We start from the raw sequence: 207,410 nt of genomic DNA, 5'->3' as shown, positions 1-207,410 counted from the left end.
GGCAGTCACAGCCATAGGTCTGGGCCTGGCCGCCTGGACCGCGCCGGCCACGGCGCAGGCCGAATGGCCCGAGCGTCCCGTCGAAGTCATCGTCCCCTGGGCGGCGGGCGGTGGCTCGGACGCGCTGGCGAGGATCATCTTTGAACCGCTGGCCGCCCGGCTGGGTCAGCCTTTCCCGCTCGACTTCCGCCCCGGCGCGGTGGGGACGGTGGGGACGGCGGTCGTGGCGCTGAACGCTGCCCCGGATGGCCATACCCTGCTGTTCACCTCGGGCTCGCCGATCATCACCGCCAACTTCATGCAGGACATCCCCTACAAGCCGCAGGAGGACCTGATCCCGATCATCGAAACCCTCTACGGGCCGACGATGATGGTGGCGCATATCGATACCCCGTACAATACGTTCCAGGAATTCGTCGACTACGCCAAGGCGAACCCCGGAAAGGTCAATGTCGCCTTCAACGGGGTGGGCAGCAACACACATTCCATGGCTTCGGCCATTCAGTTCAAGACCGGCGCCGAGCTGAACCTCGTGCCTTATAGCGGGGTCTCGACCCAGTTGGCGGATCTGCTGAGCGGCACGGTCGATGTCGGCTTCGGCTACAGCGCCGGCTTCGTTCCGGGCGTCGAGTCGGGCCGTCTGAAGTTCATCGCCGCCATGTCGCCCGATCGCAATCCGGCCCTGCCGGATGTCGGAGCCTCGGAAGAGAGCGAGTACAAGGGCCTCTACCGGATCAACTGGTACGGCATTTTCGCGCGCAAGGGCACTCCGCCGGAGGTGATCACGAAGATCAATGCCGAGGTCCAGAAAACTCTGCGCGATCCGGCGGTTCGGGCGGCTATCGAGGCGCAGGGCTTCTTCGTCGTCGAGGATGGCACGCCCGAGCAGTTTGCGGCTACGATCGCGGAAGGCGTCGATCAGACCCGTGAACTGATCGAGAGCGGGTCGTTCCAGATCGGTGAATAAGAGCCAGGGACAATATTACCCACGAAACGAAGCGTGGCGGCCAAGCCACGCCGACCACTGTCTGGGGAAGGGAAGCCGTTACACTCTGGCAGAAACAGGAGGAAGGTATATGAAATCTCGGGACTACCAAGGGATTGTCGGGGGCGGAGTGCTGATGGCGCTGGGGTTGTTCGTCATCGCCTATTCGCTGTCGACATTGCGGCTCGGGACATTGCAGCGGCTGGGATCGGGAGGCTTTCCGACCGCTCTGGGTGTGATTTTGATCGTGTTCGGCATCATCATCCTGATCCCTGCCCTGCGCACGCCGGGGACGACGACACAGATCGCTCTCTTTCCCTTTCTCACGATCACCGCTTCGTTGCTGGTTTTCGCCGCCGTGCTGCGGAGCCTCGGACTGGTTCCCTCGGTGATCCTGATGACGGTGATCGCCGGCCTCCCCGACAAAAACCTGACCTTGGTGAAGTCGCTGATCCTGGGAATCTTCTTGGCTTCGGCCGCGGCGCTGATTTTCCCGATCGGGCTGGGTATCCGGATGCCGATCTTCGCTTGGAACTGGTGAGATCATGACCCCCTTGCTCGACAATATCGCGATTGGCATCAGCACCGCCTTTGCGCTGGAGAACATCCTCTACTGCCTGGTGGGAGTCACGCTCGGCACACTGGTCGGCGTCCTGCCGGGGATAGGCGCGGTGGCGACGATTTCGATGCTGTATCCTCTCACCTACCATATGGAGCCGGTCGGCGCGCTGGTGATGATCGCCGGGATCTACTACGGCGGCTCCTATGGCGGCTCCACCGCCTCGATCCTGCTCAATCTGCCCGGCGCGGCTTCGAGTGCCGTCACCTGTCTCGACGGCTATCCGATGGCCAAGCAGGGGCGCGCCGGCGTGGCGCTTTCCACGAGCGCCATCGCCTCGTTCATCGCCGGGTCGATCGGCATCGTCATCATGATGCTGTTTTCGCCCATCGTGGTAGAATTGGCGTTGAGCTTCAGCTCGGCCGAATATTTCGCAGTGATCCTGATGGGGATGGTCGCCGCGTCGATCATATCGGACAATTCGCCGGCGCGGTCGATGGCGATGATTGTTGTGGGCATCCTCACCGGGATGGTCGGCCTCGATCTCTATACCGGCTCGCCGCGCTTCACCTTCCAGTCCATCGAACTGATGGACGGCATCGGCTTGGGCGTGCTGGCGATGGGCCTGTTCGGCATCAGCGAGGTGATATCGAGCATGGGCAGCGAGGAAACGACGGCCAAGATCAACAAGGTCGGATTGCGGGCGATGGTGCCGACGCGCGACGACTTCCGCAGGTCCTGGCCGGCGGCGCTTCGCGGCACGGGTATCGGGTCGTTCATGGGCATTCTGCCGGGGGCGGGTGCGACGGTTGCCTCCTTCATGGCCTACGCAGTTGAAAAACGTGTGGCGAAGGAACCGTCCCGCTTCGGTAAGGGCGCGATCGAGGGCGTGGCCTCGCCCGAGGCGGCGAACAATGCCTGCGATCAGACCGCCTTCATCCCGACGATGACCTTGGGGATTCCGGGCAGTGCCACGATGGCGCTGATCCTGGGCGTGCTGATGATTCACAACATCACGCCAGGTCCGACCCTGATGACCCAGCGACCGGAGGTATTCTGGGGCCTGGTCATGAGTTTCTGGCTAGGCAACATCCTGCTGGTGATTCTGAATCTTCCGCTGATCGGCGTTTGGGTCCGCATCCTGTCGATACCCTACCATCTGCTCTATCCTGCGATCCTGATGTTCGTCGCCATCGGTGTGTTCTCGATCCATAACAACGTCTACGACATTGTTGCGGTCGCCGCGTTTGGTGCGATCGGTTATGGGATGCGGCTGCTCGACTTTCCCGCCGCGCCCTATCTGCTGGGCTTCGTGCTGGGGCCGATGATGGAGGAGCATTTCCGCCGAGCGATGATCCTGTCGAAAGGCAGCTTCGACATCTTCGTTACCCGCCCGATCAGCCTGGGATTCCTGATCGCCTCCCTGGCGCTGCTGGGCTGGAGCCTGTGGAGCGGCTGGAAAACATTGCGCCGCCAGCGTCAGGAGGCAGCCGAACCAGTCTGACATACTGACTCTTCTTTCACTGTTTCTGCGGGTGTGAAGAACGCGCCCAGTGCCACCCACGATCACCTTGCCAGTGATCGTGGGTGCGCTCTTATGCGCGGCGAGCACGTTGACCGCTCTTGGACCGCGAATGGAATCGTCAGGCCCTCCGGCTCCTCTTTGCCCTTGCTCTGGGTGACGGTTATCCGGGCATCAAGAGCAACCCGGCGCGAGACATGAAATACTTACGTCAGGAAGGCGATGGTCATCCCGCATGGACGATCGAGGAGGTATGGCGGTTTGAGGAACGCCACCCGATCGGGACAAGAGCCCGACTTGGGCTGGCGATCCTGCTGTACACGGGCCAGCGCCGGTCAGGGGGGTGTGACGTTCGGCCCCGCCATGGTCCATGATGGCTGGCTTTGCTTCACCTAATTCAAGAATCGCAACAAAACCCGGTCACGCTATCGCTGCCAGTGATTTCAGAACTGCAGCGAATCATCGATGCGCCCCCTGGAACAGGCGAGACATGGCTGACGCCCCAATTGGGGATGCCGTTCACGTCGAACGGATTCGGAAATTGGTTTCATGATCGATGCGTAGAGGCGAAGGTCCCCGGGCCGGACGTGCGGACTGCGCAAGGCAGCGGCATCCCGCCTCGCCGAACCGGGCTGCGCGGACCGGGAGATCATGGCGATTACCGATCACGGAACGACGCAAAAACAAAGCGCCCGCTGGACTTCAGGGGCGCTTCTGGACATCCTCGAACGTCTGCGAATATTAAAATGGTGCCCAGAAGAGGACTCGAACCTCCACGACTTGCGTCACTGGTACCTGAAACCAGCGCGTCTACCAATTCCGCCATCTGGGCTCGCCTGCGAGCGAGGCCGTCTGTTTACGAGGCCCCCGCGGCGCTGTCAATGGGGTTGAAGCAACCTTTTGGCAAGCGCCCGACGGTTGTGGATAAAGGTGCCGGAATCGTTGCCCCGCAACGGCTCGGGCTCAAGGCCCGTCAGCCGTCGACGACGGCGGCCAGCGCGTCCCGCGCATCGACCTTGATTCGGTTCACCATGGACCGCAGCCCGTTGGAGCGCTGGGGCGTCAGATGCGCCGCGAGGCCGAGCCGGTCGAATATCGGCAGGGCGTCGGTATCCAGGATCTCGGCCGCAGGCCGGCCGGAAAAGATCGCCAGGGCCAGCGCGATCAGGCCGCGCACGATATGGGCGTCGCTGTCGCCGTGGAACACCAGCACCGGAGCGTCCGGCGAATCGGCGACGACCGTCACGTCGAGCCACACCTGGCTCGCGCAGCCGCGCACCTTGTTGGCGTCGGTGCGCGCCTCCTCCGGCAGCGGTTCGAGCGTGCGCCCCAGCTCGATCAGGTAACGATACCTGTCGTCCCAATCGTCGAGGAAGGCGAAATTGTCGAGAATCTCCTCAAGAGTCGGTTGCATGAACTGAGCTCACCTTCCGGTATTATGATACGCCAATATTGCACACGGACATCGTCTGCCGCCTCAATATGGTGGCATTGCGGGCGGAGCGCAAACGCGTCCGCCCAAACGCGTCCGCCTTGGACGTTCATCGTGTTCACGCGCCGGATGTGGGCACTATAGCGCACATTACGTCAGGGCCGATGCGCTTTCCCGCACCTGCCGCCCCGCGCGATGGTGCGATCAGGCCGGCGCGAGCTAGAGCGGGTTGCATAGCAACCCGCTCCAATTTCTGTCGTTTTCCGCAGTTTGCGTTTAATTTGAGCATCAAATTAAACGCAAACTGCTTTGGCACGCTGCTCGTCGTATTCCCTTCTCAGGCGCTCCACCAGCCCCGCCACCGTGGGAATGTCCCTGATCGCGCCGATCCCCTGCCCGGCGCCCCAGATATCGCGCCACGCCCGCGGGCCGTCCTTCGCGGTCACGAGGTCGAGCGACTGTTTCGCCATCTGCGACAAGCCCTCCGGGTCGATGCCGGCGGCCGCGAGCGAGGGCTTGAGGTAGTTGCCCCACACGCCGGTGAACACATCCGTGTAGATGATGTCGGACGCGCCGCTCGCCACGATCATGTCCTTGTAGGCCTGCGACACCTGCGCCTCGCGCGTGGCGATGAAGGCGGAGCCGATATAGGCGAAGTCCGCGCCCATCGCCTCGGCCGCGAGCACGCCGCGCCCGGTCGCGATCGCCCCTGACAGGGCGAGCGGGCCATCCCACCAGGCGCGGATCTCCTCGACGAGCGCGAAGGGCGACCACGTGCCGGCATGGCCGCCCGCCCCGGCCGAAACCGCGATCAGGCCGTCCGCGCCCTTCTCGATCGCCTTGCGGGCGAACGTCGTGTGGATGACGTCGTGCAGCACCTTGCCGCCGTAGCCGTGGATGGCGGCGTTCACGTCCTCACGCGCGCCGAGCGAGGTGATCACCAGCGGCACGCGATGCCTGACGACGAGCGCCAGATCCTCCTCCAGCCGCGTGTTCGAACGGTGCACGATGAGATTGACGGCGAACGGCGCGGCGGGGCTTTCCGGGTGGGCGCGATCGTGCGCCCGTAGCGCGTCCGCGATCTCTCTCAGCCACGCGTCGAGCTGCTCGATCGGCCGGGCGTTCAGCGACGGAAAGCTCCCCACGACGCCGGATTTGCACTGGGCGATGACCAGCTCCGGACCCGACACCAGAAACATCGGCGCCGCGATCACCGGCAGCGCCAGCCGCCTCGAAACGAGAGACGATATGCTCATTTGACCGTTCCACTCCCCTGATATGCCGTTTTCCCACGGGCCGTCCGCCGGCCCACGTCCTGCACCGGCGAAGCATACCCCGAACACCCCGCCGTCGCCCTTGTTGACGCATCCGTGACTGATTGGTATTGCATGTGACGTATACGTCAAGTATGCCTTGTATAAGGAAAGCGTCAGCCACGAGGCCGTCAACGGCCCGGGCGGATCGGTGGCAAGGCCCGGTTCGCCTTTTCGGCGCAGGGGAGGAGAGGAACGATGAACGACCGGATTCGATATCATGAACTTTGCGGATGCCGCGTCGATCGCGCGAATCGAGGATGTGTCGGTGCCCGGGCAGACTGATCGGCTCTATTCGGTGACAGAGCTCGGCCAGGAGCTCGGCGTGACCCCGAGGACCCTGCGTTTCTACGAGGACCAGGGGCTCATCGCCCCGCGCCGGGCGGGCAACAACCGCATCTACACCCATCGCGATCGTGCGCGGATGATCCTGATCCTGCGCGGCAAGCGGCTTGGCTTTTCGCTGCGTGACATCAAGGAATATCTCGATCTCTACGACGCCGACCGCACCCAGCGCGAGCAGTTGCGCATGTTGCTGGAGCGGGTGAACACCCGCCGCCAGCAGCTCGAGGAGCAGCGTATCGCCCTGGACGAGGCGCTGGCCGAACTCGACGTGATCGAGCATCAGGCGCTTGAAGCTCTGGCGGTCGCGGAACAGCGCGACCGCATGGCCGGCTGAGCCGGCCGGCACGGCCGTCAACAGATAATCACAGATCGGCGGAGCATTCAGCCAGATGGTCCGCCCGTATTTCGGGAGAGTAACGTCAATGAAGAACGTCGTCATCACAGGCTTCGTCCGTTCGCCGTTCGGGCTTGCCCGCAAGGGGGATCTGGTGCGCGTGCGCCCCGACGACCTCGCGGCGCAGGTCGTGCGCGCGCTTGTCGAGCGCACGGGGGTCAAGACTTCCGACGTCGAGGATCTGATCATGGGCTGCGCCTTCCCCGAAGGCGAACAGGGGTTCAACATCGGGCGCGTGGTGGGGCTTCTCGCCGGCCTGCCGCTGTCGGTGGCGGGCATGACGGTGAACCGCTACTGCGGCTCCTCCATGCAGTCGATCCACATCGCCGCCGGCCAGATCCAGCTCGGCGCCGGCGAGGCGTTCATCGCGGCAGGGGTCGAGAGCATGTCGCGGGTGCCGATGATGGGCTTCAACCCGCTGCCCAACCCGGCCTTCAAGGAGACCTATCCGGGCGCTCTGCTCGGCATGGGCGACACGGCCGAGAACGTGGCGAAGCGTTGGGACATCACGCGCGAGGCGCAGGAGGCCTTCGCGCTGCGCAGCCAGCGTCTCACGGCCGCCGCCGTCGCCGGGGGGCGCTTCAAGGATGAGATCGTCGCCATCGAAACGGCCAAGGGCAAGGTGGCGCTCGACGGCTGCCCGCGTCCCGACACCACGGCCGAAGGGCTCGCCGGCCTCAAGCCCGCCTTCGACCAGAACGGCACGGTGACCGCCGGCACTTCCTCGCCGCTCACGGATGGCGCCGCCGCCGTGCTCGTCACCAGCGAGGAATATGCCAACCGCAACGGCCTCAAGCCGCTCGCCTATGTGCGCGCGGTGGCGGTGGCGGGCTGCGAGCCCGAGATCATGGGCATCGGCCCGGTCGCGGCGAGCCGCAAGGCGCTCCAGCGCGCCGGGCTCTCCATCAACGACATCGACATCGTGGAGCTGAACGAGGCCTTCGCGTCCCAGGCGCTCGCCTGCGTGCGGGAGCTCGGCATCCGCGAGGACACGCTCAACATCGACGGCGGCGCGATCGCGCTTGGCCATCCGCTCGGCGCCACGGGCGCGCGCATCACCGGCAAGGCCGCGAGCCTGCTCGTGCGCGAGGGCAAGCGCTATGCGCTCGCCACCCAGTGCATCGGCGGCGGCCAGGGCATCGCCACGGTTCTGGAGCGCGTGTGATGACGAACGGCAAAATCGACAAAGTCGCCGTCATCGGCGCGGGCGTCATGGGCGCCGGCATCGCTGCCCAGATCGCCAACGCGGGCGTGCCCGTGCTGCTGCTCGACATCGTGCCGCCGAATCTCGAACCGGGCGGCGACCGCAGCGCCATCGCCCGCGGTGCCATCGAGCGCCTGAAGAAGACCGATCCCGCCCCGCTCATGTCCGAGAGGGCAGCGAAGCTGATCGAGCCCGGCAACATCGACGACGATCTGCAGAAGATCGCCGATTGCGACTGGGTGATCGAGGCGGTCATCGAACGCCTCGACATCAAGCAGGCGCTCTATAAAAAAATCGACGCCGTGCGCCGGCCCGGCACCGCCGTGTCCTCCAACACCTCGACCATTCCGCTGGATCACCTTGTGGAGGGCGCGTCGGAAGCGTTCCGCAAAAACTTCCTGATCACGCACTTCTTCAACCCGCCGCGCTACATGCGGCTGCTGGAGGTGGTTGCGGGGAAGGAGACGGATGCGGCGCAGGTGGCGCGGGTGTCGCGCTTCGCCGACGAGAAGCTCGGCAAGAGCATCGTCGACTGCAAGGACAGCCCCGGCTTCATCGCCAACCGCCTCGGCGTCTACTGGATCCAGGCCGGCGTCGTCGAGGCCATCGACCTCGACCTCGCCATCGAGGACGCCGACGCCATCATGGGCCGGCCGTTCGGCATTCCGAAGACCGGCATCTTCGGGCTCGCGGATCTCGTCGGCATCGATCTCATGCCGCACATCAACGCGAGCCTCGCCGGGAGCCTGCCGAAGGACGACGCGTTCCACGCCCTCAACCGCGACCTGCCGCTGATCCGGCGCATGATCGAGGACGGCTACACCGGCCGCAAGGGCAAGGGCGGCTTCTACCGCCTCAACAAGACCGATGGCGGCCGCATCAAGGAGACGCTCGATCTGGCCTCGGGCGAGTACCGCACCTCGCGCAAGGCCGACACCGAGGCGCTGAAGGAAGCGGGACGCGACCTGCGGGCGCTGTTCGACACCCCCGGCCCCGTCGGCGAGTACGCATGGCGGGTGATGGGGCGCACGCTGGCCTATGCGGCGCGTCTGGTGCCGGAAGCGGCGGACGACATCGTCGCCATCGATGACGCCATGCGTCTCGGCTACAACTGGAAGGAAGGGCCGTTCGCGCTCATCGACAAGGTCGGCGCGGCGTGGCTCGTCGAGCGGCTGAAGGCGGAGGGCGCGAGCATCCCGCCGATCCTCGACAAGATCGGCGACCGGAAGTTCTACCGCGTCGAGAACGGCCGATTGCAGTTCTTCGGCCTCGACGGCGCCTATCACGACGTGGTGCGTCCCGAGGGCGTGATCCTGCTTGAGGACATCAAGCGCCGCTCGCAGCCGGTGCTCAGGACCTCTGCCGCGAGCCTGTGGGACATCGGCGACGGCGTGGTGTGCTTCGAGCTCACCACCAAGGGCAACTCGCTCGACGATCAGGTTCTCGACGCCCTCGACCGCACCATCAAGCTCGTCGCGAAGAGCTACAAGGCGCTCGTCGTCTACAACGAGGGCCGGCACTTCTCGGTCGGCGCCAACCTGGGGCTTGCGCTGTTCGCGGCCAATATCGCGGCGTGGGGCGAGATCGAGAAGCTCGTCGCCAACGGCCAGAAGGTGTTCGGTGCGTTGAAGCACGCGCCCTTCCCCGTGGTCAGTGCGCCGTCCGGCATGGCGCTCGGCGGCGGCTGCGAGCTGCTGCTGCATTCGGACGCCGTGCAGGCGCACGCCGAGACCTATGCCGGCCTCGTCGAATGCGGCGTCGGCCTCGTGCCGGCCTGGGGCGGCTGCAAGGAGATGCTGGCGCGCTGGTCGACCATCGGCAAGCTGCCGCACGGCCCCATGCCCGCGCCCGCCAAGGTGTTCGAGATGGTCTCGACCGCGACGGTCTCCAAGTCGGCCGCGCAGGCGCGCGACATGCTGATCCTGCGCGAGGGCGACCGCATCACCATGAACCGCGACCGGCTGCTCGCCGACGCCAAGGCGCGGGCGCTGGAACTCGTGGAAGGCTACGCGCCGCCCGAGCGCATCGACCTCACCCTCCCCGGCCCCTCGGGCAGGACGGCAATGGTCATGGCGGCGGAGAGCTTCCACAAGCGCGGCATCGCCACCGATCACGACCTCGTCGTGTCCTCGGGGCTGGCGGAAGTGCTGTCCGGCGGTGACGCCGACCCGACCGCGCCCTCGCCCGAGAAGGACGTGCTCAGGCAGGAGCGCGAGGTGTTCATGCGCCTTGCCCGCACGCCGGGCACGCTGGCGCGCATCGAGCACATGCTGCTGACCGGCAAGCCGCTCAGGAACTGATCGAACATCGGGAATAAGTAAAAGGCCTGCTGCCGCCACGGCGGCAGGCGCTTCATCCGGGAGGAGAAGATGCAGGTTTACAAGGCCCCCCTGCGGGACATGCGGTTCGTGCTCCACGAACTCCACGGCAGCCAGGAACTGGCCGCGCTCAAGGGTCAGGAGGAACTGTCCACCGACCTCATCGACGACGTGCTGGAGCAGGCGGCGAGCTTCACCGAAAGCGTGCTCGCGCCCCTCAACGCCAGCGGCGATCTTGAGGGCTGCCACTACGAGAACGGCGTCGTGCGCACGCCGGCGGGCTTCAAGGACGCCTATAACGCGTTCCGGGACAACGGCTGGGTGTCGGCGGCGAGCGATCCGGCCTACGGCGGCATGGGACTGCCGGCGAGCGTCTACAAGCTCGTCGAGGAGATGATCTGCTCGTCGAACCTGTCGTTCGGCCTCTATCCGGGCCTCACCCACGGCGCCTATCTGGCGATCAAGTCCCATGGTTCCGAGGCTCTGAAGGACACCTATCTGCCCAAGATGGTGAGCGGCGAGTGGAGCGGCACGATGTGCCTCACCGAGCCCCATTGCGGCACGGACCTCGGCCTTTTGCGCACCCGCGCCGTCCCGCAGGAGGACGGCAGCTACAGGCTCACCGGTTCGAAGATCTTCATCTCGGCCGGCGAGCATGATCTCACCGACAACATCATCCACCTCGTGCTGGCGAAGCTTCCCGATGCGCCCAGGGGCGTGAAGGGCATCAGCCTGTTCCTGGTGCCGAAATTCCTGCCGGACGGCAGCGGCAACCCCGGCCGGCGCAACGGCGTCTCCTGCGCCGGCATCGAGCACAAGATGGGCATCAAGGCTTCCTCCACCTGCCAGATCAACTTCGACGACGCCGTCGGCTGGCTCGTGGGCGAGCCGCACAAGGGCATGCGCGCCATGTTCACCATGATGAACAGCGAGCGCGTCTCGGTCGGCACCCAGGGGCTCGGCATCGCCGAGGCCGCCTATCAGGCTGCAGTCGCCTACGCCAGGGAGCGCCTGCAGGGCCGCTCGCTCGCCGGCACGAAGTACCCGGACAAGGCCGCCGATCCGATCATCGTCCATCCCGACGTGCGGCGCATGCTGATGACGGCGCGCGCCTACACCGAAGGCTGCCGGGCGCTGTGCGGCTGGGTGGCCCGCGCGCTCGACGAGCAGGACCTGTCGCCGGACGCGGACGCGCGCACCGCGGCGGAGGACCGCGTGGCGCTGATGACGCCGATCGTCAAGGCGCTGTTCACGGATCTCGGCTTCGAGGTCGCGAATCTCGCGGTGCAGGCCTACGGCGGCCACGGCTATATCCGCGAGCACGGCGTCGAGCAATATGTCCGCGACGCCCGCATCGCCCAGATCTACGAGGGCACCAACGGCATCCAGGCGCTCGATCTCGTCGGCCGCAAGATGGGGTCGAACATGGGCCGGCCGCTGCGCAGCTTCTTCCATCCCGTGCTCGCCTTCATCGACGCGCACATGGAGGACGAGGCGCTCGCCGACTACATCGGCCCGCTGGCCAAGTCCTTCGGCGTGCTGCAGCAGGCCACCGCCCATGTCGCGGCGAACGGCATGCGCGATCCGGAGGAGGCCGGGGCCGCCGCCACCGATTACCTGCGCCTCTTCGGCCTCGTCGCGCTCGGCTTCATGTGGGCCAGGATGGCGAAGATCGCGCTCGACAAGCGTGAAACCGCGGGCGGCGATGCCGCGTTCTATGAGGCCAAGCTCGTGACGGCCCGCTTCTTCATGGAGCGCCTGCTGCCCCAGACCGGCGCGCTGTGGGCCGCGATTCGCAGCGGCAAGGGCTCGACCATGGCGCTTGGCGAGGACCTGTTCTGAGAGACCGAAGGAGAACGGCATGGTGGCGACAGAAGACCTCATCGACGCGATTCGCGCGCGCGTCGGCAGCGTGGAGCGGATCGGCTACCGCATCGTGGTGGCGCTGACCGACAACGACGAAACCATCACCATCGCCGACGGCGATGGCGGCATCAGCGTCGAGGAGGGCGGGGAGGCAAGTGACGAGGACGCCGACACCACCGTCAGGCTCACCTCCGACAACCTGCAGAAGCTCATCGACGGCAAGCTCAACCCGCTGATCGCCTATTCCACCGGCCGCCTCAAGGTGGAGGGGTCGCAGGGGGTGGCCCTGAAGCTCGCTAGTCTCCTGCAGGGGCAGGAAGACTGAACGGTAAATAATTGAGAGAACAACATATTTTGTGACATATGTTGCCGTTTTTGCGCCGCATATGTCGTCAAGAAGAATGCGAAACGCCTGTGAGGCGTCGCGATAAATCGTACCGGGAGGATCCTATGACTATCCCCGTGCGGCTGGCAGGTGTGCTGGCCGCTACCCTTTCGTTTGCCTCAATGTCGTCCGTGGCCCACGCGGGATCCTTCGCGTTGCGCGAGCAGAGCGCGCGTGGCCTCGGCCTGTCGTTCGCAGGGGCGGCGGCAGGCTCCGCCGGCCTGTCGTCCGTCTTCTGGAACCCGGCGACGATCACGATGAACCCGGGTCTGACCTTCGAGAGCAGCCTGACGCTCGTCGTGCCGCAGTCGAAGCTCAAGCCCGACCTCGTCACGCTGCGCACCGTGGCAGGGGCCGGCGGCGTGCCGATCGGCTCCGGCAACATCAGCCAGGCGGGCGTCCTGCCGGCGAGTTCCGCCGCGTTGCAGATCAACGACCGCCTCTGGCTCGGCCTCACCACCAACACGCCCTACGGCTTCGTCACCAAGCCCAGCCAGAACTGGGCCGGGCAGATCTACGGCCGCACGTCGAAGGTGTTCTCCATCAACGCCACGCCCATGGTCGGCTACCGGGTGAACGACTGGCTGTCGCTGGGTGCGGGTCTGCAGGTGCAGTATCTCGACGTCACGCTGCGGCAGGCGTCGGGTGTCGCCTTCGGTGCTCCCAACGTCTCCCTGGAGGGCGACAACACCGGCGTGGGCTACACGCTCGGCGCCACGATCACCCCCTTCGAGGGCACCGAGATCGGCCTCGGCTTCCGGTCCTCCATCCATCACGAGCTCGACGGCTCGCTGCTGCCGCGCCCGGGCGTCTCGATCCCGGTGCGTGCCAAGGTGAACCTGCCGGAGGTGGTCACGCTCGGCGTCTCCCAGCGGATAGACGAACGCTGGAAGGTGCTGGCCGGCGTCGAGTGGACGAACTGGAGCCGCCTCAACCGCATCGCGGTCGTCAACCAGCTGACCGGCACGCCCGCGACCGCCCTCAAGTTCCAGTACGACGACGGCTGGTTCTTCACCCTCGGCGCGGAATACGCGGTCAACGAGCGGCTGACGCTGCGCGGCGGCCTCGGCTACGAGCTGTCGCCGATCTCGAACGCGGTGCGCAACGTGCGCATTCCCGATGCCGACCGCTTGTGGACGACCGTCGGCGCCTCCTATAAGTGGAATGACCGGCTCACCTTCGATGTCTCCTATGCCCATCTGTTCGTGAAGTCGGCGCCGGTGCGCATCGTCCCGGGCCACATCGACTACGTCGGCCTGCCGTTCGTGGCCGATCTCAAGCCCTCCGCCGACATCGTGTCGGTGGGCGTGCGCTACGCGTGGGACGATCCGAAGAAGCCCATCTCGATCTTCAAGTAGTCCCGCTCGAAGCAGTCCACCTGCCGGCGGCCCCGTCCGCCGGAACCCGTTCAGGAACAACGCCCGGCGGCGGCCGTCCCGCCGGGCCGTCTCGTCGCACAGATGCGGGAGAAGGCACGCAGGCAATCGTGCCCCCCGCCCTTCTTGGGGAAACGCCATGGGAAACGTGATGCAACCGATCTGGCAGGAGCACTATCCGTTCGGCACGCCGAGGACCATCGATCCGGACGTCTTCCCCTCCATACCGGCGATGTTCGCCGCCGCCGCCGACCGCAACCGCGACAGGAAGGCGCTGTCGAGCTTCGGAGCCTCGATGACGTTCGGGGAGCTCGACCGCCTGTCGCGGGATTTCGCCAGCTACCTGCAGAACGTGCTCAAGCTGCGCCCCGGCGTGCGGGTGGCGCTGATGATGCCCAATCTGCTGCAATATCCGGTGGCGCTGCTCGGCGTGCTGCGGGCGGGGCTCGTCGTCACCAACGTCAACCCGCTCTATACGGCGCGGGAGCTGAAATCCCAGCTCGTCGACAGCGGCGCGGAAGTCATCGTCGTCAGCAGCCTCGCGGCCGCGACGCTCGAGGAGGCGTTGCCGCAGACGCTCGTCAAGACCGTCATCGTCACCGATGTCGGCGACCTGCTGCCGCTGGCGAAGCGCTGGCTGATCGGCCTGGTGCTGAAGTTCCGCAAGGCCGTCCCGGCCTACAGCCTGCCCGCCGCCACGCCGTTCCGCGCAGCGCTCACCGAGGGCGCGCGCCATGCGTTCAGGCCCGTTGACGTGCTTGGCGAGGATCTGGCGTTCCTGCAATACACCGGCGGCACCACCGGGCGGGCGAAGGGCGCGATGCTGACCCACCGCAACCTCGTCGCCAATGTCGAGCAGGTGCGCGCGCTGGCCTGCCTCAGCGACGGCGGCACCGTCATCGTGCCGCTGCCGCTGTATCATATCTTCGCGCTGAACATGATCCTGCTGTTCATGTCCTATGGCATGACGTCGGTGCTGATCGCCAATCCGCGCGATATCAAGGGTTTCATCAAGACCATCGCCCGGCTGAAGTTCAAGGCGATCATGGGCATCAACACGCTCTACAACGCGATGCTGAGCCATCCGGATTTCGACAGGATCGACTTCAGCGAGATGAAATACGCCATCGCCGGCGGCGCCGCCATGCAGGAGGCGGTGGCGATCCGCTGGCAGGAGCGCACCGGCGTCCCCATCATCGAGGGATACGGCCTGACCGAAACCTCGCCCGTGGTGACGTTCAGCCCGCTTCTCGCCAGCCACCGTTTCGACGGCACCGTCGGCCTGCCCGTGCCGTCCGTGGAAATCAGCCTGCGCGACGACCTCGGCGAGGAGGTCGCCCCGGGCGAGCCGGGCGAGCTCTGGGTGCGCGGCCCCAATGTCATGCGCGGCTACTGGAACGCGCCCGAGGAAACCGACCGGGCGCTGACCCCGGACGGCTGGCTGAAGACCGGCGACGTGGCGCGGCTCACGCCCGAAGGGCGCGTCCAGCTCGTCGACCGCAAGAAGGACGTGATCCTCGTCTCCGGCTTCAACGTCTACCCGACGGAGATCGAGGAGGTCATCGCCTCGCATCCCGGCGTCTCCGAGGTCGCTGTGGTCGGCGTGCCGAGCCAGTCGAGCGGCGAGGCCGTGAAGGCCTTCATCGTGCGCAAGGACCCCGACGTCACGGAAGACGACATTGTGGGATATTGCCGGCAGCTGCTGACCGCCTACAAGACCCCGCGCATCATCGTCTTCCGCGACAGCCTGCCCAAGACGCCGGTCGGCAAGATCCTGCGCCGCGAGCTGCGGGCGGAAGGCTGAGCCGAAAGTGGCAGGTTTCGAGAACCGGAACGGAGTGGACGTCATGTCCATGAGACTCGATGTCCACGAGACTCGATGTCCATGAGACTCGGCAAGCGCAGAAGCCGGCCGTTTGCAGGCCCGCCTCACCCGGATATCGACATGCTCTAACGCGCCGCTTCCCTGCGGCCCGCGAGCCACAGCAACGCGCTCGCTCCGTATGAGAGCGCCAGCAGCCCGCCGAACAGCCATTGCAGCGGTCCGGGCGTGCTCGCGGCGGTCGCGATGGCCGAGACGAGGCCCGCGGTCGCGGCGGCGGCTTCGCCGGTGAAAAGCGTCTGCGGCAGCGGCGAGGCCGACACCGGCGCCGAGGCGACGAACGCGCCCGACGCCCACAGGCCCGCCTCGGCCGCGCGGCGGTTGACGAGCCCCTGCAGGCGCCGGCCCCCCGCGTGGACCCATCGCGCCAGTTGTTCCGGCACGGCGTCGTAGTCGCCGCCGTTGAGCCTCGCCGCGAGCGTCGAGCGCGCGAAAGCCGCCTCCCCCACGTTGAACGCGAACGACACCAGCGCGCCGAACTGGTTGTCGCTCAGCGGCACGGCGATGACGCGCTCGACCGCCTGCTCGAAGACCGCGAGGTCCTGGCGCAGCAGGCTCTCGGCCCGCGCCGCGGTGATCGTGTGGCCGGCGCGCGCGTCGGCGCCGGTGTGGCCGTAGCCGATGGTCCACGCCCCGGTGGCGTCCCGATAGGCGGCGAGCCGCAGGCCCTCCCACCGTTTGATGCGTTCGACGACATCGTCCGTCACCTTGCGAGTCATGATGTTCTCCGATCTGGACATAAAAAACGCCCTGGCGGGCGGCGGTTGCGGCTGGTTTGTGCGGGCTGTCAGGGCTGCGGCCAGTCGGGCGCCACGGCCCGCGCTGCCGCCTCGTTCCCGGCGGCCTCCACGGCCGCCTTGGCCGCGAGCCGCGCCGCCTCGATCCGGCTGCCGATGGCGAGCCACTGCGCGTGCGCACCGCTCACGACTGCGGCGACGTCCGCGAGCGTCGCGCCGGTGATGCCGACCTCCGCCGACAGCAGCGGATACGCGCCCGCGCCCGCGCTCTCGGCGTAGCGCAGCGCCTCAGCCGCCTTCGCCTGATAGGTCATCGCCTGTCCGGCGCCCGGCGTGATGTAGCGGGTGCGCTCCGCCTCGGCCGCCGCGTCGATCTGCGCTTTCAGCGCGCTCTTCAGCGCGGCGAGGTCGATCGGCTCGCTGGTGTAGATCCGCGTCACCGTCTCGCCGTCCCAGGCAAGGCTCCAGCCGGTGGCGCGATGCCCCGCCGGCACGGTCGTTTCCGCGATCGCATGCACGCCGATTGCCGCCAGCCGCTCGGCCGGCCACAGCCGCAGCACCGAGGCCGGATGCTGCACCCCGGCCGCGTCGGTGAACGCCCCGAACAGCTCGACAGGCTCGCCGTCCCGCATGATTGCATAAGCCATCTGTCCCATTCCTCCCTGCGCGATCTTCCAGACTGCCTATCCCGCGAAGCTGATGACGTCGTATATGTAGTTGCCCGCTCCCGATTCCCTCGCCGTCCATGTCACCCCGTCGGGACTGGTGTGGAGCGCGCCGGTCTGGCCGGAAGCGATGTACAGGCTGCCCGCAAGGTTGATGTTATGGATGTGGGTGCTCCATCCCGATGCCCGGGTGGTCCATGTCACACCGTCGGGACTGGTGAGGATCGTGCCGTAGTTGCCCCAGACGATGAACTGACTGCCGTCGAACATGACACCCCGGAAATTCAGGCCCGCCTCCATGGCTTGCGGGGTCCACGTCACACCGTCGGGGCTCGTGAGGATCGTGGAGCTGGAACCGGCCGCGACGAACAGTCCGTTGCCGAACGCGACACCATGCAGGGCCGCGAGCACCCCCGATGTCCGGATGGTCCACGTCACCCCGTCGGGACTGGTGAGGATCGTGCCGGTATCGCCGGTCACGATGAACTGGCCGGCGGCAAAGATGACACTCCGGAGAATACGGGTCGTCCCGACCCCGGAAGTGCGCGGGGTCCAGGTCTCGCTGTCGGGACTGGTGTGGATCGTGGCGGCGCCGCCCACGCCGACGAACAGTCCCTGGCCTTCGGCGAAGGCGTAAACATCACTGCCCCCCGCCGTGGCGTGCCGGGTCCAGGTCACGCCGTCGGGGCTGATGTAGACGGCGCCGGCCCGTCCGGCGCCGAGGAACGGGCCGCGTGCCGCGGGCGCTCTGCCCGCGAACCACAAAGGCCCGATGCCGATGAGGCCCATGGTCACGCTCCCTTCAGGAACGAGGCGCGGACGGTTCCCGCCGCCTCGACGTACCAGGCGACGATGTCGACGGCGTCCGCGGCCGTGGACAGCTCCGGCACGCCGCCCTGGAACTGCCAGTCGGTCGCGAACGACAGGGTGCGCGCGCCCGTGCCGTCCTGCTTGACGATGACGAGGCCGCTTCTGCCGGCGATCTGGTTCGCCGGCGCGGCGAGCGTGCGGTTGCCGCCGAGCGTGACGGCGAAGACGATGCCGAGCGCCATGTCGACGGCGATGGCGGGAGCATCGTCGAGCGCCACCGGCGCATGGGCGTCGAGGGTGTTCCTGACGCCGAGCACCTCCTCGGCGTCCGCCCCCGCCCGCACCGTGGCGACGGACGCGATATCGGGAACGGCGGGGATGTCGCCGGCGTCGGCCTTGCCGTCGAGCGCCTCGCCGAGCCCGTCGACCTCCGCGATTTCATGACTGTGCGCCGCCGGCGGGAAGGTCTCGGGCACGTTGTCGATATCGTCCCAGTCGACCGTTCCGCCACCGGGAATGGCGTCGACGGCCGCCTTGACGAAGGCCGTGGTGGCGATCTGGTCCGTATCCGTATCCGGATCGGCCGTGGGCGCGGTCGGCGCGCCGGTCAAGGCCGGCGAGGCGAGCGGCGCCTTGGCGTCGAGCGCCTCGTCGAGGCCGTCCACGTCCGCGATGGCATGCTCGTGCGCCGCCGGCGGAAAGGTCTCGGGCTTGCCGGTGACGCCGTTCCAGTCCGTCTCGATGGCGGCGATGGCATCGGCCACGAAGGCCGTGGTGGCGATCTGGTCCGTATCCGTATCCGGATCGGCCGTGGGCGCGGTCGGCGTACCGGTCAAGGCCGGCGAATCGAGCGGCGCCTTGGCGTCGAGCGCCTCGTCGAGGCCGTCGACGTCGGCAACGGCGTGTTCGTGCGCCGTCGGCGGGAAGGTCTCGGGCTTGTCCGTGACGCCTGTCCACGCCACCGCGTCCGCGACCCCGGCCGCATCGACCTTGCCGTCGTCGTCCGTATCGTAGACGGCCTTCGTCATGTCGCCGTCGGCCGCAAGCGGGCGGTTCTCCCACGCCTCGCCGTCGAAGACGATGATGTGGCCTGCCTCGACATCCTCGATGGCGACGGAATAGCCGCCGATGCCGCTGTTGCCGGTGCCGCCCGGTCCCTGCGGGCCGGGGATCAGCACTTCGACGATCGTGGCGCAGCCGTCGGAACCCGTGTCAGTCATCGCTGTGACCTCCTTCTTCGCTGATGAGGCCGATGCCGACGAGGAAGCCCGCCACGAGCGTGCGCCGCTCGCCGTCCTCCACCTCGCGCACGAGCCGATACGTGGCGATGCGCCCGTCCGGAATGCGCATCGTTTCCTCCGGCGTGGGCTGCCAGGTCACGGTCCCGGCGAGGCCCTCGACGGCGAGCCCGCCGTCGTCGGACCGGCGCATCAGCCCGCCGCCGGGCCAGTCGATGTCGAGCGTGACGGCGCTTTCCGACAGGTCGAGAATGCGCGTCACCCCGGTCTGCGACAGGGTGCGGAAGCGCAGGATGACGGCGGCGCTGTCGCCGCGCCGGATGGCAAGGTCGTGGCGCGGCGTGCGCCCGGCAGCACAGTTCATGGCGGTCCCTCTCAGTACCAGGCGTAGAAGACCTTGTCGGCGGCCGCGTCGTAGACGCAGTCGAACGTGTTCGCCGCGCCCGAGGCCGTGCGGAACGCCGGCGCGGCTCCGGACAGCGGCGCGAAGGCCGCGTTGAGCGTCAGCGTGATGGCGCCGGTGTTGACGATGCGCAGCAGGAAGCGCGCGCCGTCCGTGAGATTGGCCGGCCTGGCCACGGTCCGCGCGCCGCTCGACGACACGCGGAACTTGTCGCCCGCGACCGCGTCGATGCTGATCGTGGCCGCGTCCGTCAGCGTCACCCACGGGCGCGGCGCGACGCCCTGCGCGAACGTCACCCGCCCCGTGGCGCGCGCGATGCGCAGCGCCTCGCGCCACGTCGATCCGTTGGACGATACCTTGATCTGGAAATCGTCGTCGCCGACGAGGCCGGCTTCCGCGCGCCCCGACCAGCCGGTCTGGAACAGCAGGGAGAGCACGTTCGCCGCGCCCTCCTTGTTGAAGGTGTAGCGCAGGTCGCCGGTGCCGCCCTGCGCCGCCTCCTGGGCCGCCCACAGCGCCTTGCCGATCTTGGCCGAGAACGGATTGTCCGCATCCGCTTCCGTGCCGAGGCCGAACAGCGTGACGTTCTGCAACGTCCCGCCGCCGCCACCGCCGGCCGCGACCCAGCCGCCGGCCGCCTTCACGTAGAGCGCCGCCTCGTCGCGCACGTAGGCGCGCCAGCCGATCTGCGGCTCGAAGAACCGCCACACGCCGTCCTGCCACGCCGCGACGTGTCCGTCCTCGCCTGCCCAGTCGCCGGTCGCGCCGCTCGCCACGATGTAGCGGTCGCCATCGAGGGGGCCCGACGGCGGCGCGGCGAGATCCCGGTCGAGCACCTCGAGGTGCAGCAGGGCGTCGAGCCGCTGCAGCGCCTCGTTATGGGTGACGTGTTTCTGCGCCTGCGCCGCCGCCAGCAGCGGCAGCCGCAGTTTCGTCGTCTCGCTCATGATGATGTCCTTTCATGCCGGCGCCGAAGCGCCGCGCGGGGTCAACGAACCTTCAGGGTCGCCGTCGCCGGAAAGCCCCTGCCCACGATGGCGCTCATCTGGAACACGGACACCGTCAGCGACGTCCGCGCCGCGCCGAAGTCGGCGAGTTCCTGCGCCGTCGCGTAGAGCACTTCGGGTGTGGCGCTCGTGAGCGTGCGCTTCACCGTCCCGCCGTCGAGAACGTCGATCTCGTAGGCTTCGCGTTCCTCCGACAGCGGCACGTCCGCCAGCTCCCAGTTGTCGCCGCCCGTGCGGGTGCGGCGGATGAAGGAGAGCGTCACCCCCTCCGCCGCCCGCCGCGCCCGCAGGTGCACCGGCGCGAACGGCTTCAGCGCCTCGGCCGTCGCGGTAGCGGCGCGTTCCACGACCATCGGCCCGGCGTGGTCGCCCGATGCCGGGCCGATCCGGTAGGTCCACGGCCGGCCGATGTCGGCGACATCCGTCGTCAGCGGCACGAGCGCGCCGTCGAGCACCACGACCCTCGCCCCCGCCGCCACGGAACGCGCCGCCTCCGGCTCCGAGCCGCCGAGGCCGCGCAGCAGGTGCGACAGCCGCACGACCCCCTCCGCCACGAGGTCCGCCCGTCCCGCCGCCAGCATCTCCCAGCGCCCGTCCGCCCCCTCGACGGCGACGGCGTTGCCGCCGGCGAGGAGCGCCGCGTCGTCGATGCTGGTCAGGAGGCCGCCGCGCAGCCGCACGTCGACGCTGTTGCCCTCGTCGAAGCGCCAGATGGGCCCCGGCCCCAGATCGGTGAGCGTCACGCCGACGACGGCACGCAGGTCCGCGACCGCATGCAGCGGGAAGCTCGCGCCGGCGTCCGACCGCCACACCGCCTCGCGCATCGGCCACGGATCGGCGAACACCGCCATGGCCTGCAATACCGGCGGCGAGCCGGCGGCGATCGGCAGATCGAGCACCGTCACCATCGGCGGTCCGGGCAGCGCCGGCACGCTCGCCGGCGGGCGTGGCAGGCTCGGCACCGCATCCCGCTGCAGCGAGGGCGCGACGGCGAAGGCCTCCACCTGCCGCACCGCGCCGTCGGTGATGCGCGAGACCCGGAACGGCCGCGTCCCGCCATCGACCGGCAGCGCGATGACGTCGCCGGGTTCGAGCCCCGCATGGCGCGGCGACAGCGCGAAACTGGCGCTCTCGCGGCCCACCCACACGGCCTGCAGGCCGATCTCGGCGAGGTGCTGCGCCAGCCCCGGCCGCAGCACGGCGGCGAGGTCGCGCCCTTCCGAACGCCTGCTCCCGACAGCGAGCCGGCGCGACAGCGCCGCCGAGCGGCGATAGTCGCGGTCGCCGTCGGTGTAGCCGAGCCTCAGCTCGGACGGCAGGTCGGTCTCCTGCGCCCGGCGCAGGGTGATGCCGGCGCCGTCCCGGTCGGGCACGATCTCGTCCGCCGTCACCGCGATCACCGCCGGTCCGGCGTTGTGACGCAAGCGCGCGAGGCCGCCGCTCGCCACCGCATGAAAGGCGAACGCGTCCGCCAGCGGCTCCAGCACCGCACGCGCCGACATCGGCCGGTCGACGACATAGCCGTCGAGCTCGCCGTCGAGCGCGACATCCGCGCCGGGAAGCCCCCAGTCGGCGATCACCGCCTCCACGAGCGCCTGCAAGGTCAGCCCGTCGAGGCGGCCGGTGAGCCAATGCCCGGTCTCCCAGTTGCCGCCGTCGCGCCACACGTCGGTGAGCGCCGGGAACGCCGGATAGGGCCGCGCGTCCCATGTCCAGACATAGAGCCTGTCCGCGTCCACCATCGGCAGCCCGTCGAAGGGCGAGGCCGGATTGGCCGCCGTCACGCCCGACCCATAGGCGTTGATGAGCGCCTGCAGGCCCCGGTTCTGGATGAGGTCGTCGCGCGTGCCGCGCGAGAACGGCGGATAGGCCGATTCCGATGATTTCGGATCGGGAAACACGTTCGGCCCGTTCGTGCCGCGATCGACCGCCGGAATGCCGATCTCGGTCAGCCAGACGTGTTTCCCGCCCGGCACCCAGTCCGTCGCGCCCACCTCGACGCCGCCCATGCGCTCGACATGGGCGTTGCCCCACCAGCCGGCGAGGTCCTTCTGGCGGAACATCCACGGCTTGCCATAGGCCCCGTCGGTGATCGGCGCGCGCGCCTGCGCCATGCGCGCCGCCATGTCCGGGTAGTGCCAGTCGAAGCCCTCGCCCGCCGTCACCCGCCGCGTCAGGTAATCGAGGTCGTGCACGGAGCCCGCCTCCTGCGCGTCGACATGACTGTCGCCGTCGCGCCAGTCGGACAGCGGCGCGTAGAAGTCGATGCCGACCGCATCGATAGCCGCATCCGCCCATAGCGGATCGAGCGGGAAGCGCACCTCCGCCCCGCCGTCGAGCACATGCGCGCCGTATTCCGTCCAGTCGGCCGCGTAGGTGATACGCGTATCGCCGCCGACGATGCCGCGCACCTCTCCCGCCAGCGCGCGGAACTCCGCGACCGCCGGATAGGCCCCCGGCGCGGAGCGCACGCGCGTCAGCCCGACCATCTCGGAACCGATGACGAACGCGTCCACCCCGCCCGCTGCAACGGCGAGCTGCGCATAGTGGCGCACCAGCCGGCGCAGCCCCCATCCGTCCGCGGTTCCGAACAGGCCCGCCACCTGCGCCGCCGCCACCGTCGTTCCGTCGACGGTATCCGGCCGGCCGGGCGCGGGATCGCAGGTGATGCGCCCGCGCCAGGGATAGGGCGGCTGCCCGGCCTCGCCCGTGCGCGGATCGGGCAGCGTATTGCCGGCCGGCACGTCCATCATCACGAAGGGGTAGAGCATCACCTGCCAGCCGCGCCGCTTCGCCTCGCCGATCAGCGCCACCACCGACGCGTCGGAGGGCGTGCCGCCATAGGCGGGCGCGCCGTCGACGCGGCTCACCTCCCGCGCCTCGGCGCGCGACAATCCGGCCGCCGACCAGATGCCGCCCGTCGTCTCCTTGACATTGTATTCGACGCGCGGCGCGATGGTGCACCGGCCGGCGCGCAGGTCGTCGCCGAACCAGCTCGCGACGATCGACACCCGTTCCAGGTTGGGGCAGACGGCCGCGAGCGCGTCGAGCGAGGCGAGCACGTCCGAGGCCGCCCCCTGCTGGTGGACGTTCTCCATCACCGACACGCCGGGCCCCACCACCCGCACCACGGGCGCGGTGTCGTAGGCGAATTCCGACGCGCCGGGGATAATCTGCATCGCCCGGATGCGGCTGCCTAGCCCGTTCAGCGGCCGCACCGCCTCGAAGGAGAACTGCGGCACCCGGTTGCCGAATTCGGCGAGCGGCAGGCGCTCGAACACCACATAGGCGATGCCGCGATAGGCGGGCGCGTAGTCCGCGCCTTCCTTGGCGATGATCAGCGGGTCCGGCGACTGGTCCTCGCCGCCGGTATGGACGCGGTACGCGATGGCGGGATCGAGCTCCTTGCCATCGGCCCAGATGCGGCGCACCTGTCCGATCGGCCCCTCGCACAGGCCGACTGCGAGATTGGCGTAATAGCTGTACGTGGTGGTGACTGTCGTCTGTGTGCGGCCGCCGCCCTTGCCGCCGCGCGCGGGCGTGCGGGTGGTGTCGTGCTCCACCACCTCCTCGAAGCGCGTCGCCCAGATGAGCTGGCCGCCGATGCGCGCCCGGCCGTAGACGCGCGGCACCGGCGCGCCTTCCGTCGAGGCAAGCCCGTCCATGTCGGCGAGCCTCGGCCCCTCGCGATATTGCGTCCCGCCGCCCGAAGCGAACAGCGTACTGTCGATCATCGCGCCCGCGAGCCCGCCGATGGCGCGCCCGGCGATGGCGCCGACAGGCCCGCCGATCAGCCCGCCCACGGCGGCGCCCGCCACCTGAAGCACCAGAGTAGCCATCGGGCATCATCCTCTCAATTGTCGACAACACCGGGAAACGAGAACGCGTAGGCCAGATGGCGCCGCCACCATGCCGACAGCGGCACCTCGCACACGCATCCGCCGTCGTGCGCATGCACCATCGAGCAAACATCGCCATCCGCCGCCCCCTCGCCCGCGGCGATGGCGACATGCTTCGCCGGCACATGCGCCCGCCAGCGGAACAGCAGCATGTCGCCGGCCCGGATCGCCTCGATCGTGACGGGCGCGAGATGGCGCAGCGCCGCGTCCCGCAGCGCCTCGACGCCGCCCGCCTCCGCCCAGTCGGGGCTGTAGGGCGGCGGCATCTCGGGCGGCAGGCCGTAGAGCGCGCGCCACACGCCGCGCACCAGCCCGAGGCAGTCGCAGCCAACCCCCTTCAGCATCGCCTGATGGATGTAGGGCGTGCCGATCCAGCCGCGCGCTTCCGCAACGATCCGCGCGCGGGTGAGACTTTCCTTTGGGGTGATCATCTGAACAGGCTCCCGCCGTCGAGCCCCGGCTCGCCTTGCAACGGATAGCGGATGACGAAGTCGTTGCCCGGCATGTGCGGAAAGCCGCGGAAATTCACCACGTTGGCGAACTTCTCCCGGCAGGTGGCGACGCTCTTGTCGCACCCGGCCGTGACGCTGAACCCATCGCCCACGGCGATGGGCCGCGCCGCCGGCACCCACAGTTGCAGCGCCGCTCCCGCGTGCGCCTTCACCTCGATGGTCGTCCCCGCGTTCCCGCCGCTCGTGAAGCGCAGCCCGCCGCCCGTGAACCACCCCTCGGCGAAGCCCGCGAGCACGGCGCTGGCGAACCCGAGCCGCCCGTCCGTCGTCTCCACCGCGCCCTCGGCGTGAAGGTGCGGCGCGTCGAGCGCCACCTTGCAACGGCTGTCGCCGAGGGTCGCCGAGCAATCCGCCCGGTAGACCTGCCCGCGTTCCTCGTCGTAGCGGTGCATCAGCCCGCGCAGCTCCGCCGTGAAGGCATGCTCGGTGCGCCGGATCTCGCCGATCGACGCCACGTCGAGCAGCACCCGCTCCGCGACGTCGCCCCAGTTGACGAGCCACGTCTCGACGGTGGCATCGTCGTATTTCCCGGCGGCGAGGTCCGCTTCCGTAATGCTGGCGGCGGCAAGCACGCCCGCCACGTCCCCGCCGCCCACCGCGAATCCGAGTTCGGCCGCGGCCTCCGCCGCCTCCAGCCCCGAGCGGGCGCGGAAGGTGACGCCGGCGAAGGCGAGGTCAATATCATGATCGGTGAAGCCGGCGACGGTGCCGTCGCGGCGCAGCAGCTTCCAGCAGCGGGCGAGCGTCGTGACGCCCTCGGCCAGATGGCCGGCGAGATTTTGCGGCAGAGCGCGCATGAAAAATCTCCTCAATTGATGATTTCGACGAGCGGAACGGTCGGGATCGCGCCGGCGGCGAAGGCGGCGAGATCGATGTCGAGCGCGTCGGTATCGAAGCGCACCGGCACGTCGAACAGGAAGCCGGCGCTCACGTCCGCCCCCGGCGCCGGCGCGTCCGCGAGCGTCACGCGCCCGGTGCCGGCATCGACGCTCACCGCCTCGGGCGGCAGCAGCGTGCCGGCGACGGCCACCAGCAGCGATCCCGCCACCGGCTTGACGATCCTGCGCTCATAGGGCGAGAAGCCGTCGCCGTAGCGCTTGACGAGCTGGAACGTGCGCGCCGCGCCGTCGCCCGCCCCGAGCCACTGGTCGCCGGCGGCGGGCGCCTGCTGCGGCGCGCACGAGCGCCCGTCGAGCCGGTCGTGCCAGCGGAAGCCGTGGAGCCTCCCCCGCCGCTCCTCGAAGAACGCCAGCACGGCGTGCAGCGCATCGAGCGTCTTGATGCCGTATCCGGCGTTGTAGCGCCGCCGCGACCGCGACCAGCGCGCGTTGCGGTGTTCCGCGCCGGAGCCGAGCGTCACGACATCCGTGCGCCATTCCGGCCCGCCCGTGGCGCCGAGCGCGACATCGAGCGGAAAGCGCACCTCATGGAAACCTGCGGGCATGGTCCGCCTCATTCATCAGCTTGAAAATCATCGGGAAAGGCGCGCATCAGCGCCGCGAGCCCTTGCGCGCCGAGCGCCTCCTGGGGTGCGCCGTAGACGGCGAGCGCGGCGGCCGCGAGTTCGCGCGCCGTCATGGCCCAGAACTGGCGCGACGACAGCCGTAGAACGCCGAAGCCGAGCCGCATCGCCTCATCCCACGGGAAGGGCCGCGCCGTCGCCTCCGCGCGCGTGGCGTCTACGGCAAGAGAGGGTCCGCCAGAGGATCGGCAACGGGCTCCGCCTCGCCGAAGGTCGCCGCGAGCAGTTCCGCGACCGCCCGCGCGTATTCCGACAGCGCCGCCGCCACGGGCAGTCCCGCGACGTCGACACTCTCGCCCGCGCCGCCGAGCCCCGCCTCCAGGATGCGCACGATATCGCGCGCCGAGAGCCGGCCCGTTGCGAGCCGCTCGCCGAGCGCCGCGAGGTCGGCGACGCCGAAGGCGTCCTCGAGCTCCGCCAGCGCGCCGAGCGTCAGCACCAGCCTGTACGTCTTCCCGTCGAGCGTTGCGGCGATCTCGCCGCGTCTGCGGTTGACCATGGTGCGCCTCACAATGCGGTGAACGTCAATTGGCCGGCCGATTCCAGCGCCAGGTCGAAGCTGACCTCGCCGGCGTGGTCGCCGCGGTATTCAAGGCTCGTCACCTGGAACGGCCCCTCGATCTGCCCGAATTCAGGCACGATCACCTGCCAGGTGAGGATCGTGCCGTCGAAAAAGCTCTGGCGCACCAGCTCGTCCGACGTCTCGTCCTTGAACACGCCGGAGCCGGTGACGCCCGCGCGCCGCACGCCCGCGCCGGCGAGCAGCTCCCGCCACCGTCCGGCCGATTCCGCGTGCGTCACGTCGACGGTCTCGGCGTTGAACGCGATCTGACGTGCGCGCAGGCCCGCGACAGTCACGAACGCGCCCCCGCCCTGCCGCACCTTGAGCAGCAGGTCCTTGCCTTTCTGGGCACCCATTGCGGTTCTCCGTTGCTTGCATCAAACCAAAAAAGGACACCGTTTTTTGGATAATTTGATGCGAAAACAAATAATTAGAGCGTGTCGGCGTTTCCGTGAAACGGTGACACGCTCTAGTTGTCTGAAACGACTTCCGTGACCGCCCGCAGCCGCAGCACGATGCGCGAGCGGTTGGCGCGCGCGTCGCGGCGGGTATCGGAGCCCGTGACGCGCAGGTTCACCAGCCGGTGGCCGTCGAGCGCGAGCGCCGCCTCGTGCAGCAGCGCCTCGATGCGCGCCGCGGCCTTCAGGGCCGAGCGCGCCCCGCCCGCGCTGGCCCACACGGTGACGGAAAAGTCCTGTTCATGGCCCCGGTCCGATCCGGTCGACCAGTCGCGCAGCCGCGTGTCCGACAGCACCGCATAGACGCCCGCGATGCCGCGCGGCGGCTCGTCGTGAATCCTGGCGCCGCCGAGCATCTCATTGAGCGTGGCATCGCCCGTGAGCCGCGCCACCACCGCCTCGCGCAGGGCGAGCACCGGCCCTTTTTTCTCAACGAAGCTCATGGCGTCACCTCCTGCGCCACGACGACGAGCTCGCGCCGGCGCCCGTCGGGATCGGTTGCCGAGAGCACGGCGAACACGCGCCCGCCGAGCCGCAAGCGGCTCGTGCCGTCGAGCCCCGCGCGCCAGCGCATGACGATCCGGTAGCGCTGGGCGAGTTCCGGCCGTTCCTGCACGTCCCGCGCCGCCGACGCGGTCCCGATCGCCGCGATCGAGCCCCACACCCAGGCCATGCAGGCGAAGCGGCGGATCACGCCGCCCGCGCCGTCCTTTTCCTCGATGGGCCGTTCGAGCGCGAAGCGCTGCCGCCGCGCGGCGATATTGGCGTGTCTCGTCATGTCACAGCCTCGCGCGTCTGAAGGGGGCGATGAGCGCCTGCGCCTCGCGCGGGATGGCGGGCACGTGTTCCGTGTCGTCGCCGCGCAGCTCGAACCAGCGCGCGACGATGGCGCGCACTGCGTGGCGCAGCGGCTGCGGCACGTCGGCCACGCCCTCGCCGTAGCCCGCGCGCACGTCGATCTCGATGCCGCTGAGCGCCCGCCCCGGCTGCGGCACCGGCCCGGCGACGACGATGCGCGCCGGGTCGGCGAGCGCGTCGAGCCGCAGGGACGCCGGCGCCACGTCGGTGGCGGCGCCGTCGCCGCCGAACACCCGCGCGCCGGCGGTGGCCGCCACCGGCGACAGCGGCAGCCGGAAGGTCCCGCCAAGTGGCCAGCGGTCGAGCACCAGCCGCCATGTCTGGCCGATGAGGCAGCGGCCGCTTTCGGCCTCGACCATCAGCCGCGCGGCTGTGATAAGAGAGTGGATGAGCCTGTCCTCGCCGTTGCCGTCGAGGCGCAGATAACCCTTGATATCGGCGAGCGTCACCGGCTCGACCAGCGGGCCGGTCAGGAGAATGGGTGTCATGATGGTCCTTCGCAATCTGTGGAGAAGCCGCGTATCGGCGTTCCTGCCGGCGTTCCTCGCCGCGTCGGCTGCGGCGCTTCTGGCGGCTTCGCCCGCCGCCGCCATCGTCCGTGGGCGCGAGGACGGCGGGCCGCTGAAGACGCGCACGCTGATGGTGCTTGCCGCCGGCGGCGGGGTCTGCTCAGGCGTCGTGGTGGCCCCGAACGTGGTGCTCACCGCCGGTCACTGCGTGGCGGGCGGGCGCGACATCCGGGTGCATTTTCGCGATCGCGCCGGCCAGCCGGTGCTGCTGGAGCCGGCCGAGATCGCGACCCACACCGGCTACAACGCCCGCGCCATCGAGGCGCGCCAGCGCTCCATCGATCTGGCGCTGATCCGCCTCGCGGCCCCCCTGCCCGCCCCCTTCGCGCCGGCGACGCTCTCGACGGGCGGCCTGCCGCGCGCCGGCTCGCCCGTCGCCGCCTTCGGCTGGGGGCTGGCACAGGAGGACGCGCCGCAGACCATGGGCACCTTCCGGCGCGCCGATCTCGTCACCGTCGAGCCCTACGGTCCCGGCAAGATCCTCCTGTGGGCGGCGGATCCGGTCGGCCTCGGCAAGCGCCCGGGCACGGGCGTCTGCCACGGCGATTCCGGCGGTCCGATCACCCGGGCGGAAGGCACGGTGATCGCCGTCTCCACCTGGGCGAAGGGCGCCAGTAACAGCCTGTGCGGCCTCTACACGCAGGGCGTGCTCGTCGCGCCACAGCGCGGGTTCATCGACGGCACGCTCAAGCGCTGGGGCCGCGCGGCCGACTGGCGCTGAACGGTTACTTAAGGCTCGGGCTCCGGCTCGGCCGGCGCGGCCGAGGTGCCGAACTTCAAGAGCTTGATGGCGTCGAAGTCCTGCACCCCGCCGCCGACGCGCTTCGTGGTGTAGAACAGCACGTAGGGCTTGGCGGAATAGGGGTCGCGCAGCACGCGCACGCCTGCCCGGTCGACGATGAGATACCCGCGCCGGAAGTCGCCGAAGGCGATGGACAGGCTGTCGGCGCCGATGTCGGGCATGTCCTCCGATTCCGCCACCGGGAACGAGAACAGCGATGCCGGCTGGTCGAGGCTCGCGGGCGGCTGCCACACGTAGTGGCCGTCCGTGTCCTTCAGCTTGCGCACGGTGCTCTGCACCTTGCGGTTCATCAGGAACGTGCCGTTCTGGCGGTAGCTCGCCTTGAGGCTGTAGATGAGGTCGATCAGGATGTCGGCCGGGTCGCTCGCCGGGAACGCCCCCGAAACGCCGGTGACGGTCGTCCCGAGCTTGCCCCATTCCCACGACCCCTGCGCCACGGTCGGATAATTCAGGATGCCCGTCGGCTGCCCGTCGCCCGTGCCCACGACGAAGGCCTTGCTTTCCTGTTCGGCGAACGCGGTCTCGATCTCGGAGACGAGCCATTCCTCGATGTTGACCACCGCGTCGTCGAGCAGGGTCTGCGTCGCGGCCGGCAGGGCGTAGAGTTCGAGCGCCGGGAAGTCGAGTTCCTCCAGCACCGGCGAGCTGGTCTGCGAGCGGCTCGCCGTCTCGCCCACCCAGCCGGTGACGGGCGCCGTCTTGGTGATCGCGCCCTTGTAGGACGCGCCCGAGATCAGCCGCACCGAGGCGAGCGCGCGCAGCGGCGAGATGTTGCCGAGCCGCGCCAGCACCTCGCGCTCGACGGAACCGGGCGTGAGATACCCGCCGTCCGGCCCCGATCCCGCCGAGAGCGCTTTCGCCTCCAGCGCCTTCAGCCCGGAGGTCTCGCCGCCGCGCACATAGGCGCTGAAGGCGCTCCTGTGCTCCTCGACGAGCGGATCGGCCGCGGCACTGCTGCCCGCGAGCGCCGGCCTGCGGCCGTCGAGCACCAGCCGGTCGAGGCGGCTTTTCGCCTCGTCGATGGCGCGGTCGATGCGCGCCACCTTCTCCTCGATGACGGGATCGCCGGCAAGCCGCGTCTCCAGCGCGCCGAGGCGCGCGTCGTTGGCCTCGCGGAAGGCGGCGAAGGCGCGCGACAGGTCGGCGAAGGCCGAGGCCACCTCGGCGTGAGACACGCCGCCTTGCGACACGCCGCCTTGGGAAACGCCACTTTGGGAAACGCCGCCCGCCACCTTGGTTTCGGGTGCGCCGCAGCCGGCGGCGCTGGTGGCGGAAGCTTCGTATTCAACGGTCATGAAGGTCTCTCCAGTCAGAGCGCTTTCCGATCAAATGGAATCGTTTGATCGACAAAAGTTCGTTCAGAATCAAAAAATTAGATCATGTCAGCGTTTCAGTGAAACGCTGACATGATCTAGGGGTGAAGCTGCGCCGCGGCCCGCCGGATGGCTTCTGCCAACGGTGTGTTGGTCAGCGGCGTGCGCGCGACGTCCTTGGTGGCGGGCAATGTCGTGAGAACCCGCGCGCCCGGCGCCATGGGGAAGGTCACCACCGACACCTCCCACAGATCGAGCCGGAAGATCCTGCGCAGTCCGGTCGCTTCCCGGCGCGCGCGTTCGGTGCGGAAGCCGATGGACAGCCCGTCCACCGCCCCGGTCCTGATGAGCGCGTGCACGTCGCGCGCGCGGCGGGCGTCGAGGCTGAGCCGGCCGCGCACCCGCAATCCGTGCTCGTCCTCCTTGAGCGACAGCCACGCGCCGATCGGCTCGCCCGGATCGTGCTGCCACAGCAGCCGCACGCCCGCGGCACCGCGGCGCGCCAGCGTCTCGCGAAACGCGCCCGGCGCGATGATGTCGCCGCCGAGATCCGGCACGCCGAAGAGGCTGGCGTAGCCCTCGAACACGCCCTCGTCGTCGGCAGGGCCCACGACGCCGCTCAACAGCTTGCATTCCGGCAGATGCAATCCGCCCGCCATCATTTGCCCTCCGGCGCGCGGAACTTCCCCTCGGGAGCTCTTGGGGCCGCCTTGTTCTGCGTCGGCCCCGCGGCGGGGCGCGATGCGGCGGCGTCGAGCTTTTCGAGCGTGCGGATGAAGCCGGCGATGGCTTCCTGCGCGCCGCGCGCCCGCCCCGGCGTCGCGGCGTGTCCCGGGTTCGCGCCTGCCGGTCCGTTTTTTCCCGCCCGTGCACGGGCCGGGGAGCGGGACATTGTCGAACGAGCCATGGGCTCCTCCTCTAGGATGATGCGTCGTCGTGACGGGTGTTGAAGCGGGCGAGTTCGCGCACGAAATCGTCGAACCGCCGGTTGGCGCCGGCGAGCTCACGCAGGGTCGCGGCCAGCAGCAGCGACGCGCCGAGCGCCCACAGGAGCAGCGCCAGATGCGCGAGATCGCCGCGCGCGACGAAGCTCGCCGTCACCTGTTCGATGACGGAGAGCCCGCCCGCATCGCTGCCGCTCATGGCCGTTCCCCCGCCCGCGAGGACGCCGTCCGGCGGCCGTAGCCCACCGCCTCGCGCTTTTCGTCGTCGGTGAGGAAATCCGCCGCCGACACGCGCCGCCACAGCGCCTCGCGCTCCGTCCCGAGCGCCTCGATGCAGTCGAGGTCGGGCGCGAGCACCGGCGCTGCTTCGAACCCCTGGTCAAAGGCGGGCGACAGCCAGTGCGCCAGCGCCTGCGCGGTGCGGCGCACCAGCGGGATGATGGTCTGGCGCCAGAACGCCCGGTTCGCTTCGGCATAGTTCGCATAGGTGGCGTCGCCCGGCAGGCCGAGCATCAGCGGCGGCACGCCGAAGGCGAGCGCGATCTCGCGCACCGCCGCCTGGCGCGTTTCCATGAAGTCCATCTCGGCCGGCGTCAGCGACAATTGCCGCCAGTCGAGCCCGCCTTCGAGCAGCAGCGGCCGCCCGGCGTTCGCCGCGCCCTGGAACTGCGCCTCGAGTTCGGCCTTCAGCCGCTCGAACTGCGCATCGGTGAGGTTCGCTCCGTCCGGTCCCGCATAGACCAGCGCGCCCGAGGGCCGGGCGGCGTTGTCGAGCAGCGCCTTGTTCCAGCCCGCCGAGGCGTTGTGGATGTCGAGCGCCGTCGCCGCCGCCTCCATGGGCGACAGGCCGTAGTGGTCGTCGGCGGGATGGAACAGCCGCAGATGCAGGATCGGCGGCACGTCGCCCGCAGATCCCGCATCCTGCCGGAAGCGCACGGTCTGCGTCCCGGCGCGATAGTCGTAGGCCGCCGGCCAGCCATCGGGTCCCGGCACCACCTGCATGCGGTCGGGGCGCAGCGCATAGAGCTCGCGCACCGTCCCGTCGAGCAGCACCGCCTCGACATAGGCGTTGCCGGCGATCAGCAGATGCCCGTAGACCGCCTCCAGCAGCGCCGCTCCGGCCTCGCGCGGGTTCGGGCGCGCCAGCAGGCCGAGCAGCGGATGGGCGTCGTATTCCCGCCTGCCGTCCCTGAGCAGCAGCGGCACCGAGGCGGCCGATTCCGCGATGAGCCGCACGCAGCGGTGCACGACGGCGTTGCGCTGGAAGCCCTCGCGCGCCAGCGCCGTGTAGTCGTGCGGCGTCCACACCGGCCGCCCGGGCCCGGATACCGCGAACAGCGCCGCGCGCGAGGCCTTGCGCTCCGCGACGGCCGGTTGCGGCGACACCGTTTGCGCGACCGTTTTCTCCGGCGCGCGCGAGCGCCCGCCCCCGCCGAACAGGCGGTCGATGAATGAAGCCATGAGGATGTCCTGTCAGTTGGCGTGGTGCGCCCCGCCCCGGCGAAGCCGCAAGCGCGCACGCGCGCCCGGGCCGATGCGTGGCACTCTCCAGATCAAAGCCCCCGCCTGCCGCGTGCGACGGCCCGTGCCAGCGATGCGGCGACCTGCGCCTCCGAGCGGCGGAAGCTCTCGACGTCCTGCGCGTTGATGGTGACGCTGACGGTCGCGCCCGTCCCGCCTGCGGCCTGCACGCCGAGCCTGCCGTCGGGTCCGCGCGCCAGCGGCATGATGGCTTCCGCGCCTTTTTCGCCCATGAGGCCGGTTCCGCGCCCCAGCGGAAAATAGGTCGGCGCGGCGATGACGCCGCCGCTGGCGAAGGGCCGCACCGCGCCGCCCGCGATCACGTTGCCGGCGGCGCTCGCCGACAGCAGGTTGCCGGTGAGCGACGACGTAAGCGAGCCGATGCCCCTGTCGAGCAATCCGCCGAGGCTCGACGTCACCGCCGATTCGAGCGGCTTCAGCGCCGCCTGCAGGGCGAGCTGCGTCAGCCGCGTGCCGAGCGAGCGGATGACGTCGTCGAACTGCCTGCCGTTGACGACCGCGCGCGAAAACACGCCGGTGACGGTGTGGCCGAAGCGCTCGGCGACGTTTTCGAGATCGAGCATCGCCTCGCGCGTCGCCTCGATGCTGGCGGTCATGTTTTCCGAGAACACGCCGCCCGATCCGGGTCCGGTATCGCTCATCCCACCCTCCATTCAGATCTGCCACCCGAAAAAACCATCCAGGGCACATCCGCCCCCGCGCGGAGCGCGGCAAGCGCGACCGCGCGCCCGAGCTGATGCCGAGGCACTCTTCAAAAGAGAGCGCGAAGCATGGAGAGCGCCCCGCTCCAGAAAAATCACAGCGCCCGCACCCGAGGCTCTCCGCCCTTCGCGCCCATCAGCGCCGTGATGGCCCATACCAGGGCATCGAGGCGATCGGGCGAGCGGCCGTTCGAGAGGCCGCCGGGGCCGAAGTCGGCCATTTCGTCCTCGAGCTGCGGGAAGGCGGCCGCGTGGCGCACCTTTCCCTGCTCGTACAGCGCCGCGACCGGCTCGGCCCGCAGGTATTTGCCGCGCGTGGCGCGCACCGGCGTCACCGGCACGGCGGCATCGATCTCGTTCAGCACGGCGGCGGCCATCTCGCCGCCCTGGTTGACCTCGACGACAAGCGCGTCGGCTTCGAGGCAATGGTAGAGCGCGACCGCCCGCGCCGCCCATTCGGCCGGGCGCGCCCGTTCCATGGTGGCGTCGTCGAGCACCCAATAGGCGCCAGCCGCGTCCACCCCGGCGGCGACGAGGCCGCAGGCGTCGGCCCGCCGGCCCGATGTCGCCGGCGGGTCGACCGCCACCACGATGCGCTTCAGCGCCGGCACGGTGTCGGCACTGGCCTCACCCCTGGCGGCGTCGATCACGGCGCGCGTCCACAGGGCGTCGGCCCGTTCCTCGATGAGTTCGCCGTCGAGTTCCTGCCGCCCCAGCCGCGTGCCGGCATATTTGCCGACCACGGTATCGAGGAACGCCGGCGCGAGGTTCCACGCGTTGGCACGCGTCGCCGCCCGCGTGACCGCCGCGCGCGGATCGGCCAGAAGCGTCCTGAACAGCGGCACCGGGCGGGGCGTGGTGGTCACCAGCTCGCGCGGATGCGCACCGAGCCGCAGGCCGAACTGCAGCATGTCCCACGTGGCGTCCGCATGGCGCCATTTGCACAGCTCGTCGCACCAGGCGGCCTCGAACTGCGGGCCGCGCAGCGCCTCCGGGTCCTCGGCCGAGAACACCTGCGCCACCGCGCCGTTGGGCCATTGCAGCCGGCGGCGCGTCGGTATCCATGCCGGGCGCTCGTGGCGCGGGTGGACGGCGAGGATCCCCGACACCCCCTCGACCATCACCTCGCGCACGTCCGCGATGGTCTCGCCGACGAGCGCGATCCGGCCCACGGGTTTTTGCGCGAAAGGCGCCGTTCCGGCCGCCAGTCCCCGCACCCATTCGGCGCCGGTGCGGGTCTTGCCCGCGCCGCGTCCGCCGACGACGAGCCACACCGTCCAGTCGCCGCCGCCCTGGGCGGCGCTGGGCGGCAACTGGTCGTCGCGCGCCCAGACCTCGCTCCAGGCGTGCGCCAGATAGGTCAGCGCTGCCGCGTCGCACCCGGCCAGGAACTCATCGAGCCTTCCGGCGTCGAGACAACTGCGCAAGGCGTCGCGCAAGCGTTTCGCGGAGCGCGTCGGCATCGCGCGGGAAATCGTCATCGTCGTCCTCCCCGGCTGGGGCCGCGTCCGGCCGCTGCCCGCCCCGCGCCGGCGTCTGGGCCTGGTCGATGGCGGCGAGTTCCCGCAGCGTGCGCGCCAGCGTCGCCAGCGCCTTGGCGTGGCGTTCGTGGTCGATGCCCTGCGTGTCCTTCTGTCCGCCGCCGCCGGCGTATTTCCTGAGCCGCGCGTCGATGGCGGCGATTTCACGCGCCACCGTCCGCTCCAGCTTGCGGACCAGCTCCTGCCTGCCGACGGCAGGTGCGCTGCGTGCCGCGGCTGCCGCTGCGACGGCGGCTTCCGGTCGGCGCGGCCATCCGTGGCGCCGCCAGCCGCGCCGCCACGCGATCCGGTAGAGCGTCCGCATTGTCCCCGCGCCGACGAGCGCCGCGATCTCCCGCGCGGGGGTGTCCGTCTCTTCATAGAGACGCCGCGCTTCGGCCCATACGGCCGCCGCGCCGCCATCCCCACGGATGGCACGATCTGCTAGAGGCATGTTTCCTCCCTACAATGGTCGTGCAAGGTCGTATCGAACAGCGCCGCCGGCGGATTGCCGCCCCGATTTCCGCCCCTGCTCCAAAAACAAACCCGCCGGTCGGCAGCGACGGCGGGTCTCGGATACACTTCTGGAGCGTGACCGAACCATAGCAAACCAGCGTCACGCTGTCAAGGACTATTTTCCTATCCGGCGGCATGAGTCGGGTCATGAGTCGGGTGATGGGCCGGGTTCCGAGTCGGGTTCCGCGATCACGCGCAATTGAAGCGAACCGACTGATTTTCGTGCCTAAAATACCACACATTAACGTATTTCAGTTCAACTGCGGCGTGCCGGGGGACGCTTGCTCCGGGGCGTCATGAAATTGCCTTCACTTCGCGCGAGGCCGGAACCAAACAGGACGCGCTCCGGTTGTATGGCTCGACCCAGCACTGGCGCGCTTTGAAGACACAGGGGGCAGTCTACCCGCCGGGTGAGCTGTTCTTTTCAAACCTTGAGGATATGATGTTCGCGATCAGCAGACGTTTGTTCGTAGTCGGCGCTCCCCTATCGCTTGCGGCCTGCGTGACCACGCCGCCGCGGGTGGCGGAGCCTGTCGTGCCGGGCATCGATCCGAGTTTCGTGCACATGTACGCGGAGCTGCCCGCCGAGCGTTTCCCGATTCCGGCGGTCGAGCTGGCGGAGATCGATCCTGAGCTGCTGCGGCGCGAGGTGGCCTACCCGACGTCCGAGGAGCCGGGCACCCTCGTGGTCGATCCGGGCAACCACTTCCTCTATCTCGTCCGGCCCGGGGGGCGGGCGATCCGCTACGGCGTGGGCGTGGGCCGCGACGGGTTCGACTGGAACGGCCGCGCCACCATCCGCCGCAAGACCGAATGGCCGGTATGGACCCCGCCGGCGGAGATGATCAAGCGCCAGCCCGAGCTCGAGGAATACCGCTACGGCATGCCGCCGGGCCTCGACAACCCGCTCGGCGCGCGGGCGCTCTACCTCTATCAGGGCGACCGCGACACGCTCTATCGCATTCACGGCACCAACGATCCATCGTCGATCGGCCAGTCGATGTCGAGCGGCTGCATCCGCCTGCTCAACCAGGACATCATCGATCTCTACAACCGCGTGCCGCTCGGCACCAAGGTCGTGGTGCTGCAGGCCGACATGCCGCCCGAACTCATCGCCGGGCTCTGAGCGCGTTCCGATCGGACGGAATCGTCTGATCGACAGGAATTCGCTCAAAATCAGAAACCTGGAGCACGTCATCCGGCAAGGAACGAACGGGAGGGGCCGGCCCTTCCCGCATCGCCCGGCGGCCCGGTCAGGCCGTTTCGGCAGCGTCTGCGGCGGCATGCACGACGAGCCGAAGCTCCTCTTCGGCGGGCGGCCGCGAGGTGGCTTTGCTGACAAGATCCTTTGCCCGCGCGACCCGCCGTTCCAGCTCGTCCGCCATCTCATGCGGCGTGCCCATCAGTCCGACAAGCGGGCCATGCCTCACGACGCCGTATGTCTGGTCCGGCCTGCCGAGCAGGATGTCGGCCAGGGCGTCGCGCGTAGCCTGCGGGGCAATCAGGTTGCCGTTGATGATCCTCACGAGCGATTTCTCATATCGGATATCCCAGCATGTGTATTGCCTGCGCATCTCGTCGATGGATGAGAGGCTGACGACAATTCTCTTCGCGCTGGCGACCAATAGTGCCTCGTCCGAAACCGTCTGCTTGTGTTCGCGCACCGTATCCGGGAACAGCCATTTGATCGGCGCCGACGAGCAAAGCTTGTTCCAGAGCCAGATATGGGCGTGTTCCCACGTGAATGTCTTGCGCGCCTCGATATTCTCCTGCGCCTGCATTGCCACCGTGAATACGCCCGCCATGCTGCGAAACGGGGCAATGCCGGGCGAGAAGCTTTTGAGCTTCTCGGACAGCGCATTTTCAGGCAGCGGCGTCGAGGGAAAGGCCCACCCCAGATTCTTCTCGGTCGTGCTCCACCGCGCCCAGCGAATCGACATGCCGTCCCAGATCGCGCGGGACGTCTCGGCCGCACCCCCGGAGTGGATCGGCACCGCCACATGGCCGCTGTCGTGAACAGGAAAAGAATTCGTCACGATACTCATATCGCAATTCCCGTAATCAATCAGAAAAACATGAATTATTCACGCAATGACAAACAAACAGATACCTGATACCAGAAAAATAAAAGCCTCAGACATGCAATATAGACAAGATAAAAAACCGGCGCTCCGGCAAGGGAATGCCCGGATAGTCTGACTATAGACAAGACAGGGAGAAACGACAAGGCCGGTTCGTTGCCGATCGCACGCCTGCGTCCCCGCGCTGTCAGTCGTATATGTAGTAACCTCCGGGTGCTCCATACACAGGCCGGGCGCGATACACACGGCGCTCATAGTAGACTGGCACCCTGCCGTAAGAAGGCCGCGCTTCGAGGTGGCCGTAAGGCCCCTCGTACATCGATGCCCCGCCTGCACCGGGATAGTCATCCCCGTAGTAGTCTGACGAAACACAGCCTGACAAAAGCGCGCCGGCGACGATGGCGGCGGACGCGGTGAGAACGCGGTACGTCTGCATTGTTCCCTCCCTCCCCGTCACGCCCGACGGGCCATACACTGGTTTGAGGGGAACGCGCCGCACGATCACATGTTCCTGACGTCCGGCAGGACTGCAAGGCCGCTTGAGCGGGCTTTTGTGGGGCAAGACAAGGGAAACCCGCCCGGGCTTGCGCCGGGCGGGGCCCAATCCATGCCGCAAGTCCGGCTTACCGGATCTGCGAAAGGGCCATGATCAGGCCGGTGGCAGCGCTTATAAGGGCATAGTTGTTGTCGACCCGAACCCATTGCTGACCGCGCGGCGGCGGCCGCAGGCCATAGCGGCGATAGTCGACGTGCTGCTTGCGGTATTGCGGGGGCAGCCGTTCGCCCCTGCGCCAGGCATGCTGTTGCTGCTGATGCTTCTGGGGCTTGGCAACGTGGTGGTTGCGCGTATAGGGGCGCGGATCGTGCCGGCTCTCCACCCGGCGACCATTGTCCGGCCCGCCGCGGTGGGGAGATTGAGCCAGCGCCATGCCGGGGGCTATCAGCGAGAACGCCACTATGGCGATGATTGAACGCTTCACCTGTCATCTCCTGTGCTCGTTTCACGCTACGATCCTGGCATGCCGGAGGTTATGCGAAGGTGAAGGCCGAATTGATAATTGGTAATGTCCGTGCCGTCAGCGATGATGCCCGCCGTGAACGCCGGCATAGGCGCCATGGTGGATTGCCTCCGTGCCGGATCCGGAAGAGGCGCAGCCCGATACCAGCAAGCTCATCGCCAGGAGGGCCGCACCAAGCAGCGCGCACGAAGCCTTCATTCCTGTTCCGTCCCTTTCCTGTTCCGTCCCTTGCGTATTCCTGCCGCCCGGAATGCTGTCATTCGCATTTCCGAGATACGTCGGGTTGATACGTTATCTTGTCCGGACCCGCCGTGGGGCAGTGGTTCGCCTTCCCTCAAAGCGGGGCGGTCGAAGGTATTCGGAGCCTATCGGAGATCCTGGGCGAACAATGGGCAGTGGCGCATGCCAGGACAAATGTCCTCGCCGGGCGGATTGTGGCCGGACGAGGAGAAAGACAAGCGCACGATGGCCCCTCACCAAAAGGTGGACACGCGGGCGGACAGGAAGCCGGCCCCCAACATCTGAGCATCTGATTTCTCATCAGAAACTTCAAGGAATTGGTGCGGCCAAGAGGACTCGAACCTCCACCGGTTGCCCGACTAGCACCTCAAGCTAGCGCGTCTACCAATTCCGCCATGGCCGCAGCGTGTTCAGAAGAAGCACGTCCTTCCGAAGTGGGTCGGATGTAGCAGAACGCCTGCGCTTCCACAAGTGTCTCGTGCGATCCGATGGGCTTTGGTCCCGCCGGTCTGTGGGAAACGCCGCAACCTGCTGTTTTCACTGGATTATCGGAATGCGTGCGCGCCCGCCGGCGCACGCGCCCGGTCCCGGCGGCGGGCCTGCGCGCCGTTCGGGCCGCATCGGCCGGGAGAATCATCCGCCGATCGCCGGCGCGGACGGCATTGACAGATCGTTGCGGATGGGCAGACTCGCGCCTTCGTTTCCCGATTACCCAACAAGCCGGACCGTCCATGACACACGACTACCTTGCCCCGATCATCGACAATGCCTGGGAACGCCGCGCCGAGGTTTCGCCGGCCACCACCGGGGAGATCCGCGACGGCGTCGAGGAGGCGCTGCGCCTGCTCGACGGCGGCCATGCGCGGGTGGCGGAGAAGGTCGACGGCGAATGGCGCGTCAACCAGTGGTTGAAGAAGGCGGTGCTGCTGTCCTTCCGCCTCAACGACATGGGGATCATCGACGGCGGGCCCGGCGGGGCGGTGTGGTGGGACAAGGTGCCCTCCAAGTTCGCCGGCTGGGACGCAGCCGCCTTCCGCGAGGCGGGCTTCCGCGCCGTTCCCAACACCACGGTGCGCCGCGGCGCCTATGTCGCCCCGGGCGTGGTGCTGATGCCGTCCTTCGTCAATCTCGGCGCCTACGTCGGCGAGGGCACCATGGTGGACACGTGGGCGACCGTCGGCTCCTGCGCCCAGATCGGCCGGAACGTGCATCTCTCCGGCGGCGTTGGCATCGGCGGCGTGCTGGAGCCGCTGCAGGCGGGTCCCGTCATCATCGAGGACGAGTGCTTCATCGGCGCGCGCTCGGAGGTGGTCGAGGGCGTGATCGTGCGCGAGGGCTCGGTGCTGTCCATGGGCGTGTTCATCGGCGCATCGACGAAAATCATCGACCGCGAGACCGGCGACGTGTACCGCGGCGAGGTGCCGCCCTATTCGGTGGTGGTGCCCGGCAGCCTGCCCGGCAAGCCGCTGCCGGACGGTTCGCCCGGCCCCTCGCTCTATGCTGCCGTCATCGTCAAGCGCGTTGACGCGCAGACCCGCGCCAAGACCAGCATCAACGACCTGCTGCGCGACTGAGGCGTCATGACCGCGAACGCTCATCCGGCCGTCGAACTGGCGCAGGCGCTGATCCGCTGCCCCTCCGTCACGCCCGCTGACGCCGGCGCGCAGGCGCTGCTGGCGGAGCGGCTGGCGCGGGCGGGCTTCGCGGTGGAGCGCCTCACCTTCAGCGCGCCGGACACGCCGGACGTCGACAATCTCTACGCCCGCTACGGCACGGCGGAGCCCGTGTTCGTCTTCGCCGGCCACACCGACGTCGTGCCCCCCGGCGACGGGGCGCAATGGCGGCACGATCCCTTCGCCGCCGTCATCGAGGACGGCAGGCTCTTTGGGCGCGGCGCCTGCGACATGAAGGGCGCCGTCGCGGCCATGGTCACGGCGGCCATCGCCTTCGTCGAGACGCATCCGCGCTTCGCCGGCTCCATCGCCTTCCTGCTGACCGGCGACGAGGAGGGGCCGGCCGTCAACGGCACGGTGAAGCTGCTGGAATGGGCCAGGGCGCGCGGCGAGACGTTCTCGCACTGCCTGCTCGGCGAGCCGACTAATCCGGAAACCCTCGGCGACATGATCAAGATCGGCCGGCGCGGCTCGCTCACCGGGCGGCTCACCGTGCACGGCAAGCAGGGCCATGTCGGCTATCCGCACCTCGCCGACAATCCGGTGCCGGCGCTGCTGCGCATCCTCTCCGCGCTCATCGCGCCGGCGCTCGACGGCGGCTCGGCCCATTTCGACGCCTCGAACCTCGAGGTGACGACGATCGACATCGGCAACCCGGCGACCAACGTCATTCCGGGCGAGGCGCGGGCCACCTTCAACATCCGCTTCAACGATCTGTGGACGCCGGAAACGCTGCGGGGCGAGATCGAAGGCCGGGCCGACCGGGCGGCGGAAGGGGCGCGCCATACGCTCACCTTCGACCCGACCAACGCCATTTCCTTCCTCACCGAGCCGGGGCCGTTCGTGGACCTCGTCTCCGGCGTCGTCGAGCGCGAGACCGGGCGCGCGCCGCGCCTCTCCACCACCGGCGGCACTTCGGACGCGCGCTTCATCCAGGCCTATTGCCCGGTGGTGGAGTTCGGGCCGGTCGGCGCCACGATGCATCAGGCCGACGAATACGTGGCCACCGCCGATCTCGTCAGGCTCGCGGCCATCTACGAGACGATTCTGGAAGCCTACTTTTCACAGGGCAACCGGTGACGCCCCGACACCGGGCGATGGCGCCGGGGACCGCTCCGGCCAGCGGGAATGCGGCTTTGACGATGGTGCGGCGTTGATCTATCATTCGGCTTGAGTATTCAGGGAAATCTGCGCCCTTTCCGACGCGGGTGGTTTTTTGCCTTGACGACGCAGCCACGCGACACGCCGCAGTTCTATCTCACAGCGCCCGCGCCCTGCCCCTATCTGCCCGGGCGGCAGGAGCGCAAGGTGTTCACGCATCTCGTCGGCCGCCGGGCCGAGGAGGTCAATGACGCCCTGACCCAGGGCGGCTTTCGCCGCTCGCAGACCATCGCCTATCGCCCCGCGTGCGAGAGCTGCCGCGGCTGCGTGTCCGTGCGCGTCGTGGCCTCGGATTTCCGCCCCTCGCGCGGATTCCGGCGGGTCATCAGCCAGAATGCCGACCTCAACGGCGTGATGGTGCTGCCGCAATCGACGACGGAGCAGTACGGGCTGTTCCGCGCCTATCTCGACGCCCGCCACGCCGATGGCGGCATGGCCGACATGAGCGTGCTCGACTATGCGGTCATGGTCGAGGACACCCACGTGACCACCCGGCTCATCGAATACCGCGACGAGCGCGGCGAGCTGATGGCGGTCGCGCTCACCGACGTGCTCAGCGACGGCCTGTCGATGGTGTATTCGTTCTACAATCCCGACCTGCCGCACCGCAGCCTGGGCAGCTTCCTGATCCTCGACCACATCGCCCGCGCCCAGATGCTGGGGCTGCCCTTCGTCTATCTCGGCTACTGGGTCGAGGGCTCGCGGCGCATGGGCTACAAGAGCCGCTTCCATCCCCAGGAGCGGCTCCTGCCCGAAGGCTGGGTGCGCTTCGATGCGCCGTGACCGCCGCCACGTGACTGCGGCCAGGGCTTATCCCAACAAGGCTTGCCGCGCTTGATTTCGGGGCTCCGTGCACCATCTCTGTGATGCGCAGACACTGGAGACCCCAATGACCAACCGGGACAATCGCTCTTCCTTCAACCACTGGCGGCCGACGGAGCTCGCGGCGCTCATCATCGGCCTGATCATCTTCTGGCCGCTGGGGCTTGCCGTGCTGGTGTGGAAATACTGGAACGACCGTTCGTCCTCGCCGCGCAATCTCGATGAGGCCGTGGGCGAGGGGCTGCGCAACCTGCGCGCGGGCCTCGCGAGCATTTTCGGCTCCGACAGGCAGCCGGCCGCCGCCCCGGCACAGGAATTCGCCGACGATCTCGCGCCGACCGGCAACATCGCCTTCGACACCCATGTGCGGGACGAGCTGCAGCGGATCGACGCGCAGCGGCGGCGGCTCGCCGACGAAGTGCGGGCGTTCCGCGCCTTCCTCGACGAGGAGCGCACCGGCGGCCCGGAAGTGTACGAACGCTTCCGCCGCCGGTACGAAGCCGGAAACAGGCAGGCGCCCTGAACGCCGATACGGCCATGAAGAGGTGAAACGGCCCCGCCGCGCTACAGCATCAAACCAAAAAGTCTGTGCACTTTCTGGAAAGATTTGATGCCTCATCCCCCGCCGATGAAGGAGATGGCGATCCTGTCGCCGACCTTGGCGCCGATGCGGGCGGCTGTCCCGGCGTTCAGCTCCACCACCGCCCGCACGGGCGCGCCCGACGGGATGAAACGGCGCGACAGCGGCTCGGCCCGCTCGGCGATGCGGACGATCTTGCCCTCGGCGTCGACGAACAGCATGTCGAGCGAAATGAAGGTGTTCTCCATCCACATCGACACCGGCCGCACGTCCGGATAATCGAAGATCATGCCGCGGTCGGCGGGCAGGTAGCGCCGGCCCATCAGTCCGCGCGCCTGCTCTTCGTCGGTGCGGGCGATCTCGACCTCGAACCGGTGCGGTCCCGAGGCCGTGGTGATCGTCAACGTCTCGGTCGCCATGATCGATTGGGCGCGCGCCGCCCACAGCGCCGGCAACGCCATCGGCGCCGACAGCAGGAACGCGCCGAAGCGCCGTCTGCTCATGCTCATTCCACAACCCTGTTCATCGCGCCCGCTGGAGCAGTGCGCTGGTCCGCGCGAGCGCCGGATGGCTCCATGCGGCCGGTCAGTCATATCAGATTGGTGGCTTCCGGTCAGTGCGAAACCGGCGCGTGGCTGATGTCGGGCAGGCGCACTTCGGCCACCATCCTGCCCTTGGGGCCGTCGCCGTAGCGCACGAGCACCGCCTGTCCGGGCGACAGCTCCACCAGCCCGTAGCGGCGCATGGTTTCCATGTGGATGAAGATATCCGGCGTGCCCTGGCCGCAGGTGACGAACCCGAAGCCGCGCTGGCGGTTGAACCATTTCACCACGGCGAGCTCGAAGCCGCCCCTGGGCACGACCGACACATGGGTGCGCACCGGCAGCTCGGACGGATGGGGGGCGGTGGACACGTCGACCGAGATGACCCGGAACACCTGCAGCCCGCGCTCGCGGCGGATCGCCTCACAAACGATGGTCGCGCCTTCGGCAACGGCATCATAACCGTCACGCTTCAGGCAGGTGATATGCAGCAGAACGTCCGGCAAGCCGTTGTCGGGCACAATAAATCCGAAGCCGCGCGAGGTATCGAACCACTTGATGCGTCCCCGGATCTGGATGAGATTCTGGGATACATCGCCAACGCTCTCGTGAGCGTCTGCCAAATGCTTACCTGACTGCGCCTCATCCGCCATGGCCTGCTGCACCCGAAAACTGCCAACTTGATCTGGTAACGATAGCATCAAGAACCGGCGAAAGCAGGGGTTAATCCGCCGCGAAAGCGATTCGCTCACAGGCTTTGTGCGTCAATGGCTAGACAGCCTTGCACGCCGTGCAGCACGGCGGGTGCCGGGCGCGACTGATTCGCACACCGGCGATCCGGCCGCCTGCCTGTGCGCCGCGCCTCCGGGGCGCGTGCGCCGGGACAGCATTTCGTCATATCATGCCGCAACCCGCAACACACCCCGCACGACAGGAAAGAGCGCCATGACCGTCCCGGTTTCCCATCCGCCGAACCCGGGCGGCGGACGCATCCTCGCCCTCGACGCCGCCCGCGGCGGCGCCATCGTCGCGATGATCTCCTATCACTTCATGTGGGATCTCTATTTCACCGGCTTCTGGGAGGTCAACGCGGCGCAGGACCCGTGGCTCAGGCTCTACGCCAAGACGATCGCGGCCACGTTCCTGACCATCTCCGGCATCTCGCTCGCGCTCGCGCACGGGCGCGCCGTGCGGTGGCGCCGGTTCCTGCGCCGGCTTGCCGTCATCGCCGCCGCCGCGCTCGCGGTGACCGTGGGATCGTGGTTCGCCTTTCCGCAGAGCTTCATCTTCTTCGGCATCCTGCACTGCATCGCCGCCGCCAGCGTGGTGGCACTGCCGTTCCTGCGCGCGCCGCCATGGGCCGTGCTCGCGGCCGCCGCCTTCTTCTTCGCGCTGCCGCAATTCATCGCCTCGCCGGCGCTGGAGACGTGGTCGACGTGGTGGCTCGGGCTCGGAGAACTGCCGCCGGTGAGCAACGATTACGTGCCGCTGTTCCCGTGGGCGGGCTTCGTGCTCGCCGGCGTCGCGCTGGCGCGCCTGCTGGAACCGTGGCGCGACGCGGCGCGGCAGTGGCGCCCGCGCGCCGTCCCCGGCCGCGCGCTGGTGTTCGCCGGCAGGCACAGCCTGATCATCTACCTCACGCACCAGATCGTGCTGCTCGGGCTTTTGATCGGCCTAGCTCAGATTCTCAGAGCATGATCCGATGTCGTGGAATCGCATCATGCTCTGGGATTCTTTGATTTCGAGCGAATTCTTGTCGCTCAAATGATTCCATTTGATCGGAAAGCGCTCAGGCCGCCTTGACCGGCCGTTCGGCGATGCGGACCAGATTTTTCAGGATCGTCGTGGCGCCCTTGAGGCGCTGTTCGGGCGTGTCGAACGAGTCGATGAACACGATGCGCATGTCGGGGCGCACCTTGGCGAGCGAGCCCTGCTCCGCGACATAGGACACGAGCCCCGCCGGATTGGCGAAGGAGCTGTTGCGGAACGAGACGATGACGCCCTTCGGCCCGGCCTCGATCTTCTCGACATTGGCACGCACGCACAGCGCCTTGATGGAGACGATCTTCAGGAGCTGCTCGACCTCCTCCGGCAGCGGGCCGAAGCGGTCCACGAGCTCGGCGGCGAAGGCCTCGATGTCGCGATCCTCGTCGATCATCGAGAGCCTGCGGTAGATGTCGAGGCGCAGCTGCAGATCGGCGACGTAGGACTCGGGGATCATCACCGGCGTGCCGATGGTGATCGTCGGCGACCATTGCTCGTCCGCCTCCTCGTCCACGGCGCCGGACTTGAGCTGCGCCACCGCCTCCTCCAGCATCTGCTGATAGAGCTCGTAGCCGACCTCGCGGATGTGACCCGACTGCTCGTCGCCGAGGAGGTTGCCCGCTCCGCGGATGTCGAGATCGTGGCTCGCCAGCATGAAGCCCGCGCCCAACGTGTCGAGCGATTGCAGCACTTCGAGGCGCTTCTCGGCGGTGGCGGTGATGCGCCGCTTGGGCGGCACGGTGAACAGCGCATAGGCGCGCGTCTTCGAGCGCCCGACACGCCCGCGCAACTGATAGAGCTGGGCGAGGCCGAACATGTCGGCGCGGTGGACGATCAGCGTGTTGGCGCGCGGAATGTCGAGGCCCGATTCCACGATCGTGGTGGACAGCAGGATGTCGAACTTGCCCTCGTAGAAGGCAGTCATGATGTCCTCGAGCTGCCCGGCCGGCATCTGGCCGTGGGCGACCGCCACCTTGGCCTCGGGCACCTCGCGGTCGAGGAACGCTTTCACCTCGGCCAGATCGTCGATGCGCGGCACGACATAGAAGGATTGCCCGCCGCGATAGCGCTCGCGCAGCAGCGCCTCGCGCACGGAGAGCCCGTCGAAGGGCATGACGAAGGTGCGCACGGCAAGGCGATCGACCGGCGGCGTGGCGATGATCGACAGCTCGCGCACGCCGGTGAGCGCCAGTTGCAGCGTGCGCGGAATGGGCGTGGCGGAGAGCGTCAGCACGTGCACCTCGGCGCGCAGCTCCTTGAGCCGCTCCTTGTGGGCGACGCCGAAATGCTGCTCCTCGTCGATGATGATGAGGCCGAGATCCCTGAATTTGATGGTCTTCGACAGCAGCGCATGGGTGCCGATGACGATGTCGACCGTGCCGTCGGCGAGCCCGGCCTTGACCTTGCGCGCGTCAGTCGCCGACACGAAGCGCGACAGCTGCGCGATGCGCACCGGCAGGCCGGCGAAGCGCTCGACGAAACCGGCATAGTGCTGGCGCGCCAAGAGGGTCGTCGGCACCACCACCGCAACCTGATGCCCCGCGAGCGCCACCGCGAAGGCAGCGCGCAGCGCCACCTCGGTCTTGCCGAAGCCGACATCGCCGCACACCAGCCGGTCCATGGGCCGGCCGGCGGCGAGGTCGTCGAGCACGGCGTCGATGGCGTTCTGCTGGTCGTCGGTTTCCTCGTAGGGGAAGCGGGCGGCGAACTCGTCGTAGAGGCCGGCGGGCAGCTCGACGCGCGGCGCCTCGCGCATGGCGCGCTCGGCGGCGACCTTGATGAGCTGGCCGGCCATCACCTTGATGCGCTGGCGCATCTTCGCCTTGCGCGCCTGCCATGCGCCGCCGCCGAGCTTGTCGAGCACGACCTCGGTATCCTCGGAGCCGTAGCGCGACAGAAGCTCGATGTTGACGACCGGCAGGAACAGCTTGTCGCCGCCGGCGTAGTGGATTTCGAGGCAGTCGAGCGGTGCGCCGGCGGCCGTGATGGTCTTGAGGTCCACGAAGCGGCCGATGCCGTGATCGACATGCACCACGAGATCGCCCGCCGACAGGCTCCCGACCTCGGCGATGAAGTCCTGCGCACGCCGCGACTTGCGTTTCTGGCGCACGAGGCGGTCGCCCAGGATGTCCTGCTCGCTGATGACGGCGAGATCGCCGGTCTCGAAACCGGATTCGAGCCCCCACACGCCAAGCCCGATCTCGTTGCGCGGCAGCGCCAGCGCCACGTCGAGCCGCCCGACATTGGTGACGGGCTTGAGGCCGTGATCGGCGAGCACGTGCGACAGGCGCTCGCGCGAGCCGTCCGACCAGGCGGCGACGATGACGCGCTTTCTGGCGGCGACCAGGTCGCGCACGTGATCGACGGCGGCCTTGAACACGCTGGCGCTGTCGTCGACGCGCTCGGGCGCGAAGTTGCGGCCCTGCCGCGCTCCGGCGTCGATGACCATGGTCGCGGCGCTGTCCGGGCGGGCGAAGGGCGTCAGGCGGGCGTGCGGGATCGTCGCCTGCCGCTCGGCCCAGTCGCGGGCGGAGAGATAGAGCGTGTCCGGCGGCAGCGGGTTGTAGGGCGGGCTCCCCGACCCGCTCTCGGCCTCGCGCGCCGCCTTGCGGGCCTCGTAATAATCGGCGATCTGCGCAAAGCGCTCGGTCGCCGCCTCGTCGGCCAGCGCGTCGAGCACCAGCGGCACGCCGGGGAGATAATCGAACAGCGTGTCGAGCCCGTCATGCAGCAGCGGCAGCCAGTGTTCGAGGCCGGGATGGCGGCGGCCCTCGGAGACGGCCTCATAGAGCGTGTCGTCGCGCGTCGCCGCGCCGAAGGCCTTCACGTAGCCCTGCCGGAAGCGGCGGATGGTCTCGGTCGTGATCTTCGCCTCGCTCATCGGCACGAGATCGAGCGAGCGCAATTGATGGGTGGTGCGCTGGGTCTCGGGATCGAAGGCGCGGATCGATTCGAGCGTATCGCCGAAGAAGTCGAGACGGATCGGCTCGGCGAGGCCGGGCGCATAGAGATCGACGATGCCGCCGCGCACCGCGTATTCGCCGGTGTCGCGCACGGTCGGCGTGCGGGCGAAGCCGTTGACCTCCAGCCACTCCACGAGCTTGTCCATGTCGATGACGTTGCCGGGCGCGGCCGAAAACGTCTCCGTCGCCACCTGCCGCAGCGGCGGCACGCGCTGCAACAGGGCATTCACCGTGGTCAGCACCACGCGGGGCTGCTGCTCGGACGAGCGCGTGCGGGCGAGGCGCGCCAGCGTCATCATGCGCCGCGCGGTCACGGCGGACGTGGGCGACACCCGGTCATAGGGCTGGCAATCCCAGCCGGGGAACGACAGCACCTCGATTTCCGGCGCGGCGAAGGCAAGACCGGCCTCGATCGCCGCCATGCGCCGGTCGTCGCGCGCCACGTGGACGAGCACGGCGGCCCGTTCCCGCTCGCGCAGGCCGCGCGCCAGCTCCGCCACCACGAGGACGTCGTAGCCGTCGGGGACGTTGGCGATGGTGGGGTTGTCGCCCCGGGCGAGGGCGTCGGTGGCGCGCTTCAGGTCGGACATGTTGGCGGACTAGACGTTGATCGGGCTCGTGTGGGTGTGGAACGCCTTGATGCGGCGGAAGATCGGCGTGTCGTTCTCGGGCGGCACCGCGCCGGTGCTGAACCAGGTGAAGAGATCCCGGTCCGGCAGCGCCATCAGCCGCTCCAGCTCGGCCACCGTCTCCGCGTCGAGCTTGTCGAGCTCCGAATCCACGAACGGCCCCAGCACCATGTCCATCTCGCGCGTGCCGCGATGCCAGGCGCGGAAGCGGATGCGCCTGCGGCGCGCGTCGAGCGACAGCCCGTCCGACAGGTCCGTGCCCTCGCCTTCCGAAAAACGGGTCTCGGAAAAGTTGTTCATGATTTGTCCCCAACAAGACATATGATCGCCACAGGCGTTCCGGTGGGCTATATAGCGCATAGGTCAACGTCTGTCATCCGTGTGTCGTCACGCCATCGTCTTCGGTTCCCCAAGTCTTCGGTTCCTTATGCGCCCTGCCCTGCTCGATCCCCTGTTCGCGACCGTCACGGCCCTGCCGGGCGTCGGGCCGCGTCTGGGGGCACTGTTCAACCGGCTCCTGGGGACGGCGGAACGCGAGGCGCGCGTCGTGGACCTGCTGTTCCACCTGCCCCATGGGGTGATCGACCGCAGCCGCCGGCCGATGATTCGCGACACGCGCGAGGGCGACATCGTCACGCTCACCGTGCGCGTCGCCGAGCACCGCCCCCCGGCGCGCGGCGGCAAGGCGCCGTTCCGCGTGCTGGTGGAGGACGGCACCGGAGACGTCACGCTGGTGTTCTTCGGCATGACGCAGGCACGCATCGACAAGATGCTGCCGCTCGGCGCGGCGCGCGTCGTCTCCGGCACCATCGCCGTGTGGGAAGGCTTCCGGCAGATGGTGCACCCCGACCGCATCATGACCGAGGAGGAAGCCGAGGGCCAGCCGCTGATCGAGCCGGTCTACGGCCAGACCGAGGGCCTGACCTCGCGCACGATCGCCCGCATCGCCCAGGCGGCGCTCGACCGGCGCCTGCCGGCGCTGCCCGAATGGCAGGATACGGCGTGGCTCAGGCGCGAAAAATTCCCCGCCTTCGGTGAGGCGCTTGCGGCGCTGCACCGGCCCGAATCGGTTGCGGCCTTCGCCCCGGACAGCCCGGCGCGGCGGCGGCTCGCCTATGACGAGCTGCTCGCCTCGCAACTGGCGCTGGCGCTGATGCGCGCCTCGCACCGCAGGGCGGCCGGGCGCGTCAACGCCGGCGACGGCCGCCTCGTGGCGGCGATCGAGGCGGCGCTGCCCTTCACGCTCACCGCCGGCCAGCGGCAGGCGGTCGACGACATCCGCCGCGACCTCGCCGAGCCGCAGCGCATGCTGCGGCTGCTGCAAGGCGATGTGGGGTCCGGCAAGACCGTCGTCGCTCTCCTCGCCATGGCGAGCGCCGTCGAGGCGGGACGGCAGGCGGCGCTGATGGCCCCCACCGACATCCTCGCCCGCCAGCACTTCGCGCGGCTGGAGCCGCTGGCGCGGGCGGCGGGCATCGCGATCGTCCTGCTGACCGGCCGCGACAAGGGCGCGGCGCGCGCGAAAGCGCTGGCGGCGCTCGAATCGGGCGAGGCGCAGATCGTCATCGGTACCCATGCGCTGTTTCAGGAGGCCGTGGCCTTCCGCGATCTCGGCTTCGCCGTCATCGACGAGCAGCACCGCTTCGGCGTGCACCAGCGGTTCGCGCTGAGCCGCAAGGGCGAGGGCGTCGACCTGCTGGTGATGACAGCGACCCCCATTCCGCGCACGCTGGTGCTGACCTTCTTCGGCGACATGGACGTCTCGCTGCTCAAGGAAAAGCCCGCCGGCCGCCAGCCGGTGGACACGCGCGCCATCCCGCTCGATCGCCTCAACGACGTGGTCGGGGGTTTGCGGAGAGCGCTGGAGCGCGGCGCGCGCGCCTATTGGGTGTGCCCGCTCGTCTCCGAATCGGAGACCGTCGATCTCGCCGCGGCGGAGGAGCGATTCGCCGATTTGCAGCGTATCTTCGGCCCCGTGGTCGGCCTGCTGCACGGCAAGATGAGCGGCCGCGACAAGGACGCCGCCATGGCCGCCTTCCAGCGCGGCGAGACGCGCATCCTCGTCGCCACGACCGTCATCGAGGTCGGGGTCGACGTGCCGGAGGCGACCATCATGGTCATCGAGCACGCCGAGCGGTTCGGCCTCGCCCAGCTCCACCAGCTGCGCGGGCGCATCGGGCGCGGCGCGGGCGCCTCCACCTGCCTGCTCGTCTACAAGGCGCCGCTCGGCGAGGTGTCGAAGGCGCGCATCCGCATCATGCGCGAGACCGAGGACGGGTTCCGTATCGCCGAGGAGGACCTCAGGCTGCGCGGCGAGGGCGAGATCCTGGGCACGCGCCAGTCCGGCACGCCGGGCTTCCTGCTGGCGCGCATCGAGGAGGACGCGGACCTCTTGCCCGTCGCCCGCGACGACGCCCGCCTCATCCTTGAGCGCGACCCGGAGCTCGCCGGCGAACGCGGGCAGGCACTGCGCGTGCTGCTCTATCTCTTCGAGCGCGACGAGGCCATCCGCCTGCTGCGCGCTGGTTAACTTTATGACATATAATGGAAAATGACATGCTGCGAGTCGCTACCTGGAACATCAACTCCGCCCGCCTGCGCGTCACGCTCCTGACGGCGTTCCTGCAGGAGGTGAAGCCCGACATCCTCTGCCTGCAGGAGATCAAGTGCCTCGACGACGCCTTTCCGGCGGCCGAGGTCGAGGCATTGGGCTACAACGTCGCCGTGCACGGGCAGAAAACGTTCAACGGCGTCGCCATCCTCTCCCGACTGCCGCTGGAGGACGTCACCTGCGGCCTGCCCGGCGACGAGGCGGACGTGCAGGCCCGCTACATCGAGGCGGTGGTGTCGGTGACGGGCGGCGCGGTGCGCGTCGCCTCGATCTACCTGCCGAACGGCAACCCGCCCGACTCCGACAAATACCCCTACAAGCTCAAGTGGATGGACCGCCTCGCCGAGCGCGCGCGGGCGCTGCTGGCGCTGGAGGAGCCCTTCGTGCTCGCCGGCGACTACAACGTCATCCCCGAACCGCAGGACGCGGCGCGGCCCGAGCAGTGGACGAACGATGCGCTGTTCCTGCCGCTGACGCGCGCAAAATTCCGGGCGCTCCTCAACCTCGGGCTGACGGAGGCGCTGCGCGCCTGCGACGACCGGCCGGGCGTCTACACGTTCTGGGATTATCAGGCCGGCGCGTGGCAGAAGAACAACGGCATCCGCATCGACCACCTGTTGCTGTCGCCCCAGGCCGCCGACCGCCTGCGCGCGGCGCAGGTGCACAAGTCCCTGCGCGGGCTCGACAAGCCGTCGGACCACGTGCCGGTGTCGATCGATCTGGATTTTTCGCAATAGCGGCCGAACACGCGGGAAGCCCTACTGCTTGCGGCGCAGATATAGCTCCAGGTAGGAGATCGCCTGCTTGCGGTCGGCGTCGCTCAGCGCGGCGTAGTTCTTGTCGTGGAGTTCGGTGATCCAGGCGTCCTGCTCCGCGACCTTGCCGCCGGTCTGCTCCGACAGCACGGCGTCGCGCGCGAGCGTCAGCCACATGAGCCCGAGGCCCGGCTGCTTCGGCACGCCCTGGCCGGAAATGAGCAGGTTGCCGAGCAGCGCCTGGGAGGCGCGATGCCCCTTGCCGGCCGCGAGCTTGAGCCAGCGCGCCGCCTGACGCGCATCCTTGGGCACGCCCTGCCCGTCGAGATAGAGACGGGCGAGGCTGTATTGCCCGTCCGGGTCGCCGTAGTAGGAGGCGGCGTACTGGAACATGTCCACGGCCCGGCTGACGTTGGGCTTGACGTAGGTGTTCGGGATGCCCTCCAGAAAGTAGCTGCCGAGCGCCACGAAGGCGCTGGACACGAAAGGCGCCTGGCGCGTGCCGGGGCTCTCCTCCGCATAGCGGTCCGCGATCTGGGAGAAGTATTCGAAAGCCTTGAGGTCGTCGTGCGCGACGCCGTCGCCCTCGGCGAACATGCGCCCGAGCTTCCACAGCGACACGGTGTGCCCCTGCGTCGCGGCGTACTGGAGGGCGCGCACGGCACCTTCCTTGTCGCCGGCGTTGTAGTCCTGAATGCCGCGCCGGAACGCGTCGCCGACGGACTGAAAGCCGCCATCGAGCGGCAGCGGATTGGCCAGATCGATGGGATTGCCGGCGCCGGGAGGCACGCCTTCGGGAGCAAGCGAGGCCTGAGCAGTAGCCTGGGCACTCACCGGAACGGCAGCATGGCCAGCAGTCTGCGCGCGGACAGGCGCACCGGCGGCGGCGCAGAACGCCACAGAAAGAACCGCGAACATGCCAAGCCGGACACTCATGATGCCGTCAACGCCCGTAATGAAAGCAACGCCAGCATAACCGCCCCGCTATACTCGGCTTTTCGCCCAAACACTGTCCGCAGATGGCACTGCCAACTGCACGCAACCCGATACAAGCACCCGGAACATTGCCGCCATGGGCGACTTGTTCCTGACTTTACCGGCCCCCATGAAGCCGGTTCTTTGTGGCAGTATCACGGCGTCATCAGGGTATTACGTGAACACGTCCCGTAGCACAACCTCCAATCGTATGTCATCACTGTTCGAGGCCGCCGTCCATTACCCGGACGGCGTATGCCGGTCTCAAGGCTACCCGTGGATTCGCCCTCAACGGATGGCGGCAAGCCGTTCCAGCGCCTCCGCAACCTTGGCGTGCCGCGCCTCCAGATCGGCGCGGCGCTCGCGCTGTTCCTCGACGATCTCCTCCGGCGCGCGGGCGATGAAGTCGGCGTTGCCGAGCTTGGCGTCGATGCGGGCGATGTCAGCGACGATCTTGTCGGCCTCCTTCTCCAGACGCGCGCGCTCGGCCGACAGATCGATCACGCCGGCGAGCGGCAATGCTGCCACCTCGGCCGCCTCGCTGCCGATGATGAGCTGCACCGCGCCCTCGGGGGCCGAATCGGCGAAGTCGATGCCGGAAAGGCGCGCCAGGCGCGCCACGGTCTCGCGCCAGCGCGCCGCCCGCTCGCGGGTGACGGCGGAGACGCCGACGAGGACGAGCGGAATCTGCGCCGCCGCGGGCACGTTCATCTCCGAGCGCACCGAGCGGATCTCGGAGACGAGCCCAACCACCCAGCCGATCTCGGTTTGCGCAGCCTCGTCGCCGGCGACGGCGGGCCTGGGCCATGGCGCCAGCGCCAGCAGGCTCTCGCGCGCCGGCCCCTCGGCTCCCTTGATCGCCCACAGCTCCTCGGTGAGGAAGGGCATGAATGGATGCAGGAGGCGGGCGATCTCGTCGATGAGCCAGGCGATGGTGGCGCGGGTCTCGTCCTTCTCCGGGCCGTCCTCGCCTTGCAGGACGGGCTTGGCGAGCTCCAGATACCAGTCGCAGAACACGTTCCAGACGAAGCGGTAGGCCGCGCCCGCCGCCTCGTTGAAGCGGAACTCCTCCAGCGCCAGCGTGATGTCGCGCACCGCCTGCGACACCTCGGCGACCGCCCAGCGGTTGAGCGTCTCCCTGACGCCGGCGGGATCGAAGCCGGCGACGCGCACGCAGCCGTTCATCTCGGCGAAGCGGGCGGCGTTCCACAGCTTGGTGGCGAAGTTGCGATAGCCCTCGACGCGCTGGGTGGCGAGCTTGATGTCGCGCCCCTGCGCCGCCATGGCCGCGAGCGTGAAGCGCAGCGCGTCCGCGCCGTAGCGGTCGATGAGCGCGATCGGGTCGATGACGTTGCCCTTCGACTTCGACATCTTGGCGCCGCGCTCGTCGCGCACCAGGGCGTGGATGTAGACGTTGCGGAACGGCACCTCGTCCATGACATGGAGGCCCATCATCATCATGCGGGCGATCCAGAAGAAGATGATGTCGAAACCCGTCACCAGCGTGCTGGTGGGGTAGTAGCGCGCGAGTTCCGGCGTCTCGTCCGGCCACCCGAGCGTCGAGAACGGCCACAGGCCCGACGAGAACCACGTGTCGAGCACGTCCTCGTCGCGGATGAGCGCGACGTCGTTCACGCCGTAGTGGCGGATGGCCTCGACACGGGCCTCCTCCTCGGTCTCGGCGACGAAGTAGTGCCCGTCCGGTCCGTACCAGGCGGGGATCTGGTGGCCCCACCAGAGCTGGCGCGAGATGCACCACGGCTCGATGTTCTCCAGCCAGTCGAAGAAGGTCTTTTCCCAGTTCTTCGGGATGAACACGGTTTCGCCGTCGCGCACCGCCTCGAGCGCGCGATCGGCCAGCGGCTTGACGTTGACATACCACTGGTCCGTGAGCCACGGCTCGATGACGACACCGGAGCGGTCGCCGTGGGGCACGACATGCGTGTGCGGCTCGATCTTCTCCACGAGCTCGCGTTCTTCGAGCAGGGCGACGATGGCCTTGCGCGCCTTCGCCCGGTCCACGCCGTCGAGCGCCAGCACGGCGTCGAGATCCGCGCCCGGCGTCGCATCGCGCAAAAAGTCCTCGTTGCCCGCGACCGTGATCTCTCCCTCGGGGCCGAGCACGTTGATGAGCGCCAGCCCGTGGCGCTTGCCCACCTCGAAGTCATTGAAGTCGTGCGCGGGTGTGATCTTGACCGCGCCGGTGCCCTTCTCGGGGTCGGAATAGCTGTCGGCGACGATCGGAATCCGCCGCCCGACGAGCGGCAGCAGCACATGCCGGCCGACGAGATCGCGGTAGCGCTCGTCGTCCGGATGGACCGCGACGGCGACGTCGCCCAGCATGGTCTCGGGCCGCGTCGTGGCGACGACGATGAACCGGCCGGGCTCGTCCGCCACCGGATAGCGCAGGTGCCACAGGTTGCCCTTGACCTCGATCTGCTGCACCTCGATGTCGGAGATCGCCGTCTGGAAGCGCGGGTCCCAGTTGACGAGACGCTTGTCCTTGTAGATCAGCCCGTCGCGGTAGAAGCGCACGAAGATCCGGCGCACGGCGCGCGACAGGCCCTCGTCCATGGTGAAGCGCTCGCGCGACCAGTCACAGGAAGCGCCGAGCCGGCGCAGCTGGCTGCCGATGACGCCGCCCGATTCGGCCTTCCAAGCCCACACCCGCCTGACGAATTCCTCGCGCCCGAGTTCGCGTCTGCCGGGCTCTCCGCGCTCGGCGAGCTGGCGCTCGACCACCATCTGCGTGGCAATGCCGGCGTGGTCCATGCCCGGCTGCCACAGCACGTCCTTGCCGCGCATGCGCTCGAAGCGGCACAGGATGTCCTGCAGCGTGTTGTTGAGCGCGTGCCCCATGTGCAGCGAGCCGGTGACGTTGGGCGGCGGGATGACGATGGAATAGGGTTCCGCATCCTTGCGTTCGGGCCGGCCGGCGCGGAACGCCTGTGCCTCTTCCCATGCTTTCGAAATACGGGCCTCGACGGCCGTGGGCTCGAAGGTCTTGTCCATCGCACTCAACGTTTACACTCGACTGTTATCGCGCGGGGCGCGTGCGGGAGGGGATCGCCGCGCCGGCAGCGTCAGGGGGGCATACGGATCAGTCGCAGATGAAGCGGAGCCGGCCGCCGCTGTCAAGGCGCCGACCGGACCCATCGGGCTCCGGCGCGGGAGAATCGGCGCGGAGGGTGATTCGGGCTCCCCCTGCCGCTCCCGGCATCGCGGCTGCAGAGACGGCAGCTCCGGGGACTAGAGCTCTTTCGCCGCCTTGAGCACCGCCTCGGCATGGCCCGGCACTTTCACCTTGCGCCATACCTGCGCGACCTTGCCCTCGGCGTCGATCAGGAACGTGGCGCGGTCGATGCCGAAATACTTGCGCCCGTACATGCTCTTCTCCACCCAGACGCCGTAGGCCTCGATGGCCTCCTTCTTCTCGTCGGAAGCGAGCGCGATCGCGAGATCGTGTTTGTCGCGGAACGCGTCGTGGCTCGCCGCGCTGTCGGCGGAGACGCCGACGATGACGGTGTTCGCGGCCTCGAATTCGCCGCGCAGCCCGTTGAAGGCGATGGCCTCCTTGGTGCAGCCGCTGGTATCGTCCTTGGGATAGAAGTAGAGTACGACCTTGCGTCCGCGCAGGGCTGAAAGCGAGAGCGTGTCCCCGCCGGCGCCCGGAAGCGTGAAGTCGGGGGCGATGGCGCCCGGTTCAAGGCTCATGTCAGACTCCATGACTATTTGTAGCTGGGACTGTTTGTGCTGGGGTTTCCATAGTCGGTTCGACGGGCATATCCCGCGCCGGGGCTTTCCCTCGGCGGTCGCGACAAGGTATCAGCAAAAGCGGTCCGCTGCGCGCTCCAAAACCGATATTCGGCAGGCGCACGGGTTTTTGTGTGGGCAACGGGCGATTTTGGCCCACATCATCGTCTGGCGTCATGCCATGAGATTACATTATCATGAACGCGGAACGGATGCGCCGGCCGGTGAGTTCGTCTTCCGGGGAGGATACGAGTATATATGGACCGTCCGGCGCCGATGTCGATGATCCTGGCGCATCGACACCATAATATCAGGGCCTTGGTTGCGGGGGCCCCGGTTTCAGGAGCCATGGTTTCAGAGGCCTTGGACCTTGCGGCCAGCGGATCGGGACGGTCTCGCGCATGAAGAGAAGCCGACAGCTCCGCGGCGGACGCCGAAGACGGTTCAGACGGCGCAGCGCCGCCCGGCGCGCCATGGTGCACATGCTGCGCGGCGGGCTTCTTGCCGCGCTGGTGCTGATCCTGTGCGTCGGCGCGGTCGTGGCGCGCCTGTCGTTCGGGTCGATCTCCGCCGAGGCACTGGCCGAACCCATCTCGCGCGCGCTGAACGAACGGCTCGCGCCGGGCTGGACGGCGCATATCGCGCAGACGGGCATCGCGTTCACCACCCACGGCCCTGCCCTGCTCTCCGAGGGCATCGAGATCCGGCAGCCGGACGGCACCCTGTTTCTGAGCGCCCGCGCGGGCGAGATCGCGGTCGATCCGTGGCGTCTGGCGTTCGGCGACGTCGACGTCACCGCCATCGCCTTCTCCGGCATCGACGCGCGCCTCACCATCATGCCCGACGGTTCGCTGCGCACCGACGCCGGAACCGGCGGGACCGGAGGCGGCCCCGCCGGCGGCAGCGCGCCGGCGCCGGCCGCCGCGCCGGAAGGGACGGACGGTCCCCCCGACTTCGACGCGGCCGTCGTCGGGTTCGTCAACCTGCTCTCCGACCAGAGCGGGCTCGCCCGCGCCCTCGACAGCATCTCGCTGTCGGACGCGCGCGTCGCCATCGCCGATTCGCGCGGCGAGGAGCGGGCGCGCTTCGGCGAGGTGGCGGCCGATCTCAAGCGCACGGCGCCGGACGCGATCGCGGTTTCGCTGTCGGCGCGGGGCGCGGCCGGTCCGTGGAAGTTCAGCGGCGCGATCAGCGGCCTCGGCGGCACCGAGCGCGTCGTCGATCTCGCCGTCGAGGGCGCGCGCCTCGCCGACCTGCTGATGCTCGCGAACGCCAACCAGGGCCCGATCTCCGGCGACCTCGCCTTTTCCGGGCGTGCCCGGGTGAGCGTCTCCGCCGACGACCGCCTCACCGGGCTCACGGGATCGGTCGAATCCGCGCCCGGCACCTTCATCTATCGTGACAAGGACCAGCCGCCGCTGCATGTGGCGCGCTTCCGGCTGGGGGTGGAGCGCGAGGCCGCAAGCGGCGATCTGGTGATCCCGGCGCTGGGGCTCGACATCGGCGGCGCGCGGTTCGATGTCGGCGGACGCGTGCGTTTCGGCGACCGGGCGCGGCCGTGGCGCCTGCAGCTCGACGGGCGCGACGCCGTCCTGCCACCGCTGACCGACAACGACGAGGCGCTTGCCATCGACAATCTGTCGCTCGACCTCGCCGGCGAGGAGGGCGGGCGCCTGCGCATCGAGCGCATCGCCGCCTCCGGCGCGGGCTTCGGCGTCGCGCTCAACGGCGAACTCGGCGGCCGCGACAATCCCGGTGGCCTGCGGCTCGGCGTCCAGACGGCGCGCTCCGACGCGCGCGCCATCCTGCGCTTCTGGCCGGCCTTCGTCACGCCGGAGCCCCGCCGCTACCTCATCGAGAACCTGTCGGAGGGCGTGCTGGAGACGCTCAACGTCGCGGTGAGCCTCTCGGCGGAGCAGCTCGCGGCCTCGCGGCGGCGCGAGCCGCTGCCCGCCGAGGTGGCGCGCACGCAGTTTTCGGCCGTCGATGTCACGCTGCAGGCCGCGCCCGGCTTTCCGCCGCTCACGGACATGACGATCGGCGGGCTGGTGACCGGCGCGACCGCCGCCATCACCGCCTCGACCGCCAAGGCGGAAGTCGTGCCGGGGCAGGTGCTCGACCTCACCGACGGGCGCATGGCGATGCAGCGCCTGACCGCGCCGATCAACGCGGCCATCGACTTTCGCATGCGCGGACAGGCTTCCGCGCTGGCGCACCTGCTGCAGCGGGACGCGCTGCGGCCGATCTTCAACGTCGATGTGGCGCCGGGCAGCGTGCAGGGCGCGGTGGATCTCGCCGTCTCCGTGTCGCTGCCGCTCATCAAGCAGCTCACGCACGATCAGGTCGTCACCCGCGCGACGGGCAAATTGAACAGGTTCGCCATCGATATCGGCAACGGACGCGACAAGCTCACGGACGCCGATCTGTCGCTGGTGCTCGATGACAGCAACCTGACGCTTGCCGGCTCCGGCCAGCTCGCCGGCCTGCCCGCGACGCTCGACCTGCGCCAGCCCCTGCGCCGCGGCCAGGGAGATGACGGGAGAGACGACAACAAGGGCGAGGGCCGCGCGGCCATCGTGCTCACCCTCGACGACGCCGCGCGCGCCGCCAGGGGCTTCGACCTCGGCAACCGGTTGCGCGGTCCCGTCGGGGTGCGCATCGATACCTCGTTCGGCAACCGTGCCGGCAAGAACCGCACGCCCATGAAGGTGGACGTCGATCTTGCCCGCGCGCGGATCGACGACCTGCTGCCCGGCTGGTCGAAGGCGGCGGGCAAGCCCGGCCGCCTCAGCTTCTCGGCGCTCGACGACAACGGCTTCGTCGTTTCCGACATCGTGCTCGACGCTGGCGCGGCGGCGAGGGGAAGCGCGCGATTCGACCCCGGCGGGAGCCTGAAAAGCGCCTCGCTCACGGGCGTGCGCCTGTCGCCCAACGACGACCTGTCGCTCGAGATCGCCGGCGCGGGCGCGGGGTATCGCATCACCGCGCGAGGCAACCTGCTCGACGCGCGGCCGTTCCTGAAGGCCGCGAGAACCGGCATCACCGGCGGGGCGGGCGGCGGCGCGGCCGGCGGGAAGGCCATGCCCGATCTCGATATCGATCTCGCCGTCAACATTCTCGCGGGCTTCAGCAGGGAGACGCTGTCGAAGGCGACGCTCCGGCTCGGGACGCGCAAGGGCGGCGTCGGGTCGCTCGACCTCAAGGGCAGCTTCAGCGGCGCGCCTTTCGGGGCGAGCCTCGCCGGCAAGGACGGCCGGATCGAGGTGAACACCGCCAACGCGGGCGCGATGCTGCGCTTCGCCGATCTCTACGCGCACCTCTCGGGCGGCAGCATGCAGGCCTATATCGCGCCGGACGGCGGCCAGGTGATGATCCGCGACTTCGCCATCCGCAACGAGCCGACCATGGCGCACCTGCTGACGGAAAGCCCCAGCAAGCTCCCCGTCGATCCCGGCAACGTCCCCTTCACCAAGCTCAGGGCGGCCTTCACCCGCGCGCCGGACCGCATCAACATCCAGGAGGGGGTGCTGTGGGGACCCGGCGTCGGCGTCACCTTCGAGGGCAATCTCGACACGCGCCGCGAGACGATCGACCTCTCGGGCACCTACGTGCCGGCCTATGCGCTCAACAACATGTTCAGCCAGGTGCCGCTGATCGGGCCGCTGCTCGGCGGCGGGCAATACGAGGGCCTGTTCGCCGTCAACTTCCGGGCGCGCGGAGCACTCGATTCGCCCTCCGTCACCGTCAACCCGCTGTCGGCCATCGCGCCGGGAATCTTCCGGAAATTCTTCGATCTCGGCCGCGCCGACAGCGGCCAGACGCCGCCGGGCCAGTGACGGTCCGCCACCGGCCCGAGAGCTGGAGCAAAATGCACCAAACTGGATCGCAATTTTGCTCTATCTATTTGTTTTTACGCAATTCCGGACGCAAAACCGGTTCCCACTTTGATTGCTTTAGGCGTGGATCAGGCCGCCGACGGCCCGGGGTCGTCGTCGCCGGCCGCACCCGCGCCGCCGCGGAGCGCCGCGCGGGAATGGCGCGCGTTGTTCAGGTCGATGACGGGGCTCCCCTTCCCGGCCGGGGCGGCAGGCGCGCCGACCGACAGCACGGTGAGCCGCTGCTCGCGTCCGTCCCGCGCCGTCCAGGTGAACGACTGTCCGGTGGACAGGCCGATCAGCGCCGTGCCGATGGGCGTCAGAATGGAGATGCGGCCGGTGGAGATGTCGGCCTCGCCCGGGTAGACGAGCGTCACGCGCCGGCGCTGCCCGTCGCCGGTCTCGAACTCCACCTCGGAATTCATCCGCACCACGTCCGCCGGCACCCTGGCGGATTTGACGACGCGCGCGCGTTCCATTTCCGCGAGCAGTTCCTCCGCGATTTCGGGCTGGCGCGCGGCGATTGAAGCGGCCAGCGCCGACAGGCGTTCGTGCTCCTCGTCGCCGATGACGATCTTGGGCAGGGCGATACGACCTGATTTAGTCATGTTGGTCACCTTGTGAGAATCATTATGCCCGGAATGCAAGCCGGGACGGGGTTATTGGATCGTCATGCCGGTGTCCCGCGCCGGGGCGCGATCGGCCCCGGAATAGGCGGCAGGAATGACGATCGACAGCTTGGAATGTGGGGTATTGAGCACGTCCGCCGGCGGCGATGCGGACGGGTCCGTTTGTTCAGGCACCGCCAGGAGGTGACAGCCGTGCCGACCGCCACCAACAGAGCCGTGCGGCCGCCATCCTGCCCGGCCGGCAGTGCCGAACCCGGACCAGGCACACAGGCGCATCGGGCGACCCCTTCGCCCGTTCTTCCGCCGCAAGCGGCAATGCGTGCCCGATGTCCGTCATGACAGCCATAAAAATCATGCTCGCCGCAATCGGGAGCTTTGTCAATTCACGACACCGCCAGCGGCGACGGCACGCCCGCGCGGTTCCGATCCCGGACCAGTTGTTTGGATGGTGAATTGAGATGGCTCCTCGAGCAGGACTCGAACCTGCGACCCAGCGATTAACAGTCGCTTGCTCTACCAACTGAGCTATCGAGGAACAATGAGGAGGGGGATACAAGATGCCGGTGGACGATGCAAGTCATTTTATGGGTTTTTTTGCCGGCGATGGTCGCGTGTGGAAAACCGCGCCCGCCCTTGGCCGCCGGCCAGGTTTCGGGCGCCCGCGACCTGCGGCGGACATGAGGGTTTCACCCCGAACACGGGGATTTTTACCCTGAATGAGTGCAGTACCATCGTGGCAGTTGCAATCGCGGCCCGTGCTTTGCTATGAAGCACGCAGTGAGGCCTCGTGGCGGAGTGGTTACGCAGAGGACTGCAAATCCTTGCACCCCGGTTCGATTCCGGGCGAGGCCTCCAACCGGCGTATCCGGCATCGCGGGCGTGTCCCGGCCGGCAACGTCCGTTACCTTCGATAAGCATGCAAGATAAAGGTCGACGTCATGTTCGATTTCGCCCGCGCCCGACGCACGATGGTCGATTGTCAGGTGCGGACATTCGACGTCACCGACAGGGCGGTGCTCGCCGCCCTCGAACACCTGCCGCGCGAGCGGTTCGTGCCCGAAGACAGGCAGCTTCTGGCCTTCAGCGATCAACATCTCGTGGTTTCCGACGCCAAGGAGCAGGGGCGCTTCCTGCTCGCGCCGCTGATCTTCGCCCGGCTCATCCAGGCGCTGGAGCTTCGCGAGGGCGCGCGCGTGCTCGATGTGGGCGCCGCGACCGGCTACGGTTCGGCCGTTCTGGCGCACATCGGCGCCGAGGTAACCGCCCTCGAATCGGACGAAGCCGTCGCCGCGCGGGCGCGGGAACTGGCGGCGGAGTTCGGCGAGGGCCGAATCGACGTCGTCACCGGCCCGCTGGCGGAGGGCTGGAGCGCCGGCGCCCCCTACGACGCCATCGTGGTCAACGGCGCGTTCGAGGCCGTGCCGGAGAAGCTCGTCGCGCAGCTCGCCGACGGCGGCAAGCTCGTTGGCGTCGGCAGCAGCTCCGGCGCGCCGAAGGCGGTTCTGATCCAGCGCACGGGTACGTCCACCAGCACGCGGACGCTTTTCGACGCGCCCGCGCCGGTGCTCGACGGTTTCCGCGCGCCAGCGGATTTCGTGTTCTGAGCATCCATCGCACTTTTGTGTGATGCGACACGCCGCAATGCAGCATCCGCAGCGGCACGGCCGTGCATCCCCCGGCACAACATATTGGCGGGACAGGATTTTTCGTTGGTTTTCTGGTGTATCGGGGTGTGTCGTATTTTTACTACACACCCACCCAAACGCCGGGAATGCAAGAAAAGTGCAGTTTCAGCCTGCTATCTGCCAAAGTAGAATGCCTGCGCTGGGGAGACGGTGATTTTGTTAACCGGATTTGAGTAACTGAAGAGACGCGACAATGCCGTCTACTTCGTGAAGTCAGGCTACCTGGAAATCGGGCTACTGGAAGTCGGGAAGGTGAACGTGAACAGCAACGGCAAGACCACCCGGGCAGCGGTTATCGGCTGTGCGCTTCTCATCGGCACGGCCCTTTCGGCTCCGGCGTCGGCTGAAACCATGTCCGGCGCGCTGGCAAAGGCCTATGCGGCGAACCCCTCCCTGAACGCGCAGCGCGCTGCCCTGCGCGCGACCGACGAGAACGTGCCCCAGGCCCTGTCCGGCTGGCGCCCCACCGTCAACGCCACCGGCAGCACCTCCGTCTCCCGCGTCGACGCGCGCCTTCCGGGCCGCCAAGAAACGCAGACGCTCTATCCGAGCTCCCTCGGCATCCAGCTCGACCAGACCATCTTCGACGGCAACCGCACCCGCAACTCGGTGCGCGCCGCCGAATCGCAGGTGCTGGGCGGCCGCGAGCAGCTTCGCAACACGGAGCAGATGCTGCTGCTGCAAAGCGCCTCCGCCTACATGAACGTGCTGCGCGACACCGCCGTGCTCAACCTGCAGCGCAACAACGTCGAGGTGCTCGAAGAGCAATTGCGCCAGACGGAGGACCGGTTCAGCGTCGGCGAAGTGACGCGAACGGACGTGGCCCAGTCCGAGGCGCAGCTCGCCAGCAGCCGCGCCCAGGAGAGCGTGGCCGAGGCCAACCTGCGCAGCAGCATCGCCACGTACCGCCAGCTCATCGGCGAGACGCCGCGCCAGCTCGGCCCCGGTGTCTCGACGGAAAAATTCCTGCCGAAGACGCTCGAGACCGCCATCCGCATCGGTCTTGCCGAACATCCCGCCATCATCGCGGCGATGCACGGCGTCGACGTCGCCGAATTCCAGGTCAAGGTGGCGGAAAGCGCCCTCTATCCGCGGCTGGGCATCAGCGCCAGCGTGCAGCGCAATTTCGACGCGCAGAACACCCGGCACAGCGTCATAACCTCGGGCACGATCGTCGGCCAGTTGCAGATCCCGATCTACGAGGGCGGCCTCGTCTATTCGCAGACTCGCCAGGCCAAGGAGCAGGCCGGCCAGCAACGGCTGCAGGTCGATGTCGTCCGCGATCAGGTGCAGCAGACGGTCGTCGCGGCCTGGGCCAATCTCGAGGCGTCGAAGCAGCGCATCACCGCCGCGCAGGCAGCCGTGAGCGCCAACGAGATCGCCCTTGCCGGCACCCGCGAGGAAGCCAAGGTCGGCCAGCGGACCACGCTCGACGTGCTGAACGCCCAGCAGACGCTGCTCTCCTCGCGCGTGTCGCTGGTGACGGCCCAGCGCGACCGGATCGTGGCTTCTTACGAAGTGCTGCACGCCGTCGGCCGCCTGTCCGCCGAAACGCTCGGCCTCAGGGTCGCGCGCTACGACTCGACGAAGCACTTCGATCAAGTCAAGGGCAAGTGGATCGGCACCTCGACGCCGGACGGACGCTGACGCCCGCCGGCAAGTCCGGCGCTCCCGACGTCATCTCTATCCAGGGCCGTGGCCGACGCCGCGGCCTTTTCTTTGATGCCTGCCTGCACCCGCGCGCAGGCAGGCACCCGGCGGGGCGTTTTTCCTGCAAGGTATCAACGGTAATCTTTCGTTAACCTCTGTGCACCTGAATCACGGCGGGGTATCCTAGCCGGATCGTGCTGCCGTCTTCGCGAGGGCGACGCGGTCGAAGGGGCCGGCTGCCGCGGAGCGGCGCAATCGGCGCAGGAATTGGCGGGATCGGCCGGGCCGTGCCCGGTGAATGGTGACAGAACAGGCGGATTTGTCGATGAGCACAGCGAGCCAAAGGCTTTATTCCGTGCCCAGGGAGGCCACCCGCGCCGAGGCGCCGCGGACCGGTGCCGAGCCATCGATGGAAGAGATCCTGGCCTCCATCCGCCGGATCATCGCCGACGATCAGGCCCATTCGGAGCCACTGCCGGGCGACGGCGTCAGCGCCGATGCCGGCGTCGACGTCAGCGCCATAACATTCGACGACGACGTGCTGAACGCCGCCGAGACCGGTGAGGACGACGCGCCCGCCCCGCCTGCCCGCAATGACGCGCCCCGGCAGGCGCAGCCCCGGCAGGCCGCTGCTCCCGCATCCCCCGCCGACAGGGAGGCGCCCGTCCCCCCGGAACCGGCCGCGGCGCCCCCGCCCACCGCCAGATCCGCGGGCGGGGAGCCGCAGGAACCGCTGCTGTCCTCCGCCGCGGACGCGAGCGCGGCATCCGCCTTCCAGACATTGTCCTCCGTCGTGCTCAGCCGCTCGCCGCGTACGCTCGACGATCTGGTGCAGGACATGCTGCGTCCGCTGCTGAAGGCGTGGCTCGACGAACACCTGCCGCCGCTGGTCGAGAAGCTGGTCAAGGCCGAGATCGAGCGTATCTCGCGTAACGGGCGATAACGTTGCCTTATCAGGCGGCGGCGCGTGTTCCGGCGCTCCCGGCGTCGTCCTTGCCGGCGATCGCCGAGGCGGCGAGGTCGAGCGCGCCGCAGATGACGAAATAGACCGCCGCCACGAAAAGGAAGATCTCGGCCGGGTAGACCATCGCCCGGTTGTTGACCTGGGTCGCGACGAACGACAGCTCCGGCACGCCGATGACGTAGGCGAGTGACGTATCCTTGATCAGTGCCACCCACTGGTTGACGAAGGAAGGCGCCATGCGCCGCAGCGATTGCGGCAGGATGATGAGCCCCAGCACGCGCCAGCGCCCGAGGCCGAGCGAGATGCCGGCCTCCCATTGCCCCTCGCCGACGCTGCGCAGCCCCGCCGCCACGCCGTGCGCCAGATAGGCCCCGCCGATGAGGGCGAGCGCGCAGACCACCGTCGTCAGCTCCGGCACCGAGAAGCCGAGCACCACCGGCAGCAGGAAATAGGTCCAGAAGATCAGCATCAGCACCGGGATGGCGCGGAAGAAGCCCAGAAACAGGATGAGCCCGGTGTGGACGATGCCGCGCGACATGAACAGCCACACCCCGAGCACGAGCCCAAGAACCGCCGAGGCGATGCCGGACAGCAGGCTGAGCCAGATGGTCAGCGCTGCCCCGCCGATGGGGCCGTAGGGATAGGCGCCCCAGAGCAGATACGGCAGGTTGTTCCACACCACGTCGAAATTCATGTCAGCGCCCCTCTGCCGTACTTCTTGTCGCGCCGGCGCTGCACCAGCTCGCCGATCCCCTCGAGCGCGGCCACCGCGCCGATATAGAGGATGGTGGCGATGCCGAAGGCCTCGAAGGTCTGGAACGTCTCCGTCTCGACCTGCCGCGAGGCGTAGGACAGCTCGGCCACGCCGATCGCCATGGTCAGCGACGAATTCTTGATCGCGTTCATGTATTGCCCGAGCAACGGCGCGAAGGCGTGGCGCGCGGCCTGCGGCACGATGATCAGGACGAACACCAGCGCGGGCGACAGGCCGACGGAAAGCCCGCCTTCCCGCTGTCCGGGCGGAACCGCCCGCAGTCCGGAGTGGAACTCTTCGGCGACGAAAGCCGTGGTGTAGAAGGTGAGCGCCGTGAAGCCGGCCCAGAACTCGAACGACGGCATCTTGAATGAGAGCCATGTCGTGCCGGCGAAGGCGATCGTCACTGTGTGGGGATTGTTGAACCAGTCCAGCAGCGGCGTCGGAAAGATCGCCGACCCGGCGAAGTACCAGAAGAAGATCTGCACCAGCAGCGGGGTGTTGCGGAAGATGCCGAGGTAAAGCCGCGCCGGCACGCTGAACGCCCTGAGCGGACTGATCCGCGCGGCGCAGATCACCAGCCCGCCCACGGTCGACGCCACGCAGGTGGCCGCGGACAACACCAGCGTGACCGCGAAACCCCACAGCAGCCACTCGACGTAGTTCGACGCCAGACCGAAAATCGACAGGTTCATCGTCAGCCGCCCGAGACCATCAATTCGCCGCGACCGTCAAACGGCTGCGAACCATAAAACAAGAACCGGCGGGCGCGGAATCGGCACCGCCGGTGTCAATATGCTGCTTGCATAGTAGGCGAACGCCATCGTGGGCAAGCGAAACCACAGCAGCTTCCGTGGTCAGAACGATCCCCGGTGGCGGCGACGCCCCCGGCCACGGCGTCAGGCGCCGGTCAGTTGGTCTGCGGATCGCCGATCTTGAACAGGCGCGGCAGCGGGGTCTTGCTGTCGGGGCCGAACCAGGCATCGTAGATCTGCTGCGCCTTGCCCGAGGCCTCCAGCTCCGTCAGCGTCTCGTTGACGAACTCCACGAGCTTCGTCTCCCCCTTCGGGATGCCGACGCCGATGTAATCGTTGGAGATGGTGAAGGACGGGATCTCGTAGTTCTCCTTGTCCGGCACGTTGGCGAGCAGGCCGACGAGCTTGGGGCCGTCCTGGGTGATCGCCTGCACGTTGCCGTTGCGCAGCGCCGTGAAGGCAAAGGGCGTGTCGTCATAGGAGATGATGGTCGCGCCGGGGAAATCGCGGCGCAGCACGATCTCGTTGGTGGTGCCCTTGTCGGCGCCGACGCGCAGGCTGTTGAGCTGGTCGGGCGAGCTCAGCACGCCCTTCTTGGCCAGGAACTGCTGGCCGGAGGAGAAGTAGGGAATGCTGAAATCCACCTGCCTGGCGCGCTCTTCGGTGATGGTGAAGTTCGCCAGCACGAGATCGACGTTGCCCGAGGTGAGCAGCGGGATGCGGTTGGCCGGGTTCGTCGGGCGCAGCTCAAGCTTCACGCCGAGCTTGTCGGCGAAGGCCTGCGCGTAGTCGACGTCGAGGCCGACGATCTGGCGGGTCTTCTCGTCGACATAGCCGAACGGCGGGTTGCTGTCGAACGCGGCGACGCGCAGCACGCCCGCCTTCTTGATATCGTCGAGCCGGTCGGCATGAGCCGCGCCGCCGACGAAGACAGCCGCCAACAGGACAAGTACGCCTAGCTTCATGATCTATCCCTCGCGCTTGAAGTGGTGTGGGCACCGGCTCCCCGGCACCCTGGGCACACGCACTCCCGGATGGTTTACTTGATAAATATTGTAGACTTAATGCATAAAAGTCAATCTGGCGCGCTATTCAGCCTGGACCACACGCAGAAAGTGTTATTTTTGGGGAAGCGGCCCGCGGCCCGGCCTTTCAGAGACCGACGTCATAGAACATCTGGTTCATGGCCTGCGAGGGGGCTTCCGCCCCGGCGGAGCCGACGACCCGGGCCGGGCTGCCGGCAACGGTGGTGCGCGGCGGCACGGAGGAGAGCACGACCGCGCCCGCGCCCACCCGCGCACACTCGCCCACCTCGATGTTGCCGAGGATCTTGGCGCCCGCGCCGATGAGCACGCCCGAGCGCACCTTGGGATGCCGGTCACCCAGCCCCTTGCCCGTGCCGCCGAGGGTAACGCCTTGCAGAATGGAGACATTGTCGGCAACCTGGGCCGTCTCGCCCACCACGAATCCGGTGGCGTGGTCCAGGAAGATGCCGCGACCCATGCGCACCGCCGGGTGGATGTCGGTCTGGAACACCTCGGAGGACACGCTCTGCAGGTGACGGGCGAAATCCCGCCGGCCGCTTTTCCACAGCCAGTTCGCCAGACGATGCGCCTCGATGGCGTGATAACCCTTGAAATACAGGATGGCGTCGAGATAGCGCCCCACGGCGGGGTCGCGCTCGATCACCGCCACCAGATCGGCCCGGAAGGCGGTCTTGAGCTCCGGATCGGCGCGCAGGGCCTCGGTATAGGCGGCGCGGATCAGTTCGGCCGAGACGATGCCCCGGTCGAGCCTTTGGGCGATGCGATAGGCGAGCGCGTCCTCGAGAGTCAGATGGCCGAGGATGGAGGCATAGACGATCGTGGCCAGCTCGGGCTCGCGCCTCACGACCTCCTGGGCCTCGGATTGCACCTTTCGCCAAAGCCAGTCCGTCACCCTTGGGCCGCTCTCCTGAACCCCGATGCTCATGCGCTCCATCCCTTCGAGGCAGACCCGCCCGTCTTGCCGACCAAACTCTTCACCGAATTTATATACTATTCGGACGACGGGCAATGAAATTCTACATAAGGAATGCGCGCCTGCGATTAATTAACATTTTATGTATGTGCATTGATTGCCGCAAGGGCTTTGTTTTCAATCGTCGTGCTCCTCGTGCGCATTGGCGACGCCCCGCTTCCAGTAGCCGGAGGCCTTCATCCAGGCCTTGGGATGATTGTGGCGCGTCAGGAATATGTCCCGCAGCCGCTTCGCCGTCAGTGATTCGCAGGCGATCCACACGTAGCCGTCGCCTTCCGGCAAGGCGAGCGCCCCCGCGGCATCGGCCAGCAGCGGGTTGTCGCCCGGCACGCGGCCGTCGCGATGCAGCCAGCGCACCTGTGTCCGCGGGCGGGCCGGCAGCGGCTGCTCCTCGCCGGCGTCCGCCACCTCGATGAGGGCGGTGACGTCCGCCTCCGGCCGCAGCTCCGCGAGGCGCCGGGCGATCGCCGGCACGGCGGTCTCGTCGCCGATGAAGAGATACCAGTCGAAATCGTCACGCACCACGAACGAGCCGCGCGGCCCGGCGACGCCGATACGATCGCCGGGCTTCGCCGCGCGCGCCCAGTCGCTCGCCGGGCCCGATTCGTGCAGCGCGAAATCGATGTCGAGCTCGCCCGCCTGCGCGTCGTACCGCCGCGGCGTATAGTCGCGGGCCGTCGGGCGGTTGGTCTCGTCCACGAGCACGCGGCCTTCCGCGAGCGTCGGCAGCACCGGCAGGGCCTCGCCAGGGCGCGGGAAGAACAGCTTGACGTGATCGTCGTGCGCGCCACTGTGGAACCCCGCGAGGTCCCCGCCGGCAAGCGTGATGCGCACCATGGCGGGAGTGATGCGGAGCACCCGCACCACCGCGAGCAGGCGGATGCGCAGCGGGTGGCGGACGCGCTCGACGTGGTGGCGTCCGGCGGGACCTGCGATGTTCATGCGGCACGACCTTTCTTCGACAGCCTCAGACCATATCCAGCATTTCACGGAAATGCTGGATATGGTCTCATTCTTCGACTTTGAGCGAACGCGTTCTAACGTTCGAGGCGGGCGATCAGGCTCGACGTATCCCAGCGGTTGCCGCCCAGCGCCTGCACCTCGGAGTAGAACTGGTCGACGAGGGCGGTAAGCGGCAGATGCGCCCCGTTACTGCGCGCTTCGTCGAGGCAGATGGCGAGGTCCTTGCGCATCCAGTCGACGGCGAAGCCGAAGTCGAACTCGCCGCGCGCCATGGTGGCGGCGCGGTTCTCCATCTGCCACGACTGCGCCGCGCCCTTGGAGATTGTGGCGATGACCGCGTCGACATCAAGGCCCGCGCGCTTGGCGAAATGCACCGCCTCGGCGAGACCCTGCACCACGCCGGCGATGGCGATCTGGTTGACCATCTTGGCGAGTTGCCCGCTGCCCACGGAGCCGAGGAGCCGCACGGACCGCGCAAAGGCGGCGATGACGGGCTCGGCGCGGGCGAAATCGGCGGGTGCGCCGCCACACATCACGGTGAGCACGCCGTTCTCCGCCCCCGCCTGTCCGCCGGACACCGGCGCGTCGATGAAGCCTATTCCCCGCTCCGCCGCGACGGCGGCGAGCTCGCGCGCCACCTCGGCCGAGGCGGTCGTGTGATCGACGAACAGCGCCCCCCGCGCCAAGCCGGCGAACGCGCCGTCCTCGCCCGTCGTCACCGCGCGCAGGTCGTCGTCGTTGCCGACGCAGGCGAAGACGATGTCGCGCCCCTCAGCCGCCTCACGCGGGGTCGGCGCGGCGCGTCCGCCGTTGGCCTCGACCCAGGCGCGCGCCCGCTCCCCGGTGCGGTTGTAGACCACCACGTCGTGCCCGGCCGCCTTCAGGTGGCGTGCCATCGGCGCGCCCATCACGCCGAGGCCGAGAAACGCGACCTTCGCACCCTGCGTCACTGCCTGTCCCTCGCCGGCGTTCGTTCCCTGCGTCATTTCCGCTTCTCCTGTCCCGTGATTGCCCGTGCCGGCATCGCCGCGCGCGGCCCATATGAAAATATCGCGACCCCCTGTCGCGAACAGACTGTATAGTGCATGTCGAATCTATGCCGAATTGTCGCTCCCTTGTCACATCGACAATGGCGCAAGGAACGCACCGAGGAAATACCGCAACCATGGCCGATCAGCCACCGAGCGCCGATACCATTCTCGCGGCCCTGGCCTCGATTCCGGGACCCGACGGACGCACGCCCCTGCCCCGCTCGGGCGCCCTGTCCGAGATCGTGGTGCACAAGGGCAAGGTCTATTTCTCCATTCAGGTCGACGCCGCCCGCGCCTCGCGGCTGGAGCCCCTGCGTCTGGCGGCGGAGAACGCCGTGCGGGCGGTGCCCGGCGTCGAGGCCGCGCTCGTGTCGCTCACCGAGGAACGCCCGGCCGAAACGCGCCCCCAGCCCGGCGAGCGCCGCCCCGGCCCCAAGGCGCAGGCCGCCACCACGAAGGCCGGCGTACCGGGCGTGAAGCACATCATCGCGGTGGCGAGCGGCAAGGGCGGGGTGGGCAAATCGACCACGGCCGCCAATCTGGCGCTGGCCTTGGCGCGAATCGGCAACCGTGTGGGCGTGCTCGACGCGGATATCTACGGCCCGTCGCTGCCGAAGCTCTTCGGCCTTGCCGACGCGCGGCCCGAGACCGTCGGCGGCAGGACGTTAAAACCGCTCTCCGCGCATGGGCTCGCGCTGATGTCCATCGGTTTCCTGGTCGATCAGGAGGCGGCGATGATCTGGCGCGGGCCGATGGTGATGTCGGCCCTGCAGCAGATGCTGCGCGAGGTCGCCTGGGGTGAGCTCGACGTCCTCGTCATCGACATGCCGCCGGGCACGGGCGACGCGCAGCTCACCATCGCCCAGACGGTGCCGCTCTCGGGCGCGGTCATCGTCTCCACGCCGCAGGATCTGGCGCTGATCGACGCCCGCAGGGGCGTCACCATGTTCGAGCAGGTGGCGGTGGCGGTGCTCGGCATCATCGAGAACATGTCCTATTTCGTCTGCCCGCACTGCGGCGGGCGCTCGGACGTTTTCGGGCACGGCGGCGCGCGGGACGAGGCGACGCGCCGGGGCGTGCCGTTCCTGGGCGAGATTCCGCTCGACATCGCCATCCGCACCACGTCCGACGCCGGCACGCCGGTCGTGGCCTCAAGCCCCGACGGCCCGCACGCGCAAGCCTATCTCGCCATCGCACGGCAGGTCGCGGCGCAGCTTGCCGCGCCGCAGCGCCCGCCGCCGCGCATCGTCATCGAGCAATGAGGGGCCGGCGCGTCACGGCGCGTGTGCTGGTGCGCACTACGGGCATGGCCTTGCCGGCATTCGCCGTCATCCGGCTATTCACTTGGATGCCGTGTTCATGCAGCATGGTGCACGAGACGGCCGGCGGATGCCGGCACCCTTCCAGTATCGGGACGGATCGATGAAGCGTCGCCAGTTCCTTCATGCCGCGGGCTTGGCCACCGCGGGGCTCGGTGCGCCCCTCGGTGCCTCTCTTGGCGCGCGGGCGCAGACGGCAGGCGCCGCGCCGCCGAATCCTCCCCAGAGGAACGCCGCCGAGAAGCCGCTCGTCTGGCGGCTGTCGTCCGACTTTCCCGGCGGGCTCGACACCCCTCGCGCCGGCATCGAGGCGCTGGCGGCGACGCTCGCCGAGATCACCGAGGGCGCCTTCACCATCAGCGTTCCGCCCCCGGCGAAGGCCCCGAAGCAGCATACGCCGGCGCTCGACGCAGTGCGGGAGGGCAAGGCCGAGATCGCCTATACGTCGGCGGCGTTCTACGCCGACCGCGACCCCGTCTTGGGTATCGGCGGACTGCCCTTCGGCCTCAATGCGCGCCAGTTCAACGCCTGGCTGCTGCACCGGGGCGGGCTCGATCTGCTCAACGACAGCTATCGCCACCACGGCGTGCGGGCGCTCAGCGGCGGCAATACCGGGGCGCTCACCGGCGGCTGGTTCCGCAGCGAGATCGGCGGCGTGCACGACTTCGCCGGCCGGCGCGTCGGCGCGATCGGCCTCGCCGGGGCGCTGCTGGCGCGATTCGGCGCGCTGCCTCAGGCCCTGTTTCCGCACGATCTCGCCGCCGCGCTCGCCGAAGCGCGCATCGACATCGCCCAGTGGACCGGTCCGCACGAGGACGAGCAGCTCGGGCTCAACAAATCCGCGCCGTTCTACTACTATCCCGGGTGGCAGGGCGGCGTGCAGTACAGCTTCCTCGTCCGGCTCGACGCGTGGGACGCGCTGCCCGCCCGCCACAAGGCGGCGTTCACCGCGGCGGCGGCGCGAGCTCACGACATCGTGCAGGCGCGCTACGACGCGCTCAACGCCGCCGCCATCCGGCGGCTCGTCGCCTCGGGCACGCGGCTGCGCCCCACCCCGCAGTCCGTGCTGACGCAGCTCCACGGCGCCACCGAGGCGCTGGCGGGCGAGATCGCCACAGACAACGCCGCCTTCCGGGCGATCTACGATTCCATCAGAATTTTCAGCGGCGAGGCCTATCTCTGGTGGCAGGTGACAGAGTACACCTACGACAACTTCATGATCCGGGCGCGCGCGCAGGGCTGAACCGGCCGCGCCCGCCGCCCCGCGAAGCGCGGGCGGATGCCAAATCGGATGACCACAATGGCGAACCACTGGCCGGAAGAACTGCGCCTCTCACGCGACAAGACGTTGCTGACCGTGACTTTTCCGGACGCCTCGTTCCAGCTCCCCGCCGAATACCTGCGCGTGTCGAGCCCTTCCGCCGAGGTGCGCGGCCATGGCCCGGGACAGGCCGTCACGGTCTCGGCCAAACGCGCCGTCGCCATCCTCGCCATCGAGCCGGTGGGCCGCTACGCCGTGAGGCTGGTGTTCGATGACATGCACGCCAGCGGCATTTACACCTGGGACTATCTCCACGAGCTCGGGCGCGACCAGGCCACGCGCTGGCAGCAGTATCTCGCCGAGCTCAACGCGAAGGGACTGTCGCGCGATCCGGCCCCGCCCGCCGCCGGACCCATCCACAGCCGATGAGACTGCCGGGGGATGCGCAAAGGATAGAATCGGCCTAACGTTCGGAAAAAAAGACGAAAAGAAGACAATAAAGAACGTTGTGAGACGTTCCCAAGACAGCTATATAGACGCGGCCAAGGAATGGTCCTGGTGCTATCGAATGTGAAGAGCTTCAGCTACGCATGTCTGATACACTGATTGACGAAGGCTATCGCCCGACGGAAGATGAACCGTTCATGAACGATCGGCAGCGTGAGTATTTCCGGCGCAAGCTGACGTCCTGGAAGGAAGACATCCTTCGCGAAAGTCGCGAGACGCTCCAGGCGCTGCAGAGTGAGAACGAGAATCACCCGGACATCGCCGACCGCGCCTCTTCGGAAACCGACCGCTCGATCGAGCTTCGCGCACGCGACCGCCAGCGCAAGCTGATCTCGAAGATCGACGCGGCGCTCGATCGCATCGAGGACGGCACCTATGGCTATTGCGAGGAGACGGGCGAGCCCATCTCGCTCAAGCGCCTTGAGGCCCGCCCCATCGCGACCCTCTCCATCGAGGCGCAGGAGCGCCACGAACGCAACGAACGCGTCTACCGGGACGACTGATTGCCGGACGACTGATCCGCACGAGCCTCACAGGAGCGACCGCGATGGCCGGCAACACCACTTCCCCAGCGGCAAGGCTCGTCCACGCCATGGTGCGGGTGCTGGATGAGCGCCGTTCGCTGGCCTTCTACGAGACGGCCTTCGGCCTCAGGCCGGTCGACCGCATCGCCTTCGACGATTTCACCCTGATCTACCTGCGTAACGACGCCGCTTCGTTCGAGCTGGAGCTCACCGTCAACCACGGCCGCACGGAGCCCTACGTACCGGGGGACGGCTATGGGCATCTCGCCGTCACCGTCGCCGATCTCGACGGCGAGCGGGCACGCCTCGAGGCAGCCGGCCTCGATCCCGGCCCGGTGCGGGCCCTCCCGCGCCCCGGCGGCGCGCCGGACGAGACGCTGGCGCGGTTCTTCTTCATCGAGGATCCGGACGGCTACAAGATCGAGGTCATCGAGGCCGGCGGGCGCTTCGCCTGACGATCAGCGCCAGTCCCCCAGCACCGCCTGCACCACGGCGAGCCCTGCGACCGCCGCCGTATCCGCCCGCAGGACGCGCGGCCCCAGCGACAGCCTCAACGTATGCGGATGGGCGAGGATGAGCGCGCGCTCCGTCTCCTCGAACCCGCCCTCGGGCCCGATCAGCAGGGCGATGCCACCGGCCGGGCGGCCGCCTCTCGCCCCCTGCAAGGCGGCGATGCTGTCGGTGACGGGCGCATCCTCGTCGCAGAACACCAGCAGGCGCTCGGCGTCGAGCCGCGCCAGCGCATCGGCGAGACGCACGGGCTCGCGCACCTCGGGCACGGCCAGTATGCCGCATTGCTCCGCCGCCTCGACGGCGTTGGCCTGCATGCGCTCGGTGTTGACGCGCGAGACCTGCGTGCGCCGGGTCAGCACGGGCGCCAGCACGCCCGCCCCCATCTCCACCGCCTTCTGCACCATGTAGTCGAGCCGCGCGTGCTTGAGCGGCGCGAAAAGATACAGCAGGTCCGGCAGCGGGGGCTGCTCGCGCGTGCGCCGCTCCGGAACGAGATGCGTCAGCCTGCGCCCCGCCTGCCCGATGCGCGCCAGCCATTCGCCGTCCCGTCCGTTGAAGATCAGCACGGTGTCGTCGCCCGCAAGACGCAGCACGTTGCCGAGATAATTGGCCTGCGCCTTGTCGAGGCCGATCTCCTCCCCGGCGCGAATAGTGGTGGAGACGTGAAGCCGCGGCGCGGAAAAGTCATACTCGCTCAAAACCTTCCCCGATCATGTCATTAAGCGTGCAACAGGGCCGTTGTTGCGGCCCGGGGGGGCCCGCGTTGTGTAGGCAGGCGGCGGTGCTCGCGCAACAGTGTATTGCAGGGGACCCGATAAACCTTATGTTTATTGTGCCGACACGCGCCGGCCGCGTCCGGCGGCAAGGGGGATTCCTCGGGGTGAATCACGCGGGATGGCGTTCAGGATGGCGTTACTTGCGGAAATCGTCTATTGATTCGCATTCACGATGATTGAAAAGGCTGGAACATGAAGCAATCCGCAATCCGCTGCGCAAGGATGGGGGCGGCTGCGGCTGTGCTGCTCTCGTCGGCTTCGCTCTTCGGCGCGGTGCCTGCGGCTCATGCGCAAGAGGGCGTTTGCGCACGGATCGGCACCTTCCTGGAGGATCGCAAGGCGCTGGTCGGCCGAATCAACAAGCTCGGCAAGCAGCCCAATCCGAAAAGCGCCTGTTCGCTGTTCCGCAACCTCGTGTCGAACGGCGACGCCGCCATCAAGTGGCTGGAGACCAACAAGGACTGGTGCCAGATCCCCGATCAGTTCATCAGCGATCTCAAGGCCGACAACGCCAAGGCCGGCCAGATCCGCACCCAGGCCTGCCGCGCCGCCACCCAGCAGGCGGCGATGGAAAAGCGTGCCCGCGAGGCGGCGCAGAGCCGCCCGCCCATGCTCGGCGGCAGCGACGGAGACCCCGTGAGGGGACGCATTCCGATCCCGCAAGGCGCGCTGTAAGGCGACCGCCACAAGGCGGATGCCAAGGGGCGGATGCCATGGGGCGGATACGGGGCGAAGCGGTGTCGATCGGAGCCGATGGTGTGATATGCCGGTTGCAGCGAACCGAATCATTGAGCCGCCGACATGAGTGACCCCACCGGTATCGACCGCCCCCTGCCGGATGCAGCCCCGGGCAACTGGGTCGATACGCATGCCCCGCGCCCGTGGCGGCCCTATCTGCGGCTCGCACGGATCGAGCGGCCCATCGGGAGCTGGCTGCTGCTGCTGCCCTGCTGGTGGTCCTCGGCGCTCGCCGCCGGCAGCGCCGGCACCGCCCCCGATCTGTGGCACCTGATGCTGTTCCTCGTGGGCGCGGTGGCCATGCGCGGCGCGGGCACGACCTATAACGACATCGTCGACCGCGACCTCGACGCGCAGGTGGCGCGCACCCGCGGCCGGCCGCTGCCGGCCGGGCAGGTCGGCCTGCGCCAGGCCGCCGTGTTCCTGCTGGCGCTGTGCCTGCTGGGCCTGAGCGTGCTCATGCAGTTCAACCGAGCGACGATCCTGCTCGGCTTCGCATCGCTCGTCATCGTCGCGGCCTATCCGTTCATGAAGCGCATCACGTCGATGCCCCAGCTGGTGCTCGGCCTCGCCTTCGCCTGGGGTGGGCTGATGGGCTGGTCGGCGGTTTTCGGGCGCCTCGACGCGCCGGCCTGGCTCACCTATGCCGCGGCCATCGCCTGGACGGTGGGATACGACACCATCTATGCGCTGCAGGACATCGAGGACGATTCCGTCGTCGGCATCAAGTCATCGGCGCGGCTCTTCGGCGCGCGGGTGCGCGAGGGCGTCGGCGGATGCTATCTCGCAGCGGTGCTGCTGCTCACCGGCGCGCTCGTGCTGGCGCAGGCGGGGCCTGCGGCCTATGGCGGCCTTGCCCTGTTCGCGGGCCATCTCGCCTGGCAGGTGAAATCCATCACCCCCGGCAACGGGCCGCTTGCGCTCGTGCTTTTCAAGTCGAACCGCGACGCGGGGCTGCTGCTCTTCGCCGGCATCGCCCTCGACGCCGTCCTGCGCGCCGCCTGACGGTGACTGTTTTCGTACAATTGGTTAATTTCCGGTAGAGCTGTCATCGTCATGTAGTGAGACAGTGCCAGATTCTGCGCGCCCCCGGGATCAACGACGCGGAGTAGGGTGGTGCTGGTTATTGACAATGTGACGAGACGTTTCGGCGACAAGGCGGCCGTCGCCGGGGCGCGGATCGAGATTCCGGTTGGCAGCATGGTCGGTGTCATCGGCCGCTCCGGCGCCGGCAAGTCGACGCTGCTGCGCATGATCAACCGCCTGATCGACCCCTCCGAAGGGCGCATCCTGTTCGAGGGCGCGGACATCACCGCCATGCGCGGGGCGGAACTGCGCAACTGGCGTTCGCGCGCGGCCATGATCTTCCAGCAGTTCAACCTCGTGAACCGCCTCGACGTGCTCACCAACGTGCTGACGGGCCGCCTGAACCACGTGCCGATGTGGCGCTCGCTCACCAAGACCTTCACGGATGCCGAACGGACGCTCGCGCTGCGCGCGCTGGAGCGGCTCGGCATTGCGGAAGTTGCCCTGCAGCGGGCCGACACGCTCTCCGGCGGCCAGCAGCAGCGCGTGGCCATCGCCCGCACGCTGATGCAGGAGCCGCGCATCATCCTCGCCGACGAGCCGATCGCCTCCCTCGACCCGCTCAACGCCAAGGTGGTGATGGACGCCCTGCGCGACATCAACCAGCGCGATGGCATCACGGTGATCAGCAACCTGCACACGCTCGACACCGCTCGCCACTACTGTGACCGGATCGTGGGCATGGCTGCCGGGCAGGTGGTGTTCGACGGCGCGCCCGAGGAACTCAACGACGCCGTCGTGCGCCAGATCTACGGCACGGATGGCGCGCCCCTCGACGAGCGCATCACCTCGACCACCATCATTCCGGGCAGGCAATACGCGCCCGAGGCGACGCCCGCCTGACCGGACTGCAAGCATTGCGCCGCCGGCTGGGCCTCCGGCGGCGGGAGAACGACAACGGCCCCCGCACTACATCAATAATCATTCTTGGAGTTACACCATGCTTCGCAAGCTGATGCTCGCGGCAGCCGCCGCCACGCTCGCCCTCGCCGCTCCCGTCGCGGCCGGGGCCCAGAGCTACAAGGACACCGTCAAGGAACTGCGCGTCGGCCTGATCGGCGGCGAGAACGCCAGCGATCTGCTGACCCGCAACGAAGCCTACCGCAAGCTGCTGGAGAGCGAGCTCGGCATTCCGGTCAAGCTCTTCCCTGCGACCGACTATGCCGGCATCATGCAGGCTATCGGTGCGGGCCAGGTGGAAATCGCCGCCTTCGGTGCCTCGGGCTTCGCCGGCGCCTATCTCGACTGCAACAAGTGCATCGAGCCGCTCGTCGTCGCGGAAGAGGACGACGGGTCGACCTTCTACTACTCGGTCGCCGTGGCGCGTGCCGACAGCGGCATCAACTCGCTCGACGACGCCAAGGGCAAGTCGCTCGCCTTCGCCGACCCGAACTCCACCTCGGGCTACCTGATCCCCAACGCCACGCTGAAGGCCGAGGGCAATGATCCGGAGCAGTACTTCTCGCGCGTCGGCTTCGCCGGTGGCCACGAGCAGGGCGTGCTCGCGGTGCTCAACAAGCAGTACGACGTCGCCGTGACCTGGACCTCCGGCCAGGGCGACATCAAGGAAGGCTATTCGCGCGGCAACCTGCGCGCCATGGTCGACAAGAACCTGCTCAACATGGATGACATCAAGATCATCTGGCAGTCGGGCAAGATCCCGAACGGCCCGTGGGCGGTGCGCACCGACCTGCCGGCCGACCTGAAGGAAAAGCTGCTGCAGATCCACCTCGACCTGCCCGCCCAGCACCCCGACATCTACCAGGATATCGAGCGCGGCACGGGCAAGGGCTACGCCAGGGCTACCATCGAACTCTACGAGGACATCATCAAGCTGCGCCAGGCCGAAGCCTCCGGCGGCCGCAAGAGCTGATCCCCGCCAACGCGACCACCGCCCCGCAGTCCCGCTGCGGGGCGGTTCGGCTTGAACAGACGAGACTTCCTTCATGACGATGCACCAGACTGGCGCCGACAGCTTCGATCTCCTGCGCGCGCGCATCGATGCGCATCGCCGGGAGAAATTTCGTGCGTCGCTTCTGGGCGTCGCCATCTTCGCGGCGCTGTTCGCGCTGGCCTCGTGGTCGACGGATTTCGGCTTCGCGCCGCTGATCGAGGGATTGCCCAAGTTCGGCGACTACATCGCCAAGCTGTTCTCGACGCCCGTCTCGCAGGGCGCGGCCGAGCGCATCCCGGTCCTGTCGCTGTCGCATATTTTCGGCGGCTGGGACACCAAGCAGTCGCTGCTCTACTGGTTCTACAACATCAACACCTTTCTGGCGCTGATCCTCGACACCGTGGCCATGGCGGTGCTGGCGACGCTGATGGGCTTCTGCATCGCCTTCGTGCTGAGTTTTCCCGCCGCCTACAACCTGTCGCCGCACGGCGCCATCGTCTGGGTGTGCCGGCGCTTCCTGGAGCTGCTGCGCTCGATCCCGGACCTCGTGTTCGCGCTGTTCTTCGTGTTCTGCTACGGCATCGGGCCGCTCGCGGGCATTCTCGCCATGGGGCTGCATTCGGCCGGCGCGCTGGGAAAACTCTTTTCCGAGCTCAACGAGAACGCCAGCCCCCGTCCGGCCGAGGGCATCACAGCGGTGGGCGGCGACTGGTTCGAGAAGATCCGCTACGCCATCGTGCCGCAGGTGCTGCCGGGTTTCCTGAGCTACGGCCTGCTGCGGTTCGAGATCAACGTGCGCTCCTCCGCCATCATCGGCGTGGTCGGCGCGGGCGGCATCGGCGAGGAATTGAAGAAGGTCATCAACTTCAACCGCTACGAGGACATCAGCGCCGTCATCATCCTGATCGTGCTGCTCGTGGTGCTCATCGACACGCTGTCGGGCTACCTGCGCCAGCGCCTGATCAGCGACACGCGGGTGGTGTGATGCCGATGCGCAATGAGCCCGCCTCATGGGGCATAGGCCAAGCCCGCGCGGCGCCTGAGCGAGGCCCGCACGCGGCTGGCCGCAGGCCGGACGTGTCGGCATAAGGAAACCAACATGCGTCCCATCCATCTCGATGCCGTCGCGCCCGAAGAAATCCGCGCCGCGCGCCACCACAACCCGGCCGCCTTCGGCCCGTCGCCGGCAAGGCGCGCGCTCACGGGCTCCATCGCCGCGGCGGTGCTTGCCGTGCTGGTATGGCTGCACGTCGCCTACGGGCTCACCCCTGCGCGGCTGCTGTCGCCCGATCCGCGCGCCGGGCTGCTGCTCGCGAACTTCTTCGACTGGTCGAACTTCGCCAATTTCGCCCATGCGGACATCTTCCGCTCGCTCGGCGAGACCATTGCCATGGCGTTCATCGGCACCTCGCTCGCGGCCATATTGGCGCTGCCGCTGGCGTTCCTGGCGGCGCGCAACGTCATTCCGGCCTTCGTGATCCGCTTCCTCACCCGCCGCACCTTCGACGTGGCGCGCGGCATCGACCAGATCATCTGGGCGCTGATCTTCATCTCGGCCGTGGGGCTCGGGCCGCTCGCCGGCATCCTCGCCATCTTCATCTCCGACACCGGCACCTTCGGCAAGCTGTTCTCGGAAGCCATCGAGAACACCGAGAAGGGGCCGGTCGAGGGCATCCAGTCGGTCGGCGCGTCGCCGGTCTCCGTCCAGCGCTACGCCCTGCTGCCGCAGGTGCTGCCGGTCTATGTGTCGCAGGCGCTCTACTTCTTCGAGTCGAACACCCGCTCCGCCACCGTGCTCGGCCTTGTGGGCGCGGGCGGCATCGGCTTCGAGCTGATCTCGCGCTGGCAGGTGATGCGCTTCGACGAGGTCGCCTACATCATCCTGCTGATCCTGATCACCGTCTCCCTCATCGACCAGGTCTCGCGCCGCATCCGCGAGCGCCTCATCGGACAGGTGAACCAGTAGGGACAAGTGAGAATCAGCGCGGGAATCGGCAGGGGGTTCGGGTCTCATTTGCCAAGCGGATTGCCCCGGCTCCACGCCTCGCCGAGCGCCGCCGGCAGCGCGCCGCCCTGGCCGAAGAGGGCCAGGACGATCAGCACGGCGGCGAAGGGCAGCATCTGCACGACATCGGTCGGCGCATCGACCCCCGCGACCTGCAGCGCGGTGGTCGCCGACAGGCACGCGCCGAACAGCAGCGCACCGGCGAGCACCATGACCGGGCGCCCGCGCGCCAGCATGGCGAGCACGATGGCGATGAAGCCCGCGCCGTTGGTCATGAACGGCACGAAGATCCCCGCCCCGACGACGGCCATGAACGCGCCGCCGAGCCCGGCGCAGGCGCCCGCCGTCAGCACGGCGACGGCGCGCGTGCGCCCGACGCTGCCGCCCGCCGCATCGAGCGCCGAAGGGCGCTCGCCCGCCGCCTGCAGGGCGAGGCCGAGATGGGTCGCCCGATAGATCCACGCCATCACGGCGACGAGGCCCGCAGCGGCGTAGACCACGGCCGGCCGGTCGAACAGCGCCGGCCCGACGACCGGCAGGTCCGACAGACCGGGCAACGGCCACGACGGCGTCGCGGCCAGGCGCGGATAGGTCGTGGCGAAGGCGAGATGATGCAGGATCGCGGTCACGCCCTCGGCGCCGAGCAGGAGGGCGATGCCGACGACGATCTGGTTGAGGCCGAGCCGCACGGCCAACAGCGCCATGAGTGACGCCACCCCCATGCCGGCCGCGATGCCGGCCAGGAAGCCCCACCACGGGTTGCCGCTGCCGAGCACCGCGACGAAACCGGCATAGGCGCCGGCGAGCATCATGCCCTCCAGCCCGATGTTGAGCACGCCCGCCTTCTGCGACATCTGCTCGCCGAGCCCCGCAAGCCACAGCGGGACGCCGGCTGTCACGGTGCCCGCCAGCAGGGCGGTGGCGAAAGTCTGCGTCAGAAGGTCGGTCATGGCGCCGGCTCCCCCGGCCCGGCCCGCGGCCGGCGCGCCGCGCGCTGGTCGAGCGCCTCGCCTGCGGCAAGGGCGATCAGCAGGATGGCGACGATCATCAGCGTCACGTAATTGGGCACGCCCAGACGCCGCGCCGCGCTCTCGCCGCCGACCGACAGCACCGAGAAGATGAAGACGAACACGATCGCACTGATGCCGTTGAGGCGGGCGAGGAACACCAGCGGCACCACCATCAGCCCGTAGGCGGGGTTCCAGTCGGCCCGCACGTTGCCCTGCACGCCGAGCACGTCGACCGCCCCGGCAAGGCCCGCAAGACCCGCGGACAAGGCGAAGACGGTAAGCGTCAGCCACGGCACGTCGAGCCCGGCATGGGCGGCGGCGCGGGCGTTGAGCCCCACGATGCGCAGGCGCAGGCCGAAGGCCGTGCGCGTCATCACCCAATGCACCAGCAGCACCGCCGCGAGCCCCAGCAGCACACCCGAGGAAACCGCGCCGCCGGGCAGGCGCGGCAGACGCTCCGCGACCGGCAGCGTCACCGTCTGCGGCACGGTGGTGCCGGGATCCTGAAACACGAACTTGATCAGCACGTTGGCGAGCGACAGGCCGAGGAACGACATCATCAGCGACGAGACGACCTCGTTGATGCCGCGAAAGGCGCGCAGCCACGCAGGCAGCACCGACCACGCCGCGCCGACAGCGGCGGCGGCGGCGAAGCAGGCGAGCCACGCCAGCCACAGGGGCAGCGCGCCGGCAAGCAGCGGCGCAACGGCTGCGGCGATCACCGCGCCGAGCAGATACTGCCCGTCGCCGCCCAGATTCCAGATGCCGGCCCGGAAGGCGAGAATGAGGCTCGCGGCGAGCAGCAGCAGGGGAGCCATGCGCGTGACCGCCGCCTGAAGCCCGGAAGGCGACAGCAGCCCGCGCTGCACCACCTGCCCGAAATAGGCCGCCGGATCGACGCCGAGCACGGCGAGCGCGCCCGCCGTCAGCAGCAACGCGGCCAGCAGCGGCCCGGCGACCACCCGCAGGAAGCGCCCCCGCAGGAAGCGCCCCGTCGCCAGATGCCCTGTCAAACGGCCCGTCATGCCGTGGCCCCGACGGGCCGTTCGCCCCGGCTGATGGCCCGGCCCGCCGCCTCGCGCCCCGCCGCACCCCCCGCCATGCGCGCGACGATCCGCCCGCCGGACATGACGACGATATGGTCGGCGAGTTCGACGATCTCGTCGAGATCGGTGGAGATCAGCAGCACGGCGAGCCCCGCCCGCGCCGCCGCGCGGATGCGGATGCGGCAGGCGTCGGCGCTCAGCACATCGAGCCCGTGCGTGGGCTTGGCGAAGACGATGGCGCGCGCATGCGCATCGAGCTCGCGGGCGAGGATGACCTTCTGCAGATTGCCCCCGGACAGGTACGCCACGGGCGTTTGCGGCCCCGGCGCGCGGATGTCGAAAGCCGCGATCGCCGCGCGGGCATGGGCGTCGATCGCCGCCCCGCGCGCCACGCCGCCCCGCCAGAACGGCGCGTCGCCGACGCGCTTCAGCAGCAGGTTGAGCCCGATGGAGAGCGGCCCGACCGCCCCTTCCCCCAGCCGGTCGTCGCTGGCGTAGCGCAGGCCCAGCCTGAAGCGCCCGGCCACGCCGAGCCGGCGCACGGAAACGCCGTCGAGCAGGATGTCGCCGCCATCGATGGCCCGCTGGCCCGCCACCGCCTCGGCGAGCTCGCGCTGGCCGTTGCCATCGATGCCGGCGACGCCGACGATCTCGCCGGCGCGCACCGTCAGGTTGATTCCCTCGAGAGCGAAATCCGATCTGACCGGATCGGGTTTCGCTCTGCGATGCTTTCCCTGGAGCGATAGCGGCGGCGAGGTCCCGGCCAGCGAGAGCCCCTCCACCCGCAGCACCGCCGCGCCCGCGACGGCGGACGGGCGCCCTGCTGCGGGCGCGGCCGGCACGGCCTCGGCGTCCGAAAACATCATGGCAAGCAGGGCGCGCCGCGCCGCCTCGCGCGACGTGTCCGCGCCGGCGTCGAGCTCCCCGGCCTTGCGCCCGCGCCGCAGCACCGTGATGCGGCCGCCGCAGTCGAGCGCCTCGTCGAGCTTGTGGGTGACGAAGACGATGGCCATCGGCCGTTCCGGATCGGTCGCGAGGCGGCGCATCAGCGTCACCAGATCGGCCGCCGCCTCGGGCGTCAGCATGGATGTCGGCTCATCGAGCACCAGCAGGCGGCTGTCGCGCATCAGCGCCCGCACGATCTGCGCCCGCTGCAGTTCGCCGAGCGACAGCGACCCCGCAGGCGCGAACGGATCGAGCCCGCCGGCGGTGCCGATGCGCCGTTCGGCCGCGCGCATGCGCCGGGCGATGAGCGCACGCGGGGGCCTCCGCCACCAGGGAGCGGCGCCAAAGGCGCTGCCGAGCGCGATGTTGTCGACGAGGCTCAGCGAGAGCACCAGTTGCGGATGCTGGAACACGACACTCACGCCTGCCCCCATCGCCTCGCGCGGCGAGGTGAAACGCCGCTCGGCGCCGTCGACGCGGATCACGCCCGCATCCGGCTGCTGCACGCCGGCCAGAATGGCGGCGAGCGTCGACTTGCCGGCGCCGTTCTCGCCAAGCAGCACGTGCACCTCGCCGGCGTGAAGATCGAGATCCACGCCCGCGAGCGCCCGCACTCCCGCATACGACTTGCCGATCCCCTCAAGCGACACGAGCGGCGGGGTGAGCATGGCGGGGGCGGTGTTTCTAAGGCGTGCTGGTCGTGGTCGTGACGAGCGCGTGCACGCCCGGCGCGTCGAAGACCGGCGTGAGCGCGATCTTGCCGTCGACGATCTCCTGACGGATGGCCTCGATCTGCTGCCAGACGTCGTCCGGAATGTGGGGCGTCTTCAGCAGCGCGACCGAATCGTCCTTGAGCGCGATGCCGTAGTTGCGCTCGCCGAACGTGCCCGCCTTCACATCGGCGATCATGGCCGAGAACACCGGCTCCAGGTTCCAGATGACGGAGGAGAGCAGGTGCCCCTTGTCGATGGGCGTCTTGTCCCCGATCACGTCGATGAACCAGACCTTGCCGCCGTCGACGGCGGGCGTGGCCTCGACGGCGGCGAGCATGCCGAAGCTCGACCCGTTGCCCTGCCCGAAGATGATATCCGCGCCGGCGGCGATGACGGTCTCCGTCACCCGCCGCGCGCCCGCCGCGTCGCTGTAGGCGGCAGGCCCGATGACGGCATAGCGGATGACGATCTCGGGCTTTTCGGCCCGCGCCCCTTGCGCGAAGGCGGCCGACTGGGAGTTCCAGCCCGGCGGCTCGCCGGAGGTGACGATGCCGAGCGTGCCCGTGCGGGTGAGCTTCGCCGCGAGGCGGCCGGCGAGATAGGCGCCCTCGTGGCCGCTCGCCGTATAGTCCGCCACCTTGCCGGGCGCGCGCGCCTGCGGGCGGTCGGTGATCGCCACCGGCACGCCCGCCTCCTCGCCGATCTCGGGCGCGGCGGTGTTGTAGCCGCTGGCGTGGGCGATCAGAAGGCCCGCCCCGTCCTCCACGAGCTCCCGCAGCACCGGGCGCACGTCGTCATAGCCGAGGTTTTCCGCCACCAGCGCCTCGACACCGGCCTTTTCGGCCGCCTTGCGCGCCGCCTCCACGCCCTGCTGGTTCCAGCCGTAGTCCGTCGCGGCCTCGGGCGCGAGAATGGCGATGGACTTGAGCTCCGCCGCCCCGGCAGGCGCCGGCCCGGCGAGCCAGAACGCCAGCGCGACGGCTGCGGCTTTCGCGAACGCGCGAACGGACGCACCGGACTTGGCAATGATATCAGACTTTGCAACGATATCAGATTTGGCAATGCTATCAGGCTCGGCGATGATATCGGCAACAATGGACCTGTGACGCATGACTCCTCCCCGCCGGCAGGCATGCCCCTTCGCTGCCGCCCGGCGATTTTTTATAGGACCTCGCAACGGGAGAAATCCAGATGCGGCCGCGATAAATGTTGCGGACGCCGCCCGCCGCCGCATGGCGCGTCCGTCCACACCATCGCCGCAAACATGGCTATTGTGGTTGCTGCCGCCGCACCCCCGCCGCGCCTCTGGGCGCGGGCGGCCAGGGATGGTATAGGCGAATGGCGCGGCCGCGCACCGCAATGCGCGGCGACATGTCGCGGACGGATGGAACGATCGATGGTCATGCTGGAACGCGACAGGATGCCTCCCGGCCGCCGATCGGCCGGCTGCAAGTCCGCCGGCCTTCGCCGGGCGGCGGCATGGATGCTTGCGCTTGCCGCCTTCGCTGCAGCCGGGCAGGCGGCGGCGCATCCGCACGTCTGGGTGACGGCGCGTGCGCAACTGGCATTCGACGGCGACAACATCACCGCCATCCGGCACAGCTGGACCTTCGATCCGGCCTATTCGCAATTCGCGACGCAAGGGCTCGACACCAACGGCGACGGCAAGCTCGACGCCGCCGAACTCGCGGATCTCGCGACCACGAACGTGGACGGCCTCTACGAGTTCGACTTCTTCACCAAGGCGAAGGCGAACGGCAAGGCGCTTACCTTCACCAAGGCCACCGATTCGTCGATGGAGTTCAGGGACGGCGCGCTGACGCTCAACTTCACGCTGCCCGTCGACCCGCCGGCGCCGGCGAACAGGGCGCTGGCGGTGGAGCTCTTCGATCCGACCTATTTCGTGTCGTTCCTTTTCGCGCCGGAAGCGGATGCGGCGGCCGTCACCGGGCGGGAACCGGCGTGCGCGATCACCATAACGCGGCCGGAGCAGCGCGTTTTCGACGACGAAGAGCTGTCGGAAGCGTTCTTCAACGCCTTGACGTCGGCTTCCACCTTCGGTCAGGATTTCGCCACACGGGCGATCGTCGCCTGCCCATGATTGCCTCGGCCGAGACCTTCCCGGCCGGCGATCGTCCGCATCCAGGAACGCTGCCAATGGCCCCGACATGAGCGACACGACGGTTTTCGCGGCGTCCCCAAGGTCCGCGCTGAGGGACGTCCTGGTCCGGACGGCTGTCGCGGTCCTGGCGCTGGCGCTCGTCGGCGGGCTGTTCGTGCTCCTCTCGCAGATGGGGGCGCCGGTGGAAACGCCACCCGCGCCGCGCCATCCCTTCTCGGCGGGCCTCAACGAGGCCGCGCCCGAGCCCGTGGGCATCGGCGGCGCCATCCTCGCCATCCAGTCTGCCTTCTACACCCGCATGATCGCCGCGCTGCAGGCGTTTTCCACCGAGACGGCGGCTTTCTGGACGCTGGTGGCCCTCAGCTTCGCCTACGGCATCTTCCACGCCGCCGGCCCCGGCCACGGCAAGGCGGTGATATCGGGCTATCTGGTGGCCGACGGCCGCCGCTCCATCGGCCGGGGGCTGGCGCTGGCGTTCGCATCGTCGATCCTGCAGGCGCTGTCGGCCATCGCGATCGTCGGCGTCATGGCACTGGTGCTGAACGCGACCGCCGCCACCGTCAACGCCACCGCCCGGGTGATCGAGCAGGCGAGCTTCGTACTCGTCGCGGTCGTCGGCCTCGTCGTGCTGTGGCGCAAGGCCGGGCGTCTCGCCACTCTTATGCGCGTCCCGGCCGCCATGGAGCCGATGACGGCGGAACCTGCCAGTGCGGTCTCGGCCGACTCATCCGGCGATCCGTTCGCAGGGCTCGCGTTCCGGCCCGCAGGCGAGGCGGGATCGGGCCGGTTCCGCGCCGAGGCGGTCGAGGAGCGGGACGCTCCTGCCGCATGCGATGACCCGTCCTGCCGGGCAGGCGGCTTCTGCGCCCACACGCACCTGCTCACGCCCGCGGAACTCGGCCGGATCGACAGCCTGCGCGACATGGCGATGGTGGCCCTGTCCGCCGGCCTGCGCCCGTGTACCGGTGCGATCATCGTGCTCGTCTTCGCCTTCGCACAGGGTATGCCAACGGGCGGCCTGGCGGCCGCGTTCGCCATGGCGCTTGGCACGTTCATCACCGTCGGCGCGCTGGCGAGCCTCGCGGTCTTCGCCAAGCGGCTGGCGACCGGGCTGGCGACGGGAATGACGGGCGAAAGCAGCAGAACCGGCGTGCGGGCCATCGCGGCGCTGGAGGTGCTGGCCAGCGCCGCGGTCGCCGTCATAGGCGTCGTTCTGGTGCTGGGCTGACCGCCCTCCATCGAAAGAACTTGCCAACGCGATGTTCGTTGTCACTTTTCACTCATTGCAATTCAATGTAGCGTGGGCCTGGGCTCGTTGGATGGCGGCTTGCGTTGATGGCTTGCGCTCCCCCGGGCCTGCGGCTCCCGGTGACCCCCGGGAGGCGGAGGTTTTCGCCGCTGCCGGCATGTCGGTGGCAGCGGAGGAGGAGTGTGCGTGGCTCGAGCCCACAGGCTGGATCCGCCGCCGGTGGATTGATGCGGAGCAGACGGAATGCGGGTAGTTCGGCGGATGGTCGCAGACCGGCAGGCAGGCAACCGAGTGGGTTGCCGTATGGGCGGCGCCAGCTCTTCGCGCGCCAAGGCCTTGAGTGGTGTCAAGGCCTTGAGCGGGACGAGAGCCTGGGGCGGCTCATCGGCGCGGGGACCCGAAGCGGCGATGGAAGTTGCGCTCGAAACAAGACGGATCTGCCGCTGTTAGCGGCCTCGCACCGTCACGCGATTTTTGTCTCCTTCTGGACTTTCGGGAACTCGATAATGATTTCGGAACAGATTTCCACAGCCGCCCAGTCCGGCATCGCACCGGCACCCCGAGACCTCATCTGGTCTCGCCTGCGCCGGGAGGCGGCAGCCGTCGTCGACCGGGAACCCTATCTCGGCGGCATGATTGCCGGTTCCGTCCTCAATCACGACAGCCTGGAGGCGGTGCTCGCGTTCAAGATCGGCCAGCGCCTCGGCCATCCGACCCTGCCCGGGGAACTGATCACCCAGGGGTTCCTGGCGGCCGTCGCCGACGAGCCGGAGCTGAGCTCCACCGTCCGCGCCGATCTGCTGGCGGTGGTGGACCGCGATCCGGCCTGCACGCGCGTCATCGAGCCGGTGCTCTACTTCAAGGGCTACCACGCCCTCGTCACGCACAGGCTGGCCCACTGGCTGTGGAAAGCCGGGCGCAAGGACTTCGCGCTGCACCTCCAGAGCCGGTCGTCGGAAGTCTTCCAGACCGACATCAACCCCGCCGCCCGTTTCGGGCACGGCATCTTTCTCGATCACGCCACCGGCTTCGTCGTCGGCGCAACCGCCGTGATCGGCGACAACGTGTCGATCCTCCAGGAGGTCACGCTCGGCGGCACGGGCAAGGAAAGCGGCGATCGCCACCCGAAGATTCGCAGCGGCGTGCTCATCGGCGCCGGAGCCAAGATTCTCGGCAATATCGAGGTCGGCACCTGCGCACGAATCGCCGCCGGATCGGTGGTTCTGCATCCCGTTCCGCCGAACACGACCGTCGCGGGCGTGCCCGCGAAGGTCGTCGGGGCGGCGAACTGCGTCGAGCCGGCCCGCACGATGGATCAGATTCTCGGAGATTTTCCGGACGACTAGTACAACCTTGAATTGTTTTCCGAGACGGGTTGCGGCGGGCCTTCGCCCGCACTATCAAGCGTGAGCCTATCCTTTAGCGCGCGTTCGGCAACGGATGCGCGAAAAGATTAGCCGTCTGCCTATCGAAGCACCAACCAGAACTGAGATCCCTGCATCATGGACAAAAAAGAGCTTAGCAAAATCGAGCAGTTCCTGCGTCGCACCTTTGCAAATCATGCCATACGTGTCGTCGGCCGGCCAAGAAAGAACGATTCCGCCGAAGTTTATATCGGTGACGAATTCATAGGTGTATTATTTGTAGACGATGAAGATGGAGACAAATCGTATAGTTTCCAGATGGCAATTCTTGATACTGATCTCGACGACTTAGCTTAAAATTGTAGAATTTCAGTTTATTGTATGTAAACTTTTTACCATAGGGTGACATAGGCCGCTGTTTGAAGCGGCATTTATTCTTTCACCCTATGGTTGTGATGTATTTTGGACACGCGTATACGTCAATTGTGCTATTCACTTCGTATCTATTGATAGTAATCAATGCGGACGCTATTGATTGCACCGAATTCAACTGGTATGGCGCAACATGTCAAATTTTACACTCCAAGCGTTCGTTTTGGGATTTTCGTTGGCCGGGTTGATTTGCAATTGTTTCGAGTTTTTTACCGGCCGCCCGGCCAATTTCGGTCTCATGTTCGCGCGTGGCGTCGCGTTGCTCGTCTGTTTGCCGCTGCTGGTGTTCTCCGCACCCTATATTCTGGCGCGCAATGCTTATCGGGCTTTCGGCGTCTACGGGCTGGGCTACAGCTCTCTCATCGTGGTGTTCATCACCTCGATCATCTGGAGCATCATGTGCGGCCGCGTCGTGCTGTTTCTTCTGACGACCGCATGATCTTTCGGGCATGAGGAAGCCGGACGCGATGAAGCCGGATGGTTGCGCCTGCGCCGATACGGCGAGCCCGCCGGTCAGGACCATGATGCAGTATTCCGGCCGCGGCTCTGTCAGCCAGCCGACGTTACTTGCAGGCTGCCCCATGCCCGACACCCGGCGGCCCATGCATCTGCGGACAAATATGCACTGCTATTCTTGATGGGCGCGCATGCCGATCAATCGGATAGGACCATCTGCCGGACAAGCGCGCCGATGGCGTCAAAGTGACTTGCGCGGATGTCGAAAGTATGCGCATTTTTCCTGAAAGTGATTGTTATACAAAGGGATGCACGCAAGGGAACGCGAGTGTCCGCCGCGATGGAGAGGACAATGCCGATATATCGATTGGGAGATGCCATACCGACCCTGCCGCCTGAGGGGCATTTCTGGGTGGCGCCCAACGCCTCGGTGATCGGGCGGGTGGTGCTCGGCCGCGATGTCGGCATCTGGTTCGGCGCCGTCCTGCGCGGCGACAACGAGCCGATGATCATCGGAGCCGGCACCAATATCCAGGATAACGCCGTGCTCCATTCCGACGCCGGCCAGCCGCTGACCATCGGCGCTGGCTGCACCATCGGCCACAGCGCCATCGTGCACGGCTGCACCATCGGCGACAATTCCCTGATCGGCATGGGTGCCACGGTGCTGAACGGCGCGCGTATCGGCGCCAATTCCATCGTCGGCGCGAACGCGCTGGTGACGGAGGGCAAGGAGTTCCCCGACAATTCGCTGATCGTCGGCGCCCCCGCGCGCGCGGTCAGGAGCCTCGACGAAGCGGCCGTCGAGGGCCTGCGCGCCTCCGCCCGGCACTATATCGAGAACTGGCGGCGCTTTTCGGCGAGTCTGGTACAGATCTGAGCCCGCATGGCGCCGGTCGAGGACCGGCGCCGCGGTGTTATGCCGCCGCCACCCGCTGCGGGGCGCCGGAACGGCGCAGCGTCAGCACGGACAATGCGGCGATGAGGCACATCAGGCCGGCGATCTGCAGCGCCGGCATGTAGGTCGCGAGGTCACTGCGGATCGTTCCCGCACCCCACGCGGCGGTCGCCGCGCCGATCTGATGGCCGGTGAAGATCCAGCCGAAGAACAGATTGGCGCGCTGCGGCCCGAAACGCTCGGCGGCGAGGCGGACGGTGGGCGGCACGGTGGCGATCCAGTCAAGCCCGTAGAAGATCGCGAACACCGACAGTTCGAAGAAACTGAACCCCGAATACGACAGGTAGACCAGCGACAGCCCGCGCAGGCCGTAGAACCAGAACAGCAGCCAGCGGTTGTCATAGCGGTCCGCAAGCCAGCCGGCGCCGATGGTGCCGATGAAGTCGAACACGCCGATTACCGCGAGCGTCGTCGCGGCCGCCACCGGCGCCATGCCGAAATCGCCGCAGAGCGCGATCCAGTGCGTCTGGATCAGCCCGTTGGTGCTCAGGCCGCAGACGAAGAACGTCCCGAACAGCACCCAGAACGTGCCGTTCGTCGAAGCATCGCGCAGGGCGACGAGCGGCGCGAGGAGCGCAGTGCCGATGCCGCCGATGCGGGGCGGCGGCGGGGTGATGGCGCTCTCGCCGTGGACGGGCAGACCGACATCGGCGGGATAGTCGCGCATCAGCATCAGCACGAGGAGCTTCGCGCCGATGATGACGACGATGATGAAGGCAAGCGCGCTGCGCCACCCCCAGGCTTCGGTGAGCGCGGCCATGAGGGGCAGGAAGACGAGCTGGCCGGTGGCGTTGGCGGCCGTCATCAGCCCGACGACGAGCCCCCGGCGGTGGGAGAACCAGCGGGTGGCGACGGTCGCCCCCAGCACCAGCGCGGTCACGCCGGTGCCGACGCCGACGATCACCCCCCACCACAGCACGAGCTGCCACAGCTCGGTGATCAGGCACGAGCCGATCAGCCCGACGATGATGAGCGCGAGCGCAGCCGCCACGACGTTGCGCACGCCGAACCGGTTCATGAACGCGGCGGCGAACGGCCCCAGCAATCCGTAGAGCAGCAGCCGCACCGCCATGGCGAAGGAGATGTCGGCCGTCTCCCAGCCGAACTCCTGCCGCAGCGGCTCGATCATGACGCCCGCCGACCCCATGGCGCCCGCCGTGGCGAGCCCGGTGAGGAAGGTGGTCGCGACCACGACCCAGCCATAGTAGATATTCCGGCCCGCGAGCCACGCGGAGAGACGATTCGATATCATGCCCGGTCCCGCACCTGTCGTTCTCCAACCCGGCTGCGGGCGGCTGGAGTCTGCTGGATTGTCCTGTTCCCGAGACGCCGCGGCGGCGCCCCCTCCCCGTGCTACAGGCCGTCGATCAGCGCCTGCAGCGGCCCGGCGGCGGCGGCGAATTGCCGGCCGATGCGCGCCTGCGCTTCCTTCCACAGCGGCGCGCCGGCATCCAGAATGCCCTTGCCCGCTTCCGTCAATGACAGCACGGCCTCGCGTTGATCGCGCCCGCGCGCGCTCGCCACCCATCCGTGCCGTTGCAGCACCTTGACATTGCGCCCCACCGTGGACCGGTCGAGCTCCAGCCGCAGGGCCAGATCCGTCAGCGACACGGGCGACCGCGCCGCGATATGGCGCATCAGGCTGAACTGCGCCACGGTGATGCCGAGCGGGCTCAGGGCCTCGTCGTACATCGACGATACCTTGCGCGACGCCTTGCGCAGCAGGATGCAGTAGCAACCGTCTTCCATGATGCGGGTATATACCTATATCTGCCCGCAGGCAAGCGGCTTTCTGCCGGCGGGGCGGGATTGCTCTATTTCAGCGAACGCCTGAAGCGCCGCAGCGAAAACACGAACAGCACCGCCCCGATGGCCGCCAGCGCCGCGAACTGCGGCCAGACGATGGCAAAGCCCGCGCCGCGAAACAGGATCCCCTGCGCCAGCGACACGAAATGCGTGGTCGGGGCGGCGAGCATGATGACCTGCACGAACTCGGGCATGCTCTCGCGCGGGGTCGAGCCGCCGGAGAGGATGTTGAGCGGCATCAGCGCCATCATCAGCAGCAGGCCGAACTGGGGCATGGACCCCGACAGCGTGGCGAGAAAGATGCCGAGCGACGTGGTGGCGAAGAGATGCAGCGCCACGCCGAGGAAGAACAGCAGCAGCGATCCCTGCAGAGGCACCTGCATGATCCCCTGGACGAGCACGATCAGCGAGAACGCGGTGGCGACGAGGACGACGAAGCCCATGGACCACACCTTGCTCAGCATGATCTCCAGCGGCGTCACCGGCATCACCAGCAGGTGCTCCACCGTGCCGTGCTCGCGCTCGCGGATGAGCGCCGTGCCGGTGAGGATGACGGCGAGCATGGTGACGTTGTTGATGATCTGGACCACCGCCCCGAACCACCGCTTGTTGAGCTCCGGGTTGAAGCGCGCGCGCAGCGCCAGGTCGACGGGCAGAACCGCGTTCGCCCGGTAGCGGGCCAGGAACTCGTTGATCTCGGCGGTGACGATGGTCTGGACGTAGCCGCTGCCGGAAAACGCCTGCGACATGCGGGTGGCGTCGACATTGAGCTGGATGACCGGCTGGCGGCCGGCGAGCAGGTCGCGCTGGAAACCGGGCGGAATGTTGAGGGCGAACGTGTCGAGCCCGGCATCCATGCGCCGGTCCATCTCGTCGCGGGTGATGATCTCGGGCGGAATGAACAGCGGCGGATAGAACGCGCCGATGATGCGGTCGGCAAGCGGCGAGCGATCCTCGTCGACGATGGCGATCGGGGCCTTGTTCAGCGTCTCCGGGATGGCGGTGGCGGCGCTGTAGACCGACAGCGAGAAGGCGTAGACGATCAGCACGAGGAGGACGGGATCGCGGGTGAGGCCGCGCAGTTCCTTGATGCCGAGCTGGACGACGTTGGACAGTTTCATCACGCCGCCTGCTTTCTCAGAAGCAGCGCCCCGAGGCCGACGAGCACGGGACCTGCGATCAGCAGCGGCACGAAGGCCGCGGACATGTCGCTGAAGTCGAGCGCCTTGGAGAAGGCGCCGCGCGAGATGGTGATGAAATGCGTCGTCGGATAGATGCTGCCGATGAACCTACCCGTGCCCTCGAGCGACGTCACCGGCTCGGTGAGGCCGGAGAACTGCACCGCCGGAACGATCGTCAGGATCGAGGTGCCGAAGATGGCTGCGATCTGGCTGTTGACGAACGAGGAGATCAGGAGCCCGAGGCCGGTCGTGGCGATGACGTAGAGCAGGGCGCCGGCAGTGAGCGCCAGGAGCGAACCCGTCACCGGCACGCCGAACACGACGACGGCCAGCGCCAGCAGCAGGAAGAAGTTCGCCATCGCCAGCACGACATAGGGCAATTGCTTGCCAAGCAGGAACTCAAGCCGCGTCGTGGGGGTGACGTAGAGGTTGACGATGGAGCCAAGCTCCTTCTCGCGCACCACGCTGAGCGCGGTCAGGATGGCGGGAATGAGCATCAGGAGCAGCGGAATGACGCCCGGCACCATGGCGGGCAGGCTTCTGACGTCGGGATTGTAACGGAAGCGGACCTCGATGTCGAAATTGCCGGCGGCGGCGCTGCGGCCGAGCTGGTGGGAGATCCGCTCGGACAGCCAGCGCTGGTGCATGCCCTGGATGTAGCCGCGGATGGTCTCGGCGCGCATCGGCATGGCGCCGTCGAACCAGGCGCCGATCTCGACATCGCCGCCGCGCATCACGTCGCGGCCGAAGCCGGGCGGGATTTCGATGGCGAGCGTGATCTCCCCCGCCCGCAGGCGCCGGTCGAGATCGCCGTAGTCGGTGATCGGCGGCTTCTCGATGAAATAGCGCGAGCCCGCGATGTCGAGCGTATAGCTGCTGCTGATCGTGGTCTGGTCATGGTCGAGCACGGCGAAGGTCAGGTCCTCCACGTCCATGCTGATGCCGTAGCCCATGATGCCCATCAGAAACACGCTGCCGACGAAGGCGAGGGCGGCGCGCACCGGATCGCGCCACAGCTCCAGCGCCTCGAGCCGCGCATAGCTCAGAAGGCGCCGCCAGGCGAACAGGCCGGACGAGACGTGAGGAGCCTCCGCGCCCTGTCCTGCCCCCTGCCCGAGTGCATCCCCGCCCGCCGCCCCGGCCTCCGCCGGCGGCGGCTCGCCCTCGCCCGCGCCCGCATCCTCGAGATAGGCGATGAACGCCTCCTCCAGCGTCGCCGTGCCGCGCTGGCGCACGATATTGGCCGGCGTGTCGCTGACCAGCACCTTGCCGGCGTGCATCAGCGAGATGCGGTCGCAGCGCTCGGCCTCGTTCATGAAGTGGGTCGAGACGAAGATCGTCACCTCGTCCTTGCGGGCGAGCGCGATCAGCTCCACCCACAGCGCGTCGCGCGCCACCGGATCGACGCCGGAGGTCGGCTCGTCGAGGATGAGGATTTCCGGCCGGTGCACCAGCGCCACGGCGAGCGACAGCCGCTGGCGGATGCCGAGCGGCAGCGCGTCGGGCAGCGTGTCCATGACGCCGGCGAGGTCGAAGCGCTCGGCCATCTCGCGGATGCGCGCCGGAATGTCCGCGCGCGGCATGTCGAACAGGCGCGCGTGCAGGTCGAGGTTCTGGCGCACGGTCAGTTCCGCGTAGAGCGAGAACGACTGCGACATGTAGCCGACGCGCCGACGCACGGAGAGGTCGTTCGGGTCGACCTCGCGGCCGAAGAGGCGCGCCGTGCCCTCGCTCGCCGGCAGCAGGCCGGTGAGCATCTTCATCGTCGTGGTCTTGCCGCAGCCGTTGGAGCCGAGGAAGCCGAAGATCTCGCCCTTGGGAATGCGGAAGCTGACGTTGTCGACGGCGACGAAATCGCCGAAGCGCATGGTCAGCCCCTCGGCCTCGATGGCGGGCTCGCCGTCCTCGCCCGCGCGCGGCACGATCTCGACCGCCCGGTGGCCGGCCCGCTTCTCCTCGGGCAGGAGCGCGATGAAGGCATCGTCGAGATTGTCCGCGCCCGTGCGCGCCAGCAGTTCCCCGGGCGTGCCCGTGGCGAGCACCCGGCCGGCGTCCATGGCGACGAGCCAGTCGAAGCGCGCCGCCTCCTCCATATAGGCGGTGGCGACGATGACGCTCATCTGCGGGCGCTCTGCGCGGATGTCGTCGATGAGGTCCCAGAATTGGCGCCGCGACAGCGGATCGACGCCGGTCGTGGGCTCATCCAGAATGAGCAGGTCGGGATCGTGGATGAGCGCGCAGCACAGGCCGAGCTTCTGCTTCATGCCGCCGGAGAGCTTGCCCGCCGGCCGGTCCGCGAACGGCGCCAGACGCGTACGCGCCAGAAGCTTGCCGATGCGCTCCTCGCGCTCCTCGCGGGCGTGGCCGAACAGGCGGCCGAAGAAGTCGACGTTCTCGAACACCGACAGGTTGAAGTAGAGGTTCTTGCCGAGGCCCTGCGGCATGTAGGCGATGCGTGGACACACGCTGTTGCGGTGGCGCACGTCGGCGATATCGCCGCCGAGCACCGTTATCCGCCCCTCCTGCACCACGCGCGCGCCGGCGATGAGCGACAGAAGGCTCGACTTGCCGACGCCGTCGGGGCCGATCAGCCCGACCATGACGCCCGGCGGGATGTCGAGATCGACTCTGTCGAGCGCCAGCGTCTTGCCGTAGCGCAGGCTGACGCCGGTCGCCGAGACGACGGGCACCGGGGCCGGGAGGCCCTGCGCCGACGGCCCCTCCCCCGTCATTGCTGGCCTACTGTCTGCTGAAGATGCGCCGGCCATCCGGCGTCGGCGCGGATGCGCACGTAGACGACGCCCGGCAGGCCGGTCTTCACATAGGTGATGTACCGGCGCAGCAGGTCGGGCGGAATCTGCGCGCGGATGCGGAACATCAGCTTCTCGCGTTCCAGTGCAGTCTCGACGGTCTTGGGCGTGAACTGCGCCACGTCGGAGACGAAGGAAATATTCGCCGGAATGACCAACTGCGGTGCGGCATCGAGCACGATCCGCGCCTCGGCGCCCACCGCGAGCCGCCCCGCCTGCTCGGTTGGCAGGAAGAACGTCATGTAGACGTCGGTGAGATCGACGAGGTTGAGCACCCGCCCGCCCGCCGCCAGCACCTCGCCGGGCTGGGCGACGAGGAACTGCACCCGCCCGTCGCGCGGCGAGGTCAGCCGGCTGTCGGCGATATCGGCATCGATGCGCTCGATGGTCGCCCTTGCGGCATCGACGGCCGCCTGGGAGGCGATGACCTGCGAGCGGGCCGCGCCGATAGCGGCCTCGCTGGCGGCAAGCTGCGCCCTGGCCGCCTCGACGGCCGCGGCCGCGCCGAGCGCATCGGCGCGGTTGTCGTCGACGACCTGCTGCGAGACGTTGTCGCGGATGATGAGCTGCTCCGAGCGGAAGAGGCGCTTGTCGGCGGCGTCCTGCTGCGCCTGGCGCTGGGCGACGACGGCCTTCGCCGCCGCCTGCTCGGCCTCGCGCTGCGTCACCTGGCTCTTCGCCGTCTCCACGGCAATGAGTGCCTGCTGGAGCTGCGCTTCGGCCTGACGCCGCTGCGCCTGCAGCTGATCCGTGTCCATCAGCGCCAGCGTCGTGCCGGCGGTGACGAAATCGCCCTCGCGCACCAGCACCTCACGCACCCGGCCGGCGGCCTTGGTGGCGACGTCGATCTCGGTCGCCTCGATGCGGCCGTTGCCGCTGGCGATCCCTTCCGGCAGGGTGTCCCGGCCGATCTCCTGCCAGGCATAGTAGCCGAGGAAGGCCAGCACCACGGCAACGCCCAGCAACACCCATCGTCTCGATCCGCTCATCGCGCCGTCGTCCTCATCCGTCCATGCCGGGCGCGATGACCGGCCCGCCGCAGCATCCCTGCCCGCTCGAATTCGCGCGGAGACTATCACGGCGGTCAAGTCGCGAAAAATGATTCGCAGCAAGTCATGCGAAAGCCGCCCGGCACTGCCGCGGGCTGGACACGCGCCTGTCGGGAGGGCGCAAGGGCATGGAATCGACGCAAAAAACCGTTGTTATTTCACATCAGTGGGTATAGATTGCATGCAAATTCGCACTGAATGAAAAAACTGCGTCATAATTAACGGATATAAAATAGTAAATGACAACCGTTGGCGACTTTATTTCTTTCACGATAGCGATCATGTTGCTTATGTCCGGAAAACTATTTACCATAAAATATTATTTTCTACGCGAATACAGCATACCAGAACCAGTCATTGGCGGCCTGCTCTGCTCCGCTATCGTGTCTCTGGTCTATTTCCTGTTCGGACACAAAATCTCGTTCGAGCTCGACGTGCGGGATTTCCTGCTGCTGCTGTTCTTCGCCGGCATCGGCCTCAAGGCCGACGTGCGCACGCTGCGCCGGGGCGGCAGGCCCTTGCTGGTGCTGCTGGCATTGGCGACCGTCTTTATGGTCGGCCAGAACGTCGCGGGCATGGGGATGGCGGCGCTATTCGGGCTCGACGCCAGGGCGGGGCTGATGGTGGGATCCATCTCGCTGACCGGCGGTCTCGGCACCACGCTTGCCTGGGCGCCGATTTTCGAGGAGAACCTCGGCATTCACAATGCGGCCGAGCTCGGCATCGCCTCCAACACCGTGGGGCTTATCGCCGCCTGCGTCATCGGCGGCCCTCTCGCCGCCTGGCTGATGCGCCGGCATGCCGTCACACCTTCCGGCATCGCCGATCTCGACATCGGCACCTCCCACGAGAGCCAGGGCGCCAACCTCGATTACTTCTGCGTGTTGTGGGCGGTGTTCATCCTCAACGTGACGGTGCTCATCGGCACCGGCCTCGATGCGCTGGTCGACGAGACGGGTATCACCCTGCCGACTTTCGTCGCCTGCCTCGTCGCCGGCATCGCGGTGCGCAACCTGACGCCGCTCGCCGCCGGCAAGACGGTGATGCGTTACTGGCCCGGCACCCGCCAGGGCCTGGCGCTGGTGTCCGACATGTCGCTCGGCCTGTTTCTCACCATGGCGCTGATGAACCTGCAATTGTGGGAGCTCGCGGGCATTTTCGGCTTCATCATCTCGACGCTCGCGGTGCAGATCCTGCTGAGCCTGGCCTATATCCTCTGCATCGTTTTCCCGGTGATGGGGCGCGACTACGAGGCGACGGTGATCGGCGCGGGTTTCAGCGGCATCACGCTCGGCTCGACGGCGACCGCAATCGCCAACATGACGGCGGTCACCCAGCAATACGGCGCGGCCCACCGCGCCTTCATCATCGTGCCGCTGGTCTGCGGCTTCTTCATCGACCTCGTGAATGCGCTGGTCATCGCCGCCTTCGTGGGATAGAGCGCTTTTCGATCAAATGGAGGCGTCAGATGTCGCGTATCCTCCGCACCTATTCCAGCGGCCGCTTCGTCGTCGAGGAGATGGCGTTCGAGCCGGAGGCGGATCAATATGTCAAGCCAGTCGAGCAGCCGGCGGCGCCGGCTGTCGATCCGCGTTCGCCCGAGGCCCTCAAGCGCCTGTATTTCGCCTTCCTCCGGCAAAAGCGCGAACGGGAACGGGCGGCGCGCCATCTCGGGCGCGATGGCGTCACGATGCCCGTGCCGGTTCACGACAGGCCGGCGCCCACGATCGCGATTGGCGTCAGCGGGCCGCCGGCGGGGGCGCTGTTCACGAATGGCGCGGGCGTGACGGCCAACAGCCCAATCGTCAGACCGGTGGCGAGACAGGCCGTCCCGCTCGAGATCCTGCAAAGGCTTGCAGCCGACTGCGCCGCGTTCACCGCATCGGACGACGCCTGACGGAACGGTCAGGCGCCGGCCGCGAGGATCATCAGGTCACTTGCCAGCGCCCGGCCTCGTCGCGGGTGAAGGCGAGCGGGCGATCGTCATCCCCCTCGCGGATGCGCGACGGCAGGCCGATGCGGTTGAGCAGGTCGAGGAAGGGATGCGGCGGCAGCTCCTCGACATTGACCTGCCGCCTGACATCCCATTCGCCCGACGCGATGAGGATCGCGGCCGCGACCGGGGGAACGCCGGCCGTGTAGGAAATCGCCTGGCTGCCGACTTCCTTGTAGACCTCCTCATGGTCGCTGATCTGGTAGATGAAGATCTCGCGCGGCCGTCCGTCCTTCGTGCCCTTCACCAGATCGCCGATGCAGGTTTTGCCGGTGTAGGTCGGCGCCAGCGAGGCGGGATCGGGCAGCACGGCCTTCACCACCTTGAGCGGCACGACCTCGAGCCCCTCCGCCGTCTTCACCGGCTGCTCCGAGAGCAGGCCGAGGTTCTTGAGCACCGTGAAAACGTTGATGTAATGCCCGCCGAAGCCCATCCAGAAACGGATGTCCTTCACCGGCAGGTTGCGCGACAGCGAATGGATCTCGTCGTGGCCGGAGAGATAGGCGGTCTGCTCGCCCACGACCGGCAGGTCGTCGGTGCGGCTGATCTCGAACATCGCATTGCTCTGCCACGCGCCGTTCTGCCACGAATAGACCGTGCCGGTGAACTCGCGAAAATTGATCTCCGGATCGAAGTTCGTCGCGAAGTAGCGGCCGTGGCTGCCGGCGTTGATATCGATGATATCGATCGAATCGACGTGGTCGAAATAGTCCGCGACGGCGAGCGCGGCATAGGCGTTGACGACGCCGGGGTCGAAACCCGCGCCGTGAATGGCGGTGATGCCCTTCTCGGCGCATTCGTCGGCGTGCTTCCACTCGTAGTTGCCGTACCACGGCGGCGTCTCGCAGATCTTCGCCGGGTCCTCATGGATGGCCGTGTCGATATAGGCCACCCCCGTGTCGATGGCCGCGCGCAGCACCGACATATTGATGAAGGCCGAACCGACGTTGATGACGATTTCGACGCCCGTCTCCCGGATCAGCGCCTTCGTCGCCTCGATGTCGAGCGCGTCGAGCGTGTGCGCCCGCAACACGCCGGGTTGCTTCAGCGCTCCCTTTTCCAGCACGCCGGCAATGATGTCTTCGGCCTTGTCGACACTGCGCGAGGCAATATGGATGTCGCCGAGAATATCGTTGTTCTGCGCAGCCTTGTGGGCAACGACCTGTGCTACACCGCCAGCACCAATAATGAGGACGTTCTTTTTCATTTCACGCGGGGTTCTCCATGTATGAGTGAGGATCGTAGTCAATTGTATCAAGACAGACTGGCGACATAGTCGCCGTAGGTGAACTCTTTCACGAGTTCTATATCGCCGTTCAACTGGCGAATTGCAATGGACGGCATCTTCACGCCGTTGAACCAGTTCTTCTTGACCATCGTGTAGCCGGCGGCGTCCTCGAACGACAGCCGGTCGCCGACCTTGAGCGGCGCGTCGAAGGAGAACTCGCCGAAGATATCGCCGGCGAGGCATGACTTGCCGCAGACCATGTATTGATGCTGCCCGTTATTCGGCTTCATCTTGGCGCTGAGGCGATAGATCAGCAGATCGAGCATATGCGCCTCGACTGAGCTGTCGACGATGGCGAGATGCTTGCCGTTGTAGAGCGTATCGAGCACCGTCACTTCCAGCGTGGTGCTGTTGGTGATCGCGGCCTCCCCCGGCTCCAGATAGACCTGCACGCCGAAACGGTCCGCAAACGCCTTGAGGCGATCGGCGAAGACGTCCACCGGATAGCCCTCGCCGGTGAAGTGGATGCCGCCGCCCAGGCTCACCCAGTCGAGCCGCTGCAGGAATTGGCCGAAGCGCACCTCGATCTGCGACAACAGGCTGTCGAACAGGGCGAAATCGCTGTTCTCGCAGTTGTTGTGGATCATGAAGCCGGACACGTCGCCGATGACGGCCGCGATCCGCTCGTCGTCCCACTCGCCCAGCCGGCTGAACGGGCGCGCGGGGTCGGCGAGCGCGAAATCGGAGCTGCTGACGCCCGGATTGACCCTGAGGCCCCGCACCACGCCGCGCGCCTGCGCCCGCGCGCCGAACCGCGCCAGCTGGCCGGCGGAATTGAAGATGATCTTGTCGGCCTGCGCCAGCACCTCGTCGATCTCGCCATCGGCGTAAGCCACGCTGTAGGCATGCGTTTCGCCGCCGAATTTCTCCCGGCCGAGCTTCACCTCGTAAAGCGAGGAGGACGTGGTGCCGTCCATATACTGGCGCATCAGATCGAACACCGACCATGTCGCGAAGCACTTCAGAGCCAGCAAAGCTTTAGCACCGGAGCGCTCGCGAAGATTGGCTATTACTTCCATATTGCGAAGAAGTTTCGCCTTGTCTATCAGGTAATACGGCGTTGCGAGATCAGACTGTTTGTCCAATTGGGTTTCCCTGGGGCTGGAAGTTCATGCGGCCGTCACGCGCGCCGCGTCGATGTTCTGGACACCATCCAGAATGCTCATAAGCTCTTGTATATTCCCTTTGCACAAAGCTCAAGGAGAATCAGACAAGACGAAAAAGCGCGGGCCCGGCCGGGTCCGCGCATTGCTTTGGCGAGGAAAAGTGGTGCCACTTTTCTGCGCGCTGCGCTATCCGCGCGCGAGATCGCCGACGAGACTTGCGGCGACGATGATCTTCGACAGCGTCAGGCCGGAGGCGCGGATGGTGTCCACGGCCTTCTTGATGCGCTCCACATCGTCGGCGCGGGCGCTCACCCAGGCATCGACCGCCGTTGCGCCCAGGCCGTCGCCCGCCGTGACGACCTCCGTCGTGAGGCGGCTGTGGGCATCGTCGAGCGCCCTGACGGCGCGGTCGAGCGCCAGGCGGTCGTAATAGTCGGCCGGGGTAATGTCGCGCGCCGCCTCCGCCAGATCCTGGAAACCGAACACGTCGGCAAGGGCGAAGTGCGCGGCCGCCACGTCGCTCACGGGCCGCTGCGTGCGGGCGGCGGCGCGCACGATGTCCGGCGTCTCCACCAGCGCGGAGAGGCGCGCGAGCCGCACCGCCACGTCGTCGGGCACGTTGAGCGCGCGCAGCGCCTCCACCCGCCCGTCCCGCACCGCGCTCACGGGAGAACGGTCGAGCACGCCGCCCACGTCGAGAACCCCGGCCCGATAGCGCGCGACGACCGCCTCGATGCCCTCGGCCGTGAAATCGACATTGCGGCTGAACCATACGACGAGGTTGGTGAGCTGGTCCTGCAGCTCGGCGTAGAGCGACAGTTGCGTCGCGCCGGCGAGCTGCCCCCCTTGCTGGCCGATGCGCCCGTCGAGCGCGTCGATGCCGGCCACGAGTTCCGCAAGCCCGAAGGCCGACCACACCGTGCCGAACGCCGCCGCCAGCGTCTGCGCGCTGGCGCCCGTCTGGTCCGCCACCCGGGTGACGATGCTCGGCCCGGCGTGGTTGATGATGGCGTTCGAGAGGCGCGTCGCGATGATCTCGCGCCGCAGCCGGTGATGGTCGATGGCATCGGGGAAGCGCTCGGCGAGCTCCTCCGGGAAATACTGCTCGAGCTCGCGCGCCATGGAGGGGTCGTCCGGCACCGGCGAGTCCAGGATGGCGTCGTAGAGCGCGAGCTTCGAATAGGCGAGCAGCACCGCGACCTCCGGCCGCGACAACCCCTCGCCGCGTTTCTCGCGCGCCGCGAGCTCGGCGTCGTCCGGCAGGTATTCGAGCGCCCGGTCGAGGCGCCCCGCCCCCTCCAGCACGTTGATGAGCCGGCGCGCGTAGCCGACCTCCTCCGCCCCGCGCAGCTCGACGAGCGAGATCGCGCGCGGCTGCTCGTAGTTGGCGGTGAGCACGAGGCGCGCCACGTCGGGCGTGAGCTTCGCCAGCAGCGCGTTGCGGTCGTCCTGCGACAGCCGCCCGTCGTGCTCGGGGATGCTGAGCGCGATCTTGAGGTTCACCTCGATGTCCGACGTGTTCACACCGGCCGAGTTGTCGATGGCGTCGGTGTTGATGCGCACGCCCTTGCGCGCCGCCTCGATGCGGCCGAGCTGGGTGACGCCGAGGTTCGCGCCCTCGCCGATCACCCGCGCCCGCACGTCGCGGCCGCCGATGCGCACCGCGTCGTTGGCGCGGTCGCCCACCCGCTCGTCCGCCTCGTCGGAGCCGCGGATGTAGGTGCCGATGCCGCCGAACCACAGCAGGTCGACCGGGGCCTTGAGGATGGCCGAGATCAGTTCGTGGGGCGTCAGCTCCGCCTTGCTGATGCCGAGCCGCACCCGCACCTGCTCGGACAGCGGGATGGTCTTGGCGGCGCGCGAGAACACGCCGCCGCCGGTGGAGATCAGCCCCCGGTCGTAGTCCTGCCAGCTCGATCGCGGCAGCTCGAAGAGGCGCCTGCGCTCCGCCCAGGCGGTGACGGGATCGGGATCGGGATCGAGGAAGATGTCGCGGTGGTCGAAGGCGGCGACGAGCTTCAGCGCCTTCGACAGCAGCATGCCGTTGCCGAACACGTCGCCGGACATGTCGCCCACGCCCACCACCGTCACGGGCGTCGTCTGGATGTCGATATCGACCTCGCGGAAGTGGCGCTTGACCGCCTCCCACGCGCCGCGCGCGGTGATCCCCATGCCCTTGTGGTCGTAGCCGTGGCCGCCACCGGAGGCAAAGGCGTCGCCGAGCCAGTGGCCATGCTCCAGCGAGATCTCGTTGGCGAGATCCGAGAAGGTCGCCGTGCCCTTGTCAGCGGCAACGACGAGATAGGGGTCGTCGCCGTCGTGGCGGACCGTGCGGGCGGGGGGCACGATATCGGTTCCGCTGCGGTTGTCGGTAAGGTCGAGGAGGCTCGCGATGAACACGCGGTAGGCGCCGCGTCCCTCCTCCAGCCACGCCGCGCGGTCGGAGGCCGGCGGCAGGCGCTTGGGGACGAAGCCGCCTTTGGCGCCCACGGGCACGATCACGGCGTTCTTCACCTGCTGCGCCTTCACGAGCCCCAGCACCTCGGTGCGAAAATCCTGCGGCCGGTCGGACCAGCGCAGGCCGCCGCGCGCCACCTTGCCGAAGCGCAGATGCACGCCTTCGACGCGTGGCGAATAGACGAAGATCTCGTAGAGCGGCGCGGGCTTGGGCAGCCCTTCCACCTTCGCGCACTCGAACTTGAACGCGACGGTGGCGCGCGGGTTTCCGGCCCCGTCGCGCTGGAAGATGTTGGTGCGCAGCGTCGCCTCGATCAGGTTGACGAAGCGGCGCAGGATGCGGTCCTCGTCGAGGCTCGACACCCCCTGCAGGCGCTCCTCGATCTCGTCCTTCACCGCCTTCTCGCGCAAGGTCCGGTCGCCTTCGCGATCGCCGTCGACACCGGGATCGAAGCGGGCGTTGATCAGCGCCACCAGCCGCGTGGCGATGTCCGGATGGCCCGCCAGCGTCTGGGCCAGATATTCCTGGCCGAAGGGCACGCCGATCTGCCGCAGATAGCGGCCGTAGGCGCGCAGGATCGCCGCCTCGCGCCACCCGAGCCCGGCCTCCAGCACCAGCGCGTTGAAGCCGTCCGATTCCGCCTGTCCCTCGAACAGCGCCATGAGCGCCGCCTCGAGATCCGGCTTGGCGCGTTCGACGTTGATCGGCCCCCCGCCGGCGCGCTCAAGCGTCATGTCGTGCAGCCATACGCGGCCCTCGTCCCCCGCACCGCGCGGCACGACCCGGTAGGTACGCTCGTTGACGACCCGGAAGCCGAGTTTTTCGAGGAGCGGCACGCGCTCGGACAGGGATGTGGGCGCGGAGCGCGAGTATACTTTCAGCGCCGCGCGGCTCTCCGGGTCGCCCGCCCGGCGATAGAGCTTCACCGCGCGCGGATGATCCGGCCCGAGCTGCTCGATGACGGCGATATCGGCGATGACCTCCTCGCCCGAGAACGCCTCACGGTAGGCGCCGCCGAACGCCCGCGCGTAGGTGGTGGCGAGCTGCCGGCCCCTGTCGCCGCCGACATGGCGGCCGAAGGCCTCGCCCAGCGCGTCGCCCCAGGTGCGGATGCGCTCCTGGATGCCCGCCTCCAGCGTCGCGCGGTCGATGGCCGGCGTATCGCCCTCGTCGCGGCCGATGATGAAATGGATGCGCGCCAGCGGCCCTTCGGGAAAGGAGGGATAGATCGCCGACAGCCGGCCCTGATAGAGCCGCGTCAGGAAGGCGCTGATCTCGCCCTGCACGTCGGTGTCGTAGCGGTCCTTCGGCAGATAGACGAGCACGGAGACGAAGCGGCCGAACTCGTCGGGGCGCGCCAGCACGCGCACGCGCGGGCGCTCGGTGAGCCGCATGATGTCCTGGACGAAGCCGAACAGCGTATCGACGTCGATCTGGAACAGTTCGTCGCGCGGATAGTCCTCGAGCACGTGCAGCAGCGAGCGGCCGGAATAGCTCGCCGGGTCGAACTCGGCGCGGCGCACGATCTGCGCCACCTTCTGGCGCAGATAGGGGATCGTCGTGGTGGACTGGGTATAGGCGTTGCCGGTGAACAGGCCGACGAGGCGCAGCTCGCCCACGACCTCGCCCGTGTAGTCGAACAGCTTGACGCCGACATAGTCGAGGTGCACGCGCCGGTGCACGCGCGACCTGACGTTCGCCTTGGTGATGATCAGCGCCACCGGCTTCTGCAGGAACTCGCGGATTTCCGGTGTCACGACGACGAGGTCGCGCCCGCGCCGCAGGACGCGCATGGTCGGGTCGCGCAGGATCCCGAGCCCCGTGCCCTCCACCGGATCGGCCACGCTTTCCGCCTGGAAGCGGTACTCGCGGATGCCGAGGATGGTGAAGTTGTCGTCCGCGAGCCATTGCAGGAACGCGGCGGACTCGTTGACCGTCTCGGCGTCGAGGGGCGAGGGTGTCACCCGCAGGCTCCCCACCGCCTCGATGAGCCGCGCGCGCATCGCCGGCCAGTCCGAGACCGCGCTCGCCACGTCGGCGTAGACGTGCGCGAGTTCCTCCACGAGGCGCTCGCGCCGGTCCGGATCGTGGATGCGGGGCAGGTGAAGGTGGATGAGGCTTTCGCGGCTGACGCCGGGTGCCGGCGCCAGCGCCCCCGCCTCGCCATGCAGCGCCTTGACCGCACCCGCTCCGTCGCGCTCGACATCGAGGATCGGGTGGGCGATCAGCAGCGTCTCGAAGCCGAGCTCGATAACGGCGGCCAGCGTCGAATCGAGCAGGAACGGCATGTTGTCGTTGACGACCTCGACGACCGTGACCGTGCGGGCGTCCTCCTCTTCGGCCGGGGGATCGACGAGGCGGATGCGCGGTTCGCCGCGCCGGCGCGCCTCGTTCAGCCAAGCGAACGCCTCCTCGACCCGCGCCGCCAGGAACGCATCGGAGTGGACGACGAGATCCTCCTCCGCCACCTGCCCCAGCAACGCTTCCGCAAACCAGCCCGGAACCGCGTCCCCGCGTTCGGCCAGCGCGCGCCCGATGCGCGCAATTAAGTCGTCTCCCGCCACAGCTTTCTCCCGATACAATCATGCCGTCGTATCTTTGGCCACGACCGACAGATCCCTCGTGCCGGAGCCGGATCCGGCTCCGCGATTGATTGGTTCTGGGCGAATTCCGATCGATCGGATGGGTTCATCCGACGGACAAGCGCGCGCCCGGCGACATCCATGTCGTCGGGTGCGCATTCTGCCATACCCTGATCATAAAAAAAGCAGTCCCCGACGATTCCTGCCGATTTTCCAGACACGTTGGCGGCCGATACCGCCCTATGGCTTCCATTTCATTACCGGAGGAGGGGAGAGACGGCCCGGCGGCGTGGAGCGCGCACGCCAAAACACATGCGCGCCAAGCTCCGACCCGGTAATCCGGATCGGGTTGGCGGCATGCTACGCAACCGAACAAGCATCCTGGAGGAAATCCGCATCTGGATAGCCCGGAGGCCGAAACGTCGATGGGGCTGGGGGGCTATGAAATTCGACGCCCCGAACCACCGGACCATCCAGATGACGATTGCTATTTTGCCGAGGATTGCGGCCACATGACGGCGATCCGGCGACTGCTGGATGGTATTCTCAAGACATTTCCCCCTGAAAATGCCGCACCAGCGGCTTTTGAACTGGTCACAGGGCCGCCGGGGACTTGCATCCCGCATCCGCGACGGCCATCATGACATTGATGCGACGGGCATCGTCAATGGTGGGAGAGCGGTTTGAGCGAGGCGGGAAGCGGAGATCCCGAGCAGAGCACAGGGTCGCTTGCAGGGGGCTTCCGTGGGCCCGACGCGCGCCGTCACGAGACGTCGCGGGCTGCGGTCATCCCGATCGCGCGCCCGTTACCCCGGGCGGGCGATCACGCCCCTGCCCCGCAGGCTTCCGCGCAGCAGGGGCACGGCCAGCCGGGCCCCGTCACCTTCAGCCAGGGCGAACTGCGGCTCATCTTCGGGCTCTACGGCCGCAAGGTGGCCGCGGGCGAATGGCGCGACTACGCCATGGATTTCCTGCGCGATCAGGCCATCTTCTCGGTGTACCGCCGCTCGTCCGAAGTGCCGCTCTACCGGATCGAGAAGACGCCGCGCCTCGCCCGCAAGCAGGGCGAATACGCTGCAGTGGCGGCTTCGGGCCTCATCCTGAAACGCGGCGGCGATCTCGCGCGCGTGCTCGCCGTGCTCGACAAGCCGCTGAAGATCGTGCGCTAAAGCAATTCCAGCAACAGTGAGAACCGGTTTTGCGTCCGGAATTGCGCAAAAACTAAAGAGACAGAGCATTCCTCCGTTTCAACGAAAAGGAGGAATGCTCTGAAAAACACTCCGGCAATGAAAAACCCCGGCGTCGCCGCCGGGGTCCGTCACGTCACGGGGCGTCTTGCGCCCTCGCCCGTCAGTTGCGCTGCTGGCCGAAGAGCTGCAGCAGGAACAGGAACATGTTGATGAAGTTCAGGTACAGGCTCAGCGCGCCCAGCACCGACTTCTTCATTGCCACCTCGCCGCCGTCGAGCTCGTAGTACATCTCCTTGATGCGCTGCGTGTCCCAGGCGGTAAGGCCGGCGAAGATCAGCACGCCGAGGATCGAGAGCACGAACTGGAGGCCGCTCGACTGCAGGAACAGGTTCACAACCATGGCGATGATCAGCCCGAACAGGCCCATCACCAGGAACGAGCCCATGCCCGACAGGTTGCGCTTCGTCGTATAGCCGTAGAGGCTCAGCGCGCCGAAAGCGGCGGCCGTGATGAAGAACACCTGCACGATCGAGGCCTGTGTGTAGACGAGAAAGATCGACGAGATCGATACGCCCATCAGCGCGGCATAGACGAGGAACAGCGCCCGCGCCGTGCCGGCCTGCATCCGCTCGATGCGGAAGCTGATGAAGAACACCATCGCCAGCGGCGCGAGGATCGCGACCCACTTGAGCGGCGTGGCGAACAGCGCGTAGCCGAACTGCGTCAGGAACAGGCCCCCGCCCACGTTCGCCACGGCGGCGGCGGGATCGCTGGTGACGGCCGCCAGAAACACGCCGAGCGAGGCGAGCCCGGTGATGGCAAGGCCAAGCACCATGTTGTTGTACACGCCGAGCATGAAAGCGCGCAGGCCCTGATCGAGCTCCGCGCTGCCAGCCCGGGCCGCACCATGCCCGTAGGCCGGCGCATTGCGGTTCCAATCCGACATGACATTCTCCCCCGAAACCAAAGCATCAAACCGAAAAGAGCGTTTCTCGGCAAAGTCTGATGCGTCAATCAATCGTCCGCCGATGCGAACGTCCAAGGTAATATGGTCCGCATCGGGCTTCGATACAAGACAATTGAGGTTACAAGCCGTTCATGTGGCCGGTTCACCTCGCTGCCCTACTGCTCGCGCAGGTAGGGCGCTGGGCGCTGGGCGAGCACCCGCCAGGTGCCGGCGAGCGCCAGCGCGACCGCGACGGCGACCGCGAGGAACGCCGCGACGAGCGCGGGCCCGGCCACGAAAGTGGCCGGCAGGCGCATCACCTGCGTCATGATCACCGCCGCAGCGGCGGCACCGGCGGCGAAGCCGACCGCGGCGGAAACGAGCGCGATGATCCCGTATTCGAGCGCGTAGGCGCCGAGCAGCCGGGCGCGGGTCGCGCCGAGCGTCTTCAGGATCACGGCATCGTAGAGCCGCGCCCGGTGCGCGGCGGCGAGCGCGCCGCCGAGCACCAGGGCGCTCGCGATCAGCGCCACCGCGCTCGCCGCCGCGATCGCGACCGCAAGCTGTCCCGCCATCTCGTTGACCGCCGCCAGCACGTCCCGTACCCGCACGCTGGAAACGGCCGGGAAGCGGGCTGCGATCTCGCGGATCAGCGACAGATTGCGCGCCGGCTCCGCCCCCGGCGGCTCCGTCAGCGTGGCGAGCACGGTATAGGGTGCGCCGGCGAAGGTGTTGGGCGAGAACACCATGACGAAATTGATGCCGAGCGTGCGCCATTCCACCGACCGCAGATTGGCGATGGTCACCGCGATCTCGCGCCCCAGCACGTTGACGACCACCGTGTCGCCGACAGCAAGGCCGAGCCGGCGGGCGATCTCGGCGTCGAAGGACACCAGCGGCGGGCCGCTGTAGCCGGCGGGCCACCACTCGCCGGCGAGAACGGCGCTGCCCGCCGGCGGCGCGTCGGCGAAGGTGATGCCCCGGTCGCCCTCCAGCACCCAGGCGACCTCCTCGGGCGATGGATAGTCCTGGGCGCGGATACCCCTGAGCGAGACGATGCGGCCGCGCATCATCGGCACGCGCTCGACGGCGCCGCCGGGCACGGCCTCGCGCAGATAGGCCTCGAAGGCCTCGGCCTCGTTCGCCTGCACATCGAGGAAGAAGAAAGCCGGCGCGCGCTCGGGCAGCGAGCGGGTCAGCTCACGCCGCAGGCCGGCATCGATGAGGGAGAGCGTCACCACCAGCGTCACGCCGAGCCCCAGCGAGAGCACCAGCGCGGGCGTGAGCGCGCCGGGCCGGTGCAGGTTGGCGAGCGCCAGCCGCCATGTCGGGCCCGGCGGGTGCGGCAGCGCGCGGGCGGCGCGCATCAGCCCGAGCGCCACGAGCCGCAGCAGCAGGAACGCCCCGGCCGCCGCCAGCAGGAACACCGCCGCCACGCGCACGTCATGGGCGAGCGCCAGCGCCACGACGACGAGCAGCGCCCCCGCCGCCAGCGCCGCGAGACGGTAGCGCCGGCGCGGGCGGATGTCCGCCACCTCGACATGGTCGCGGAACAGCGCCGCCACCGGCACGTCGTGCACGCGCCCGACCGGCCCGAGCGAGAAGGCGAGCGCGGTCAGTGCGCCGTAGACGGCGGCCGCCAGCAACTCCATGGGCGCGAGCCGGGGCGCGATGGGCAGCGGCAGCAGGTCCTGCCCGAGCCACGCCACCACGAAGGGCATCAGCGCGCCGAGCACCAGCCCCCCGGCGATGCCGAGAGCGGCGATCAGCATCACCTCGGCCAGCGCCACCGCGACCGCGACGCCGCCCGACGCGCCCACCGCCTTGAGGGTGGCCATGGTGGTGCGCCGACGGTCGACGAAGCCGCGCACCGCGTTCGCCACGCCGACGCCGCCGACGAGCAGCGCCGCCATGCCGACGAGCGTCAGATACTGGGTGAACTGCTCGATGCGCCGCTGCAGCTGCGGCGCGGCGTCCTGCCGGTTGCGGATGCGCCAGCCGTCGTCGGGGAAGGCGGCGGCGGCGCGTTCGGAAAAGCGCTGCAGGGCGGCATCGGACGCTCCATCGGGCAGGACGAGCCGATAGGAATGCTGCACGATGCTGCCCGGCTGCACCAGCCCGGTGCGCGCCAGCGCCTCGCCGGAGATCATGAGGCGTGGGCCGAAGCCGATGCCGGCCCCGACCTTGTCGGGCTCGGAGTCGAGTTCGGCGCGGATCGTCAGCGTCAGCGCGCCGAGGCGCACCTCCTCGCCCACGCCGAGCCCGAGCCGCGCCAGCAGCGCCGGGTCGGCGACCGCGCCGAAGCGCCCTCCCGTCTGGCCGAACAGCGGCGGACGGTCGAGCGCCGGCACGGTCGCGAGCACGCCGACCAGCGGATAGGCATCGTCGACCGCCTTCACCTCCACGAGCGCGGCCTCGCCGTTCGCCGCCACCGCCATGGCGCGCAGGTCGGTGACGTGCGACAGCGCGCCCGGCCCCCCGCTTTCCGCGCGCAGGAACGCCAGCTCCGGCGCCGTCGCCTCGCGCTGTGTGAGCGTCACGGCCACGTCGCCGCCCAGGATGGCACGGCCCTCGCGCGCCAGCCCCTCGGTCAGCGAGCGCGCCACCGAGCCCACGCCGGCGATGGCCGCTACGCCGAGCGCGATGCAGGCGAGGAAGATGCCGAAGCCGCTCAAGCCGCCGCGCATGTCGCGAAGCGCCAGCCGCAGCACGAGGGCGAGCGGCCGGCTCATGCGGGTTGCGCCTGTGTGGCCGGGGCGGTCTCGATCAGCCCCGACCGCAGGCGCACGGTGCGGTCGCAGCGCGCGGCGAGCACCGGATCGTGGGTGACGAGCACCAGCGTCGCCCCCTCGTCGCGCCGCAGCGAGAACAGCAGGTCGACGATGGCGCGGCCGGTGTCCTCGTCGAGGTTGCCGGTCGGCTCGTCGGCGACGATCAGCGGCGGCTTGCCGACGACCGCGCGGGCGATGGCGACGCGCTGCTGCTCACCGCCCGACAGCTGCGCCGGATAATGGCCGAGCCTGCCCTTCAGTCCCACCCGCTCCAGCGCGCGGCCCGCCCTGGCGAGCGGGTCGGAGGCGCCGGCGAGCTCCAGCGGCAGCGCGACGTTCTCCAGCGCCGTCATCGTCGGCACCAGATGGAACGACTGGAACACGATGCCGATGTACTTGCCCCGAAAGCGCGCCAGCTGGTCCTCGTCGAGGTCGGTGATGTCGAAGCCGTTGACGAAGACCTTGCCCGAATCCACCCGCTCCAGCCCCGCGAGCGTCATTAGCAGGCTCGACTTGCCGGACCCCGACGGCCCCACCAGGCCCACCGCCTCGCCGTGCGCGACGTCGAGCGACACGCCCTTCAGCGCCTCGACCCGCGCCGGCCCGCGGCCGAGGCCAAGACGCACGGAGCGCAGTTTCACCATGGGCTCCGGGTCGCCGCCCGCGGGCCGGGAGGTGTCGTCGCCCAACGCGGAAACATCGGCCGGAGGGAAGGATGTCATGAGCGTGTCTGACTTTCTGGCTGCTTTGCAATTGCGGACCGATACCGCCATGTTGACGGCACAACGCGGCCGCAGCAAGGAGGTTCACGTGTTCGGACTGCTCTTTGGACAGATATTGCGCAAACATCATCGTGAGCAGCCCGCGGCCGCGCGGACGACAATCCCCGCCGGGCCCTTGGCCCTGCTTCTGGGATTGGCCCTCATGATCCTCGCCGCCATACCGCGCCCGGCCTCGGCCGAGCCGCTGCGCATCGTCGCGTTCGGCGACAGCCTCACGGCCGGATACGCCCTGCCGCAGACGGCCGCCTTCCCGGTGCTGCTGGAGGCGGCCCTCAAGGCGCGCGGACACGATGTCGCGATCGCCAACGCCGGGGTGTCCGGCGATACCGCGAGCGGCGGCCTCGCGCGCCTCGACTGGTCGGTGCCCGAGGGCACGCGCGCGGTCATCCTGGAGCTCGGGGCCAACGACATGCTGCGCGGCGTCGATCCCGCCGTCACCGAGAAGGCGCTCGACGCCATCGTCACGCGGCTGAAGGAACGCGGCATCGCCGTGCTGCTCGCCGGCATGCGCGCCGCGCCCAATCTGGGGGAGGACTACGCGCGCCGTTTCGAGGGCATCTACACCGACCTTGCCAGCAGGCACGATCTCGTGCTTTATCCATTCTTTCTCGATGGAGTAGCTGGAAATTCGGACCACGTCCTGCCCGACGGCCTGCATCCCAATGCGGCCGGGGTCGGGGTCATCGTGGAGCGTATCCTGCCCACCGTCGAGCGCTTCATTGCCAGCCTTCCTCCCGCCCAATGAGCCACCTGAGCCACGCCACCAATCGCCGGAGTTGACATGTCGATCGTCTATCGCAAGCTTGGCCGCACGGACCTGACCATTCCCAGCATCACGCTCGGCACCATGACCTGGGGCGATCAGAACACCGAGGCCGAAGGACACGCCCAGCTCGACTACGCGCTGGAGCGTGGCATCAACTTCCTCGACACCGCCGAGATGTATTCGACGCCGCCCAAGCCCGAGACCCAGGGCAGCACCGAGCGCATCATCGGCAACTGGCTCCGGGAGCGGCGCAACCGCGACAAGGTTGTCATCGCCACCAAGGTGGCGGGGCGCTCGCAGAACACCTGGTTCCGCGATGACGGGTCGCCCACCGAGCTCAACCGCAAGCAGATATCGGAGGCGGTGGAAAAAAGCCTGAAGCGGCTGCAGACCGACTATATCGACCTGTACCAGCTTCATTTTCCCGATCGCGCCGTTTCGACCTTCGGCTCGGTCCCGACCATCTTTCGCGATACGAGCAACACCGTCCGCGAAAATCCGATCCCCGAAATCCTCGACGCGCTCGACGATCTCGTGAAGTCCGGCAAGGTGCGCTACATCGGCGTGTCCAACGAATCGCCCTGGGGATTGATGACCTTCCTGCATCATGCCAGCGTGCGGCGTCAGGCCCGCGTCCAGTCGATCCAGAACGCGTACTCGCTCGTCAACCGGGTCTTCGAGACCGGGCTCGCCGAAATCGCGGTGCGGGAGAAGGTCGGCCTGCTGGCCTATTCGCCGCTGGCCCAGGGCTATCTCACCGGTAAATATCGCGACGGCGCGCTGCCCGAAGGCTCCCGCAAACGGCTGTACAACCGCATGCAGCGCTATGAGAAGCCCGGCGCCGAGACGGCCATCAACGCCTATGTGGACCTCGCGGCGGAACTCGGGTTCGATCCGGCGCAATTCGCCATCGCCTTCGTGCACAGCCGGCCCTTCGTCGCCTCGACGATCATCGGCGCGACGTCGATCGCGCAGTTGAAGGCCGACATCGACGCGGCCGAGATCGCCATCACGCCCGAGATCGAGGAGCGGATCGACGCCATCCACCAGTTGAACAGCAATCCGGCGCCGTAATACCTGGCAGCCGGCGCAGCGCTTGCCGGCCGCGGCGGCCGTCACCATATCGCGACGGGGACGTGTTCCGTCCGTGAAGGAGAGATGACGATCATGGCCGAGCTTCTGGCCCGACTTCTGACCAGGGAGGAGATGGACGCCATGCGCCGCGCCGCGCGTGACGAGGACAGCATATCGCGCAAATTCTGGAAGGCGCTGAAGCGCGTCGCCAACAACCTGCCGTTCGCGGAGGATCTGGTCGCCGCCTACCTGTGCGTGAAGGACCCCTCCACCCCGCCGCGGGTGCGCTACCTGCTGCTCGCCGCACTCGGCTACTTCATCCTGCCCCTCGACGCCGTGCCCGACATCCTGCCGCTGATCGGATTTTCGGATGACATCGCCGTGCTCGCCGCCGTGTTCGGGACGATCGCGGGGGCGATCAAGCCCGAGCACCGCGAAGAGGCGCGCAGGATGCTCAGGGACTGGATCGATCGGGACAACCAGTCGCCGACAAGCCGTCCCGATCTCTATCCCTTCGAATGAGCATCACTTTTCCATAACCGGGAAACGGAAGGAGCGGGCGCCCGGCCCGCTCCTCCATCGTCTCTGTGAGCGGTTCCGGTTCACTCGGCCGCGTGGTGGGCCGGCTCGCCGTCCTTGGAGAACGCCTGGATCTCCGGGCTGGCGAGGCCGAGGACGGTGAGCGTGTGCTCGGCGATCATCAGCCCCTCGTTGGTGCGCACGATGTAGACGCGCACGCGCGACAGCGGCGAGGAGATGAGGCGGGCGTTGCGGTGGTTCGCCTCCTCGTCGAGGTCGATGCCGATCCATTGCAGGCCCTGCAGCACGCGCTCGCGCACGCGCCAGGAGTTCTCGCCGATACCGCCGCAGAACACGACGGCGTCGAGGCCGTCGAGCGCCGCCGAGAGCGCGCCCACTTCGCGGCGCACACGATTCACGAAGTAATCGATGGCCTCGCGCGCCTCGCGCTTGTCGGACGCCTCCAGTTCGCGCATGTCCTGCGAGATGCCGGAAAGGCCGAGCAGGCCCGACTGCGAGTACAGGATCTCGCGGATCTGCGACGAGTTCAGCCCCTTCTGGTCGAGCAGATAGAGCAGCACGCCGGCATCGAGGTTGCCGCAGCGGGTGCCCATCGGCAGGCCGTCGAGGGCCGAGAAGCCCATCGTGGAGGCGATGGAATGGCCGTAGCGCACGGCGCACATGGAGGCGCCGTTGCCCAGATGCGCGATGATCACTCGGCCTTCCGCGTCGAGCGGGGCGATCTGCTTCAGGCGGCGGGTCACGTATTCATAGGACACGCCGTGGAAGCCGTAGCGGCGGACGCCCTCGTTGTAGTACTCGCGCGGAATGGCGAAGGTGTCGTTGACGAAGGCGTGGCCGCGGTGGAACGAGGTGTCGAACACCGCCACCTGCGGCACACCGGGGAAGGCGTGCTGCGCGGCGCGGATGCCGGCGACGTTGTGCGGCTGGTGCAGCGGCGCGAGCGGCGTCAGCTCCGCCAGCCCGGCGACCACGTCATCCGTGACCAGCACCGGCTTGGTGAAGCGCACGCCGCCGTGCACGACGCGGTGGCCGACGGCGACCACCTCGGAACCGGGGAACGTGTCCTCGATCCACCTGAGGATCACATCGACGGCCTGGGCGTGGTTCTCGATCGCACCGCTCACCTTGTCGAAGTCGCGCTCGCCCAGCGACTGGCCCTCGCCGTCCTTGGCGGAGAAGCGGGTGACAGAGGCGCCAAGCCCCTCAATCTGGCCGTTCGCCAGATTGACCGGCTTGCCTTCGGTGACATCGAACACCACGAACTTGATCGAGGACGATCCCGCGTTCAGCACGATAAGGGTCTTGGACATGAAGTCATTCCTTCAGGAAAACCGGACGGCGGACGGAAAGGGCCGGCTTGGTCGAGCCGGCCCTTTGAGGATCATTCGGCGGCGTTGGCGAGCGCCGTGTCGGCGCCCGGCTCGAACGCGCGGCCGTTGCGGCGCCAGTAGTCGTAGAGCTGGGCGAGCGCAGCCGAGGCCAGACGCGCGCGGTCGTTGTCGGCGCGGCTCGTCAGCATCACCGGCGCCTTGGCGCCGAGCACGAGGCCGGCGGCCTCGGCGCGGCCGACGAAGGTCAGCTCCTTGGCCAGCATGTTGCCCGCCTCGAGGTTGGGCACGATCAGGACATCGGCCTGGCCCGCCACCAGCGACGTGATGCCCTTGGTACGCGCCGCCTCGGTGTCCATGGCGTTGTCCATGGCGAGCGGCCCGTCGACGATGGCGCCCTTGATCTGGCCGCGGTCGGCCATCTTGGACAGGATCGCGGCATCCATCGTCGAGGGGATGTTGACATTGACCGTCTCCACCGCCGACAGCACGCCCACACGCGGCTGCTTCAGGCCGCAGGCGATGGCGAGGTCGATGGCGTTCTGGGTGATGTCGACCTTGGTCAGGAGATCGGGCGCGATGTTGATGGCCGCGTCCGAGATGAACAGCAGATGGTCGAGGGTCGGCACGTCGAGCACGAAGGTGTGGCTGATGCGCCGCGAGGACCGCAGGCCGCCGTCGCGCTTCACCACCTGGGCGAGCAGCTCGTCCGAGTGGATGTTGCCCTTCATGATGGCGCGCGCCTCGCCGGCATGGACCAGCGCCACAGCCTTGGCCGCCGCGGCCGAATGGCCCTCGACCTCGATGATCTGGTAGCCGCTGATGTCGGCGCCAAGTTCCGCGGCGGCCTTCTCGATGGCCGGGCGCTCGCCGATCAGGATCGGGACGATCAGGCCCTTCTGCGCCGAGAGCACCGCTCCGCCCAGCGAGTTGTGATCGTCGGGCGACACCACGGCGGTCGGCAGCGGCGGCAGCCCCGCCGCGACGTCCACGAGCTTGCCGAAGTGGTCGTGCTCGTCGAGGATCAGTTCCGGCAGCGCGCGGGCGTCCGCCTCGATGGTGGCGAGCGGCGCCTCGACCTCGGCGGTGCCCTCGGCGACGAGGGTGCCGTCGGCCTTGGTCACGCGGGTCTCGAACCTCGCCAGCGGCTTCTCGCCCTTTTCCGTGACGCGGGCATGGGCGACGAGCTTGTCGCCGATGCGTACGCGCTCATGGAAAACGAGGTTCTGCAGGCGGTAGAGCGTGCCCGGCCCCGGCAGGCGGTTGCCGAGCACCGCCGAGATGAGCGAACCGATCCACATGGAGGGCGCGAACGGCTCGGCCTCCTCGTTGCCCGGCAGGTTGGCCGGGTTGATGTTGCCCGTGACATGGGCGAACAGGTAGAAGTCCTGCGCGGAAGCCGTGCGCTCCACGGAGGCCTCGTCGCCGACCTTCAACTCGTCCCAGGTCGTGTTGCGAACGGTTGCGTTGTCCGACATCGTTCAATCTCCTTGGGAAAGGTCCCAGCGGGCGCTTGAGGGGAAGGGTCCCCGAAGCGCCCCGGGGAAGCGGTCTTCACTCCGCCGCGGCGACGGCCACGGGCTTGGCGTGCTGCGCCGCCGCGAAGGTCGCCTCGATCTCCTGCAGCTTGACGAGCGCGTTGGGGTCGATCTCCTCGCGGGTCGGGCCCGCGATCTCGACGGCGAGGTCGATGGCGCGCTTGCGCTCGGCCGGGTCCTTGATGAGGTCCGGCAGGGTGGCGAGTGCCTGCTCGGGTTCGAGCTCGACGATGACGCTCTGCTCGTGGATGAGGCGGGCGCGGGCCGGCTCGCTCAGCGTGTCGAAGGGCGCCGTCCGGGTCAGCACCTGGGCCGAGCGGGCGAGGCGGGTACGGCGCACGGCGCCGCCGCGGGCCTTCGCCAGGAAGATCAGGATGCGCACGACGCCTTCCGAGAAGCCGCCCCGGTCGATGTTGGCGAGGATCTGCTGCACCTCGGTGCGGGCGCGCAGGTCCACTTCGTTGTTATCGCTCAGGGCAGCGCGGCGGCGCAGCTCCTCGTTGCCGATGTACTGCATCCAGGGCGTGCTGTAGATCGAGATGAAGGCCAGTTCCTTGGCCGCATCGCCGACATCGCGGAACGCGTCGAGCGTGTTCTCGATCGCGTCGGCCCACACGTTCTGCAGCGCGACGAACGGATTGTCCGCGGCGGCCGGATGACGGTTCTGGCGCACCTGCTCGGCGAGGCCGGCGATGGGCGCGACGAGCGGGTTCTGGTCGGAGACCGCGACGCGCTGCACGCGCGGCCACGCCGACTTGAAGTACTGGTCCGCGCTCTGCGGCGTCACCAGCGAGCGGACGAGCGGGCGCAGGGTCAGCTCGTAGAGCTGCGCGCCGAACTCCGACAGGCGGGCCACGGCCGCGAAGGAAGCGTTCTCGTCCACACCGTCATCGAGCGCCTTGATGTCGTCGATGGTGCGCGGCTCAAGGCTGATATGCAGGCGGTCCTTGCCGTCCTCCAGCACCAGCTCGTAGAGGCCGGGCGCCAGCGCCTCGATGGCCTCGATGGTGTCGGAGATGGCGCTGTGCTCGCGGCCGGCGACCTTCGCCGACACGAAGATGCCGAGGTGGCCGATCGACTGGTGGATGATGTAGATGATGCGCTGGCCGCGCGCCTTGATGTTCTCGGTCGTGCCGTAGAGGTCGACGATCCAGTCGAGCGCCTGCTGCGGCGGGGTGATGTTGTCGCCCACCGAGGCGAACACGATCACCGGGCAGGCGATGTCGCGCAGGTCGACGCTCTTGTGGCCGAGCTTGGAGATGCCCTGGCCGAGCTTGTTGCCGATGAACAGGTCCTCGACGATCCAGCGGATCTCGGCCTCGTTCATGAAGAAGAAGCCGGACCACCAGCGCTCGAACTCAAGGAAGCGCGGGCCCTCGGTGTCGACCTTGGCATAGAGGTTGTAATACTTCTTCCACCAGGTATTGCCGGGGCTCATGTTCTCGAAGTTGGTCACCAGGGCCGAGCCGTCGAACAGGCCGTTGCCGAGGTCCGACGAGAACAGCGCCGGGACCACGCCGCCGTTGAGGCCGCCCGAATAGCGCATCGGGCTGCCGCCTTCCTTGCCCGACCAGTAGGACAGCGGCGCGCCGGAGATGGCGACGGCGCCGGTCTTTTCCGGGTTCGAGGAGGCGAGCAGCATGCTGGCCCAGCCGCCCTGGCAGTTGCCGACCACGACGGGGCGCGGGGCCTTCGGGTGGCGCTCGGCGATCTCGTTCAGGAACAGGCCCTCGGCTTCGGTGACGTCCGCGAGGGTCTGGCCGGGCTCGGGGCGCGGGCGGAACACGACGAAGTAGCAGGGATGGCCCGCGTGCAGCGCCACGCCCACCTGGCTGACGGGCTTCATGCCGCCGATACCGGCGCCGTGGCCGGCGCGCGGGTCGATCACCACGAAGGGACGCTTCTCGTCGTCCACGGTGACGCCGGCCGGCGGCAGGATGCGCAGCAGCGAGTAGTTGACCGGGCGTGCCAGCGAACGGCCGTCGATGATGGTCTCGTACTCGAAATCGAGCACCGGGGGCATGCCCGCCGCCTCATGGGCGAGATAGTTGTTGCCGCGCTGGCGCAGGATGTCGAGATAGAGCACGGAGCGCTCGGCCGTGTCCACGAGGTAGTCGGCCCAGTTCTTGGCGAGGTCGAGCGGGTTGATCGAGGCGAGCGCCTCCTGGCGGCGCGTGAAGCGGTCGATGGCTTCGCTGGTGTGCGTGGTCGCGATGGTCCGGCTTGCCTCAGACAGGTTGGAGCCGACCCGCCGGGCCGCGGCAAGCTGCTCGTCAACGATTTTCGCGGCCAGCGCGATCCGATCATTCAGGGAATCGTTTGCCTGCGTCATATCCTGCACTCCATCCATCGTTACGGGTCACCGGCCCGGACGGGCCGACCCTGCGCGCCGGTATGCGCGAGCCGTACCCCGGCGCGGGAAGCACGGCAAACATTCGATAAAGGCGATACAATATGCGGGAAGAGCCGCGGTGCACCATACCAGAGTTCCCATCCGTCAGCCTTGAGCCGGAACAAACCCATCCAATAGTGAAACGTCCGGCTGGAATACTGGCTCTTCGTTCCGCGAGTCTTTGCCATACCCCAATAACGAAGGCATGACAGTGCGCTGCGGTGCGTCATTTTTAATGCACCGAAATGACACAAAGCCGGCGATGCGGAACCTGCCTTCCGCATCGCCGGCTTCACTCACGCCATCAATGAACTGGAAAAATCGCTGTCAGGGCAGATCGCCGGCAGCCGCCTTGCCGAACCACCAGCGCAGGCCGATGCGCACGTCGTGCGAGCCGCTTTCGCGCAGCGCGAGCGTCGGCGAGCGCACCGCGCCCGTGTGAAGATAGCGGTAGCTGATATCGAGGCTCACCTGTGGCGTCACCTCGACGGCGAAGCCGCCGCCGAGCGCCCAGGCGAAGTTCGTCCGGTCCCGATCTCCGAACGCGCCGGCAAGCCGGTTCCACGCCACGCCCGCGCCCGCGCCGACATAGGGCGTGACGCCGTGCCAGGTGCCGATGTCGGCATAGAGATTGGCGAGCACCGTCGCGCCCGACAGGCGGGCACGCACCCCGTCGGCGGTGTGGATGTCCGCGCGCGAGCGATATTCGGCCGTGACATCCGCGCGCAGGACGTAGCCGAACCTGTAGCCGACGCCCGCGCCGGCGATGAAGGGTCCGGAGAGGCCGGGATTGAAGCGGCCGTTGGCGGTCAGCGCGCTGCCGGCGGTGAGCGCGCCGAATCCGGCATCGGCCCGCAGGTAGAAGGCATTGTCGCCGGCGGCGAAAAACGGGATGGCGTCGAGATCGGGCGCTTCCGGCAGCGCGTCGGCGGCGGCGGCGGCCGGTTCAGCGGTCTGAAGCCCGAGCGGGACATCGTCGGCCCCGGCGGGAGCCGCCATCAGGAAAGCCGCCAGCGCACCCGCCGCGCCGATACAGATTCTTCGAAACGCCATCCGCCCTTGCCTCCGGAACCCCGCCGCCCGATGAGGGCGGGTCTGGAGGCACTGTCACCGAATAGGGTAAACAACGCATTAACCCTATCCGTTAACCAAGCGGGGAATGGGGGACCATCGCGTCAGGCCACGGCTTTCGACAGCTCCTCGACGATGTCGTCGACCACGGCATGCACCAGCGCGCGGTCGTCGCCCTCGCCCATGACGCGGATGACGGGCTCGGTGCCGGAGGGGCGCACGAGCAGGCGTCCGCCCTGGCCGAGGCGTTCGCGCCCGCGCTCCACCACCGGCGAGATCACCTCGTCCGAGGGCGCGCCCTTGGCGAAGCGCACGTTCCTGAGCACCTGCGGCAGCGGCTCGAACAGGTGGCAGACCTCGCTCACCGGCCTGTTGCGGCGGCGGATCACGGCGAGCAGCTGCAGCGCCGCCAGCAGGCCGTCGCCGGTCGTGCCGTAATCGGCCATGATGACGTGGCCGGATTGCTCGCCGCCGAGGTTGTATCCCTCCGCCCGCATGCGCTCCAGCACGTAGCGGTCGCCCACCGCCGTGCGGGCGAGTTCAAGCCCGATGCTGCGCAGATAGCGCTCGAAGCCGAGGTTCGACATCACGGTCGCGACGAGGCCGGGGCGGGACAGGCGTCCGTCCTCCTTCCACAGCGTGGCGATGGCCGCCATGAGCTGGTCGCCGTCGACGACGCGCCCCTTCTCGTCGACGATGATGACCCGGTCGGCGTCGCCGTCGAGCGCGATGCCGATGTCGGCGCGCGTCTCGTGCACCTTGGCGATGAGGGCGGCGGGCGCGGTCGAGCCCACGTCACGGTTGATGTTGAAGCCGTCCGGCTCCACGCCGATGGCGACCACCTCCGCGCCCAGCTCCCACAGCGCCTCCGGGGCGACGCGGTAGCCCGCGCCGTTGGCGCAGTCGACCACGATGCGCAGGCCGTCGAGGCTGAGCGCCTTCTCCGGCGCGCCGCCGTTGTGCGACAGGGTGCGCTTGGCGAATTCGATATAGCGCGCGTGCGCGCCCTCGATGCGCTTGGCGCGACCCATGCGCTCGGAGCTGGTGAGCCGAAGCCGCAGATCGGCGCCGATCAGCGCCTCGATCTCGCCCTCGACCTCGTCCGACAGCTTGTAGGCGTCGGGACCGAACAGCTTGATGCCGTTGTCCTCGTAAGGGTTGTGGGAGGCGGAGATCATCACGCCGAGATCGCAGCGCATGGAGCGCGTCAGCATCGCCACGGCGGGGGTCGGCATCGGGCCGAGCAGCAGCACGTCCATGCCCACCGAGGTGAACCCGGCGACGAGCGCGTTCTCGATCATGTAGCCGGAAAGCCGCGTGTCCTTGCCGATCACGACGCGGTTGCGGTAGTCGCCGCGGCGGAAGGTGAGCCCCGCCGCCTGCCCCACCTTCAGCGCCAGCTCGGGGGTGATCACCGAGTTGGCGCGACCACGAATTCCGTCGGTTCCAAAATAGCTGCGCGTCATCTGTCGTTCCGCTGGCTCACGCTGACTTGCTCGGCGTTTCGTGACTGTGTGTTTCATGACTTGGCGCTCTGCTGCCCGATGGTTTGCGGCTTGCTGCGTTGCGTCTCGGCATCACGCTCCCGGCGCATCGCGAGCAGACATGGTACAGGCAACCACTTTCAAAATCCTAATACCGTCGGGCGCGGCGCGATCAATTCAAGAATTATGGGCAAATGTGTCGGCGGACATGAAAACGGCCGGATCGCTCCGGCCGTCGTCTTGCTGGGCCTGACCCGTCAGGATCGCCCGAGGTCAGGGTTGCGGTTGCGGCTCCAGCCCCTGCCCCGGTTCGTCCTTGGGCTTGTTGCGCCCGGCCGAGGGCACGGGCGAGCCGCGCGAGGGCGTGGGATCGCCGGCATCGCGCACCGGCGGCTTGCCGTTGAGCAGGTTGACGATCTCGTCGCCAGAGAGCGTCTCGTATTCGAGCAGGCCGTGGGCCAGCCGTTCGAGATCGTCGCCCTTCTCGACGAGGATGCGGCGCGCCTCGACCAGTCCGGCCTCGACGAAGCGGCGGACCTCGGCGTCGATCTTCTGCGCCGTCGCCTCGGACACGTTCTGCTGGCGGCCGACCGACATGCCGAGGAACACCTCGTCCTGGTTCTCGCCGTACATGACGGTGCCGAGCTCCTGGGAGAAGCCCCACTGGGTCACCATGGCCCGCGCGAGGCGCGTCGCCTGCTGGATGTCGGAGGCGGCGCCCGAGGTCACCTTGTCGTGGCCGAAGATGATCTCCTCCGCCACGCGCCCGCCCATCATGATGGCGAGCCGCGAGGTCATCTGCTCGTAGCTCATGGAGAGCTTGTCGCGTTCGGGCAGCTGCATGACCATGCCGAGCGCGCGCCCGCGCGGAATGATGGTCGCCTTGTGCACGGGATCGGTCGCGGGCACGTTGAGCGCCACGATGGCGTGGCCGGCCTCGTGATAGGCGGTGAGGCGCTTCTCCTCCTCGCTCATGACGAGGGTACGCCGCTCGGCGCCCATCATGACCTTGTCCTTGGCGTCCTCGAACTCCGCCATGGTGACGATGCGCTTGCCGCGTCTGGCCGCGAGCAGCGCCGCCTCGTTGACGAGGTTCATCAGGTCGGCGCCCGAGAAGCCGGGCGTGCCGCGGGCGATGGTCTTGAGGTCGACGTCCGGCGCCAGCGGCACCTTGCGCACGTGCACGCGCAGGATGCGCTCGCGGCCCAGCACGTCGGGGTTCGGCACCACGATCTGGCGGTCGAAGCGGCCGGGACGCAGCAGCGCAGGGTCGAGCACGTCGGGCCGGTTGGTGGCGGCGATGATGATCACGCCCTCGTTGGCCTCGAAGCCGTCCATCTCGACGAGGAGCTGGTTCAGCGTCTGCTCGCGCTCGTCGTTGCCACCGCCGAGCCCGGCGCCGCGGTGGCGGCCGACGGCGTCGATCTCGTCGATGAAGATGATGCAGGGCGCGTTCTTCTTCGCCTGTTCGAACATGTCGCGCACGCGCGAGGCGCCGACGCCGACGAACATCTCGACGAAGTCCGATCCCGAAATCGTGAAGAACGGCACGTTGGCCTCGCCGGCGACCGCGCGGGCGATGAGCGTCTTGCCGGTGCCGGGCGGGCCGACGAGCAGCACGCCGCGCGGAATGCGCCCGCCGAGGCGCTGGAACTTCTGCGGGTCGCGCAGGAACTCGACGATCTCCTGCAGGTCCTCCTTGGCCTCCTCGACGCCGGCGACGTCCTCGAAGGTCACGCGCCCGTGCGCCTCGTTGAGGAGCTTGGCCTTGGATTTGCCGAAGCCCATGGCCCGCCCCGCGCCGTTCTGCATCTGGCGCGACAGGAAGATCCACGCGGCGATGAACACGATGAGCGGCAGCCAGTTGACCAGCAGCGCCACGAACCAGGGGGTCGAATCGCTGGGCGGCCGGGCAGTGATCTGCACGCCCTTCTCGGCGAGCGTCGAAACGAGATTGGGATCGTAGGGCGCGTAGGTGCGGAAGGTGCCGCCGGTCCGGTACGTGCCGGTGATCTCCTGCCCCGAGATGGTGACAGCGGAAATGCCGCCGGCCTCCGCATCGTTCAGGAGCTGCGAATAGGGAATTTCATTGCTGCTGCCGCGCTGTCCGGGGTTCTGGAACAGGCTCACCAGGGCCAGCACCAGCAGGAATATGATGACCCACAGGGCAAAATTCCGAAAATTGGGGTTCATCTCGTGTCTGTCATCCCGCAAGGTTGAGAGGCCGCGATTGCCGATAGCGCCTCGTGTGATAGCGGCCCCGCCGCGACACCGCATCCTCGGCCCCGGCGTTACAGCGCATCCTGCCGTAATTTAGGCGTACCGCCCACGCTTGCCAAGGTCTTGGGGGCGCAGATGCCGACAATAATCGTGCCGGCAAGCCTGCCTGCTTTCCGCAACTGCCTGCCGCGCGCGGGATTATCCGCCATCGCCGGCCTTGGCCGGTCCCGTTCCCCGCCGACGCGGCGGCTCCCGCGCGAGCGCGGTCTCGCCCGACGGCAAAAGGCGCACCGTCGCGCCGTGCAGGGTGCGGCGCAGGCCGGCGGCCGATTCTCTCGCCAGACGCATGTCCTGCACGAGGCGTTCCAGCCGCTCCAGGGGAACGGGCCGGCCGGCCCTCTCCGTCACCCGGACGACGGCGAGCATCATCACGCGCAGCACGACTTCCTCCGGCTCGCGCCACAGCTCGGCGGACAGCGTCAGGCGTCCTGCGTGATGATTGTCGGCATCCGCGTCCGCCAGCGCGGCAAAACGCCCGGCGGCGATGGCGGTGAGCGCATCGTCGGCGCGGGCGCAGCGCTCGGCGAGCTTCGCCAGCCGCCCTGTGCTCAGCCCGAGCGCCGCGCGCTCCGCCTCGAGGCCGCGCAGGCGCGCGCGGGCGAAGCGGGGATCGCGGTTGGCCGGATCGTCGACGGCGGCGACGCCCGCCTCGCGCGCGACGGCGACGAGCCGCTCCTTGGGCAGGCCGAGCAGCGGCCGGGCCAGCAGCACGGCCCCTCCCGCCAGTGCGGCCAGAGGCCGCATCGCCGCGAGCCCGCCGACGCCGCTGCCGCCGGCAAGGCGCATCAGCACCGTCTCCGCCTGGTCGTCGCGGTGATGGGCGGTGACGACGTGGCTCGCGCCGATCTCCCGCGCCGCCTCCGCCAGCAGCCGGTAGCGCGCCTCGCGGGCGGCCTCCTGCACGCCGTGGCGCGGCTTGTCGCCCCGCCACGCGAGCACCCGGGCCTCGAACCCGAGCCGCCCAGCAAGCCCCGCCACCGCGCGCGCCTCCGCGACGGCGGAAGGGCGCAGACCGTGATCGACGCTGGCGACGAGAAACGCCGGCCCGTCGGCCGCCTCACCGCGCAACGTCTGGCCGCACAACGTCCGCCACCGCGCGGCGAGCAGCAGCAGGGCGAGCGAATCGGGGCCGCCGGAGACGGCGAGCACCAGCCCCGGCGCGGACGACAGCGGCGCGAAAAGCGCGCCGATCGCGTCGTCCGCCACGGTATCGAACGGCGAGCGGCGCGGATCACGCAACAGCGGCGCAATGTCCTGAACGGAGGGAATGTCTTTAACGTCGGTCATGAGGCCGGCTCAACCGGGCGGACGCTGGCAGTGAAAGCCTTGCAGTGAAAGCCTTGCAGCGGGGAACTCCCGGCGCCGCGGTCCGCGCGGGCGTCCGTCCGGGCGCCCTTGCGCATGCCTCAGGCGCAATTGGCGCGGCTGCGGGCGCGGGCGATCCCCTGCCGCACTTCGGTGCTGGCGCTCGGAAACTTGCGCGCGGTTTCCGAAAAGGTCGCGCAGGCCTGGTCGCGAGCGCCGAGCGCGTCGAGCGACATCCCGAGCTTGAGCATGCCTTCCGGCGCGAGCGCGCTCGCGGAATAGGTGGTGGTCAGCTTCAGATATTGTTCGGCGGCCTCGCGGTAGCGGCCCCGGAAAAAATAGCTCTCGCCCAGGTGAAAGGTGGCCTCGGGCGCCAGCTTGTCGCGCGGATGGCTCTGCAGGAATTCGCGAAACCCCATTTCGGCGGCCTCGTAGTCCTGCCGGCGCAGCGACGCCTCGGCATTCCTGTAGCCGATCTGCGGGTCGCCCGGCGCGGTGGCCGCGACGGAGGGAATGCCGGCAGTGGCCGCGTCGATGGCCGGCACGATGGCGGCGGATTGGGGGTTCTGGAACGGATCCGCCCGTCCCGCGCCCGCCACTGCGCCGAGGTCGAGCGGCCGGCCAGCGCCGCCGTCCACGTCCTGCCCGATGACGGCCGGGGTGTCGATCCGCGGCAGGGCCAGCGCCGGCGCCTCGGCGACCACGGGCTCCCCGCCCGGCTCCCATGTCCCGCGGGCTGTCCGGACCTCGGCGGCCGCTTCGTCCCCTTCGGCCAATTCGGCCTCTTCCATGCCCTCGGCTTCCCAGGTGGCCGCGGCGGCCCCCGGCGCGACGGCCTGGGCCGAGATGGACGACGCCGGCACTGCCGGCGTCGCGGTTTGGGTGATCTCCGGCTGCGCACCCCGACCGTCGGCCTGCGGCGCGGCGGGGGTCAGGTCGGAGCGTTTCTGCCGGGCCGGCGGCTGGGCCGGAGCCCCCCCGCCTTCCGATTCCTGGAAGCGGAACTCGACATCCTCCTGGAAGCGCCTGAGCTGGTCCTGCAGGCGGCGGTTCTCGAACTCGAGCTTCTCGACGGTGCCGGCGAGCTCCCGCACCTGGTTCTCCAGCCGGTTCAGGCGCAGGAAGAACTCCGAGGCGTCCTGCGCGGCGGCGGGCACGACAGCCGCGGCGAACAGCAGCGCCGGCAGCAGACATGCCGCCAGCGCCCGTCCGGCGCCGGAAACGAATAAACGACGTAGGGTCATCAGCAAAGAACCTCGTCCTCTCCTATGCGATGGTCGGTCGATCACGGACAGATACTCTTACCCGAAACCGTCCACCGCGTCAGTTGGAAGTATCCCTTCCTGATAGCAAGAAATCGCCTGATAGCAAGAAATCGGCCCGCGGGGAGGCGGCCTCACGGCGGCGCGCCCGCGGGCCGTCTCCGTTCACGATCCGGCGGGGCGGTCGAGGACCGTGACCGCGCGGCGGTTCTGCGACCAGCAGGAGATGTCGTTGCACACCGCCACCGGCCGTTCCTTGCCATAGGACACGACGCGGATGCGGTTCGACTGGATGCCGCGCGAGACGAGGTAGTCATACACCGTCTGGGCGCGGCGCGCACCGAGCGCGTAGTTGTATTCGCGCGTGCCGCGCTCGTCGGCGTGGCCCTCGATCAGGAAGGTGTAGTGCGGGTAGCGCTGCAGCCATGCGGCCTGGCCGTCGAGGGTCGCCACGGCGGTGGCCGACAGATTGGTGCTGTCGGTCTCGAAGAACACGCGGTCGCCGACATTGACGACGAAATCCTGCGCCGAGCCCGGCGTCGCCGCGCCGGCGCCATAGGCGCCGCCCGCACCCGCACCCCCCGCCTGATCGGTCTTGGAGGCGCAGGCGCCGAGCGCCAGCACCGCCGCGAGGATGGCGGCCGCCTTGAAACCGGCAGAAACCTTGAGGCCAAACATCGTAACTTCTCCTGAAAAATAAAAAATCGGAACCAGATAGCACTATTTGTGCGAAATCGCACGCGACATCGACGCACGCCCGTCAGCGCAGATCGCTCACCAGCGGCGACCAGGCGGGATCGGAGGCATAGGAGGGGGTCGGCACCTGCAGCCTGACGCGCCCGGTGACGTCGACCATATAGAGCCGGCCGCCGCCCTCGCCGCCGGGATCGCTGAAGAACATGATGAACTGGCCGTTGGGCGCCCAGGTGGGGCTTTCATTGTGGTAGCCTTCGGTGAGGATGCGCTCGCCCGAGCCGTCGGGCCTCATGATGCCGATGGCGAACTGGCCGGCGCGCGAGCGCGTGAAGGCGATATAGTCGCCGCGCGGCGACCACACCGGCTGGCTGTAGCGCCCCTCGCCGAACGAGATGCGCTGCTGGTTGGAGCCGTCGGCGTTCATGACGTAGATCTGCGGTCCGCCGCCGCGGTCCGACTCGAACACGATGCGGCCGCCGTCGGGCGAGAACGACGGCGCGGTGTCGATGGCGTTCGTCGAGGTGATGCGCGTCGTCGTGCGCGAGCGCAGCGCGATGGCGTAGATGTTGGCGTTGCCGCCCTGCTGCAGGCTGAGCACCACCTGCTGGCCGTCGGGGGTGAACTGGGGGCTCGACGTCATGTCGGGAAAGCTGCCGACGACCTCACGCTGGCCGCTCTCGATGTTGAGAAGCTGCACGCGCGTGCGCTCGTTGAGGCGCTGCGACATGAAGGCGACTTCCTGCGACACTGGCGAGAAGCGCGGCGACACGACGAGTTCCTCGCCGCGCGTCAGGTAGCGCAGGTTGGCGCCGTCCTGGTCCATCACGGCGAGCCGCTTGCGGCGATTCTCCTTCGTGCCCGTCTCGTCGACGAACACCACGCGGGTGTCGAACATGCCCTTGAGGCCGGTGATGCGGGTGAGCACCGCGTCGGAGATGATATGGCCGATGCGCCGCCAGTTCACCGGGTCGGTGTAATACTGCTGACCGGTGAGCTGCTGGCCGGCGAACACGTCCCACAGGCGGAACTCCACCCGGATGCGCCCGCCCGATTCACGCACCGCCCGGCCCGTCACCAGCCCCTGGGCGTTGATGGCCTGCCAGGCGGCGAAGTCGGGCACAGCGTCGAAGTTCGGCGCCCTGTCGGGAAAGCCCGCGGGATCGATCGGCGCGAAATAGCCGATACGGCGCAGATTGTTGGTCACGACATCGGTGATGCCGGCCGCCACTTCCGGATCGCCCGAAAAATCGGCGATCGCGATCGGCAACGGCTCGAAGGTGGGGCTGTCGAGGGTGATCGATATCTCGGCGCGCGCACTTGGCAGGGTGAGACCGAACCACACCAGCGCCAGCGCGGCGGCGGCGGCGATTCGGGGCAGCAGGGCGATCGTCTTCATCGTCGGCAATCTCTCGGTCGAAAACCGCATGGTTTTCAGAAAGGAAGGGCGCGGCGGCATGGCGCCGCTTTTTGCATCAAACCCAAGAATGGGCACCATTTTTTGGATGAATTTGATGCACGAACAAAGAGATAGAGCAAAATGGCGATTGAGGTTTGATGCATTTTGCTCGAAAGGAATGATCGGCGCTTTGCGCGAAGGCGCGATGTCGGATCGCCGGCGGCGCTCCGGCGCCCGTCCGCGGCCGGGCGCTGTGTCTGTGCGGGGAGTGCGCCCGGGCCGGCCGATGGGGAGGGCTGTCGTCATCCTGCCTCCGCTCAGCCGAGGAAGTCGCCGGGCGCGGCATCGATGCGCCAGTCGCGCCAGTCGTTGTAATAGGGCGCGTACTGCGCCGGGAACGTATAGGGCGCGCAGCGGCGGATCGCCCGCATCAGGCTCTCGGCGAAGGAGCGCGACGCCGCGTCGCCCGCGCCGCTGACGACCTGCGGCGGGCCGGCGAGCGTGCCGTCCTCGTTGAGCGATACCCTGATGACCGGCGAGGTCGTCACGTCCGCCATGCCCGGCGGCGCGGAGAAGCAGCGTCCGATCTGCTCCTTCATCAGGTTGCCGATGGCGTCGCGCTGCGACAGCGACAGCTTCGGCGCGTTGCCGGTGCGCGTGCCGGCCGATGCCGCCTGCTGCTGGCGGCCGGTGGAGCCTGACGCCTGCGGCCTGTCGCGGCTCGCGAGCAGCTTCTCGATGGAATCGGCGTTGGCCGGCTTCTCGACGGTCGAGCGCGAGGCCGCCCTCGTCGGCGCCGGTTTCGGCGGCGTGGGCTTGGGCGGCGCCGGCTTGGGCGGTTCGGGCTTCGGCGGCTCGGGCTTGGGCGGCTCGGGCTTCTTCGGCGCGGGTTTCGGCGGTTCAGGTTTGGGCGGCTCGGGCTTCGGTTCCTGCGCCTGTGCGAGCTGCTGCGGACGCGGCTGGGGCATCGGCGGCGGGGGCGTGGGCTCGGCCACCTTCACCGGTTCGGGCGGCGGTTCCGGGGCCGGCGCGGGCGCAGGCGTCGGCGCGGGCTCGGGGGGCGCGGGCGCAGGGGGCGCGGGCAAGGGTTCGGCCACGGCCCGGTCTTCCGACTTGTCCTCGGCCACAGGGCGCGCCACCGGCGCGGGCACGTCGCGCTTCTCCTCGCCGGGCTCGGGTTTCTGCGCCTCGATCTCGTCCACCCGGTCGACGCGCGGCTGCGGCGTCTCCTGCACGGTCTTGGCTGTGCGGTCGCCCTGGGTCATGGTCGAGAAGGCTTCCTCCGAAATCACCTCGACAGCGATGGATTCCTGCTGGTCGGCGAATTTCGGCGGCGACGAAAAGGCCACGACGGCGGCCGTCAGCAGGGCGGCGTGCGCCGCCGCCGAGGCGATCAGTCCAGGCTCTTTCCGCGAGAAACGCAACACGGCATCCTCAGTTCGATCCGGCGGCGAGCTTGGCGGGGTCCGGCTCGGTGACGAGCGCGACCTTCTTGAAGCCGGCGGCGGTGATCAGCGCCATGACTTCCGCCACCCGCCCGTAGTTGACCGCCCTGGCGCCGCGCACGTAGATGCGCTCCTCCTCGCCGGCCGGCGCAACCGCGCGCAGCCGCTCGGCGAGATCGGCATCCGTGAGTTCCGCATCGAGCACGAACACGCGGCCGGTGGCGTCGACGGAGACGGTCAGCGGCTTGTGCTCCATGTTGAGGGGCTTCGCCGCGGTCTGCGGCAGGTCGAGCGGCACGCCGACGACCATCATCGGCGCCGCGACCATGAAGATGATCAGCAGCACCAGCATCACGTCTATGAACGGCGTCATGTTGATCTCGGAGATCACGGCGGGCGCGCGCGAGCCCCTGCGGCCGCGCCGCCCGCCTCCAGATCCCGTTCCGCCAGCGGACATGCCCATTCCCATTCTCCCGGCTCAGGCGGCCGCGCGCTCGTCGAGCTGGCGCGACAGGATCGACGAGAACTCGTCGGCGAAGCCCTCGAGCCGGGCCTGCGCGCGGGCGGCCTCGGCCTGCAGCTTGTTGTAGGCGATGACCGCCGGGATGGCCGCGAGCAGGCCGATCGCGGTCGCGAACAGCGCTTCCGCGATGCCGGGCGCGACGACGGCGAGGCTGGTGTTGTTGGAGGCCGCGATGGAGCGGAAGCTCGTCATGATACCCCACACCGTGCCGAACAGGCCGATGAACGGCGCCGACGATCCCACTGTCGCCAGCACGCCGAGCCGCGACTGCAGCCGCTCGCCCTCGCGCTGGATGGCGAGGTCGAGCGCCCGGTCGATGCGCTGCTGGAGGCTGCCGATCGCGAGCCGCTGGCCACTGACGCTGCGCTTCCACTCGCGCATCGCCGCCTGGAACAGCGCCTGCATGCCGTGCACGGGCCGCTCCTCCAGAGAACGGTAGAGCTCCTCCAGCGAGCGGCCGGACCAGAACACCTCCTCGAACTGCTGCATGGATCGCCTGTAGCGGCCGAACAGCAGCGACTTGTCGATGATGATCGCCCAGCACCAGACGGATGCCGCGATGAGACCTATCATCACCAGCTTGACGACGATATGCGCCTGCCAGAACATGCCGAACAGCGTAATCTCGTTGCCGGCGGCTGGCAGGGCCGTCTGGATCACGGCGGCGGTTGGCATCGGTAGTCCTTTCACACAGTGGGCGCGGCGCCATTGCGCGAATGTCCAGATCCGCGAATGTCCGATATCCGCCAACGTCCGAAGCCACGCCCGCCCGAACGGTTGTTTCCGCACGACCGCACAACGGATTCACAACGATGACGCTTCTCTATTTCTGGGTCGCTTACAAATCTGTCGAAATGAGGGCCGCCAACATTGTCGTGACGGAGCCTCTGCGAGACCTCGCTTCGTCGTTAGATAATACCGACTACGGTTAACGCCACGTTACGCCGCCGATCAAGCCCTGATTTTCAGGCCGCCTCGCCCGCGAGCACGCGCCGCAGCGCGTCGGGGATGCGCACCGGCCGCCCGCCGGCGATCGCGGCCACGCGCACGTCGGCGGAAACGATCAATTCATCGCGACGCAGTATCCGCTGGGCGATGACCAGTGACGCGCCGCGCACGTCCTCCGTTCGGGTATGGACTTCAAGCACATCGTCCATCAGCGCCGGGCGGTGGTAGTCGATGGTGAGGCGGCGCACCGCGAAGACCAGCCCCTCGCCGCCCGCGTGCAGCTCCGCCTGGCCGACGCCGGCGAGCCGCAGGCTGTCGGTGCGCCCGCGCTCCAGAAAGCGCAGATAGCCGGCGTGGTAGACGATGCCGGAAAAGTCGGTGTCCTCGTAATAGACCCGCACCGGCAGGATATGCGTCCGGCCCTCGAACCGGCCGGCGAGATCGGGCCAGGGACCGCCCTCGTTGAGGCTGGCCTCATTGATGCCGGCCTCATTGATGCCGGCCCTTGGGGCCGGCGGGGTCGTGGCGTCACGGCTCATCGTCGGTCTCCTCGTCGAACAGCCCGGTCTGCGCGGCCGGCCGCCGGGCGGCGGGCACGGCAAGCCCGAGGTGGCTGAAGGCGTGGGGTGTCAGCACGCGCCCGCGCGGCGTGCGCTGCACGAACCCCTGCTGGATGAGATAGGGCTCGATGATCTCCTCGATGGCGTCACGCGGCTCGGACAGCGCGGCGGCGATGGTCTCGATGCCCACCGGCCCGCCGCCGAAGGACTGCGCCACCATGGTGAGGTACCGCCGGTCCATCAGGTCGAGCCCGGCGCCGTCGACCTCGAGCAGTTGCAGCGCCCGGTCGGCGATGGGGCGGGTGATGATGTCGGAACCGCCGACCACGGCGAAGTCCCGCACCCGGCGCAGCAGGCGCCCGGCGATACGCGGCGTGCCCCGGGCGCGGCGCGCGATCTCGTTGGCGCCGTCCGGGCTCATGCCGATGCCGATGACCCTGGCGCCGCGCGTGACGATCAGCTCCAGTTCCTCCACCGTATAGAACTGCAGCCGGATCGGGATGCCGAAGCGGTCGCGCAGCGGCGTCGTCAGCAGGCCCTGCCGCGTGGTCGCGCCGACGAGCGTGAACTTCGGCAGGTCGATCTTGACGGAACGCGCCGCCGGCCCCTCGCCGATGATGAGGTCGAGCTGGTAGTCCTCCATGGCGGGATAGAGAATCTCCTCCACCGCCGGGTTGAGACGGTGGATCTCGTCGATGAACAGCACGTCGCGCTCGTCGAGATTGGTGAGCTGCGCCGCCAGATCCCCGGCCTTGGCGATCACCGGCCCGGAGGTCGAGCGGAAATTGACGCCGAGCTCCCGCGCCACGATCTGGGCGAGCGTCGTCTTGCCGAGCCCCGGCGGGCCGACGAACAGCACGTGGTCGAGCGCATCGCTGCGCGTCTTCGCCGCCTCGATGAACACGGCAAGGTTTGCCCGCGCCTGCGCCTGGCCGATGAACTCGCCGAGCGCCAGCGGCCGCAGGGACAGCTCCTGATCGTCCTCGCGCTCGTGGGGGGTGAGAACGCCCTTGCTCATGACGACGTCTTCCGGCTCATGCGGCAAGCTCCCTGAGCGCGAGGCGGATGAGCGCCGCCGTCTCGGCCCCCTCACCTGCCCGTTCCGCCACCGCGGCTACGGCGCGCGCGGCCTGCGGCTCGCCGTAGCCCAGATTGACCAGCGCCGATACCGCATCCGCCACCGGCTGCGGCGCGTCCGGGGTGAGCGCGGGCGCGAGCGGCGCGGCCGTCTCGCCGGGGCCGGGCAGGAAGGCGGGCGCCTTGTCCTTCAATTCCGACACGAGACGCGCGGCAAGGCGCGGGCCGACGCCGGGCGCGCGGGCGAGCGCCGTCTTGTCGCCGCGCCCGATCGCCGTCGTCAGCGCTCCCGGATCGAGCACGGTCAGGATGCCGAGCGCCACCTTGGCGCCGACGCCCTGGACCGTTTGCAGGAGACGGAAGCACTCGCGCTCGGCCTCGGTGCGGAAGCCGTAGAGGCGGATCATGTCCTCGCGCACCACGGTCTCGATGGCGAGCGAGGCCACCTCGCCCGAGGCGGGCAGCGCCTGCAGGGTGCGCGCCGAGCAATGCACGAGATAGCCGACACCGTGCACGTCGAGAATGACATGATCTTCGCCATGACTGTCGACGATGCCCTTCAGCTTGCCAATCATGACGTTGCTTCCGCCAGGGCGCGGCCGAGCAGGCCGTGGGACTTGCGATGGTGCGCGTGGGTGATCGCGACCGCGAGCGCGTCGGCGGCGTCGGGCGTGCGGGCGTCGGAGAGCGGCAGCAGCACACGGATCATGGCGGCGATCTGCGCCTTCTCGGCATGGCCGACGCCCACCACCGTCTTCTTGACCTGATTGGCGGCGTATTCCGCAACCGCAAGCCCGGCGAGCGCCGGCACCAGCAGCGCCACGGCCCGGGCGTGGCCGAGCTTCAGCGTCGCCTGCGCATCCTTGTTGACGAAGGTTTCCTCCACCGCCACCTCGTCCGGCGACCACGCGCGCAACACCCCGTTCAGCCCGTCGTGCAACTGCCGCAGGCGGCCGGCCAAGGGCAGCGCCGCATCCGATTCCACGCAGCCGCAGCCGACGAACGACAGCCGCGAACCCGCCACCGCGATCACGCCCCAGCCCGTGCGGCGCAATCCCGGATCGATTCCCAGAATGCGAATCACCTTTCGTCCCGTCATCTGCTCCATTTATCAGAAACAAATGGAGAACTCATTAACCGGCGGAAATGGATCACAAGATACCGATCACAACATACCGATCACGCCTGCACGGTCGGCGTCAGGTCGGCGGTGACGGCCTCGACGCGCTCGGCGGCGGCGGTGATGGCCTGAGCAAAACGCGCCTCCTGCTCCCCGGCCCGCGCCTTCTCGGCGGCGAGCTCCGCCTGCAGGTCGGCGACGCGCCGCTCGGAGGCTGCGAGATCGTCGGCAATGGAGAACGCGGCCATGACGGTGAGGCGCAGATCGTCGATGGTGCCGAAGGCGGCGGCGAGTTCGCCGATGCGGGCATCGACCTTGGCGGCGAGCGCCACGATTCGCGCCTCGTCGCCCGCCTCGCACGCCATGCGGTAGGTGCGGCCGGCGATGGTGACGGACACATGCGCGACAGATGCCTGGGAGACGCCGCCCTCGGCCATGACTTCAGTTCCCCCGCTCACCCGTGAGCACGGCCTCGACCCGCTGGAGCGCCGCCGCGAGGCGCTCGTCCACGTCGCCGGCCACGGCCTCGAGCGTGGTGACCCGCGCCAGCGCCCCGTCGAGCTCGACGGCGAGCCGCGCGCGGTCGTCCTGGGCGAGCGCGAGCTCGGCCGGCAGATCGCCGCCGCGCCGTTCGCGCTCGAGCCGGCGCACGCCGGCGCGTTCCAGCGCGGCGATGGCGGCTTCGAGCCTTTCTAGCGCTTCAGCGAGCGACATGATGCTGCCCTCATCCGGGTGAATAATGACAATTCCCGATTTCGCGCAGGGTGAACGGGCGATTCCCGCCCGTCAATACGCGATAGCGGGCACTTATGTTTTGACTTGGGGATACAGCCTGCTATCAAGCCGGATTAATCGAACCGTCATCCACTCGAAAGGCCGGCCCGCACCGGCTCCGCATCCGCTCACGATCAGAGGATTGCCCCCGTGACAGCACAAGTCGAGCATAAAGAGCTTGCCAACGCCATCCGCGCCCTGGCGATCGACTCGGTGGAGAAGGCGAAGTCCGGGCATCCTGGCCTGCCGCTCGGCATGGCCGATGTCGCCACCGTGCTGTTCTCGCGCTTCCTCAAGTTTGATGCCGCCAACCCCGCCTGGCCCGACCGGGACCGCTTCGTCCTCTCCGCCGGCCACGGCTCGACGCTGATCTACGCGCTGCTCTATCTCACCGGCTCCGCCACCGTCACGCTCGACGAGCTGCGGCGATTCCGCCAGCTCCATTCGAAGACGCCGGGCCACCCGGAGAACTTCGTCACGCCGGGCATCGAGACCACCACGGGCCCGCTCGGGCAGGGCATCGCCACCGCCGTCGGCTTCGCGCTGGCCGAGCGGCTGCTCAACGCCGAATTCGGCCGCGATCTCGTCGATCACTTCACATATGTGCTCGCCTCCGACGGCGACCTGATGGAAGGCATCAGCCACGAGGCCATCGCGCTCGCCGGGCATCTCAAACTCAATCGCCTCATCGTGATCTGGGACGACAACGGCATCTCCATCGACGGCCCGCTATCGCTTTCCGATTCGGTCGATCAGGTGAAGCGCTTCGAGGCCGCCGGCTGGAACGCGTTCAGGGTCGACGGCCACGATCCGGAAGCCATCGCCGGCGCGATCCTGAGCGCCCAGAAAAGCGAGCGGCCGACGCTGATCGCGGCCAAGACCATCATCGGCTACGGCTCGCCCAGGAAGGCGGGCACGTCGAAGGCCCACGGCGAGCCGCTCGGCGCCGAGGAGCTCGTCGCCACCAAGGAGGCGCTCGGCTGGCCCCACGGCCCGTTCGAGATCCCGGCCGACATCCTCGACGCGTGGCGCGAGATCGGCGCGCGCGGCAAGGAGGCGCGCGAGGGCTGGCAGGCGAGACTCGCGGCCAAGCCCGAGGCGGAACGGACGGAATTCGCCCGTCGCATCACCGGCGAGCCGGACGCGCGCCGTCTGCACGCGGCCATCGACGCGCTCAAGACGCGGCTCGTCGCCGACAAGCCGACGCTCGCCACCCGCAAGGCGAGCGAGCTGGCGCTGGAGGCGCTCGTCAGCGAAGTGCCCGAGCTGCTTTTGGGGTCCGCGGACCTCACGCCCTCCAACAACACCCGCACGAAGGACCTGAAGGCCGTCGCGCCGGGCGACTACAGCGGCCGCTACATCCACTACGGCATCCGCGAGCACGCCATGGCGGCGGCGATGAACGGCATCCTCCAGCACGGCGGCTACCGGCCGGCCGGCGGCACGTTCCTGGTGTTTTCGGATTATGCGCGGCCCGCCATCCGGCTCGCGGCGCTGACGGGCACGCCCGCCATCTACGTCTTCACCCACGATTCCATCGGGCTCGGCGAGGACGGGCCGACGCACCAGCCGGTCGAGCATCTGGCGGCGCTGCGCGCCATCCCGAACCTGCGCGTGCTGCGCCCGGCCGATGCGGTCGAGACGGCGGAGGCGTGGCAGATCGCGCTCGGCCGCACCACCGGCCCCACGCTGCTCGCCCTCACCCGCCAGAACCTGCCCGCCGTGCGCACCGAACCCGCGCCGCAGAACCTCTCGGCCGCCGGCGCCTACGAGCTGTCGCCGGCCGACGGCGTGGCGCTGGCGACGATCTTCGCCTCGGGCTCCGAGGTCGAGATCGCGCTCGCAGCGCAGAAGCTGCTGCGGGAACGCGGCGTCGCGGCGCGCGTTGTATCGGTGCCGTCGCTGGAGCTGTTCCTGGACCAGCCCGACGACGTGCGTCAGGCCATCGTCGGCAACGCGCCGATCAAGGTCGCGGTCGAGGCGGCGGTGCGCTTCGGCTGGGATGCGGTGATCGGCCCGGACGGCGTCTTCGTCGGCCTGTCCGGCTTCGGCGCCAGCGCGCCCTACAAGGACCTCTACGCCTATTTCGGCATCACGGCGGAAGCGGTGGCCGAGAAAGTGCTGGCGCGCCACAACTCACAACACTGAACGATTCGGCAATTCTGACTGCGAGGAGACGGAAACATGGCGGTTCGCGTAGCAATCAACGGCTTCGGGCGCATCGGGCGCAACATCCTGCGCTCCATCATCGAGAGCGGCCGCACGGACGTCGAGGTGGTGGCGATCAACGACCTCGCCCCGGTGGAGACCAACGCCCACCTGCTGCGCTTCGACTCGGTGCACGGCCGCTTCCCGGGCGAGGTGAAGGTCGACGGCGACACCATCGACGTCGGCCGCGGCCCGATCAAGGTCACTGCCGTGCGCGATCCGGCCCAGTTGCCGCACCGGGAGCTCGGCGTCGACATCGCGCTTGAGTCCACCGGCATCTTCACCGCCCGCGACAAGGCGGCGGCGCACCTCGAGGCCGGCGCCAAGCGCGTCATCGTCTCGGCGCCGGCCGACGGCGCGGACTTCACCGTGGTCTACGGCGTCAACCACGATGGGCTCACGAAGGACCACCTCGTCATCTCGAACGCCTCGTGCACCACGAACGCGCTGGCGCCGGTCGCCAAGGTGCTTCACGATCTCGTGGGCATCGAGAGCGGCTTCATGACGACGGTCCACTCCTACACCAACGACCAGCCGTCGCTCGACCAGGTGCACAAGGACCTCTACCGCGCCCGCGCGGCGGCCCTTTCCCTGATCCCGACCTCGACGGGCGCAGCCAAGGCGGTGGGCCTCGTGCTGCCGGCGTTGAAGGGCAAGCTCGACGGCACCTCGATCCGCGTGCCCACCCCCAATGTCTCGGTCATCGACTTCAAGTTCGTGGCGAGCCGCGCCACGAGCGTCGAGGAGATCAACGCGGCCATCAAGGCGGCGGCCACGCAGGGTCCGCTGCAGGGCATCCTCGGCTTCACCGACCAGCCGAACGTGTCGATCGACTTCAACCACGATCCGCACTCGTCCGTGTTCGCCCTCGACCAGACCAAGGTCATCGACGGCAAGCTGGTGCGCGTGCTGAGCTGGTACGACAACGAATGGGGCTTCTCCAGCCGCATGTCGGACACGGCCGTCGCGTTCGCCAAGCTGATCTGATTCTTCTGGGACTGCGCGGGACGGCCGTTGGTCGCCACTGGATCGCCCCGCCTTGCTATTGACGGGAGTCTTCTGCCGATGACGGCGTTCCGCACACTCGACGAAGCCGATGTCAGGGGAAAGCGCGTGCTGGTGCGCGTCGATCTCAACGTGCCCACGGATGATGACGGGCACATTACCGATACCACGCGCATAGAACGCGCCACGCCGACGATCCGCGAGCTCGCCGACAAGGGCGCGCGGGTGGTGGTGCTGTCGCATTTCGGCCGCCCCAAGGGCCGTGACCCGAAGGAAAGCCTGCGCCCGCTCGCCGGCACCGTGGCGCAGGTGCTCGCACGCCCCGTCGCCTTCGCCGAGGACACAATCGGCGACACCGCCGAGGCCGCCGTCGCGGCGCTCGGCGACGGCGACATCGTGCTGCTGGAAAACACCCGCTTCCATGCGGGCGAGGAAAAGAACGACCCCGACTTCGTGCGCGCTCTCGCACGGCTCGGCGATATCTACGTCAACGACGCCTTCTCGGTCGCCCACCGCGCGCACGCCTCGACCGAGGGGCTGGCGCATGGGCTGCCCGCGTTCGCCGGGCGCACCATGCAGGCGGAACTCGAGGCGCTGTCGAAGGGGCTCGAGGAGCCGCAGCGGCCACTGGTGGCGGTCGTCGGCGGGGCCAAGGTCTCGACCAAGCTCGCGCTGCTGGAGAACCTCGTCACCAAGGTGGATGCCCTCGTCGTCGGCGGCGGCATGGCCAACACCTTCCTGCTGGCGCAGGGTGTTTCCATCGGCAAGTCCCTGGCCGAGCGCGATCTCGTCGACACCGCCCGGCAGATTCTGGCGGTGGCGGAAAAACACGGCTGCGCCATCATTCTGCCGGTCGACGCCGTGGTGGCGTGGGACTTCAAGGCGGGAGCCGAGAACCACGCCTACGGCCTCGACGCCATCCCGGACGACGGCATGATCCTCGACATCGGCCCGCAGTCGATCGAGCGCGTGCGCGCGGCCATAGACGACGCGCGTACGCTGGTGTGGAACGGTCCGCTCGGTGCCTTCGAGCTGGAGCCCTTCGACCGCGGCACCGTGGCAGCAGCGCACCACGCGGCGGAGCGCACGCGGGAGGGCAAGCTCGTGTCGGTGGCGGGCGGCGGCGACACCATCGCGGCGCTCAACAAGGCACAGGCGGCGGAGGATTTTTCCTACGTCTCGACGGCGGGCGGCGCGTTCCTCGAATGGCTGGAGGGCAAGCCCCTGCCCGGCGTGGCGGCGCTGGCGCACAGCTAAGGACGCCGTCTGAGCAATCGGCCGGGACAGGCCGTGCCAGCGGCTTGAGTGTCAAAAATACGTTTCGTTAGGAGGACGACCGTGGCTCGCATCACCCTGAGGCAGCTTCTCGATCACGCGGCAGAGCATGGCTATGGCGTGCCTGCCTTCAACATCAACAACATGGAACAGGGCCTCGCCATCATGGCGGCGGCGGACGCGGTGGACGCGCCCGTCATCATCCAGGCGAGCCGGGGCGCGCGCGCCTACGCCAACGACAAGGTGCTGGCGCGGCTCATCGACGCGCTCGTCGAGATCTACCCGCACATCCCGGTGTGCATGCATCTCGACCACGGCAACGCCGAACCCACCTGCGTCACCGCGCTGCAGAACGGCTTCACCTCGGTGATGATGGACGGCTCGCTCAAGGCCGACGGCAAGACGCCGGCGGACTACGAGTACAACGTCGCCATCACCAAGCGCGTCGCCGATATCGCCCACTGGGGCGGCGCTTCGGTCGAGGGTGAGCTCGGCGTGCTCGGCTCGCTGGAAACGGGCGAGGGCGACAAGGAGGACGGCCACGGCGCCGAGGGCAAGCTGTCGCACGACCAGCTCCTGACCGACCCCGACCAGGCCGTCGATTTCGTCAGGAAGACCAAGGTCGACGCGCTCGCCATCGCCATGGGCACCTCGCATGGCGCCTACAAGTTCAGCCGCAAGCCGGACGGCGCGATCCTCGCCATGCATGTCATCGAGGAGATCCACAAGCGCCTGCCGAACGTCCACCTCGTGATGCACGGCTCGTCATCGGTGCCGCAGGAGCTGCAGGACATCATCAACCAGTACGGCGGCGAGATGCCGCAGACCTGGGGCGTGCCGGTGGAGGAGATCGTGCGCGGCATCAGGCACGGCGTGCGCAAGGTCAACATCGACACCGACAACCGCCTCGCCATGACGGGCGCGATCCGCAAGGTGCTCGCGACCGACAAGGCCGAGTTCGACCCGCGCAAATACCTCAAGCCCGCCATGGAGGCGATGACGAAGCTGTGCAAGCAGCGGCTGGAGGAGTTCGGCACGGCCGGCAACGCCGCGAAGATCAAGGTGCTGCCGCTCGACGTGATTGCCAAGCGCTACGCCTCGGGCGAGCTCGACCCCAAGATTGCGGATTGATGTGGTCAACGCCGACGGTCCCGGCACGCAAGCGATCTGGTCCGGCCCTATCAGGACCGGGCGGCTCGACGAGCTGGACCGTCTGGCGGAGCTGGAAATCGACGCTGCACGCGCTCTGATCGAGGCGGGAGCCATTCCGCCGGAAGACCTTTCCGCGACACCACGTCCCATTATGGAGCAATGCGTGGCGGACGGGCTTCTGTTCGTCGCCGCGGATGAGGACGATGCCCCGCTCGGTTTCGTTGCTGCGGCAGAACGCGACGGTGCGCTCCATATCGGCGAGATCGACGTGTGGCGGCACCGGCAGGGGCGCGGTATCGGCCGTGCCCTGATGCTGGCAGCCGTTGCGGAAGCAAGGCGGCGGGGCTTGGCGGCGGCGATGCTCACGACCGACCGCCATGCTCCCTTCAACCGGCCGTTTTATGGGTCGCTCGGCTTTTGCGAAGCCGGCGGTGCATCCCTGCCGCCGGCGCTCGCCGCCGTTCTGCGATCGGAGATCGAGCGGGGACTGGACCCCGCCCGTAGGGTCGGCATGGTACTGCCTCTTGACGGCGGTTGCAGTGCAACAGCCCTTGAGCCGAAGAGGAAGCTGGCGCGCTCGACCGGGCGATTGCGCAAAGCCTTTCCGACGTCGACGCGGGACGGGTTCATGACCTCGACGAAGTCTGCGACGGGCTGGAAGAGAAATATCTGCGCAAGGCGAAAGAACGCCGAAACTCGTGAACGAATAAACTGTCCTGCGGTTCGATCCATCGACTAAAGAGACAGCGCGGCGTGCCGGGGTTCAGCCGCCCTCCCCGTCGTTCTTCTTCGCGGCGAGCGCATCGAGCCGCTGCTGCAGCTCCGCCACCTGCTTCTTGAGGGCATCGAGATCCGTCGCATCCGGTGCGGGCGCCGGGTCGGAGGCGGGCCGGCGGGTCGGGTCGTCCGTCTTCTGGGCGAAGGGCACGAACAGCTTCAAGGTCTCGTTGAACACTGCAACGTTGTTGCGCACCTGCTCCTCGATGGCATGGAAGGCGGCGGCCGGCCCGAACGACTGGGCGAATTTCTCGCGCAGCTTCTGCTGCTCGCGGGTGAAGTTCTCGATGGAGAATTCGAGATAGCTCGGCACCAGTGACTCGATGCTGTCGCCGTAGAAGCGGATAAGCTGGCGCAGGAAGGCGACCGGCAGCAGCGACTGCCCGTCCTTGCCCTCTTCCTCGAAGATGATCTGCGCCAGCACGGAGCGGGTGATGTCCTCGCCGGACTTGGCGTCGAACACGACGAAGTCCTCGCCCTGGCGTACCATGCCGGCCAGATCCTCGAGTGTCACATAAGTGCTGGTTCCCGTGTGATACAGGCGGCGATTAGCGTACTTCTTGATAACCGTGGGTTCTTTCTCGGTCGCCATGAGCCTTCCTACCGTCAATTCTCACCGTCCACAACGCGCAGCTACCCGCGAATTGATGCAGGTCATTGCGATGACATGTCGTCGGGGGACGATAGGCCGTTCGCGCGTTATCGCAAACCTTTTTCGCATTAAATCGTGCGCGGTTTCCGCTACCTGCCCGCCGCGCCCACGGTATCAACGCTTGACGCATCGCCCTCCGCGTCCAATGTGAGCGCGGGGAGAGGAGTTTCACCGCCCGCACGGGCAGACGCCCCGCAGAACGTTGCCAACAACGTCAACTGGAGATAGATCCCATGGCCTTCAAGGATATCGTCATCGTCGCTGCGGCGCGTTCCGCAGTCGGCTCGTTCAACGGCTCCTTCGCGACCCTTCCGGCGCATGATCTCGGTGCGCAGGTCATCCAGGCCGCTCTTTCCCGCGCGGGTATCGAGGCCGGAGACGTCGACGAAGTGATTCTCGGCCAGGTGCTGACCGCCGCCCAGGGCCAGAACCCGGCACGCCAGGCCGCCGTCAACGCCGGCATCCCGGTCGAGAAGACCGCATGGACGCTCAACCAGGTCTGCGGTTCGGGCCTGCGCACGGTCGCGATCGGCGCCCAGCAGATTGCCAACGGCGACGCCACCTTCATCGTCGCCGGCGGCCAGGAATCGATGACGCTCGCTCCCCATGCCGCCTATCTGCGCGCCGGCCAGAAGATGGGCGACCTCAACTTCATCGACACCATGATCAAGGACGGCCTGTGGGAAGCCTTCCACGGCTACCACATGGGCCAGACGGCCGAGAACGTCGCCCAGAAGTACCAGATCACCCGCGAGGAGCAGGACGAATTCGCCGTCGCCTCGCAGAACAAGGCCGAGGCCGCCCGCAACGCCGGCAAGTTCAAGGACGAGATCGTGCCGGTCACCGTCAAGACCCGCAAGGGCGATGTCCTCGTCGACACCGACGAGTACATCCGCGACGGCGCGACGCTGGAAGCGGTCGCCAAGCTGCGCCCGGCCTTCGCCAAGGACGGCACGGTGACGGCGGCCAACGCCTCGGGCCTCAACGACGGCGCGGCGATCCTCGTCATCACCACGGCCGAGGAAGCCGAGAAGCGCGGCCTCAAGGTGCTGGCGCGCCTCGCCTCGTGGGCGACGGCGGGCGTCGACCCCACCATCATGGGCACCGGCCCCATCCCGGCCGTGCGCAAGGCGCTGGAGAAGGCCGGCTGGAGCATCGACGACCTCGACCTGATCGAGGCCAACGAGGCCTTCGCCGCGCAGGCGATCTCGGTCAACAAGGACCTGGGCTGGGATACGTCGAAGGTGAACGTCAACGGCGGCGCCATCGCCATCGGCCACCCCATCGGCGCCTCGGGCGCGCGCATCCTCACCACGCTGCTGCATGAAATGCAGCGCCGCGACGCCAAGAAGGGCATCGCCACGCTGTGCATCGGCGGCGGCATGGGCGTGGCGCTCACCGTCGAGCGCTGAGGCTTTCCGCAAGCAAAGCAGAGCCGGGCCCGCGGTCTCCCGCCGGCCCGGCGCCTTTCGGCGCCCCTGCCCGCCGGAAATCATCGCCGCCGAATCCGTCGATCGACGGGCGCGCGTGCGGAAGGCGGATACGGATTCCCGAAAAACGATGTCCGATCAGAGAGATCGATCGGGATGGCGGCGCCGTCCCGCGTCCCGGGTTTGCGCCCGCCGCGGCCGGCGGGGCGTGCTCCAGTACATCCGAAGCAATACCTGCGTGCGGCGGCAGACATGAATTCGTTGCAAAGCAAACTATTGCTTGCCATAATGGTGCCGGATGTATTGCGGTGCGCCAATACTCATCCTGCGCCGCTTCGGGGCGAGGACGATGAAGAACTGCGTCGGCGGCATGCCGGGCGGATGGCAACCATCCGGCGAAACTTTCCGGCGCGTTCCGCGGGAGGGCGGCGGATGCCGTTTTCCTGACAGATTTATATAAAACAATAAGTTGGAGGCAATCGAGCCATTCAACGAACGCGAAGATGCCTCGGCTCCGGGAGCCACGATCCCGCTGCCGGATAGAGCCCTTGTCATTCTTCAACTGTCGGAGCCGGAGTGCTTTCCGATCGAGCGGAGTCGTTCGATCGATCATAATTTGCTCCAAATTAAAGCACTTAGAGGATTTTACCGTTTTCGTGAAACGGTAAAATCCTCTAAGGTTCGCGGAACGGACGCAGACGCCGTCAACGGCTCGTCGTTTGATTACAATTGCAACGATTGCCAAGCATATCGCGGCAGCGAAGGGGAAACACCAAGAGAAAATAATCCGAGAATTTGATCAATAGTAATAAATAATGAGATGATCCGGCTTATTGTTCCGATATCATCGGGCCGCGGTGCTGCGGGTCCCCAGAGGATGGAGCCGTCGGTTCCATTCCGCCCGTAAGCATTGGTAACCGGGGTAACCAATCCAGAAATCGTACAAAAAAGACAGGAATCACCATGGCACGGGTAGCACTAGTCACCGGAGGCACGCGCGGCATCGGCGCGGCCATCTCCAAGGCGCTGGCAGCGGAAGGACACAAGGTCGTCGCCAACTACGCTGGAAACGACGAGGCGGCTGCGAAGTTCAACGCCGAGACCGGGATTCCGGTCATCAAGTTCGACGTCGGCGACCCCGTCGCGTCGGCCGAGGGCATCGCCAAGATCGAAGCCGAGCACGGCCCGATCGACATCGTGGTCAACAATGCGGGCATCACCCGCGACGCCACCTTCCATCGCCTCACCCACGAGCAATGGTCGCAGGTGATCCGTACCAACCTCGATTCGGTGTTCAACGTGACACGGCCGGTGATCGAGGGGCTCAGGGCGCGCGGCTGGGGCCGCATCATCAACATCTCGTCCATCAACGGCCAGAAGGGGCAGGCTGGGCAGACGAACTATTCCGCCGCCAAGGCCGGCATCATCGGCTTCACCAAGGCGCTGGCGCAGGAGAATGCCGCCAAGGGCATCACGGTGAACGCCATCGCCCCCGGCTACATCGACACCGAGATGGTTCAGGCGGTGCCGGAAGAGGTGCTGAAGAAGATCATCGCCACCATCCCGACCGGCCGCCTCGGCCGCGCCGAGGAAGTCGCCGCCACGGTGGTGTTCCTGGCGTCCGAGGGAGCGAGCTTCTTCAACGGCTCGGTGCTGACCGTCAACGGCGCGCAGTACATCGCCAACGGCTGATGCCGATCCCCGCGCCTGATCGGGGCCGCGAAGCCCTGGTCAGGCGCGGTTCTTGCGTTCGCGCAGTTCCGCGAACACCGCCGCCGGTTCGCGGCCGGCCAGGCCCACGGCCGCCGCGACGGCGGGATCGTCGGCGCGCAGGAATGGATTGGCGGCCTTCTCCTCGCCGAGTTCCGAGGGGATGGTCAGCCGCCCCTCGGCCCGCGCCTTCTCGGCAGCGGCAGCGCGCGCCCGCAACGCCGCATTGGCGCCGTCGACGGACAGGGCGAAGCGGGCGTTCGACAGCGTGTATTCGTGCCCGCAATAGAGCCGGGTGTCGTCCGGCAGGCGGCGCAGCTTCTCCAGCGCGCCCCACATCGCGGCGGCCGAACTCTCGGAGAGCCGCCCGCAGCCGAGCGAGAACAGCGTGTCGCCGGCGAACAGCGCCTTGTCCCGCGCGAACCAGTAGACGACATGCCCCGCCGTGTGGCCGGGCGTGGCGATCACCGTCGCCTCAAGATCGCCGATCCTCACCGTATCGCCGTCCGACACCGCGGTGTCGACCGCCGGAATGGCATCCCTCTCGGCGAGCGGCGCGACGACGCGCGCGGCGGGGAAGCGCTGCTTCAGCTCCGGAATGCCGTCGATATGGTCGGCGTGCTTGTGGGTGACGAGAATGTCGGTGAGCCGCCAGCCGGTGCGGGCGAGCGCATCGAGGACGGCCCCGGCTTCGGGAGCGTCGATGGCGGCGGTCGCGCCGGTGACGGGATCGTGGACGAGCACGCCGATATTGTCGGCGCGCGCCGGAAAGACGTCGATCCGGGCCGAAAGCTCACTGTCCGCCATGCTTGCCGCCGTGTCTGCCGCCATGCTGACCTCCCTGTGCCGTTCGCGCCCACTATGCGGCAGGGCCGCGGGGTCTGTCCAGTTTCGAACGCCTGCCGCGCGCATGGTCGTGATATGGATGCACGACAGGGCTACAGATGTGTCTGGATATGATCTAGAGTTGGCCCGGTCATGAGCCTCGATGTCGTCGAACTGAAAAATTTCTACGCGAGCCCGCTCGGCACCGTCGCGCGGCGGCTCGTGGCCAAGGCGGTGGAACGGATCTGGCCCGACGTGCGCGGCCAGAGCGTGCTCGGTTTCGGCTATGCCACGCCGTACCTTTCGGCGCTGCGCGCCAACGCGGACAGGGTGATCGCCTTCATGCCGGCCACCCAGGGCGTGGTGCACTGGCCGCGGCAGGGGCCGTGCGCCACCGCGCTGGTGAACCGCAATGCGCTGCCGTTGCAGATCGGCAGCGTGGACCGCGTCATCCTGGCCCATGCGCTGGAGACGGCGGAGTCGCCGCTGGCGCTGATGGAGGAGATCTGGCGCGTGCTCACCCCCGGCGGGCGGGTCGTCGTCATCGTGCCGAACCGGCGCGGATTGTGGGCGCGCATCGACACCACGCCCTTCGGCCAGGGGCAGCCGTTCAGCCGTTCACAGCTCACCAGACTGATGCAGGAAAGCCTGTTCTCGGCCGAAACCTGGGGCGAGGCGCTTTACATCCCGCCCGTGCCGCGCCGGCTGGCGCTGCGCTCGGCCGTCGCCTTCGAGCGAATCGGCGCCGGGCTGTCGCTGCCGTTTGCCGGCGTGCATGTGATGGAGGCGGTGAAGCAGCTCTACCGGCCCATCTCCGCCCGCAAGGCCGTCAAGGCCGTGCGGCTGTCGCCGGTGCTGGCGCCGGCCCCAGCCCCTTCGGCACAGGCGGCGGCGTGCGGCCGTGCGCCGCGCAGCCGCGGGTGACGGGCGGCCGAACCTATTCCCACAGACGCTTGACTTGACACCGCGCCGACGCCAAGGTCCGCGCGGACCCGTGGCACCCAACTGGCGAAATCGATGCGAAGCTATCTCGACTTTGAAAAACCCGTTGCAGAACTCGAAGCCAAGATCGAAGAACTGCGCGCCCTCGGCGATTCGGGAGACGCTGTCGCCATCCATGACGAGATAGCGCATATCGAGACCAAGGCGCGCAAGGCGCTGGTCGATCTCTACGCCTCGCTGACGCCGTGGCAGAAGACGCTGGTGGCGCGCCATCCGCAGCGCCCGCACTTCGTGGATTATCTCAACGGGCTGATCACCGATTTCACGCCGCTCGCCGGCGACCGCAAGTTCGGCGAGGACGAGGCCATCGTCGGCGGCCTCGGCCGCTTCCAGGGCGAGAGCGTCTGCGTCATCGGCCAGGAGAAGGGCTCGTCCACCGAAACCCGCATCCGGCACAATTTCGGCATGGCGCGGCCCGAAGGCTACCGCAAGGCGGTGCGGCTGATGGAGCTTGCCGGGCGCTTCGGCCTGCCGGTCATTACCTTCGTCGATACGGCCGGCGCCTATCCGGGCATCGGCGCGGAGGAGCGCGGACAGGCCGAGGCCATCGCCCGCTCCACCGACGCCTGCCTGCTGCTGCCCATGCCCAACGTCTCCATCGTCATCGGCGAGGGCGGATCGGGCGGCGCCATCGCGCTCGCCACCGCCAACCGGGTGCTGATGCTGGAGCACGCCATCTATTCGGTGATCTCCCCCGAGGGCGCGGCCTCCATCCTGTGGCGCGATCCCGCCCGCGCCCAGGACGCGGCGACCGCGATGAAGATCACCGCCCAGGACCTGCTGCGCCTGCAGATCATCGACGCGATCGTGCCGGAACCCGCGGGCGGCGCGCACCGCGATCCCGAGGCGACGGTCCGCACCGTCGGCGATGCCATCGCCGCCTCGCTGCAGGAACTCGCCGGGCTGTCGCCGGAAGAGGTCCGGCGCGCCCGCGCCGACAAGTTCCTGGCCATCGGCCGCAAGCTGTAGCGGCCGCCGCCCCGTTCGCCCGAGCACACGCGCCGCTCAAGCCACGCCGCCCTTTGCCGGGCGGCGTTTTTCATTTGCGTGCAGCCCGTCGCTGCCCGCGCATTGTGCACACCGCGCCGACAGGCCTTGAACGGCCGGGCGATATGTGTATGCTTTCCAAATCAAAAAATAATTCGGGGAAAAAGCTGAAGAATTGTACCCTTCAATACTCTGAAAGATACTGCTTTCTATCCTGCCATTATAAAAAACAAACAGATGTATAGTATAATTTTTCAGGTGGGGATAAATTGTCATACGCTTTATCGGATTTTTCGTCAGGATCCGCCATCGGCGCGCCTTTTGCTTCGACCACGACAACGACCACGCCGGCATCGCCCGCTCCGGCCACCGGCCAGGGGGCCGCGATCGACGCTCTGCGCCGCCGGCTGCCGCCGCCCATGCTGGTGCCGCGCCGGGAAGGCGGCATCAATCTCATCCGCAAGGCGCCCGAAATCGACACCCTCGTGCTGCCGGGCGGCGGGGCGAAGGGGGTCGCCTATGTCGGGCTGATGCGCGTCATGAAGCAGGACGGCGCTTTCGCCGGCGTCCGCCATCTCGTCGGCAGCTCCGCCGGTTCGCTCGCCGCGACGGTGCTCGCGTTCTCCGACGACGACAAGGGCATGCAGAGCATGCTGGCGAGCGAGCTGCCCACCCTGCTCGACACGCGGGAGGATCTGCGCAAGACCTATCCCGGCCTGTCCTTCCACAACACGATGCCAGCCGGCGCGCGGGCGATCTGGCGGCTGACGGGCGGCAAGCCGCTCGGCGAGGCCAACGGGCTCGTCCGGAAGCTCGACGAGATCACCAGCACCGCCGCGAAAGCCCATCTCGACCGGCTGATGGACGACAAATCGGCGGACATCAAGTCGGCGGACATCGGGCTCGCTTCGCGGATTGGCACCTATGCCGCCGCTCACGGTCTCGACGTCGGGACGGTCAAGCAGCGGCTGGACACCTTGAGGCAGGATCCGGCCTTCGACGGCGACCGCACCGGCCGGATGATCACGTTTCGCGACGCCGAGCTGCTGCATCATCTCGCGCCGGACCGTTTCCGCACCGTCGAGGTCACGGCCTACGCGCCGGAGACCGGCGAGATTCATTACTTCAACGCCGAAACGACGCCCGACGTGCCGCTCGCCTACGCCACGCGCGCATCGATATCCCACCCGCTGCTGGCGACGGGGGTGCGGCTCGGCGAGGGCCAGCCGATCCTCATCGACGGCGGCCTGCGGTCGAACATCCCGAGCGAGGCGGCCTGCGGGCACGACATGGACCGCGCCATCGACGAGCCCCGGAGCCGGGACGACGAGGAGCGCCGCGCGCGGACGATGGTGCTGCAGTTCGACAACCGCCGCCCCGCCGGTTTTGCGCCCAAGCCGAAGCGGAACGTCGTCATCCGCTTCTTTTCGGCCATCGGCTCGTTCTTCTCTTCCATCCCCGGACGGTTCATGAGCTGGTTCCTGAATCTCGTGTCGCTCAACCCGAATGCCGACGCCGACAGGGCGAAGGATCAAGGCAAGGTCGACGCCGCCGGCAGCAACGGTCTCGCCCTGCGCCACGGCAAGCTGCGCACCATCGCGCTCAACGTGCCCGCCGAGATTCAGGAAGAAGCCATCAACGGCGCCTCCGAGGGATTGAGCGAACAGCTCGCAATCCGCAAGGACCAGGCCTGGTTCGTCACCATCGATTCGGTGCAGGACGCCTATGCCATGCTCACCGAGGAGGAAAAGGCGAGAATCCTCGCGGAAGGGCCGCCCGCGCCGCCGGACACTTCGGCCCGCGATGCCGCCCTGCAGGCCCATGAGACCGCCGGGTTCAACGTCCTGCAAGCCAAGGCCGGCGTCGACGAGAGCGTATTAGCCGACGCCGAGAGGGATTTGGAGGACGCCGAACGGCGCATGATCAAGACGCACAACGACGACCAGCACGCTCAGGCGAGCCATGCCCTCGCCGCCGCCCTGTACGACTGGGCTTTCGCCGAACAGCGCGCCGGTGCGTCTTCATCGACGGCCGCGTAGCGGTTCACGCGACGGTCAGCACGATCTTGCCGATGTGGCGGCCCGTTTCCATCAGGGCATGGGCCGCCGCAGCCTCCGCGAGCGGGAAGGTGGTGTGGACGACCGGCAGGCAGCGCCCCGCCTCGAGGAACGGCCACACGTGCCGGCGCAGTGCCTGTGCGATCTCGACCTTGTCGGCGAGCGGGCGCGAGCGCAGGGTGGAGCCGGTGTGCGTCAGGCGCTTGAGCATCAGGCGCATGAAGTCGATCTCGACCTTCGATCCCTTCATGAAGGCGATCTGGACGATGCGCCCGTCCTGCGCCGCCGCCTGATGGTTGCGGGCGATGTAGTCGCCGCCGACCATGTCGAGGATGACGTCGGCGCCCTTGCCCGCCGTCGCCTCCTTCACGGCGGCGACGAAATCCTGCGCGCCGTAGTCGATGGCGACATCCGCGCCGAGCTTGAGGCAGGCGGCGCATTTCTCGGCCGAGCCCGCCGTCGTCAGCACGGTGGCGCCGAAGGCCTTGCCGAGCTGGATCGCCGTGGTGCCGATGCCGGACGTGCCGCCGTGCACCAGCAGCGTCTCGCCGCTCCTGAGCTGGCCCCGGTCGAACACGTTCGACCACACGGTGAAGTACGTCTCCGGGATCGCGGCGGCCGCGACGAAATCGAGACCGTCCGGGATCGGCAGGGCGAGCGCGGCGTCGACGAGGCAATACTGCGCATAGCCGCCGCCCGTCACCAGCGCCGTCACCCGGTCGCCCGGCACGGGGACGCTCACCCCCTCGCCCACGGCCACGACGTCGCCCGCGACCTCGAGGCCGGGAATGTCGGAGGCGCCCGGCGGCGGCGGATAGCGGCCCTGCCGCTGCACCACGTCCGGCCGGTTGATGCCCGCCGCGTGCACACGCACCAGCGCCTCGCCGGGGCCCGGACGCGGCACGGGCCTCTCCTCGGGCACGAGGACCTCCGGCCCGCCCGGTTCGCGGATGCCGATGACGGTTTGGAGGGATGGCAGCGTACCCATGATGTTCAGCGCCTCAGCAGCGCATCAAGCGCGGCGCGAAAATCGGCGGCGAGGTCGTCGCGCGCCAGCGCATAGGCGACGTTGGCGGCGAGAAAGCCGATCTTGGAGCCGCAATCGTAGATCTCGCCGTCGAACCGCACGGCATGGAAAGCCTGCATCTTCGACAGCGTGATCATGGCGTCGGTGAGCTGGATCTCGTCGCCCGTGCCGCGCTCCTGCTTCTCCAGCAGGCCGAAGATCTCCGGCTGCAGGATATAGCGGCCGGAAATGGCGAGGTTGGAGGGCGCGGTGCCCTTCTTCGGCTTCTCGATCATCGCCCGAATCGGCGAGACCTTGGCGTCCGCCGCCTCGACATCGACGATGCCGTACTGGTGCGTCTGGTCCGGCGGCACCTCGTAGACGCCGATGACGTTGCCGCCGTGGACGTCATAGGCGTCGATCATCTCCCGGAGGCAGGGCGTATCGGCGTGATGCAGCATGTCCGGCAGCAGCAGCGCGAAGGGCTCGTTGCCGACGATCTCGCGCGCGCACCACACCGCGTGGCCGAGCCCCAGCGGCCCCTGCTGGCGGGTGAAGCTGGTCTGGCCCGGCCCGGGCAGGTCGCGCAGCAGCGCCGCGAGCTCGCGCGCCTTGCCGCGCTCCTGCAACGTGCGCTCAAGCTCGAACTGGTTGTCGAAATGGTCCTCGATCACGCCCTTGTTGCGTCCGGTGACGAACACGAAATGCTCGATGCCCGCGGCGCGGGCTTCATCCACCACATGCTGGATGACCGGTCGGTCGACGACGGTGAGCATTTCCTTCGGCATCGCCTTGGTGGCGGGCAGGAAGCGCGTGCCGAGACCCGCGACGGGAAATACGGCCTTGCGGATGGGTTTGTTCATTGCGCCGTTTCAATCAGGGGGCCATTGGGGACCGGCAACCGGCGCCCCCTTTGACGCCGATCACCCGTGGATAACGGCTTCAGCGCCGTTCCGTTGCATTGCGTCCTGTATCATTGTGTCACGAAATGGGCAAAGCATGGAGTGAATTGTCCTTCACTGGAAAAAGCCATCCCGTCGCCGCAACGATTTCTAAACCATATTCGCACAACGATGACTCCGGCAAGCAATGGCCTGCTAGAGAGCAGTCACGGTGGCCGGAAGACGCGATCCGGCGCGGACGCGGCGTCGAAACCACGCAGAAGGATGCGGCGTGTCCCGCCGAGCGGCGGCCTTCGGTCCGGCGCATTGGAGCGGCGCAGCGGCGTAGTGCATTTCTTTGGAGCGGCTCATGAGGCGTGACAGGCAACCCCGCAAACGGACGGCGCATGTATTTCGTCCCTCCGCACTGTTTCGCCCCTGCGCGGCGCTGCTCGCCGGTGTGCTGCTGACCTCCTGCTCGTCCTTCGGCTTCCTGTCCGTGGCGACGGTCGACACCGTCACGACCGGGTCGATTCCGGCCGCCTCTCCTGCTGCTCCGGCCCCGGCGCTCGCCTATGGGCCGGCCGCGACCCCCGGCACGCAGGGTTCCACCATGCAGAGCTTTTCGGATTTCACCCGCGAGCTGTGGCCGGAGGCGGCCGCGCGCGGCGTTTCGCGGCGCACCTTCGACATGGCCTTCGCCGGGATCGCGCCCGACCCGAAGATCATCGCCCTGACGAAGCGGCAATCGGAATTCGTCAAGCCGGTGTGGGAATACCTCGATTCCGCGACTTCCGCCCAGCGCCTGTCGCGCGGGCACGAGCAGGTGGGGAAGTGGCGGGACACATTCGCCACCGTCGAGCAGCGCTTTGGCGTCGACCGCAAGGTGATCGCGGGCGTGTGGGGCATGGAGACGAACTTCGGCTCCACCATGGGCAGCCACTACGTCGTCGAGGCGCTGGCGACGCTGGCGCACGCGCAGTATCGCGGCCCCTTCTTCCGCAACGAGCTGCTGACGGCGCTCAAGATTCTGGACGAGGGCCATGTCACCCGCGACCGCATGATCGGCTCGTGGGCCGGCGCCATGGGCCAGACCCAGTTCATGCCCACGAGCTTCGTGCGCTATGCCGTCGATTTCACCGGCGATGGCAGGAAGGACATCTGGAGCTCGGTGCCGGACGCGCTCGCTTCGACGGGCAACTATCTCAAGGAACACGGCTGGGTGGCCGGGCTGCCGTGGGGCTTCGAGGTGAAGCTGCCGCAGAACTACAACTACCGGCAGCGCAACGGCGACTTCGGCGCCTTCGCGTCCGCGGGCGTGCGGCGCATGGACGGCAAGGCGATGCCCCGCGCCGGCGAGGCGCGCCTCTTCCTGCCGGCGGGCGCGCGCGGCCCGGCGTTCCTGGTGACCAAGAACTTCGACGTCATCAAGCGCTACAACAATTCCGACTCCTATGCGCTCGGCGTGGCGCTGCTCGGCGACATGATCCACGGCGGCACCGGCGTGCAGGCGCCGTGGCCGCTCGACGAGAAGCCGCTCAGCCGCAACGAGCGCGAGGACCTGCAACGCTATCTGGCGCGGCTCGGCTTTTCCGCCGGCGAGCCGGACGGGCGCATCGGCACGCAGACGCGCGCGGCCATCGTCGCCTATCAGGAGCAGCGGGGCCTCATCCCGGACGGCCACCCGAGCCCGACCCTGCTCGCGCAATTGCGGCGCGATCTCTGATCCATGGCCCGCCGTCCCGCCCTTCACGGACGGTTTACCCTGACGGACGCCCGGGCCGGGAATGCACGCGGGGCGCGAGACTCACGCCGGCTTCTGTCGTACACTGCCATGTGCATTCTTCCGCCAGCGTGGCCGACCGGCGACGCGGGAGCGATGGATTGCGATGCGAAACGTCCTTTGGTGCGAACGGCTTGGCTGCGGACTTCATGGCGATGCGTCGGAACGGGTCTTCGGGATTGGGGCTTGCGCCCCTGCTGATCGCGGCGCTCGCGATCAGTGCGCCGACGCATGCGAGCGCCGATCCGCTGACCCGTTTCCTCGACGGCATCTTCAAGAAGGAGCAGCCGCAGGCACAGCCCGCGCCCACGCGCGCCGCGCCGCGGCAGCGGTCCCGCCCCGCCACGAAGGCGCGGCAGGTGCCGCGCAAGCCGCAGCCCGCCACCGTCATCGTCCGCGATGCCCAGCAGCGGCGCGAGGCGAACACGTTCATCGCCGTGATCGGCGATTCCCTGGCGGAATCGCTGGTGGAGGGCCTGCGCGAGGCTTTCGCGGCGACGAGCGAGATCGCGGTCGTCAACCGCGCCTCGGCCGGCACCGGCCTGGCGCGCGCCACGGAACAGGACTGGGAGTTCCTGACCCGGGACTACACCCGCGACGGCATGCCCAATCCCCAGGCCATCACGCTCGGCGTGGTGTTCTTCGGCGCTGACAGCAAGCCGTCCGTCGTCGACGGCGCGGGGGAACTGGTGCCCTTCGGCGCGCCGCGATGGCAGGAACTGATGGCCGAGCGCATCGACGCGGCGGTCCGCGCCTTCGCCGATCGCGGCGTGCCGCTGGTCTGGGTCGGCCCGCCGCCGATGAAGGCGGAGGCGCACAACGACATCGCGGCCGCGCTCAACGCGCTCTATCGGGACGAGGTGGTGAAGGCGGGGGGCGTGTTCGTCGACATCTGGGCGGCGTTCTCGAACGAGGACAAGGGCTTCATCGCCAGCGGCCCGGACGTGAAGGGGCAGGATGCGCGCCTGCGCGCCGCCGACGGCGTCGGCCTGACGCGGAGCGGCGCGCGCAAGGTGGCGCATTTCACCGAAGTCGAGATCCGTCGCCTGCTGCAGGCGCGGGGCGTGTCGGCGGTGATCGCAACGACGGCCGAGACGTCCTCCGACTCCGACGAGAACCGCGCGGACCGTGCCGGCACGCTGCTGTCGCTGCCGGACATGCCGGTGCCGGTGGTGATTCCGGTCAAGCCCGTCGCCGGTCCCATCCTGCCGCTCCTGGCGATCCAGCCGACGCCCGACGGCACGCTGCTGCAAAGCCGTCCGCTCGCGAAGGGAGACGCCGCCGCGCTCATTCACCAGGTCTACGGAGAGGGCCGCGCGCCCGAGCCGGTGGCCGGCCGCGCGGACGATTTCTCCTGGCCGGCCGACACCACCCGGCCCGGCGACGTCGCCGGGCGCAGCACGGACGCACCCGCCGGCCCGACCGCGCCCCCCGCCGCCGTGGCGGCCCGCAACACGCCATAACAGGCCCCCTGTCCGAGCAGGCCCCTTCGACGCCAGACCCGGCGCCCATGAAAAAACCCGTCCTGCCTCGCAGGACGGGTTTTGCACCTTGACGGATGCTTTTCAGAAGGGCGCTCTGGACACGCCGTTCGTTGCCTACCCTTATAGTGGGCGTTGCTTCCCTAGACCTGGACCGCTGCAAGCGGATGCGCGGTTTTTGTGGTTCATGGTTCATCCAGGAGCCGGGGCCCTTAGAGGCAACCATTCTTGGATGGACATAGTTGCGCACGAAACTTCAGCAAATGCAAGCCCGATTCCGCGTTTTTTCGTCCGCGGCCGTGGGGTTACGGATGGCGACAAATTGGGCAGCGGGGGATCTGGGCCATTGCAACGCCGCGCGCCTTGGGTTACGACCTTGGACGGATTCTGCAAGGGAGGAGTTTGCAGTGGCCGAAGATCATGTCGAGATGGACTACCGCGAGCACGATCGCACCTACGAGGGCTTCATTCGTCTGTTCAAATACGGCACAGTGGCGACCGCGGTCGTGCTGATCCTGATGGCGATCTTCCTGCTTTGAGCGCCAAGGCGCTCCCCCCGGGGCAGGGCTTTCCGACACACCCGACATGCGCCCCCTGACATGCAGGCGAATCATGCCCGGCCGCGCGCCCCGGCCGGGGCGCCCCTAGAGGCAAGGGCACTCCTCTGGGGCGGATAGGAGCACCCGAGAAGCCGGGGATAGAGCGGATCGCACGATTGCCGAAACGGGGTTTGTTGCGCAACCCGCCCTCATTTCCATATTTTTCCGCAACTTGCGTTGAGTTTGATCCTCAGGTTGAACGCAAACAGTTTCAGGCCGGAAGGCTCGTCCGCGGACGCCCGCCCGGCAGAATTGCCCGCCGCCCCGGAATGTATTGCACCCGCCGTCATCCAGCTTTGTTTTTAAACATGTAATCCGCGCACATTATCTAGAGGCTGTTAACACGCCGTAACAGGCAAACATCAGAACCAGGCGGAAATACACGCCGCCCTGTACTGCTTTGGAGTGAATGCCATGCTGGTCGCCATCCCGAAAGAAACCGTGGCCGAGGAGAGCCGCGTCGCCGCGACGCCGGAAACGGTCAAGAAACTCGTTGCGCTTGGCGCCGGGGTGCGCGTGCAGGCAGGGGCGGGCCTGACCTCCGGCATCCTCGACGCGGACTACACGGCGGCGGGCGCGACCGTGGTCGCCGACGCCGCCGCGACGCTCGCCGACGCGGATATCGTGCTGAAGGTCCGCCGTCCCGACACGGCCGAGATCGGCCTGCTGAAACGCGGCGCGATCGTGATCGGCGCCCTCGACCCCTACGGCCACGACGATGCGGTGCGGGCGCTGGCCGAGGCCGGCGTCATCGCCTTCGCCACGGAGCTGACGCCGCGCATCACCCGCGCCCAGGTCATGGACGTGCTGTCCTCGCAGGCGAACCTCGCCGGCTACCGGGCGGTGATCGACGCAGCCGCCGAATACGGCCGGGCGCTGCCGATGATGATGACAGCGGCGGGCACGGTGCCGGCAGCGCGCGTGTTTGTCATGGGCGCGGGCGTCGCCGGCCTGCAGGCGATCGCCACCGCGCGGCGTCTGGGCGCCATCGTCACCGCCACCGACGTGCGCCCCGCCGCCAAGGAACAGGTCGAATCGCTCGGCGCCAAGTTTATCGCCGTGGAGGACGAGGAGTTCAAGCAGGCCGAGACCGCCGGCGGCTACGCCCGCGAGATGTCGGACGAATACAAGCGCAAGCAGGCGGAACTCGTCGCCGCGCACATCGCCAGGCAGGACATCGTCATCACCACGGCGCTCATTCCCGGCCGGCCGGCGCCGCGCCTGGTGTCGGAAGCGATGGTGCGCTCGCTCAAGCCCGGCTCCGTCATCGTCGACCTCGCGGTGGAGCGCGGCGGCAACGTCGAGGGGGCGCGCGCGGGCGAGGTCGTGACGGTCGAGGGCGTCAAGATCGTCGGCCACCTCAACGTGCCCGGACGCCTCGCCGCGACCGCCTCGACGCTCTACGCCAAAAACCTGCTCGCCTTCACCGAGCAGGTCATCGACCGGGAGACGAAGGGGATCGTCGTCAACTGGGACGACGAGATCATCAAGGCGACAGTGCTGACGCGCGACGGCGCCGTCGTCCACCCGGCCTTCCTGCCCAAATCCTGAGGCCGAACCGAGCCGAACCCCTTCTGCGAGCCCCATTCATACAAGCCCCATATTCGTTGATCTCGAAAGGAAACGCGTCATGGCGGGTTCCATAACCGACCTCACAAACACCTTCTCGGCCATCGCCGCCTCCGATGAGGCGCTGGAGCGGGCGCGCGCGGCGGCCGACGCGGCGCGCGCCGCCGCCGACGCGGCCCAGGCCTACGCCGATCAGGCGGCGGCGGCCATCGGCCTCGCCGCCCATGCGGCAACCGGCGGCGCGATCGATCCGACGGTGTTCCGTCTGGCGATCTTCGTGCTGGCCGTGTTCGTCGGCTACTACGTCGTCTGGTCGGTGACGCCGGCGCTGCATACGCCGCTGATGTCGGTGACCAACGCCATCTCCTCGGTGATCGTCGTCGGCGCGCTGCTTGCGGTGGGTGTCGAGGTGGCGCCGGCGCTGGAGGGCAGCTCGGTATGGGCGCGGATCTTCGGCTTCATCGCGCTGATCCTCGCCTCCGTCAACATATTCGGCGGCTTCCTCGTCACCCAGCGCATGCTGGCCATGTACAAGAAGAAGGGCTGAGCGCCATGTCCGAAAACATCTCCGCCCTGCTCTATCTCGTCTCGGGCGTTCTGTTCATTCTGGCCTTGCGCGGCCTTTCCTCGCCCTCGACCTCCCGCCAGGGCAACCTCTACGGCATGATCGGCATGGCGCTCGCCATCGCCACGACGCTGGTCGGCCATCCGCCGGCCGGCGGTCTCGCGTGGCTGCTGATCATCGCCGGCATCGCCATCGGCGGCGGCGTGGGCGCGGTGATCGCGCGGCGCGTGCCGATGACGGCGATGCCGCAGCTCGTCGCGGCGTTCCACTCGCTGGTGGGCCTTGCGGCCGTGCTGGTGGCGGCGGGCGCGCTCTATGCGCCGCGCGCCTTCGGCATCGGCGACGTGGGCGCGATCCACGGCGCGAGCCTCGTCGAGATGGGGCTCGGGCTCGCCATCGGCGCCGTCACCTTCTCGGGCTCGATCATCGCCTTCCTCAAGCTCGACGGGCGCATGTCCGGCAAGCCGATCCTGCTGCCGAGCCGCCACCTCATCAACATCGCACTCGCCGTGCTGCTGCTGGTGCTGTTCGTCATCTTCGTGGCGGCCGAGAGCCATGTCGTCTTCTGGCTGATCGCGCTGGTGAGCTTCGTGCTCGGCTTCCTGCTGATCGTGCCCATCGGCGGCGCGGACATGCCCGTCGTCGTGTCGATGCTGAACTCCTATTCGGGGTGGGCGGCGGCCGGCATCGGCTTCACGCTCGGCAATCTCGCGCTCATCATCACCGGCGCGCTGGTCGGCTCGTCGGGCGCGATCCTGTCCTACATCATGTGCAAGGGCATGAACCGCTCGTTCATCTCGGTGATCCTCGGCGGCTTCGGCGGCGAGGACGCGGCGGCGGCCACCGCCGGCGGCACGGTGGAAACCCGCCCGGTGAAGCAGGGCTCGGCGGACGACGCCGCCTTCCTGCTGAAGAACGCCGGCAAGGTCATCATCGTCCCCGGCTACGGCATGGCGGTCGCCCAGGCCCAGCACGCACTGCGCGAGATGGCGGACGCGCTGAAGGCGGAAGGCGTCGAGGTGAAATACGCCATCCACCCGGTCGCCGGCCGCATGCCCGGCCACATGAACGTGCTGCTGGCGGAAGCGAGCGTGCCCTACGACGAGGTGTTCGAACTGGAGGACATCAATTCCGAGTTCGCGCAAGCCGACGTCGCTTTCGTCATCGGCGCCAACGACGTGACCAACCCGGCGGCGAAGACCGATCCGTCCTCGCCGATCTTCGGCATGCCCATTCTCGACGTCGAGAAGGCCAAGACCGTGCTGTTCTGCAAGCGCGGCATGGGCTCGGGCTATGCGGGCGTCGAGAACGAACTGTTCTTCCGCGACAATACGATGATGCTGTTCGGCGACGCCAAGAAGATGGTCGAAAGCATCATCAAAGCTTTGGCTTGACGATTTCGCTTGTCATTGCGCTCGCGCAATGACAAGCATGAAGCCCGCCCATAAAAAGGGGCCGCACATCTGCATGCGCGGCCCAAGTCTAGGGAGGAAACGCCCAAGGAGGGCAGCGATACAGCGACGCCATCGCCATATCGCACTGCAACAATATGCCATTGCGCTGCACAAAACAAGGTCCGCGAGCGATAATTTTATCGCACGCGGGCCTGTTGCTATTTGCTCGCCGGCAACTATTTGATCTCATGCCGCTTTCCGATGAGCGCGGCTCATAAAAAAACGGTTGAGAACCCGTGCGGCGCCTGTGCAAGGCCCCGCGGGACCGGTTGAAGACCGGGTATGCTGGTTTCAGCTTGGATTGTCCGGCCGGCAAGCCGATGCCGGCCGCAATGGGAGTTTCCGGTGCCTTCCGCTGCCTTTTCCGCCGATATCGCCGCCTTTGCCGACCGACTGGCCGCGGCTTCCGCCCGGATCACACTGCCGCTGTTCCGCACCCAGCTCGACGCCGACGACAAGTCCGGCGGCGGCGCGTTCGACCCGGTGACGGTGGCCGACCGCGACGCGGAAGCGGCCATGCGCGCGCTCATCCGCGACACCTGGCCCGACCACGGCATCGAAGGCGAGGAACACGGCGACGAGCGCCCGGACGCCGATTACGTCTGGGTGCTCGATCCCATCGACGGCACCCGCGCCTTCATTTCCGGCCTGCCGCTCTGGGGCACGCTGATCGGGCTGAAACATCGTGGCCGGCCTGTCTTCGGCCTGCTGCACCAGCCGTTCACGGGCGAGACCTTCTCGGGAGCGACCTTTTCGGACTCGGCCCGCATCGGCCTCTACCGGCGCGGCGACGTCCGGCAGGAGCTGCGCATCCGCCCCCGCGCCGATCTCGGCGAGGCCACCCTCTCCACCACCTCGCCGCGCATGTTCTCAGGCGCCGCGCTCGACGCCTACGACCGGGTCGAACACCGATGCCGTCTCGCCCGCTACGGCTATGACTGCTACGCCTACGCCATGCTGGCGGCGGGGCACCTCGATCTCGTCATCGAGGCTGGCCTCAAGGCCTGCGACATTTTGCCGCTGGTGCCGATCATCGAGGCGGCCGGCGGTCTCGTCACCACGTGGCGGGGCGAGCCGGTGACCCAGGGCGGCACGGCGCTTGCCGCCGGCGACGCGCGCGTTCACGAGGCCGCGCTGGCGCTGCTGAACGCCTGAGCCGGCCGCTCTCCGCCGGCCGACCCTTGCCCGCCCGCCAACCCTTGCCCGCCGATCAGGCCCTGGCCGGGGATGAAGGCGTCGAAGGCGGCCCAGAAGGCGGCGCGGATATCGTCGTTCTCGACCAGGATCTCGTGCCGGGTATAGGGCAGCACCAACGCGTTGCCAGCCTTGAGGCGCGAGCCGAATCGCTCGGTCGCCGCGGTCGAGACGATGGTGTCGCTGCCGGCCGCGATCACCAGCGCGGGCGTGGCGACGCGCAGCGCGAAGCCGGGCGAGGCGAGCTGCGCCATGGCGCGGAAGGCAGCCGCCAGCCAGCCGAAGGTCGGATCGCCCACGGCAAGCCACGGCGCGCGCTCGACAATGGCCCGCACCCGCATGAAGCGCGCCCGGTCGCTGGTCAGCCGGTTGCCCTCGAACGGCCGCAGCGCCGTCGCCGCCCGCCGACCACCGGGAACCATGACGCGCGCGAGCCCCATGGCAGCGGCAAGGTGCGCGACGGGACCGGCGAAGGACGGCACGATGTGCGGCGAGAGCGCGATCAGCGGCGAGGTGGCGACGATGCGGGCGAAATCCTTGGCATGACCGGGTTTCGCGGCGCGAGCCAGCGCGAGCGCGCCGCCCATGGAATGGCACAGCGCGAAGCGCGGCCCGCCGAGCGGGGCGACGACCTGCTCCAGCACGGCGTCGAGATCGCGCTGGTAGTCGGCGAAGTCCCTCACGTGGCCCTTCTGCACCCTGGTCCTGTCCCGCCGGCGGAACGGGCGCTGGGAGCCGCCCTGGCCGCGCCAGTCGAAGGCGACCACGTGGAACCCGCGCCAGCGCAGCTCGGCGACGGTCTCGAAATACTTCTCGATGAACTCGCCGCGCCCCTGCAGGATGGTGACGATCCCGCGCGGCGCGCCCCCGGCCGGCGGCCACGCGGCGGCGCGCAGGTGCACCCCGTCGCGCGTCGTCACGTCGTGGACGGCAGCGCCGGCGGGGATGGGATTGTCGGGTATCGCGACGAGGTCCGGCAAAACGTATGGCATTCCGATTTCGTGTTCCTGCCGCTTTCCTGTTCCTGCATTCTAGAGCGCTTTCCGATCAGATAGAATTATCTGATCGATCGGAAAGCGCTCCAATCAAAGAATCGCAGAGCAACAGCCGATCTGATTGGATCGGCTGTTGCTCTTAGCGGGGCGCCCCTCTTGAAAACCGCCGGCCCCCGCCTAACTCAACACCGTGCAGGCCAGTCCGGCTGCACGGGACGCCCGACGATCCATCACCCCGGCCAGATTGGCGGGCGGGATGTCGGGAGCTTCATCATATCGCTCAATCAGGAGGATGTGTTATGCGTCATTTCGATCGTACCCCGCTTTATCGCTCCACCGTCGGCTTCGACCGTCTGTTCTCGCTGCTCGATCAGGTGGCGGGCGTGGATTCCGCACCGAGCTACCCGCCCTACAACATCGAGCGCACCGGCGAGACCAGCTACCGCATCTCGATCGCGGTCGCGGGCTTCACCGACGCCAACCTTTCCATCGAGATGAAGGACAACGCGCTGACCGTGCGCGGCGACAAGCAGCCCCAGGCCGAGACGGACAAGAAGACGGAGGTGCTCTATCAGGGCATCGCCTCGCGCGCCTTCGAGCGCCGCTTCCAGCTCGCCGACCACGTGCAGGTGACGGGCGCGGTGCTGGAGAACGGCCTGCTGCACATCGATCTCGTGCGCGAGATCCCGGAAGCCAGCAAGCCCCGCCTCATCCCCATCAACAACGGCACGGCGCAGCCGCAGGTGCTCGAAAGCAGCGCCCGGGCAGGCATTGAGACCGGCTCGGACGAGCCCCGCAAGGCCGCATGAGGCCGGGCGGACAGCCGTGACCACGAAAAGGGCGCTGCCAAGCGCCCTTTTTTTGTGCAACAGAAATGCCTAATTTTTAATCATAGAGCAATTTTATTAGCTGCTGCAGCCCATTATGGTTCATAAGTTTCAACCGGCGTCGTCCTGCCAGTTCGGCGGGCAAAAAAATACGCCGATATGCGCTTGTAACGGTTCAAGAATTCTGGCATTGTCCGCCGAGGATTAGGACAGTTTAGCTGTCCCATTCTGGGGTCCGGCCGGTCGGCCGGGGCCCATCCGTGATCTGGACGGCTCCGCGATGATCGTTGCGGATGCCGGAACCGGATGTTTTGAGGCGCGTTGGCTATCATGGCACGCATCATTGCAGCTCCGTTCGCGGTAGCACCTTTCAAGACCGAGCCCGCTATCCGTAAACCGGATACGCGAACGGGCGGATAAGCGCGGCCAGTCCCGCACCCGCCCGATGCGTGCGTGACGCAAACGGTGCGGGCGTGGTTGCAGGCGCTCCCGCGCCGAAAAATTCCAGAACGAAAATCCTGCCAACGGACAAGCTGACCGGTTCAGGCGTCGGGCCCTCCCGCCGCCTGCGCGGTCGACCCCGCAAGGCGCGGACCCAGACACGGCCCCGATGAACCTGACTCATCGGGACCGGCTGAAGCCCGCGCGGCGCTTGAGCGGAGCCCGCACGCTTCCGGTCGAAGACCGGGAGTGCCGGCGGGAGTGTCAGTATGAGGCGACGGACTTTCGTCCCGGCGATCGGCGGTGTGACTCGATTGCCGACGAACACGAACCAGGGAGGCCTTCACGGCCGCAAAACAGGATAAGAAAATGAGCCATTTCGACGAGATGCCCCATCATGGATCGCAGCAGCCGCAGCCCGCCTCCCGCGCGCGCGACATTGCCGCCACGACGTCCATCGACAAGGCGGCCTCCGTTGACAAGGCGCGGAAGCGGGCGGCCCATGGCCTGCCGGCGGCGCAGGGGCTCTACGATCCGGCGCGCGAGCACGACGCCTGCGGCGTCGGCTTCGCGGCGAACATGCACAACGTGCCCTCGCACGAGATCGTCCAGTACGGCCTCACCATCCTGAGGAACCTCGACCACCGCGGCGCGGTCGGCGCCGACCCGCTCGCCGGCGACGGCTGCGGCATGCTGGTGCAGATCCCGCACGCGTTCTTTCGCGATGAGGCCGAAAGGCTCGGCTTCACCCTGCCGGAGCCCGGCGAGTATGCCGTCGGCCACTTCTTCATGCCGCGCGGCGGCGAGGGTTTTCGTCTCGTCACCGACATCGTCGAGAAGGTGTTCGCCCACGAGGGCCTGACGCTGCTCGGCTGGCGCGCGGTGCCGGTCGACCCTTCGGGGCTCGGCGAATCCGTGCGCCCGACCGAGCCGCAGCACCGGCAGATCATCGTGGGGCACGGCCCGGACATCACCGACAGGGACGACTTCGAGCGCCGGCTGTTCATCGCCCGCAAGGCGGTGTCGAACGCCGTCTACGACATGAAGGATCCGGCCACCGACGGCTACTACCCGGTGAGCCTGTCCTCGCACACGCTCGTCTACAAGGGCATGCTGCTCGCCACCGGCCTCGGCGACTACTACCTCGACCTCAAGGACCCGCGCTTCAAGAGCGCCATTGCGCTGGTGCACCAGCGGTTCGCGACCAACACGTTCCCGACGTGGTCGCTGGCGCATCCCTACCGGATGATGGCCCACAACGGCGAGATCAATACGCTGCGCGGCAACGTCAACTGGATGGCAGCGCGCCAGGCCTCCGTCGATTCCGAGCTCTTCGGCAACGACATCGCCAAGCTGTGGCCCATTTCCTATGAGGGCCAGTCCGACACCGCCTGCCTCGACAACGCGCTCGAATTCCTGGTGCGCGGCGGCTATCCGCTGGCGCACGCCATGATGATGCTGGTGCCCGAGGCCTGGGCCGGCAACCCGCTGATGGACGAGGAACGGCGCGCGTTCTACGAATACCACGCCGCCCTGATGGAGCCGTGGGACGGCCCCGCTGCCCTCGTGTTCACCGATGGCCGCCAGATCGGCGCGACGCTCGACCGCAACGGCCTGCGCCCCACCCGCTATGTCGTGACCGACGACGGCCTCGTGGTCGGCGCGTCCGAGATGGGCGTGCTCGACATCCCGCAGGAGAAGATCGTCGAGAAGTGGCGGCTCCAGCCCGGCAAGATGCTGCTCATCGACCTCGAACAAGGCCGCATCATCCCGGACGACGAGGTGAAGCGCACCTACGCCAGCGCCCACCCCTACCGCGAATGGCTCGACCGCACCCAGCTCGTGCTTGAGGAGCTGCCGCCGGTGCAGGCGCGCGAGTCGCGCACGGACGTGAGCCTGCTCGACCGCCAGCAGGCCTTCGGCTACACCCAGGAAGACATCAAGCTGGTGCTGCCGCCCATGGCGGTCACCGGGCAGGAGGCCGTCGGCTCCATGGGCAACGACGCGCCGATCTCGGTGCTGTCGCGCCACTCGAAGCCGCTCTATTCCTATTTCAAGCAGAACTTCGCCCAGGTGACGAACCCGCCGATCGACCCGATCCGCGAGGAACTCGTCATGAGCCTCGTGTCGTTCATCGGCCCGCGCCCGAATATTCTCGACCTTGAGGGAACCTCGCGGAAGAAGCGGCTTGAGGTGCGCCAGCCGATCCTCACCAACGAGGACCTGGAGAAGATCCGCTGCATCGGCCATTACGAGGACCGCTTCGACACCAAGACGCTCGACATGACCTACCCGGCGCTGCAGGGCGCGGCCGGCATGGAGGGCGCGCTGGAGCGCCTGTGCGAGCGCGCGGAAGCGGCAGTGCACGGCGGCTACAACATCATCATCCTGTCCGACCGGCAGGTGGGGCCGGACCGTGTTGCCATCCCGGCGCTGCTCGCCACCGCCGCCGTGCATCATCACCTGATCCGCAAGGGCCTGCGCACCTCGGTGGGGCTCGTGGTGGAATCCGGCGAGCCGCGCGAGGTGCATCACTTCGCCTGCCTCGCGGGCTATGGCGCGGAGGCGATCAACCCGTATCTGGCCTTCGACACGCTGCTGTCCATGCACGAGGCGCTCGACTTCCCCGGGGAAGTCTCCGAGGACGAGATCGTGCACCGCTACATCAAGGCGGTGGACAAGGGGCTGCTCAAGGTGATGTCGAAGATGGGCATCTCGACCTACCAGTCCTATTGCGGCGCGCAGATCTTCGACGCCATCGGCCTCAACAGCGCCTTCGTCGAGCGCTACTTCTTCGGCACGGCGACCGGCATCGAGGGCATCGGCCTTGCCGAGATCGCCGAGGAGACCGTGCGCCGCCACCGCGCCGCCTTCGACAACGTGCCCGTGCTGCGCCACGCGCTCGAGGTCGGCGGCGACTACGGCTACCGCATCCGGGGCGAGGATCACGTCTGGACGCCGGACGCGGTCGCCGAGCTGCAGCACGCCGTGCGCCTCAACGCGCACGACAAGTACCGCTCCTTCGCCCAGCGCATCAACGAGCAGGACAACCGGCTCACCACCATCCGCGGCCTGTTCCGCCTGAAGAGCGCGGCCGAGCTCGGCCGCAAGCCGGTGCTGCTCGAACTCGTCGAGCCGGCGTCGGAGATCGTCAAGCGCTTCTCCACGGGGGCGATGTCGTTCGGCTCCATCTCGCGCGAGGCGCACGAGACGCTGGCGATCGCGCTCAACAGCATCGGCGGCAAGTCGAACACCGGCGAGGGCGGCGAGGAGGCGGAACGCTTCGTGCCGATGCCCGACGGACGCTCGCGCCGCTCGGCCATCAAGCAGGTGGCCTCGGGCCGCTTCGGCGTGACGGCGGAATATCTCGTCAACGCCGACATGATGCAGATCAAGGTGGCGCAGGGCGCCAAGCCCGGCGAGGGCGGCCAGTTGCCCGGCCACAAGGTCAACGCCGTCATCGCCCGCGTGCGCCATTCGACGCCGGGCGTCGGCCTCATCTCGCCGCCGCCGCACCACGACATCTACTCCATCGAGGACCTGGCGCAGCTCATCTTCGACCTCAAGAACGTCAACCCGGCCGCCGACGTGTCGGTGAAGCTCGTGTCGGAGGCGGGCGTGGGCACGGTCGCGGCCGGCGTCGCCAAGGCGCGCGCCGACCACATCACCATCTCGGGCTACGAGGGCGGCACGGGCGCAAGCCCCCTCACCTCGCTGAAGCACGCCGGCTCGCCCTGGGAGCCGGGCCTGGCCGAGACCCAGCAGACGCTGGTGCTTAACGGCCTGCGCAGCCGCGTGGTGCTGCAGGTGGACGGGGGCCTGCGCACCGGCCGCGACGTGATCGTCGGCGCGCTGCTCGGCGCGGACGAGTTCGGCTTCTCGACCGCGCCGCTGATCGCGGCCGGCTGCATCATGATGCGCAAGTGCCACCTCAACACCTGCCCCGTGGGCGTCGCGACGCAGGACCCTGTGCTGCGCAAGCGCTTCAAGGGCCTGCCCGAGCACGTCATCAACTACTTCTTCTTCGTCGCCGAGGAAGTGCGCGAGCTGATGGCCGGCATGGGCTTCACCAGCCTCGAGGAGCTCATCGGCCGCGCCGACCTCATCGACCAGCGCGAGGCGGTCGCCCACTGGAAGACGCGGGGCCTCGATTTCTCGCGGCTTCTGCACGTGCCGGAATGCGGCGAGCCGCTGCACCACGCCACCCGCCAGCACCACCCGATCGAGGACGTGCTCGACCGCGGCCTGATCCTGGAGGCCGAGACGGCCATCGCGGGGCGCACGCCCGTCGTGCTGGAGCGCGCCATCCGCAACGTCGACCGCACCACCGGCGCGATGCTGTCCGGCGAGGTCGCGAAGCGCTACGGCATGGAGGGACTCCCCGACGACACCATCACGGTGAGGCTTACCGGCACGGCGGGGCAGAGCTTCGGCGCGTTCCTCGCCGCCGGCGTCACGCTCGATCTCGAAGGCGAGGCGAACGACTACGTCGGCAAGGGATTGTCGGGCGGCAAGATCATCGTCCGCCCCGCGCCCGGCATGCAGGCCATCCCCGAGTGCGCCATCATCGCCGGCAACACCGTGCTCTACGGCGCGATCTCCGGCGAGTGCTACCTGCGCGGCGTCGCGGGCGAGCGCTTCGCGGTGCGCAACTCGGGCGCGCTCGCCGTCGTCGAGGGCACCGGCGATCACGGCTGCGAATACATGACCGGTGGCGTCGTCGTCGTGCTGGGGCAGACCGGCCGCAACTTCGCCGCCGGCATGTCGGGCGGCATCGCCTACGTGCTCGACGAGGACGGCACCTTCGCCCGGCGCTGCAACCTGTCCATGGTCGATCTCGAACCCGTGGAGGAGGAGGAAGACCTCATGGAACGCCTGCACCACCACGGCGGCGACCTCGAAACCAAGGGCCGCATCGACATCCTCGCCAACATGTCCGGCAAGGACGAGGAGCGCCTGATGCAACTCATCGCCAACCACGTCCGCTATACCGGCTCGGCGCGCGGGCGCCTCATTCTCGACAACTGGCAGGACTACCGCACGAAATTCGTCAAGGTGATGCCGGTCGAGTATCGGCGCGCGCTGCGTGAGATGGAACGGGCGCGCGTGCTGCAGGCTGCCGAGTAAGGGAGGCGACAATGGGCAAGGTTACCGGATTTCTCGAATACGACCGGCAGGACGCCAAGTATGAGCCGGCCTCCGACCGCGTGCGCCATTTCCGCGAGTTCACGCTTCCCCTCGACGACAAGGACGTGGAACGCCAGGCCGCGCGCTGTATGGATTGCGGCATCCCGTTCTGCCACGGCGACATGGGCTGTCCCGTCCACAACCAGATCCCGGACTGGAACGACCTCGTCTACCGCCAGGACTGGAAGGAGGCGGCGCTCAACCTGCACTCCACCAACAACTTCCCGGAGTTCACCGGCCGCGTCTGCCCCGCGCCCTGCGAGGAGGCGTGCACGCTGAACCTCGAAAACACGCCGGTGGCCATCAAGACCATCGAGCAGACCATCGCCGACAAGGCATGGGAGGAAGGCTGGATCGTGCCGGAGATCGCGGCACAGAAGACCGGCAAGCGCGTGGGCGTCATCGGTTCGGGCCCGGCCGGGCTCGCCGCCGCGCAGCAGCTCGCGCGCGCGGGCCACGAGGTGCACGTGTTCGAGCGCGAGCCGAGAGCCGGCGGCCTGCTGCGCTACGGCATCCCGGACTTCAAGCTGGAGAAGCACACCATCGACCGGCGCGTCGCGCAGATGGAGGCGGAGGGCGTGCGCTTCCACTATCGCGTCAATGTCGGCGTGACGCATCCGTTCGAGGAGCTGGTGGAAGGCTTCGACGCCGTGCTGCTGACGGGCGGCGCGGAAAAGCCGCGCGACCCGCAGCTGCCGGGCACGAACCTGAAGGGCGTCTATTACGCCATGCCCTATCTCATCCAGCAGAACCGGCGCAATGGCGGCGAGGAGCTGCCGGACCACGAGGAGCCCATCCTCGCCACCGGCAAGCATGTCGTGGTGGTGGGCGGCGGCGACACGGCCTCGGACTGCGTCGGCACGGCGTTCCGGCAGGGGGCGCTGTCGGTGACGCAGCTCGACATCCGCCCCATGGCGCCGCTGCAGGAGGACAAGCTCACGGTGTGGCCCTACTGGCCGACGAAGTTCCGCACCTCGTCGAGCCAGGCGGAAGGCGCCGAGCGCGAGTTCCAGGCGGCGACGCTCGGGCTCGAGGGCAAGAACGGCCTCGTCACCGGCGTGCGCTGCGCGCGGGTGGACGAGCGGCGCAAGCCCATACCGAGCACGGAGTTCATCCGCAAGGCCGATCTCGTGTTCATCGCCATCGGCTTCGCGAGCCCGGTGCACGAAGGCATGCTGGAGCAGGCGGGCGTGGCGCTCGACAGGCGCGGCAATGTCGCCGCCGACACACTGGCCTACCGCACCTCGCGCGACAAGGTGTTCGCGGCCGGCGACATGCGGCGCGGCCAGTCGCTCGTGGTGTGGGCGATCCGCGAGGGCCGTCAGGCGGCGCACGCCGTCGACGCCTACCTGATGGGCACGAGCCTGCTGCCCCGGTAGAGCTCGTTCCGCACCGACCAAGCCGGTTCCCGCTTTCGTCCCGCATGCGCCCTGCCGCATGCGGGACGTCGCGTTTCCGGACCCGACGTGGGCTCACGCCGGAACGACATGCGGAACACCGGAAGGCCAGACAAAATCGCATCGATAGCGGATCTTATAAATATTGTTGCCACTTATAATAAATAATTTATTTGGTGTTGAGTGTATTTTATTTGTATGAGAATATAATAACATGATAGTCTCTTATAGAATTGCAAAATATAGATCTTCATATTTGCTATTGTTTTTTTGGCTTGATGGCGGAAATTTGCTGATATATTGTCCGTTTACTGGAGGATTTGCCATGGCCACGACACTGCCTCTTCTCGGCTCCGAAGCAATGCAGATATCGCCCCCGGGCAACACCGCGCGCGGCGTGTCGGGCGCGCGGGCGGACGCGTTCGCGCAGGCGATGGACCGCGCCGGTCAGCAGCCGCCGGAGGAGGCGGCCGACGCCTCCGCGGTGGTCATCGGCGACAGCTCGCGCATCGCCGATGACCAGGTCCGCGCCCGGCAGGCGCTGGAACTCGGCGTCCCGCCCGAGGCGTCGCGCACGGGGACGGGCGACGCCATTCTTGGCGGTCTGCAGAAGCTGCGCGGCGTCTTCGATGCCAGCCAGCACAAGATCAGCAGCATCCCCGCCACCAATGTCAGCGGCATCGAGGCGATGGTCGAGATGCAGCGGGAGATGGTGCACTACTCGCTGCTTCTCGACGTGACGTCGAAGCTCACGGGAAAGACCACGCAAGCCGTCGACCAGTTGATGAAGGGCCAGTAAGTGGATGCCATGGGCGTGGCCGGCTGTTCGCGGGCTGAATGGGCGCGCAGGGGATGGCGCGGCCTCGTTCTCTGGTTCCTCATGGGCGTCTGCCTGACCCTGGGCGGATGCAAGAGCGAGCTTTACACCGGGCTGGCCGAGACGCAGGCCAACCAGATGCTCGCCGTGCTGCTCGCCAGCGGCATCGCCGCCCAGAAGGTGCAGGCCGGCAAGGAGGGTTTCGCCATCCAGGTCAGCGACCGCGACGTCCTGAGATCGCTGGCGCTGCTGGAGAGCCGGGGCCTGCCCCCGGTCAACCATACGTCCATCAACGAGGTGTTCCAGAAATCCGGCATCATGTCCTCGCCCTTCGAGGAAAAGGTGCGGTATATCAGCACGCTGGGCGATGAGGTGGCGCGCACCATCAGCTTCATCGACGGCGTCGTCGCCGCGCGGGTGCATATCGTGCAGCCGGATCAGCCGCAGTTGGGCAGGCCGGCGACGCCGGCCTCGGCGGCGGTGTTCATCAAGCATCAGACCGGGGTCGATCTCGATTTCCTCGTGCCGCAGATCCGCCGCCTCGTCAGCAGCGCCATCGAGGGGCTGGATTACGCCAGCGTCAGCGTCATCCTGACCGAAGCCGTGCCGCTCAAGCAGGAAACGGGCGCGAGAATGAGCCAGACCGTCGAGATCCTGCCCGGCATCGAGGTGCGGGACACGGACGCCGCCAACTTCTGGCGCCTGCTGTATATCCTTGGCGCCGTCATGCTGCTCTTGATCGTCGCGGCGGTGGCCGGACCCCTCCTGATCTGGCGGTGGAACCGCCGTCAGCGCCCGTCAGACGTGGAGACGGCCGGGTTCACCGGGCAGGATGCATGATGCGGCACAGGCGGCATCACCCGTGGCTGGCGGCATTTTCCGGGCCGCATCCGCCACCCATGGGCCCACACCGGGAGTGAAAGATGGCAGGCGCCCTGACAGACGATCTCCTGACAGATGACGTTCCCTTGGTGGGCGATTTTGTAGTGGGCGATCTTATGGTGGGCGATCTGATCGCGAATGCCGGCGTTCCGCTGCCGCCCGCCTCGCCCGCGCTCGCGGCGCGGCTCGCGGAGGCGATCGTGCGGCCGCTCTCCGCCCCGGGGCGGGAGGGTAACCCGCCCGGCTTCGGCGGCCTGAGCGACGGCGCGGCAGCGGCCATGCGCGCGCTCGCGCGCCACCCCGGCTTCTCGGGTCCCCTCAACCGGGCGGCGGCCCGCCTGTCGGGCCTGAGCGACATCGTCTTCGACGAACGCGCCCTGCTGCGCATCGGCCACAGCAGTGCCAGCGACTGCGCCGTGTTCCTCGCCACCGCCGCACCCGAACGGCTGGAAGAGGCGTCGCTCTATCTCGGCTCGATCGTGCTGCACCGCCAGTTGCTCGGGCTTGCGCTGAGGCGCGAGCGCGAGGCACTGCAGCGCATCCTGGGTGAGGAGATCTATCGTGTCGCCACGCGGGAGGCGCCGGTGCTCCATGCGATCTTCGCCGATCTCGACGACCGGTCGTTCGTCGTCATATCCGCGGCCCTCGGCGAGGAGGCGCGTGAACGGCGGACGGCAACGGGGATCGCCGCCGTCGGGCAGCGCGTGCTGCGGGGCTTCGTGGCGAAAACCGAGCCTCCGCTGGCGCCGCTGATGGTCATGCGCGGCGGCGGGCACGCGGCGGCGGGCGGTGATGCGCCGGCCCTTTCCGCAATGACCGACAGGCATCTGGCGCACATCGCCAAACTGCTTCAGCGGAGGTTCGGGCCATGGCCGCCTATTACCGGCTGAGTGATCTGTACCGCCTCGAGGAACTCGGCTTCCGGCTGTCGGAAGGCGCGCAGATCCTGCCGCCCGAGGCGTTCTCGCCCATAGCAGGGGCGACGCGGCTCGTGGACGACGCGCGGGCGCAGGCGCGGGCCATCGTCCGGGACGCGGAGAACGTGCGCGAGGAGGAGCGCCGGCGCGGCTTCGCCGAGGGGCTGGCGCAGGGGCGGCTGGAGGCGATCGAGCAGACGCTCCGGGAGGCGCGCGCGCTCGATGCGCATCTCGAAGCGCTGGAGCAGGACATCGCCGACATCGTCATGGTGTCGGTGCGCAAGCTGATCGACAGCTACGACGACGCGGCGAAGGCGGAAGCCGTCGTGCGCGGCGCGCTCAAGCAGATGCGGCGCGAGAAGAAGGCGGAGCTGCGGGTGGCGCCCGAGCACTTCCCCCGGCTGCGCGGCGCGATCGACGGCATCCTGAAGGACTTTCCCGGCTTCGAGCTGATCGAGGTGATCGAGGACGCCACGCTGTCCGGATCGTCCGTCATCGTCGATACCGGCATCGGCCGCGTCGAGGGCGATATCGGCTCGCGCCTCGACGAGCTCGCGACCATCGTTCGCGGCATCCTGCCCGGCAGTCCGGCCGAGGCGGACGATAACGCGCAGGACCCGCCGGCGGAGACGGAGGATCGCGAAGGGGACGGCGGAACGCCGGCGGAGGCGCGCGACGATGAACCTTAGCGTGCCGCCGCCCGACATCGCCGCGATCTACGCCGAGCGGGGCGAGCGTATCGCCGCCCGCCTCGACAGGTTCGGCGGCCGGCTGGCCGAGCGTTCCACTGCCTTTCTGCCCTACACGGCGACGGGCAAGGTGCGCAAGGTGGTGGGCACCATCATCCATGCGTCGGTGCCGGAAATTCAGGTCGGCGAGATCGTGGAGCTGTTCACGCGCGCGAACGGCTCGCGGCTGCTCGCCGAATGCGTGGGCTTCCTGAGCGACGAGGCGCTGCTGTCGCCCATCGGCGAGACGCAGGGCATCTCGCCCCGCACCGAAGTACGGCGCACGGGCCGCGTGCAGTCCATCGCCGTGGGGCCTGGCCTGCAGGGGCGCGTGCTCGACGGCATGGGCCGCTTCATCGACGGCAAGAGCGCTCCTTTTTTCCCGGATACGCATTATCCGCTCTATCAGCTGCCGCCGGACCCGATGACCCGGCGCATCATCGACCGCCCGCTGCCGCTGGGCTTACGCGTGCTCGACGGGCTGCTGACCTGCGGCGAGGGGCAGCGCATGGGCGTGTTCGCGGCGGCGGGCGGCGGCAAGTCCACGCTGTTGTCGATGCTGGTGAAGGGGGCGGACGTCGACGTCACCGTGCTGGCGCTGATCGGCGAGCGCGGGCGCGAGGTGCGCGAGTTCATCGAGCACGATCTGGGGCCGGCGGGCCTCGCCAAGTCGGTGCTGGTGGTGGCGACGTCCGACCGCAGCTCGATGGAGCGCGCCAAGGCCGCCTTCGCCGCCACCGCCATCGCCGAATATTTTCGCGATCAGGGCAAGCGGGTGCTGTTCCTGATGGATTCGGTGACGCGTTTCGCCCGCGCCCAGCGCGAGATCGGGCTCGCCGCCGGCGAGCCGCCGACGCGGCGCGGCTTCCCGCCTTCCGTCTTCACCATGCTGCCCAAGCTGATGGAGCGCGTGGGCATGAACGACAAGGGCTCGATCACCGCGCTCTACACGGTGCTGGTCGAGGGCGACGACATGAACGAGCCGGTGGCGGACGAGACGCGCTCGATCCTCGACGGCCACATCATCCTCTCCCGCAAGCTCGGCGCGGCCAACCATTATCCGGCGGTCGACGTGCTGGCGTCGAAAAGCCGCGTGATGAACGCCGTCATCTCCCGCGAGCACCGCGACATGGCTGGGCAGATCAGCAAATGGCTCGCCACCTATGCCGATGTCGAGCTGCTGATCAGGGTGGGGGAATACAAGGCCGGCAACGATCCCGACACCGACATCGCGGTCAACAAGAACAAGGACATCAATGCCTTCCTGCGCCAGCGCACGGACGAGTTCGACGCTTTCGAGACGACGCTCGCCAAACTCGCGAGGCTCGTCCGATGATCGGCCAGATGAAGGCGCTGCTGCGCATCAAGGAACTCAAGCAGGAACGGGCGCTCAGCGCCATGCACGCCAAGCGGGCGCAACTGGAGCAGGCGCGGCTCGAAACGGCCCGTGCGCTCGAGATCGCCGAGACCTTCAAGGCCGAGATGCCCGACCGCGAGAACCGCATCTACGACGAGGTCATGGGCCGCGTCGTCACTATCGACGGCATCGACGGCGTGCGCGAGAAGATCGCCGACCTGCTGCAGCAATATACCGACCTGAAGGACGACTGGGAACGCGCGCGTGGCGTCGAGGCCCGGCTGGAGGAGGAACTCCGCCAGGCCACGCAAGCCTACCGCGCCGCGGTGCGCGACCGCGACAAATACGTCACCATCGTCGACACCATGCAGAAGGAAGCCATCGAGGCAGCGGAAGCGCGGGAGGAGATCGAGATCGAGGACCTCTTCGCCAAACCGACGAGGAAGGTCGCATGAGCAGCATCGGCCCGAGCCACGGGGTCTCCAGACCGGATCCGACAAAACCCGATCGGGAACGGCCCGATCCCCGCAGCGCCGGCGACGCGCGCCGCGGCGACGACGACACCTTCACGGATTCGGGCGGCGGCCGTCATTTCGGCAGCTACGGCGGCGGGGCCGGCCATCACGACGGCGGCAGGGCGGCGGGCGACCCCGCCGGGCCGCACGGGCCGGGCGAGCCCTCCGCCGGCGACGGCGCGCAGCAGGCGGAACTGGCGCGCCGCGCCGGCGACTTCCGCCGCAGCCTGAACGCCGCCCTGGCGACCGGCGCGGCCGCGGCCGGGGAAGCGGGCAGCCGCCGCGAAGGCGCCATCGACGACGATGCCGGCCGGGAGCACACGGGCGATCCGCACGGCGCGGGCGCGCAGACCGGCCGGGAGGGCGACGGCCCGGCTGCCGGGGACGGCATGTCCGGCTTGGCGCAGCTTTTCGCGCGGCGCGGGCGGGACGATAGCAGACGGAACGAGCCGGGCGCGCGGGAAGACGGGCAGGCGCAGGAACATGCGGCGCAGGAAGAGGTGCTGGCCGCCAGCAGTTTTGCGGCGGGGTCGACGCTGCCGCTGCTCTCCAGCCTGCAGCCGGCGCAGGAACCCGCCACCGGGGCGCGCGGGCACGCGATCGCCGGCACGGTCGAGGAACGGGTGACGCAGGCCATCCGCGCCGAGCTCGCCGGACAATCCGCTGCGACCAACACCATCAGCATCGATCTCACCGGGCTCGTCGAGGGATTGGCGGCGATCACCATCCGCATGTCCGCGACGGGGCTCGACGTCGTGCTTTCGGGCAGCCTCGACCTCGGCGGCGAGGCGCTGGCGCTGGCGGACCGGCTGTCGCGGCGGTTCGGCAACCGCAGCGTGCGCATCCTCGCCACGCCCGCCGGCGACGGACGGACGGCGGAACACGGCCAGGCCGACAGCGGCGACGGGCGGCCGGCCGCCGTGGCCCGCCGCACGGGCGACACCGCATGACGGCGCTTTCCTGCTGGCAGCCGCCACCGTTTCCCGGCGTCGGCCACCGCGACGCGGTGTGGAACGCCATCCTGACCCATGCGGGAAGCGCCATCGCGCTGGGCGAGCGCACCTTTGCCACCTTCGCCGCCGGTTTCCGCCCGGACGACGACACGCTCTGCACCCGCCTGCGGCTGCGGGACGGGCGCTCGGAGGCGGGGCTGATCCTGCACGTCGTGTGGCGGCAATTCCCGTTCCGATCGCTGTTTCAGGCGGCGATCGGAACGGAGGACCTGCCGGCGCTGCCGCCCGCGCTGCGCGATGCGCTGATTCGGGGCATGACCGATGTCATCGCCGGCGCCGTCTGGCCGCAGGCCGGCGGTGCGCCGCCCCGCCGGCCGGGCCGGATCGCCGTCTTGGCGAGCGCGCCACTGGGTGATCCGGCGCAGGACCTGCCGGACGACACGAGCTGGTTCGACGTGGAAATCGGCGGTTTCGCCGGCGAGAGCGCCGTGCTCGGCGTCGGCGTCTCGCGCGCCGCGCTGCTGGCGAGCGCGCCGGCGCAGGCCCTCCTGCCCGTGAGCGTGCTCGACGAGGCGCGCGCGCTGATCACCGTCCCGGCCGCGTTCACGCTGGGGGCCGTGTCGTTTTCGGCGCACGAACTGGCGCATTTGACGGAGGAAACGGTCATCCTGTTGCCGCGATCGCCGCCAGATCGACACATATTGCGTGTGGACAAGACGATCCTGGAGTTCCATGCGGCGGACGGCGCGTGGATACTGGCCGGACGGCGGCAGGGAGCGCCACGGCCGCACCGGCATCTATTCAGGAAGCGGGACGTGACAGACCAGACGCGCACGCATGACGCCGCCGATCCGGCGGACACCGAGGCGGCAGAGCCGGTGGCGGCATCCGCCGAGCCGGCGCAGACGCCGCAGGAAACGGAGCGGGGAACGGCGGACGACGCGCCGGTCGGCGCCGGGGATCCGGAGAAAGCCGCTCTCCCCACGCCCGGGGACGAGGCGGCGGACACCGGCATCGTGCAGCAGGACGAGGGCGCGCTCGCGCCGGAGGGCATCCGGCTCGCCGACCTCGGCATCACCGTCGATTTCGACATCGGCGAGAAGGACTTCACGCTGGCGGAGATCGAGACATGGCAGCCGGGCGCCGTGGTGGCGCTCGACCCGCCGCCGCTCGCGGGCCGGGTTGAGGTGATGCTGCGGGTGAACGGGCGCGTCATCGCCACCGGCGACCTCATCGCCATCGACGACCGCCTGGCGGTCAGGCTGTCGCGGCTCCTGCTGCGGACCTGAGCGGGCGGACGGGTCCGGCTGGCCGGCAAGCGCTCCAGGGGGATATTCTTGATCGATCCGTTGAATCTCATCTTCGTTCTGATGACCGCGGCCCTGGTGCCGTTCGCGGCGGTGGTCGCGACGTCGTTCGTCAAGCTCTCCGTGGTGTTCCAGCTCGTGCGCAACGCCCTCGGCGTCCAGCAGATTCCCCCCAACATGGCGCTCAACGCGCTGGCGATCATCCTCTCCGGCTACATCATGTTTCCGGTGGCCTCCGAAACCTACGCGCTGCTGCGCAACGGCGACCACACCTTCAACACGCCCGAGGGGATCGCCCGCGCCTACGACGCCGGCAAGGGACCGCTGGTGCGCTTTCTCAGCACCCATGCGGACGAACGGGAAAAGCACTTCTTCGTCGAGGCAGCGCGCAGCCTGTGGCCGGAAAACCTGTCCAGCGAGCTGACGACGGAAAGCCTCGCCGTGGTGCTGCCGGCCTTCACCGTGAGCCAGCTCAGGGAGGCGTTCGAGATCGGCTTCCTGCTCTACCTGCCCTTCATCGCCATCGACCTCATCGTCTCGAACATCCTGCTCGCCATGGGCATGATGATGGTGAGTCCGCTCACCATCTCGCTGCCGTTCAAGCTGTTCCTGTTCGTGATGATCGACGGGTGGTCGCGGCTCATCCTGGGACTCGTCAAGACCTACATCACCTGAAGCCGCGCCGGGGCCGCATCCGGCCCGGCTCAACACGAGGATAACGAGCCATGTCCCCCGAAATCGCGCTGCGGCAGGTCACGGAAGCCATGGTGCTGGTCATGCTGCTGTCGATGCCGCCCATCATCGTGGCGTCGGTGGTGGGCATATTCATCAGCCTTCTGCAGGCATTGACGCAGATCCAGGAACAGACGCTGTCGTTCGCGATCAAGCTCATCGCGGTGGCGATCACCATCGCGGCCATGGCGGGATGGCTCGGCTCCGAAATCCTGAACTACACACTGAAGCTGTTCGACGAATTCTCGAGCATGACATGAACGAAATCAGGGAGATATACCTTTATTTCGCGCGCCTCTTCCATGTCGAGATGGTGGCGCTGCTGCTGTCGCTGCCGCGCATGCACGCCTTTCTGTCAACGTCGCAGCTGCTGAGCTCGAGCGCCATCCCCACCCTGCCGCGCAACGTCTGCATCCTGTCGCTGTCGGTGATCGCGGTGCCGGTGAACATGCCGCACGCGGCGGCGTTCGACGGCTCGCTGGGGCTCCTGGCCCTTTACATCGCCAAGGAATACGCGCTCGGCTTCACCATCGGGCACCTCGTCGGCTGGGTGTTCTGGTCGGTGCAGGCGGCGGGCGCGCTCATCGACAACCAGCGCGGCGCCGCCATCGCCGCGAGCATCGACCCGATGCAGGGCCACGAGGCATCGCCGCTCGGGCTGATGTTCTCGCATGTCTTCATCACCTACGTCTTCGTGACGGGAGCGATGCTGCCGATCTTCGGCCTGCTGTACACGTCCTACGCGCTGTGGCCCGTCACCAGCTTCATTCCGGCCATCTCGGCGGATTTTCCCCGCTTTCTGCTCGCGGCGCTGGACCACGCCATGCGTTTCATCGTCATCGCCGCGGGCCCGATCATCGCGGTGATGTTCCTGGCAGAGTTCGCGCTCGCCATGGTCAGCCGGTTCGCGCCGCAGATCCAGGTGTTCGTTCTGGCCATGCCCATCAAGAGCCTGATCGCCATCATGATGCTTGTGTTCTACTTATCCGCCATGATAAAATATGCAGAATTGAATGTATTCATGATGCACAATTACGTGGATTACTTCTTCCGTTTGATCCCGCCGGGCGAGCCGGCCGGCGCGCCATCCCAGATGCGCTAAAGCAGTTTGCGTTCAATTTGAGCATCAAATTGAACGCAAGTTGCAGAAAACCATAGAAACGAGAGCGGGTTGCAGCCCGGTCTGGCGGTGAGGCAGCATGAGCGGACAATCATCCGGCGAAAAGACCGAACAGCCCACACCCAAGAAGCGCCGGGACGCCCGCAAGAAGGGCCAGGTGGCGAAGAGCACCGAGGTGGTGACGACGATCTCGCTGTTCTCGGTCATCGCCCTGCTGTGGGCGACGTGGGACGGCCTGCTGGAGACGCTGATATCGCTGTTCGACGCCGTGGCCATCCTTGCCGTCGGCGATTTCCGGGTCACCGGCGGCCAGGCGGTCGACCTAGTCTCGCGCGAGGTGGCGATGACCATGCTGCCGGTCATCGGCACGGTGCTGCTGTCCGGCATCGCCGCCAACTACTTCCAGATCGGCTCGCTGATGTCGGCGGAATCCATCAAGCCGAAGCTGGAGAAGATCAGCCCCGGGGCGGGGTTCAAGCGCATCTTCTCGATGAAGCAGCTCGTCGAGACGCTGAAGTCGATCGTCAAGATCGCCATCCTGTCGGTGCTGCTCTACTTCGTGGTGCGCAACGCCATCGGCGCGTACATCTCCGCCGTCTCCTGCGGCCTGCCGTGCCTGATGTCGGTGACGTCGCACTTCATGTTCCAGACCTTCGTCTATTCGGCCCTCACCTTCCTCGTCGTGGCGGTCGCCGACTTCGCCTACCAGCGCCGGGCGCATACCAAGAGCCTGATGATGACCAAGGACGAGGTGAAGCGCGAGTACAAGGAAAGCGAGGGCGACCCGCACATCAAGGGCAAGCGCCGGCAGCTGGCGCAGGAGCTCGCCATGGGCGGCGGCGGCCAGGCGGCCCGCAAGGGCACGGCCGTGGTCGTCAACCCGACCCACTTCGCCGTCGTCATCCTCTACGTGCCGGACAAGACGCCGCTTCCCGTCGTCACGGCCAAGGGCCGCAACCTCTATGCGCACTATCTGCGCACCGAAGCGGAATCGGCGGGCGTGCCGATCTTCCGCAACGTCCCGCTGGCACGCCAGCTCTTCGCCGATGTCGATGTCGACGGCTACGTGCCGGACGAGCTGTTCGACGCGGTGGCGGAGGTGCTGTCGTGGGTGGAACGCAACCACGACAAGCTCTACAACGGGCCGCTACAACACGGCGTGCTCGACATGGAGGCCGGCGACCACCGCGCCGACGTCGCCGCGCGGGCCGGCGTCGCCGGCGTCAGTCCAGCAGCCAGTTGAGTTCCGGCCCGTAGATCAGCCCGGCGGGGCCGTCCGCGGTTTCGAGCATGGCACCCAGTTCGCCGACGACGAGAAGCCGGCTGGCGCTGTTGGGATACGACCCTTCCCCGATCTTCACGCCCGCGCGGGTCTGAACGAAGCGCCGCCCGCCGGCGGTGCTCGCTCCCGCCACGTCGAGAGAGAACGGCGGGACGTCGCGCAGCACGAAGCGGATGAAGGCGGGATTGCGCCGGGTCTCGCGCAGATAGACCGATTGCTCCGCGATGTCGGCCCCCGGATAGGCGCCGGCGATGCAGCGGGCGACGCGGCGGGGGCTGAGCGCCACTTCCATCAGCATGGCCTGGTTCGCGGCGTCGAACCGCGTCAGCGACAGGGCGTCGCCGACGCTGAGGATGTCGAGCCAGAACAGCGCCGTCACCACATCCTGCGGCCTCAGGAGCGATGCCGGCCAGCAGGTCTGCGCCGGGTCGCCGTAGGTCCCCGAGGCGGGCAGGTAGCGGTCGTGCATCTGCTGGCGGGCGAGCCGGGAGGGCTCGCCCGAGGCCGAGATGCCGCCCTCGCGGCTCAGGCGCTCCAGCGCGCCCATCAGCAGGCTGGCGTTGGCCCCCTGCTGCAGACGCCCGTCCCGCCATTGTTCGAGCAGCAGGCGGGTGCCGTCGGCGAGCGACGCCTCGTTGCCGGCGCTGGCCGGTGCGGCCGGCCCCGCCGTATCGGTCGCTCCCGACGCGCCGATCCGCGTGTTCGCGGGCGGCGGCGCGCTCAGCCCGGCGACGCCGGAGGGCGCGGCAATGCCCGTAAGCGCAAGCGTCGCCGGAGCGGCGCGCGCGGCGAGGCCGGACGGATCGGTGTCGAGCACCGGCACGCCGCCGGACGGCTGTCCCGCACCGGGGTCTGCGCCCCCATCCGGCGCGGTCCAGGTGATTTCAGCGGGCGCGGGCCCGGCCGCCCCAGCCGCCGAATCGGCCTGTGTCTGCAAGGCGATCAGGCCGGATGGGACACCGGCGTCCGCCGCCGCTGCGTTGACCGCAGGAGGCGCAGCGCTGCCCGCACCGGCCGGCAACAGGCCTGCCTCCCCGGCGCCGGCCAGCGCGCCCGCGCCGGCAGCCGAGGCGGCAGACGCCGGCACAGGAGACAGCGTGATGACGGCGGACGCCGCCGTGGCCGGGGATGCGGCGGCGCGTTCGTCGTCGATGCCGCCGAACGGCAGCGCCCCCGGACCGCCGCGCAGAAACGCGGGCAGGCCGCCGCCGACCGGCAACAGGCCGGCCTCCCGCCCGCCGGCGAGCACACCCGCGCCGGCAGGCGCGTCGACAGGACCTTCCGGCGCGCGCGACAGCGCGATGGCGCCCGGCACGGCGGCGGCGGAACGAAGGACCGGCGGCCGGTCCACCGCCCTGGACGGCGCATCCGGGCCGGCCTCTGCGGAAGACGGCGAGCCGCTGCTTGCCGGCTGCGCGCTGGCGTCACCCGCCGGCGCGGGCAGCAGCGTCAGGGGAAACCAGCTTCCCGCAGCCGACTTGCCGCTTGCCGGGACACTTGTCAGCACACCTGCCGGCCCATTTGCGGGCGCCCATGGCGGCCCGCCAACAGGTCCGCCCGCAGATGAACCGGCCGGCCCGTCCGCAGGCGTGCCCGCCTGCATGCTTTCCGAAGCGCCTGCGGGCGCGGCCGCCAAAGCGGTCCCCCGAACGGGCGTGTCCGCCTGGCCGCCCACGAGCAGCTCGCTCGGGGTCACCTCGCCGCCCTGCAGGCGGGAGACGTCGATCTCGACATCACCGGCGTTGACGTCCCGGGCGCCGATCGTGATCGCTCCGATGGTGGGGCTGGCGTCGCTCGCCTGGACGTTGATGCCCTGCAGCTGCACGAACGACCGCAGGCCGATTTCGCGCGCGAAGCGGCGGGCGTAGATCTGCAGGAAATCCGCCCAGGAATCCACCTCCTCGGCCGGCAGCGCGCCCGTCGCCTCGATCAGTCCGTTGTCGAGCCGGAACAGCACCCACGGCTTGAGCTGGGACGCCTGCGCCAGCTGCTCCACCTCCGCGAGCAGGCTCGACGGCGTCCTGAGGCTGGAGTGAACCTCCGACACCCCCGGCACCTCCTTCACGAGCGCCGTGAACCTGCCGGCCTGCGCGTCGTCGGGAATGAGCCCGCGCAGCGTGACCGCGCCCGTGCCCGATATCTCGACGGTGACGTTGCGCGCCTGCGCCTCGATGAGCCCGGCGATCTCCTCATGCATGGATTGCAGCACCCACACCCGCAGGTTGACGGGAACCCCGGTAGCCCCGATCGCCCCGGCAACGGCGCGCCGCTCGGCCTGCGTCTCGACATGGCCGGTGGCATAGATGGCGCCGTCGACCTCCTGCCGCAGCGCGATGTCGCGGGCGAAGGGCAGCTCCTCCAGCGCGGCGCGCACCTCGGCAAAATCCGCCGGTCCCGAGGGGCCCTCGCCCCCGGTGGGCGCGCCGCCCGGCGCCAGATACCACAGGGCTGCGCCCGCCACGAGCGCCAGCGCGGCGACGGGCGGGGCGAGCCTTGCGAGCCGCTGCCCGCTCCATCCGGCGCGCGCCAGCCGGCCGATGACGGCGGCCAGCCCGCCCGCGGGCGGCTCCGGCGGCGCTGCGGGGATGTCCGCCACCGATGTCCAAGCGGCCGAGGCCGGGGCGATCGCGAACCGGGTGGTGCCGGCCATCACAACGTCCAGCGGCTCGACCTCCTGCCAGTCGCTGCCGGGTTCGAGCACCAGCCCGTTGCCGCTGTGCACCTGCCCGGCGGCGGCGCGGATCTGGTTCGCCCCCGGCGTGATGCGCAGTTCCAGATGGCGCGCGGCCAGGCTGACGTCGATGATCCGGATATCGTCGTCATCGCCCGAGCCGAGCGTGTACCGGCCGGCCGAGAGCGCCACCTCGACGCCGGACTGCACGCCACTCAGAATCTTGAGGATAGCGCTTTCGGCCGGGGCCGACAGCGTCAGATCGGGATCGGCATCCGACAAGCTGGCGTCCGACATGACAGTGTCCCGCAAATCCCTCTCGAAACGGCGGGCGGACGGCCCTCCGCACCGGCGGCGCTGCCGCGCGGCAGGCCGCCGCCTCCCATGCCGCAGGCTACCCGCATTTCGGGCGCCGCGCCAATGTTTGCGGCCACTTTTCAGATAAAAAGAAATATTCGTCCTTTTTAGTGACAAATACGTCCAAGTATGGCAATATCGCGGCACGGTGGGGCATGTGACAGCGCTTTCCACAGGCATCGTGGGGGCGTCCGGCGCATGGCGATCCGGAACAGGGATGGCTCACGGGCCGGGACACAGGCCGGCGACCAGTCGATGGAGATCGTGTTGCAGCGTATGCGTGGCGTCAGCGGCGATAATCCGGGCACCCGTCGCTTCCGGGCGACAGCGGTGCGGGTCTCCGGCGCCGGCGGGGGATGGCGACGGGCGGGCGCGTCATGAACAGGATCGTCAGCCATCCGCGCCTGTCGATACCGCTGGCGGCCGTCACGTCGCAGGCGATGCCGGGCCATGAGACGATCACGCCCACGATCGCGCCCGCTTTCGGCGTGTCCGGCGGCACCGGATTGTCGACCGTCGCGGCGGAGTTCCACCATCTCGGCGCGGAGGCCGGGCAGGCGCTGGTCGCCGCCTTCGTGACGCGCACCTTCGCGCCGCACGACCTGATCTACCTGCAGGACGACGACGCCGACTATCTGTATTTCATCCGCTCGGGGCATGTGCGGCTTTCCTACCTGATGGAGGACGGCTCGGCGGTTCTGTGCGGCATCCTGCCGCCGGGCGAGAGTTTCGGCGAGCTCGGCGTGTTCGAGGGCAGCACCCATTGCGACATGGCCACCGCCATCGGCGGCGTCGTGGTGTCGGCGGTGTCGGTGCAGCAGTTCCGCCACCTGCGCGACCGCTACCCGCAGATCGGCACGGCAGTGGCCCGCGTGGTGGCGCGCCGCTACCGCAGCTATGTCGAGCTGACGCGCATGCTGAGCCTGAAGACCCTCGCCGCGCGCCTCGCCCAGGCGCTGCTGCGGCTGGCCGACGGGCTCGGCACGCGGGCGCGTGTCGGCGACAGGCTTTATCCCAGCGTCGGCGCGGTGGTGACGCAGACCGATCTCGGCCTGATGGCGCGCGGCGCGCGCAGTAACGTCAACCGCGCGCTGAAGGCGTGGGAACGCGAGCGGTGGATCGCCATGCAGGATCGCTCGATCGTCATCCTCAACCGCCAGCGGCTCGAAGCCCTGGCCCTGCAGGAGGAGTTCTGATGAACGCCTTGACGGAGCTGTTCGCGGCCAGACCCGCCGCCGGGCCGCCGGCCGACGGGGCCGGCGGCACGCCGGACCCCGCCCCGGCCGCCCCCGCCCCGGACCGGGATGCCCTCGGCAGGGCGGCGTCGGCGGACGTTCGGACCCACGAGCTGAAACTGCTGAGCGAGGCGGAAGAACTGATCGGCCGGGCCATGGCGGACGGCATCGGCCCGGCCGCCTACGAAAACTACCTCCTCATGCGGGACGCGCTTTCCGCATGCAAGTCCATCGTCAGACGTATCTCTTAGTAAAGAAGGAGATTTGATATGCCAGCAACATCAGGCGCTACCGCTAGCGATGCCGTATTCGGCGATAGCGGACTCACCGCCACCGCCATCGGGGTGGACACGACCGCCTACGATCACCGCGACGGTTTCGATCTCATCTGGAGACAGAAATATCTGCAAACGCAGATGGGAGACATCGAAGAGCAGATCGCCGCGATCGAGGCGAACGCCAACCTCTCGGATACCGAGCGCATGTTCGCGATGCAGATGGCAATGAACACCTGGTCGGCCATCTCCAACCTGCGCACCAACATGATCAAGAACGTCTCGGATACGCTCAAGGCGGTCGTGCGTAACGTCGCCTGAGCGGCCGCGTATCGTCTCCGCCCGCGCCGTCAAGGCGCGGGAAACGCCCGCCGGCCCCCACCGCCGGCGGGCGTCGGACAATGCCGCATGCCGTCCCGGCATGATAGTCGGAGCCTGCTGCGCCGCCACCAGCGGCGTCTTCCTTCGGCCGCATTCAGCCGGACCACAGCCGCTGTCCGCAACCGCGGGCCACGGAGAGAGACCGCCGAGTGGGTCAAGCCCCGGCGCACCATCGGGCCGGGTACAGTCGGCCGCTCCCCTCCGTTGCATCGCGCCACATTTTGCGCCACAATTTGTCCGTTAGTCGCCCAAATGATGGCCGCACTGTGACATACGTCACACTTGCCCCCGCTGGCCTGTGCCATCGTGAAAACCGTGGTGGAACAGCCTGGGTTTTCCGAAGCGGCCTTGTCATCGCCCCTTCCGAAAACCCGGCATTCCCCGCACCGGCCGTTCCTCCGGACAGGGAGCCGAAGGGCCGGCGACAGTCGGAAGTCTCATTGTCCGATGGACGTTGTTGTCCAATAGCGCGCTCTTCCCAGGCCTTGCGCCATAGACACCCCATCCATCGACTTGAGATGATTTGAACCGGGGCGCGGTGTGTCATGAGCGACCAGCTGGCAATTCAGGGGCAGCCGACGAACTTCAACACCTTTGCGGCCGTCGGCATGGAGACCCGCACCGAGGCCCAGATCCAGGTCAATGGCCACTATCTGGGCCAGCCGGTCCAGTCGTCTCCGGCGTCCAACGCCTCGCAGGATCTGGCGGATGCACTGGAAGCCGGCGCCGCGGTCCTGATGCGCGCCGCCTTGGGCAGGTTGCAAACCGGCCGTCCCGGCAATATGCAGAGGGTGAACGCGCGCACGGCCACCAGCGAGAGCAGCGATAACGGCAGTCCCTCGGCGGACGAGGAGCCGAACATCGCCGTCAAGCGTGTCTTGGCTTTCCTTGAGCTGACCCGTGAAATGGGCGGCGGTGGTGGGGGCACGGGCGGCGAGACGGGACAGCAGCGGCAGGAGACGGTCGCGCGCATCCGAGCGTCGTCGGAAGCCGAGGCCGCGGAGCTGATGAAAGCCCTGCAGAACATTCAGCGGACCATCCGCACGGATACCCTGTCCGACACCAGGCTACTGGAAGAGGTCATTCGCGACGCGCAAGTAGCCATTCATGACGCGCTGGGCAAATTCAGCGCCGACCCCGTGCGGCAGTTGCTGGTGCTGGAGGCGATCCGCACCATCGCCGGCTCCTATTCGGGCGCCTTCGGCGAGGCGCTGAACCGGGTCCAGCAGGAGTTCACCACCGGCATCAGCGGCCGGCAGATGCAGGAGGCCATCCGCGACGCCTATGTCATGGTGCGCCTGCAGGAAGCCAACCAGCTCTGGTACTCCCCCCACCCAGCCGACAAGCGCGAGGCCATGAGCCATCAGCTGCGCAATGTCGATACGGCAGCTAAGGCGGAAAATCTCAAACGCCTGCTGAAACGGCTGGAATCCGATCCAGGCACGGAGCCGGATGCGGGCGCGCTCAGGGACGTTTTCGCAAGCCAGATGCAGACCACCGGCGACGAATTGCGGATCACCGAAGGCCTGACCGTGGACAGCAACCACCTCGGCAGCGTGCTGACGGAAATCGGCATGCTCAAGCAGCTCAATTCCCTCTTCGACGCATCGGAGGAGCTGATCCGCAACAGCAAGCTGCCGGAAAGCGGCGACTTCAACGTCGTCAAGGTGATGTCGTTCATTCTGGGTTTCATGGCGGAGCCCGCCCCGGACACGGGCGCGGGCATCGACACCCTCAACGACTTCGCTCATGCCAGCTTCGCGGATGCCGCTTCCCCGGCCCGGACGTCGATAGCCGCGGCGGCCTGATGCCATGAAACGGCCGGATGCAACCAACATCGACAAGCTGCTCCTGCTGTCGACCAATTTCGACACGCTGCACCGCTCCCTGCCCGATACGCTGTTTCCGGGCAAGACTCCCGAGGAGCAGAAGCAGGCGCGGGAAAAGCAGCTCGACGTCATCACCGCATGGCGGGAGAGCCTTGTCATCGAGGAAGACCGGATACTTGGCGAGGAGCCGTAACACCACCGCCCCGGCTGCGGGGGGCCGTCATCGCCGGGACATGCCGCCGAGGAATGCCATGGCCGTATCGTTCACCAACGCCAGCCTGCATGCGATCGAGAGTTTTGCCGAACGCGCCGGGATCGTGGCCATACCGGCGCGCGACGGCACGTTCAGCTTCACTTTCGAACGGTCGGGCACGCTGTCGTTCGTGCCCACCGATGACAGCGAGCAACTGATCATCTTCATGAAGCGCACGCCGCGCTACCCGGATCCCGACCGCGAGCTGAAGGCGCTGAAGCTCGCCGGCGACGACAGATCCACCCGCCGCACGCTCCACGCCGGCGTCACGGCGGAAGGGGCCATCGTGCTGTCCTTCGTGCTCGACAACAGCGACATCGACGTGCCGACGGTCCTCGCCTGCATCGACCGGCTGATCAGCGCGCAGGACGAGCTGGGCTGACCCCCCGCCCTGCGCTACTTGCGGGCGCTACTTGCCGGGATCGTAATCCGTGCCGAACTGCGCCCGGTAGGCCTCCGCCAGCATCTTGCGCAGTTCCCAGGCGTGCGGGCCTGCTGGCTGGGCGATGTCGTCGATGCGCCACCCGTCCGCCTCCCGCTTCAGGCTGAGCACCAGCGCGGTCCGCGCGCCGCCCTGGCGCAGGGACACGGAGGCCTGCGCCCGGTCGCCGACGATGGCCGGCTTGCCGATGACGAGATTGGTGACGGGCGCCTCGCCGTGCCCCTCGGTGACGGGATCGAAATCGATCGGGCCGACGAGGCCGGCCTTGTCGAAATCGCTCTCCATGCCGGTCCAGATCCGTGTGAGGTCGGCGCTGAAATACCGCGCCCTGAGGTCGGGCGTGAACGCAACGCCCTGCCAGTTCCTGCGCTTCTCATAGAGGCCGTAGACGGCACGCAGGAACGAGCCCGCATCATCCGCCGCGCCCGCGCCGACGGCCACAAGCGGCGTGAGCACCGCGCCCGCCGCCATCACGACGCCCCGCCGCGACAGGCCCCGCACGCTGCCGATCCGCCGCGTCGCGTCCCCGAAACCCGTCGTCCCGCCCTTGTCAATCCCGCGCATGTCCGCCCCCCGTACCATCGATATCGGAGGCGAGGCCGGTATCCCGACGCCTCGCCCGCCGCATCATCCCCGCGCAACATTGCGCGAGGATGGAGCCGCCACGGTGGCGGGGCGAACCGATGCCTCAGCGCCTGTATCCGGAGCGCTGCCTGTAATAGACCCGAGGCTGCCCATAGGCCGGGCGCCCACGGTAGACACGGCGTTGCTGATAGCCGGGCCGGGGACGGTAGTAGTTTCGCTGATAGCGATAGCGCGGGGCCGGGACAACCCGGGGCGCGGTATAGACATAGCGACCGCTGTACACCCCGCCGTAACCGCCGTAGTAGACCGGGCCGGGACCATAGCCGGACGAGACGCATCCGGCAAGCAGCAGGCCCGCGACGATGACGGCGGCGCTGCTGAGACGACGCGCAATGCTCATGGCAGGTTCCTCATTCCCCCCTGTCCAGTGAATGAACGACTCTTCTATGGCGATATAGGGGCGAGGTCCGCCGGATGCGATCTGCCGGCAAGCCGATGCGACGGCGACAATCCCCAGAGGAAGGGGGCAGGACAAGGCATGCTTGTGGGGGCAGACGCGACGTATCGTTCCTTCGCCGGACAGCGGCTGGAGTGGCGGAAGCCATCTGAAGCCGAAGGCGAAGGGTGGTCGGAGCGGCGGGATTTGAACCCACGACCCCTAGTCCCCCAGACTAGTGCGCTAACCGGGCTGCGCTACGCTCCGCGACCAACGGGAATCACCGCCCGCGAGGGGCGGCTGACTTGTGGTGTGTAGGGAAATCCGTGGTCGGATGCAAGGGGAAAGGTGGCGGCTGGCAGATTTATGCCGGCAAGCCCCGTCATCGCAAGTTCCCGTCATCGATCGAGCCTGTGTCGACGTCGGCTGCCCAGACGCTCGCCCCCGGGTGCCGTCCCCTCATGCGAAGCCCCCGGATCGGCAGCCGGGGGGCATGAAGCACATCGCTTGGGGCAAGCCCCCACTCCACAGGCCCGCGGCCGCTCGTCAGCGTCGGCGGCGTCCACGACGTGAGGTCAAACGTCAGGCGCCGGGGAGAGCACCCGCCGCAGGCGTATAATCGCCGGAATCCACGGTAACGGTCTGGCTCGTCTGCCACTTCCCGGAATGCTCCACCTCCGCCGGGACGGAGCGGGCTGCCATCCTGGTTGGCCCAATCCGGCATGTCCTCGTCGAGGAACAGCGGCGAGCCCACCACCTGGATATCCGGCCGCTCGTCGTGGTTGAATGCGATCTCCAGATGGGCGTTGCTGGAAGCCCCATCGGAGTCGGTGAGCATATAGACAAAGCTCACGATGATGCCATCGGGAGGCGTGACCGTCACCTCGTTTCGCCGGTGATGGCGTCGAGCGTCAGCGTCCAGTACGTGCCCGTGATGACGAATTTTCCGTCAGTTGCCCCATGAGGCGTATTATTGAACTGGATGCTGGTGACCGTTGCGTCATCGGCATCTTTCTCGTCCTTGCCGGCCTCGCCGGGGCTGCCTGCGATGACGTTGCCCATGGTCCCGTCCTGATCGGACGTGAGGTAATCGAAATCGTCGTTGGTGAAAGGAATGTCGTCAGCGATCTGCACGCCGATGTTGCCGCCAACCGATACCTTGCTTGAACTAGTAGTAATGGTGAATTTCACCTGTATATTGAGCAGGTTCTCGCCTGAATTGAGGGAGGCGGGTAATCAACCGCCTGATGCAGCTCAACTTATATTATTCAGTGTCTATTTCGCCTGTGAAGAATATAAGCCTGCACGACGACCTCCGCCTCCTGCTTTACAACCATCAGGCGAGCGGTCACACGCCGCTCGTTCGTGCCGATACAAATGACGATGGATTCTTCCTGTATGGCGTCGATCCCCGCTTCCGACGGCAATGCCGATACAGGACGATCGAGAACGAGCCTCGCATCCTCCGGCCGCGCCCGCGCCACCCCCGTCCCGGCCGTCGCGGCGAGGTAGCGCCTGAACTCGGTGTTGCAGCGAACGATCCGCAGGCTCCTGTCGAAGGCGAAGGCGGGCACCGGGGCTGCCTGCAGCAGCTTGAGCAACTGATCTGCCGCTTGGGCGCGGCTGGCCTGCTCCAGGGCCGCCAGCAGGCGGCTGACAATGACACATCGCAACGCGCTCGTGGCATTGATCCCCATCTGCCGGGCCAGCGACAGCACGTCCACGGCCAGTGACCGGCCCGTGGTGGCGCCCCCCTGTCTGCCGACGATGTGGAGCGCATGCCAGAACGCCGCTTCCAGACGGATGCCCGCGCGCCCCCCGTTGGTAACGAACGTCTTGAACTCGGGGCGGCTCAACGCCAGCAGGCGCTCCATGTCCTCGCCGGCAACGCCATCCTTCGAATGGCGTTCGTTCGGGGGCTCGTTATCCGCGTCGACGCCGGTCGCATAAAGAATGTCCGCGCCTCGCCGCGGTAGCTTTTCCATCGATTTCAGGTCTCGCCGCCAATATCCATGCCGGCAATATAGTGACCACCTGCCAGATTCCCCTGAGACAGATCAAGGTTCCAGCCCGAGGGACCAAAAACGGGAAACGATTCAAATAAAAATCTCGTGAGCGGAAGCGCCGTCGATCATGGAACCATTCGATCGATCAGAGTTCGTTCAAAAGAAAGAAGCGAGCTCTCGCCGATGAAGCCAGCGGCCAGTCAAAAACAAAAAACCCGGTCAAAAACAAAAAGAAGCCCCGGCGCGTACGCCGGGGCCCCCTGAAAGAAAGGGATTTCTTGTGAACTCACACAGCCGATCAGGCCGTGAAGATCAGGTCGTTCTGCCAGTTGATCCAGCTCGACTGGCCGACCAGCTCCGCAACCTCGTGGATTTCGAAGTTGTAGGTCTGCTTGTCAAGGACTTCGCTACCCTGCAGCGTCGTCACCTTCGCCAGGCTGATGTGCAGGTTGCCGTTCGTGTCGTGCCACGCGATGGTCAGCGCGTCGCCGATCTCGAACTGCGACTGGTAGTTAGCGTTGGGGACATTGCCGAACTGGCTGTTCCAGTTGGTGGAGATCTCCAGATCGCCGTTAGCCTGGATGGCGGTGAGCACATCCGTGTAGTCCTGGAAGTTACCCTGGCGATCGAGCGCGACGATGGTCGCACCGAAGTTGCTCACGTTCGTCGCCGAGTTGATCGTGATGTACTCGGCCGCACGATACTCATTGAACGGCGCATTGAGGTCCAGATCGCTGGTCCAGACGAGGTTCGCACCCGCCTTGGCCTCGACGTCGCTGATGTCGATGATCAGCTTGTCCTGGCCGGTGGTGAAGTCGTTGATAAGGTTCGGAGCAGAAACGTTACCAGCCGCCCGGACAGCGTTGTTCAGGAAGATGAAGTCCTGACCCGTGCCAGCCCAGATCTCGTTCGTGCCGATGAGACCCGTGACGATGTAGTTCGTGCCCGAACGAGCGTAGATCTCGTTGTGGCCGCCGCCGCCGTAGGCGAAGTCGTTGCCGCCGCGGAGGTCGATGATATCATCTTCCAGACCGCCGATGACCCAGTCACCCGTGGCCTTGCTGAGATCGATCGTGTAGGCGACGTCATCCACGCCACCGTGATCGCGCCACACTGCAACGCTGTTGGCGAAACCAGCGTTGTTGATCTTGTAGACGTTGTCCTGGCCGGAGTTGTTGCCAACGTCGACATCGGACGGGTTGCCGAAGTAGTTGTACGACAGCTCGCCGACCCAACCCTTCTTGCCGTGATCAACGCCGTTGGTGCCGTAGAAGGTCACGCCATCCGTGTCGTTCGAGAAGTCGACGTGCACGGCGTCGTTGGTCAGCCCACGGAAGTCGAGCGTGGCGATGGACTGGGCAGCGAAATCCCAGTACTTGCCAGCCAGGAAACCGTGCTGCGACCCCTCAACGAGCGTACCCGAACCCGAGGCGACAACCTTGCCATGGCTGGAGCCATCGGCCACAGCGTTGGAGAGCAGCCAGGTGTCGACACCGACATTCGCGCCGTTGCCGATCTTGATCTGCGTGTTGGAGACGTCACCGGCGGCGAGGTTCCACAGGTTGACCGTGGAGTTCGCTTCGGCCGTCAGGTTGATGTTGTTGATCGTCGCGCCGTTGGAGACGTTCGGGCTGCTCAGATTGGCCAGCGCGTTGATGAAGTTGATGTTGGCAACCGACGCGTTCTTCGCGGTGAGGTTCACCTCACGCAGGTCGAGCGCGGCGTTGAACGGCGACGGGTTGTCGTGGCCGACCGGGTTGTAGAAGCCGCCGAAGATGCCGCTGAAGCCGATGTTGTTCAGGATGATATCACCCGTCGGGCCGAAGGCTTCGAGCGTCAGGTTCTGCAGGCTGGTGGTGTTGCGGATATCGCGCAGGATGATGTTACCGGTGGACGCGGTCGAGAGGTGGATGTCCGTCACCGCATTGGTGCCGCCGATATCGGCATAGGGCAGCAGGAAGTAGCCGCTCTTGCCATAATACTGGACCGGAGAGTCGTAGGAGCTCTGCAGGCTGACAGGGGCGAAGTCGCTGTTCGGGCTGCCTTCCACGAGAACGCTGTCGTACTGGTACGAGAAGTTCTGCTGCAGCAGGACGAGATCGCCGTTGCCTTCGTTCTTGACGGTAAGCTTCTGCAGGGCAGGAGTCTGGTTGAGCGACAGGTTGATGTCGAACTGCCAGGCGTCATCGGTGATGTCGGGGCTGCGATCGGTGAAGATCGTGCCGTAGTCACCGTTGTGCGTGAAGGTCAGCTCGTGCAGGTTCTTGAAGCCGAGCGAGCCGGCGTCGTCGCTGACATAAGCGTTCAGCGTCTTGAACTGAGGCCCGTTCACATACGACGGATGCCAGCTGCCGTCGTCCTTGTCGGCAGTGTTGGTCCAGTTCAGAGCCAGCGTGTTATGGGTCTGCTGGTTCCGGTAGTAGATGTTGTGGTAGCTGTTGGCCTGCGGGCCGTTCACGTCGATCGTCTTGACGTCGTTGGCGAGGTTCAGCAGACGGAACGGGTTGGAGCTCTCCTGAACCACAACCTTCTTCGTGCCCTCGATCTTCGCGAAGTCGAGCGAGCGGTTCGAATTGAACGCAATGTCGATGGTCTCGAAGCTCGTGATCGTCGGAATAGGCGTACCTTCGAAAGTCTTCGCACCCTCGCCGCCGAAGCGCACGTACAGCGTGTCGTTGCCGGCGCCGCCGTCGAACACGTCCTTGGAATGCAGCTCATTGCCGACGTAGAACTTGTCGTTGCCGCTGCCAAGCTTCGCATTGAGCGCGCTGCGATTGTCCTCGGTAGCCCGCAGGATCAGGTTGGAAACCGCCTTGGAGGCATCGAGCGTCTTCAGCGTGCCGTCAAGCGCGCCGACGATCTCGAACGTGCCGCCCTCGTAACCACCCTTGATGTTCAGGGTCGTCGTGCCGAAACCTTCGAGATCCGCGACCTTCGAGTCGAAGCCCTTCGTGTCGTTGATCGTCAGGTTGATGGTCTCGACCGGTGCGTTCTGCTGATCGTCAGTCTGCACCTTGATCTTGCCGTAGAACTCCTTCACGCCGATGTTGGACTCGATAGGGGAAGAGCCCGCATGGGAGTCGTAGTCCAGCGTGACCAGCGTGCTGGGGTTGTTGGAGTTGTCGGTGAGGTTGAACTGGGTCTTGCCGCTCTGGATGTCCTCGATGAGGAAGTGATTGGCGATCTTGTCAACGTTGATGGTGCCGATATCGGTCCAGTTCTTCACAACCAGCGTCGTTTCGGCGCTACCATTGTGATTGATGTTGACAACATCGATGCCCTTCACAATGGCAGAAGTCGTGATGTTCTTGCCGTTGAGCGACAGATCAAAGACGTTGTTGTTGCCAACCTTGCCTTCGATGTGGTCGTTGTGGGTGTAGGTGTTGCCCTTGTTCTCGAGCGAGGACGAATCGCCGACGACGCGGTCGTTCTTGCCGAGGTTGCTGAACGGAGGCTGGTTGTCCGCCAGTTCGGTCAGATTGTAGGTGCTGCCGGAGGGATCCGGAACGAACGACCACAGGCTCTGCGAACCGTCATACTCGTTGCCGTCGGCGACGCTCAGCAGGAAGGCGTCGATCGCGGCGTTCGAGTTTGCCCTGTACTCGGGCGAGTCGGCGATACGGGCGATGATCTCGTAGAGCGAGAAGCCCTCGGTGCCGCCGGAGCTGATGTAGTCGAGGTACTGCTGCTGCCAGTACGCGGAACCCGCCGGATCGGGATCGCGCTGAAGGATCTGCTCGTACACCTTCGCGATGATGTCGACCGCCTGCAGGCCGTCGAACGTGGTGAGCCACTCACCGCCCGGCAGACCTTCCCACTCCTCGAGGAGATGGACCAGCGGCGTGCCGAGACCGGAATTGTACTGGTTGACCCAGTAGGTCAGGCCGTCAGTCAAATTCGGATCGGTGACGAAGGTTTCGGGAACGCGATCGAAAACCGCGCCGTAGAGGCGAATGATCGGGTCGACACGCACGTTCGCGAGGTCAAGGAGAATGTTGTCGAAAGCCGCTTCGGTCAGATTAGTAAACGCCCCGGCCTGCTCAACCGTCAGGTCCTGGCGGAGCACGTTCTTATAGCGCTCCTGGATGTAGGGTATAGATAGAGCCATGGTGGATCCTTTCTCTTTCATCTCCATAAGGCGCAGCAGCGAGACGGAAAGCCCCCTCGCACCTTAGCCATTTGCTATACCCCGAGTCATACAGCCACGCAACGCCCCGATACCCGGCGTCGGCTGCGTTTTTAAGGAAACAGCTCATCGAAGACGACAAATCATATTCGTGTTGCGCTTTTGCACCACCATAAATTGCGGCTAAACAACTAGTTATCACGCATTAACCATATTTGGACTTGATATACCGATTGCGTTCGCGGCTTACTTTTGAGCTTTTATTATAAGCTTCAGTAGTGTATGGATTAGGTGGCTATACTGTCGCGAGTAGCTCGCTAGACATTCGGTTAATTTTTTAACGATAACCTGTCCTGATGAGACAGCTCTGTATCGTGAGTTATCTATCCATTTTATATGTTTATATATCGGAGACGCCCTCCTTGCCTCCATATGCCTCGGTTTCGCGGCCGGAACACGATGGGGACATGCGCCCGATTCATGAAACGCCCGAAACCGGGCAGCGCGGGCGAGACACACCATATAATATACTCAGACATATCGGGCGCGGACGGGGAGCGGACGGAAAGAGGCGCCGGAGACAGCGGGCGCACGGAATACGCATCGCAGATGGCAACGCCACCCGCCCCGGGGCAGCTCAATGCCCCCACCCGCAGCATGACCGGCTAATTATACCGCTAAACCAGTATAGCGCTGTAAGTGCCTGCCGACATCCGGACATTTCCTGAACAGCCGGCGATTTCAAAACAGGCGCAGACCGCCTTTCCGGCCGGAGAAGGACGGGAGAGGATCACCGGGCCGGCCGTCAGCGAACGGATGGAAAACGGAACAACCGCAGGGGGAAAGATTCAACCGCAACGTGTTCGGAAAAGAATTCAGGCGGCAGCGGGCGGGCTGGAAGCGGACTCTTCGCGCCGCTCCTCCTGCGCCAGGGCTTCGGAGGACGCTCGTGGCTCTGACGACATCGTGCGGCTTACTGGCGTAAGCCATCCGAAGCTCGAAGAGCGGAGGATGGTGGAGCCAGGCGGAATCGAACCGCCGACCTCTTGAATGCCATTCAAGCGCTCTCCCAACTGAGCTATGACCCCAGAACGCAACAACCGGTCGCCTGCGGCCCGCCGGTGGCCGCAATGCCCGCCGTCGCTCGGCAGGCGGTAGAATGCCAGTCCTCCTGCGCCAGGGCTTCGGAGGACGCTCGTGGCTCCGACGGCTTCGTGCGGCTTACCGGCGTAAGCCATCCGAAGCTCGAAGAGCGGAGGATGGTGGAGCCAGGCGGAATCGAACCGCCGACCTCTTGAATGCCATTCAAGCGCTCTCCCAACTGAGCTATGACCCCATCAAACCGAACGCGGCATCGGCAGGCGCCGCGTGTATCCCGTCATCATCCGGAACGGACGGGAAAGGATCCGAAAGCGCCTTGGGAAGCGCCCCGCGATCACCGTTCCAACAGATTCGGCAGCGTCTTCTATAGCGCCACGCCGCAGGCGGTCAAGTCTCCTGAGAGGCCCTCCCACCGAATTCGGACGAACCCGTCAGTTCTCGTCGTCCGTATCGATATCCCCGTCGATCAGGCCGGAGACATCGTCGTTCTCCTCGTCGTCGTCGGCGAGGAAGGCCGCCCCGTCATCGTCGTCGTCGGGAATGTCCTCGCCGAGGTCGATATCGTCATCGTCATCGGCCTTCGTCGCAACGCTTTCCTGATCGGCCACGTCGTCGAGCGACACGATGTCGGCGACATCCGAATCCAGCGCCCCTTCCTCGTCATCCACATCCGACGCAGCGGCCACGGGACGCCCCGCACTCACCTGAAAGGGCGTGCCGCACTTCGGGCAGAGAATCGGATCCCTGTTGAGATCGTAAAACTTGGCGCCGCAGCCCTGGCACAGGCGCTTGGTTCCGAGTTCCGGTTTCGCCACGGTCAAATGTACTCCGATTACCTGAGAAGCGATCCCGTTAATCGCCTTCATGGCGCATGTCAACGCCTATCGTGACGAAAACCGCGCCGCGCCGCCGCTTGTCCCCCACCCGGCTTCCCGCCGGGCGAGCGGCCCCCGGACGAATGCCGATTCAACGCTTGCATAGGCGGCCATATGGCGTTATGGTGCGCCATCCCATCACAAGGTTCAATCGGGCTGTTGCGATGAGTGGTCCCCTGCGGGGCCGCTCTTTTTTGCATTGCCGGAACCCGACAGGATACGGAGCCGTTCGGGCCGGGAGCGCCGGCGGCGTGCTCCGCGCCCGGACGGGCCCGTGCATCAAACCAAGGAACGGATACCGTTTTTGGGATCAATGTGATGCGAAAACGAATGGATGAGCGAGGCGGCCTTTCGAGGACTGCCGTCCCGCTCGCAGATTGCATGCGTCCTTGACGGCGCCGCGCCTCAGGCATGATGCGCGAAACGCGTCGCAGCATCAGGAATGCTGCATCGATTTGTCCGCAGGCCGGTTCCGGCTTCAGGACGCATATGGTGCAGGAAAACGGCAAGAGCATATGGAACCGACAGCCGACGATCCCCATCTGGAAGGCTCCCCGCTGCGGGAGCCGCGCATCGTGACCGAAACGGGCGTGGCGGCGCGCGTGGCGACGATCGTCGAGCCCGTGCTGCTCGATCTCGGTTACCGGCTGGTGCGTGTCAAGGTCACCGCCCAGAACGGCTGCACCGTGCAGATCATGGCCGAGCGGCCGAACGGTGCCATGACCGTCGACGATTGCGAGGCGGTCAGCAACGCCGTCTCGCCGGTGCTCGACCTCGAGGATCCGATCACGGGCACGTATAATCTGGAGATATCGTCGCCCGGGATCGACCGGCCGCTGGTGCGCGCCGGCGACTTCGCCCGCTGGGCCGGGTTCGAGGCGCGCATCGAACTCACGCTGCCGCTCGACGGGCGCAAGCGCTTTCGCGGCATCCTGCGCGGCATCGAGGCGGAGACGGCGCTGATCGAGCTGGCAGACGTGGCGGAAGGCGCCGATCCCGTCGTGGCGCTGCCGCTGAGCAGCATCGGCGAGGCGCGGCTGATCCTGACCGATGCACTGGTGACCGAGGCCCTTCGGGCCGCCAAGGCGGCCGCCCGGGAGACGGGCGACGACGAACCGCGGCCCGACGCGGACAACGACAACGCGCCGGACGACCCCGGCCCGCATGACGGCAGCCCCGCCGGCGGCCGCAAAAGCAAGGCGGGACTGGGCATGGCAGGACCGGGCAAGGCCGGCGCCGGCAAAGGTGGAAAACCCCATTCTGGGAAGAAGTCCAACGGAAGGAGCGACGGATGACCGTCAGTGCCAACAGGCTCGAACTGCTGCAGATCGCGGACGCGGTAGCGCGCGAGAAGGTGATCGATCGCGCCATCGTGCTGGCCGCCATGGAAGATGCCATCGCCAAGGCCGCGCGCTCGCGCTACGGGGCCGAGACGGACATTCACGCCGAGATCGACCCGCGCACCGGCGAGCTGCGCCTGTCGCGCCACCTGCTCGTGGTCGAGGACCGCGACCTCGAAAATCCCGCGACGCAGATCAGCCTCATCGAGGCGCGCCGTCACAACCCGGCGGCGCAGATCGGCGATTCGATCTCCGACACGCTGCCCCCCTTCGACTTCGGCCGCATCGCTGCCCAGTCGGCCAAGCAGGTCATCGTGCAGAAGGTGCGCGAGGCCGAGCGCGACCGCCAGTACGAGGAGTACAAGGATCGCATCGGCGAGGTCATCAACGGCGTTGTCAAGCGCGTGGAATACGGCAACGTCATCGTCGACATGGGCCGGGCCGAGGCTATCGTGCGCCGCGACGAGCTCATCCCGCGCGAGACCTTCCGTCCCGGCGACCGCATCCGCGCCTATATCTACGATGTGCGCCGCGAGACGCGCGGGCCGCAGATCTTCCTGTCGCGCACGCACCCGCAGTTCATGGCCAAGCTCTTCGCCCAGGAGGTGCCGGAGATCTACGACAATGTCGTGGAGATCAAGGCCGTGGCCCGCGATCCGGGCTCGCGCGCCAAGATCGCGGTGATCTCGCGCGATTCGTCCATCGACCCCGTCGGCGCCTGCGTCGGCATGCGCGGCTCGCGCGTGCAGGCGGTGGTGCAGGAGCTGCAGGGCGAGAAGGTCGACATCATCCCGTGGTCGCAGGATTCGGCCACCTTCATCGTCAATGCGCTGCAGCCCGCCGAGGTGGTCAAGGTGGTGCTGGACGAGGACAGCGAGCGAATCGAGGTCGTGGTGCCGGACGAGCAGCTCTCGCTCGCCATCGGCCGGCGCGGCCAGAACGTGCGCCTCGCCTCGCAGCTCACCGGCTGGGACATCGACATCCTCACCGAGCACGAGGAATCGGAGCGCCGCCAGAAGGAATTCGCCGAACGCACCGCGACCTTCATGGAAGCGCTCGACGTCGACGAGGTCGTGGGCCAGCTTCTCGCGTCGGAAGGCTTCCGCTCCGTCGAGGAAATCGCCTTCGTCGAGCTCAGCGAGCTCACCTCGATCCAGGGCTTCGACGAGGAGACCGCGACCGAGATCCAGTCGCGCGCCCAGAGTTACCTCGCCCGCATCGAAGCGGAGCAGGACGCGCGCCGCAAGGAGCTCGGCGTCGAGGACGAGCTGCGTTCCATCGACGGCGTGACCACGGCGCTTCTGGTCGCTTTCGGCGAGAACGACATCCGCACCATCGAGGATCTCGCCGGCTGCGCCACCGATGACCTCGCCGGCTGGACCGAGCGCAAGGGCCAGGAGACCACCCGCCACAAGGGCATTCTCGACGGCTTCGAGATCTCCCGTCAGGAGGCCGAGCACATGATCGTGGCGGCGCGCCTCGCGGCGGGCTGGATCGAGCCGGAGCCCGAACCCGAGGCAGAGGCGGAGGATGCCGAGGCCGCGCCGGCCGGCCAAGAATAACTGGCCAAGAATAACCGGCCAGGAATTAAGGAGAATGACTTGTCGCGCCCCGCAAGCGATCAAGCACCGAAGACGGACCCCGGCCGCGAGGACAGCCGTACTTGCGCGCTGAGCCGCCGGGCGATGCCGAAGGAGGCGATGATTCGCTTCGTCGCGGGGCCTGACAATACGCTGGTGCCGGACATCCGCGCCCGGCTGCCGGGCCGGGGCGTGTGGATCGAGGCGACGCGCGACGCCGTCTCGCAGGCCGCGCGCGGCAAGACTTTCTCGCGGGGGCTGAAGACCGGCGTCAAGGTGCCCGCCTCGCTCGCCGACGACGTCGACGCGCTGCTGTTCCGCGACGCGCTGCAGGCGCTGGCGCTCGCCAACAAGGCGGGGGCTGTCGTCACCGGCTTCGGCAAGGTCGAGGAGTTGCTGGCGCGCCAGGACGAGAAGGCGAGGAGCAGCAAGGCGAAGGTTGCCGCGCTCGTGCATGCGCGGGAAGCGGCGCAGGACGGCCGGCGCAAGCTGGCGCAGGCGCTGCATCGCGGCCGGCAAACGTTGCAGCCGGGCCACATTCCGCCGCCGGATACGGTTCCGATCGTTGATTGTTTTGGCGGTGAAGATTTGGATTTGGCTTTGGGCCGCACACATGTGATACATGCAGCTCTTGTCGCCGGCACGGGAAGCGACGGTTTTATGACGCGCTGGCGCAGGCTGGCCCGTTATCGCATGACGGAATTTTCAACGCCTTCCACGGAGGTTGTCGCGGCAATGGCTCTCCCGACAGAGGGGCCATCGGGCGGCACCATCGGCGGCAAGGCGATCTTGGGACGAGAATGAACGCGAAGGCGCAGGACATCGACGTAATGAGTGATACAAAGAACCCGAACGACAAGACGCTGAGCGTGACGCCCACGAAGACGCTGACGCTAAAGCGGCCTGTCGAGCAGGGTGTCGTGCGCCAAAGTTTCTCGCACGGCCGCAGCAAGGCCGTGGTGGTGGAGAAGGTCAAGCGCAGGGTGATCGCCCCCGCCGCCGCGGAAGCGAAGGAAGCCGCGCCCGCGCCGGCTCCGGCAGCCCCCGCCCGGGCCGAAGAGCAGAGGACGCCGGCCGCCGCCGAGACCAGGGCCGCCACCGAGGCCAGGGCCACCGAGAGCAGGGCCGCCGAAGCCAGGACGACCGAGACCGGGGCGCCCAAGGCGGGCGAAGCCACGGGCGAACGCGCCGCGGCGCCGGCCGCGCCTCCCGCCAGGGCTGCGACAGCGGAGGCCGCCGCGCCTGCGCGCTCCGGCGCAGCAGCGGAAACGCCGCGCCATGCGCCCGCCCGGGACACCGCCGCCGATGCGCCCGCCGCGAGCCAGCCGCGGCAGAGCCCGCGCACGCCCCCCGCACCGCCGCCCGCCCCAGTCCGCACGCCGCCCGCACCCCAGGGACGTCCGATCCCCGGTCAGGGTGGCCGCCCCGGCGCGGGTGGACGCCCCGGCAACCGGCCGGGCGGGCAGCGCGGCGGATCGGGCGTGGTGCTGCGCACCCTCACCGACGACGAGCGCGACGCGCGCCTGCAGGCTCTGGCCGAGGCGAAGCGGCGCGAGGAAGAGGAGCGCCGCCGCGCCGTCGAGGAAGCGAAACTGCGCGCCGAGCGCGAGGCGCGTGAAAAGGTCGAGCGCGAGGCCGCCGAGGCGCGCAAGCGCGAGGAGGAGGAGCGCCGTCGCCAGGAGGACGAGATCAAGCGTCGCTCCGAGGAGGAGGCGCGTCGCCGTCTGGGTGCGTCCGGCGAGAGCACGGCCCCCGCCACCCGCCCCGAGCGGCCGCCAGCACGGCCCGCCGCCGCGGCTGCTCCGGCAGCGGCTGACACAGCCGCGCCCCGCCGGCCGGCGGGAACGCCGGCGCCGGCCGCCGCACGCACCCGCACCGAAGCCGATGACGAAGGCCCGCGTCCGGTTCGCCGTCCGGGCGTCCGCCCCGCCCTGCCGCCCGCGCCCAAACCCGCCAAGGGAGCCGCCGACGAACGCCGTCGCGGTCGCCTCACCGTGTCCGCCGCCACGTCCGGCGCCGACGAGGAGCGCACGCATTCCGTCGCGGCCTACCGCCGCCGGCAGCAGCGCATGCGCGGCCAGCAGATCGTGGAGCCGAAGGAAAAGATCAGCCGCGAGGTGACGGTCCCCGAGACGATCACCATCCAGGAGCTCGCCCTGCGCATGGCCGAGCGCGGCGTCGACGTGATTCGCCTGCTGATGAAGCAGGGCCAGATGCACAAGATCACCGACGTGATCGACGCCGACACCGCCCAGCTCATCGCCGAGGAACTCGGCCACACGGTCAAGCGCGTGGCCGAGGCCGACGTCGAGGAGGGCCTGTTCGACACCGCCGACGACAATCCGGCCGATCTGGTGGCGCGTCCGCCGGTGGTCACGATCATGGGCCACGTCGACCACGGCAAGACGTCGCTGCTCGATGCGATCCGCAACGCCAACGTCGTGTCCGGCGAGGCGGGCGGCATCACGCAGCACATCGGCGCCTACCAGGTGACGTCGCCGCTCGGCGGCAAGATCACCTTCATCGACACGCCCGGCCACGCCGCGTTCACGGCGATGCGCGCGCGCGGCGCCAAGGTCACGGACATCGTCGTGCTCGTGGTGGCGGCCGATGACGGCGTCATGCCGCAGACCATCGAGGCCATCAACCACGCCGCGGCGGCGCAGGTGCCGCTGATCGTGGCGATCAACAAGATCGACAAGCCCGACGCCAACCCGCAACGGGTGCGCACCGAGCTGCTGCAGCACGGCGTCATGGTCGAATCGATGGGCGGCGAAGCGCTGGAGTTCGAGGTCTCGGCCAAGGTCGGCACCAATCTCGACAAGCTGCTCGAAGGTCTGCAGCTCCAGGCCGAGATCCTGGAGCTGAAGGCGAACCCCGAACATTCGGCCGAGGGCACGGTCATCGAGGCCAAGCTCGACCGCGGCCGCGGTCCGGTCGCCACGGTGCTGGTACAGCGCGGCACGCTCAGGGTCGGCGACATCGTGGTCGCGGGCTCGGAATGGGGCCGCGTGCGGGCGCTCATCGCCGACACCGGCGCGCAGATCCGCGAGGCGGGGCCTTCGGTTCCCGCCGAGGTGCTCGGCTTCAACGGCACGCCGGAGGCGGGCGACCGCGTCGCGGTGGTCGAATCGGAAGCACGCGCGCGCGAGATCACCGGCTACCGCATCCGCCAGAAGCGCGACCTCGCCGCCGTGCGCGGCGCCGGCGCGGCGCGCTCGCTCGCGGACATGATGCGCGACCTCAGGGAAGGCGCCGGCCGCAAGGAGTTCGCGCTCGTCGTCAAGGCGGACGTGCAGGGCTCGTCCGAGGCCATCGTCGGCATGCTGGAGAAGGCCGGCAACGAGGAGGTCGCGGCGCGGATCATCCATGCGGGTGTCGGCGGCATCACCGAATCGGACATCACGCTGGCGGAGGCGTCGGGGGCGGTGGTGATCGGCTTCAACGTGCGCGCCAACAAGGAAGCCCGCGAGGCGGCCGAACGGGCGGGCATCGAGATTCGCTACTACAACATCATCTACAACCTCGTCGATGATGTGAAGGCGGCCATGTCGGGCCTTCTCGCGCCGACGCTGCGCGAGCACATGCTCGGCAACGCCGAGATCCGCGAGATCTTCAGCGTGTCGAAGGTAGGCAAGGTGGCGGGCTGCCTCGTCACCGACGGCGTGGTGCAGAAGGGGGCGAACGTGCGCCTCATCCGCGACAACGTCGTCATCCACGAGGGCAAGCTGTCGCAGCTCAAGCGCTTCAAGGACGACGCCAGGGAAGTCGTGGCGGGCCAGGAGTGCGGCATGTCGTTCGAGAGCTATCAGGACATGCGCGTCGGCGACATCATCGAGTGCTACACCGTCGAGGAGATTCGCCGCTCGCTGTGACGGCGGGCGCGGGCAACCGCCTTTGACGGAATGCAGAAACCCGGCGCGCTCCGTCGCGCCGGGGCAAGAACCTGTAAGAAACTGATTTTGAACACTGGAAAGGCCCCGGTCCGACCCCGGGGGACGATGAATCTAATGTCTCGAAGAAAAGTCGATGCGGGCAGTGGCCCGAGCCAACGCGTATTGCGTGTCGGCGAACTCGTGCGCCATGCGCTGGCCGAGATCCTGATGCGCGGCGAGGTGCACGACGACGTGCTCGCCTCCCATGTCATCACCGTGCCCGAGGTGCGCATGTCGCCGGACCTGCGTCTCGCCACCGCCTATATCATCCCGCTCGGCGGCAAGGACGTGCAACCGGTGCTCGCCGCGCTGGAGCGCAACCGCAAGGTCATCCGCGCGGAGCTGGCACACCGCGTCAACCTGCGCTACGCGCCCGACATCCGTTTCCGTTTCGACGAAT

The 207,410-nt window shown here is 68.0% G+C and carries 182 protein-coding genes and 7 tRNA genes (1 of these 189 running past the window's edge); 91 read left to right on the top strand and 98 right to left on the bottom strand.

Going from position 1 to position 207,410, the window contains the following annotated elements:
* The 3 genes from ACUSIJ_RS03580 to ACUSIJ_RS03570 form a co-directional block, all read left to right on the top strand.
* A partial coding sequence (locus tag ACUSIJ_RS03580; RefSeq protein WP_449306977.1) for a Bug family tripartite tricarboxylate transporter substrate binding protein occupies nt 1-967 on the top strand: 967 nt, incomplete at its 5' end.
* Between the two features lie 109 nt (nt 968-1,076).
* Nucleotides 1,077-1,526, top strand: coding sequence for a tripartite tricarboxylate transporter TctB family protein (locus tag ACUSIJ_RS03575; RefSeq protein WP_449306976.1), 450 nt, complete (start codon nt 1,077-1,079; stop codon nt 1,524-1,526).
* 4 nt (nt 1,527-1,530) lie between these two features.
* Entirely contained in the window at nt 1,531-3,048 is a 1,518-nt protein-coding gene (locus ACUSIJ_RS03570) for a tripartite tricarboxylate transporter permease (RefSeq protein WP_449306975.1), read from the top strand.
* A 765-nt stretch (nt 3,049-3,813) separates the two neighbouring features.
* On the opposite strand, the gene ACUSIJ_RS03565 is transcribed toward ACUSIJ_RS03570, so the two are convergent.
* The 3 genes from ACUSIJ_RS03565 to ACUSIJ_RS03555 all read right to left on the bottom strand — a co-directional run bounded on the left by ACUSIJ_RS03565 (nt 3,814) and on the right by ACUSIJ_RS03555 (nt 5,754).
* Nucleotides 3,814-3,898: transfer RNA gene (locus ACUSIJ_RS03565), tRNA-Leu, on the bottom strand.
* 141 nt (nt 3,899-4,039) lie between these two features.
* Nucleotides 4,040-4,480: a SufE family protein gene (locus ACUSIJ_RS03560; RefSeq protein WP_449306974.1), complete on the bottom strand. Its 441-nt coding sequence runs from the start codon at nt 4,478-4,480 to the stop codon at nt 4,040-4,042.
* A gap of 311 nt (nt 4,481-4,791) precedes the next feature.
* On the bottom strand, nt 4,792-5,754 hold the full coding sequence (locus ACUSIJ_RS03555; RefSeq protein ID WP_449306973.1) for an NAD(P)H-dependent flavin oxidoreductase: 963 nt from the start codon (nt 5,752-5,754) through the stop codon (nt 4,792-4,794).
* A 277-nt stretch (nt 5,755-6,031) separates the two neighbouring features.
* Between ACUSIJ_RS03555 and ACUSIJ_RS03550 the strand changes: the two genes are divergently transcribed.
* The 7 genes from ACUSIJ_RS03550 to ACUSIJ_RS03520 all read left to right on the top strand — a co-directional run bounded on the left by ACUSIJ_RS03550 (nt 6,032) and on the right by ACUSIJ_RS03520 (nt 15,503).
* A complete protein-coding gene (locus ACUSIJ_RS03550) occupies nt 6,032-6,490 on the top strand; it encodes a MerR family transcriptional regulator (protein WP_449306972.1) in 459 nt (152 codons plus the stop codon).
* Between the two features lie 88 nt (nt 6,491-6,578).
* A complete protein-coding gene (locus tag ACUSIJ_RS03545) occupies nt 6,579-7,715 on the top strand; it encodes a thiolase family protein (protein ID WP_449306971.1) in 1,137 nt (378 codons plus the stop codon).
* A complete protein-coding gene (locus tag ACUSIJ_RS03540) occupies nt 7,715-10,054 on the top strand; it encodes a 3-hydroxyacyl-CoA dehydrogenase NAD-binding domain-containing protein (protein ID WP_449306970.1) in 2,340 nt (779 codons plus the stop codon). The genes ACUSIJ_RS03545 and ACUSIJ_RS03540 overlap by 1 nt, the downstream gene beginning before the upstream one ends.
* 69 nt (nt 10,055-10,123) lie before the next feature.
* Complete coding sequence (locus tag ACUSIJ_RS03535) at nt 10,124-11,914, top strand: acyl-CoA dehydrogenase C-terminal domain-containing protein (protein WP_449306969.1); 1,791 nt, start codon at nt 10,124-10,126, stop codon at nt 11,912-11,914.
* Between the two features lie 19 nt (nt 11,915-11,933).
* The gene (locus ACUSIJ_RS03530; protein ID WP_449306968.1) at nt 11,934-12,263 is read left to right on the top strand and encodes an SCP2 sterol-binding domain-containing protein; all 330 of its coding nucleotides are present in this window, start codon (nt 11,934-11,936) and stop codon (nt 12,261-12,263) included.
* Between the two features lie 125 nt (nt 12,264-12,388).
* Nucleotides 12,389-13,681 (top strand): OmpP1/FadL family transporter, encoded by a 1,293-nt coding sequence (locus ACUSIJ_RS03525; protein WP_449306967.1) that lies wholly within the window; start codon nt 12,389-12,391, stop codon nt 13,679-13,681.
* Nucleotides 13,682-13,850: 169 nt separating this feature from the next.
* Complete coding sequence (locus ACUSIJ_RS03520; RefSeq protein WP_449306966.1) at nt 13,851-15,503, top strand: AMP-binding protein; 1,653 nt, start codon at nt 13,851-13,853, stop codon at nt 15,501-15,503.
* Between the two features lie 146 nt (nt 15,504-15,649).
* On the opposite strand, the gene ACUSIJ_RS03515 is transcribed toward ACUSIJ_RS03520, so the two are convergent.
* The 16 genes from ACUSIJ_RS03515 to ACUSIJ_RS03440 all read right to left on the bottom strand — a co-directional run bounded on the left by ACUSIJ_RS03515 (nt 15,650) and on the right by ACUSIJ_RS03440 (nt 28,740).
* Entirely contained in the window at nt 15,650-16,300 is a 651-nt protein-coding gene (locus tag ACUSIJ_RS03515) for a lysozyme (protein ID WP_449306965.1), read from the bottom strand.
* A 68-nt stretch (nt 16,301-16,368) separates the two neighbouring features.
* Nucleotides 16,369-16,965: a hypothetical protein gene (locus ACUSIJ_RS03510; protein ID WP_449306964.1), complete on the bottom strand. Its 597-nt coding sequence runs from the start codon at nt 16,963-16,965 to the stop codon at nt 16,369-16,371.
* Between the two features lie 36 nt (nt 16,966-17,001).
* Nucleotides 17,002-17,772 carry a hypothetical protein gene (locus ACUSIJ_RS03505; protein WP_449306963.1) on the bottom strand — a complete coding sequence of 257 codons (771 nt, stop codon included), beginning with the start codon at nt 17,770-17,772 and terminating at the stop codon, nt 17,002-17,004.
* Between the two features lie 2 nt (nt 17,773-17,774).
* Nucleotides 17,775-19,013 carry a hypothetical protein gene (locus ACUSIJ_RS03500; protein WP_449306962.1) on the bottom strand — a complete coding sequence of 413 codons (1,239 nt, stop codon included), beginning with the start codon at nt 19,011-19,013 and terminating at the stop codon, nt 17,775-17,777.
* Nucleotides 19,006-19,395 (bottom strand): hypothetical protein, encoded by a 390-nt coding sequence (locus ACUSIJ_RS03495; RefSeq protein ID WP_449306961.1) that lies wholly within the window; start codon nt 19,393-19,395, stop codon nt 19,006-19,008. The genes ACUSIJ_RS03500 and ACUSIJ_RS03495 overlap by 8 nt, the downstream gene beginning before the upstream one ends.
* An 11-nt stretch (nt 19,396-19,406) precedes the next feature.
* Nucleotides 19,407-20,381: a DUF2793 domain-containing protein gene (locus ACUSIJ_RS03490; protein WP_449306960.1), complete on the bottom strand. Its 975-nt coding sequence runs from the start codon at nt 20,379-20,381 to the stop codon at nt 19,407-19,409.
* A 41-nt stretch (nt 20,382-20,422) separates the two neighbouring features.
* Nucleotides 20,423-24,280, bottom strand: a complete 3,858-nt coding sequence (locus tag ACUSIJ_RS03485) for a baseplate multidomain protein megatron (protein ID WP_449306959.1) — start codon at nt 24,278-24,280, stop codon at nt 20,423-20,425.
* A gap of 14 nt (nt 24,281-24,294) precedes the next feature.
* Nucleotides 24,295-24,771: a peptidase P60 gene (locus ACUSIJ_RS03480; RefSeq protein ID WP_449306958.1), complete on the bottom strand. Its 477-nt coding sequence runs from the start codon at nt 24,769-24,771 to the stop codon at nt 24,295-24,297.
* Nucleotides 24,768-25,649: a DUF2163 domain-containing protein gene (locus ACUSIJ_RS03475; protein ID WP_449306957.1), complete on the bottom strand. Its 882-nt coding sequence runs from the start codon at nt 25,647-25,649 to the stop codon at nt 24,768-24,770. Before ACUSIJ_RS03475 ends, ACUSIJ_RS03480 begins: the two co-directional genes overlap by 4 nt.
* Before the next feature lie 11 nt (nt 25,650-25,660).
* A complete protein-coding gene (locus ACUSIJ_RS03470; RefSeq protein ID WP_449306956.1) occupies nt 25,661-26,296 on the bottom strand; it encodes a phage distal tail protein, Rcc01695 family in 636 nt (211 codons plus the stop codon).
* Nucleotides 26,297-26,304: 8 nt separating this feature from the next.
* Complete coding sequence (locus ACUSIJ_RS03465) at nt 26,305-26,481, bottom strand: phage tail assembly chaperone (RefSeq protein WP_449306955.1); 177 nt, start codon at nt 26,479-26,481, stop codon at nt 26,305-26,307.
* Between the two features lie 50 nt (nt 26,482-26,531).
* Nucleotides 26,532-26,873, bottom strand: a complete 342-nt coding sequence (locus ACUSIJ_RS03460; RefSeq protein ID WP_449306954.1) for a gene transfer agent family protein — start codon at nt 26,871-26,873, stop codon at nt 26,532-26,534.
* Between the two features lie 8 nt (nt 26,874-26,881).
* Nucleotides 26,882-27,292, bottom strand: a complete 411-nt coding sequence (locus tag ACUSIJ_RS03455; RefSeq protein ID WP_449306953.1) for a phage major tail protein, TP901-1 family — start codon at nt 27,290-27,292, stop codon at nt 26,882-26,884.
* Nucleotides 27,293-27,405: 113 nt separating this feature from the next.
* Nucleotides 27,406-27,837 carry a DUF3168 domain-containing protein gene (locus tag ACUSIJ_RS03450; protein WP_449306952.1) on the bottom strand — a complete coding sequence of 144 codons (432 nt, stop codon included), beginning with the start codon at nt 27,835-27,837 and terminating at the stop codon, nt 27,406-27,408.
* Complete coding sequence (locus ACUSIJ_RS03445) at nt 27,834-28,172, bottom strand: head-tail adaptor protein (protein WP_449306951.1); 339 nt, start codon at nt 28,170-28,172, stop codon at nt 27,834-27,836. The genes ACUSIJ_RS03450 and ACUSIJ_RS03445 overlap by 4 nt, the downstream gene beginning before the upstream one ends.
* A gap of 1 nt (nt 28,173) precedes the next feature.
* The gene (locus ACUSIJ_RS03440; RefSeq protein WP_449306950.1) at nt 28,174-28,740 is read right to left on the bottom strand and encodes a head-tail connector protein; all 567 of its coding nucleotides are present in this window, start codon (nt 28,738-28,740) and stop codon (nt 28,174-28,176) included.
* Here ACUSIJ_RS03440 and ACUSIJ_RS03435 point away from each other — a divergent pair.
* Entirely contained in the window at nt 28,739-29,542 is an 804-nt protein-coding gene (locus ACUSIJ_RS03435) for a trypsin-like serine protease (RefSeq protein WP_449306949.1), read from the top strand. The genes ACUSIJ_RS03440 and ACUSIJ_RS03435 overlap by 2 nt on opposite strands.
* Before the next feature lie 8 nt (nt 29,543-29,550).
* Here ACUSIJ_RS03435 and ACUSIJ_RS03430 read toward each other — a convergent pair whose 3' ends face one another.
* From ACUSIJ_RS03430 to ACUSIJ_RS03395, 8 genes are all read right to left on the bottom strand, one after another.
* Nucleotides 29,551-30,918 carry a phage major capsid protein gene (locus tag ACUSIJ_RS03430; protein WP_449306948.1) on the bottom strand — a complete coding sequence of 456 codons (1,368 nt, stop codon included), beginning with the start codon at nt 30,916-30,918 and terminating at the stop codon, nt 29,551-29,553.
* Nucleotides 30,919-31,034: 116 nt separating this feature from the next.
* Nucleotides 31,035-31,559 (bottom strand): HK97 family phage prohead protease, encoded by a 525-nt coding sequence (locus ACUSIJ_RS03425; protein WP_449306947.1) that lies wholly within the window; start codon nt 31,557-31,559, stop codon nt 31,035-31,037.
* A gap of 35 nt (nt 31,560-31,594) precedes the next feature.
* Nucleotides 31,595-31,843, bottom strand: a complete 249-nt coding sequence (locus ACUSIJ_RS03420) for a hypothetical protein (protein WP_449306946.1) — start codon at nt 31,841-31,843, stop codon at nt 31,595-31,597.
* Nucleotides 31,844-31,854: 11 nt separating this feature from the next.
* Nucleotides 31,855-32,079, bottom strand: coding sequence for a hypothetical protein (locus ACUSIJ_RS03415; RefSeq protein ID WP_449306945.1), 225 nt, complete (start codon nt 32,077-32,079; stop codon nt 31,855-31,857).
* Nucleotides 32,076-33,341: a phage portal protein gene (locus ACUSIJ_RS03410; protein WP_449306944.1), complete on the bottom strand. Its 1,266-nt coding sequence runs from the start codon at nt 33,339-33,341 to the stop codon at nt 32,076-32,078. Before ACUSIJ_RS03410 ends, ACUSIJ_RS03415 begins: the two co-directional genes overlap by 4 nt.
* 92 nt (nt 33,342-33,433) lie before the next feature.
* Nucleotides 33,434-34,063 carry a phage tail tape measure protein gene (locus ACUSIJ_RS03405; protein WP_449306943.1) on the bottom strand — a complete coding sequence of 210 codons (630 nt, stop codon included), beginning with the start codon at nt 34,061-34,063 and terminating at the stop codon, nt 33,434-33,436.
* Nucleotides 34,064-34,218: 155 nt separating this feature from the next.
* Complete coding sequence (locus tag ACUSIJ_RS03400; protein ID WP_449306942.1) at nt 34,219-35,604, bottom strand: DNA-packaging protein; 1,386 nt, start codon at nt 35,602-35,604, stop codon at nt 34,219-34,221.
* Nucleotides 35,516-36,097: a hypothetical protein gene (locus ACUSIJ_RS03395; protein WP_449306941.1), complete on the bottom strand. Its 582-nt coding sequence runs from the start codon at nt 36,095-36,097 to the stop codon at nt 35,516-35,518. Before ACUSIJ_RS03395 ends, ACUSIJ_RS03400 begins: the two co-directional genes overlap by 89 nt.
* Before the next feature lie 564 nt (nt 36,098-36,661).
* On the opposite strand from ACUSIJ_RS03395, the gene ACUSIJ_RS03390 reads away from it, so the two are divergent.
* A complete protein-coding gene (locus ACUSIJ_RS03390; RefSeq protein WP_449306940.1) occupies nt 36,662-37,285 on the top strand; it encodes a L,D-transpeptidase in 624 nt (207 codons plus the stop codon).
* A 127-nt stretch (nt 37,286-37,412) separates the two neighbouring features.
* Here ACUSIJ_RS03390 and ACUSIJ_RS03385 read toward each other — a convergent pair whose 3' ends face one another.
* The 4 genes from ACUSIJ_RS03385 to ACUSIJ_RS03370 form a co-directional block, all read right to left on the bottom strand.
* Nucleotides 37,413-38,204 carry a hypothetical protein gene (locus tag ACUSIJ_RS03385; protein WP_449306939.1) on the bottom strand — a complete coding sequence of 264 codons (792 nt, stop codon included), beginning with the start codon at nt 38,202-38,204 and terminating at the stop codon, nt 37,413-37,415.
* 659 nt (nt 38,205-38,863) lie between these two features.
* Nucleotides 38,864-39,220: an RcnB family protein gene (locus ACUSIJ_RS03380; protein WP_449306938.1), complete on the bottom strand. Its 357-nt coding sequence runs from the start codon at nt 39,218-39,220 to the stop codon at nt 38,864-38,866.
* Nucleotides 39,221-39,316: 96 nt separating this feature from the next.
* On the bottom strand, nt 39,317-39,457 hold the full coding sequence (locus tag ACUSIJ_RS03375; RefSeq protein WP_449306937.1) for a hypothetical protein: 141 nt from the start codon (nt 39,455-39,457) through the stop codon (nt 39,317-39,319).
* Between the two features lie 360 nt (nt 39,458-39,817).
* Nucleotides 39,818-39,902: transfer RNA gene (locus tag ACUSIJ_RS03370), tRNA-Leu, on the bottom strand.
* Between the two features lie 328 nt (nt 39,903-40,230).
* On the opposite strand from ACUSIJ_RS03370, the gene dapD reads away from it, so the two are divergent.
* The 4 genes from dapD to ACUSIJ_RS03350 all read left to right on the top strand — a co-directional run bounded on the left by dapD (nt 40,231) and on the right by ACUSIJ_RS03350 (nt 43,678).
* A complete protein-coding gene (dapD, locus tag ACUSIJ_RS03365) occupies nt 40,231-41,073 on the top strand; it encodes a 2,3,4,5-tetrahydropyridine-2,6-dicarboxylate N-succinyltransferase (RefSeq protein ID WP_449306936.1) in 843 nt (280 codons plus the stop codon).
* A 6-nt stretch (nt 41,074-41,079) separates the two neighbouring features.
* A complete protein-coding gene (gene dapE / locus ACUSIJ_RS03360) occupies nt 41,080-42,252 on the top strand; it encodes a succinyl-diaminopimelate desuccinylase (protein ID WP_449306935.1) in 1,173 nt (390 codons plus the stop codon).
* Nucleotides 42,253-42,393: 141 nt separating this feature from the next.
* The gene (locus ACUSIJ_RS03355; protein ID WP_449306934.1) at nt 42,394-43,116 is read left to right on the top strand and encodes an arginyltransferase; all 723 of its coding nucleotides are present in this window, start codon (nt 42,394-42,396) and stop codon (nt 43,114-43,116) included.
* 106 nt (nt 43,117-43,222) lie between these two features.
* Complete coding sequence (locus ACUSIJ_RS03350; RefSeq protein WP_449306933.1) at nt 43,223-43,678, top strand: DUF2852 domain-containing protein; 456 nt, start codon at nt 43,223-43,225, stop codon at nt 43,676-43,678.
* Nucleotides 43,679-43,770: 92 nt separating this feature from the next.
* Here the strand turns inward: ACUSIJ_RS03350 and ACUSIJ_RS03345 are convergent, their stop codons facing one another.
* Both ACUSIJ_RS03345 and ACUSIJ_RS03340 read right to left on the bottom strand, forming a co-directional pair.
* Nucleotides 43,771-44,238 (bottom strand): DUF192 domain-containing protein, encoded by a 468-nt coding sequence (locus ACUSIJ_RS03345; RefSeq protein ID WP_449306932.1) that lies wholly within the window; start codon nt 44,236-44,238, stop codon nt 43,771-43,773.
* A gap of 110 nt (nt 44,239-44,348) precedes the next feature.
* Nucleotides 44,349-44,930 carry a cold-shock protein gene (locus tag ACUSIJ_RS03340; protein ID WP_449306931.1) on the bottom strand — a complete coding sequence of 194 codons (582 nt, stop codon included), beginning with the start codon at nt 44,928-44,930 and terminating at the stop codon, nt 44,349-44,351.
* Nucleotides 44,931-45,222: 292 nt separating this feature from the next.
* Between ACUSIJ_RS03340 and ACUSIJ_RS03335 the strand changes: the two genes are divergently transcribed.
* Nucleotides 45,223-45,975 carry a heparan-alpha-glucosaminide N-acetyltransferase gene (locus ACUSIJ_RS03335; protein WP_449306930.1) on the top strand — a complete coding sequence of 251 codons (753 nt, stop codon included), beginning with the start codon at nt 45,223-45,225 and terminating at the stop codon, nt 45,973-45,975.
* Nucleotides 45,976-46,066: 91 nt separating this feature from the next.
* Here the strand turns inward: ACUSIJ_RS03335 and mfd are convergent, their stop codons facing one another.
* A complete protein-coding gene (gene mfd, locus ACUSIJ_RS03330; RefSeq protein ID WP_449306929.1) occupies nt 46,067-49,594 on the bottom strand; it encodes a transcription-repair coupling factor in 3,528 nt (1,175 codons plus the stop codon).
* A 9-nt stretch (nt 49,595-49,603) separates the two neighbouring features.
* Nucleotides 49,604-49,933, bottom strand: coding sequence for an FAD assembly factor SdhE (locus tag ACUSIJ_RS03325; RefSeq protein WP_449306928.1), 330 nt, complete (start codon nt 49,931-49,933; stop codon nt 49,604-49,606).
* 127 nt (nt 49,934-50,060) lie between these two features.
* Here ACUSIJ_RS03325 and recG point away from each other — a divergent pair, with 127 nt between their 5' ends.
* Both recG and xth read left to right on the top strand, forming a co-directional pair.
* Nucleotides 50,061-52,163, top strand: a complete 2,103-nt coding sequence (recG, locus tag ACUSIJ_RS03320) for an ATP-dependent DNA helicase RecG (protein WP_449306927.1) — start codon at nt 50,061-50,063, stop codon at nt 52,161-52,163.
* 29 nt (nt 52,164-52,192) lie between these two features.
* Nucleotides 52,193-52,981, top strand: a complete 789-nt coding sequence (xth, locus tag ACUSIJ_RS03315) for an exodeoxyribonuclease III (RefSeq protein ID WP_449306999.1) — start codon at nt 52,193-52,195, stop codon at nt 52,979-52,981.
* Between the two features lie 21 nt (nt 52,982-53,002).
* Here the strand turns inward: xth and ACUSIJ_RS03310 are convergent, their stop codons facing one another.
* The 3 genes from ACUSIJ_RS03310 to ACUSIJ_RS03300 form a co-directional block, all read right to left on the bottom strand.
* Complete coding sequence (locus tag ACUSIJ_RS03310; protein ID WP_449306926.1) at nt 53,003-53,935, bottom strand: tetratricopeptide repeat protein; 933 nt, start codon at nt 53,933-53,935, stop codon at nt 53,003-53,005.
* A 327-nt stretch (nt 53,936-54,262) separates the two neighbouring features.
* On the bottom strand, nt 54,263-56,986 hold the full coding sequence (locus ACUSIJ_RS03305) for a valine--tRNA ligase (RefSeq protein WP_449306998.1): 2,724 nt from the start codon (nt 56,984-56,986) through the stop codon (nt 54,263-54,265).
* Nucleotides 56,987-57,223: 237 nt separating this feature from the next.
* Nucleotides 57,224-57,688, bottom strand: a complete 465-nt coding sequence (locus tag ACUSIJ_RS03300; protein ID WP_449306925.1) for a peroxiredoxin — start codon at nt 57,686-57,688, stop codon at nt 57,224-57,226.
* A 440-nt stretch (nt 57,689-58,128) separates the two neighbouring features.
* On the opposite strand from ACUSIJ_RS03300, the gene ACUSIJ_RS03295 reads away from it, so the two are divergent.
* Complete coding sequence (locus ACUSIJ_RS03295; protein WP_449306924.1) at nt 58,129-61,563, top strand: YhdP family protein; 3,435 nt, start codon at nt 58,129-58,131, stop codon at nt 61,561-61,563.
* Nucleotides 61,564-61,691: 128 nt separating this feature from the next.
* Here the strand turns inward: ACUSIJ_RS03295 and rnk are convergent, their stop codons facing one another.
* Nucleotides 61,692-62,210: a nucleoside diphosphate kinase regulator gene (gene rnk, locus ACUSIJ_RS03290; RefSeq protein WP_449306923.1), complete on the bottom strand. Its 519-nt coding sequence runs from the start codon at nt 62,208-62,210 to the stop codon at nt 61,692-61,694.
* A gap of 480 nt (nt 62,211-62,690) precedes the next feature.
* Nucleotides 62,691-62,766 (bottom strand) — tRNA-Asn (locus ACUSIJ_RS03285).
* A gap of 246 nt (nt 62,767-63,012) precedes the next feature.
* On the opposite strand from ACUSIJ_RS03285, the gene ACUSIJ_RS03280 reads away from it, so the two are divergent.
* The 4 genes from ACUSIJ_RS03280 (at nt 63,013) to ACUSIJ_RS03265 (ending at nt 66,509) form a co-directional block, all read left to right on the top strand.
* A tRNA-Cys gene (locus ACUSIJ_RS03280) sits at nt 63,013-63,086 on the top strand.
* 83 nt (nt 63,087-63,169) lie between these two features.
* Nucleotides 63,170-63,835 (top strand): protein-L-isoaspartate O-methyltransferase family protein, encoded by a 666-nt coding sequence (locus tag ACUSIJ_RS03275; protein WP_449306922.1) that lies wholly within the window; start codon nt 63,170-63,172, stop codon nt 63,833-63,835.
* Nucleotides 63,836-64,168: 333 nt separating this feature from the next.
* Entirely contained in the window at nt 64,169-65,563 is a 1,395-nt protein-coding gene (locus tag ACUSIJ_RS03270; protein WP_449306921.1) for a TolC family outer membrane protein, read from the top strand.
* A gap of 328 nt (nt 65,564-65,891) precedes the next feature.
* Complete coding sequence (locus ACUSIJ_RS03265) at nt 65,892-66,509, top strand: PopZ family protein (RefSeq protein ID WP_449306920.1); 618 nt, start codon at nt 65,892-65,894, stop codon at nt 66,507-66,509.
* 10 nt (nt 66,510-66,519) lie between these two features.
* Here ACUSIJ_RS03265 and ACUSIJ_RS03260 read toward each other — a convergent pair whose 3' ends face one another.
* The 6 genes from ACUSIJ_RS03260 to ACUSIJ_RS03235 form a co-directional block, all read right to left on the bottom strand.
* Entirely contained in the window at nt 66,520-67,224 is a 705-nt protein-coding gene (locus tag ACUSIJ_RS03260) for an amino acid ABC transporter permease (RefSeq protein ID WP_449306919.1), read from the bottom strand.
* A complete protein-coding gene (locus ACUSIJ_RS03255; protein WP_449306918.1) occupies nt 67,221-67,979 on the bottom strand; it encodes an amino acid ABC transporter permease in 759 nt (252 codons plus the stop codon). The genes ACUSIJ_RS03260 and ACUSIJ_RS03255 overlap by 4 nt, the downstream gene beginning before the upstream one ends.
* 215 nt (nt 67,980-68,194) lie before the next feature.
* Entirely contained in the window at nt 68,195-69,004 is an 810-nt protein-coding gene (locus ACUSIJ_RS03250) for an ABC transporter substrate-binding protein (protein WP_449306917.1), read from the bottom strand.
* A 187-nt stretch (nt 69,005-69,191) separates the two neighbouring features.
* Nucleotides 69,192-70,019: a serine O-acetyltransferase gene (cysE, locus tag ACUSIJ_RS03245; protein WP_449306916.1), complete on the bottom strand. Its 828-nt coding sequence runs from the start codon at nt 70,017-70,019 to the stop codon at nt 69,192-69,194.
* Nucleotides 70,020-70,175: 156 nt separating this feature from the next.
* Nucleotides 70,176-71,000: a siderophore-interacting protein gene (locus ACUSIJ_RS03240; RefSeq protein WP_449306915.1), complete on the bottom strand. Its 825-nt coding sequence runs from the start codon at nt 70,998-71,000 to the stop codon at nt 70,176-70,178.
* 95 nt (nt 71,001-71,095) lie between these two features.
* Nucleotides 71,096-72,007: an NAD(P)-dependent oxidoreductase gene (locus ACUSIJ_RS03235; protein WP_449306914.1), complete on the bottom strand. Its 912-nt coding sequence runs from the start codon at nt 72,005-72,007 to the stop codon at nt 71,096-71,098.
* Between the two features lie 179 nt (nt 72,008-72,186).
* Here ACUSIJ_RS03235 and apbC point away from each other — a divergent pair, with 179 nt between their 5' ends.
* From apbC to ACUSIJ_RS03210, 5 genes are all read left to right on the top strand, one after another.
* Nucleotides 72,187-73,314, top strand: coding sequence for an iron-sulfur cluster carrier protein ApbC (apbC, locus tag ACUSIJ_RS03230; protein ID WP_449306913.1), 1,128 nt, complete (start codon nt 72,187-72,189; stop codon nt 73,312-73,314).
* Nucleotides 73,315-73,474: 160 nt separating this feature from the next.
* Entirely contained in the window at nt 73,475-74,614 is a 1,140-nt protein-coding gene (locus ACUSIJ_RS03225) for a TRAP transporter substrate-binding protein (RefSeq protein ID WP_449306912.1), read from the top strand.
* Nucleotides 74,615-74,671: 57 nt separating this feature from the next.
* Complete coding sequence (locus ACUSIJ_RS03220; protein WP_449306911.1) at nt 74,672-75,061, top strand: gamma-butyrobetaine hydroxylase-like domain-containing protein; 390 nt, start codon at nt 74,672-74,674, stop codon at nt 75,059-75,061.
* A 161-nt stretch (nt 75,062-75,222) separates the two neighbouring features.
* Nucleotides 75,223-75,642 carry an RNA polymerase-binding protein DksA gene (gene dksA, locus ACUSIJ_RS03215; protein ID WP_449306910.1) on the top strand — a complete coding sequence of 140 codons (420 nt, stop codon included), beginning with the start codon at nt 75,223-75,225 and terminating at the stop codon, nt 75,640-75,642.
* Nucleotides 75,643-75,686: 44 nt separating this feature from the next.
* Complete coding sequence (locus tag ACUSIJ_RS03210) at nt 75,687-76,118, top strand: VOC family protein (RefSeq protein WP_449306909.1); 432 nt, start codon at nt 75,687-75,689, stop codon at nt 76,116-76,118.
* A 3-nt stretch (nt 76,119-76,121) separates the two neighbouring features.
* Here ACUSIJ_RS03210 and ACUSIJ_RS03205 read toward each other — a convergent pair whose 3' ends face one another.
* On the bottom strand, nt 76,122-76,874 hold the full coding sequence (locus ACUSIJ_RS03205; protein ID WP_449306908.1) for a 16S rRNA (uracil(1498)-N(3))-methyltransferase: 753 nt from the start codon (nt 76,872-76,874) through the stop codon (nt 76,122-76,124).
* Between the two features lie 270 nt (nt 76,875-77,144).
* Between ACUSIJ_RS03205 and ACUSIJ_RS03200 the strand changes: the two genes are divergently transcribed.
* The 6 genes from ACUSIJ_RS03200 (at nt 77,145) to phnE (ACUSIJ_RS03175) (ending at nt 82,636) form a co-directional block, all read left to right on the top strand.
* Nucleotides 77,145-77,627, top strand: coding sequence for a hypothetical protein (locus ACUSIJ_RS03200; protein WP_449306907.1), 483 nt, complete (start codon nt 77,145-77,147; stop codon nt 77,625-77,627).
* 126 nt (nt 77,628-77,753) lie between these two features.
* Nucleotides 77,754-78,695, top strand: a complete 942-nt coding sequence (gene ubiA / locus ACUSIJ_RS03195) for a 4-hydroxybenzoate octaprenyltransferase (protein ID WP_449306906.1) — start codon at nt 77,754-77,756, stop codon at nt 78,693-78,695.
* Nucleotides 78,696-78,803: 108 nt separating this feature from the next.
* Nucleotides 78,804-79,619 carry a phosphonate ABC transporter ATP-binding protein gene (phnC, locus tag ACUSIJ_RS03190; protein WP_449306905.1) on the top strand — a complete coding sequence of 272 codons (816 nt, stop codon included), beginning with the start codon at nt 78,804-78,806 and terminating at the stop codon, nt 79,617-79,619.
* Nucleotides 79,620-79,716: 97 nt separating this feature from the next.
* Nucleotides 79,717-80,649, top strand: coding sequence for a phosphonate ABC transporter substrate-binding protein (gene phnD / locus ACUSIJ_RS03185; RefSeq protein WP_449306904.1), 933 nt, complete (start codon nt 79,717-79,719; stop codon nt 80,647-80,649).
* A gap of 73 nt (nt 80,650-80,722) precedes the next feature.
* Entirely contained in the window at nt 80,723-81,655 is a 933-nt protein-coding gene (phnE, locus tag ACUSIJ_RS03180; protein ID WP_449306903.1) for a phosphonate ABC transporter, permease protein PhnE, read from the top strand.
* Between the two features lie 114 nt (nt 81,656-81,769).
* Entirely contained in the window at nt 81,770-82,636 is an 867-nt protein-coding gene (phnE, locus tag ACUSIJ_RS03175) for a phosphonate ABC transporter, permease protein PhnE (RefSeq protein ID WP_449306902.1), read from the top strand.
* A 44-nt stretch (nt 82,637-82,680) separates the two neighbouring features.
* Here the strand turns inward: phnE (ACUSIJ_RS03175) and ACUSIJ_RS03170 are convergent, their stop codons facing one another.
* From ACUSIJ_RS03170 to ACUSIJ_RS03155, 4 genes are read right to left on the bottom strand one after another with little or no spacing between them, the layout of a single operon-like run.
* The gene (locus tag ACUSIJ_RS03170; protein WP_449306901.1) at nt 82,681-83,625 is read right to left on the bottom strand and encodes an ABC transporter permease; all 945 of its coding nucleotides are present in this window, start codon (nt 83,623-83,625) and stop codon (nt 82,681-82,683) included.
* Nucleotides 83,622-84,710, bottom strand: coding sequence for a putative B6 ABC transporter permease subunit 2 (locus ACUSIJ_RS03165; RefSeq protein WP_449306900.1), 1,089 nt, complete (start codon nt 84,708-84,710; stop codon nt 83,622-83,624). Before ACUSIJ_RS03165 ends, ACUSIJ_RS03170 begins: the two co-directional genes overlap by 4 nt.
* On the bottom strand, nt 84,707-86,344 hold the full coding sequence (locus ACUSIJ_RS03160) for an ABC transporter ATP-binding protein (RefSeq protein ID WP_449306899.1): 1,638 nt from the start codon (nt 86,342-86,344) through the stop codon (nt 84,707-84,709). The genes ACUSIJ_RS03165 and ACUSIJ_RS03160 overlap by 4 nt, the downstream gene beginning before the upstream one ends.
* 16 nt (nt 86,345-86,360) lie before the next feature.
* Nucleotides 86,361-87,500, bottom strand: a complete 1,140-nt coding sequence (locus ACUSIJ_RS03155; RefSeq protein ID WP_449306898.1) for a putative B6 ABC transporter substrate-binding protein — start codon at nt 87,498-87,500, stop codon at nt 86,361-86,363.
* Between the two features lie 285 nt (nt 87,501-87,785).
* On the opposite strand from ACUSIJ_RS03155, the gene ACUSIJ_RS03150 reads away from it, so the two are divergent.
* The 6 genes from ACUSIJ_RS03150 (at nt 87,786) to ACUSIJ_RS03125 (ending at nt 92,892) form a co-directional block, all read left to right on the top strand.
* The gene (locus ACUSIJ_RS03150; RefSeq protein WP_449306897.1) at nt 87,786-88,490 is read left to right on the top strand and encodes a DUF1007 family protein; all 705 of its coding nucleotides are present in this window, start codon (nt 87,786-87,788) and stop codon (nt 88,488-88,490) included.
* Between the two features lie 67 nt (nt 88,491-88,557).
* Complete coding sequence (locus tag ACUSIJ_RS03145; RefSeq protein ID WP_449306896.1) at nt 88,558-89,739, top strand: nickel/cobalt transporter; 1,182 nt, start codon at nt 88,558-88,560, stop codon at nt 89,737-89,739.
* A 527-nt stretch (nt 89,740-90,266) separates the two neighbouring features.
* Nucleotides 90,267-91,106, top strand: a complete 840-nt coding sequence (cysE, locus tag ACUSIJ_RS03140) for a serine O-acetyltransferase (RefSeq protein ID WP_449306895.1) — start codon at nt 90,267-90,269, stop codon at nt 91,104-91,106.
* 156 nt (nt 91,107-91,262) lie between these two features.
* Nucleotides 91,263-91,481 (top strand): DUF3126 family protein, encoded by a 219-nt coding sequence (locus ACUSIJ_RS03135; RefSeq protein WP_449306894.1) that lies wholly within the window; start codon nt 91,263-91,265, stop codon nt 91,479-91,481.
* Nucleotides 91,482-91,689: 208 nt separating this feature from the next.
* Entirely contained in the window at nt 91,690-91,995 is a 306-nt protein-coding gene (locus ACUSIJ_RS03130; RefSeq protein WP_449306997.1) for a DUF6949 family protein, read from the top strand.
* 369 nt (nt 91,996-92,364) lie between these two features.
* A complete protein-coding gene (locus ACUSIJ_RS03125) occupies nt 92,365-92,892 on the top strand; it encodes a gamma carbonic anhydrase family protein (RefSeq protein WP_449306893.1) in 528 nt (175 codons plus the stop codon).
* Nucleotides 92,893-92,929: 37 nt separating this feature from the next.
* Here the strand turns inward: ACUSIJ_RS03125 and ACUSIJ_RS03120 are convergent, their stop codons facing one another.
* From ACUSIJ_RS03120 to ACUSIJ_RS03100, 5 genes are all read right to left on the bottom strand, one after another.
* Nucleotides 92,930-94,222, bottom strand: coding sequence for an MFS transporter (locus ACUSIJ_RS03120; RefSeq protein ID WP_449306892.1), 1,293 nt, complete (start codon nt 94,220-94,222; stop codon nt 92,930-92,932).
* A 101-nt stretch (nt 94,223-94,323) separates the two neighbouring features.
* Nucleotides 94,324-94,722 carry a MarR family winged helix-turn-helix transcriptional regulator gene (locus ACUSIJ_RS03115; RefSeq protein ID WP_449306996.1) on the bottom strand — a complete coding sequence of 133 codons (399 nt, stop codon included), beginning with the start codon at nt 94,720-94,722 and terminating at the stop codon, nt 94,324-94,326.
* Nucleotides 94,723-94,784: 62 nt separating this feature from the next.
* Nucleotides 94,785-95,897 (bottom strand): ABC transporter permease, encoded by a 1,113-nt coding sequence (locus ACUSIJ_RS03110; protein WP_449306891.1) that lies wholly within the window; start codon nt 95,895-95,897, stop codon nt 94,785-94,787.
* Complete coding sequence (gene rbbA / locus ACUSIJ_RS03105) at nt 95,897-98,689, bottom strand: ribosome-associated ATPase/putative transporter RbbA (RefSeq protein ID WP_449306890.1); 2,793 nt, start codon at nt 98,687-98,689, stop codon at nt 95,897-95,899. Before rbbA ends, ACUSIJ_RS03110 begins: the two co-directional genes overlap by 1 nt.
* Nucleotides 98,686-99,756, bottom strand: a complete 1,071-nt coding sequence (locus ACUSIJ_RS03100) for an HlyD family secretion protein (RefSeq protein ID WP_449306889.1) — start codon at nt 99,754-99,756, stop codon at nt 98,686-98,688. Before ACUSIJ_RS03100 ends, rbbA begins: the two co-directional genes overlap by 4 nt.
* 299 nt (nt 99,757-100,055) lie before the next feature.
* On the opposite strand from ACUSIJ_RS03100, the gene gltS reads away from it, so the two are divergent.
* Entirely contained in the window at nt 100,056-101,255 is a 1,200-nt protein-coding gene (gene gltS / locus ACUSIJ_RS03095; protein WP_449306888.1) for a sodium/glutamate symporter, read from the top strand.
* 29 nt (nt 101,256-101,284) lie between these two features.
* Nucleotides 101,285-101,713, top strand: coding sequence for a hypothetical protein (locus tag ACUSIJ_RS03090; RefSeq protein WP_449306887.1), 429 nt, complete (start codon nt 101,285-101,287; stop codon nt 101,711-101,713).
* Nucleotides 101,714-101,744: 31 nt separating this feature from the next.
* Here ACUSIJ_RS03090 and ACUSIJ_RS03085 read toward each other — a convergent pair whose 3' ends face one another.
* From ACUSIJ_RS03085 to ACUSIJ_RS03075, 3 genes are all read right to left on the bottom strand, one after another.
* On the bottom strand, nt 101,745-103,016 hold the full coding sequence (locus ACUSIJ_RS03085) for a saccharopine dehydrogenase NADP-binding domain-containing protein (protein ID WP_449306886.1): 1,272 nt from the start codon (nt 103,014-103,016) through the stop codon (nt 101,745-101,747).
* Nucleotides 103,017-103,063: 47 nt separating this feature from the next.
* Nucleotides 103,064-104,182, bottom strand: coding sequence for a carboxynorspermidine decarboxylase (gene nspC, locus ACUSIJ_RS03080; RefSeq protein ID WP_449306885.1), 1,119 nt, complete (start codon nt 104,180-104,182; stop codon nt 103,064-103,066).
* A gap of 207 nt (nt 104,183-104,389) precedes the next feature.
* Nucleotides 104,390-109,225 carry an NAD-glutamate dehydrogenase gene (locus ACUSIJ_RS03075; protein ID WP_449306884.1) on the bottom strand — a complete coding sequence of 1,612 codons (4,836 nt, stop codon included), beginning with the start codon at nt 109,223-109,225 and terminating at the stop codon, nt 104,390-104,392.
* Nucleotides 109,226-110,031: 806 nt separating this feature from the next.
* Here ACUSIJ_RS03075 and ACUSIJ_RS03070 point away from each other — a divergent pair.
* Complete coding sequence (locus ACUSIJ_RS03070; protein WP_449306995.1) at nt 110,032-110,412, top strand: DUF2794 domain-containing protein; 381 nt, start codon at nt 110,032-110,034, stop codon at nt 110,410-110,412.
* A 181-nt stretch (nt 110,413-110,593) separates the two neighbouring features.
* Here the strand turns inward: ACUSIJ_RS03070 and ACUSIJ_RS03065 are convergent, their stop codons facing one another.
* The 3 genes from ACUSIJ_RS03065 to ACUSIJ_RS03055 all read right to left on the bottom strand — a co-directional run bounded on the left by ACUSIJ_RS03065 (nt 110,594) and on the right by ACUSIJ_RS03055 (nt 114,794).
* Complete coding sequence (locus tag ACUSIJ_RS03065; protein WP_449306883.1) at nt 110,594-111,379, bottom strand: Bax inhibitor-1/YccA family protein; 786 nt, start codon at nt 111,377-111,379, stop codon at nt 110,594-110,596.
* Nucleotides 111,380-111,555: 176 nt separating this feature from the next.
* Complete coding sequence (locus ACUSIJ_RS03060; RefSeq protein ID WP_449306882.1) at nt 111,556-114,111, bottom strand: ABC transporter permease; 2,556 nt, start codon at nt 114,109-114,111, stop codon at nt 111,556-111,558.
* On the bottom strand, nt 114,108-114,794 hold the full coding sequence (locus ACUSIJ_RS03055) for an ABC transporter ATP-binding protein (protein WP_449306994.1): 687 nt from the start codon (nt 114,792-114,794) through the stop codon (nt 114,108-114,110). The genes ACUSIJ_RS03060 and ACUSIJ_RS03055 overlap by 4 nt, the downstream gene beginning before the upstream one ends.
* 280 nt (nt 114,795-115,074) lie before the next feature.
* On the opposite strand from ACUSIJ_RS03055, the gene ACUSIJ_RS03050 reads away from it, so the two are divergent.
* From ACUSIJ_RS03050 to ACUSIJ_RS03040, 3 genes are all read left to right on the top strand, one after another.
* Nucleotides 115,075-115,677: an arylesterase gene (locus ACUSIJ_RS03050; protein ID WP_449306993.1), complete on the top strand. Its 603-nt coding sequence runs from the start codon at nt 115,075-115,077 to the stop codon at nt 115,675-115,677.
* Nucleotides 115,678-115,719: 42 nt separating this feature from the next.
* Nucleotides 115,720-116,772, top strand: coding sequence for an aldo/keto reductase (locus ACUSIJ_RS03045; RefSeq protein ID WP_449306992.1), 1,053 nt, complete (start codon nt 115,720-115,722; stop codon nt 116,770-116,772).
* 93 nt (nt 116,773-116,865) lie between these two features.
* Nucleotides 116,866-117,294: a YkvA family protein gene (locus tag ACUSIJ_RS03040; RefSeq protein ID WP_449306881.1), complete on the top strand. Its 429-nt coding sequence runs from the start codon at nt 116,866-116,868 to the stop codon at nt 117,292-117,294.
* 80 nt (nt 117,295-117,374) lie between these two features.
* On the opposite strand, the gene ACUSIJ_RS03035 is transcribed toward ACUSIJ_RS03040, so the two are convergent.
* From ACUSIJ_RS03035 to ACUSIJ_RS02945, 19 genes are all read right to left on the bottom strand, one after another.
* Nucleotides 117,375-118,625, bottom strand: coding sequence for an acetate/propionate family kinase (locus ACUSIJ_RS03035; RefSeq protein WP_449306880.1), 1,251 nt, complete (start codon nt 118,623-118,625; stop codon nt 117,375-117,377).
* A gap of 71 nt (nt 118,626-118,696) precedes the next feature.
* The gene (locus ACUSIJ_RS03030) at nt 118,697-120,121 is read right to left on the bottom strand and encodes a bifunctional enoyl-CoA hydratase/phosphate acetyltransferase (protein ID WP_449306879.1); all 1,425 of its coding nucleotides are present in this window, start codon (nt 120,119-120,121) and stop codon (nt 118,697-118,699) included.
* Between the two features lie 76 nt (nt 120,122-120,197).
* Nucleotides 120,198-122,513, bottom strand: coding sequence for a DUF3141 domain-containing protein (locus ACUSIJ_RS03025; protein WP_449306878.1), 2,316 nt, complete (start codon nt 122,511-122,513; stop codon nt 120,198-120,200).
* Between the two features lie 387 nt (nt 122,514-122,900).
* Entirely contained in the window at nt 122,901-123,626 is a 726-nt protein-coding gene (locus ACUSIJ_RS03020; RefSeq protein WP_449306877.1) for an outer membrane protein, read from the bottom strand.
* A gap of 122 nt (nt 123,627-123,748) precedes the next feature.
* Nucleotides 123,749-125,110 (bottom strand): phosphoglucosamine mutase, encoded by a 1,362-nt coding sequence (gene glmM / locus ACUSIJ_RS03015; protein WP_449306876.1) that lies wholly within the window; start codon nt 125,108-125,110, stop codon nt 123,749-123,751.
* A gap of 291 nt (nt 125,111-125,401) precedes the next feature.
* Nucleotides 125,402-127,321, bottom strand: coding sequence for an ATP-dependent zinc metalloprotease FtsH (gene ftsH / locus ACUSIJ_RS03010; RefSeq protein ID WP_449306875.1), 1,920 nt, complete (start codon nt 127,319-127,321; stop codon nt 125,402-125,404).
* A gap of 225 nt (nt 127,322-127,546) precedes the next feature.
* Nucleotides 127,547-128,695: a tRNA lysidine(34) synthetase TilS gene (tilS, locus tag ACUSIJ_RS03005; RefSeq protein ID WP_449306874.1), complete on the bottom strand. Its 1,149-nt coding sequence runs from the start codon at nt 128,693-128,695 to the stop codon at nt 127,547-127,549.
* Nucleotides 128,696-128,814: 119 nt separating this feature from the next.
* Nucleotides 128,815-129,957: a tol-pal system protein YbgF gene (gene ybgF / locus ACUSIJ_RS03000; protein WP_449306873.1), complete on the bottom strand. Its 1,143-nt coding sequence runs from the start codon at nt 129,955-129,957 to the stop codon at nt 128,815-128,817.
* Between the two features lie 183 nt (nt 129,958-130,140).
* The gene (gene pal / locus ACUSIJ_RS02995) at nt 130,141-130,653 is read right to left on the bottom strand and encodes a peptidoglycan-associated lipoprotein Pal (RefSeq protein WP_449306872.1); all 513 of its coding nucleotides are present in this window, start codon (nt 130,651-130,653) and stop codon (nt 130,141-130,143) included.
* 82 nt (nt 130,654-130,735) lie between these two features.
* A complete protein-coding gene (gene tolB, locus ACUSIJ_RS02990) occupies nt 130,736-132,067 on the bottom strand; it encodes a Tol-Pal system beta propeller repeat protein TolB (RefSeq protein WP_449306871.1) in 1,332 nt (443 codons plus the stop codon).
* 317 nt (nt 132,068-132,384) lie between these two features.
* On the bottom strand, nt 132,385-133,491 hold the full coding sequence (locus ACUSIJ_RS02985; protein WP_449306870.1) for a hypothetical protein: 1,107 nt from the start codon (nt 133,489-133,491) through the stop codon (nt 132,385-132,387).
* A gap of 10 nt (nt 133,492-133,501) precedes the next feature.
* Nucleotides 133,502-133,975 carry an ExbD/TolR family protein gene (locus ACUSIJ_RS02980; protein WP_449306869.1) on the bottom strand — a complete coding sequence of 158 codons (474 nt, stop codon included), beginning with the start codon at nt 133,973-133,975 and terminating at the stop codon, nt 133,502-133,504.
* Between the two features lie 15 nt (nt 133,976-133,990).
* Entirely contained in the window at nt 133,991-134,710 is a 720-nt protein-coding gene (gene tolQ / locus ACUSIJ_RS02975) for a protein TolQ (RefSeq protein WP_449306868.1), read from the bottom strand.
* Between the two features lie 290 nt (nt 134,711-135,000).
* Entirely contained in the window at nt 135,001-135,522 is a 522-nt protein-coding gene (gene ybgC / locus ACUSIJ_RS02970) for a tol-pal system-associated acyl-CoA thioesterase (protein ID WP_449306867.1), read from the bottom strand.
* Entirely contained in the window at nt 135,512-136,561 is a 1,050-nt protein-coding gene (gene ruvB / locus ACUSIJ_RS02965; protein ID WP_449306866.1) for a Holliday junction branch migration DNA helicase RuvB, read from the bottom strand. The genes ybgC and ruvB overlap by 11 nt, the downstream gene beginning before the upstream one ends.
* Before the next feature lie 16 nt (nt 136,562-136,577).
* Complete coding sequence (ruvA, locus tag ACUSIJ_RS02960) at nt 136,578-137,195, bottom strand: Holliday junction branch migration protein RuvA (protein ID WP_449306865.1); 618 nt, start codon at nt 137,193-137,195, stop codon at nt 136,578-136,580.
* Nucleotides 137,192-137,719 (bottom strand): crossover junction endodeoxyribonuclease RuvC, encoded by a 528-nt coding sequence (gene ruvC, locus ACUSIJ_RS02955; protein ID WP_449306864.1) that lies wholly within the window; start codon nt 137,717-137,719, stop codon nt 137,192-137,194. Before ruvC ends, ruvA begins: the two co-directional genes overlap by 4 nt.
* A gap of 80 nt (nt 137,720-137,799) precedes the next feature.
* Entirely contained in the window at nt 137,800-138,177 is a 378-nt protein-coding gene (locus tag ACUSIJ_RS02950) for a cell division protein ZapA (RefSeq protein WP_449306863.1), read from the bottom strand.
* Between the two features lie 4 nt (nt 138,178-138,181).
* Nucleotides 138,182-138,454, bottom strand: a complete 273-nt coding sequence (locus ACUSIJ_RS02945; RefSeq protein WP_449306862.1) for a DUF4164 family protein — start codon at nt 138,452-138,454, stop codon at nt 138,182-138,184.
* 210 nt (nt 138,455-138,664) lie between these two features.
* Here ACUSIJ_RS02945 and tkt point away from each other — a divergent pair, with 210 nt between their 5' ends.
* From tkt to ACUSIJ_RS02920, 5 genes are all read left to right on the top strand, one after another.
* A complete protein-coding gene (gene tkt, locus ACUSIJ_RS02940) occupies nt 138,665-140,662 on the top strand; it encodes a transketolase (protein ID WP_449306861.1) in 1,998 nt (665 codons plus the stop codon).
* A 36-nt stretch (nt 140,663-140,698) separates the two neighbouring features.
* Nucleotides 140,699-141,709 carry a type I glyceraldehyde-3-phosphate dehydrogenase gene (gene gap / locus ACUSIJ_RS02935; protein ID WP_449306860.1) on the top strand — a complete coding sequence of 337 codons (1,011 nt, stop codon included), beginning with the start codon at nt 140,699-140,701 and terminating at the stop codon, nt 141,707-141,709.
* A gap of 78 nt (nt 141,710-141,787) precedes the next feature.
* Nucleotides 141,788-142,984 (top strand): phosphoglycerate kinase, encoded by a 1,197-nt coding sequence (locus ACUSIJ_RS02930; protein ID WP_449306859.1) that lies wholly within the window; start codon nt 141,788-141,790, stop codon nt 142,982-142,984.
* Nucleotides 142,985-143,065: 81 nt separating this feature from the next.
* On the top strand, nt 143,066-144,133 hold the full coding sequence (gene fba / locus ACUSIJ_RS02925; RefSeq protein ID WP_449306858.1) for a class II fructose-bisphosphate aldolase: 1,068 nt from the start codon (nt 143,066-143,068) through the stop codon (nt 144,131-144,133).
* 1 nt (nt 144,134) lies between these two features.
* Nucleotides 144,135-144,893, top strand: a complete 759-nt coding sequence (locus tag ACUSIJ_RS02920; RefSeq protein ID WP_449306857.1) for a GNAT family N-acetyltransferase — start codon at nt 144,135-144,137, stop codon at nt 144,891-144,893.
* 24 nt (nt 144,894-144,917) lie between these two features.
* On the opposite strand, the gene phaR is transcribed toward ACUSIJ_RS02920, so the two are convergent.
* Nucleotides 144,918-145,523, bottom strand: coding sequence for a polyhydroxyalkanoate synthesis repressor PhaR (phaR, locus tag ACUSIJ_RS02915; protein WP_449306856.1), 606 nt, complete (start codon nt 145,521-145,523; stop codon nt 144,918-144,920).
* A gap of 293 nt (nt 145,524-145,816) precedes the next feature.
* On the opposite strand from phaR, the gene ACUSIJ_RS02910 reads away from it, so the two are divergent.
* From ACUSIJ_RS02910 to phbB, 3 genes are all read left to right on the top strand, one after another.
* Complete coding sequence (locus ACUSIJ_RS02910; RefSeq protein WP_449306855.1) at nt 145,817-146,995, top strand: acetyl-CoA C-acetyltransferase; 1,179 nt, start codon at nt 145,817-145,819, stop codon at nt 146,993-146,995.
* Nucleotides 146,996-147,482: 487 nt separating this feature from the next.
* Entirely contained in the window at nt 147,483-147,812 is a 330-nt protein-coding gene (locus ACUSIJ_RS02905) for a hypothetical protein (protein WP_449306854.1), read from the top strand.
* Nucleotides 147,813-147,970: 158 nt separating this feature from the next.
* A complete protein-coding gene (gene phbB, locus ACUSIJ_RS02900) occupies nt 147,971-148,705 on the top strand; it encodes an acetoacetyl-CoA reductase (protein WP_449306991.1) in 735 nt (244 codons plus the stop codon).
* Nucleotides 148,706-148,744: 39 nt separating this feature from the next.
* Here phbB and gloB read toward each other — a convergent pair whose 3' ends face one another.
* A complete protein-coding gene (gloB, locus tag ACUSIJ_RS02895) occupies nt 148,745-149,530 on the bottom strand; it encodes a hydroxyacylglutathione hydrolase (RefSeq protein WP_449306990.1) in 786 nt (261 codons plus the stop codon).
* A 171-nt stretch (nt 149,531-149,701) separates the two neighbouring features.
* Here gloB and ACUSIJ_RS02890 point away from each other — a divergent pair, with 171 nt between their 5' ends.
* A complete protein-coding gene (locus ACUSIJ_RS02890) occupies nt 149,702-150,472 on the top strand; it encodes a class I SAM-dependent methyltransferase (protein WP_449306853.1) in 771 nt (256 codons plus the stop codon).
* A gap of 93 nt (nt 150,473-150,565) precedes the next feature.
* On the top strand, nt 150,566-151,519 hold the full coding sequence (locus ACUSIJ_RS02885) for an acetyl-CoA carboxylase carboxyltransferase subunit alpha (RefSeq protein ID WP_449306852.1): 954 nt from the start codon (nt 150,566-150,568) through the stop codon (nt 151,517-151,519).
* Nucleotides 151,520-151,555: 36 nt separating this feature from the next.
* On the opposite strand, the gene ACUSIJ_RS02880 is transcribed toward ACUSIJ_RS02885, so the two are convergent.
* The gene (locus tag ACUSIJ_RS02880) at nt 151,556-151,813 is read right to left on the bottom strand and encodes a hypothetical protein (protein WP_449306851.1); all 258 of its coding nucleotides are present in this window, start codon (nt 151,811-151,813) and stop codon (nt 151,556-151,558) included.
* On the opposite strand from ACUSIJ_RS02880, the gene ACUSIJ_RS02875 reads away from it, so the two are divergent.
* Nucleotides 151,807-153,576 carry a patatin-like phospholipase family protein gene (locus ACUSIJ_RS02875; RefSeq protein WP_449306850.1) on the top strand — a complete coding sequence of 590 codons (1,770 nt, stop codon included), beginning with the start codon at nt 151,807-151,809 and terminating at the stop codon, nt 153,574-153,576. The genes ACUSIJ_RS02880 and ACUSIJ_RS02875 overlap by 7 nt on opposite strands.
* Nucleotides 153,577-153,580: 4 nt before the next feature.
* Here the strand turns inward: ACUSIJ_RS02875 and ACUSIJ_RS02870 are convergent, their stop codons facing one another.
* Both ACUSIJ_RS02870 and galU read right to left on the bottom strand, forming a co-directional pair.
* Nucleotides 153,581-154,585 carry an NAD(P)H-quinone oxidoreductase gene (locus ACUSIJ_RS02870; protein ID WP_449306989.1) on the bottom strand — a complete coding sequence of 335 codons (1,005 nt, stop codon included), beginning with the start codon at nt 154,583-154,585 and terminating at the stop codon, nt 153,581-153,583.
* A gap of 2 nt (nt 154,586-154,587) precedes the next feature.
* Complete coding sequence (galU, locus tag ACUSIJ_RS02865) at nt 154,588-155,463, bottom strand: UTP--glucose-1-phosphate uridylyltransferase GalU (protein WP_449306849.1); 876 nt, start codon at nt 155,461-155,463, stop codon at nt 154,588-154,590.
* Between the two features lie 388 nt (nt 155,464-155,851).
* On the opposite strand from galU, the gene ACUSIJ_RS02860 reads away from it, so the two are divergent.
* The 7 genes from ACUSIJ_RS02860 to hisN all read left to right on the top strand — a co-directional run bounded on the left by ACUSIJ_RS02860 (nt 155,852) and on the right by hisN (nt 164,087).
* Nucleotides 155,852-157,207 carry a lytic murein transglycosylase gene (locus tag ACUSIJ_RS02860; RefSeq protein ID WP_449306848.1) on the top strand — a complete coding sequence of 452 codons (1,356 nt, stop codon included), beginning with the start codon at nt 155,852-155,854 and terminating at the stop codon, nt 157,205-157,207.
* 206 nt (nt 157,208-157,413) lie between these two features.
* Nucleotides 157,414-158,727, top strand: coding sequence for an SGNH/GDSL hydrolase family protein (locus ACUSIJ_RS02855; protein ID WP_449306847.1), 1,314 nt, complete (start codon nt 157,414-157,416; stop codon nt 158,725-158,727).
* Nucleotides 158,728-159,152: 425 nt separating this feature from the next.
* Nucleotides 159,153-159,284, top strand: coding sequence for an aa3-type cytochrome c oxidase subunit IV (locus tag ACUSIJ_RS02850; RefSeq protein ID WP_449306846.1), 132 nt, complete (start codon nt 159,153-159,155; stop codon nt 159,282-159,284).
* A 474-nt stretch (nt 159,285-159,758) separates the two neighbouring features.
* Entirely contained in the window at nt 159,759-160,895 is a 1,137-nt protein-coding gene (locus ACUSIJ_RS02845; protein WP_449306845.1) for a Re/Si-specific NAD(P)(+) transhydrogenase subunit alpha, read from the top strand.
* Nucleotides 160,896-160,974: 79 nt separating this feature from the next.
* Nucleotides 160,975-161,460, top strand: a complete 486-nt coding sequence (locus ACUSIJ_RS02840; RefSeq protein WP_449306844.1) for a proton-translocating transhydrogenase family protein — start codon at nt 160,975-160,977, stop codon at nt 161,458-161,460.
* 5 nt (nt 161,461-161,465) lie between these two features.
* Nucleotides 161,466-162,872, top strand: a complete 1,407-nt coding sequence (locus ACUSIJ_RS02835) for an NAD(P)(+) transhydrogenase (Re/Si-specific) subunit beta (protein WP_449306843.1) — start codon at nt 161,466-161,468, stop codon at nt 162,870-162,872.
* 405 nt (nt 162,873-163,277) lie between these two features.
* Complete coding sequence (gene hisN / locus ACUSIJ_RS02830; protein WP_449306842.1) at nt 163,278-164,087, top strand: histidinol-phosphatase; 810 nt, start codon at nt 163,278-163,280, stop codon at nt 164,085-164,087.
* Here the strand turns inward: hisN and ACUSIJ_RS02825 are convergent.
* Nucleotides 164,054-165,118 (bottom strand): alpha/beta fold hydrolase, encoded by a 1,065-nt coding sequence (locus ACUSIJ_RS02825; RefSeq protein ID WP_449306841.1) that lies wholly within the window; start codon nt 165,116-165,118, stop codon nt 164,054-164,056. The genes hisN and ACUSIJ_RS02825 overlap by 34 nt on opposite strands.
* Nucleotides 165,119-165,420: 302 nt before the next feature.
* Between ACUSIJ_RS02825 and ACUSIJ_RS02820 the strand changes: the two genes are divergently transcribed.
* The 15 genes from ACUSIJ_RS02820 to sctU all read left to right on the top strand — a co-directional run bounded on the left by ACUSIJ_RS02820 (nt 165,421) and on the right by sctU (nt 183,544).
* Complete coding sequence (locus ACUSIJ_RS02820) at nt 165,421-165,930, top strand: Hsp20 family protein (protein WP_449306840.1); 510 nt, start codon at nt 165,421-165,423, stop codon at nt 165,928-165,930.
* A gap of 846 nt (nt 165,931-166,776) precedes the next feature.
* Nucleotides 166,777-171,516 (top strand): glutamate synthase large subunit, encoded by a 4,740-nt coding sequence (gltB, locus tag ACUSIJ_RS02815; protein ID WP_449306988.1) that lies wholly within the window; start codon nt 166,777-166,779, stop codon nt 171,514-171,516.
* An 11-nt stretch (nt 171,517-171,527) separates the two neighbouring features.
* The gene (locus tag ACUSIJ_RS02810; protein ID WP_449306839.1) at nt 171,528-172,955 is read left to right on the top strand and encodes a glutamate synthase subunit beta; all 1,428 of its coding nucleotides are present in this window, start codon (nt 171,528-171,530) and stop codon (nt 172,953-172,955) included.
* A gap of 343 nt (nt 172,956-173,298) precedes the next feature.
* Nucleotides 173,299-173,772: a type III secretion system inner rod subunit SctI gene (gene sctI, locus ACUSIJ_RS02805; protein WP_449306838.1), complete on the top strand. Its 474-nt coding sequence runs from the start codon at nt 173,299-173,301 to the stop codon at nt 173,770-173,772.
* 15 nt (nt 173,773-173,787) lie between these two features.
* Nucleotides 173,788-174,630 carry a type III secretion system inner membrane ring lipoprotein SctJ gene (gene sctJ / locus ACUSIJ_RS02800; RefSeq protein ID WP_449306837.1) on the top strand — a complete coding sequence of 281 codons (843 nt, stop codon included), beginning with the start codon at nt 173,788-173,790 and terminating at the stop codon, nt 174,628-174,630.
* A gap of 83 nt (nt 174,631-174,713) precedes the next feature.
* The gene (locus ACUSIJ_RS02795; protein ID WP_449306836.1) at nt 174,714-175,562 is read left to right on the top strand and encodes a hypothetical protein; all 849 of its coding nucleotides are present in this window, start codon (nt 174,714-174,716) and stop codon (nt 175,560-175,562) included.
* Nucleotides 175,541-176,278: a type III secretion system stator protein SctL gene (gene sctL / locus ACUSIJ_RS02790; RefSeq protein ID WP_449306835.1), complete on the top strand. Its 738-nt coding sequence runs from the start codon at nt 175,541-175,543 to the stop codon at nt 176,276-176,278. The genes ACUSIJ_RS02795 and sctL overlap by 22 nt, the downstream gene beginning before the upstream one ends.
* A complete protein-coding gene (sctN, locus tag ACUSIJ_RS02785; protein ID WP_449306834.1) occupies nt 176,268-177,653 on the top strand; it encodes a type III secretion system ATPase SctN in 1,386 nt (461 codons plus the stop codon). The genes sctL and sctN overlap by 11 nt, the downstream gene beginning before the upstream one ends.
* Nucleotides 177,650-178,129, top strand: coding sequence for a type III secretion system stalk subunit SctO (gene sctO / locus ACUSIJ_RS02780; protein WP_449306833.1), 480 nt, complete (start codon nt 177,650-177,652; stop codon nt 178,127-178,129). The genes sctN and sctO overlap by 4 nt, the downstream gene beginning before the upstream one ends.
* Nucleotides 178,126-179,139 carry a hypothetical protein gene (locus ACUSIJ_RS02775; protein WP_449306832.1) on the top strand — a complete coding sequence of 338 codons (1,014 nt, stop codon included), beginning with the start codon at nt 178,126-178,128 and terminating at the stop codon, nt 179,137-179,139. The genes sctO and ACUSIJ_RS02775 overlap by 4 nt, the downstream gene beginning before the upstream one ends.
* Nucleotides 179,136-180,431 (top strand): FliM/FliN family flagellar motor switch protein, encoded by a 1,296-nt coding sequence (locus tag ACUSIJ_RS02770; RefSeq protein WP_449306831.1) that lies wholly within the window; start codon nt 179,136-179,138, stop codon nt 180,429-180,431. The genes ACUSIJ_RS02775 and ACUSIJ_RS02770 overlap by 4 nt, the downstream gene beginning before the upstream one ends.
* A 51-nt stretch (nt 180,432-180,482) precedes the next feature.
* Complete coding sequence (gene sctR, locus ACUSIJ_RS02765; RefSeq protein WP_449306987.1) at nt 180,483-181,124, top strand: type III secretion system export apparatus subunit SctR; 642 nt, start codon at nt 180,483-180,485, stop codon at nt 181,122-181,124.
* A gap of 50 nt (nt 181,125-181,174) precedes the next feature.
* On the top strand, nt 181,175-181,441 hold the full coding sequence (gene sctS, locus ACUSIJ_RS02760) for a type III secretion system export apparatus subunit SctS (protein WP_449306830.1): 267 nt from the start codon (nt 181,175-181,177) through the stop codon (nt 181,439-181,441).
* Nucleotides 181,438-182,283: a type III secretion system export apparatus subunit SctT gene (gene sctT, locus ACUSIJ_RS02755; RefSeq protein ID WP_449306829.1), complete on the top strand. Its 846-nt coding sequence runs from the start codon at nt 181,438-181,440 to the stop codon at nt 182,281-182,283. The genes sctS and sctT overlap by 4 nt, the downstream gene beginning before the upstream one ends.
* A gap of 97 nt (nt 182,284-182,380) precedes the next feature.
* Entirely contained in the window at nt 182,381-183,544 is a 1,164-nt protein-coding gene (gene sctU / locus ACUSIJ_RS02750; RefSeq protein WP_449306828.1) for a type III secretion system export apparatus subunit SctU, read from the top strand.
* On the opposite strand, the gene ACUSIJ_RS02745 is transcribed toward sctU, so the two are convergent.
* The gene (locus ACUSIJ_RS02745) at nt 183,525-186,551 is read right to left on the bottom strand and encodes an FHA domain-containing protein (RefSeq protein WP_449306827.1); all 3,027 of its coding nucleotides are present in this window, start codon (nt 186,549-186,551) and stop codon (nt 183,525-183,527) included. The genes sctU and ACUSIJ_RS02745 overlap by 20 nt on opposite strands.
* Before the next feature lie 437 nt (nt 186,552-186,988).
* Between ACUSIJ_RS02745 and ACUSIJ_RS02740 the strand changes: the two genes are divergently transcribed.
* From ACUSIJ_RS02740 to ACUSIJ_RS02715, 6 genes are all read left to right on the top strand, one after another.
* Nucleotides 186,989-187,807, top strand: coding sequence for a Crp/Fnr family transcriptional regulator (locus ACUSIJ_RS02740; RefSeq protein ID WP_449306826.1), 819 nt, complete (start codon nt 186,989-186,991; stop codon nt 187,805-187,807).
* On the top strand, nt 187,807-188,097 hold the full coding sequence (locus ACUSIJ_RS02735; RefSeq protein ID WP_449306825.1) for a hypothetical protein: 291 nt from the start codon (nt 187,807-187,809) through the stop codon (nt 188,095-188,097). The genes ACUSIJ_RS02740 and ACUSIJ_RS02735 overlap by 1 nt, the downstream gene beginning before the upstream one ends.
* An 18-nt stretch (nt 188,098-188,115) precedes the next feature.
* Nucleotides 188,116-188,442, top strand: a complete 327-nt coding sequence (locus ACUSIJ_RS02730; protein ID WP_449306824.1) for an EscF/YscF/HrpA family type III secretion system needle major subunit — start codon at nt 188,116-188,118, stop codon at nt 188,440-188,442.
* A gap of 605 nt (nt 188,443-189,047) precedes the next feature.
* Nucleotides 189,048-190,310 carry a hypothetical protein gene (locus ACUSIJ_RS02725; RefSeq protein WP_449306823.1) on the top strand — a complete coding sequence of 421 codons (1,263 nt, stop codon included), beginning with the start codon at nt 189,048-189,050 and terminating at the stop codon, nt 190,308-190,310.
* Between the two features lie 4 nt (nt 190,311-190,314).
* On the top strand, nt 190,315-190,524 hold the full coding sequence (locus tag ACUSIJ_RS02720) for a hypothetical protein (protein WP_449306822.1): 210 nt from the start codon (nt 190,315-190,317) through the stop codon (nt 190,522-190,524).
* Nucleotides 190,525-190,582: 58 nt separating this feature from the next.
* Nucleotides 190,583-190,966, top strand: a complete 384-nt coding sequence (locus tag ACUSIJ_RS02715) for a CesT family type III secretion system chaperone (RefSeq protein WP_449306821.1) — start codon at nt 190,583-190,585, stop codon at nt 190,964-190,966.
* A 27-nt stretch (nt 190,967-190,993) separates the two neighbouring features.
* On the opposite strand, the gene ACUSIJ_RS02710 is transcribed toward ACUSIJ_RS02715, so the two are convergent.
* The 10 genes from ACUSIJ_RS02710 to ACUSIJ_RS02665 all read right to left on the bottom strand — a co-directional run bounded on the left by ACUSIJ_RS02710 (nt 190,994) and on the right by ACUSIJ_RS02665 (nt 200,095).
* Entirely contained in the window at nt 190,994-191,590 is a 597-nt protein-coding gene (locus tag ACUSIJ_RS02710; RefSeq protein WP_449306820.1) for a hypothetical protein, read from the bottom strand.
* 124 nt (nt 191,591-191,714) lie between these two features.
* Nucleotides 191,715-192,011: a hypothetical protein gene (locus ACUSIJ_RS02705; protein WP_449306819.1), complete on the bottom strand. Its 297-nt coding sequence runs from the start codon at nt 192,009-192,011 to the stop codon at nt 191,715-191,717.
* Between the two features lie 225 nt (nt 192,012-192,236).
* Nucleotides 192,237-192,314, bottom strand: a tRNA-Pro gene (locus ACUSIJ_RS02700).
* A 115-nt stretch (nt 192,315-192,429) separates the two neighbouring features.
* On the bottom strand, nt 192,430-192,930 hold the full coding sequence (locus ACUSIJ_RS02695; protein ID WP_449306818.1) for a hypothetical protein: 501 nt from the start codon (nt 192,928-192,930) through the stop codon (nt 192,430-192,432).
* Nucleotides 192,927-193,238 carry a hypothetical protein gene (locus ACUSIJ_RS02690; protein ID WP_449306817.1) on the bottom strand — a complete coding sequence of 104 codons (312 nt, stop codon included), beginning with the start codon at nt 193,236-193,238 and terminating at the stop codon, nt 192,927-192,929. Before ACUSIJ_RS02690 ends, ACUSIJ_RS02695 begins: the two co-directional genes overlap by 4 nt.
* 77 nt (nt 193,239-193,315) lie before the next feature.
* On the bottom strand, nt 193,316-194,032 hold the full coding sequence (locus ACUSIJ_RS02685) for a ribbon-helix-helix domain-containing protein (protein ID WP_449306816.1): 717 nt from the start codon (nt 194,030-194,032) through the stop codon (nt 193,316-193,318).
* A gap of 319 nt (nt 194,033-194,351) precedes the next feature.
* Entirely contained in the window at nt 194,352-198,161 is a 3,810-nt protein-coding gene (locus ACUSIJ_RS02680; protein WP_449306815.1) for a hypothetical protein, read from the bottom strand.
* 1,030 nt (nt 198,162-199,191) lie between these two features.
* Nucleotides 199,192-199,267, bottom strand: a tRNA-Ala gene (locus ACUSIJ_RS02675).
* 172 nt (nt 199,268-199,439) lie between these two features.
* Nucleotides 199,440-199,515: transfer RNA gene (locus tag ACUSIJ_RS02670), tRNA-Ala, on the bottom strand.
* A 196-nt stretch (nt 199,516-199,711) separates the two neighbouring features.
* Entirely contained in the window at nt 199,712-200,095 is a 384-nt protein-coding gene (locus ACUSIJ_RS02665; protein ID WP_449306814.1) for a TIGR02300 family protein, read from the bottom strand.
* Nucleotides 200,096-200,670: 575 nt separating this feature from the next.
* Here ACUSIJ_RS02665 and rimP point away from each other — a divergent pair.
* The 5 genes from rimP to rbfA form a co-directional block, all read left to right on the top strand.
* Nucleotides 200,671-201,450: a ribosome maturation factor RimP gene (gene rimP / locus ACUSIJ_RS02660; protein WP_449306813.1), complete on the top strand. Its 780-nt coding sequence runs from the start codon at nt 200,671-200,673 to the stop codon at nt 201,448-201,450.
* On the top strand, nt 201,447-203,057 hold the full coding sequence (nusA, locus tag ACUSIJ_RS02655; RefSeq protein WP_449306811.1) for a transcription termination factor NusA: 1,611 nt from the start codon (nt 201,447-201,449) through the stop codon (nt 203,055-203,057). Before rimP ends, nusA begins: the two co-directional genes overlap by 4 nt.
* Nucleotides 203,058-203,096: 39 nt before the next feature.
* Entirely contained in the window at nt 203,097-203,879 is a 783-nt protein-coding gene (locus ACUSIJ_RS02650; RefSeq protein ID WP_449306810.1) for an RNA-binding protein, read from the top strand.
* A gap of 26 nt (nt 203,880-203,905) precedes the next feature.
* Nucleotides 203,906-206,950, top strand: coding sequence for a translation initiation factor IF-2 (gene infB, locus ACUSIJ_RS02645; RefSeq protein ID WP_449306809.1), 3,045 nt, complete (start codon nt 203,906-203,908; stop codon nt 206,948-206,950).
* Nucleotides 206,951-207,085: 135 nt separating this feature from the next.
* Nucleotides 207,086-207,410, top strand: the 5' portion of a protein-coding gene (gene rbfA, locus ACUSIJ_RS02640) for a 30S ribosome-binding factor RbfA (protein WP_449306808.1). The gene runs 116 nt beyond the window's last position; the window shows 325 of its 441 coding nt (coding positions 1-325); its start codon is at nt 207,086-207,088; the stop codon falls past the right edge of the window.

Source organism: Pseudochelatococcus sp. B33, assembly GCF_053570585.1.
This window is presented reverse-complemented; position numbering and strand designations above follow the sequence as displayed.

Coding starts and splice junctions, on each gene's coding strand:
- ACUSIJ_RS03575 (WP_449306976.1), top strand. CDS start 1,077: ATGAAATCTCGGGACTACCAAGGGATTGTCGGGGGCGGAGTGCTGATG.
- ACUSIJ_RS03570 (WP_449306975.1), top strand. CDS start 1,531: ATGACCCCCTTGCTCGACAATATCGCGATTGGCATCAGCACCGCCTTT.
- ACUSIJ_RS03560 (WP_449306974.1), bottom strand. CDS start 4,480: ATGCAACCGACTCTTGAGGAGATTCTCGACAATTTCGCCTTCCTCGAC.
- ACUSIJ_RS03555 (WP_449306973.1), bottom strand. CDS start 5,754: ATGAGCATATCGTCTCTCGTTTCGAGGCGGCTGGCGCTGCCGGTGATC.
- ACUSIJ_RS03550 (WP_449306972.1), top strand. CDS start 6,032: ATGAACTTTGCGGATGCCGCGTCGATCGCGCGAATCGAGGATGTGTCG.
- ACUSIJ_RS03545 (WP_449306971.1), top strand. CDS start 6,579: ATGAAGAACGTCGTCATCACAGGCTTCGTCCGTTCGCCGTTCGGGCTT.
- ACUSIJ_RS03540 (WP_449306970.1), top strand. CDS start 7,715: ATGACGAACGGCAAAATCGACAAAGTCGCCGTCATCGGCGCGGGCGTC.
- ACUSIJ_RS03535 (WP_449306969.1), top strand. CDS start 10,124: ATGCAGGTTTACAAGGCCCCCCTGCGGGACATGCGGTTCGTGCTCCAC.
- ACUSIJ_RS03530 (WP_449306968.1), top strand. CDS start 11,934: ATGGTGGCGACAGAAGACCTCATCGACGCGATTCGCGCGCGCGTCGGC.
- ACUSIJ_RS03525 (WP_449306967.1), top strand. CDS start 12,389: ATGACTATCCCCGTGCGGCTGGCAGGTGTGCTGGCCGCTACCCTTTCG.
- ACUSIJ_RS03520 (WP_449306966.1), top strand. CDS start 13,851: ATGCAACCGATCTGGCAGGAGCACTATCCGTTCGGCACGCCGAGGACC.
- ACUSIJ_RS03515 (WP_449306965.1), bottom strand. CDS start 16,300: ATGACTCGCAAGGTGACGGACGATGTCGTCGAACGCATCAAACGGTGG.
- ACUSIJ_RS03510 (WP_449306964.1), bottom strand. CDS start 16,965: ATGGCTTATGCAATCATGCGGGACGGCGAGCCTGTCGAGCTGTTCGGG.
- ACUSIJ_RS03505 (WP_449306963.1), bottom strand. CDS start 17,772: ATGGGCCTCATCGGCATCGGGCCTTTGTGGTTCGCGGGCAGAGCGCCC.
- ACUSIJ_RS03500 (WP_449306962.1), bottom strand. CDS start 19,013: ATGACTGACACGGGTTCCGACGGCTGCGCCACGATCGTCGAAGTGCTG.
- ACUSIJ_RS03495 (WP_449306961.1), bottom strand. CDS start 19,395: ATGAACTGTGCTGCCGGGCGCACGCCGCGCCACGACCTTGCCATCCGG.
- ACUSIJ_RS03490 (WP_449306960.1), bottom strand. CDS start 20,381: ATGAGCGAGACGACGAAACTGCGGCTGCCGCTGCTGGCGGCGGCGCAG.
- ACUSIJ_RS03485 (WP_449306959.1), bottom strand. CDS start 24,280: ATGGCTACTCTGGTGCTTCAGGTGGCGGGCGCCGCCGTGGGCGGGCTG.
- ACUSIJ_RS03480 (WP_449306958.1), bottom strand. CDS start 24,771: ATGATCACCCCAAAGGAAAGTCTCACCCGCGCGCGGATCGTTGCGGAA.
- ACUSIJ_RS03475 (WP_449306957.1), bottom strand. CDS start 25,649: ATGCGCGCTCTGCCGCAAAATCTCGCCGGCCATCTGGCCGAGGGCGTC.
- ACUSIJ_RS03470 (WP_449306956.1), bottom strand. CDS start 26,296: ATGCCCGCAGGTTTCCATGAGGTGCGCTTTCCGCTCGATGTCGCGCTC.
- ACUSIJ_RS03465 (WP_449306955.1), bottom strand. CDS start 26,481: ATGCGGCTCGGCTTCGGCGTTCTACGGCTGTCGTCGCGCCAGTTCTGG.
- ACUSIJ_RS03460 (WP_449306954.1), bottom strand. CDS start 26,873: ATGGTCAACCGCAGACGCGGCGAGATCGCCGCAACGCTCGACGGGAAG.
- ACUSIJ_RS03455 (WP_449306953.1), bottom strand. CDS start 27,292: ATGGGTGCCCAGAAAGGCAAGGACCTGCTGCTCAAGGTGCGGCAGGGC.
- ACUSIJ_RS03450 (WP_449306952.1), bottom strand. CDS start 27,837: ATGAGCTTCGTTGAGAAAAAAGGGCCGGTGCTCGCCCTGCGCGAGGCG.
- ACUSIJ_RS03445 (WP_449306951.1), bottom strand. CDS start 28,172: ATGACGAGACACGCCAATATCGCCGCGCGGCGGCAGCGCTTCGCGCTC.
- ACUSIJ_RS03435 (WP_449306949.1), top strand. CDS start 28,739: ATGATGGTCCTTCGCAATCTGTGGAGAAGCCGCGTATCGGCGTTCCTG.
- ACUSIJ_RS03440 (WP_449306950.1), bottom strand. CDS start 28,740: ATGACACCCATTCTCCTGACCGGCCCGCTGGTCGAGCCGGTGACGCTC.
- ACUSIJ_RS03430 (WP_449306948.1), bottom strand. CDS start 30,918: ATGACCGTTGAATACGAAGCTTCCGCCACCAGCGCCGCCGGCTGCGGC.
- ACUSIJ_RS03420 (WP_449306946.1), bottom strand. CDS start 31,843: ATGGCTCGTTCGACAATGTCCCGCTCCCCGGCCCGTGCACGGGCGGGA.
- ACUSIJ_RS03415 (WP_449306945.1), bottom strand. CDS start 32,079: ATGAGCGGCAGCGATGCGGGCGGGCTCTCCGTCATCGAACAGGTGACG.
- ACUSIJ_RS03410 (WP_449306944.1), bottom strand. CDS start 33,341: ATGGCTTCATTCATCGACCGCCTGTTCGGCGGGGGCGGGCGCTCGCGC.
- ACUSIJ_RS03405 (WP_449306943.1), bottom strand. CDS start 34,063: ATGAGCGATACCGGACCCGGATCGGGCGGCGTGTTCTCGGAAAACATG.
- ACUSIJ_RS03400 (WP_449306942.1), bottom strand. CDS start 35,604: ATGACGATTTCCCGCGCGATGCCGACGCGCTCCGCGAAACGCTTGCGC.
- ACUSIJ_RS03395 (WP_449306941.1), bottom strand. CDS start 36,097: ATGCCTCTAGCAGATCGTGCCATCCGTGGGGATGGCGGCGCGGCGGCC.
- ACUSIJ_RS03385 (WP_449306939.1), bottom strand. CDS start 38,204: ATGAGTATCGTGACGAATTCTTTTCCTGTTCACGACAGCGGCCATGTG.
- ACUSIJ_RS03375 (WP_449306937.1), bottom strand. CDS start 39,457: ATGAAGGCTTCGTGCGCGCTGCTTGGTGCGGCCCTCCTGGCGATGAGC.
- dapD (WP_449306936.1), top strand. CDS start 40,231: ATGACACACGACTACCTTGCCCCGATCATCGACAATGCCTGGGAACGC.
- dapE (WP_449306935.1), top strand. CDS start 41,080: ATGACCGCGAACGCTCATCCGGCCGTCGAACTGGCGCAGGCGCTGATC.
- ACUSIJ_RS03350 (WP_449306933.1), top strand. CDS start 43,223: ATGACCAACCGGGACAATCGCTCTTCCTTCAACCACTGGCGGCCGACG.
- ACUSIJ_RS03345 (WP_449306932.1), bottom strand. CDS start 44,238: ATGAGCAGACGGCGCTTCGGCGCGTTCCTGCTGTCGGCGCCGATGGCG.
- ACUSIJ_RS03340 (WP_449306931.1), bottom strand. CDS start 44,930: ATGGCGGATGAGGCGCAGTCAGGTAAGCATTTGGCAGACGCTCACGAG.
- ACUSIJ_RS03335 (WP_449306930.1), top strand. CDS start 45,223: ATGACCGTCCCGGTTTCCCATCCGCCGAACCCGGGCGGCGGACGCATC.
- mfd (WP_449306929.1), bottom strand. CDS start 49,594: ATGTCCGACCTGAAGCGCGCCACCGACGCCCTCGCCCGGGGCGACAAC.
- ACUSIJ_RS03325 (WP_449306928.1), bottom strand. CDS start 49,933: ATGAACAACTTTTCCGAGACCCGTTTTTCGGAAGGCGAGGGCACGGAC.
- recG (WP_449306927.1), top strand. CDS start 50,061: ATGCGCCCTGCCCTGCTCGATCCCCTGTTCGCGACCGTCACGGCCCTG.
- ACUSIJ_RS03310 (WP_449306926.1), bottom strand. CDS start 53,935: ATGAGTGTCCGGCTTGGCATGTTCGCGGTTCTTTCTGTGGCGTTCTGC.
- ACUSIJ_RS03305 (WP_449306998.1), bottom strand. CDS start 56,986: ATGGACAAGACCTTCGAGCCCACGGCCGTCGAGGCCCGTATTTCGAAA.
- ACUSIJ_RS03300 (WP_449306925.1), bottom strand. CDS start 57,688: ATGAGCCTTGAACCGGGCGCCATCGCCCCCGACTTCACGCTTCCGGGC.
- ACUSIJ_RS03295 (WP_449306924.1), top strand. CDS start 58,129: ATGAAGAGAAGCCGACAGCTCCGCGGCGGACGCCGAAGACGGTTCAGA.
- rnk (WP_449306923.1), bottom strand. CDS start 62,210: ATGACTAAATCAGGTCGTATCGCCCTGCCCAAGATCGTCATCGGCGAC.
- ACUSIJ_RS03275 (WP_449306922.1), top strand. CDS start 63,170: ATGTTCGATTTCGCCCGCGCCCGACGCACGATGGTCGATTGTCAGGTG.
- ACUSIJ_RS03265 (WP_449306920.1), top strand. CDS start 65,892: ATGAGCACAGCGAGCCAAAGGCTTTATTCCGTGCCCAGGGAGGCCACC.
- ACUSIJ_RS03260 (WP_449306919.1), bottom strand. CDS start 67,224: ATGAATTTCGACGTGGTGTGGAACAACCTGCCGTATCTGCTCTGGGGC.
- ACUSIJ_RS03255 (WP_449306918.1), bottom strand. CDS start 67,979: ATGAACCTGTCGATTTTCGGTCTGGCGTCGAACTACGTCGAGTGGCTG.
- ACUSIJ_RS03250 (WP_449306917.1), bottom strand. CDS start 69,004: ATGAAGCTAGGCGTACTTGTCCTGTTGGCGGCTGTCTTCGTCGGCGGC.
- cysE (WP_449306916.1), bottom strand. CDS start 70,019: ATGGAGCGCATGAGCATCGGGGTTCAGGAGAGCGGCCCAAGGGTGACG.
- ACUSIJ_RS03240 (WP_449306915.1), bottom strand. CDS start 71,000: ATGAACATCGCAGGTCCCGCCGGACGCCACCACGTCGAGCGCGTCCGC.
- ACUSIJ_RS03235 (WP_449306914.1), bottom strand. CDS start 72,007: ATGACGCAGGGAACGAACGCCGGCGAGGGACAGGCAGTGACGCAGGGT.
- apbC (WP_449306913.1), top strand. CDS start 72,187: ATGGCCGATCAGCCACCGAGCGCCGATACCATTCTCGCGGCCCTGGCC.
- ACUSIJ_RS03225 (WP_449306912.1), top strand. CDS start 73,475: ATGAAGCGTCGCCAGTTCCTTCATGCCGCGGGCTTGGCCACCGCGGGG.
- ACUSIJ_RS03220 (WP_449306911.1), top strand. CDS start 74,672: ATGGCGAACCACTGGCCGGAAGAACTGCGCCTCTCACGCGACAAGACG.
- dksA (WP_449306910.1), top strand. CDS start 75,223: ATGTCTGATACACTGATTGACGAAGGCTATCGCCCGACGGAAGATGAA.
- ACUSIJ_RS03210 (WP_449306909.1), top strand. CDS start 75,687: ATGGCCGGCAACACCACTTCCCCAGCGGCAAGGCTCGTCCACGCCATG.
- ACUSIJ_RS03200 (WP_449306907.1), top strand. CDS start 77,145: ATGAAGCAATCCGCAATCCGCTGCGCAAGGATGGGGGCGGCTGCGGCT.
- ubiA (WP_449306906.1), top strand. CDS start 77,754: ATGAGTGACCCCACCGGTATCGACCGCCCCCTGCCGGATGCAGCCCCG.
- phnD (WP_449306904.1), top strand. CDS start 79,717: ATGCTTCGCAAGCTGATGCTCGCGGCAGCCGCCGCCACGCTCGCCCTC.
- phnE (WP_449306903.1), top strand. CDS start 80,723: ATGACGATGCACCAGACTGGCGCCGACAGCTTCGATCTCCTGCGCGCG.
- phnE (WP_449306902.1), top strand. CDS start 81,770: ATGCGTCCCATCCATCTCGATGCCGTCGCGCCCGAAGAAATCCGCGCC.
- ACUSIJ_RS03170 (WP_449306901.1), bottom strand. CDS start 83,625: ATGACCGACCTTCTGACGCAGACTTTCGCCACCGCCCTGCTGGCGGGC.
- ACUSIJ_RS03165 (WP_449306900.1), bottom strand. CDS start 84,710: ATGACGGGCCGTTTGACAGGGCATCTGGCGACGGGGCGCTTCCTGCGG.
- ACUSIJ_RS03160 (WP_449306899.1), bottom strand. CDS start 86,344: ATGCTCACCCCGCCGCTCGTGTCGCTTGAGGGGATCGGCAAGTCGTAT.
- ACUSIJ_RS03155 (WP_449306898.1), bottom strand. CDS start 87,500: ATGCGTCACAGGTCCATTGTTGCCGATATCATCGCCGAGCCTGATAGC.
- ACUSIJ_RS03150 (WP_449306897.1), top strand. CDS start 87,786: ATGGTCATGCTGGAACGCGACAGGATGCCTCCCGGCCGCCGATCGGCC.
- ACUSIJ_RS03145 (WP_449306896.1), top strand. CDS start 88,558: ATGAGCGACACGACGGTTTTCGCGGCGTCCCCAAGGTCCGCGCTGAGG.
- cysE (WP_449306895.1), top strand. CDS start 90,267: ATGATTTCGGAACAGATTTCCACAGCCGCCCAGTCCGGCATCGCACCG.
- ACUSIJ_RS03135 (WP_449306894.1), top strand. CDS start 91,263: ATGGACAAAAAAGAGCTTAGCAAAATCGAGCAGTTCCTGCGTCGCACC.
- ACUSIJ_RS03130 (WP_449306997.1), top strand. CDS start 91,690: ATGTCAAATTTTACACTCCAAGCGTTCGTTTTGGGATTTTCGTTGGCC.
- ACUSIJ_RS03125 (WP_449306893.1), top strand. CDS start 92,365: ATGCCGATATATCGATTGGGAGATGCCATACCGACCCTGCCGCCTGAG.
- ACUSIJ_RS03120 (WP_449306892.1), bottom strand. CDS start 94,222: ATGATATCGAATCGTCTCTCCGCGTGGCTCGCGGGCCGGAATATCTAC.
- ACUSIJ_RS03110 (WP_449306891.1), bottom strand. CDS start 95,897: ATGAAACTGTCCAACGTCGTCCAGCTCGGCATCAAGGAACTGCGCGGC.
- rbbA (WP_449306890.1), bottom strand. CDS start 98,689: ATGACGGGGGAGGGGCCGTCGGCGCAGGGCCTCCCGGCCCCGGTGCCC.
- ACUSIJ_RS03100 (WP_449306889.1), bottom strand. CDS start 99,756: ATGAGCGGATCGAGACGATGGGTGTTGCTGGGCGTTGCCGTGGTGCTG.
- gltS (WP_449306888.1), top strand. CDS start 100,056: ATGACAACCGTTGGCGACTTTATTTCTTTCACGATAGCGATCATGTTG.
- ACUSIJ_RS03090 (WP_449306887.1), top strand. CDS start 101,285: ATGTCGCGTATCCTCCGCACCTATTCCAGCGGCCGCTTCGTCGTCGAG.
- ACUSIJ_RS03085 (WP_449306886.1), bottom strand. CDS start 103,016: ATGAAAAAGAACGTCCTCATTATTGGTGCTGGCGGTGTAGCACAGGTC.
- ACUSIJ_RS03065 (WP_449306883.1), bottom strand. CDS start 111,379: ATGTCGGATTGGAACCGCAATGCGCCGGCCTACGGGCATGGTGCGGCC.
- ACUSIJ_RS03060 (WP_449306882.1), bottom strand. CDS start 114,111: ATGAGCCGGCCGCTCGCCCTCGTGCTGCGGCTGGCGCTTCGCGACATG.
- ACUSIJ_RS03055 (WP_449306994.1), bottom strand. CDS start 114,794: ATGGTGAAACTGCGCTCCGTGCGTCTTGGCCTCGGCCGCGGGCCGGCG.
- ACUSIJ_RS03050 (WP_449306993.1), top strand. CDS start 115,075: ATGATCCTCGCCGCCATACCGCGCCCGGCCTCGGCCGAGCCGCTGCGC.
- ACUSIJ_RS03040 (WP_449306881.1), top strand. CDS start 116,866: ATGGCCGAGCTTCTGGCCCGACTTCTGACCAGGGAGGAGATGGACGCC.
- ACUSIJ_RS03035 (WP_449306880.1), bottom strand. CDS start 118,625: ATGTCCAAGACCCTTATCGTGCTGAACGCGGGATCGTCCTCGATCAAG.
- ACUSIJ_RS03030 (WP_449306879.1), bottom strand. CDS start 120,121: ATGTCGGACAACGCAACCGTTCGCAACACGACCTGGGACGAGTTGAAG.
- ACUSIJ_RS03025 (WP_449306878.1), bottom strand. CDS start 122,513: ATGACGCAGGCAAACGATTCCCTGAATGATCGGATCGCGCTGGCCGCG.
- ACUSIJ_RS03020 (WP_449306877.1), bottom strand. CDS start 123,626: ATGGCGTTTCGAAGAATCTGTATCGGCGCGGCGGGTGCGCTGGCGGCT.
- glmM (WP_449306876.1), bottom strand. CDS start 125,110: ATGACGCGCAGCTATTTTGGAACCGACGGAATTCGTGGTCGCGCCAAC.
- ftsH (WP_449306875.1), bottom strand. CDS start 127,321: ATGAACCCCAATTTTCGGAATTTTGCCCTGTGGGTCATCATATTCCTG.
- tilS (WP_449306874.1), bottom strand. CDS start 128,695: ATGACCGACGTTAAAGACATTCCCTCCGTTCAGGACATTGCGCCGCTG.
- ybgF (WP_449306873.1), bottom strand. CDS start 129,957: ATGACCCTACGTCGTTTATTCGTTTCCGGCGCCGGACGGGCGCTGGCG.
- pal (WP_449306872.1), bottom strand. CDS start 130,653: ATGTTTGGCCTCAAGGTTTCTGCCGGTTTCAAGGCGGCCGCCATCCTC.
- tolB (WP_449306871.1), bottom strand. CDS start 132,067: ATGAAGACGATCGCCCTGCTGCCCCGAATCGCCGCCGCCGCCGCGCTG.
- ACUSIJ_RS02980 (WP_449306869.1), bottom strand. CDS start 133,975: ATGGGCATGTCCGCTGGCGGAACGGGATCTGGAGGCGGGCGGCGCGGC.
- tolQ (WP_449306868.1), bottom strand. CDS start 134,710: ATGCCAACCGCCGCCGTGATCCAGACGGCCCTGCCAGCCGCCGGCAAC.
- ybgC (WP_449306867.1), bottom strand. CDS start 135,522: ATGAGCCGTGACGCCACGACCCCGCCGGCCCCAAGGGCCGGCATCAAT.
- ruvB (WP_449306866.1), bottom strand. CDS start 136,561: ATGAGCAAGGGCGTTCTCACCCCCCACGAGCGCGAGGACGATCAGGAG.
- ruvA (WP_449306865.1), bottom strand. CDS start 137,195: ATGATTGGCAAGCTGAAGGGCATCGTCGACAGTCATGGCGAAGATCAT.
- ruvC (WP_449306864.1), bottom strand. CDS start 137,719: ATGACGGGACGAAAGGTGATTCGCATTCTGGGAATCGATCCGGGATTG.
- ACUSIJ_RS02950 (WP_449306863.1), bottom strand. CDS start 138,177: ATGGCCGAGGGCGGCGTCTCCCAGGCATCTGTCGCGCATGTGTCCGTC.
- ACUSIJ_RS02945 (WP_449306862.1), bottom strand. CDS start 138,454: ATGTCGCTCGCTGAAGCGCTAGAAAGGCTCGAAGCCGCCATCGCCGCG.
- gap (WP_449306860.1), top strand. CDS start 140,699: ATGGCGGTTCGCGTAGCAATCAACGGCTTCGGGCGCATCGGGCGCAAC.
- ACUSIJ_RS02930 (WP_449306859.1), top strand. CDS start 141,788: ATGACGGCGTTCCGCACACTCGACGAAGCCGATGTCAGGGGAAAGCGC.
- phaR (WP_449306856.1), bottom strand. CDS start 145,523: ATGGCGACCGAGAAAGAACCCACGGTTATCAAGAAGTACGCTAATCGC.
- ACUSIJ_RS02910 (WP_449306855.1), top strand. CDS start 145,817: ATGGCCTTCAAGGATATCGTCATCGTCGCTGCGGCGCGTTCCGCAGTC.
- gloB (WP_449306990.1), bottom strand. CDS start 149,530: ATGGCGGACAGTGAGCTTTCGGCCCGGATCGACGTCTTTCCGGCGCGC.
- ACUSIJ_RS02890 (WP_449306853.1), top strand. CDS start 149,702: ATGAGCCTCGATGTCGTCGAACTGAAAAATTTCTACGCGAGCCCGCTC.
- ACUSIJ_RS02885 (WP_449306852.1), top strand. CDS start 150,566: ATGCGAAGCTATCTCGACTTTGAAAAACCCGTTGCAGAACTCGAAGCC.
- ACUSIJ_RS02880 (WP_449306851.1), bottom strand. CDS start 151,813: ATGACAATTTATCCCCACCTGAAAAATTATACTATACATCTGTTTGTT.
- galU (WP_449306849.1), bottom strand. CDS start 155,463: ATGAACAAACCCATCCGCAAGGCCGTATTTCCCGTCGCGGGTCTCGGC.
- ACUSIJ_RS02860 (WP_449306848.1), top strand. CDS start 155,852: ATGAGGCGTGACAGGCAACCCCGCAAACGGACGGCGCATGTATTTCGT.
- ACUSIJ_RS02855 (WP_449306847.1), top strand. CDS start 157,414: ATGGCGATGCGTCGGAACGGGTCTTCGGGATTGGGGCTTGCGCCCCTG.
- ACUSIJ_RS02845 (WP_449306845.1), top strand. CDS start 159,759: ATGCTGGTCGCCATCCCGAAAGAAACCGTGGCCGAGGAGAGCCGCGTC.
- ACUSIJ_RS02840 (WP_449306844.1), top strand. CDS start 160,975: ATGGCGGGTTCCATAACCGACCTCACAAACACCTTCTCGGCCATCGCC.
- ACUSIJ_RS02835 (WP_449306843.1), top strand. CDS start 161,466: ATGTCCGAAAACATCTCCGCCCTGCTCTATCTCGTCTCGGGCGTTCTG.
- ACUSIJ_RS02825 (WP_449306841.1), bottom strand. CDS start 165,118: ATGCCATACGTTTTGCCGGACCTCGTCGCGATACCCGACAATCCCATC.
- ACUSIJ_RS02820 (WP_449306840.1), top strand. CDS start 165,421: ATGCGTCATTTCGATCGTACCCCGCTTTATCGCTCCACCGTCGGCTTC.
- gltB (WP_449306988.1), top strand. CDS start 166,777: ATGCCCCATCATGGATCGCAGCAGCCGCAGCCCGCCTCCCGCGCGCGC.
- ACUSIJ_RS02810 (WP_449306839.1), top strand. CDS start 171,528: ATGGGCAAGGTTACCGGATTTCTCGAATACGACCGGCAGGACGCCAAG.
- sctI (WP_449306838.1), top strand. CDS start 173,299: ATGGCCACGACACTGCCTCTTCTCGGCTCCGAAGCAATGCAGATATCG.
- ACUSIJ_RS02795 (WP_449306836.1), top strand. CDS start 174,714: ATGGCAGGCGCCCTGACAGACGATCTCCTGACAGATGACGTTCCCTTG.
- sctL (WP_449306835.1), top strand. CDS start 175,541: ATGGCCGCCTATTACCGGCTGAGTGATCTGTACCGCCTCGAGGAACTC.
- sctN (WP_449306834.1), top strand. CDS start 176,268: ATGAACCTTAGCGTGCCGCCGCCCGACATCGCCGCGATCTACGCCGAG.
- sctO (WP_449306833.1), top strand. CDS start 177,650: ATGATCGGCCAGATGAAGGCGCTGCTGCGCATCAAGGAACTCAAGCAG.
- ACUSIJ_RS02775 (WP_449306832.1), top strand. CDS start 178,126: ATGAGCAGCATCGGCCCGAGCCACGGGGTCTCCAGACCGGATCCGACA.
- ACUSIJ_RS02770 (WP_449306831.1), top strand. CDS start 179,136: ATGACGGCGCTTTCCTGCTGGCAGCCGCCACCGTTTCCCGGCGTCGGC.
- sctS (WP_449306830.1), top strand. CDS start 181,175: ATGTCCCCCGAAATCGCGCTGCGGCAGGTCACGGAAGCCATGGTGCTG.
- sctT (WP_449306829.1), top strand. CDS start 181,438: ATGAACGAAATCAGGGAGATATACCTTTATTTCGCGCGCCTCTTCCAT.
- sctU (WP_449306828.1), top strand. CDS start 182,381: ATGAGCGGACAATCATCCGGCGAAAAGACCGAACAGCCCACACCCAAG.
- ACUSIJ_RS02745 (WP_449306827.1), bottom strand. CDS start 186,551: ATGTCGGACGCCAGCTTGTCGGATGCCGATCCCGATCTGACGCTGTCG.
- ACUSIJ_RS02740 (WP_449306826.1), top strand. CDS start 186,989: ATGAACAGGATCGTCAGCCATCCGCGCCTGTCGATACCGCTGGCGGCC.
- ACUSIJ_RS02735 (WP_449306825.1), top strand. CDS start 187,807: ATGAACGCCTTGACGGAGCTGTTCGCGGCCAGACCCGCCGCCGGGCCG.
- ACUSIJ_RS02730 (WP_449306824.1), top strand. CDS start 188,116: ATGCCAGCAACATCAGGCGCTACCGCTAGCGATGCCGTATTCGGCGAT.
- ACUSIJ_RS02725 (WP_449306823.1), top strand. CDS start 189,048: ATGAGCGACCAGCTGGCAATTCAGGGGCAGCCGACGAACTTCAACACC.
- ACUSIJ_RS02720 (WP_449306822.1), top strand. CDS start 190,315: ATGAAACGGCCGGATGCAACCAACATCGACAAGCTGCTCCTGCTGTCG.
- ACUSIJ_RS02715 (WP_449306821.1), top strand. CDS start 190,583: ATGGCCGTATCGTTCACCAACGCCAGCCTGCATGCGATCGAGAGTTTT.
- ACUSIJ_RS02710 (WP_449306820.1), bottom strand. CDS start 191,590: ATGCGCGGGATTGACAAGGGCGGGACGACGGGTTTCGGGGACGCGACG.
- ACUSIJ_RS02705 (WP_449306819.1), bottom strand. CDS start 192,011: ATGAGCATTGCGCGTCGTCTCAGCAGCGCCGCCGTCATCGTCGCGGGC.
- ACUSIJ_RS02685 (WP_449306816.1), bottom strand. CDS start 194,032: ATGGAAAAGCTACCGCGGCGAGGCGCGGACATTCTTTATGCGACCGGC.
- ACUSIJ_RS02680 (WP_449306815.1), bottom strand. CDS start 198,161: ATGGCTCTATCTATACCCTACATCCAGGAGCGCTATAAGAACGTGCTC.
- rimP (WP_449306813.1), top strand. CDS start 200,671: ATGGAACCGACAGCCGACGATCCCCATCTGGAAGGCTCCCCGCTGCGG.
- nusA (WP_449306811.1), top strand. CDS start 201,447: ATGACCGTCAGTGCCAACAGGCTCGAACTGCTGCAGATCGCGGACGCG.
- infB (WP_449306809.1), top strand. CDS start 203,906: ATGAGTGATACAAAGAACCCGAACGACAAGACGCTGAGCGTGACGCCC.